Consider the following 230,686-nt stretch of genomic DNA (forward strand, 5'->3'; position numbering starts at 1 on the left):
CATGTCGTCATCGACCACCAGAATCTTATAGTTCTCTTGCATTGTTATTACTCCCAAAGGTTCGCAACAATTGTAAGTGTGTATTCTTAAGAAAGCTCACCTGAGTAACCAGCAAATTCTGGTATGAATTCCAGGCTAAATTGTTACAAAGCATATTAAACAGCAGCTTAAGTATACAATGTTTCTCGTAATACATTATTTATTCTGTTGATATGCTCACGTAATACCAATTGTGCGCATCATCACAGAATCAAGGTAAAACAATAAGATGAAAACGCCCCTGATAACCCGTGAAGGGTATGAAAAACTCAAACAAGAGCTGAATTACCTCTGGCGTGAAGAGCGCCCGGAAGTCACCAAGAAAGTAACCTGGGCCGCCAGTCTGGGTGACCGCAGCGAAAACGCTGACTACCAGTATAATAAAAAGCGCCTGCGCGAGATCGACAGACGCGTCCGTTATTTGACCAAGTGCATGGAGAATCTAAAAATTGTTGATTACTCCCCGCAGCAGGAAGGCAAAGTGTTCTTTGGCGCATGGGTCGAAATAGAAAATGATGATGGCGACATCCGCAAATTTCGCATTGTCGGCTACGATGAAATCTTTGGCCGTAAGGATTACATCTCTATCGACTCACCGATGGCGCGCGCTCTTCTCAAAAAAGAGGTCGGCGATCTCGCGGTAGTGAACACCCCTGGTGGCGAAGCGAGCTGGTACGTGAACGAGATTAAGTACGTTAAATAAGACGGAACAATCCGAAGCCCCTGCTGATGGCTGGCATTTTTGCCAGTCAATCCGTATAACTATCCCCTGATTTTTTATCCTAAAGACGAAGCTATCCATGATGAATGATTCTTTCTGCCGCATTATCGCAGGTGAAATTCAGGCTCGTGCTGAACAGGTAGAAGCTGCCGTTCGCCTGCTTGATGAAGGGAACACCGTGCCGTTTATCGCACGTTATCGTAAGGAAATCACCGGCGGTCTGGATGACACGCAGCTGCGTAATCTGGAGACCCGTCTGGGATATCTGCGGGAACTGGAAGACCGCCGTCAGGCGATCCTCAAATCTATCGGCGAGCAAGGCAAACTGACCGACGATCTGGCGAAAGCGATCAACGGCACGTTAAGTAAGACCGAACTCGAAGACCTCTACCTGCCGTACAAACCTAAACGCCGCACCCGTGGGCAAATCGCCATTGAAGCGGGTCTTGAGCCGCTGGCCGACCTGCTGTGGAACGATCCCTCTCACGACCCAGAAACCGAAGCAGCCAAATACCTCAATGCCGAAAACGGTGTGGCGGATACCAAAGCGGCTCTCGACGGCGCGCGCTACATTCTGATGGAGCGTTTTGCCGAAGACGCCGCGCTGCTGGCAAAAGTACGTGATTACCTGTGGAAGAACGCCCATCTGGTTTCCATCGTAGTGAGCGGGAAAGAAGAGGACGGCGCCAAATTCCGCGACTACTTCGATCACCACGAACCTATTTCCACCGTTCCTTCTCACCGAGCCCTGGCGATGTTCCGCGGGCGTAACGAAGGCGTGCTGCAGCTTTCTCTGAATGCTGACCCGCAGTTCGATGAGCCGCCAAAAGAGAGCCACGGCGAGCAGATTATCCGCGATCATCTGGGTCTGCGCCTGAACAACGCGCCGGCGGACAGCTGGCGTAAAGGCGTTGTCAGCTGGACATGGCGCATCAAAGTGCTGATGCACCTCGAAACCGAACTGATGGGTACCGTGCGCGAACGTGCGGAAGATGAGGCCATTAACGTCTTTGCCCGCAACCTGCACGACCTGCTGATGGCCGCTCCGGCCGGGTTGCGTGCCACTATGGGTCTCGATCCGGGTCTGCGTACCGGCGTGAAGGTCGCGGTTGTTGACGGGACCGGCAAGCTGGTGGCGACCGACACCATTTATCCGCATACCGGACAGGCAGCCAAAGCCGCCGTTGCGGTGGCCGCGCTGTGCGAAAAATACAACGTTGAGCTGGTGGCGATTGGCAACGGTACCGCATCGCGTGAGACCGAACGCTTCTTCCTCGACGTGCAGAAACAGTTCCCGAAAGTGACCGCGCAAAAAGTGATCGTCAGCGAAGCAGGGGCCTCGGTGTACTCTGCTTCTGAACTGGCGGCGCTGGAGTTCCCGGATCTCGACGTGTCCCTGCGCGGTGCGGTGTCTATTGCCCGCCGTCTGCAGGATCCGCTGGCCGAGCTGGTGAAAATCGACCCGAAATCGATCGGTGTCGGCCAGTACCAGCACGACGTTAGCCAGACTCAGCTTGCCCGTAAACTGGATGCGGTGGTCGAGGACTGTGTAAACGCCGTCGGCGTTGATCTGAATACCGCCTCCGTTCCGCTGCTGACTCGCGTGGCTGGTTTAACCCGCATGATGGCGCAGAACATTGTCGCCTGGCGCGATGAGAACGGTCAGTTCCAGAACCGTCAGCAACTGTTAAAAGTCAGCCGTCTGGGACCCAAAGCCTTTGAGCAGTGTGCGGGATTCCTGCGCATTAACCACGGCGATAACCCGCTGGATGCCTCAACCGTTCACCCGGAAGCCTATCCGATAGTGGAACGTATTCTGGCCGCCACCGAGCAGTCGCTGCGCGACCTGATGGGCAACAGCACCGAATTGCGCAACCTGAAAGCGGCCGACTTTACCGACGAGCGCTTCGGGGTGCCGACCGTCACCGACATCATTAAAGAGCTGGAAAAACCGGGCCGTGACCCGCGTCCTGAGTTCAAAACTGCACAGTTTACTGACGGCGTAGAAACCATGAACGATCTGCTGCCAGGCATGATTCTGGAAGGCGCAGTCACCAACGTCACCAACTTTGGCGCATTTGTCGATATCGGCGTTCATCAGGACGGTCTGGTGCATATCTCCTCGTTATCGAACAAATTCGTTGAAGACCCGCACACCGTGGTGAAAGCCGGCGACATTGTGAAGGTGAAAGTGCTGGAGGTTGATCTACCGCGTAAGCGTATCGCCCTGACCATGCGTCTGGACGAACAGCCGGGTGAAACCAATGCCCGTCGCGGCGGCGGCAACAACGAGCGCACGCAGGGGAATCGACCGGCCCCGAAAGCCGCGAAGCCACGTGGTCGTGAGACGCAGTCAGCCGGTAACAGTGCGATGATGGATGCATTAGCGGCAGCAATGGGTAAAAAACGCTAGTGTAGATCGTGTGCCGGATGGAGGTGTAAACACCTTGTCCGGCATATTTACTCTATTTACCGCTTTCCATCACCATATATTTATCACTTTATTAACAGCTGACACCTTAATTAAACATTAAGAAAATCCAATAATTTCTCCCTCGAATCATTCGTGTCAGACCGGAATAAATATTGAGCCATATCAAAATTGACTCAAATTATTCTTCAATCCAACATCCCGTCACATTTATTCTATTGATGATAGAAACCATTCTCATTATCATTGTTTTGTTGATTATTTACTCTTTCCTTCGTTGGCTAATCATCTGGTCTCATGCCGCCTTTCGCCCCATGAGGTAATCATCCAGTTAGCGAGATATAAGTAGGTCCCTATGCAATTCACTCCAGACACTGCGTGGAAAATTACCGGTTTTTCTCGTGATATCAGTCCGGCGTACCGGCAGAAGTTGTTGTCGCTTGGCATGCTGCCAGGCTCATCGTTCAATGTGGTTCGCGTCGCCCCGTTAGGCGATCCTATCCATATTGAAACACGCCGAGTCAGCCTGGTGTTGCGGAAAAAAGATCTGGCGTTATTAGAAGTGGAAGCGGTTTCCTGTTAATACAGTGAGTCTATAAAAATGAAAAAACTAACCATTGGTTTAATTGGTAATCCTAATTCCGGCAAGACAACCTTATTCAATCAGCTTACCGGCGCACGCCAGCGCGTGGGGAACTGGGCTGGCGTTACCGTTGAGCGCAAAGAAGGTCATTTCTCGACAACTGACCATCAGGTTACGCTGGTGGATTTACCCGGCACCTATTCCCTGACGACCATCTCATCGCAGACCTCTCTCGATGAGCAAATTGCCTGTCACTATATTCTAAGCGGCGACGCTGACCTGCTGATCAACGTGGTCGATGCCTCCAACCTAGAGCGCAACCTCTACCTGACGCTGCAACTGCTTGAGCTGGGCATCCCCTGCATCGTCGCGCTGAACATGCTGGATATTGCTGAGAAGCAGCAGGTCCGTATTGAGATCGATGCCCTTTCCGCCCGCCTGGGCTGCCCGGTAGTACCGCTGGTTTCTACCCGTGGCCGCGGGATTGAAGCCCTGAAGCTGGCTATCGATCGCTACAAAGATAACGACACCGTCGAACTGGTGCATTATGCCCAACCTCTGCTGCGTGAAGCCGACACTCTGGCAGACGCGATGGCCAAAGAGATGCCGCTGCAACAGCGTCGCTGGCTCGGCCTGCAGATGCTGGAAGGCGATATCTATAGCCGCGCCTATGCGGGTGATGCGGCGCAAAATCTGGATGCCGCGCTGACTCGCCTGAGTGAAACAATGGACGATCCGGCGCTGCATATTGCTGATGCACGTTACCAGTGCATTGCCGCCATCTGCGATACCGTCAGCAACACCCTGACCGCAGAGCCAAGCCGCTTCACCACCGCGGTCGATAAGGTCGTACTTAACCGCTTCCTCGGCCTGCCAGTATTTCTGTTCGTGATGTACCTGATGTTCCTGCTCGCCATTAACATCGGTGGCGCGCTGCAGCCGCTGTTTGACGTCGGTTCCGTGGCACTCTTTATCCATGGTATTCAGTGGATTGGCTACACCCTGCATTTCCCGGACTGGTTAACCATCTTCCTAGCGCAGGGTCTTGGCGGCGGGATTAACACCGTGCTACCGCTGGTGCCGCAAATCGGCATGATGTACCTGTTCCTCTCGTTCCTCGAAGACTCCGGCTATATGGCGCGTGCTGCGTTTGTGATGGATCGTTTGATGCAGGCTCTGGGATTACCGGGTAAATCGTTTGTCCCGCTAATTGTCGGCTTCGGCTGTAACGTCCCTTCCGTGATGGGCGCACGCACGCTGGATGCACCGCGTGAACGTCTGATGACCATCATGATGGCGCCGTTTATGTCCTGCGGTGCGCGTCTGGCGATTTTCGCCGTGTTTGCTGCGGCGTTCTTTGGCCAGAACGGCGCACTGGCCGTCTTCTCACTGTACGTACTGGGTATCGTCATGGCGGTACTGACCGGCCTGATGCTCAAGCACACCATCATGCGTGGCGAAGCCACCCCGTTCGTGATGGAGCTGCCGGTTTACCATGTACCGCACGTTAAAAGCCTGGTCATTCAGACCTGGCAGCGCCTGAAAGGCTTTGTCCTGCGCGCCGGTAAAGTCATCATCATCGTCAGTATTTTCCTCAGCGCGTTTAACAGCTTCTCCCTGAGCGGAAAAATCGTCGATAACATCAACGACTCGGCGCTGGCGTCCGTCAGTCGCGTTATCACCCCTATCTTCAAACCGATTGGCGTACACGAAGATAACTGGCAAGCCACCGTGGGTCTGTTCACCGGGGCCATGGCAAAAGAAGTGGTTGTCGGTACGCTGAATACGCTCTATACCGCTGAAAATATTCAGGAAGAAGAGTTCAACCCGGCCGAGTTCAACCTCGGTGACGAGTTGGCAGGTGCGCTGGGTGAAACCTGGCAAAGCCTGAAAGACACCTTCAGCCTGAGCGTGCTGGCTAACCCTATCGAAGCCAGCAAAGGCGACGGTGAGATGGCAACCGGCGCAATGGGCGTGATGGGTGCGAAGTTCGGCAGCGCCGCCGCCGCGTACAGTTACCTGATTTTCGTGTTGCTGTATGTCCCGTGCATTTCGGTAATGGGCGCTATTGCTCGTGAATCCAGCCGTGGCTGGATGGGCTTCTCCATTCTGTGGGGACTGAACATCGCCTACTCTCTGTCGACGCTGTTTTACCAGACGGTCAGCTACAAAGAGCATCCGACCTACAGTCTGGTGTGCATTTTAACCGTCATTCTGTTTAACATCGTGCTGCTGGGAATGCTGCGCCGCGCACGCAGTCGGGTAGATATCGAACTGCTGGCGACCAATAAGACGCCAGGTTCCTGCTGTGCCAGCACCACCGGCGATTGCCACTAGGCGGTGAATGATGGCATCGCTTATTCAGGTACGTGATTTACTGGCTCTGCGGGGGCGTATGGAGGCAACACAAATCAGCCATACGCTGCACACCCCGCAGCCGATGATTGACGCCATGCTGAATCAGTTAGAACAGATGGGTAAAGCAGTACGTATTCAGGAAGATGCCGACGGGTGTCTTTCTGGAAGCTGCAAGAGTTGCCCTGAAGGGAAAGCCTGTCTGCGCGAGTGGTGGGCATTGCGCTAATCAGATGCTCTTTGCCGGATAAGGCCTTTATGCCACTATCCGGCATTTTGCGTACCCGGTTCCGCAAAAAAACCATTGTTTCAGCAAACTAGATTTATCTTCCTGCCCTCTGCGCATTGTTAAAAATTCACGGATGCGTCCTGTCGCACTGACAAGTAGAGTCTCGTCATCTTGTTCTTCAGGTGACGGACCGCCATGAATACTGACGCTACAGCTACACCGCATGACGCGATTTTCAAAACTTTTTTGAGCCACCCGGCTACTGCACAAGATTTTCTACAACTCCATCTGCCAGACGCTTTACGTGCTATTTGCGACCTGGAAACACTGAAACTGGAATCGGGCAGCTTTGTTGAAGACGATTTGCGCGCCTATTATTCCGATGTGCTGTGGTCGCTAAAAACGTCCGAAGGTGATGGCTATATCTACACCATCATTGAACATCAGAGTACCGCTGATGCCCATATGGCGTTTCGTCTTATACGTTACGCCATTGCAGTAATGCAGCGACATCTGGATGCGGGACACAAAAGACTTCCGCTGGTGATACCCTTGCTTTTTTACCACGGTACAACCAGCCCCTATCCCTACTCACTGTGTTGGCTGGACGAGTTTGACGACCCGAAGGCAGCCAGACAACTTTATGCCACGGCGTTTCCACTGGTAGATATCACGGTAATACCGGATGACGAGATCATGCAGCATCGCCGCATGGCATTGCTGGAACTAATCCAAAAACACATCCGTAAACGCGATTTAATGGGATTAGTAGAGAAGCTGGTCATACTGCTTGTTAAAGGGCACGCTAATGACAACCAGTTGAAAGCGCTGTTTAATTACCTTATGCAGGCAGGTGACTCGACGCATTTTAATGAGTTTATTCAACACGTCGCCGAACGTTTACCCCAACAAAAGGAAAGGCTGATGACAATCGCCGAAAGATTACGTCAGGAAGGTCACAGGAGTGGGTTACAAGAAGGGTTACAAACTGGGCTACAAACGGGCTTGCAACAAGGTAAGCGAGAGGAATCATTGCGCATTGCGACAACCATGCTGGCAGATGGTATCGATCAACTGACAATCCTCAGGATTACCGGCCTGGCAGTTGAAGACCTGGTGGCGAAAGATCATTAATCGCCTGGCCCGGCTAGCGTCGCGTAACCGGGCAAATCAACAGCACTAGATCTGCTGCTTCAACGCCACCAGCGCGGCACAGAACTCAGCAGGATGCGAAATAAACGGCGCATGTGCCGCTTTGGCAAATATCAACGACTCACTCTGCGGCCACAGTGCATCCAGCATCGGCACGACTTTACGCGGCACCAGCCCATCGAGATAGCCGTACAAACGCAGGAACGGCATGTCCAGGGCGCAGAGCGGCTCACGCAGGTCGACCGTTTTCAGGATCTCCAGCCCACCATTCAGCACCGCCACATCCGGCATCGGTAACGCCAGCACCGTTTTCTTCAGCGCCCGCGCATCCTGACGCGCCGTTTCCGTCCCCATCGTTTGCAGTGCCAGGAAACGTTCCACCGTGCGCTGGAAGTCTTCGCTAAGCTGCTGCTGGAAGCCCGCCAGAACTTCAGGCTTAATGCCGGGCCACTCATCGCGTGCGCTGAAACATGGCGAAGAGGCGACGGTAACCAGCGCCTGAACGCGCTCAGGATGGGTCAACGCCACCTGACTTGCCACCAATCCACCCAGACTCCAGCCCAGCCAGATGGCTTTCTCCGGAGCCTGTTGCAAAACGCACTCCGCCATTTCTTCCAGCGGCATCGCACCAAAACCCTGACTGCGCCCAAATCCCGGTAAATCAACCAGGTGCAGCGTAAAATGCGAGCTTAATTCCTCACTTATGCAATGCCAGACTTCCGCATTCAGTCCCCATCCGTGCAGCAGCACAAGATGGCAATTTCCCGAACCCCGGGTCTGCCACCAGATGTCATTCATCAGTTACTGTTCTCTTTTGACCAACAAGGATGAACCTATGCTAACAGTACCAGGATTGTGCTGGCTATGCCGAATGCCGTTAATGCTCGGGCACTGGGGAATGTGTTCCGTTTGCACGCGTGCGACGTGTCAACATGTCTGCCTGTGCCCACAGTGCGGGCTGCCCGCCGCCCACCCCGATATTCCCTGCGGACGCTGCCTGCAAAAGCCGCCGCCGTGGCAGCGACTGATCGCGGTCAGTGACTACGTGCCGCCGCTGAGCGGGCTTATCCACCAGCTGAAGTTTTCCCGGCGTAGTGACATCGCCCCCGCACTGTCGCGCTTGATGTTGCTGGAGGTATTGCAGGCTCGCCGTACCCGTGGACTTCCTTTGCCGAACAGGCTCATCAGCGTTCCACTCTGGCAACGCCGCCATTGGCGCAGGGGATTTAATCAAAGTGACTTACTGTGTCGCTCACTGGCACGCTGGCTGGGCTGCGACTGGGACGGTCAGGCCATCACACGAACTCGCCCCACCGCCACACAGCACCATCTCAGCGCCCGATTACGCAAACGCAACCTGAAAAATGCGTTTCGCCTTGAATTGCCGGTGCAGGGACTCCATATGGTTGTTGTGGATGATGTCGTCACTACCGGAAGTACCGTCGCGGAGATCGCGCAGCTGCTTTTACGCAACGGCGCGGCGACTGTCCAGGTATGGTGCCTGTGTCGAACCTTGTAGAGCCTCGATGATGGGCGTATTATAACCAAGTAAAATAGTCAACTATTAGGCCATTACTATGATCCATATTTCCGATGCTGCACAAGCGCACTTTGCCAAACTGTTGGCAAATCAGGAAGAAGGGACACAAATTCGCGTATTTGTGATTAATCCCGGCACGCCTAACGCTGAATGCGGCGTTTCTTATTGCCCGCCGGACGCCGTGGAAGCAACCGACACCGCCATTAAATTTGACCTGCTGACCGCTTACGTTGATGAACTGAGCGCACCGTACCTGGAAGAGGCAGAAATTGATTTTGTTACCGACCAGTTAGGCTCCCAGCTGACCCTGAAAGCACCTAATGCGAAAATGCGTAAAGTGTCTGATGACGCACCGCTGATGGAACGCGTGGAGTACATGCTGCAGTCGCAGATTAACCCACAGCTGGCTGGTCATGGTGGCCGTGTCTCCTTGATGGAAATCACCGACGAAGGCTACGCAATTCTGCAATTCGGTGGCGGCTGTAACGGCTGTTCAATGGTCGATGTCACGCTGAAAGAAGGCATCGAGAAGCAGCTGCTGGCTGAATTCCCGGAGCTGAAAGGCGTTCGCGATTTGACCGAACACCAGCGCGGCGAGCACTCTTACTACTAGCTCCCGAACCTGTAGAATATCCGTAGGCCCGATAAGACGCATCAGCATCGTCATCGGGCATTGATGCCGGATGGCAGCGTAAACGCGTTATCCGGCCTACACCCCTGCATTTCTCCGCATATGTCCTGCAACAATCCCCCTATAATTTGACCTGCCTCTCATAATTTAAATTTTGCCTGCCCAGGTGATTTTCAATCACCATATGTTACCCGTATCATTATCGCACGCACCTGGAACACTCATAACAGCCAGCTAAACTACGTAGTTTTGAAGGCAATCAGCATTGGTGCCGTAATAACTCTGTTCCCGGTCGGGACAAGCAGAATTTGTCATCTAAACACTGACGTTACCCATAACAAAGTAAAGGCCAGGTAAATCATGCCATTAGTCATCGTTGCTATCGGTGTAATCTTGTTACTCCTCCTGATGATCCGTTTCAAAATGAACGGCTTCATCGCTCTCGTCCTGGTGGCGCTTGCTGTCGGATTGATGCAAGGGATGCCACTGGATAAAGTCATCGGTTCAATTAAAGCCGGCGTCGGCGGAACCCTTGGTAGCCTCGCCCTGATTATGGGTTTTGGCGCCATGTTGGGCAAAATGCTGGCAGACTGCGGCGGTGCGCAGCGTATTGCCACCACGCTAATTGCTAAATTCGGCAAAAAGCACATCCAGTGGGCCGTGGTATTAACCGGCTTCACCGTGGGCTTTGCGCTGTTCTACGAAGTGGGCTTCGTGCTGATGCTGCCGCTGGTATTCACCATCGCAGCCGCCGCAAACATCCCGCTGCTGTATGTCGGTGTGCCAATGGCCGCTGCGCTGTCTGTGACCCACGGCTTCTTACCGCCGCACCCGGGCCCGACCGCAATTGCCACCATTTTCCACGCCGATATGGGTAAAACCCTGCTGTTTGGTACGATTCTGGCGATCCCGACCGTTATTTTGGCCGGTCCGGTGTACGCGCGCTTCCTGAAAGGCATCGATAAGCCAATCCCGGAAGGTCTGTACAGCGCAAAAACCTTCACTGAAGAAGAAATGCCAGGCTTTGGCGTCAGCGTCTGGACCTCTCTGGTTCCGGTCGTGCTGATGGCGATGCGTGCTATCGCGGAGATGATCCTGCCGAAAGGCCATGCCTTCCTGCCGGTTGCAGAGTTCCTCGGTGACCCGGTTATGGCAACGCTGATTGCCGTTCTGATTGCGATGTTCACCTTTGGTCTGAACCGTGGACGTTCGATGGATCAGATTAACGACACGCTGGTGTCCTCCATCAAGATCATCGCAATGATGCTGTTGATTATCGGTGGTGGCGGTGCGTTCAAACAGGTACTGGTGGATAGTGGCGTCGACAAATACATTGCCTCTATGATGCATGAAACCAACGTTTCTCCGCTGCTGATGGCATGGTCAATCGCCGCCGTACTGCGTATCGCGCTGGGTTCTGCTACCGTGGCAGCCATCACCGCCGGTGGGATTGTGGCACCGCTGATTGCAACGACTGGCGTGAGCCCTGAGCTGATGGTTATTGCAGTCGGCTCCGGTTCCGTCATCTTCTCCCACGTGAACGATCCGGGCTTCTGGCTGTTCAAGGAATACTTCAACCTGACTATCGGCGAGACCATCAAGTCATGGTCAATGCTGGAAACCATTATTTCGGTATGCGGTCTGGTAGGGTGTCTGCTGCTGGGAATGGTCGTCTGATAAAACTGTGCCGGGTGGCGCTTCGCTTACCCGGCCTACAGCCCTCATCGTAGGCCGGATAAGACGCATTCTGCGTCGCCATCCGGCAAAATAATACTACTTCTTCTTCGCGGCGGCCTTGCGCCGTTTGTCCAAATCCTTAATCAGCTTGTTCACCCCACCATCGGCAAACATCGCCTCAAGCGTCGTCGTCAGCTTACGCCGCCAGTTTTTGTACTGGTCGCTGGTCCCCGGAATATTGACCGGCTCCGCCATATCCAGCCAGTCCTCCGGCTGCAGGCCCAGTAGGGCGCTGTTGCTGTCGGCGATATAGCGCTGCATACCCCGGTTGAGGATCGGCGTCATCGACATCAGCGACGCCTTGTGCCCGGCACGTTTTGGCAAGCAACCGTATTTGTGCAGCGCATCCAACAGGCCCTGCTTCGCCAGTTCCCGGTCCTGATACAACCCGCGCAGCACGACCTCGTCCGGGTACAGACCCAGCGCTTTACCCAGCGTCAGGTCACCGCTGTCCCAATAGCCTTTAAGCGTAGGAAGGTCATGCGTCGCCGCGACTGCCATTGATTGTTCCGGGTATGCCTGCGGCGCGCGGAAGTTCTTCTCATGGTCATTCTCAAAATAGAGCACTTTGTAGGAATACACGCCGCTGTCACGCAGCTTGCTGACAATTTCTACCGGTACAGTACCCAGGTCTTCACCAATCACCATACAGTGATGACGTTGACTTTCCAGCGCCAGAATAGAAAGCAGGTCGTCGACCGGATAATGCACGTAGGCGCCGTGATCGGCGGTTTCGCCGTAGGGGATCCACCACAAACGCAGCATCGACATTACATGGTCAATACGCAGCGCCCCGCAGTTCTGCATATTGGCACGCAGCAGCTCGATAAACGGCTCGTAGGCGCGCGCGGTGATGATATGCGGATCCATCGGCGGCAGCCCCCAGTTCTGACCGAGCGGGCCAAGGATATCCGGCGGCGCGCCAACGGAGGCTTTCAGGCAGTACAGCTCGCGGTCACACCAGGTTTCCGCCCCGCCTTCTGCCACGCCGACCGCCAGGTCGCGGTACAGCCCGACAGGCATTGCAAAGCCCTGGCTGGTTTCCCAGCAGGCGGCAAACTGGGTATACGCCAGCCACTGCAACCAGAGATAGAAATCCACCTCATCGCGGTGCTCTGCGCAGAACTGTTTCACCGCCGGTGAGTCCACCGTCCGGAAGTCTTCCGGCCACGCAGGCCAACCCCAGCGCGATTCATCTTCTTTCACCTGATACGCATGCAGCGCGTCAAACGCCGCCTGCCAGTACAGGCTGTCTCCTTCCTGAGCCACAAAATGACGAAATGCCGCCATCTGCTCATCATCACGCACAGAGAATCCTTTCCACGCCAGACGTAGCGCGGTCATCTTCAGCGTGGTCACGGTAGTGTAATCCACCCACTCGGCATCGCGGGCGTGTTTCAGGGCTTGCTGCGTGGCAGGCTTCTGCCACCAGGCCTGCGCCGCTTTGCTCAGACGGAAGTCCTCTACCGCATTCACGTCAATGTAGATCACATTCAACCAGCGGCGCGAAGACGGGCTGTACGGGCTGGCGCTCTCCGGGTTCGCCGGATACAGCGCGTGGATCGGGTTGAGGCCGATAAACGCCCCTCCGCGTTTAGCCACTTCCGGCAGCATCGCCTTCAGATCGCCAAAATCACCAATCCCCCAATTGTTCTCTGAACGCAGGGTATAAAGCTGGACGCAGGCACCCCACAGCTTTTGCCCGGCCAGCAGCGCCTGCGGCTCATAGCAACGTTTTGGCGCGACGATGATGCGGCAATGGCTGCGCGCTTCGTCCTGAGTCAGGGTGAGCGTGTGATACCCCTCCGGCAACTTCGCCGGAAGGTGAAAAGATTTACCGCCAGTGACATGCCCTTTGTGCTGCACACCGTCTTCGGTGGTCAGCAGCCAGCTAAATTCACCACTCCCTTCAACCGCCAGCGGCATTTTTTTGCCGACGGAATACACCATCACGTTTGGCACCGGAGTCACCGCCACTTTCGTGGCGGCGGTAGTACGATGCATGGCGTCAAGCAAACGCCGTTTGGTATCGGCGCCAATAGACTGCGGTTTACCGTGGGCATTAATGTAATTGGGGCTGATCCCCGCCGCCAGCGCGGCATTATCCAGACGTTTGCCTTCCATCGCGGTTCCTTATTAGCGTTTTGCCTGCCAGATACGAGCCTGATAATCGCGGATGGAGCGATCCGAGCTGAACATGCCACAGCGTGCGGTATTCAGGATCGCTGCCCGGGTCCAGGCCTCCTGGTCGCGGTACAACACGTCAACCTGCTTCTGTGCCTCAACGTAGGCGGCGAAGTCGGCCATCACCAGATACGGGTCACCGCCTTGCTTGCCAATACTGTGCAACATCTGATCAAAGGCGTGTTTATCACCGTTGCTGTATTTGCCGCTTTCCAGCTCTTTCAGTACCGCATCCAGCACTTTGTCTTTCTTGCGCCATTTCACCGGGTCATAGCCTTTCGCCTTCAGCGCCTTCACCTCTTCCACGGTGTGGCCAAAGATAAAGATGTTTTCATCACCCACTTTCTCGGCGATTTCGACGTTAGCCCCGTCCAGCGTGCCCACCGTTAACGCTCCGTTCAGCGCCAGCTTCATGTTGCCGGTACCAGACGCTTCTTTGCCCGCCGTCGAGATCTGCTCAGAGATATCCGCCGCCGGGATCAGCATTTCCGCCGCTGAGACACAGTAATCCGGCAGGAATACCACCTTCAACTTGTCGCCGACGTGCGGATCGTTATTAATGGTTTCCGCCACTTTGTTGATAGCAAAGATGATGTTCTTCGCCAGGTAGTAACCCGGTGCCGCTTTCGCGCCAAACAGGAATACGCGCGGGACGCGATCTGCCTGCGGGTTCTCACGAATTTCTTTGTACAACGCCAGAATATGCAGCAGATTCAGGTGCTGGCGTTTGTACTCATGCAGACGTTTGATCTGAATATCAAAGATGGCGTCGGTGGTTATCTCAATACCGGTACGCGCTTTAATAAACGCCACCAGGCGCTGTTTGTTCGCCAGCTTGATGTCGCGATACTGCTGACGGAACTTAGCGTCGTCGGCGTATTTTTCCAGATTGATCAACTGGTCAAGATCGTTGGCCCACTCTTTCTTCAGCGATTTATCCAACAACGCAGCAAGCGCCGGGTTGCACTGTTTGATCCAGCGACGCGGCGTAATACCGTTAGTCACGTTATGGAATTTGTTCGGCCACAGCTGGTGATATTCCGGGAACAAGTCTTTCACGACCAGATCAGAGTGCAGCGCCGCTACGCCGTTAACAGCAAAGCCGCTAACCACGCACAGATTCGCCATGCGTACCTGCTTGTTGTGCACGACTGCCAGCTTCGCCCAAACCGCATCGTCGCCAGGCCAGGTTTTATCCACCAACGTCTTAAAGCGGTCGTTAATCTCTTTGATGATTTGCATATGGCGCGGCAGCAGCGCTTTTATCAGTTTCTCATCCCAGCACTCCAGCGCTTCCGGCATCAGCGTATGGTTGGTATACGCGAACGTTTTGCTGGTAATCGCCCACGCGTCGTCCCAGCTCATCTGATGCTCGTCAATCAGCACGCGCAGCAGCTCAGGAATAGCGATGGTCGGGTGGGTGTCGTTCAGCTGAATGACTTCGAAATCAGCCAGTTGATGCAGCTTACGCCCTGCCAGGTGATGGCGGCGCAGAATATCGGCTACCGAACAAGCGCACTGGAAGTACTGCTGCATCAGGCGCAGCTTCTTGCCCGCCGTGTGGTTATCGTTCGGGTACAGCACTTTAGTCAGTTTTTCAGCGTCGATACCTTGCTGCTCTGCACGCAGGAAATCGCCGTCGTTGAATTTGGTCAGGTTAAACGGATGCGCGTGGCTGGCCTGCCACAGACGCAGCGGTTGTGCCACGCCGTTACGATAACCGAGCACCGGCAGATCCCAGGCCTGACCGGTGATGATAAACCCAGGCGTCCAGTGACCTTCTTTGCTGACTTTGCCGCCAATACCGACCTGCACATCCAGCGCCTCGTTATGACGGAACCACGGGTAGCTTCCGCGATGCCAGTCATCCGGCGCTTCCATCTGTTGGCCATCGGCAAACGACTGACGGAACAGACCATACTGGTAATTCAGGCCATAGCCCGTCGCCGACTGGCCGACCGTCGCCATCGAATCAAGGAAGCAGGCCGCCAGGCGTCCCAGGCCCCCGTTACCTAACGCCGGATCGATCTCTTCTTCCAGCAGGTCGGTCAGATTGATGTCGTGCGCTTTCAATTCATCGCTCACACCCTGATACCAACCCAGGTTGAGCAGGTTGTTACCCGTCAGACGGCCAATCAAAAATTCCATCGAAATGTAGTTAACATGGCGCTGGTTTTTAGCGGGTTTCACCGCAGGCTGGGCGCTGAGTAATTCAGCTAACGCCCCACTCACGGCCTGCCACCACTGGCGCGACGTCATGTCGTGGGCCGACAGTAAACCAAAGCGCTGCCACTGACGCGTCAGGGCAGCCTGAAATTGATCTTTATTGAAGGTAGGCTGTGACATAGAGGTTCCAGATCCTTTAGGTAATAAAACAACGTTATCGCTAGTTTGCCAGGCTCGTTGTTGACATTCCTCATCCTGGCACGGATTAGGCAGGGAGGAGGAGCGGGGATGAGCATAAAAATGTGATCGCGGCCACTTAAAGGAGGGGGTATTGCCCGTAAATTCGAGCATTCCCTGCAATTTCCTACAGGCTACGTACTAATAACAAGGGATTAATCGACAATATCAAATAAGGGGATGACGATGAGAAAAAATGTGTAAACAGGGGAAATAGTTTCTAACCTGAAATACTTATACCGGATAAGTTAACTCTCATGAAAATTTTAAGTCGGCCACAAAATTCGGCGAATTTCATCTATCACCTGAGTAACCATATAAAAATGAAGGTAATTTTTGGCGTAGTTAAAATAACAACGGATCCAGTCGCCACGCCTGTTGCGAGTCTTTAAAGCAATTATTGCAATAGATGTATAAATTTGTGACATAGTGCAAAATCAGACACACAAAAATCCCACTTAGCTTGCATAAAATACCAATCTGGCCGACCTTATAACCATTAATTACGAAGCGCAAAAAAAATCATTTTCCCCATTTTCACACAGTGAAGTGACAAACTTATGTTGATTCCGTCCAAATTAAGTCGTCCGGTTCGTCTCGACCATACGGTGGTTCGCGAGCGCCTGTTGGCTAAACTTTCCGGCGCGAACAATTTCAGGCTCGCCCTGGTAACAAGTCCTGCTGGTTATGGAAAAACGACGCTGGTTTCACAGTGGGCGGCGGGGAAAAATGAACTGGGCTGGTTCTCACTGGATGAGGGTGATAACCAGCAGGAACGCTTTGCCAGCTATTTGATTGCCGCTATCCAACAGGCGACCGGTGGACACTGCGCTACCAGTGAAGCCATGGTACAAAAACGCCAGTACGCCAGCCTGACCTCACTGTTTGCTCAGCTCTTCATTGAACTGGCGGAATGGCATCGTCCGCTGTACCTGGTGGTGGATGATTACCATCTGATTTCCAATCCGGCCATCCACGAAGCCATGCGTTTTTTCCTGCGCCATCAGCCTGAGAATCTCACGCTGGTGGTGCTGTCACGTAACTTACCGCAGCTGGGTATTGCCAACCTGCGGGTGCGCGATCAGTTACTGGAAATTGGCAGCCAACAGCTGGCCTTCAACCATCAGGAAGCGAAACAATTTTTCGACCGACGTTTATCCTCCCCTATCGAAGCGGCTGAAAGCAGCCGCATGTGCGATGACGTCGCGGGATGGGCCACCGCATTACAGCTGATTGCCCTTTCCGCACGGCAGAACAATCATTCTGCGCACCAGTCGGCACGACGCCTGGCCGGGATCAACGCCAGCCATTTATCGGATTATCTGGTCGATGAGGTGCTGGACAGTGTGGATCTCAGCACCCGCCATTTCCTGTTGAAAAGCGCCATCCTGCGCTCCATGAACGATGCGCTGATTGTGCGGGTGACCGGAGAAGAAAACGGCCAAATGCGGCTGGAAGAGATTGAGCGTCAGGGTTTATTCCTGCAGCGGATGGACGACATCGGCGAATGGTTTAGCTATCACCCGCTGTTTGGCAACTTCTTACGCCAGCGCTGTCAGTGGGAACTGGCAGCCGAACTTCCCGAGATCCATCGCGCCGCTGCAGAAAGCTGGATGGCGCAAGGTTTCCCCAGCGAAGCTATTCACCATGCGCTGGCGGCAGGTGACGCCCATATGCTGCGCGATATCCTGCTCAATCATGCGTGGGGGCTGTTTAACCACAGCGAGCTGGCGCTGCTGGAAGAGTCATTAAAAGCGCTGCCGTGGGAAAGCCTGCTGGAAAATCCACGTCTGGTGCTGCTACAGGCCTGGCTGATGCAGAGCCAGCACCGCTACAGTGAAGTGAACACCCTGCTGGCGCGCGCTGAGCAGGAAATGAAAGGTGACATGGAGCCAACGCTGCATGCCGAATTTAATGCGCTGCGTGCTCAGGTAGCCATTAACGACGGGAATCCTGACGAAGCCGAGCGTCTGGCAAAGCTGGCGCTGGATGAGTTACCGATAGCCTGGTTCTACAGCCGTATCGTCGCCACCTCGGTGCATGGCGAAGTCCTGCACTGTAAGGGCGACCTGACACGCTCGCTGTCGTTAATGCAGCAAACAGAGCAAATGGCACGTCATCATGACGTCTGGCATTACGCGCTGTGGAGTCTGATCCAACAAAGCGAAATTTTATTCGCCCAGGGCTTTTTGCAGGCCGCCTGGGAAACCCAGGAAAAAGCCTTCCAGCTGGTGAAAGAGCAACATCTGGAACAGCTGCCTATGCATGAATTCCTGGTACGCATCCGCGCGCAGCTCCTGTGGGCCTGGGCGCGGCTGGACGAATCCGAAGCCTCTGCCCGCAGCGGCATTGAACTGCTTTCCACCTTTCAGCCGCAGCAGCAGCTACAGTGTCTGGCACTGCTGGTACAGTGTTCGCTGGCGCGAGGCGATCTGGACAATGCCCGCAGCTTGCTCAACCGTCTGGAAAACCTGCTGGGCAACGGACATTATCACCGCGACTGGATCTCCAATGCCGATAAGGTCCGCGTGATTTACTGGCAAATGGTCGGTGACAAAAATTCGGCCGCCAACTGGCTGCGTCATACGCCGAAACCGGAGTTTGCCAACAACCACTTCCTGCAAAGTCAGTGGCGTAACATTGCCCGCGCGCAGATCCTGCTCGGTGAATTTGAACCGGCAGAAATTGTGCTGGAAGAACTCAATGAAAATGCGCGCAACCTGCGCCTGATGAGCGATCTCAACCGCAACCTGTTGTTGCTGAATCAGCTGTACTGGCAGGCTGGACGCAAAAATGATGCACAGCGGGTGTTACTTGATGCACTGCAGCTGGCGAATCGTACCGGGTTTATCAGCCATTTTGTGATTGAAGGCGAAGCGATGGCGCAGCAGTTACGCCAGCTAATCCAGCTTAATACGCTGCCGGAGCTCGATCAGCACCGTGCCCAGCGTATTTTGCGCGAAATTAACCAGCACCATCGCCATAAATTCGCCCACTTCGATGAAGGGTTCGTTGAGCGTCTGCTTACTCACCCGGAAGTGCCGGAGCTTATCCGCACCAGCCCGCTGACCCAGCGCGAATGGCAGGTGTTAGGACTGATTTATTCCGGCTACAGCAACGAGCAAATCGCCGGTGAGCTGGCCGTTGCCGCGACGACCATCAAAACGCACATCCGCAATTTGTACCAAAAACTCGGCGTGGCTCACCGCCAAGACGCGGTACAGCATGCGCAAAAACTGTTGAAGATGATGGGGTACGGGGTGTAATTAGCCCGGAGGCGCTAACGCTTACCGGGCCTGTTGCTGGCTTAGCACAGCTCCAGCTGAATATGATGGTCGGCGATAACCTGCATCACACCAGCAGGCGGCAGAGTGTCGGTATACACGGCGTCCACCATGCTGATGCTGCCCATATTCACCATTGCATTACGACCAAACTTCGAATGATCCACCACCAGCATCACATGCCGTGAATTCTCAATAATGGCGCGTTTGGTACGAACTTCGTGGTAATCAAATTCCAGCAATGAACCATCGCTGTCGATACCGCTGATCCCCAAAATACCGAAATCCAGACGAAACTGTGAAATAAAGTCGAGGGTGGCTTCGCCCATAATGCCGCCATCCCGGCTACGCAGTTCGCCCCCGGCCAAAATAATGCGGAAGTCTTCTTTCACCATCAGCGTATTGGCCACATTGAGGTTATTGGTCACAATACGCAAGTTGCTATGGTTCAGCAGCGCGTGAGCGACCGCTTCTGGCGTGGTACCGATGTCAATAAACAGCGTCGAGCCGTTCGGGATCTGCGTGGCGACTTTACGGGCAATGCGCTCTTTTTCCGCCGTCTGCGTGGCCTTACGATCGTGCCAGGGGGTATTCACCGAGCTGGATGGCAACGCCGCGCCGCCGTGGTGGCGCAAAATCATGTTCTGATCGGCCAGGTCGTTAAGGTCCCGGCGAATCGTTTGTGGGCTGACGGAGAAATGCTCCACCAACTCCTCAGTGCTGACGTATCCCTGTTTTTTTACCAGTTCAATGATCGCGTCATGTCGTTGTGTTTGTTTCATTATTGTTCCCTGGAATTTTGCCGGATGGCGCTAACGCTTATCCGGCCTACAGTTTGCTATCACAACACTCTCATTCAAGTTCGTTTTCGCACATTGAGCGTGTCTGCCAATGCCATAGCCAGACCAACGGCCAGGCCAGCCATATGTGCGCCGTTCGCCATCGACATGCCAAACAGATCGAACCAACCGGCAACAATCCAAATCAAGGCGAAGAGAATCAAACCACGCTGCAGGAAAATACCGCTTTGCGGATCTCGTTCGCCGCGTAGCCACACATAGCCCATCAACGCATACACCACGCCAGACAACCCACCAAACCAAGGGCCGCTAAATTTCTGCTGCACATAGCCGCTCAGCAGAGCGCTGATGACGGTAATAACGATCAGTTTTCCGCTGCCCAACCGCTTTTCTACTGCCCCGCCGAGATACCACCACCACAGCAGGTTGAAGAGGATGTGCATCAGCGAGAAGTGCATAAAAGCGTGGGTGAAATAACGCCAGAATTCAAATTTCAGCGAGGGATCGAACGGCCACGCTAACCACAGCATCACCGTTTGATCGCCCACCACATTCATGGCGATAAACACCAGCACACACGCGGCCATCACCACCCAGGTTACCGGGCCGGCACGTTCGCGCAGCGCGGCAAGAAACGGAAAACGTTGATAGTGCAGGCCACTGTCGGTATGGCCGGACTGCCAGCTGGCCGCCAGGTAACGCGGGTCGCCTGGGTTTTCCAGAAAACGCGCCAGCTCAGCGCGCACGCGTTCGGCCTGGGATTCATCCGCCAGCCAGACATCTGTTTGACTATGTTGTTGAATCGTCAGGATAACGCCCTGTGTCGCCATATAATCAACAAAGGCCTGCGCCACGCGGGGGTTAGCAAAAGAGGTAATCATCAACATGTTGCTGTCGCTTATTCCACACAAAAGAGGACAGTATATATACCCTTCTTACTTCGAGCTGCATCTTTGTTGGCTTTCCTCGCTCACTCCGGTCACGTACTGTTTGTACGCTCCCGGAGATTCGCTGCGTCGCCGTCGCGATGCAACTCGAATTAATTTGGGTATAGTCTTACGAACCGTATGTCACTTCCGCCGGAAAATGTCGATGCCAGGCATCGAATCCACCGTCGACGCTGTACACCGCATCATAGCCCTGCTGGAGCAGGTACTGCGCCGCCCCTTTACTGCTGTTGCCGTGGTAACACATCACCAGCACGACGGTATCGAAATCATGGTCACGCATAAAGGAACCCAGCGTGTCGTTAGTCAGGTGAAACGCCTGCGGCGCATGGCCCATGGCATAGCTTTGCGGATCGCGGATATCCACCAGCACCGCCGTTCCGTGCAGTAGCTTCTGATGGGCTTCTTCGACATTAATACATTCAAACTGATCCATGATGTTCTCTTATTATTTCTGTGCAGGTAACCAATATTACCTGGCAGTGTACGTCGCCTGCACAGGTAAACGCCATAATGTTATATGTATCACTGTAAATTGTTTATCCGATGTTACCAATGGCGCGATTCTTTGCTATTATGCTCGATAACGAACATTAATGAGCTATAACGAAAGTGCGAGAGGCCAGCATGGAAACCAAAGATCTGATTGTGATAGGTGGAGGCATCAACGGTGCCGGTATCGCGGCAGATGCCGCTGGACGCGGTTTATCCGTGCTGATGCTGGAAGCGCAGGATTTAGCCTGTGCAACCTCCTCCGCCAGCTCCAAACTCATCCACGGTGGCCTGCGCTACCTGGAACACTACGAATTTCGTCTGGTCAGCGAAGCGCTGGCTGAACGTGAAGTCCTGTTGAAGATGGCACCGCATATCGCCTTCCCGATGCGTTTTCGTCTGCCCCATCGCCCGCACCTGCGTCCGGCCTGGATGATCCGTATTGGCCTGTTTATGTACGATCATCTGGGCAAACGCACCAGTTTACCGAGTTCCACTGGTTTGCGTTTTGGCGCGGATTCCGTAATGAAACCCGAGATTGTGCGCGGTTTCGAATATTCTGACTGTTGGGTAGACGATGCGCGACTGGTTTTGGCAAATGCCCAAATGGTTGTGCGTAAAGGCGGGGAAGTGTTAACCCGTACTCGCGCCACCTCCGCTCGTCGCGAAAACGGTCTGTGGATTGTCGAAGCAGAAGATATCGATACCGGCAAGAAACACACCTGGCAGGCACGCGGCCTGGTTAACGCCACCGGCCCGTGGGTGAAAGAGTTCTTCGACGACGGTATGCACCTGCCTTCACCTTACGGTATCCGCCTGATTAAAGGCAGCCACATTGTGGTGCCGCGCGTACACACCCAGAAACAGGCTTACATCCTGCAAAACGAAGATAAACGTATTGTGTTTGTCATTCCGTGGATGGATGAGTTCTCAATTATCGGCACCACCGACGTCGAATACAAAGGCGATCCTAAAGCAGTGAAAATTGACGACAGCGAAATCAATTATCTGCTGCAGGTCTACAACGCACACTTTAAGAAACAGCTGGGCCGCGAGGATATCGTCTGGACCTACTCGGGCGTACGCCCGCTGTGCGATGACGAGTCCGACTCGCCGCAGGCTATTACCCGCGATTATACGCTGGATATCCACGACGAAAACGGCAAAGCGCCGCTGCTGTCAGTCTTCGGCGGCAAGTTAACCACCTACCGTAAGCTGGCCGAGCACGCGATGGAAAAACTGTCGTCGTACTATCAGGGCATCGGTCCGGCATGGACCAAAGAGTGCATCCTGCCTGGCGGTGACATCGGCGGCGATCGCGAAGATTACGCGGCAAAACTGCGCCGTCGCTATCCGTTCCTGACCGAATCACTGGCGCGCCACTATTCGCGCACCTACGGCAGCAACACCGAGTGGATCATCGGCGAAGCGACCTCGCTTGCTGAGTTAGGCGAAGACTTCGGGCACGAGTTCTATGAGGCAGAGCTGAAGTATCTGGTCGATCACGAATGGGTACGCCGCGCCGACGATGCGCTGTGGCGCCGCACGAAAGAAGGCATGTGGCTGAACGCCGAGCAGCAGGCACGCATGACCCAGTGGCTGGCAGAGTATGTTGAGAAGCACCAGCTATCGCTGGCGTCCTGATAAAAATGCCGGATGGCGGCTGACGCCTTATCCGGCCTACAAGAGTGCATTAACGTAGGCCGGGCAAGCGAAGCGCCCCCGGCAACGAGCGCCCTGTAGGCCCGGTAAGCGTCAGCGCCGCCGGGCATTTTGCCGGATGGCGGCTAACGCCTTATCCGGCCTACAGGTAGCCCTATCTCTTGTTACAACCGTACTGAATCAATATGCCAGATGTTCTCGGCGTACTCTTTGATGGTTCTGTCCGATGAGAAGTAGCCCATGTTAGCAATGTTAATCATTGCCCTGGTGGTCCACTGCTCTGGCTCGCGGTACAGTTCATCAACCTTGTCCTGGCAATCGACATAGCTACGATAATCCGCCAGCACCTGATAGTGGTCACCGAAGTTGATCAGTGAATCCACGAGGTCGCGATAGCGCCCCGGCTCCTCAGGACTGAAGACCCCGCTGCCGATTTGCGTCAGCACCTGATGTAACTCCTCATCTTTCTCGTAATACTCGCGCGGCTTGTAGCCTTTGCTACGCAAGGCCTCCACCTCTTCCGCGGTATTACCAAAGATAAAGATATTCTCCGCACCCACATGCTCGAGCATCTCGACGTTGGCCCCATCCAGCGTACCGATGGTCAACGCACCGTTCAGCGCAAATTTCATATTACTGGTGCCGGAGGCTTCGGTCCCGGCCAGCGAAATCTGCTCAGACAGGTCGGCGGCAGGAATGATCACCTGCGCCAGGCTGACGCTGTAGTTCGGGATGAACACCACCTTCAGCTTGTCGCCAATCTGCGGATCGTTGTTGATCACTTTTGCCACATCGTTGATCAGATGGATGATGTGCTTCGCCATGTAATAGGCCGACGCAGCCTTACCGGCAAAGATATTCACGCGCGGCACCCACTCGGCGTCAGGATCGGCCTTGATGCGGTTGTAGCGGGTGATCACATGCAGCACGTTCATCAGCTGACGCTTGTACTCGTGAATACGTTTGATCTGCACATCAAACAACGATTTCGGGTTCACCACTACGTTCAGTTGCTGAGCGATAAGCGTCGCCAGACGCTTTTTATTCTCCAGCTTCGCACGGCGTATCGCCTGGTTCACCAGCGGGTAATCACAATGCTGTTCCAGCTCGCTAAGTTGGCTGAGATCGGTTCGCCAGGTACGGCCAATGTTCTCATCCAGTACCTCAGAAAGCGGCGGGTTGGCCAGCGCCAGCCAGCGGCGCGGCGTCACGCCGTTGGTGACGTTGCAAAAACGCGTCGGGAAGATTTTCGCAAAATCAGCAAACAGCGACTGCACCATCAGGTTGGAGTGCAGCTCAGACACGCCGTTTACTTTATGGCTGACCACCACCGCCAGCCACGCCATACGCACGCGGCGGCCGTTGGACTCATCAATGATCGAGGTACGTCCCAGCAGGCCGGTATCGTTCGGATACTGCTCCTGCAACGTCTTCAGGAAGTAGTCGTTAATCTCAAAGATGATTTGCAGATGGCGCGGCAGGATCTTGCCCAGCATATCCACCGGCCAGGTTTCCAGTGCTTCGCTCATCAGCGTGTGGTTGGTGTACGAGAACACCTGGCAGCAGACCTCAAACGCATCGTCCCAGCTAAACTTGTGCTCATCAATCAGCAGGCGCATCAGCTCAGGGATCGACAACACCGGGTGGGTATCGTTGAGGTGAATGGCGATTTTATCCGCCAGGTTGTCGTAGGTTTTGTGCAGCTGATAATGGCGGCTCAAAATATCCTGGATCGTCGAGGAGACCAGGAAGTACTCCTGGCGCAGACGCAGCTCGCGCCCGGAATAGGTGGAGTCATCCGGATACAGTACGCGGGAGACGTTCTCAGAGTGGTTTTTATCTTCCACCGCCGCAAAGTAGTCGCCCTGGTTAAATTTACCGAGGTTGATTGCGCTACTGGCCTGAGCGTTCCACAGGCGCAGCGTATTGGTCGCGTCAGTGTCGTAACCCGGGATAATCTGGTCGTATGCCACCGCGAGGATCTCTTCGGTCTCGACCCAGCGCATCTTCTTGCCTTCCATCTGAACACGGCCACCAAAGCGCACTTTGTAGCGCGTATTGTGGCGCTTGAACTCCCACGGGTTACCGTATTCCAGCCAGTAGTCCGGTGACTCCTTCTGTCGGCCATCCACAATATTCTGCTTGAACATGCCGTAGTCATAGCGAATACCGTAACCACGTCCCGGCAGGCCTAACGTCGCCAGCGAGTCGAGGAAGCAGGCTGCCAGACGCCCGAGGCCGCCGTTACCGAGGCCGGGGTCATTTTCTTCGTCGATCAGATCTTCGAGATCCAACCCCATGCCTTCCAGCGCATTTTTGACATCGTCATAAATTCCCAACGATAACAGTGCATTGGAAAGCGTGCGGCCAATCAGAAACTCCATAGACAGGTAATAGACCTGGCGAGTTTCCTGTGACAATTGCGCACGATTAGAACGCAGCCAGCGCTCCACGAGGCGATCGCGCACCGCGAACAATGTGGCGTTCAGCCACTCATGTTTGTTGGCAATGACCGGGTCTTTGCCAATCGTGAACATCAGCTTGTAGGCGATAGAATGCTTAAGAGCCTCTACGCTGAGTGTGGGCGATGCATAACTAAATGGAGCATTCATATAGGTGATTCCTGGATATCTATTTCAAGCGATAGTAAAGCTCACGGTAGGACTTCGCCGCGACTTGCCAGCTAAAATCCATGGCCATTGCCTGACGTTGCACAAACCGCCAGAGCGAAGGGCGCGACCACAACACGAAAGCACGCCGGATTGCCCGCAGCAGCGACCAGGCATTACTATCTTCAAATACAAACCCACTGGCGATACCGTCCGCCAGGTTTTCCAGCGAACTGTCGGACACCGTATCAGCCAGCCCACCGGTACGCCGCACCAGCGGTAGCGTACCGTACTTCAGTCCATACAATTGTGTTAAGCCACACGGCTCAAAGCGACTGGGCACCAGAATAACGTCGGCCCCGCCCATAATGCGGTGCGAGAAGGCCTCATGATAGCCAATCTGTACACCCACCTGGCCCGGATGCTCTGCCGCTGCCGCAAGGAAACCTTCCTGCAACACCGGATCGCCCGCACCAAGCAACGCTAGCTGTCCGCCCTGCTCCAGTAAACCGGGTAGCGCTTCCAGCACCAGATCCAGCCCTTTCTGACTGGTCAGGCGGCTCACCACTGCAAAAAGCGGCGCTTTGTCGTTAACCTTAAGCCCCATCGCAATCTGTAGCTGACGCTTGTTCTCGGCTTTGTCTTCCAGCGAGTCACGCGTGTAGCGCGATGCCAGCAGCAGGTCCGTTTCCGGACTCCAGATGTTTTCATCAACGCCGTTCAGCACGCCGGAAAGACGTCCCTCACGATGACGCTGCTGCAACAATCCCTCCATTCCATAGGCAAATTGCGCCTCGGTGATTTCCCGCGCGTAGGTCGGGCTAACCGCCGTAATATGGTCGGCGTAGTACAACCCCGCCTTCAGGAAAGAAATCTGCCCGTTGAACTCCAGTCCATGCACATTAAAGAATGACCATGGCAATTGGATGTCATCCATATGCTTTGCATAAAACATGCCTTGATAGGCCAGGTTGTGCACGGTGAACACCGATTTCGCCGGGTGGCCGCGTGCCGCCAGATACGCCGGGGCCAGACCTGCATGCCAGTCGTGCGCGTGCACCACATCCGGGCGCCAGAATGGATCAAGCCCACAGGCCATTTCGCATCCCACCCAGCCGAGCAGCGCAAAGCGCAGGACGTTATCAGAGTAGGCAAACAGGTTGGTATCGTGATACGGGCTGCCGGGACGGTCGTAGAGGTGCGGCGCGTCAATCAGGTAAATACCGACGCCGTTGTAATGGCCGAACAGCAGCGTGATACGTCCGGCAAAGGTATCGCGCCGCGTCACGACCTGCGCATCAGGAATGCCGCGACGGATATCCGGAAACGCCGGGAGCACAACGCGGGCATCCACGCCATCGGCAATTTGCGCGGCCGGCAACGCGCCAAGAACATCTGCCAGTCCCCCGGTTTTTAACAGGGGGAACATCTCTGAACATACGTGTAAAACCTGCATTATCGCTCCTGTTTGATCTGCAGTTTGCGCAGCATTTCACGCGTGACCAGCACAATACCTTCCTCTGAACGGTAGAAACGACGCGCATCTTCTTCTGCGTTTTCACCAATCACCATGCCTTCAGGAATGACGCAGGCGCGATCGATGATGCAGCGGCGTAAGCGGCACGAACGCCCGACCCACACCTCAGGTAACAACACTGCCGAATCAATGTTACAGAAAGAATTCACCCGCACCCGCGGGAACAGAACGGACTGCACCACCACCGAACCGGAAATAATACAGCCGCCAGAGACCAGCGAGTTCAGCGTCATACCGTGGCTACCGGAGCGGTCCTGCACAAACTTCGCCGGCGGCAGTGATTCCATATGGGTGCGAATCGGCCAGTCCTGATCGTACATATCCAGTTCCGGAGTGACCGACGCCAGATCGAGGTTAGCCTTCCAGTAGGCTTCCAGCGTCCCTACGTCGCGCCAGTACGGCTCGGATTCCGGATCTGACTGTACGCAAGATTTAGGGAATGGATGTGCATACGCCATGCCAGCTGCGGTAATTTTCGGGATGATATCTTTGCCAAAGTCGTGGCTGGAGTTCTCATCGAGATCATCTTCTTCAAGTAATTCATACAGATAATCGGCGTTGAAAACATAGATCCCCATACTGGCAAGGGATCGGGTCGGATCGTTTGGCATAGCCGGTGGATTCGCCGGTTTTTCCACGAATTCGATGATTTTGTCGCTGTCGTCGACGTCCATGACGCCAAAGGCGCTGGCTTCCTCAATCGGCACCGGCATACAGGCCACGGTGCAGCGTGCGCCTTTTTCGACGTGGTCGATCAGCATGCGCGAATAGTCCTGCTTGTAGATGTGATCGCCCGCGAGGATCACCACATATTCCGCTTTATAGCGTCGAATGATGTCCAGGTTTTGAGTGACCGCATCCGCCGTGCCGCGATACCAGTTTTCACCCTGCATTCTCTGCTGGGCGGGCAGCAGGTCGACAAACTCGTTCATCTCTTCACTGAAGAACGACCAGCCGCGCTGAATATGCTGCACCAGCGTGTGGGACTGGTACTGGGTGATCACGCCAATACGGCGGATCCCGGAGTTAATGCAGTTGGATAAAGCAAAATCGATAATGCGGAACTTACCGCCAAAATGCACGGCAGGCTTAGCACGTTTGTTGGTTAAATCTTTCAGGCGGGTACCACGACCACCGGCCAGGATTAGGGCAACAGATTTTAATGGCAGCTGGCGCGCCAACATTACACGATCGTTCTTCTCTAAACTCACCATGACTAACTCCTTTTTTATCATCTTTGGAACACACACAGTCCGTGCGCAGGTCCCTGCCAGACAGCCGTAATAACCGGATTATCCTCTCCGGCAAATGGAGGAACGGCATGCCATTCCCCTTCAGGTAAAACGATATCTGTCACCTCAAGCGTGGCGTTTATCACGATCAGAAAACGGTCTGAGAGCAGGATCTGCATCTGCCTCGGGCCGTTTTGCCACTCATCCGCACTTAAGGGTTGTGCGTATCGGTTCAGCCAACGCACATTGCCGTCGCCCTCTTCCCACCAGCGATCGTCTGTTAAGGCAGGGATCTGCTGGCGAAGATGAATCAACGCGGCGGTGAATGTGGTTAGCCCGCTGTTTGCCTGCCGCCAGTCCAGCCAGGTTAAGGCGTTATCCTGGCAGTAAGCGTTATTGTTACCGTGCTGGCTATGACCATGTTCATCTCCCGCCAGCAACATCGGCGTTCCCTGAGAGAGCAGCAGCGTCGTCAACAGGGCATGCATGCTGTCGCGTCGCCGTTCAATCAGGTCCAGCGTACCGCCTAATCCTTCTTTACCATGATTGTCGCTGTAGTTATTGCTAGTGCCGTCGCGATTTTCCTCACCATTCGCTTCATTGTGCTTATTTGTGAAGCACACACAGTCACGCAGCGTAAAACCATCGTGCGCCGTCACCAGATTGACCGATGCGCTGGGTTTGCGACCAGGGTGTTTAAACATGTCGCTGGAAGCCGCAAAACGTCCGGCAAACTCCCCAAGGGGCAGATTACGCTGGAGCCAGAAGCGTCGACTTGCATCGCGGAAATGGTCATTCCACTCAGCAAACGGCGGGGGAAAATTCCCAACCTGATACCCGCCTTCACCGATATCCCATGGCTCCGCAATCAGCTTAACGCCTGAAAGCAGCGGGCAGTTTTGGATGGCGGTAAACAGCGGCGCATCCTGACGAAACGCAGGCGTACGCCCCATGACGGATGCTAAATCAAAACGAAAACCGTCCACATGGCAGGTTTCCACCCAATAGCGCAGGCATTCACACGCATACTCCACCACGCCGGGATGGCTCAGGTTGAGGGTGTTCCCACAGCCGGTCCAGTTGTAGTAATCACCATCGTCCCTGATCCAATAATAGCTACGGTTATCAATTCCGCGCAGGGAGAAGACTGGCCCTTCAAGATCCAGCTCAGCGCTGTGGTTCAAAACGATATCGAGAATGACCTCAATCCCCGCTTTGTGTAGCGCTTTGACGGCATCGCGAAACTCATCCAGCGCGCGCTCAGGTGAGCAGGCATAGGCCGGATGCAGTGCAAACATGGCTACCGGGTTGTAGCCCCAGTAGTTCGACAGCCCCAGCCGCTGCAGTCGCGGCTCGCTGGCGAAATGCGCCACCGGAAGCAGTTCCAGCGCAGTAATGCCGAGACGCTTGAAATAGTCGATCATCACCGGATGACCGAGCGCTTTGTAAGTGCCGCGAATCTGTTGCGGAATGTCCGGGTGCAGATACGTCAGCCCTTTAACATGCGCTTCGTAGATAACGGTATTGCCCCACGGCGTGCGCGGCGGGGCATCGTCTTCCCAGTCATAATGGTCTGACACCACCACGCTTTTCAGGGCAATCGCCGCGTTATCGTGATGATCCGGTTCGTTCATTCCACCGTGCAGCAGCGGGTTATCTTTTAACTCGCCATCGACCCGGCGCGCGCAGGGGTCAATCAGCAGTTTCGCCGGGTTAAAACGGTGTCCCTGCTGCGGCTGCCACGGACCATGTACGCGGTAACCGTAGCGCAAACCGGGCCGGGCATCGGCCAGATAGCCGTGCCAGACATCACCGCTACGCCCCGGCAAATCATAGCGATGCTCACAGCCTTGCTCATCGAATATGCACAGTTCGACGCGCTCGGCGTGCGCCGAAAAAAGGGTGAAATTAACGCCATAGCCGTCATACGTTGCACCATGGGGGGTGGCATTGCCGGTTGCCAGTTGTGTCATCACCCCTCCCGCATCAGCCAAATCGTGGCCAGCGGCGGCAACGTCAGGCTCAGTGAATGCTGGCGACCGTGGCTGGCGATTTCATCGCTGTGTACCGCGCCGCCGTTGCCGGTATTGCTACCGTGGTAATGCATCGAGTCTGTGTTGAGGATTTCTCGCCATTTGCCCGGTTGATTGATGCCAAATCGGTAGCCGTGGCGAGGTACCGGCGTAAAGTTGCTGGCAACGATAATTTCATTACCGGCTTTATCACGACGAACAAAAATCAGCACCGACCGTTCGTTGTCATCGACTACCAGCCATTCAAAACCATAGCCGTCAAAGTCGAGTTCATGCAGCGCTTTGTGATGACGATAAGTGTGGTTCAGGTCGCGCACCAGACGCTGTACGCCGTGATGCCAGTTATCCCCCCCCTCCAGCAGATGCCAGTCGAGGCTGGCGTCGTGGTTCCATTCACGGCCCTGGGCAAACTCATTACCCATAAACAGCAGCTTCTTACCCGGGAAGGCCCACATCCAGCCATAGTAGGCGCGCAGGTTGGCAAACTTCTGCCACGCATCGCCCGGCATGCGGTCGAGGATCGATTTCTTACCGTGCACCACTTCATCGTGTGACAGCGGCAGCACAAAGTTCTCGGTGTAGTTGTACAGCATGCCGAAGGTCAGCTTATCGTGATGGTGCTGGCGATAAACCGGGTCCAGCTTCATGTAGTCCAGCGTGTCGTGCATCCAGCCGAGGTTCCACTTGAACCAGAAACCTAAGCCGCCCATGTCCTGCGGTCTTGATACACCGGCAAAATCGGTCGACTCTTCCGCCATACTCACCGCGCCCGGTACCTGTTCGCCAAGAATACGGTTGGTATTACGCAAAAATTCGATGGCTTCGAGGTTCTCACGCCCGCCGAATTCGTTCGGGATCCACTCGCCGTCTTTGCGGCTGTAATCGCGGTAAATCATCGACGCCACGGCATCCACGCGCAGCGCGTCAATGCCAAAGCGTTCAATCCAGTACAGGGCGTTACCCACCAGATAATTACTGACTTCACGGCGACCGTAGTTGTAGATCAGCGTGTTCCAGTCCTGGTGGTAGCCTTCGCGCGGGTCGCTGTGCTCATACAAGCTGGTACCGTCAAACTGCGCCAGACCGAAGTCATCCGACGGGAAGTGACCGGGTACCCAGTCGAGGATCACGTTCAGCCCCGCCTGATGCGCAGCATTCACAAAATAGCGGAAGTCATCGCGCGTGCCGAAGCGTCGGGTCGGTGCATACATGCCGGTCGGCTGATAGCCCCAACTGCCGTCAAACGGGTGCTCGCTAATCGGCAACAGCTCAATATGGGTAAAGCCCATCCACTTCACATAGGGGATCAGTTGATCCGCCAGTTCGCGATAGCTCAGCCAGAAGTTGTTGTCCGTATGGCGACGCCACGAGCCCAGATGCACTTCGTAGATAGAGATCGGCGCATCAAACTGGTTGGCTTTTTTGCGTTCCTCCGTTTGCACCACTTTTTCGGGCAAACCGCAGATCACCGACGCCGTTTCCGGGCGCATTTGCGCTTCAAAGGCATACGGGTCGGCTTTGACACGCAAATGACCGTTGGCATCGATCATCTCGTATTTGTACAGCTGCCCCTGCTGTGCACCGGGGATAAACAACTCCCAGATACCGCTCTCTTTGCGCAGGCGCATCGGGTGACGACGGCCGTCCCAATAGTTGAACTGTCCCACTACCGAAACGCGACGTGCGTTCGGTGCCCAGACGGAAAAACGCGTGCCGGTCACGCCGTCCATGGTATCCGCATGTGCGCCCAGCGTTTCGTACGGGCGCAGATGCGTCCCTTCGGACAACAGCCAGGCGTCCATATCCTGAATAAGCGGGCCAAAACGGTATGGGTCATCGATCAGATTCTGCTGTCCATGCCAGACAACAGCCAGCTGATAGCGAAAGAAATTTTTACGGCGGGGAATTACAGCACAGAAAAAACCGCGAGGGTCGAGGCAGTCCAGTTTGCCGACTTTACGTCCGGTTTTTGGTTCGATCACCCACACTTCGGTGGCGTCAGGTAATAGAGCACGGACTTCAAGTCCGGCGTCAGTTTGGTGCATACCGAGTACGGAAAAAGGATCCGCAAAATGGCCTGCAATTAGCGCATTAATCACGTCTCTATCGATACGAACGGACATGGTTGTCATCCTGTTTTATGGTGTCACCCCTTCCAACTGATTTTCGACATCAGGTAGTGACACTTTTTTTGACCTGAACGACGCAGCACAATTGTGCATCCTCTCTGCGTCGTCCCACCTTCAGGCAACAACTTAATACCTCCGGTATTAAGTCACTCTTAAAGAATAGCCAATGCTTTATCTTACTCCCGGTAAAAAATGAAACATCTGCGCTTACTCCTGTATTACGCAAAAAAAAGGGCGACTCAGCACCCAATGTTTAAACACGGTCTGTGTCTGCCGGATGGCGATACGCTTATCCGGCAGTCCCGCATTACGCCAGCTGACGTAGCATCCGGCGCAATGGCTCCGCAGCCCCCCAGAGCAGCTGGTCGCCCACGGTAAAGGCTGACAGGAACTCCGGTCCCATATTCAGCTTACGCAGACGACCGACTGGCGTGGTCAACGTACCGGTAACGGCCGCTGGGGTTAACTCACGCATGGTGATATCCCGATCGTTTGGCACCACTTTCGCCCACGGATTGTGCGCGGCCAGCAGTTCTTCCACGGTCGGAATCGACACATCTTTTTTCAGTTTAATCGTGAACGCCTGGCTGTGGCAGCGCAGTGCGCCGACGCGCACGCACAGACCATCCACCGGGATCACGGAAGACGTGTTAAGAATTTTGTTGGTTTCCGCCTGCCCTTTCCACTCTTCGCGGCTCTGGCCGTTATCGAGCTGTTTGTCGATCCACGGTATCAGGCTCCCGGCCAGCGGGACGCCAAAGTTATCAACCGGCAGGTCACCGCTACGGGACAGGGTTGTCACTTTACGTTCGATATCGAGGATAGCAGAAGAAGGGGTCGCCAGTTCATCGGCCACATGGCTATACAGATGGCCCATCTGCGACAGCAGTTCACGCATATGACGCGCACCGCCGCCGGAAGCCGCCTGGTAGGTCGCCACGGATACCCAGTCCACCAGATCGTTAGCGAACAGGCCGCCGAGTGACATCAACATCAGGCTAACGGTGCAGTTACCGCCGACAAAGGTCTTGATGCCTTTGTTCAGGCCATCGGTGATCACATCCTGGTTAACCGGATCGAGAATAATGATGGCATCGTCTTTCATGCGCAGTGAAGAGGCCGCGTCAATCCAGTAACCCTGCCAACCGCTTTCACGAAGCTTTGGATAGATTTCGTTGGTATAATCGCCGCCCTGACAGGTCACAATAATGTCGAGCGCCTTCAGCGCATCGAGATCAAATGCATCCTGAAGCATGCCGGTGGAGGTCGCACCAAACGTCGGTGCCGCCTGCCCAAGCTGGGAAGTAGAAAAGAAAACAGGGCGAATGGCGTCGAAGTCGCGTTCTTCTACCATGCGTTGCATGAGTACAGAGCCGACCATACCGCGCCAGCCGATAAAACCAACATTTTTCATAGCGTTTTTTTCCTGCAGAGATGTGTGCTGTGTATGTACGCCATTATCCTGTGACGTATCCTTCACCATACAAAAAGCAGCCAAAGTCGCAAGTGAAATTAATCAATGATAGCGAAGCCATCAGTAATGCGACTTATCCCGCTGCGCTCGCAAGCAGAAAGTCCGCGGTAATTATCAGGGAATTTGAGTTATGAATGAAATCATTTCAGCGGCAGTTTTATTGATCCTGATTATGGATCCGCTCGGAAATCTGCCCATTTTCATGTCCGTATTGAAACATACCGAACCGAAACGCCGTCGCGCAATTATGATTCGCGAGCTGTTTATTGCGCTGTTGGTGATGTTCATTTTCCTGTTTGCGGGCGAGAAAATTCTGGCATTTCTCAACCTGCGCGCGGAAACCGTCTCCATCTCCGGGGGCATCATTTTGTTCCTGATCGCCATCAAGATGATTTTCCCCAGCACGACCGGCAACAGCACCGGACTGCCGGCGGGTGAAGAGCCGTTTATCGTGCCGCTGGCCATTCCGCTGGTAGCCGGTCCGACAATCCTGGCATCATTAATGCTGTTATCGCATCAGTATCCGAATCAGATGGGACATCTGGTGATTGCGCTGTTGATCGCCTGGGGCGGTACGTTTGTGATTTTATTGCAGTCGTCGCTGTTCCTGCGCCTGCTGGGTGAGAAAGGGGTTAACGCGCTGGAGCGCCTGATGGGGCTGATTCTGGTGATGATGGCAACCCAGATGTTCCTCGATGGCGTACGGATGTGGATGAAGGGGTGACGCACTCATATTACGCCGGGTGGCGGCTTCGCCTGACCCGGCCTACGATGTGGGTGTGTGCTCGTTTGTAGGCCCGGTAAGCGCAAGTGCCACCGGGCAACCGTTTTGAAGCTGGAGAGCATGGCATTTCAGAGAACGATTCCGTTCACGTTATGTTCATTACTTCTCTGAGATCTCGTCACCGGTGAACGTGTTAAGGGGGCTACGCAGCCCCCTTAACAATCCCGGCTCCCGGCAGGAAAATTGCCACTTCGTGGTTCCCTCCACTTATTCCTCTAGGCTACCGGGCCGGGCGCGAGGCAGCGTCCATGCAAAACGCGCCCTGAACCCGCATCCCTGCGGGTTCTCCCGGCCTTACGGAAACGCGTCGGCAATTTTCAGCCGGACCAGCCCACACCTGACCACCTGAGCTTTTACTTGAATACCTCTGAACAGCAAAACGGATATAGCTGAAAGCCAGAGCGCTGAAGCGACACCTTGGTCCGGCTGAAAATCGATGAGGTGTTGACGGCTGACCGGGTCTGCCCGCAGGGATGCGGGCAGAGGGGACGGCCTGCCTCGCGTTATTGCAACCAACCTTAACGGAACCTGTACCGCATCACCTGCAAGCCAGCCTGACGGTGGAAACATTCCCCACCCGTTCTCCGCTCTTTGAGCCTGAACCCGACCAGATGGGGCGCTACTGTCAGTTATTAACGCACCTGCTGATGAGTAAAACGCTGTCTGACGAGATGGAACGCGTGGCGGGTGACTTACTGCAGGATCTGGTGGAATATTTCGCCGATACGCTAAAAGCGCCGCGCTGGCTGAAAACAGAAGAAGGGTTGGTCGTGCTATAAAAAAGCCGGGTAGCGCTTACCCGGTCTACGGTGTGGAAATGTGCTCGTTTGTAGGCCCGGTAAGCGCAAGCGCCACCGGGCAATGCCCTCAGCTCAATAGCTGGAAAGCAATCATACCGACAATTGCACCGACCGTGCCGAGGATGGTTTCCATCATCGTCCAGGTCTTCAGCGTTTGCGCTTCTGTCGCGCCGGTGAACTTACCGAACAGCCAGAAACCGGCGTCATTAACGTGGCTGACCACAATAGAGCCGCCCGCGATACAGATAGACAGGGCAGCCATCTGTGCGCCAGAGAAATTCAGCTGTTCAATCACCGGCATCACCAGACCGACCGCCGTTAAGCAGGCCACGGTTGCAGAACCCTGAATGATACGCACCGCCGCTGCCAGCACGAAGCAGGTGATGGCAATCGGCAGGCCCATGCCGGTTAATGCTTCACCCAGTGCCGGACCGACGCCGGAATCCACCAGCACCTGCTTGAATACGCCGCCTGCACCGATCACCAGCAGAATAATCCCCGCCGGTTGCAGCGCATGACCGCAGATCTCCATCACTTTGTCTTTTGGCATCCCCTGGCGAATGGCCAGGCCGTAAATCGCCACCAGGCACGCCACCAGAATCGCGGTGAACGGGTGGCCGATAAACTCGAACCATTCGTAGGTTGAAGAACCGACCGGCACAAAGCGTGCGGCGATGGTTTTCAGACCCACCAGTACCAGCGGCAGCAGGATCAGCGACAAGCTGAAGCCGAAGGATGGCATTTTCCCCTCGCCCAGATGCGGCTCGGTAATGTCTTCCGGCACGTGTAGCTCAACGTAACGGCTGATAAAGTTGCCCCACAGCGGCCCGGCGATAATCATGCCCGGGATCGCCGCACACAGGCCAATCAGGATCATCCAGCCAAAGTCGGCGTGCATCTGAGAAGCCAGCAGCATCGGCGCGGGCCCCGGCAGCAGAAACGCCGCCGCTGCCGCCACGCCCGCAAACAGCGGAATGACCAGCTTAACCAGGTTGGTACCGGTGTGGCGCGCCATCGAGAACGCCACGCTTATCAGCAGCACAATCGCCACTTCAAAGAACAACGGTAATGCGCAAATCAGACCGGCCAGGCCAATCGCATAGTGTGCGCGGCTGTGACCAAAGGATTTCAGCATTTTGACGGCAATCTGATCGACTGCGCCTGTTTCATGCAAAATCTTACCGAACATGGCACCGAGAGCGACCACAATCGCCAGGAAGCCCAGCGTGCCCCCCATCCCTTTTTCCATGGTGGCCGCGATTTTATCGAGCGGCATACCGGAAAAGAGACCTGCACCAATAGACACCACCATCAAAGCAACGAAGGCGTGCATACGCGCCTTCATCACTAAAAACAGCAGTAATAAAACGGACCCTACTGCTGTTAAAACAAGCGTTAATGTAGTCACTACTTACTGCCTTGGTTTATAACCTCAATGGTGCTCGCTACCACACCGTCCAGTGGTTGATCGATATCGACCACCAGTACATCGCTTTCGTCCGCACCCGGCTCTTCCAGCGCGTCAAACTGGGTAACCAGCATCTGCGTTTTGAAGAAGTGACCTTTGCGCGCTTTCAGGCGGCTTTCAATCACGTCGAAATCGCCCTTCAGGTAGATGAAAGAGAGGTTCGGATTGCCGTCGCGCAGTTGATCGCGATAGACTTTTTTCAGCGCAGAACACACGATCAGCGAGACCTTGTTGGTACGCTGCATCGCAAAGGCGGCGTCATTGAGCGCCTGTAACCACGGCTTACGGTCGTCGTCGTTCAACGGCTCACCGGCTGCCATTTTCGTAATGTTGCTGCGCGGATGGAGAAAATCGCCATCAAGAAACGCGGCCTGCAGTTGATGCGCCACTTCGCTGGCGACAGCAGATTTACCGCTGCCCGATACGCCCATCAGAACGTAAACGTGGTGATCATGATTAGTCGTGCTCAAAGCGTTGCCCCCACTGGTACAAGAATCAGGAATTGTTACGGGTAACTGTTATCGGTAACATTGTCCAGCCGGACAAATGGAGAAGCAATATCCATTCGTGCTCGAAGTGTATAAGTGTGAGCTACGTCAAACTTGTCGGCTTAAATAGATCCGCCCGGTGACAAGGTGAAACCTAAATCTAACATTTTAGGTGTGACTGCTTCACCACGGATGCGCGCCAGCAGACGCTCAGCGCCAATGCTGCCCATCCGTTCACGCGGCGTGAGCACGCTCGCCAGACGCGGTTCCATCACCTGCCCGATGTCATGACCGTGGAAACCAGCAATCGCCATATCATCCGGAATTTTTAGCCCTAAGCGCTGGCATTCAAATGCCGCCCCGACCGCCAGGTCATCGTTGGTACAGAACACACCGTCTAGCTGCGGGTATTCACGCCGCGCCTGACGGATTAGCTCAATACCGGACGAGTAAGAAGAAGACTGCTCCACCATCACGCTATACGGCACCAGGCCAGCGTCGCGCATGGCCTGCTCGTAACCCTTCTGTTTGATGATAGTACGTTCATCAAGGCGCGCACCCAGATAGGCAATATGGCGATGCCCTCGCGCGATAATGGCGGCGGTCATCTGACGGGCGGCTTCGAAGTTGTCAAAACCGACGGCGATATCCAGACACGGAGACTGGCTGTCCATCAGTTCAACCACCGGGATCCCCGCCACTTCGATCATTTTCAACGTACGCGGGGTGTGGCTGCGTTCGGTAAGGATCAGGCCATCGATATTCCACGACAGCATCGATTCCAGGCGTTCCTGCTCCATCTCGGGCTTATAGCCGTAGTGCGCCAGCATGGTCTGATAACCGTGGCGGTCAGTCACGGCCTCAATGCCGCGTAGCACTTCAGCAAAAACCTGGTTAGTAAGAGACGGTAACAGCACGCCGATAGCGCGGCTGGTGGCGTTAGAAAGGATATCAGGAGCGCGATTGGGAATATAACCCAGATCATCAAGTGCAGCGGCAATTTTGCCCCGCAGCGCCACGGAGACCTGCTCCGGGTTGCGCAAAAAGCGACTGACCGTCATTTTGGTCACGCCCACGCGGTCGGCTACATCCTGAAGTACGGGTCTTTTCTTTTTCATCGTCCTGAAGCGTTAAAAAGGGATAGATTCCCCGAGTTTACCACGGACGTGCGTGAACCTTCGCAGAGAAAAAAAGGAGTTTTTTATTGTGAGAAATACACAAAATCATTCGAGTTGCATCAAGGCGGCGACGCAGTAAATCCCCGGGAGCGTACATTTAGTACGCGACCGGGGTGAGCGAGGAAAGCCAACACAGATGCAGTTTGAAGGATGCCGTGTATTTTTATACAGGCGGCAAGTCAAACAGTAATACTTCGCTGTCGCTGTCGGCATGAATCGAAATGGCCTGTTCATCCCAGATTGCCAGACCATCACTGGTGGACGCTTTGGTTCCGTTGATGGTGACATTGCCTTTCACGACCTGGATCCACACGCGGCGTTCCGCGGCTATCTGATGTACCGATTGCTCATCTTTGAGCAGCGCCCAGCGATACAGCTCCATATCCTGGTAAACCTTCAGCGAACCGTCACGCGCATCCGGCGACAGCACCAGCTGTTTGCCCTGCGCGGCGTCAAAACGGCGCTGCTCGTAGCGTGGCGTAATGCCGTTTTCCTGCGGGATGATCCAAATCTGATACAGGTGCAGCTTCTCGGTGTCGCTTGGGTTGTACTCCGAGTGACGGATCCCCGTCCCGGCGCTCATAATCTGGAATTCACCTGCAGGTACCTGCTCTTTATTACCCATGCTGTCCTGATGCTCCACCGCACCTTCCAGTACGTAGGTCAGGATTTCCATGTCTTTATGGGGATGCGTACCAAAGCCCTGGCCTGCGTCGATCACGTCATCGTTAATCACGCGCAGTGCCGAGAACCCCATAAAATTCGGGTCATAGTAGTTGGCAAACGAGAAGGTATGCCAAGAATCGAGCCAGCCATGATTTGCATGACCACGGTCGTTTGCTTTGCGTAAGAAGATCATTGTGTTCACCCCCACATGTTTTCGATGGAGTCAGTGTGGACTCAATCACTCAGGGATCATAGAGGGTGAAAATTGACGCCTCTGTTCAAAAAAAATGAACAAGCCCAGAGGCGTCACTTAGCGCTATTTGGCGAGGGTTATCGTGGCAGGCATTGCCTGTTCAAAGGCGCGCTCAAGGATCTCGAGGTTAGTAAGAACGTCAGATTCCTTGACGTAATTAGGCGTACCGGTAGTCAGCGACTGATACAGCGCATCATAGACGCGGCCATAGTCGCCCACTTCCGGTTTCATCTCTTCTTTCACCGTGATGCCATCATCGTTGACATATTCCAGCACACCCACTGAATCATCGGCGGCAAAACCGGGTTCCCCCGGCATAATATTGACCTTCAGGCTGGTCTCCTGCTGGTCGATACCGTACTTCACAAACGAGCCTTTAGTGCCGTGAACGATAAACTTCGGATAGTCGATTTTCACCAGGTGGCTGGTTTTGACGATAGCCTTCAGGTCACCGTAGAACAGCTGCGCTTCAAAGGTATCATCAGGATTCGCTTTGTTACGCAGGCTACGGATGTCATAGGCCACGTGATCGGGGCGACCAAACAGCGAGATAATTTGGTCCATGGTGTGTACGCCCAGCCCATAGAATGCGCCGTCCTGCGGCAAACCCGGCTGGGTTTCCACCACCGGGCGGTAGTAGTCAAAATGGCTCTCCACTTCAACAATCTCGCCCAACTTGCCGCTCTCAATCGCCTTTTTGGCGGTGAGGAAGCAGGAATCAAAGCGACGATTCTGGTACGGCGTAACGATAAGCCCCTTGCTTTGCGCCAGTTCGAACAGCGCTTTTGCCTCTGCCAGCGTTGGTGTGAACGGTTTCTCCACCAGCACGTTTTTACCCGCTTCCAGCGCACGCTTTGCGTATTCAAAGTGACTGTCTGCATGTGTGCAGACGATCACCAGCTTCACCTGCGGATCGTTTAATACCTCGTCGAGGTCGCTGGTAAAGTGGATGTGTGAATATTGCGGTGCCTGCTCTTCCGGCTTGGCGTGACGACGGAAGATATGCGCGACATGCCAGGTATCTTTACGATTCAGAACGTAAGGGAGATGGTAACGGGTGGTGCTTTTGCCAAATCCAATAAATGCGCAGTGTAAGGTCATGAAACGATCCTTTTGAAGGTGATTACCTACACCATAGCGCAAAGCGGCTGGAGACTGAATGTTGGATTCTTTGCCGGATGGCGGCGGTGCCTTATCCGGCCTACAAAACCCGGATCTCTGCCGTAGGCCGGATAAGCGCAAGCGCCATCCGGCATCATCCCGGGGACAAAATGACAAGTAAGCCAGACTGAAACAAAACCCCAAAAAAAAAGCCAGCAAAAGCTGGCTAAAGTAATACTGGAAGCAATGTGAGCAATGTCGTGCTTTCAGGTTCTCCGTAGGGGTTCCCCTGAACGCAGAGCAATAATAATCATTCTCATTCGCACTTGTCTACTTCTTTTTGCAAAAAAATGCAGTTGACGGAATTTTCTTTCTCAGCGAGTGTAAATACACAATTACCCCTGCAGGAGATAAGGAATGAGTGAGATAGTGATACGCCACGCTGAAAAGAAAGATTATGACGCCATACGTCAAATCCATGCCCAGCCGGAGGTGTACCACAATACGCTACAGGTTCCTCATCCTTCCATGGATATGTGGCAAGAACGGCTCGCCGAGCAAGCCGGGGTTAAACAGTTGGTTGCCTGTATTGATGATATCGTTGTGGGTCATCTTTCTATTGCCGTCGCCCAGCGCCCGCGCCGCAGTCATGTTGCCGATTTTGGTATCTGCGTAGATGCCCGCTGGCAAAACCGCGGTGTTGCCAGCGCGCTCATCCGTACCATGATCGACATGTGCGACAACTGGCTGCGCGTTGACCGTATAGAGCTGACGGTATTTGTTGATAATGCGCCTGCTGTCGCAGTCTACAAGAAGTATGGTTTTGAAATCGAAGGCACCGGTAAGCAATACGGTCTGCGCAACGGTGAGTACGTTGATGCGTACTTTATGGCGCGCGTGAAGTAATGGTTGGGCGAGTCATCTCGCCCTTTTTATTGAAAGGACGCAAGAGTGAAAAAGTATCTTCCCCTGGTTTTGCTGGCAACCATCCTCCCCGCTTATGCCACCACCGTACAAAATCTCGATGCCGTACCCAGTGCCATTCAACATCCGGAAGGTAAGCAGATTTTCGCCGAGCAAATGATGGGGGCAACGCCCGCCAAAGGGTTTGGTGAACTGCCGCAAGGGTTAGAGGTGGCGCAATGGATTAGCTGGGTTGCGCCGAATGAAGACCCCAAAAACCTGATTATGACCGGTGCCAAAGCCTGGGGCAAAAACGGGAAATACATTGGCGTCGCCTGTTTTGCCGATAATCAGGCAGAGGCAGAACAAACCAGGAAACGCGCAGATAACGGCTGTCCGGAAAATTACAGCACCAGCCGCGTCAATAAATTATATCTCGGCGTTTTTTCCTGGCAGAATCAACAGTTGCAGCCGATCGCACGTTCAGAAAAACCGCTGGACCAGCTCTCAACGTGGAATAAAAACGCCGAAGCGCAGAGTGATGATGAGTCCGTCAAACCGCTGGCTTATTACACCAAACTGGATCTGGCCCCTTATCGGATCGCACCCGATACCCTGGCATTCGGGGTACGCGGCGGGTACTCAAATGCGTATTCCGGCGGCGGTGCATTTTATGAAGTGCTGGAGCTCTACGCGATTAAAGACAACAAGATAATCAACGTGTTTTCCAACCTTGTTTACCAATATCAGGATATCGCCGGGGACTGGAATCAGGACGGAACGCGACAGCACGACATCAGCGAAAGTAAGTACATCCTGAAAATACGCACGGCAAAGACCGCCGGTTTTTATGACGTAGAGCGTGTTAACCTTGAGGATAAAAGCAGTCGCATATATCGCTGGTCTGAATCACAGCAACAGTACGTTCCCTAGCTGACAGATAAGGCCTACAGCGTATAGCACGATGTAGGCCATTCACCTTAGTACCCCGCCGTTAAATCATCCACGGAGCGTGGGTCAGATGCGCCATACAGTGCGCCATCCGGCCCGACCATAATGCTCTGGGTGCTGCCCATCGCCTCTTTGAGCGCGACTTTTTGCCCTTTCTGTTCTAACAGTTTGATGGTGTCCGGGCTGAAGCCTTTCTCGATGCGCAGCTCATCCGGCAACCACTGATGATGGAAACGCGGTGCATTGGTGGCTTCGGCGACGTTCATTCCAAAATCAATGCTGTTGACCACCATTTGCAGCACAGTAGTGATAATACGACTGCCGCCAGGGCTGCCGGTAACCAGCCAGGTTTTGCCGTCTTTCACTACGATGGTCGGCGACATGGACGACAGCGGGCGCTTATTCGGCCCGACCGCGTTGGCATCACCCCCCACCAGCCCGTAAACGTTCGGGACACCCGGTTTGGCAGAGAAGTCATCCATTTCGTTATTGAGCAGAATACCGGTGTTACCCGCCACAATACCGGTGCCGAAGGTGGTGTTCAGGGTATAGGTCACCGCCACGGCGTTGCCGTCTTTATCCACCACCGAGAAGTGGGTGGTTTGGTTACTTTCGTACGGGGCAAGCTTGCCCGGTTTGATCTGACTGGAGGGTTTGGCTTTATTGATATCGATCTGCTCGGCAAGCGATTTGGCATACGCTTTGTTGGTCAGCGCCTGCCACGGTACCTTCACAAAATCCGGATCGCCAAGGTATTCAGAGCGGTCGGCGTAAGCATACTTCTCCGCCTCCGCCATCACCTGCATGGCATCGGCGCTGCCAAATCCGTATTTCTTCATATCGAAGTTTTCGAGAATATTAAGGATCTGCACAATATGAATACCGCCAGAGGACGGGGGCGGCATCGAGAAGACCTGGTATCCGCGATAGTCGCCACTAATCGGTTTACGCTCCACGGCTTTATAAGCGGCTAAATCGTCTTTGCTCATCAGCCCGCCGTTCTTCTTCATCTCCTCGGCTATCTGATCGGCAATCGCCCCTTTATAAAACGCATCCGGGCCATTCTCGGCAATCATCTCGAGGCTTTTCGCCAGGTTTTTCTGTACCAGCTTGTCGCCCTTTTTCAGCGGTTCGCCGTCTTTCCAGAAAATAGCTTTGCTGTTCTCGTGGTTGGGGATCACTTCGCTGCCGTAGGTTTTGAGATCGTCAGCCAGCGCATCGTTTACCACAAACCCCTCTGCCGCCAGCTTCATCGCCGGGCGTACCACTTTGTTGAGCGGCATCGTGCCGTATTTCTCCAGCGCCAGCGAGAATCCGGCCACGGTCCCCGGCGTGCCGGAAGCCAGATGCGAGGTTAGCGATTTTTTACTGTCCGGATTGCCCTGATCGTCGAGGAACATATCACGCGTGGCGTTAGCCGGCGCCATTTCACGGAAATCGATAGCGGTCGTATTTCCGTCTTTGGTGCGCAGCAGCATAAATCCACCGCCGCCCAGGTTCCCCGCCTGGGGATGCGTCACCGCCAGTGCATACCCCACGGCCACGGCGGCATCTACCGCGTTCCCCCCCTGCTTTAAGATATCTACCCCAACCTGCGTGGCCATCGCATCCACGGAGGCAACCATCCCCTGCTGCGCGCGCACGGGATGGAACACATCTTCTTCCACGCCATATGATACTGGCGGCGCGGCCGGTGCGGCAGCCGCGCTGAAACAGCTTCCTGAGAGCAGAGCAGCAATGGCTACCCGGCGTATAAACGTCGGTTTTATCATCGTTATTCTCCAGATGTACGGGGGTCTGCCCCCACTAAGCCTGGTGCATAACTCTGAAATAACCATCGTAACGACGAGAAAGGAGTAAACTAAAGAGATCCCCGAGAGGAGAAAAGCGATGAAACGACTCTTGATTTTAGCCATGCTATTGCCGTTTGCAGGCTTTGCACAGCCCATCAACACCATGAACAACCCGAATCAACCGGGTTATCAGATCCCGAGTCAGCAGCGGATGCAGACACAAATGCAATCACAGCAAATTCAGCAGAAAGGGATGCTGAACCAACAGTTGCAGACGCAGACGCGCATGCAACAGCAGCATATGGAAAATCAGATCAACACCAACTCCCAGCGCGTGCGCCAGTCTCAGCCGGGGGAGTTGAATACCAGCCAACAGCAAATGCTACCCAACAACAACGGTGGGATGCTAAACACCAACCGCAATCCGGACAGCACGCTGAATAAACAGCAGCAAATGCTGTCGGAGAAAAAGAACGGCGACATGCTTAAGCCCTCCAGCACGCCGCAGCCTAACGTGCCGTTAAAAACGATTGGGCCTTAATAGGGCTGAAAATCCGGCCCAATGACATCAATGGCATCGGTACAGATGCAATCCACCCCCCAGCGCAATAGCTCTGCCGCGCGCTGGGGCCGATTGACGGTGTACACCAGAATGCGTAACCCGGCATCGCGAAGCGCATCCACACGCGCTTCATCCAGCAGCTTATGGTTGAGATGAATGGATACGCAGCCCAGTCGCGACGTGAGTTCGCGCCAGTCGTCACGCCATTCATCAAGCAGCAGCCCGCGCGGCAGTTCTGGTGCGGCCTGCTGTGCAGCTTCAAGAGCCTCAATGTCAAAGGATGACAGCAGCGGCGGCGTCATGTCAGCCCAGAGTTCACGCGCTGCCAGCGCAACGGCTCTGCCGGTGAGTGCCTCGCTACCCGTAGTGGGTTTAATCTCAATATTGGCCATCATGCGATGCTGACGGCAGCGGTCCGCCACCTGAGAAAGCAACGGCAACGGCTCGCCTTTGAACTCGCCGCTAAACCAGCCCCCGGCATCAACGCGCAGCAGATCCTGCCAGTTCAGCTCCCCTGCGACGCCCCAGCCGTTGCTGGTGCGTTCAAGGTTGTCGTCGTGCAGTAAGAAGATCTCGCCATCTTTTGACAATTTCGCGTCAAATTCGATCATGGTATGCCCGAATCGCGCCCCCACATCGATTGCCGCCAGGGTGTTTTCCGGGGCCAGTTTACCGCCACCACGATGGGCGACAATATGGGGATAAGGCCAGTTACTCATACTCGTTGTCCTGTTTCGCCATCAAAGAGATGCATATGGTTTTCGGGCAGATGCAGCCACAGCGTGCTGCCTGCCGTCGGGCGATGCTGATGCGCCAGCCGCACCACCAGTTTCTGCTCGCCCCAGCGTCCGTGGGCCAGGTTATCCGCGCCCAGCATTTCCAGAGTGTCCAGCACCTGCGGCACGCCGCCTTCGGCCTGCGAGCTTAGCGCAATATGCTCCGGGCGGATACCCAACGTCATGTTACGCCCAATATGGCGCGAATAATCCTTGCCGAGGGGCAACATCATGCCGCTATCCAGCTCAAAATGATGGCCCGTGGCGCTGATACGCCCGTCCAGAAGGTTCATGGCCGGGCTGCCGATAAAGCTCGCCACAAAGCGGCTGGCCGGTTTTTCGTACACCTCAACCGGCGTACCGATTTGTTCGGCGACGCCTTTGTTCATCACCAGTACCCGCTGGGCAAGGGTCATAGCTTCGACCTGATCGTGGGTTACGTAAAGTGAGGTGGTTTTCAGTCGCCGGTGCAGATGTTGTAACTCCAGACGCATCTGCACGCGCAGCTTGGCATCAAGGTTGGAAAGCGGCTCATCAAACAGAAATACTGCCGGTTCGCGCACAATCGCCCGTCCCATCGCCACACGCTGACGCTGGCCACCGGAAAGCTCGCGTGGGCGACGTTTGAGCAGTTCGCTCAGCTCAAGGATACGCGCGGCATCGTTCACACGCTCGGCAATGTGCGCTTTGCTCATGCCGCGAATTTTCAGCCCCCAGGCCATATTTTCTTCCACACTCATATGCGGGTAGAGCGCGTAATTCTGGAACACCATCGCAATACCGCGATCTTTCGGCTCCATCTCGGTGACGCGCTTATTTTCAATCCAGATATCGCCGCTGCTCACCCGCTCCAGTCCGGCGACCATCCGCAGCAGCGTAGACTTACCGCAGCCGGACGGCCCGACCATTACGATAAACTCTCCGTCCGCAACGTCCAGCGTCAGCGGTTTAATCACCTGGGTTTTACCGTCCCAGCTTTTGGTTACTGCCTGTAGTTTTAAACCAGCCATTTTATTTCTCACTATCGACCAGGCCACGCACAAACGCGCGCTGCATGGCTAACACGATGATTACCGGAGGGATAAGCGTTAGCAGCATAGCTGCCATCACGTGGTTCCACTGCGTCGTACCTTCACCGGTGGCGATCATGCCTTTGATACCCGCCACCGCCGTGCCCAGGTTCACGTCGGTAATAATCAACAACGGCCACAGATACTGGTTCCAGCCGTAAATAAAGGTGATGACGAACAGCGCCGCCAGATTGGTTTTTGACAACGGCAGCACGATGTCGCGGAAAAAACGCATCGGTGATGCGCCGTCAATACGCGCCGCTTCCACCAGTTCATCTGGCAGGGTCATAAAGAACTGGCGGAACAGGAATGTCGCGGTGGCGGATGCCATCAGCGGCAGCGTCAGACCTGCGTAGCTGTCGAGCATTTTCAGGTTGGCGATCACCTCTACCGTCGGGAAAATTCGCACCTCCACCGGCAGCATCAACGTAATAAAAATCATCCAGAAGAACAGGTTACGCAGCGGAAAGCGAAACCAGACGATGGCGAATGCGGAGAGCATCGACACCGTGATTTTCCCCAGCGTAATGCTGAACGCCATGATGAAACTGTTGAGCATCATCAACCAGAATGGTGCGCTGTTCACGCCCACCCCGTTGACCCAGATGGTGTGCATGTTATCCAGCAGATGGGTTCCGGGAACCAGCGTCATCGGCGTGTCATATACCGCTTGGTTGTCCAGCGTCGCCGCCACAAACGCAACGTACAGCGGGAACAGGATCACCATGATCCCCAGAATCAGCAGGGTATGGCTGAATATTGTCAGCCAGCGACGGTTCTCAATCATTGGTAACGCACCTTACTTTCCACATAGCGGAACTGCACCACGGTCAAAATAATAACGAGGAACATCAGCACCACCGATTGTGCAGCGGAAGACGCCAGATCCAGCCCGACAAATCCTTCACGGTAGATCTTATAAATCAGCGTGGTCGTCGCCTGCACCGGTCCGCCCGCCGTGGCGGCATCAATTACCGGGAAGGTGTCAAAGAAGGCGTACACCAGATTCACCACCAGCAGGAAAAAACTCACCGGGGCAATCAGCGGCAGCGCCAGCTTGAAGAAACGACGGATGGGACCCGCACCGTCAATCGCGGCGGCTTCTATCAGCGAGCGAGGAATAGACTGTAATGCGGCAAAGAAGAACAGGAAGTTGTAACTAATTTGCTTCCAGACCGAGGCAAACACCACGAGGAACATGGCCTGACCGCTGTTTTGCGCATGATTCCAGTCATAGCCAAACTCACCGAGAAAATGCGTAATCAGCCCGCGCCCTGGATTAAACAGAAAGATCCACAGCACCGCAGCGACGGCAGGGGCCACCGCATAAGGCAGCAGCATCAGCGTCTGGTAGAAACGGCTGCCGCGCACCACGTAATTCACCAGCGCGGCAAAAAACAGCGACACCAACAGACCGCTTACCGTGACTAACGTACTGAACTTGATGGTGGTCCAGAACGAATCAAGGTAGTACGGGTCATGAAACAGCGCGACAAAATTATCCAGCCCCACGAACTGGCTGGAAAAACCAAATGGATCGACGCTTTGTAGCGAATACCACAGCGCTTCACCCGCAGGCCAGATAAAGAAAATAAGGGTGATAGCCAGCTGCGGGGCCACCAATAAATAGGGTAGCCAGCGCGAGCGAAACACCGGTCGGGATGAGGACATGACAGTTCTTTTCCTGGAAGGTGCCGGATAGCGCTCCGCTTATCCGGCCTACGCGCATTTGTAGGCCAGATAAGGCGAAGCCGTCACCCGGCATTTCACATTACGATTTAGTCGACTGCTCGAAGCGACGCAGTAACTGGTTGCCGCGCTCAACGGCGGTATCCAACGCTTGCTGTGGGGTTTTCTTCCCGGTCCAGACGCTTTCCAGTTCCTCATCCACGATGGTGCGGATCTGCGGCATATTGCCCAAGCGCAGTCCTTTGGTGAACGGCAACGGTGGCTTGTTCAGCATCTGACGCGTGGCGGTATCCGCCCCCGGGTTCTTGTCATAGAAACCCTGTTCGCGGGTCAGATCGTAGGCGGCGGTGGTGATCGGCAGATAGCCCGTTTTCTGGTGCCATTCAGCCGCAATTTCAGGCTTCGCCAGGAAGTTAAGGAACTGCGCCACGCCAGCGTAGGTTTCTTTGTCTTTACCCTGCATCACCCACAGGCTCGCACCGCCGATAATCGCGTTCTGCGGGGCACCCTTCACGTCGGCATCGTACGGCATCATACCGACGCCATAGTTGAATTTCGCATAGTGACGGATGTCGGCCAGAGAGCCGGAAGAAGCAGTGGTAATCGCACAGTCACCGCTGTAAAACTTCTCGGTGGATTCATCTTTGCGCCCGAAGTAGCTAAAATCACCCTTCTTGTTTAGCTCTTGCAGCAGTGCAATATGTTTCACCTGCTCCGGCTTATTAAACTCCAGCACCGCATCGGTACCGTCAAAACCATTGTTTTTAGTGGCGACCGGCAAACCGTTCCAGGCACTAAAGTTTTCAATCTGGATCCATCCCTGCCAACCGCTGGCATAGCCGCACTTCATGCCGGCGGCCTTCAGCTTCGCGGTGTACTCCGCCAGGTCCTGCCAGGTTTTTGGCGGCTGTTCAGGGTCTAAACCGGCTTTTTTGAAGGCATCTTTGTTGTAGTACAGCACCGGGGTGGAGCTGTTAAACGGCTGGGAGAGCAAATGTCCGGTTTTAGAGTCGGTGTAATAACCGGAAACCGTCGGCACAAACTGAGACTCATCAAAGTTAATTCCGGCCTCTTTGAACACTTCATAGACCGGCTTAATTGCCTTTGAGGCCATCATGGTTGCCGTCCCGACTTCGTAAACCTGCAGCAGAGCAGGCGCGTTACCGGTACGGAATGCGGCGATCCCCGCGCTCAGGCTCTGCTCATAGTTGCCTTTGTACTGCGGAACGATTTTGTAGTCGGGATTGGATTCATTAAAACGTTGCGCCAGTGAATCAACTTCTTTACCCAGTTCGCCTTCCATTGAATGCCAGAACGGGATAGTGGTGACGGCCAGTGCCTGACCTGCAAATGCCAGGCTGATTGCCAGTCCTAAAGCTGTATGTCGTAACGATTTCATCGGTTATCTCTCTTGTTGTGCCGGATGCGCGATATCACGCGTTTTATGCTCGCGGGGGTAACATGACATGCTCGAATGACAGAAAAATAACTTTTTTATTACAAAAAAAAGATAGTAAGGCGACAGAGAGATGGCAAGGCAGTGAAGGTTATGAGAAGGGAAAATGGGAGCTGAGACACGGATGGAGGCGTTACGCTTCCCTGGGAAATGGCCCAAGTTTCTACAACGCCGGAAGGTGAGTACGGGCTGGACGTTACTGTAGCAGACGATGTGCAATCTGTTCTAACGAGAGTCGTCCCGCTGCGGCTTCAACCGTCATGGCAACAAAATCGGGGTTTGCAGACAGCGCGATCCCATTACGCTTTAAAAACAGCAAAGTAATAAACAACGCGGTCCGTTTGTTACCATCATTAAAAATGTGCCCGCGAGAAATGGTCAGCAAATGCATGGCTGCCGGCAACCACACATCGGTCACACCTTCATATTCAATTTGATTTAATACCCGGTACATCAGCGCTTCCGTACGACCGGGATCAGGCATGCCTGTAACACCAGGCGTCACGCGGAGCAGCCTGTCGTGAAACTGAATTATCTCTTCCGCTGAGATATTTTGTAGTGTCATTTATCCGCCAGCTCCCTGATTTCATTACCATGAATCATCATAATGTCAGCAAATTCATCATCCAGCCTGGCGGCCTGATAACGTTCAAACTCTTCTGCACTAATGATGACCGCAGGTTTATGACCGCGTCGCGTAATGGTGACGGGGACTCCGGTAACCGCACTATCCAGCACTTCAGCCAGATTCTGTCTCGCTTCACTATAGTTAACTGTACGCATGGAAACCTCCTGAACTGTACAGATTAATTGCACAACTAATATGTACAAAAAAGGAGCCATTTCGGCTCCTTTTCTCAGTAGAGAGTATTACCCGCCCAGATAGGCGCTGCGCACCGCTTCGTTGGCCAGCAGCGCATCGCCGGTGTCCTCCAGAACCACATGACCGTTTTCCAGCACGTAGCCGCGATCGGCGAGCTTCAGCGCCTGATTGGCGTTCTGCTCGACGAGGAAGATGGTCATCCCCTGCTCACGCAGCTGTTCGATGGTGTTAAAGATCTGCTGGATGATAATCGGCGCCAGCCCCAGAGATGGTTCATCAAGCAGCAGCAGACGTGGCTGGCTCATCAGCGCGCGGCCAATCGCCAGCATCTGCTGTTCACCGCCGGACATGGTGCCCGCCCGCTGAATACGACGCTCATGCAGGCGTGGGAACAGGTCATACACCCACTTGATACGTTCCTGAAACTGGTTGCGTTCAACAAAGAAGCCACCCATTGCCAGGTTCTCTTCCACCGTCATGCGCGAAAACACGCGACGCCCTTCCGGGACAATCGCCACCGCTTCACGCATGATTTTCGCCGTCTGCCAGTCAGTTATGTCTTTACCATCAAAAACAATGCGCCCGCTGGTCGCACGCGGATCGCCACACAACGTACCGAGCAGCGTGGTTTTCCCCGCGCCGTTGGCACCGATTAGCGTCACGATCTCACCCTGATTGATATACAGGCTGACGTCGTGCAGCGCCTGGATCTTGCCGTAGTGGGCGTTCACCTTGTCAAACGTTAACATCGCTTTTTCCATCTTTTGGCTCGCCCCCATTATGCTTCACCTAAATAGGCGCGGATCACGTCCGGGTTATTTCGAATCTGTTCCGGCGTCCCGTTTGCCAGCGGTGTGCCCTGGTTCACCACATAGATACGGTCTGAAATTCCCATCACCAGCTTCATGTCGTGTTCGATCAACAGGATCGACGTGTTGTGATGATTACGCAGCTCAGCAATCAGCTCATCCAGCTCCTTGGTCTCTTTCGGGTTGAGGCCCGCTGCAGGTTCGTCGAGCATCAGGATTTCCGGCTGGGTCACCATGCAACGAGCAATCTCCAGACGACGCTGGTCGCCATAGGCCAGGTTACTGGCCTGACGGTTGGCATGCTCCAGCAGACCGATACGCTCAAGCCAGGTGGCCGCACGGTCCAGTGCTTCGCTCTGGGCGCGACGGAAAGACGGGGTTTTCAACAGTCCGGAGAAGACGCCGGTCTTCAGCTGTTGGTGTTGCGCCACCAGCAGGTTTTCAATCACCGTCATCTCGCGGAACAGACGCACATGCTGGAAGGTGCGCACCACGCCCATGCGGGCGATTTGCTGGCCCGGCAACCCTTCCAGATGCTGATCACGCAGCTTGATCGTGCCACCCGTCGGCTTATAAAAACCGGTCAGACAGTTGAAGACTGTGGTTTTACCTGCACCGTTTGGCCCGATTAACGAGACAATTTCCTGCGGCCTCAGTTCCAGTTCAACATTGTTGACCGCCAGCAGACCGCCGAAGCGCATCATCAGGCCGTTCACGGATAATAATGGCTGACTCATGCCTGCTCTCCTTCTTTCGCTTGCCCGTTTTTCAGCTTCAACTGTGGACGGGTCATCGGCAGAAGCCCCTGCGGGCGCCAGATCATCATCAGTACCATCAAACCACCGAGCATCAACATGCTGTATTCATTGAAATCACGCATCAGTTCGCGTGACACCACCAGCAGAATGGCCGCGAGGATCACCGCAAACTGCGACCCCATACCGCCGAGGACCACAATCGCCAGTACGAAGGCCGATTCGGCAAAGGTGAAAGATTCCGGACTGACGAAGCCCTGACGCGCGGCGAACAGCGTTCCGGCAAAGCCGGCAAATGCGGCGCTGATGGTAAAAGCGGTCAGCTTGATGCGCGTTGGGTTCAGACCCAGCGAGCGGCAGGCGATTTCATCTTCACGCAACGCTTCCCACGCACGGCCCAGCGGCATACGCAGCAGGCGGTTAATGACGAACAATGAGAAGACCACCAGCAGCAGCGCCACCAGATACAGGAAAATCACGCGGTCAGACGGGTCATACTTCACGCCGAAGAAGTTGCTGAAGGTATCCCAGCCGCCTTCGCGAGCGCTACGACTGAACTCGAGACCGAAGAAGGTCGGTTTCGGGATCTGACTGATGCCATTAGGGCCGCCGGTCACTTCGGTATTGTTGAGCAGCAGAATACGGACGATCTCACCAAAACCTAAGGTCACAATCGCCAGATAGTCACCGCGCAGACGCAGCACCGGGAAACCGAGCAGGAAACCCGCGGCGGCAGAGACCAGCCCTGCCAGCGGCAGGCAGGTCCAGAAACCGAGACCGTAATAGTGATTCAGCAGCGCAAAGGTGTACGCGCCGATGGCATAAAAGCCCCCATAACCCAGCACCAGCAGACCAGAAAGCCCCACCACGACGTTTAAGCCCAGACCGAGGATGATATAGATCATCGTCAGGGTGGCGATATCGACCGTGCCGCGTGAGACCATAAACGGCCACGCTACGGCAATCACCAGCAGCGCCACCAGGAACAGTTTTTGTTTGACGGTGGAGCCGTCAATCGCCGGCAGAATAAACTTCGGGCCGGAAACTCGCTTCATGCTGTGCTGGAAAGCCGGGCGCAGCAGCTGGAACAGAAAAACGACTCCGGTGCCGATAAACACCCACTGCCAGCGAATATCACTGGCGACATCAACCACCAGCTTGGTGCCATCCAGCTCTAACTGAACGCCCATAAAGACGCCCGCGAGGATGAAAAACATGGCGGCAGAGAGCAGCGCCATCGCAACGTGCATTGGTTTCATACTTTCTCTACCTCCGGGCGACCCAGAATACCGGTCGGCATCACCAGCAGCACGATAATCAGCAGTGCGAACGACACCACGTCTTTGTATTCCGTACTCAGATACGCAGAGGAAAGCGCTTCCGCTACACCCAGAATCAGACCGCCAATCATCGCCCCAGGAATGCTGCCGATGCCACCCAGTACGGCGGCGGTAAAGGCTTTCATCCCGGCCATAAAGCCGATGTACGGGTTGATAACGCCGTAGAATTGTCCGAGCAGCACGCCCGCCACTGCCGCCATCGCCGCACCGATCACAAAAGTCAGCGCAATCACGCGGTCGGTGTTAATACCGAGCAGGCTGGCCATTTTCAGATCTTCTGCACAGGCACGGCAGGCACGGCCCATACGCGAGTAGCGGATGAAAATCGTCAGCGCCAGCATGGCTACAAAGGTCACAACCCAGATAACTGCCTGCATGGTCGTAATGGAGGCAGAGAAGTTTTCGCTACTGCCAATGGTCCACTGGCCGTTAAACAGGCTGGGCAGCGCCACGTCGCGCGAGCCTTCGGTCAGGCTGACGTAGTTTTGCAGGAAGATGGACATCCCGATGGCGGAAATCAGCGCAATCAGGCGCTTGGAGCTGCGCACGGGCCGGTATGCCACGCGTTCAATACTCCAGCCGTAGGCGCTGGCAATCACAATCGCGCCGACGAATCCGGCCGCTACCAGCAGCCAGCTGGTATCAATACCCATCATCATTAGCGCAGCGATGATCATAAAGGAGACATAGCTGCCGATCATATACACCTCGCCGTGGGCGAAGTTGATCATGCCGATAATGCCGTACACCATCGTGTAACCGATAGCGATCAGCGCGTAGGTGCTTCCCAGCGTGACGCCGTTAAACATCTGCTGTAAGAAATAGAGGAACTGCTCGGACATATGCAAACCTTTTCATACCCGCCCGGCATCACGGGCGGTGGGATAATTATTTGGCTACCGAGGACGACCCGTCGGCGTGCCACTGGAAGACACCAAACTCAAATCCCTTTAGATCGCCTTTTTCATCCCAATTCAGCGGCCCAATCACGGTATCAGCCCCGTGTGCTTTTAAATCTTTCACCAGATCCAGCGGTTCTTTGCTGCCGCTGCGATCCAAAGCGGTTGCCAGCGACTGCACAGCGGCGTAGGTGATCCACACATATGGTCCGGTCGGATCTTTCTTGTCCGCTTTGAGCGCATCGACGATAGCCTTATTCGCCGGATCCTGGTCATAGCGTTTTGGCATGGTCACCAGCATGCCTTCGCCTGCCTCGCCCGCGATGTTGGACAGTGACGCATTACCCACGCCTTCTGGTCCCATAAACTGCGTTTTCAGGCCCACAGAGCGCGCCTGACGCAGCATTTGTCCCATTTCCGGGTAGTAGCCACCGTAATAAACGAAGTCGATGTTTTCTTTCTTCAGACGGGCAATCAGCGCAGAAAAATCTTTTTCTCCGGCAGTGATCCCATCAAAGAAGACGATATTGGCTTTGCCCGCTTTCAGGCTGTCTTGTACCGAGCGCGCCAGTCCTTCACCGTACTGCTGCTTATCATGGAGGATGGCAATACGCTGAGGCTTAACCGTCTCAAGAATATATTTCGCCGCGGTGGGTCCCTGAGAGGAGTCCAGGCCGGCCGTACGCATGATGTGCGCATAGCCGCGCTGCGTCAGCTCCGGGTTGGTGGCACCCGGGGAAATCATCAGGATACCTTCGTCTTCGTAGATGTCGGATGCAGGTTGAGTCGACGATGAGCACAGGTGACCAATCACATACTGAATGCCGTCGTTAACGATTTTGTTCGCCACGGCCACCGCCTGTTTTGGATCGCAGGCGTCGTCATATTCCACGCCCACCAGCTTGTCGCCTTTGATGCCACCTTTGGCATTGATATCTTTAATTGCCTGACGCGCACCATTAAATTCCATATCGCCCCACTGCGCGACCGGACCTGACATTGCCCCGACCACAGCGACTTTAATATCTTCTGCCATAACCGTGTGCGAGATGGCCAGTGCTACTACCCCTGCGATGATTGTCTTCGCATTCCTTTTCATTCCTGAATCCCCATTCGTGATGTTGTGTATTTATTTTGTATTTATATGGTTAAAAAGCAGACTGTGCTTTTTTTGAACTGTACTATTTTTACCAGTCTGATTAATGGTTTAGCACAGTTTTTTAAGCAAATTATCGCTAAAATCTCTATTTTTCAGTCGATTAAGAAAAGATAATATTCTGCTTTTCACTATAGATAAACAAAAAAAAGCACGTTTGTCAGCATAAAATAATGGCACAAAGAGCGGAATAAAATGCTGCATCCCAGGGTAATATCCTGCCTGTTTTTCAATGCCTAATGTTTCAAACTGTAATTATCGTTGTTATAAAATTAATCACCTGGTTATTCACATAAAAAAGAGAAAGCGTCCGGGGGAATTATTTCGGTACACTGATTTCATCTTTTGTGATTTGGACACGCTGTCAATGAAGCTGACCATCATTCGTTTAGAAAACTTTAGTGCTCAGGACAACATTGATCTGGGCAAAATCTGGCCGGAATATTCCGCCTCATCTCTACGCGTCGATGACGCTCACCGGATCTATGCCGCGCGGTTTAATGAGCGCCTGTTAGGCGCAGTACGCGTCACCCTGAGCGGTACGCAAGGCGCGCTGGATTCCTTACGCATACGCGAAATCACCCGCCGTCGCGGCGTCGGGCAGTATTTGATCGAAGAAGTGATCCGCGAAAACCCTGACGTGAGTTCATGGTGGATGGCAGATGTAGGCGTGGAAGACCGCGGCGTGATGGCCGCATTTATGCAGGCATTGGGGTTTAGCGCACAGGCGGATGGCTGGGAGAAGCGGTAATAAAAAAGCCGGATGGCGCTGACGCTTATCCGGCCTACGAAGTGCTCGCTGTAGGCCCGGTAAGCAAAGCGCTACCGGGCAGTTACTCACTTAGCGTCTGTAGCCGTACCGTTAGCATGCCAATCAAACACGCCGAACTCGAAGCCTTTCAGGTCACCCTTCGCATCCCATGACAGCGGCCCCATCACGGTTTCAACAGAGTTTGCTTTCAGGTATTTAGCAATTTCAGCCGGATCGTCGGAATGGTTCAGACCAGCCTGCAATGATTGCAGCGCAGCGTAGGTGGTCCACACAAACGCGCCGCTTGGATCCTGTTTCTTGGCCTTGATGGCATCCACGATCGGTTTGTTCGCCGGAACCTGATCATAGTTCTTCGGCTTGGTCACCAGTAAGCCTTCCGCAGATTCACCGGCGATGTTAGACAGCGACACGTTCGCCACCCCTTCTGGTCCCATAAACTGGGTTTTCAGGCCAGCGGCACGCGCCTGACGCAGGATCTGCCCCATTTCCGGGTGGTAGCCACCGTAGTAAACAAAGTCGATGTTATCTTTCTTCAGACGCGCCACCAGGGTGGAGAAGTCTTTCTCACCGGCGGTGATACCGTCAAAGAACACCACATCAGCATTCGCTTTCTTCAGGTTGTCTTGCACAGAGCGCGCCAAACCTTCACCGTACTGCTGCTTGTCGTGAACGATGGCAATGCGTTTCGGCTTCACTTTTTCAACAATATATTTCGCGGCAGTTGGCCCCTGATCTGAGTCCAGGCCAGTGGTACGCATCACCAGGTTATAGCCACGCGCGGTCAGTTCCGGCGCGGTTGCCGCCGGGGTGATCATCAGAATGCCTTCATCTTCATAGATATCTGACGCGGGCTGAGTAGAAGACGAGCACAGGTGACCGATAACGTATTTAATCCCGTCGTTAACCACTTTGTTGGCAACCGCTACCGCCTGTTTCGGGTCACAGGCATCGTCGTATTTCACCACGACCAGCTTGTCACCCTTCACGCCGCCTTTGGCGTTAATGTCTGCAATCGCCTGTTCTGCACCGGTAAACTCCTGGTCGCCATACTGCGCCACCGGACCCGACATCGCGCCGACGACGGCAACTTTAATATCCTTAGCAAAGGCCATATTGCTCAAAGACAGGGCGATACATCCTGCCAATAACGCTTTACCCTTCATATTCATCCTGACAATCCCCATTATTGTGGTTATTACGTGTGTTGTGATGTTGTTGTTCAGCACTTTATTTCGATTATTGGATAGCTACCCGTGCTTTAGCAGCATACTCTGCTAAAACATACCCGATTTTTATTATTTTGGAATAGCTAATTTTACATCCAGATAACAGATTCGTGTCGGTGGGAGGGGAGGAAAGGCCCGCTTGCCCGATAAGCGAAGCGCCATCAGGCAAACGTGTTGCCGGATGGCAGCGTAAACGCCTTATCCGGCCTACAAAAAAAAAAACCCCCGAATTCACATTCGAGGGTTCATTGGCAATTCGCGAAAATTACGCTTCGATTGCCGCGCGGAGTTTTTTCATGGCGTTCTTTTCAAGCTGACGCACACGTTCAGCGGAAACACCGTAGCGATCGGCCAGCTCCTGCAACGTCGACTTGTTGTCTTCGTCGAGCCAACGAGCACGGATGATGTCCTGGCTACGTTCGTCCAGACCTTCCATCGCGTAAGTCAATTTGTTCGCCGCCTGCTCTTCCCAGTTATCGTCTTCAATGCCGTCAGCAAAGTTAGACGATTTGTCCTGCAGATAAAGCACCGGAGCCATCGGCTGGCTGTCGGACTCGTCGTCCGAAGACATGTCAAACGTCATGTCCTGCGCCGCCATACGGGATTCCATTTCGCGGACGTCTTTGCTGGAAACCCCCAGCTCGCGAGCGACCATTTCAACTTCATCCTGGTTAAACCAGCCCAGACGCTGCTTGGTTTTACGCAGATTAAAGAACAGCTTACGCTGTGCTTTGGTGGTCGCGACTTTAACGATACGCCAGTTACGCAGAACGTATTCGTGGATCTCTGCTTTGATCCAGTGCACGGCGAAAGACACCAGGCGCACACCCACTTCCGGGTTGAAACGGCGCACGGCTTTCATCAGGCCGATATTACCTTCCTGAATCAGATCCGCCTGCGGCAGGCCATAGCCCGCATAGTTACGAGCAACATGAACAACAAAGCGCAGGTGAGACAGGATCAGCGTTTTAGCTGCTTCCAGATCGCCCTGGTAATGCAGCTTTTCAGCCAGTGCCCGCTCCTCGTCAGCCGACAACATCGGCCACGCGTTTGCAGCCCGGATGTAAGATTCCAGGTTACCAACAGGGGCTAAAGCTAAATTTTGCATTTCTTTGGTCATTCAAATCCTCTCAATCTATATCATCTGGCGCGTTGAAAAATCGACAGCAACAACCATGCCAGAGCTTATGAGCAACGAGAATATCATTCAATCTTTTATCAGACAGTGATTTTATCCACAAGTTCCATGTCGTACTGTGTATACATTACGCACAAAATGTGACATCACAATGACTATGTCGGGAAGAGACAACAGGGACTCTTTCCCTGCAGAGCGAACTTCTCAGTGCAGGGAAAGATTATACCAGAGATTTTTTAATCAGGGGTAAAGTGGCGTAAATGTTGGACCGTGGCAAGCCAGGCTGCCACCCAGCCAATCATTGAGCACACCAGCAGCAGCAGCAGGCACTCGTCGAATGATAAGCCGTTGATATCAAACTTAGTTCCAAAAACCTGCGCCACTTCAGTGACCGCTGAAGACAGACGCATCACCAAAATTTCTGACAAAATCAGTGAAAGAAAAGCGCCCGAAAAGCCAAGCAGTGCTCCGCCGTAGAGGAACGGTCGCAGGATAAACCCATCCGTTGCGCCAATCAGTTTCTGTACGTTGATGGTATCGCGACGGGCAAAAATGCTCAGTCGTACGCTGTTGCCGATAACCAGGAACACCGCGGCCACCATCAGCACGCCAATCATTGCCGATACGCGCCCCACCAGACTCGTCAACGCCGCCAGCCGCGCAAACCAGCTGTCATCCATGCGCACTTCATCAATACCATTGATTTGTGCCACCCGGTCACGCAGCGTGTTCAGCGACTCTGTACCCTGGAAATCCAGTTTTGGGATAACCACCGCCACGGCTGGCAGCGGGTTCTCTTCCAGCATATCCAGCGCACCGCCAAAACCAGACCAGTTACGGAATTCACCCAGCGCATCGTCGCGGGAAAGATAATTCACTTTCTCGACGCCCTGCTCGGCCTGCAATTGGCCAACCACCCGCGCCGCCGCGTCATCATCCAGCGTTTTCTGCAAATACACGGTGATCTGCGGGGACGGATAATACTGGCTTGCCGCCTGGTTTACGTTCTTATAGACCATGTAACACACGCTCGGCAGCGTCAGGGAGATGGCGATCACCATCACCGTCAGGAACGTCGCCAGCGGCTTGCTTTTCAGGTCCTGTAACGCGCCCTGGAACGCGTAGCGCACCTGCTCGTTAAAGACATTGGTTTTACGTGAGTTCGGCTTGGGTGAGGATTTTGCCCGCTTCGGCGCGTTGCGTCCCCCGTCACCTGGCGCTCCGCCCGATTTACGAAAACGGTCCAGTCGCCCACCAAACTGTTTGATTTGATTGATAGCGTCACGTCTATTCATGCGCCAGGCCTCCATGCAGGTGTCCGTCGCTCAGGACCATCTGGCGATAGGAACGACGGGAGATCAGCCCAATGTCGTGCGTCGCCATTAATACCGTAACCCCGACGCGGTTGAACTCTTCGAACAGGCGTAAGATCCCCTCTGACAACGCGTCATCGAGGTTCCCGGTCGGTTCATCCGCCAGCAGTACCGCAGGCTTATTCACCACCGCACGGGCAATCCCCACGCGCTGTTGTTCACCGCCGGAGAGTTGAATCGGGAAGTTCTTCGCTTTGTCCAGCAGCCCGACCTTGTCCAGTGCCGCTGACACGCGGCGACGAATATCGTCCCCGCTGGCACCCGCGATAATCAGCGGAATCGCCACGTTGTCAAAAACGGTCCTGTCCATCAGCAGATGGTGATCCTGAAAAATCATGCCGATCTGGCGACGCAGAAACGGCACTTCACGGTTTTTCAACCGGCTGATGTCATGCCCGCTGAAGGAAATTTTTCCGGCACTGGGCCGTTCAATCCCACAGATCAGCTTCAGCAGGGTACTTTTCCCCGCACCGGAGTGGCCGGTCAGAAACGCCATCTCGCCAGGCTGCATATGGAATGTGACTCCCTGCAGCGCTTGTCTCCCACCGAGATAGGCCTTGCTGACATGTTCAAAGCGAATCATTGTTAATCCTCTCGGGCAAAAAGTGCCTCTATAAAATCGCCCGCTTTAAACGGACGTAAATCCTCGATACGTTCGCCCACACCGATATAGCGGATAGGGATGCCAAACTGGTCGGCAACCGAGAAAATTACCCCACCTTTCGCCGTACCGTCCAGCTTGGTCAGGGTAATACCGGTCAAACCCACCGCTTCATGGAACAGTTTGGCCTGGCTTATGGCATTCTGCCCGGTACTGGCGTCAAGGGTCAGCATAATTTCATGCGGCGCATCTTCGTCGAGCTTTTTCATCACGCGAACGATTTTTTTCAATTCTTCCATCAGGTGCGATTTATTCTGCAAGCGACCTGCGGTATCGGCAATTAACACGTCAACGTTACGCGCCTTCGCCGCCTGGATGGCATCAAAGATAACGGACGCGGAATCCGCGCCGGTATGCTGTGCAATCACCGGAATATTGTTACGCTGGCCCCAGACCTGCAGCTGCTCGACCGCCGCCGCACGGAAAGTGTCTCCCGCTGCCAGCATCACCGATTTGCCCTGCTGCTCGAACTGACGCGCCAGCTTGCCGATGGTGGTGGTTTTACCCACGCCGTTCACGCCAACCATTAAGATAACAAACGGCGTTTTACCATCCACATTCAGCGGTTCGTCAACCTTCGCCAGAATCTCGCCCATTTCATCTTTCAGCAGACCGTACAGCGCTTCTGCATCTTTGAGCTGCTTACGGCTGGCCCCTTCCGTCAGGTTGGCGATGATCTTCCGGGTGGTTTCTACCCCCACATCAGCGATCAACAACTGCTCTTCCAGCTCTTCAAACAGATCATCGTCGATCTTTTTACCACGGAACAGACTGATAAATCCGGAACCGAGGTTTTCTTTGGTTTTTAGCAGGCTGCGTTTCAGACGCGCAAAGAAGCCTTCTTTCGTCGGTTTCTCCTGCTCCTGTACCGCCCCTTCTTCTGCAGACTCTTCTACAGCAGGTTCTTCTACAGGCACAACCATGACGGCTTCTTCTGCCGCTTCAGCAGCCAGCGCCTGTGCTTCCAGTTCTTCGTCGGTCAGTTGCGGTTCGTTTTCCGCTTCTTCTTCAACCGCTTCAACGATTTCAACGGTTTCCGCTTCGGCCTGCCATTCTTCTGGCAAAATTTCTTCGGCTTTCACCTCTTCCGGCAGCGGTAATTCTTCGTGTTCGATAACCGCCGTTGGCGCAGGAGCTTCAACAACTGGTTCAACCTCCGGCTGCAGTTGCTCAACCACAGGTTCTGCCTCAGGCTGCAGTTTTTCAATTTCAGCAACCTGTTCAGTGACTTCCACGACTTCGGCCGCAAAGGCCTCCGTTTCGGCTTCGCTATGGGTTTCCTGCGCGCGCGGCTGTTCTTCAACAACGGCAGATTCTTCTACAACCTGTTGTTGTTCTTCGTTTTTTAATTCTGTCTCGTTTTCCGGTGCCTGCTCTTTTTGACCAAAGCCCAGCCAGGAAAAAAAGCCACGTTTTTTCTCTTTCGCCATTTGCGACTACACTCCCCGCTGTTGCTTCATGGCACAGCGTCAACGCTATGTACATAGCAGCTAAAAAAATGATGAAATAGTCTATCACTTATACCCAATGAATTTCGAGTTACGTCAAGGCGGCAAGCGCACGAATCCCGATGAGCTTACTTTAGTAAGTGATTCGGGTGAGTAAGTGCAGCCAACGAAGAGGTCACTTGAAAGGCGACGGGTTAACTTAACTCACATCACCGCCTGGAATGACATGCTATAGGCGGATTGAGCAATAATAGAAATGAAAAAACCGAATCACTCAGGCAGCGGCCAGATCCGCATTATTGGCGGGCAATGGCGCGGCCGTAAACTCCCGGTTCCGGACAGCCCGGGTCTGCGACCTACTACTGACCGTGTCCGCGAAACGTTGTTTAACTGGCTGGCACCAATGATGGTCGATGCCCAGTGTCTGGACTGCTTTGCTGGCAGCGGTGCGCTGGGGCTGGAAGCCCTCTCCCGTTATGCCGCAGGCGCAACGCTTCTGGAAATGGATCGGGCGGTGTCTCAGCAGCTACAAAAAAATCTCGTCACGCTGAAGGCCAATCACGCCCGCGTCGTTAATACCAATACGCTGGCGTTTCTGGCGCAGGCGGGATCGCCGCATAATGTAGTGTTTGTTGATCCACCGTTTCGTAAAGGGTTACTGGAAGAAACATTAACGCTTCTGGAAACGAATGGCTGGCTGGCAAACGAGGCGTATATTTACGTTGAGAGCGAAGTCGAAAACGGCCTGCCGCCGGTTCCGGTCAACTGGTCGTTGTATCGTGAAAAAGTCGCCGGCCAGGTTGCCTATCGCCTGTATCAACGTGAAGCACGAGGAGAACACCATGCTGATTAACCTGGGACGCCTGCTGATGCTGGGCGTCTGGGCATTCTTGCTGCTCAACCTTTTTCAGCCCTTCCCTCGCCCGCTCAATATCTTCGTTAACGTGGCGCTGGTGTTTATGGTGCTGATGCACGGCATGCAGCTGGCGCTGCTAAAAAGCACCCTGCCGAAAGACGGCCCGCAGATGACCACCGGCGAGAAAGTGCGTATTTTCCTGTTCGGCGTGTTTGAGTTGCTGGTCTGGCAGAAGAAGATTAAAGATCAGTTGAAGAAGTAGCCGTGATCTTTTCGCCCGGCGGCGCGTTGCGAGTCGGGCCCACAGACTTGTAGGCCGGATAAGGCATCAGCCGCCATCCGGCAGTCGTTGGGTAAAATCAACAAAGCGCGACCCTTTGTAACTCAGCGTGCCTTTATCGCCGACCGTTAACGCATGATACTGCTGTGCATCCAGGCGAAACGTCTGCTCCATTCCCCCGCTAAGTGGCTTAAAGCTCGCTTCATAACGCATGCTGGTACCCGCTGGAGTCACTTCCTGCTGGCGCGAACGTCGGTCATTCAGCGGTTTTTCCCGCTTATTGCTCACCACAACCTGCTTTTGCACCAGCGGCGCGGCATCATTATCCGCTTTTTCCCGGCGCTGTTGGACAAAGCGAAACGACGCGGCGACAACGATTAATACAATGATAACAATGAAAAAAAGTGGTGGCTTACTCATTTTATTAACCCATCAGAAAATGCGGAAATAAGCATACCCTGCCTGTTATGGTGTTGTCATCTGGCGGTATCGACCTCTACACTGGACAGAAGAGCCGTAAGCACCCCGCTTACGAAAAAATAACGAATTCAAGGAACTAAGATGCTTTGGTCGTTTATCGCTGTTTGTCTTTCCGCATGGCTGTTCGTGGATGCGTCCTATCGTGGTCCCACCTGGCAACGCTGGGTCTTTAAACCCCTGACATTATTGCTGCTGTTGCTGCTGGCCTGGCAGGCGCCAATGTTTAATGCCATCAGCTATCTGGTGCTGGCCGGCCTGTTGGCCTCGCTGCTCGGCGATGCGCTGACGCTGTTGCCACGTCAACGCCTGCTGTACGCCGTGGGGGCGTTTTTCCTGTCGCATTTGCTCTATACCATCTATTTCGCCAGCCAAATGACGATGTCATTCTTCTGGCCTCTGCCGCTGGTGCTGCTGGTGTTGGGTGCCCTGCTGATCGCCGTGATCTGGACGCGGCTGGAAGAACTGCGCGTCGCCATCTGCACCTTTATCGGCATCACTCTGATGATGGTCTGGATGGCTGGCGAGCTGTGGTTCTTCCGCCCAACCGCCCCGGCGCTATCGGCATTTATGGGTGCCTCATTGCTGTTCATCGGCAATATTGTCTGGCTGGGTAGTCATTATCGCCGCCGCTTCCGCGCCGATAACGCCATTGCCGCCGCCTGCTACTTCGCCGGACATTTCCTGATTGTACGTTCACTGTACCTTTAAAAACGCTTGACTCTGGAGTCGACTCCAGAGTGTATCCTCCGGTTAATACGAAATGATTATCAACCGGAGGATGCCATGTCGACGCCCGATACCAATGGCAAAAAGGCCCCACAATTTTCTTCATTCAAGCTCGCGCCTGCACCGCAGAAGGTTGATGACTGCTGCAGTGAAGGCCGTTGCTCGACAGCCGCACCCTCACCCACACCCGTATCCAATACGGTGGACGGCACGCGCTATACCTGGAAAGTCTCAGGCATGGATTGCGCCGCCTGCGCGCGTAAAGTTGAAAATGCGGTCCGCCAGGTCAGCGGCGTCAACCAGGTTCAGGTGCTGTTCGCTACCGAAAAACTGGTGGTCGATGCCGGGGCCGATATTCGCCAGAACATAGAAAACGCGGTGCAAAAAGCGGGCTATACCCTGCGCGATGAGCAAGCACCGGAAGCCGCACCCGAGTCGCGGTTTAAAGAAAATCTGCCGCTGATCACCCTCATCGTCATGATGGCGATTAGCTGGGGGCTGGAGCAGTTCAATCATCCCTTTGGTCAGATGGCGTTTATCGCCACGACGCTGGTCGGGCTGTATCCCATTGCCCGTCAGGCGCTGCGCCTGATGAAAACCGGCAGCTACTTTGCCATTGAAACGTTAATGAGCGTCGCCGCCATTGGTGCGCTGTTTATTGGTGCCACGGCGGAAGCCGCGATGGTACTGCTGCTGTTTTTAATTGGCGAACGCCTGGAAGGATGGGCTGCCAGCCGCGCCCGCAAAGGGGTCAGCGCGCTGATGGCGCTAAAACCCGAAACCGCAGTCCGACTGCGCAATGGCGAGCGCGAAGAGGTGGCCATTAACAGCCTCCAGCCCGGCGACGTGATTGAAGTGGCTGCAGGTGGGCGCTTACCCGCCGACGGCAAACTGGTCTCCGGCTTTGCCAGCTTTGATGAAAGCGCCCTGACCGGCGAATCTATTCCTGTCGAACGCGCCACGGGCGATAAAGTCCCGGCGGGCGCCACCAGCGTTGACCGCCTTGTCACGCTGGAAGTCCTGTCTGAACCGGGCGCCAGCGCCATTGACCGCATCCTGAAGCTGATAGAAGAAGCCGAAGAGCGTCGGGCCCCGATTGAGCGGTTTATTGATCGCTTCAGCCGCATTTACACTCCGGCCATCATGGCGATCGCCCTGCTGGTCACTCTTGTTCCCCCACTGCTGTTTGCCGCTTCCTGGCAGGAGTGGATTTATAAAGGGCTGACGCTGCTGTTGATTGGCTGCCCGTGTGCGCTGGTGATTTCAACGCCTGCCGCAATCACCTCCGGGCTGGCGGCCGCCGCACGTCGTGGGGCGCTGATTAAAGGCGGAGCCGCGCTGGAGCAATTAGGCAGAGTCACTCATGTGGCATTCGATAAAACCGGTACCCTGACCGTGGGTAAACCGCGGGTGACGGCGATTCATCCGGCGAGCGGCATCAGCGAGTCCGAACTGCTGGCGCTGGCGGCAGCGGTTGAGCAAGGTGCCACGCACCCGCTGGCTCAGGCGATTGTCCGTGAAGCGCAGACCCGCGAATTGACCATCCCGGCAGCACAAGCGCAGCGGGCGCTGGTGGGTTCTGGTATTGAAGCGCAGGTCAACGGTGAGCGGATACTGATTTGTGCCGCGGGCAAACAGCCAGCCGAAGCCTTTGCCGGACAGATTAGTGAACTGGAAAGCGCCGGGCAAACGGTGGTACTGGTGCTGCGCAACGATGCGGTGCTCGGCGTGCTGGCCTTACAGGATACACTGCGTGACGACGCCCTGACCGCCATCAACGAGCTTCATCAGTTGGGCGTAAAAGGCGTGATCCTGACCGGGGATAACCCACGTGCGGCGGCAGCAATTGCCGGTGAGTTGGGGCTGGAATTCAAAGCAGGCCTGCTACCGGAGGATAAAGTTCGGGTAGTGACCAGCCTGAACCAGCAGTCCCCGCTAGCGATGGTTGGGGACGGGATTAACGACGCGCCGGCAATGAAAGCAGCCACCATCGGCATTGCGATGGGAAGCGGCACCGACGTCGCGCTGGAAACGGCGGATGCCGCCCTGACCCATAACCGCCTGCGCGGCCTGGTGCAAATGATCCAGCTGGCGCGCGCCACTCACGCCAATATTCGCCAGAACATTGCCATTGCGCTGGGTCTGAAGGGAATTTTCCTGATAACCACACTGCTGGGGATAACCGGATTGTGGCTGGCGGTGCTGGCAGATACAGGGGCAACGGTGCTGGTGACCGCCAACGCGCTGCGGCTGTTACGAAAAGGGTAGTGTGTTTGTGCCGGATGCGGCGTTGCCTTATCCGGCCTACAGGTTACTCAGTCTTTGTAGGCTGGATAAGCGTTAGCGCCATCCGGCATGACAAGCTTACTGGCCTTTGCGCACTAAATAGCGGTACGGCAGAGAGTCGGTCTCTTTGGCCACCAGCTCATGTTCCATAAACGTACAAAAGCCTGGAATGTCGCGGGTTGTCGCCGGATCGTCCGCGACAATCAGCAGCGTTTCACCGGCCTGCATGCCGCGCACAGTTTTACGCACCATCATCACTGGTTCCGGGCAGCGCAGCCCTTGGGCATCAAGGGTATGGTCGGGAGAGGTAAACAAATCGCTCATCGTTGTCTCGTTCAATAAAAAACGGCGTTATTTTACGCTCTGTTGGTCAGTAAGCCAATCAGGTTAACGATTGCGTGAAAAACAACCATTGCAAAGCCCTGTTAAAGCAGTATCATGCGACCGTTTTATTGGGTTCCCTCACCCCAATTCTTGACTAAAAAGGTACAATATGACTCCGTTTACACAAACTCAGCGCGTAAAAGCGTTGTTCTGGCTATCGCTATTCCATCTGCTGGTGATCACATCCAGCAACTATCTGGTACAACTGCCGATCACCATCTTCGGTTTCCATACCACATGGGGCGCCTTTAGCTTTCCGTTTATTTTCCTCGCCACCGACCTGACCGTTCGCATTTTTGGCGCACCGCTGGCGCGACGCATCATTTTTGCGGTCATGATCCCCGCGCTGTTGATTTCATACGTGGTTTCCGCGCTGTTTTATATGGGGTCCTGGCAAGGATTTGACGCGCTGCTGCACTTTAATCTGTTTGTCGCCCGTATCGCCGCCGCCAGCTTTATGGCCTACGCACTGGGTCAAATTCTGGATGTGCACGTCTTTAACCGCCTGCGTCAAAACCGCCGCTGGTGGCTCGCACCTACCGCCTCCACGCTGTTTGGCAACATCAGCGATACGCTGGCCTTCTTCTTTATCGCCTTCTGGCGCAGCCCGGATGCCTTTATGGCCGAGCACTGGATGGAAATCGCGCTGGTCGATTACTGTTTCAAGGTGCTGATCAGTATTATTTTCTTCCTGCCGATGTACGGTGTATTGCTGAATATGTTACTGAAAAGGCTGGCAGATAAATCCGAAATCGCGGCATTACAGACGAGTTAAAGGTTCATTTTCCGAGTTGTGATAAGATGGACGAATGAGCCGTTATGGCCGTTTATCGAAAGGAAGAAGTCAATGCGCAATCTGGTTAAATATGTCGGTATTGGCCTGCTGGTTATGGGGCTTGCGGCCTGTGATAATAGCGATACCAAAGCGCCAGCCGAGGGTGCTGCCGCACAAAGTAACGCCGCCGGACAACCGGTCAGCCTGCTGGACGGCAAGCTCAGTTTTTCCCTGCCAGCAGATATGACCGATCAGAGCGGCAAGCTGGGTACTCAGGCCAACAATATGCACGTGTATTCTGACGCAACCGGCCAGAAAGCAGTGATTGTGATTGTCGGTGATGACACCAGTGAAGGCCTGACCGTGCTGGCCAAACGCCTGGAAGATCAGCAGCGTAGCCGTGACCCGCAGCTGCAGGTCGTCACCAACAAGTCGATTGAGCTGAAGGGCCATACCCTGCAGCAGTTAGACAGCATCATCTCCGCCAAAGGCCAGACCGCTTACTCTTCTGTGGTGCTGGGCAAAGTGGACAACCAGTTGCTGACCCTGCAGATCACGCTGCCTGCTGACGATCAGCAGAAAGCACAGACCACCGCTGAAAACATCATTAACACGCTGGTTATCCAGTAACGGTTAAGACGATGACACGGCCTCCGCAGAGTCCTCCGGGGGCCGTTTTTTTAACCGCCAGGTCAGCAATAACGCCACCGCCACCAGCCCGGCTGCCGCCAGATAAATAACCGGCACGCCCGCCCACGTCATCACCAGCCCCGCCAGCGGCCCGGTTATCCCCAGCGAGAGATCCATAAATACCGTGTAGGTCGCCAGCGCAGCGCCCTGATTCTGCTGCGGCACCGCTTTTACCGCCACCACGCCCAGCGCCGGGAACACCAGCGAGAACCCCGCACCTGCCAACAGAACGCCTACTTTCGCCATCCACGGCAGATCCGCCATCCCTACCAGCAGCAGCCCAACTATTTCCACGCTAAAACAGATCATCGCCACATTTAACCCGCCTAAGCGGTTAATGCCGTTTGGGAATAACAGGCGGGTCCCGACAAACGTACAGCTAAACAGCGTCAACGCGAATGCCGCGCCGTCCCAGCCTTTGGCGTCATAAAACAGCGTGATAAAGGTGGCGATCACCCCAAAACCAGCGGAAGCCAACGCCAGCGCCATACCGTACAACCAGACGCGCCCGAGCACCGCGCGAAACGGCATCGGCTTGCCCTTGCTGGCCTTCACCGCCGGACGTGGCAGCGCCAACAGTATTGCTAACAGAGCCACCGCCATGATGGTCAGCGCCAGTCCCTGCAAACCACCCCAGGCGTAACACAGCACGCCCAGCGGCGCGCCTATCGCCATCGCTCCGTAGGTGACGATACCGTTCCATGAAATCACCCGCCCAATGTGTATTGAGCCCACCACACCCACGCCCCACAGCGTTGAACCGGTACCGGCAAAACTTTGCCCAATCCCCAGAATCACGCGCCCGAGGCACAGCAACAGTAAGCTCACCATCGGCCAGCCGCTGGTTGTTCCCGCCAGCAAATAGCCCAGGCCACTTAAAAAACAGCCGCACAGCCCGAACACGACAATCTTTTTCGGCCCCAGCAGATCGGCGTATCGCCCCGCATGCGGGCGGCTCAACAAGGTGGCGAAATATTGCAGGCTGATCACAAGCCCAGCCCAGAAGGCGCTAAACCCCATAACATCATGAACATAGCCGGGTAGCACCGCGAGCGGCAAGCCAATAGTCAGGTAGCTGGCGAAGTTAAACATCACCACCGAGACAATGCGCAGATTAAGACGAAATCCGTTAAGCGCCGGTTCAGCGACGGGTTCGGGCATGAAGGGTCACCACATTTTTACAACAGTGTTTCATTTCTACCATGTTGCCGGGCAGAAATCAGCAGACAGTTTAGGAATATAGGTCGTAAGCCAGCCGCTACACTTAGAGCAAAACGTAAAAAGGAAGAACACATGACAAGCGCTCAGCCTGATAAAACAGGTTTGCATATTTTGCTCAAACTGGCCGCCCTGGTGGTGATCCTCGCAGGTATTCATGCGGCTGCCGACATTATTGTGCAGCTGCTGCTGGCCCTCTTTTTTGCCATTGTACTCAACCCGCTGGTGACCTGGTTTATTCGCCGGGGGCTGCGTCGCCCGATTGCCATTACGCTGGTGGTGGTAGTGATGCTGTTCGTGCTCACCGCGCTGGTCGGCGTTCTCGCATCTTCAATCACGGAATTCATGGACATGCTGCCAAAGTACAACAAAGAGCTGACGCGCAAGGTCCTCTATGTGCAGGAGATGGTGCCTTTTCTTAATCTGCACATGTCACCAGAACGTCTACTGCAACGTATTGATTCCGACAAGCTAATGACCTTCACGACCACGCTGATGACCGGGCTTTCAGGCGCAATGGCCAGCGTCTTCCTGCTGGTAATGACGGTGGTGTTTATGCTGTTTGAGGTGCGCCATGTTCCTTACAAGCTGCGCTTTGCGCTGAATAATCCGCAGATCCATATTGCGGGTCTGCACCGTGCATTGAAGGGCGTTTCTCACTATCTGGCGCTAAAAACATTGCTCAGCTTATGGACAGGGGCTATCGTCTGGCTGGGATTGGCGCTGATGGGGATTCAGTTTGCGCTGATGTGGGGCGTGCTGGCATTCCTGCTTAACTATGTACCCAATATTGGCTCGGTGATTTCCGCCGTCCCTCCCATGCTGCAGGCGCTGCTGTTCAACGGGATTTACGAATGCGTGCTGGTCGGTGCCCTGTTTCTGGTCGTGCATATGGTGATTGGCAATATCCTCGAGCCGCGTATGATGGGCCATCGTTTAGGCCTGTCGACGCTTGTTGTCTTCCTGTCCTTACTGGTATGGGGATGGCTGCTCGGCCCGGTCGGCATGTTACTTTCCGTGCCGCTTACCAGCGTGTGTAAAATCTGGATGGAAACTACCAGGGGTGGCAGCAAGCTGGCAATTTTGCTTGGCCCCGGTAGACCGAAAAGTCGATTACCGGGATAAACTACCAGACAAGGTAGTTTATCTATTAAGAATAAGATGGTAATAACGCAGATATTACCATCTTAACTTAAATAAAAAACCAATATACAAAGTAAAACCATAATAACTAAAATAAAAAATCTTCCAAAAACACATCTTCGGCACTAACCCCTATATTTAAAAACCATTTAAATTGATGCGTTTAGCTTGATAACGTATACTTCGCGCCAATCATGTTGCTGCAAAATTTTCTACTGAAGAAAATCATAAAATATTAAGACATCATGCCGCCAGCACCGGGTTATCTGTCATGTGGAATACAACTCTAATTTAGCTTAAATAAAGATACAGATGATGAAAGGCGAAAATAATTTCATCACTTATTATTTCAATCGTATAAAAATACCGTGATAGGGAGTTTTAATGAAACAGTATATTAAGTGGTTTGCCGCTATTGCGGTTGTCGGCGCGCTGGCAGGCTGCGCGCGTACTGCGCCGATCGATCAAGTTCACTCAAGCGTTAGCGCGGGGCACACTCAGGACCAGGTTAAAAATGCCATTCTGAAAGCCGGCATTCAACGCCAGTGGATCATGACGGAAGTTAACCCTGGGGTGATCAAAGCTCGTCAACAGACACGCGATCACGTGGCCGAAGTCCGTATCACCTACACCGCGACCAGCTACGACATCAAATATGACAGCAGTCTTAACCTGCAGGCTTCAGGCGGAAAAATTCATAAAAACTATAACCGTTGGGTGCGCAATCTGGACAAAGACATTCAGGTCAACCTGGCAGCCGGTGCCAATCTGTAATTATGCCTAAAGTCGGGCCGATAAGGCCCGATAACCTCACTATCTGCCACTCAACAGGTTGTTCCCACATGTACGAACAGGACTCGCTCAGCGCACTGGATGCTATTACTGAAGCACAACGTATCGCATTTGCCCCTATGCTTTTTCAAACCGCGTTGTGCCTGCGAAATGCGGGAGTACTGACCTGGCTGGATAAGCAAGGTAAACGCGGCGCTACGCTCGACGAAATTACCGAAAACAGCACCATTAACGAATATGCCGCCAGCATATTACTGGATATGGGATTAAGTGGGCGCATTATTACCCACAAAGAGGGATATTATTACCTCGCCAAAATCGGTCATTTTCTTTTACATGACACGATGACCAGAGTGAACATGGATTTCACTCAGGATGTTTGCTATCAGGGCCTGTTCTATCTGGAAAATGCGCTGAAAGAAGGTAAACCCGCCGGATTAAAAATATTTGGCGACTGGCCAACCATTTATCCCGCCCTGTCGCAATTACCGCTGGCGGCGCGTGAAAGTTGGTTTGCTTTTGATCATTACTATTCAGATGGGGCATTTGACGCGGCATTACCGTATGTATTCGCCAATGCCCCTGCAACCCTGTACGATGTCGGCGGAAATACCGGAAAATGGGCATTACGTTGTTGTCAGCATGATGACAATATCGCCGTCACGTTATTAGATTTACCACAACAAATTGCGCTGGCCCGTGAAAATATCGAAAATGCAGGATTATCTCATCGCATAAAGTTCCATGCTGTGGATATGCTTAGTGACTCGCCTTTACCCACAGAGGCTGATATCTGGTGGATGAGTCAATTCCTGGACTGTTTTTCCCCGGAGCAAATTATCGCCATGCTGAGCAAGATTGCCGGCGTAATGAAACCCGGAGCCAAACTCTGCATTATGGAACTGTTCTGGGATGCGCAGAAATTTGAAGCGGCCTCATTTAGCCTGAATGCGTCTTCGCTTTATTTTACCTGTATGGCGAACGGCAACAGTCGTTTCTACAGCGTAGAGAAGTTTTATCACTATCTGAACCAGGCAGGTTTTCAGGTAGATGAACGCCACGATAACCTGGGCATTGGGCATACTTTACTGATATGCCAGAAGAAAAAATAACAAACAACTGGAATAACCGATTTATCGCGGACGCGCGTTGATGAAATTTGCATTAAACATTACCGACTGGCAGGCAAAAGCCCCAGGATTAAGCGAAGCGGCACAGTGGCGTGAATGGTCACGGCTTTCGCACACCATCGATCCAGCCGCGCCACAGGGAAAACTCAGTGAATTACCGATGATGACCGCCCGCCGCCTCAGTTCGGGTAGCAAGCTGGCCGTCGAGTGCGGGCTGGCAATGCTCCGTCGTCATGCGATCGATGCCGTCCTCTATACCAGTCGTCACGGTGAACTGGAACGTAACTACCGCATCCTGCACGCATTGGCGACAGAGCAGCCGATCTCTCCGACCGATTTCGCCCTGTCCGTGCATAACTCCGCCGTCGGTAACCTGACCATCGCCGCGAAAAAACCGATCGTCTCCTCCTCGCTCTCAGCAGGCAAAGACACGTTCCAGCAAGGGTTATGCGAAGTGATGGGCCTGCTACAGGCCGGATATCAGCGGGTGTTAATGGTCGATTTCGATGGTTTCCTGCCTGAGTTTTATCACCCGCAGCTGCCTGCTGACATGCCGACCTGGCCATTTGCCGTCGCGTTGGTTATTGAACCAGGTAGTCAGTGGCGGTGTGAAACCCGCCCATACCGCGACCACGGCGAGTCCACGTTGCCGCAAAGCCTGCTGTTTTTACAACATTATCTGCGAGATACCCCGGCGTTTACGCTGACGGGTGAACGCGTACAGTGGCAATGGAGTCAGGGGTGAGCGCGGTGTTCCAGACCCTTAACCGGGCATGGCGACTGGTGATGACCGGTTTATGCTTCGCCCTGTTTGGCATCGGCGGACTGCTTCTTTCCACTATCTGGTTTAACGTATTGTTAATCACAGTATGGAATAATTCCAGACGTCGGCGCATTGCCAGACGCAGCATAGCCGCCAGTTTTCGTCTCTTTTTAACGGTGACGAAGGGGCTTGGCGTGCTGGATTACCACATTGAAGGGCGTGACGTTTTACTCAAGGAACGAGGATGTCTGGTCGTCGCCAACCATCCGACGCTCATCGACTATGTGCTACTGGCTTCGGTCATGGCAGAAACAGACTGTCTGGTGAAAAGCGCGCTCCTGAAGAATCCGTTCCTCGGCGGCGTAGTCCGGGCGGCGGATTATCTGATTAACAGCCAGGCGGATGCACTGTTGCCCGCCTGCCAGCAGCGGCTGGAACAAGGCAACACAATATTGATTTTCCCCGAGGGGACACGCACGCGTCCCGGTGAGGAAATGACGCTCCAGCGTGGTGCGGCAAATATCGCCGTGCGCTGCCACAGCGACTTACGCATAGTCACGATTAGCTGCAGCGAGCAAATGCTTGATAAGCAAAGCAAATGGTATGACATTCCACCGGCTAAACCCGTGTTTACCATTTCCGTCCGCGCACGGGTAAAAATCGACCAATTTTACGATGCAAATTCACAAGAACCGGCGCTGGCCGCAAGGCAGTTGAACCGGCATCTTTTGCTTCAATTACAACCAGGTACGTTACCTCTTTCAGGAATTAATGATGCAAGCGCTTTATCTTGAAATCAAAAATCTCATTATAACGACATTGAATCTCGACGAACTTACTGCTGACGATATTGAAACCGACGCAGCACTGTTTGGCGATGGCTTAGGGCTGGACTCCATCGACGCCCTGGAGTTAGGTCTGGCGGTGAAAAATGAGTATGGCGTGGTTCTCTCGGCTGAGAGCGAAGAGATGCGCCAGCACTTCTTCTCCGTCGCCACGCTGGCATCTTTCATTCACGCGCAACGTGCCTGAGGAAAGTCCGTTATGACTGAACAAAAAGCCATTTACGAAGAAGTCTCCGCGCTGCTGGTTAAGCTGTTTGAAGTCGACCCACAGGACATTAAGCCCGAGGCGCGCCTGTACGACGATCTGGAACTGGACAGCATTGACGCTGTTGACATGATCGTGCATCTGCAAAAGAAAACCGGCAAGAAAATCAAGCCGGAGGAATTTAAAGCGGTGCGGACTGTGCAGGATGTCGTCGATGCGGTAGAACGCCTGCTCAAAGAAGCATAACGCATCGTGTCGGGCGCGCGTTCGCTGCCAGTCGTACAACTGCTGACAGGCTTACTGCTGTTGGCCTGGCCATTTTTAATCTGGTTTGGCCTGGCACATAACGGCCTGCACTGGCTGCTACCGCTGATGGCATTACTGCTGTTTGTACGCTTTCGCCAGACCCGGCGACAGGCGGGACCGTTGCGTGTCGTGACGCAGGTAGTGGCGGTAGCGGGCATCACGCTTTGCGTTGCCAGCTATCTGCTCAAAACGCACCAGTTACTGCTGTTTTATCCGGTGGTGGTCAACGGGGTCATGCTGGCAGTTTTTGGTGGCTCACTCTGGTCTGCCATGCCGGTTGTCGAACGCCTGGCACGGCTGCGCGACCCCAATCTACCCGCAGCAGGCGTGCGCTACACGCGCCGTGTTACGCAAATCTGGTGTGCCTTTTTCATCCTTAATGGCAGCATTGCGCTCGGTACCGCGCTGTATGGCGACATGTCCCTGTGGACGGTGTGGAACGGCATGCTCTCCTACCTGCTGATGGGAACGCTGATGGCAGGAGAGTGGCTGGTGCGCCGCCAGGTGATAAAACGAGATAACCCATGAAGCAGCCCCTTCCACTCTCTGAGTGGCTCAGCGCTCCACGTCCATCCGACGTACCCGTTGCGTGGTTAGAAGACGCGACCTGGACACTCGGCCATCTACGCCACGATGTTGCCCTGTTGATAACGTACCTGCAGCAGCAGGAGGGTGAACGCTGGGCACTGTGCTTTGAGGACAGCTATCTGTTTATCGTGGCACTGCTGGCAACGCTCCATGCTGGCAAAACGCCGGTGATCCCGGGCCATTGTCGCGTTTCATTATTGAACGAGCAGCATGCGCTGTTTGACGGCGTATTGAGCGATAAACCGCTGAACTGGCAGGGTCCGCTACAGGTTGTCCAGTCTGCCATGACGGCCGCCACAGACGACGTGACGTTCCCCCCCATCCGCAGCGACGCCTTTGTGGAACTCTTCACCTCCGGCTCTACCGGCCAGCCGAAGCGGGTCGTTAAACCGATCGGGCGTCTCGATAACGAAGCGGCGTTGCTCGCCGCGCGCTTTGCCGACCGTTTAACAGGTTGTCGGGTGGTGGCATCAGTGTTGCCACAGCATCTGTACGGCCTGACATTTCGTATCTTCCTGCCGATGTCTCTGGGCCTGCCGCTACACGCGGCAATGCTCTGGTACGCCGAACAACTGGCGGCGTTGGGCCATGAGCATCAGTATGTGTTTATCAGCAGCCCGGCGTTTCTGAAACGCCTCGACCACCAGCTTGCCGCACCACCGGTGCGGATGGTTCTGTCAGCGGGCGGTATGCTGCCCTGGCAGGACGTCACGCAGACTGCAGACTGGCTAAACGTCTGGCCTGATGAGATCTACGGCAGTACTGAAACCGGCATCCTCGCCTGGCGTTATCGCCAGCAGGATGATGTGGCATGGCAGCCCTTCCCCGACGTCATATTCCAGTCAGAAAATGACGCGTTTCGCGTATTTTCCCCGCTGATTGCTGCTGATGATGGCCTGTTGCTTGACGATATTCTGCATTTTGCAGAAAACGGTCAGTTCCGCCTGATGGGACGGCGGGGCCGGGTGGTCAAAATTGAAGAGAAGCGTATTTCGCTAAGCGAAGTAGAGCGCCGTCTGCTGGCACTGGACGGCATCTGCGACGTTGCAGCTATGCCTGTCTCACGCGGCGGACGCCAGGGCGTTGGCGTCCTGCTGGTTCTGGATAATGAAACGCGTCAACGCTGGTATCAGCGTGGAGGGAAACCACAAGAGCTGAGCTGGCGGCGCGCGCTGCGCCCATGGCTGGAGCCGGTTGCTGTTCCCCGCTACTGGCGGGTGATTGACGAAATCCCGGTGAACAGTATGAACAAGCGTGTCTATGCGCAATTACAGGAGTTATTCCATGAAACCCCATGAAATTGAGCGCCATCAGGCACAACCTCAGCAGGTGGAGATTATTTTGCATCTCGACCCTTCTCTATTCTGGTTCTGCGGACATTTTACCGTGCAGCCACTGCTGCCCGGCGTGGCACAGATCGACTGGGTGATGCATTACGCCACCACGCTGCTCGCCCCCGGCTGGCGCTTTCACAGCATTCAGAACGTGAAATTTCAGGCCCCGCTGCTGCCGGAAAACACCGTCACGCTAGCCCTGAACTGGCAAGAAGAGCGCCAGATACTGACCTTCAGCTACCAGCGCCACGACGGCGAAGCGCGCCATACCTCCAGCAGCGGGAAGATCCGGTTATGCCGTTAACGTTTTCTCCCTGCGTGCTGATCCCCTGCTACAACCATGGCGCAATGATGGCCAGCGTGCTGGCACGTTTGCAGCCATTTGGCCTGCCCTGCATTGTGGTGGATGACGGCAGCGACACCACCACGCGGGATGAACTGGCTCGCCTGGCGGTAGCTCATCCCCAACTGACCTTAATTCGTCTGCCTGAAAACGCAGGCAAAGGCGCGGCGGTGCTTAGCGGTATGCAGGCAGCGGCAGCGGCCGGGTTCAGCCACGCGGTGCAGGTAGACGCCGACGGGCAGCATGCCATTGAAGATATCCCGAAGCTGCTTGCACTGGCGGAGCTTCACCCGACATCCCTCATCTCCGGCCAACCCATTTACGATGACTCAATTCCCCGCTCGCGCCTGTACGGACGCTGGGTCACTCACATCTGGGTGTGGATTGAAACGCTCTCGCTCCAGCTCAAAGACAGCATGTGCGGCTTTCGGGTTTACCCGCTTGCGCCGACGCTGTACCTGGCGCAGCGCGTGACCCTCGGCCAGCGAATGGACTTTGATACCGAAGTGATGGTGCGCCTCTACTGGCAGGGCAACACCAGCTATTTTGTCCCTACCCGCGTCACCTATCCGCTGGACGGGCTATCGCATTTCGATGCCCTGAAAGACAACCTGCGCATTTCACGGATGCACACACGCCTGTTTTTTGGCATGTTGCCGCGCATCCCGTCGCTGCTTTTTCGCCGCGCATCGCCACACTGGGCACGCCAGCAGGAAGTGAAGGGTTTATGGGGGATGCGTCTGATGCTACTTGTGTGGCGGTTACTCGGGCGCAAAGCATTCTCCCTGCTGCTCTACCCAGTGGTTGGCGTTTACTGGCTCACGGCCTCCACCGCCCGCCAGGCCTCGCAACGCTGGATTAGCCGCGTGCGCGAACAGCTAACCGCACGCCAGATGCCGCTGCCGCCATCACTCACCAGCTATCAGCACTTCCTGCGTTTTGGCGATGCAATGCTGGATAAAATTGCCAGCTGGCGCGGCGAGCTGCGATTAGGCCGCGATGTGGTCTTTGCCCCAGGCGCAGAAGAGACGCTCAACGTCGATTCACCGCGCGGCAAGCTGCTGCTGGCCTCGCATCTCGGCGATGTCGAAGCCTGTCGCGCGCTGGCCCAGCTGCAGGGCAGCAAAACCATCAATGCGCTGGTGTTCAGCGACAACGCCCAGCGCTTTAAACAGGTCATGCAGGAAATGGTCCCGCAGGCCGGGCTGAATCTGCTGCCGGTAACCGACATCGGTCCGGATACTGCCATCCTGCTTAAAGAGAAGCTGGATCGCGGCGAGTGGATCGCCATCGTCGGCGATCGCATTGCCGTTAATCCACAACGCGGCGGCGAATGGCGCGTCTGCTGGAGCTCGTTTATGGGGCAACCCGCCCCCTTCCCACAAGGGCCGTTTATTCTCGCCTCGGTTTTGCGCTGCCCGGTGGTTCTGATTTTTGCCCTGCGCCAGCAGGGCAAACTGCGTATTCACTGCGAACCGTTCGCCGATCCGTTGCTGTTGCCGCGCGCCGACCGGCAAAACGCGTTACAGCAAGCCATCGATCGCTACGCCGAACGTCTGGAGCACTACGCGCTACAGTCGCCGCTCGACTGGTTTAACTTTTTCGATTTCTGGCAGCTGCCGGATACCAAAGACAAGGAGTAAGGGTGCTTAACGATCCCCGCTTTACGGCTGAAGTCGAGCTGACCATTCCGTTCCACGACGTCGATATGATGGGCGTGGCGTGGCACGGCAACTATTTCCGCTATTTCGAAATTGCCCGCGAGGCGCTGCTTAACCAGTTCGATTATGGCTATCGGCAAATGAAAGAATCGGGCTATCTGTGGCCGGTGGTCGATACCCGCGTCAAGTACCGCAACCCTCTGACCTTTGAGCAGCGCATTCGCGTGCGTGCGCGTATTGAGGAGTTCGAAAACCGCCTGCGCATCGGCTACGAAATTTTCGATGCCGAAACCGGCAAACGCGCGACTACCGGCTATACCATCCAGGTGGCGGTAGAAGAGAACAGCCGCGAACTGTGCTTCGTCAGCCCGGCTATCCTGTTCGAACGTATGGGGGTCACGCCATGAGATTTTTACCGCTGCTGGCGCTGCTTATCAGCCCTTTCGTCAGCGCCCTGACGCTCGACTCCCTACAACAGCGCTTTACCGAACAGCCGGTGGTCCGCGCTCACTTCGATCAAACCCGCACCATTAAGGATCTGCCGCAGCCGCTACGATCGCAGGGTAACATGTTGATCGCACGTGACCAGGGATTGCTGTGGGACCAAACGTCCCCGTTCCCGATGCAGCTGCTGCTCGATGACAAACGGATGGTACAGGTGATCAACGGCCAGCCGCCGCAAACCCTCACCGCCGAGAACAACCCGCAGATGTTCCAGTTCAACCATCTGCTGCGCGCGCTGTTCCAGGCGGATCGTAACGTGCTGGAACAGAACTTCCGCGTGGCGTTTACCGACAAGGGTGAAGGCCGCTGGACGCTGCGCCTGACGCCGATCACCACGCCGTTGGATAAGATTTTCGCGACCATTGATTTAGCCGGAAAAACTTATCTGGAGAGCATTCAACTGAACGATAAGCAGGGCGATCGCACCGACATCACGCTTTCCCAACACCAACTGACGCCCGCACAGCTGACTGATGATGAACGCCAACGCTTTGCCGCCCAGTAAACGTCCCGCGCTGCTGTGGGGAATCGCCTGCCTGATCTTGTTGGGCGTGTTGCTGAGCCTGCTGCCACAGGCGCGGCTCAACAGCAGCGTGCTGGCAATGCTGCCCAAGCAGACGCTGGGGGCGATCCCGCCGAGCCTGAACGACGGCTTTATGCAGCGCCTTGACCGGCAACTGGTCTGGCTGGTAAGCCCCGGGAAAAAAGCCGACCCGGCTGTTGCCCGCAGTTGGCTGTCGCTATTACAAAAATCGCAGGCGCTGGCTGAGGTCAAAGGCCCGATGGACGCCAACAGCCAGCAGGCCTGGGGCGCCTTCTTCTGGCAGCACCGCAACGGTCTGATCGATAGCGACACCCGCGCCCGCCTGCAAAACGGCGGCGAAGCGCAGGCGCAGTGGATACTTTCCCAGCTCTACTCTGCTTTTTCCGGTGTCAGCGGCAAAGAGCTGCAAAACGACCCGCTGATGCTGATGCGCGGCTCGCAGTTGGCAATGGCCAAAAACGGCCAGCGCCTGCGGCTGATGGACGGCTGGCTGGTGGCCCAGGATGAACAGGGCAACTACTGGTACCTGCTGCATGGCGAGCTGGCCGGTTCGTCGTTTGATATGCAGCAGACGCACCAGCTGGTCACCACGCTGAATACGCTGGAAGGTGAACTCAAGGCGCAATATCCGCAGGCGCAGCTGTTGTCTCGCGGGACCATGTTCTACAGCGATTACGCCAGCCAGCAGGCAAAGCGGGATGTTTCGACCCTCGGTGTCGCCACCCTGCTTGGGGTGATTTTGCTGATTGTGGCGGTGTTCCGTTCCCTGCGCCCGCTGCTGCTGTGTCTGATTTCGATTGGTATTGGCGCGCTGGCGGGCACCGTCGTCACGCTGCTGATTTTTGGCGAACTGCACCTGATGACGCTGGTGATGAGCATGAGCATCATCGGGATCTCCGCCGACTACACGCTCTACTATCTGACCGAGCGGATGGTGCACGGCGCAGAAACCTCACCGTGGCAAAGCCTCAGCAAAGTGCGCAATGCCCTGCTGCTGGCGCTGCTTACCACCGTGGCGGCGTATCTGATTATGATGCTCGCGCCCTTCCCCGGCATTCGTCAGATGGCGGTATTCGCGGCGGTGGGCCTGAGCGCTTCCTGCCTGACGGTGATTTTCTGGCACCCGTGGCTGTGCCGTGGCCTGCCGGTACGCCCGGTTCCGGCGATGGTACTGATGCTACGCTGGCTTGCCGCATGGCGACGCAATAAAAAGCTTTCCGTCGGCTTGCCGGTGGCGCTGGCCCTGTTCTCGCTGGCGGGTCTTGCCACACTGCGCGTTGATGATGACATCTCCCAGCTCCAGGCGCTGCCGCAGCAGATTCTTGCCCAGGAAAAAGCGATTACCGCGCTGACCGGTCAGAACGTCGATCAGAAGTGGTTTGTGGTGTACGGCAAGTCTGCACAGCAAACGCTGGAGCGGCTGGAACTGTTTACCCCCGCGCTGGAGCAGGCGAAAAAAGAGGGATGGCTTGGCGGCTATCGCACTATTGCGCTGAATTCACTCACCCGACAGCAGCAGGATTTAACCTTGCTGAAAGATGCCGCGCCTGCGGTGGCTAAAGCGTTACAAAACGCTGGAATGACGACGGTAAATGCCGAACTTAACGCTATGCCGGTAACGGTTGATGCCTGGCTTGCCAGCCCGGCCAGCGAAGGCTGGCGGCTGCTGTGGATAACGCTGGCCGATGGCGAAAGCGGCGTGCTGGTACCGGTTGAAGGGGTGAAAAACAGCGCTGCATTAAACACCCTCAGTACCCAATACACCGGCGTCGCATGGGTGGATCGGAAAAGCAGCTTTGACGAACTGTTCGCGCTGTATCGCCATATTCTGACCGGCCTGCTATTGGTTGCGCTGGCAGTGATTGGCTGCGGCGCAGTGGTGCGGCTTGGCTGGCGCAAAGGGCTGACAAGCCTCGTTCCTTCAGTGTTATCGCTGGGCTGTGGTCTGGCGGTGCTTTCGCTAAGCGGCCATGCGGTCAATCTGTTCTCGCTGCTGGCGCTGGTGCTGGTACTCGGCATCGGCATTAACTACACGCTGTTTTTCAGCAATCCGCGCGGCACACCGTTAACCTCATTTTTAGCGATTACGCTGGCGATGCTAACCACCCTGCTAACGCTGGGGATGCTGGTCTTTAGCGCCACCCAAGCTATCAGCAGCTTTGGTATTGTGCTGGTGAGCGGCATTTTCACCGCCTTCCTGCTGTCACCGCTGGCGATGCCAGTGAAAAAGAGAAAAAAAGACGATGAGTAAACTGATATTTCGTTGGTTGAGTGGGCTTTTGCCGGATGGCGGCGTTGCCTTATCCGGCCTACGTCAGCACATCAATTGTAGGCCGGATAAGCGCAGCGCCATCCGGCGGGGCCTGCTCGTCGCCACGCTGCTGCTGGCCGGTTGCAGCCACTCGCAGCCCGAACAAAATGGTCGTCCACAGGCGTGGCTGGAGCCGGGCGCACGCGTCACGTTGCCTGCGCCGGGGATCTCTCCGACGGTCAATTCACAACAATTGCTCACCGGCAGTTTTAACGGCAAAACCCAGTCACTGCTGGTGATGCTTAATGCCGATGATAAAAAACTCACCCTGGCAGGACTCTCTTCAGTCGGTATCCGCCTGTTCCTCGTCACTTACGATGAAAAAGGGCTGCATGCCGAACAGTCGATCGTCGTGCCGCAGTTGCCGCCAGCCAGCCAGGTGCTGGCCGACGTCATGCTCAGCCACTGGCCGATTAGCGCCTGGCAGCCACAGCTGCCGAAGGGCTGGACGCTCACCGATATCGGCGACAAGCGCGAGCTGCGCAACGCCCGCGGCAAGCTGGTCACCGACATCACCTACCTGAACCGCAAAGGCAAGCGCGAGCCAATTAGCATCGAACAGCACGTGTTTAAATACCACATCACCATTCAATATCTGGGTGACTGAGATGATCTACATTTCTGCGGTTAGCATGATTAACGCGCTGGGCAACAACCTCGACGAGATTGCCGCCAACCTGACGCGCGGCGTGGCCCCCGGTATGCGCCCGCGCACCGGCTGGCTTCAGGGCCATACGCATGCGGTGTTAGCCGGCGTTGACGGTGAACTGCCGACGATCCCCGATGAATTTAGCGCTCACCGCTCGCGCAATAATCAGCTGCTGCTGGCGGCACTGGCGCAAATCCAGCCGCAGGTAGATGACGCCATTGCGCAGTTTGGTCGCGACCGCGTTGCCGTGGTGCTCGGCACCAGCACCTCCGGGCTGGACGAAGGCGACGTGCATGTTGATCTCACGCTCAACGGCAAAGCGAGCAGCGCCTGGCAGTACCCGCAGCAGGAGCTGGGCGACCCGTCGCGCTTTCTCAGCCACTGGCTGGCATTGGACGGCCCGGCATTTACGCTGTCAACCGCCTGCTCATCCAGCGCCCGCGCGATCATGAGCGGACGCCGCCTGATTGAATCCGGGCTGGCGGACGTGGCGATTGTCGGCGGGGCGGACACGCTCAGCCGGATGCCCATCAACGGCTTCCACAGCCTGGAATCACTCTCACCAACGTTATGCCAGCCGTTCGGCCGTGACCGCTGCGGCATTACCATCGGCGAAGGCGCAGCGCTGATGCTGCTGACCCGCGAACCGCAGCCGATTGCGCTACTGGGCGTTGGCGAATCCAGCGACGCGTACCATATTTCAGCCCCACATCCGCAGGGCGAAGGGGCGATCCGCGCCATTACACAGGCGCTGAGCGACGCGGGGATGACGCCAGAGCAGGTGGGCTACATCAATCTGCACGGCACCGCCACGCCGCTGAACGACAAAATTGAGGCTAACGTAGTGAACACACTATTTGGCGAAAGCGTCCCGTGCAGTTCGACTAAACATCTGACCGGACACACGCTGGGTGCTGCGGGGATCACCGAAGCTGCCATCAGTATGCTGATTTTGCAGCGCGACCTGGCGCTGCCGCCGCAGGATTTCAGCCAGTCACCGCGCGATGAAACGCTGCCTGCCTGCGGGATCATCGAACAGCCACAGCCGCTGGCGCAGCCAGTTATCCTGTCAAACTCCTTTGCCTTTGGCGGCAATAACGCCAGTATCCTGCTAGGGAGAATGTCATGAGCCGCTATTTTGCACCCGGCGACTATCTGCCGCACGACGCGCCGATGCTACTGCTTGAAGAAGTGGTCAGCGTGACAGACGACTCCGCGACCTGCCGCGTCACGGTATCGCCCGACGGCGTACTGGCTCCGTTTCTCGATGGCGAGGGCAATCTACCCGGTTGGTTCGCCCTTGAACTAATGGCGCAAACCGTTGGCATCTGGTCCGGCTGGCACCGTCATCAGGCGGGTCAGGCCAGTATCTCGCTGGGCATGGTGCTCGGGGCACGTGAATTAGTCTGTGCGGCGGGAATATTGCCCGGCGGCCTGACGCTGGATATTAGCGTCACGCTACTGATGCAAGATGCACGTTTTGGCAGCTTTGAATGCGCCATTCAGGCCGGTGAAGAGATGCTGGCAAGCGGTCGCGTCAACACCTTCCAGCCGACAGCGGAAGAACTTAACACCCTATTTCAACAAGGAGCGTCCGCATGAGTCGTTCAGTTTTGGTTACCGGCGCCAGCAAGGGCATTGGTCGCGCCATCGCCCGCCAGCTGGCGGCGGACGGCTTTGTGATCGGCGTTCACTATCATCGCGATGCACAAGGTGCCCAGGAGACGTTGGATGCAATCCTCGCTGCTGGCGGCACGGGGCGTCTGCTGGCCTTTGACGTCGCCAACCGCGAGCAGTGCCGTGAAGTACTGGAGCAAGATAATGACGCGCACGGTGCCTGGTACGGCATTGTCAGCAATGCCGGTATTACCCGCGATGCGGCTTTCCCGGCGCTCAGCGATAACGACTGGGATGCGGTGATCCATACTAACCTCGACAGCTTCTATAACGTCATCCAGCCGTGCATGATGCCGATGATTAGCGCTCGCCAGGGTGGACGCATCATCACTCTGTCTTCGGTCTCCGGGGTGATGGGCAATCGCGGCCAGGTCAACTACAGCGCCGCCAAGGCGGGGATTATTGGTGCGACAAAAGCGCTGGCGATTGAGCTGGCGAAACGCAAAATCACCGTCAACTGTATCGCGCCGGGGCTGATTGATACCGGGATGATCGAAATGGAAGAGGCCGCGCTGAAAGAAGCCATGTCGATGATCCCGATGAAACGGATGGGCCAGGCAGATGAAGTGGCTGGGCTTGCCAGCTATTTAATGTCGGATATCGCGGGTTACGTCACCCGTCAGGTGATTTCTATCAATGGAGGGATGTTATGACACGTCGCGTCGTGATTACAGGCATGGGCGGCGTCACCGCCTTTGGGGAAAACTGGCAGGATGTCTCCGCCAGGCTACTGGCGTATGAAAACGCGGTGCGCAAAATGCCGGAGTGGCAGGTTTATGACGGGCTGCATACGCTGCTTGGCGCGCCTGTCGACGACTTTACCCTGCCGGAACACTACACCCGCAAGCGTATTCGCGCCATGGGTCGCGTGTCGCTAATGTCCACCCGCGCAACAGAACTGGCGCTGGAGCAGGCCGGGCTGATTGGCGATGCGGTATTGACCAACGGCGAAACCGGGATCGCGTACGGCTCGTCAACCGGCAGCACCGGTCCGGTGAGCGAATTCGCCACCATGCTGACCGAGAAGCACACCAACAATATTACCGGCACCACCTACGTGCAGATGATGCCGCACACTACCGCCGTCAACACCGGGCTGTTTTTCGGTTTACGTGGACGCGTAATCCCCACCTCCAGCGCCTGCACCTCCGGCAGCCAGGCGATTGGCTACGCATGGGAAGCCATTCGTCACGGCTACCAAACGGTGATGGTCGCCGGCGGCGCGGAAGAGTTGTGTCCGTCGGAAGCGGCGGTGTTTGATACCCTGTTCGCCACCAGCCAGCGCAACGATGAACCAAAAACCACGCCCTCGCCGTTCGATGAACATCGCGACGGGTTGGTAATTGGCGAAGGCGCAGGCACGTTGATTCTGGAAGAGCTTGAGCACGCCAAAGCGCGCGGCGCGACAATTTACGGTGAGATTGTCGGTTTTGCTACCAACTGCGATGCGGCGCATATCACCCAGCCGCAGCGCGAGACGATGCAGATTTGCATGGAGCAGTCGCTGAAAATGGCGGGCTTACGCGCGCGGGATATCGGTTATATTTCAGCCCACGGCACGGCGACCGATCGAGGTGATATTGCAGAAAGTCAGGCAACCGCCGCCATTTACGGTGATAATGTGCCGCTGTCCTCGCTTAAAAGTTATTTTGGCCATACCCTTGGCGCCTGTGGCGCGCTGGAAGCCTGGATGAGTTTGCAAATGATGCGCGAAGGCTGGTTTGCGCCTACGCTAAATTTAAGCCAGCCTGATGCCAACTGTGGCGCGCTGGATTACATTATGGGTGAAGCCCGCAAGATTGATTGTGAGTTCCTGCAGAGCAATAACTTTGCGTTTGGCGGCATAAATACTTCTATTATCATCAAACGTTGGCCCTGATATGTACCGGATCGTTGTTGGGAAAGTTTCTGTTTTAAGCGCTGGCGCCCTGCCTCGCGCGTTGTATGAACAGGCGCCGCAAGGTGCGCGCCGCACGCGCTGGCTGGCTGGCCGCGTGCTGCTTTCCCATGCCTTGTCGCCACTGCCTGACATTGTCTATGGTGAGCAGGGAAAACCGGCATTCTCAGGCGACACGCCGCTGTGGTTTAATCTCAGCCACAGCGGGGATGACATCGCCCTGCTGCTCAGTGATGAAGGGGAAGTCGGCTGCGATATTGAAGTCGTGCGCCCCCGTGATAACTGGCGGACGCTGGCAAATACAGTATTCAGCCTTGGGGAACATGCCGAAGTCGAAGCTGAACGCCCGGACCACCAGCTGGCGGCGTTCTGGCGCATCTGGACGCGCAAAGAGGCCATCGTTAAGCAACGTGGCGGCAGCGCCTGGCAAATTGTCAGCGTCGACAGCACCACCCTGACGTCCTCACTCTCTGTCAGTCAGTGCCAGCTCGATACCCTGAGCCTGGCCGTGTGTACGCCAACGCCGTTTACATTGACTGCCGATACCGTGCAGAGACTGGATACCTTAGCGTAAATTTTCCGGGAAGTTATCCGGCAATTCGCTGGCGGCACAGGCAATAACGCTGTCATTATTCGCCCCGCAGTCACGCACGAAGGTAATGGTCGCGAACTCATCAATCACCTCGGTTGGATACGCCGGGCCCGCATCACGATACGACATCATCAGCGGAATATGGTCATTCTGGAAGCAGACCGTTTTCTCCGGATTGTTGATCACCCAGCGTGGAAAGAAGATGGTGCCGTGGAAAAGTTTGTCACCCAGATTTACGATCAAGCTGACGTCGGTTCCGGTCGGTTCGGTCCATGAAATTTTATAAACGCTCTCCCCAACTCGCACAATGTACGCCCGCTGATCTTTCACCCAACGGTTAGCCACAATACCGCTGTGAATACGGTAATCCAGCGTGGTGTCATTTTTCACGTAGATCTCGTAATTCCAGCCATTATCGTAGGTATAGACCAGATGTTTGCCGACAAACCCGCTCAAATCATGTTTATCAAAAGCGCTCATATGCGTTCTCCTCTCAGTTGATGGGGCGATCTTAACGCTTCAAAAATTGGATGAATAACGCTATGTTTACATCATATTCATTCAATTTTTAGATGAGTTATGCATAAGACAACCCTGGAGCAGTGGGCCCTGCTGGAAAAAGTGGTGGAGCTGGGTAGCTTTACTAAAGCAGCGGAAGAGACCAACCGTAGTCAGTCTTCGGTGAGCTACAATCTTGCACTGTTACAGGAGCGGCTCGGCGTGACGCTACTGACGCCGGAAGGCCGCAGAGCGGTATTAACTCCGGCAGGCGAGGTACTGCTCAATCAGGTCAAACCGCTATTGAAGGCTTTTTCATGGGTGGAAACCCGGGCGGCGACTTTACGCAATGGCACGCGAACACGACTGGATTTGATGGTAGATAGCATCTTCCCACGCAAACGCCTGTTCGCGATCCTCAAGCAGTTCCAGCAGGCGTGGCCGCAGACGCAGGTGCGTCTGACTGAAGTGCTGGAGAATGCTGACGATCGGCTGGCGGCACATGCCGATGCGGACGTGATGGTTCTGACCCGGCGTCAGGATGTCACCGGACGCGGTGAATGGTTGATGAATATTGATTTCGTGGCCGTTGCCCACCGCGATCACCCGCTCTGCACGCAGGATACACCGCTGGATGAAGACGCTTTACGCGCCTGGCCGCTGATACGTATTGCCGATCGCGACAACCCACAGCAAGCGGTTCGCGATGCCTGGACCTTCTCTACCATTGATGCCGCTATTGATGCGGTACTGTATCAGGTCGGTTACGGCTGGTTGCCCGAGGAGCGCATTCAAGCGCAGCTTGATCAGGGGCTATTACGTCCGCTGCCGTTAAGTCACGGCGCTCGCCGTGCCACACCGCTGCATCTGATCGTCAAAGAGACGCTCGCGCCGCTGGATGAGCAGGTAAGCACCCTGCTGCGTTTATTGCGAGCGCATTAACCTTTTCCCCAGATGCCGCACGTGTGTTACAAAATACGCTATTTCCGCATGCCCTGTACGCCACATAAAAGGTTAACTTTAGATGCAACGAGTCACCATTACTCTCGATGACGATTTACTGGAAACGCTGGACAGCCTGAGCCAGCGCCGGGGTTATAACAACCGTTCCGAAGCCATCCGCGACATTTTGCGCGGCGCGCTATCCCAAGAAAGCACGCAAGAACACGGCACTCAGGGCTTCGCGGTACTCTCGTATGTGTATGAACATGAGAAGCGTGACTTAGCCAGCCGTATTGTCTCGACCCAGCATCACCACCACGATTTGTCGGTCGCCACGCTGCACGTCCACATCAACCATGACGACTGCCTGGAAATCGCCGTGCTAAAAGGGGACATGGGTGACGTTCAGCATTTTGCCGATGACGTTATCTCCCAACGTGGCGTGCGCCACGGCCATTTGCAGTGCCTGCCGAAAGAAGAGTGACGTCTGTTACGTTGCCGGCTACGAAGAACGCGCTGTCGATTACCAGCAGCGTCAGCGACAGACCGGGAACAACCAGCGTTGTCGCGACGTCATCGGCCAAAACAATGTCCGGCAATCCGCTCGCCGGACTAGCTTCAGACGTGTGCTCCATTTAAAACGCTTGTTGGTATAGCCGTAATGCATCGTTTTCCGTAAGCGGAACGGGATTGTTATCCAGAAGGCGAGTCTGCTGCATGGCATCCTGAGCTAATATTGCCAGCTTTTCAGTAGGTATATCGACATCGCGCAACCTGTTCGGTGCGCCAGTTTCAGCAATAATGCATACCATCGCGGCAATAAATGCCCCGGCATCTTTCTCCACGTCCCCTGACACCTCTGCACCAATAACCGCAGCTAGCTCAGCATAGCGTGGCGCAGCCGCTGGTGCATTAAACTGCAGTACCGGAACCAACATCAGCGCATTCGACAAGCCATGCGGGATATGGTGTCGGGCGCCTAAGGGGTAAGCCAACGCATGCACTGCCGCCACCGGAGAGTTGGCAAAAGCCTGACCTGCCAACATCGCCCCCAGCAGAATATTTTCCCTCGCTTCACGGTTGCATCCATCACGGCAGGCAGTCACCAGATGACGGCTGATTAACCGTAACGCTTCGCGGGCCAGCGCATCAGAGATAGGATTCTTCCTATGCTTTCCGGTGTAGGCTTCAATAGCATGCACCATCGCATCTATTCCGGCAGCTGCGGTGTGCAACGACGGTAACCCTAATGTCAGTTGCGCATCCAGTAACACCAAATCACCATACAGTTGCGGGGCGACGATACCCATTTTGCTGTCGTCATTGGTCGTTAAAATCGAGATATTGGTAACTTCAGACCCCGTTCCTGCCGTGGTAGGAATGTTAACTAGCGGTAGACGCTGCCCGGTGATCTTGCCAATACCATAAAGCTCCTGCAGGTCTTGTTCCGCGTTGACGAGCACAGCGACTAGCTTCGCGACATCCAGCGAGGAGCCGCCGCCTAAGCCAATGACTAACTCACAATGACCATCGCGTGCGACCTGTAAGGCCTCCCGGACAAGACGCTCATGTGGATCTGGCTGGACCCGATCATAGACCGTTACCTGAAACCCTGCGTCATGTAAGCTACGCAGTGTCGGTAGCAGTATCTCAGCCTTTATCAGTCCTGGATCGGTCACAACTAAGACCCGACACGCGTTAAATCGCTGCTGAATAATCTCTCCAATACGCGCCGCACCCGCCCACTCAACGATAATTTCCGGCACGGTCGAAAACGTAAAATCCTTCATGACAGTGTTCATTGATGTTTTCCTGGCAGTAAAAATGGCCGACCTTTAACTACACGGTGCGTCGGCATTAATGTGAAAGCTTTTCACCTCTTTACGCTCAAGTAACGGGCTGATAATCCCCACCCCTATTCGTTGAAAATGCTCCGTTTGTCGATGAAGTTCGAGGCCCTCAGGGCAACGATAAGTTTCAACAATGACAAAGCGATCGTCGTCTTCCGGAGAGCGGAAATACTCATACGCTATATTTTCAGGCTCCAGACGCGAGGCCTCCGCAAGCTGTCTGAGTGCGTCGTTAACCTTGTCTCCCCTTCCCTGACGAGAAAAATAATGTGCAATCACAAAAAGTTGTGTGTTCTCCATAGTATGGCTCCCAGTGTTCTAACGGTGAAGATCGACATCCCATAATGCGCTGTCGCTGCTCGACACGGCTATGGCACCGTGTCGCAGCGCCGTTTGTGCGTGTTCCTCGTTACAGACAAATCCTGACGCCACTATCGGCGGTAACACATTTCGGTCAGCCTGTGAGAGTAGCGGCAGCATCTGCGCGGGCATCAGTTGCACGTAATCGGGTTCGCTTTGCTCCACGGCTTTCAGGCTACGTAACCAGGTGGAGCGATCGGTGACAAAAATTTTCTGCATCGTCACCAGTCCACACTTTTTCGCGCGTTGCACGGTTTGTAAACGCGTCGAGAGCAGTCCCATTGCTCCCGTTTCGGCCACATAATCAATGCCGCCCTTATCCTGGGATAGCCCATTACAGCTGTCGATATTCACAATGACGTACTTCCCCGCCTTCGACAGGAGTTCGATCACCGGATGAAGCTTAATCAAGTCAATATTGGCAATAATGCAGACTTCCGCCTTGCTGGACAGAGCGGTTTTCAACTGTTCAATACCGTAAATCGCCATGATGACGGGCTGGCGTGCCAGGAGCACGCCAAGATTTTTGATCATTGTTGACCTGCCTGATATGAAGGAAGATCGGCGCTTAACCCCAGTTTGCCTGGGTTAAGGATATTCTGCGGATCCAGCGCGTGCTTGATATCCGCCAGTACCGACAGCGATTCGCCTAAAGAAGCCTGCATATAGGGCGAACGAAGGAGGCCGACACCATGATGGTGGCTCAGAGAAGTATTGTGTTTAATCAACACAGCATTCGCCGCGTCCCAGGCCGCACGATACCAGGCCGCTCGTTGATCAATCGCCACATCGCCACGCAGCGAGAAATAAAGGCATGCGCCGTCGATGTAGGCGTGGGACTGATGCGCAGAACCAGCCAGCGTTCCCGGCACATCGTTAATCGCAGTCACCACATCATCATATACCGCGCTGAGATCGCGCCAGCGTCCTATCATTTCAAGCGTATCCGCCACCAGGCCGGGGCTTTTTTTAAAGCCTTCTGCACTCTTGCCCGTCAGATAGCGGGTGTCCAGCCAGCGTTCAAAAATTGCCTCGCCGTCGAGTTGTTGTCCGCTGCGTTGGCACACACGTTCGCTGATAGCCAGCACCGCATCGACAATCTCAGGCTCCCCCTCATCCGCAATCAACAGGACATTGGTATCTGGTAAACCAAACTGCACGCCGCTTTCCAGGTTATCGTACAGGCGCAACGCTGCGGGGTTCGCGCCATGCTGTAAAATTTCACGGCATACCTCCAGCCCACTGGCGAAGCTGGAGAATCCCCAGGCGATAGCACGCCCATAGTCAGGTAAACGATGCAGTTTCAGACGCACACGGACAATCACCCCCAATGTGCCTTCTGAGCCGATAAACATCTGCTGTAAGTCTGGCCCCGTTGCGCTACGCGCATAGCCACCTACGGTGATTAAGCGGCCATCGGCAAGCACGACATCCATTCCAAAAACCATATCTTCAATTTTTCCGTAGCGGGTCGACAACTGCCCGGCACCACGACAGGCCACCCAACCGCCGACGGTACTGATGCCAAAAGATGACGGCCAGTGTCCCATGGTCATGCCGTACTCTTTTTGGATGGTTTGTTCAAAAATGTCGCCGAACATACCGGCTTCAACTTCTACAATCTGACTTTGTGGGTCGAAGTCGATGAGTTTATTAAGATTACAAACATCCAGCACAATGCCTCCACGCAACGGTAACGCAGCCCCGGTGACATTGCTGCGCCCAGCTGAGACAGTTACCGGAATGGCCAATTTATTCGCCAGACGCATCACATCCTGAATTTGTTCCACCGTGGAAACACGCACAATCACCCCTTTTGATGTAGCAGGGGTACCCTGGGTTTCCGCAATCATAGATCCAGCCCACCAGTCGCGGGTCCAGGTAATCACTTCTGATTCCGACGTCAGTACCTCATCGGCAATAACCCGCAGTCGGTCAAATGTCGCTTCATTCAATTCTACGGGATCAATCTGCATCCCTTTTGCACCACCACTACACTTAACATCCGTTGCCCACGTGGGGCGCGTATGTGCACCTACGGTATAATTGCCACGGTTGTAACCACGTTTAATCGCGTCTTTACTGATCATTCGGCTGTCCCCATCAATGTTGATTTTTCATGTTTAATTGCCGCCTGATAGCTGGCTATCTGCCGGGCCACCTGTTCAGGCTGGAGCTTGAGTTCTTGTTGCAGAATATTCCCCACGCGTTCCGCAGCATTCGCTGACGCATCGCGTGCCATCAGGCGGGCACGAATTCGGCGCGATAACACATCATCAATGGTGCTAGCGAGTTCATGGCGAACGGCGTACACCACCTCGGCTTCGGTGTAGGGAAGCCCTTCCACAATGGGCTTCGCCAGTAAGGGATTGGACTGGATAAGGTCACTGACAAAATGCGCTTCAGTGCCGTAGCGCTCCCCCAGGTGCGCAGACAAACCGCCCGATGCCAGAATGGCTTGCGGGTCATAGCCCGCCGCCCCCAGCAACCAGGCCGTTTTGGTTGAGCAGGCCCTTTTACGACCGAGTATTTTGCTGGCGGCATCGATGGTCTCCTCCGCCATATGGCGTGACGTCGTCAGTTTGCCGCCGACAATCGTAATCAGGCCATCCGGCGCAATCGTGATTTCATGATTGCGCTTCATCTCAACGGTCTTGCCTCCCGCCGTACCCACAAGGGGACGGCAGCCAGCGATACTGCCCACCACATCTTCCGGGCGGAGATCGGTCTTCAACGCCGAGTTCGCGCCTTCCAGCAGAAAGTCCAGTTCAGCGCGATTACAGTGAACATCATTCAGATCACCCTGATAATCTTCATCCGTGGTGCCAAGATAGGAAACGTTACCCCAACGGGTGATCGTCGCACGGCGACTGCGTCCGGCGACCGGGATAGTCACCGTGCAATCGTTGCGGATCTTCATCCATGGAATAGCAACATGTACCCCTTTGGCGGGACGGATATTCAGCGGCGATGCGTCGCCTTTTTTCAGCCCATTCCAGTCACGCAGCCAGACGCCCGTCGCCATGATGACCACCCGCGCGTTAACCTGAATTTCTCGGCCATCGGCATAGACGATGGCCCCGTTCACTTTGCCGTGCTGATTGCGCGTGGTTTCGATGACCTCCGCATGGTTGGTCACCACCGCACCGTGAAACGCTGCCGTACGCACCAATGCCAACGTGAGTCGGGCATCGTCAACACGGGCGTCGAAATACATAAAGCCACCGGATAGCTGATCTTCTTTGAGCGTCGGACAATGCGACAACACTTCCGCAGGGGTCAATTTTTGGTGAAGAATACCTTCCCGCCATCCCCCCGCGAGGTCGTAGGTCCAGAGCAGGCTTTCAAATGCCGCGGACATCCGCTTGTCGAAAACCCCATTTTTGTCGAGCACTGGGAATAAAAATGGGAGCCGTTGCACCAGATGACGGGCATTTCTCCGCATGCGCTGGCGTTCGAGCAAAGAGTGACGCACCAGTCCCAGATTTCCTTGTTCGATATAGCGCAGACCGCCGTGTACCATTTTCGATGACTTTGATGAGGTGCCTGAGGCAAAGTCACTTTTCTCAATCAGCGCCACCCGGTAGCCACGCAGGCTGGCATCCAACGCCGCATAGGCTCCGGTTACGCCACCACCGACAATCAGCATGTCGTAGGTGTCGCTTTCCAGTCGATCCAGTTGTTCAGCACGCTGGAGACGTAATGGCTCTGCACCATACATCTCACTGCAGGTTTTGTTGGGCTTTCGCGAAGGGAAAAACTTCATGAGTAAGTGTGCTCCTGATTAGCTGAGGTGAGGCTGTCGGCGGCTTCCATTTCGAGTGCAATACGCATCGCCCAGCGGTTAATTTTTTGTTCGCGAAGGTCATGACTGATTTTCGGCTCAAACAACCGCGCGGTTTTTAGCATGGCGCAGGCATCCGACAGCGAGTCCCACAGCAGCCCATTGGCACCGGCCAAAAACGCAACGCCACGTAAGCTGGCCCGCGCCGTTTCGGCCATTCGCCGCACGGGAATACCGCTTAGATCGGCCTGGATTTGCAATAACGTATCGCTATTTGATAACCCTCCCCCGACCACTAACTCTTTCGCCGATATCCCCGTTGCAGCTTCATTCGCACGAATACAGGCTGCTACTGAATGCGCAATGCCCTCCAGAATGGCGTAGGCCACCTGCGAGCGCGTGGTCGAGATTGAAATACCGTTAAGAGAGGCACGTGCGTGGGGCTGAAGATGTGGGACACGTAACCCGGTCAATGCAGGGATAAAACTTACACCACCAGAATCGGTTACCTGTGAGGCCAGCTCGCTGATTTGCTCGGGTGAATCAAACCAGTGAAGTTTCTCGCATACCCAATTCAATGCCGAACCGGTTGTGGGTACAAACGTTTCAACGGAAAAATGTGAAAGCCCTTTTTGACGGCGCGCCGTCATAGTGAGCGTACTTTCGCAGCTCTTATTCAACGGGGGAACCGTCGGTCCCATGATCAAATCCACAAAACTGCCGGTACCATGCAAACAAAATGCCTGCCCGGGTTCTGTGCAGCCAAGACCAATCGCCCCGGCAAACTGATCCCCTGCGCAGGCAAGGATTGGAACGTTAATCCCAAGTATTTTTTTGCTCGTTGAACCAAAATCATCTGCATCATCGTGCAATTTTGGCAGCAACGACTTAGGGAAATTCAGGGCCTGCAGCCATTGCAAATGATACTGATGCTCGTTGAGACAATACGCGCCTGCTGAGGTGGCATTAGTGGGAGTGGTGATACATTTTTTTTGTTCCGCCAGATGCCAAAGCAGCCAGCTATCAACAGTACCAAAGACCAACGTTCCGGCTTGATGCGCCTTCGCCACCGCAGGCGTATTGGCAAGATGATGTGAGGCCCAAAGATAAGGAGAGCGTATTCCAACCGGTCGCCCAATCAGCGGCAGCAGTTTTGCATCCCACTCAGGGGCTAGCTGGGCCAGTTCATCCGTGAAACGCGCATCCTGCCAGACCATCGCAGGAGTTAATGCTTTGCCCGTTTGCGCATCCCATAAAACGGCCGTTGAACGTTGGGTGGCAATCGCTAGCGCGACAATGCGCATATTGTTACGTTGTGCCTGTTCAATTGTTTTACGGCAAACCGTAATGGTCGCTTGCAAGATCTCATCAGCATCTTGTTCAACCACACCATGGCGTAGGCTACTGACCTGAAGCGGTTGGTACTCAAGACAGTGAACCTGGCTATTTTGCGCAACGACCGCCGCACGTGTACCGGATGTACCTTCATCAATGGCCAGAATGACATCTTTGTATTCGATCATTTCGTACCCCTATTTGATTCCGGTGCCATTGCTTCTGGATAGGATGTTTGAGGTGATTCAAACTGCGGCGCACCAGGTTCGTTATCCGGCTGAATGGAGGTACGCGTGGGATCCCACTGAATCACAAAACAGACGATACTTGCGAACAGTGGGACGGCAGACATGATCAGAAAGGTCGTTTGCAGGCCGTACAAATCACGAAAGACCGGGAAAATAAACAGCCCAAGCGCCGCGCCTATTGCACCCAGCGCACCTACCACGCCGTTTGCCCCAGCCCGCAACTCACTACGAAAAGAGAGTGAAGAAAGGCTTTTTCCATTTGCGCCGGGCCCACCAGAGTGGCAAAGGATAAACAACGCAGGCACCAGCAAAGAGGCCCATAGAGGCATACGGTCACTGAACAGCCCTAACGTCAGTAGTACAAGAAAGGCAACGGCAAAACCGATCGCCGACGAACGGCGTAACCCCAGGCGACGACCGATAGCGGGCGATAAAAAGCCGCCAACGATGCCAAAAACGTTAAAAAATAGTGAGCATAATGTTGCGTATACAAAATTTTTGCCAAACATCGCGGCACTAATAACCGGTAAATACCAGCCAACACCAAAATATTGTATTGACTGGCAAATTTGGACGGTAGAAGCCAGAATAGTACGTGGTAAATAGACGCCACGAAATATTAACAGCACATTTTTCGCACCCTTTTCAGCCTGACCAATTACGGGTTTCAGTTCTGCTTTTGGTGCTAACGCGAAATTGTCACCGTATACTTTATTCATTGCTATAACAGCTTCAGAGAGTCGGGACTTTCTCGCTAACCATACGGGACTTTCGACTAGATAACGGAACTGGAAAAACAACACAATTAATCCACATAATGCTGTCACGGCAATAGAATAACGCCAGATAGCATCACCGACTCCCCAGGAATAAAACATAAGTGCCAGTGCAAGATTTAAACAAACTGCGACATACCAGACCCCTTGCCAGGTATTTAAGCGGCTTTTGAGCTTCGCTGGCGTAAACTCCGCCAGCATAGCCATGGCCACAGCAAAATCCATACCGTACGAGACGCCAACAAAAAAGCGGCCCACGATTATCATGCTGAAACTGGGGGATGACATCACCAACAGAGCGCCAATCACCGCCATTATTTTGGCAATAATCAGCGGTGGCACACGACCCCAGCGATCGGCAATCCAGCCGCCAATGGGATTAAACAGGATGGCAACCCATGATGAAAATGAGGTAAGCAATGCAACTTCAGTCGCACTGAGATTTAAATTGCGAGTCATTGGATTTAATCCAGCACTCAGTGCTGAATTTGAGAAAGCATCAAGAAAAAGACCACCTAATGCCAACCACCAAATAATACCAGCTCGGCCACTTATCTTTTCTTGGGCATCAATGCAGTGAATAACATCATCAACACCGCGAATTTTTATCGAATTTGAGAATGAGCATGCGGACATGGCTTTCCCCTTCATTATATTAGGAAGAAGGCCGCCATTAGCTAACAAAACGCAATAAGAGACCATCTTAATTTCACAGATAGTCTCTTATCTAAAATCTGTATTTTTCCACTTTAGAAGGTAACCAAAAATGTGTCAAAGTGACTTTTCAGGCTGATTTCGATTTTGTGACATGTAGCGCAATTGTTAACAATTCATTGCAAGATAAACCGTCATGAGCCATTTTGCCGTTTCCAGCAGAAGGGAGCATCGCTGTGGCTGTACGTAGCCGCTGCGCTGCTGGCTGATTTGCGCTGGACGTACGCCGAACTCCCATTGCAATATCTGCCCCAAATAGGGGTTGAATACGCAGTCCATTTTTAGCATAAATTTCACAGCCAACAATAAAAACATTAAAATTCATCTAGATAGAGCCACCCACATTTAATCTTGATTATTTAAAATGCTAATTTTTCGTTATGTCGATCACATTCGCATCAAAAGAATGGTGATCTTAAAATAAGTTTTAAATATTGTGGTCAGGCCGCTAGACCACAATAAGAGGATATATGATGAAAAGAAAAACAATGGGATGGCTTATCGTTTTTCTTCTTTTTATAGTTTACATGCTTAACTATATGGATCGTTCAGCATTGTCGATCACCGCCCCACTCATCGAAAAGGAATTAGGGTTTAATGCTGCCGAGATGGGTATGATATTCAGTGCATTCTTTGTGGGTTATGCACTATTTAACTTTATCGGTGGCTGGGCCAGTGACCGGTTTGGTCCCAAGACCGTATTTTTGGTCGCCGCACTACTTTGGTCCATATTTTGTGGGATGACCAGCCTTGTCACCGGATTATGGTCAATGCTTGCCGTACGCGTCTTATTCGGCATGGCTGAAGGGCCGGTCAGTTCTGCGGGTAATAAAATTATCAACAACTGGATTTCGCGTAAAGAATCGGCGACTGCAATTGGTATTTTCAGCGCAGGTTCGCCGTTAGGTGGCGCAATTTCCGGTCCGGTGGTTGGCCTGTTGGCTCTTTCATTAGGCTGGCGTCCGGCATTCGGGATTATCTTCCTGTTTGGTTTAGTCTGGGTATTACTCTGGTACTTCATTGCCAGTGATAAACCCTCAAAAAGTAAACATCTTGCCCCGGAAGAACGTGTCGATTTTGAAAACCATGACGACATCCTCTTAGTGGGCGATGGTAAAGCAACGCCTTCTCTTGGCTACTACATGAAGCAGCCGATGGTGTGGGCAACGACGCTGGCGTTCTTCAGCTATAACTACATACTCTTTTTCTTCCTGACCTGGTTCCCAAGCTATTTAAACCACTCTCTACACCTTGATATTAAAGAAATTAGTATTGCAACCGTGATCCCTTGGGTGATTGGTGCCATCGGTATGGTTTTGGGCGGCGTATGCTCTGACTTTATCTATCGCGTCACGGGTAATGCCCTGCTTTCTCGTCGCCTTATTCTCGGCGTGTGCCTGGCTGGAGCGGCAATCTGTGTGGCGGTTTCCGGTACGGTTACCACCATCGGCAGTGCCGTCGGATTGATGTCAGTCTCGTTATTCCTGCTGTATTTAACCGGGCCAATTTATTGGGCAGTTATTCAGGACGTCGTGCACAAAGATAAAGTCGGTAGCGTCGGCGGGGCCATGCATGGACTGGCAAACATCTCCGGAATTATTGGCCCATTGGTTACCGGATTCATTGTTCAGTTCAGCGGTAAATATGATTACGCATTCTATCTGGCTGGTGCTATTGCCATTGTTTCCAGCTGTCTGGTATTCGTATTTGTCAAAAACAAAGGATTAAAAACAAATGAAAGTAAAAGCTATCTGCATCAATAAACCTGGTGAAATTGAAACCCGTTGGGTGGATTATCCTGAAAAGAAAAATAATGAAGTGCTGATTAAAGTCGATGCTGCTGGAATATGTGGTTCCGACATTGGTGCATTCCGTGGAACAAATCCATTGGTTACGTATCCACGTATTATTGGGCACGAAGTCACTGGTATTGTTATTCAGCAAGGCAATGGTATGCCAGCCAATATTAAAGAAGGTGACCGCGTTATTGTTGACCCCTATATTTATTGTGGTCACTGTTACCCCTGTTCGGTAGGCAGAACAAACTGCTGCGAAAATCTAAACGTGATTGGCGTACATATTGATGGCGCAATGCAGGAGGTGGTTGCTCACCCCGCACATTTGATTCACAAAATTCCTGATAACGTCGCCTCAGAGATGGCACCGTTGGCAGAACCACTGACTATCGCACTGCATGCCTTGCATCGGGCAAAACTCACGGCCGGGGAGCATATCGCCATTATTGGCGCAGGTGCGATAGGTCTGATGGCGGCACTGAGCGCATTGCGCTACGGTGCGATGCCTATTCTGATCGATATCGTGGACGAACGACTCGAGTACGCAAAATCGCTGGGCGTACCTTACGTCATCAATCCGTCGAGTACCCCGGTTGTTGAAGCGATAAAAGATATTACGCAGGGGACGATGGCGCAGGTTGTGGTCGAAGCATCTGGTGCCAACAGCGCAATTCGCGAAACGCTGGATCTTGCTTCGTTTGCGGGTCGTATTGCTTTTACCGGTTGGCCGAAACAGGAAACATCGTTACCCACTAACCTGATCACCTTTAAAGAGTTGGATCTGCGCGGATCGCGTACCAGTGCAGGCGAATTCGAAGAGGCGTTACAGATGCTGGCCACCCTGAACATTAATCCTGCGGATGTCGTCAGCAAGGTGGTGAATATTGATGACGTACCTGCCGCCGTGAAGGAGCTCGATCAATACCCGGAACGCTATCTAAAGATCAATGCGACCTTTCATTAATTTTTCCAGGAGATACAGCGATGGAACAAACCTGGCGTTGGTATGGCCCGAACGACCCCGTGTCGTTGGCCGATGTTCGTCAAGCCGGAGCAACCGGAGTCGTCACTGCGCTGCACCATATTCCAAACGGTGAAGTCTGGCCCGTAGAAGAGATTCTCAAACGCAAAGAGATCGTGGAGAAAGCAGGGCTGGTCTGGTCGGTCGTGGAAAGCGTGCCGATCCATGAAGACATCAAGACCCACACGGGCCAGTACTATCTGTGGATCAAGAATTACCAGCAGACGCTGCGCAATCTCGCCCAGTGTGGCATCTTTACCGTGTGCTACAACTTCATGCCGGTTCTGGACTGGACCCGTACCGACCTGGAATATCAGTTACCCGATGGCTCAAAAGCCCTGCGTTTTGACCAGATTGAGTTTGCTGCCTTTGAGTTACACATTCTCAAACGTCCAGGCGCTGAAGCGGATTACACTACTGAAGAGGTCGCTCAGGCGAAGGAACGTTTCACCACCATGAGCGAAGAGGATAAAGCTCGACTGACGCGAAATATCATTGCCGGTCTGCCAGGTGCCGAGGAGGGGTATACGCTGGACCAATTCCGTCGCCACCTTGCCACCTATAAAGATATCGACAAAGCGGCCCTGCGGGAAAATTTCGCCGTGTTTCTGAAAGCCATTATCCCGGTAGCGGAAGAGGTGGGTGTACGTATGGCGGTTCATCCGGACGATCCACCGCGCCCGATTCTTGGCCTGCCGCGTATTGTCTCCACTGTAGAAGATATGCAGTGGATGGTGGATACCGTAAACAGTATGGCCAATGGTTTTACAATGTGCACAGGGTCTTACGGCGTACGCGCAGACAACGATCTGGTTGATATGATCGCCCAGTTCGGCCCACGGATATACTTTACGCACCTACGTTCGACACAGCGCGAAGAGAATCCCAAAACCTTCCATGAGGCTGCGCATCTTTCCGGTGATGTCGATATGTACAGCGTGGTGAAAGCGATAGTCGAAGAAGAACAGCGACGTAAAGCTGAAGGCAACGCCTCGCCTATTCCCATGCGGCCAGACCATGGCCATCAGATGCTTGATGACCTGAAAAAGAAAACCAACCCAGGGTATTCCGCTATTGGTCGCCTTAAAGGCCTGGCTGAAGTCCGCGGCGTTGAGCTGGCTATCCAGCGCACCTTCTTCAGTCAGTAGCCTCATTGCCGCATGGTGTTCCCGCCATGCGGTTTCTCACATTCAGTCAGGCCCTCTCTTTATCAACGACAATCATCAATGACAGGAGTTTGTCATGGACACGCATCTCACCACCGCCCAGATTTCCACCCCACGCCCACGCTGGGATCGTTCACGCCTCGTGTCCCGCATCGTGCATCTTGGTTGCGGAGCCTTTCACCGCGCCCATCAGGCGCTCTATACACATCATTTGCTGGAAAGCAGTGACAGCGACTGGGGTATCTGTGAGGTCAACCTGATGCCCGGAAACGATGCCACACTGATCCACAACCTGAAGGCACAAGATCTGTTGTACACCGTTGCCGAGCGCGGAGCGCAAGGCACCGAACTTAAAATCATTGGCTCGATGAATGAAGCGCTGCATCCTGAATTTGACGGTTGTCATGCCATTATCCACGCTATGGCACGTCCAGAAACGGCCATCGTTTCGCTGACCATTACTGAAAAAGGCTATTGCACAGATGCCGCCAGCGGCGAGCTGGATCTGAACCACCCGTTTATCCAGCACGACATTGTTCACCCGCATTCACCCAAATCAGCAATAGGTTATATCGTCGAAGCCCTCGCACTACGCCGCCAACAGGGATTGAAGGCTTTTACCGTGCTGTCCTGCGACAACGTGCGAGAAAATGGCCACGTCGCAAAAACCGCTGTCCTGCGGCTGGCAAACGCACGCGATCCGCAGTTGGCCGAATGGATAACCGCGCATGCGACGTTTCCGTGCACAATGGTGGATCGCATTGTTCCGGCGGTAACGGAAGAGACGTTAGCGCAAATCTCCGACCAGTTAGGCGTTTACGATCCCTGTGCCATTGCCTGCGAGCCGTTCCGCCAGTGGGTCATTGAAGACAACTTTGTCAATGGACGCCCGGACTGGGATCGCGTAGGTGCACAATTTGTGGCTGATGTGGTGCCTTTTGAAATGATGAAGTTGCGCATGCTCAACGGCAGTCACTCTTTCCTGGCGTACCTTGGCTATCTGGGCGGTTATGAAACGATTGCCGATACGATGACCAATCCGGCGTACCGCAACGCTGCACTGGCACTAATGCTCAATGAACAGGCGCCGACGCTGTCGATGCCCGAAGGTACAGACCTGGCGGGTTATGCTGAATTATTGATCGCGCGGTTTACTAATCCGTCGCTGAAGCACCGGACCTGGCAAATTGCGATGGACGGCAGCCAGAAATTACCGCAGCGCTTGTTGGACCCCATTCGGCAGCATCTGGCGCAAGGGAATGATTATCGCCACCTGGCACTGGGCGTTGCGGGCTGGATGCGCTACGTCAGCGGCGTGGATGAGAAAGGCAATCATATTGAGGTTATCGATCCACTGGCGGCGCAGTATCAAGCTATTTATCAACATTATCCATCCATTGAAGAACGTGTTCAGGCGCTGCTGGCAATCGACACCATCTTTGGGCGGGACCTTTGCGATAATGCTGACTTTATCGAACGCGTTACCGCTGCCAGTCAGCAATTGCACAAAATGGGGGCTCGTGCAGCGGTAGCCAGCCTGCATCAATAAACCGTGGCGATCAAAGACCCACTATCTGTCTGACATACGCCAAATGTTCCAGCGATCTCTGATAAGCTCCGTCAGCGTCAGCCTGGCGGATGGCATCCACAATCGCTTTATGCTGTGTATTCATGCTGGTCAATACATCCCGATTGCCGGAACGTTTATCCAGTCCGGCATACGGGATGTTAACGCGCTGTTCCCACAACATCCGCGACATATCGAGCAGTACGCGGTTCTGGCTAGCTTCTGATACAGTCAAATGGAACTGCTTATCGAGGGAATAAAAGCCATGAACATTATTTTCGCTAATGGCTTGTTCCATGCTGAGATACAGCGCGTCAAGCTGGCTAATGAGTTCATCTTTTCCGGCTTCTGCCGCAAGGCGCGCGCAGTGACTGTCCACCAGCTCACGAGAGTAGAGTATTTCTTCAATGGTATAATCGCTGGCGGAATGCTTTTTATCGGCAACAATAACGCCATTGCCGGACTGGATGGTGATCCATCCTGAAATCTCCAGCACAATCAGCGCTTCTCTAAGCGATGCGCGGCTTACACCCAGTTGCTTCGCCAGCTCACGTTCGGGCGGCAAGAAACTTCCCGGAGGAAAGATGTTATCGTTGATAAGCTTAATGATGAGATTGGCTATCTTTTGATAGAGCCGCTCCTGTTTCACCTCAGGAATAACCATGAGCCTCCCGTTCCCTTATCTGTGCAATTTTTAACTGATCCATCATATCATTCCTGGAGTTAAGAAACGCACGCCAGAGTCCGTTCGTTGTATCACATATCACTATGATATTTTTCTTATTGTGTACAGGCTGGCTGTTTCAATCCCCGGACACTAAATCCTGCGCACACGCCCAGGCGCTCGACCATGCCCACTGGAAGTTATAACCACCCAGCCAGCCGGTGACGTCCATCACTTCGCCAATGAAATAAAGGCCCGGTACTTTGCGGGCTTCCATGGTCCGTGAAGACAATTCGTTGGTGTCTACTCCGCCCAGCGTCACCTCTGCCGTACGATAACCTTCCGTGCCGTTTGGCTGCACGCGCCATTCGGTCAGCGTTTCCACCAGCGTTTGCTGATCGCGTACGTTAAGTTGCTTCAACGTCACGTCAGGGATTTGCCCCAACTGTTGCAAACACTCCACCAGTCGCTTCGGTAATTGCATCGCCAGCGTGTTCTTCAGACTCTGATTGGGGTGCGCGCTGCGCTGTTCATCGAGGAAGTTTTCGAGATCCACATCTGGCAACAAATTAATGCTGACAAACTCGCCCGGCTGCCAAAAACTGGAAATTTGTAAAACGGCCGGGCCTGACAGCCCACGGTGCGTAAAGAGCAGGTTTTCACGAAATACGGTGCCGTCTTCGGCGGTAATGACAGAGGGAACAGACACGCCGGAGAGCACCTGAAGCTGGTCAAGCAGCGGCTTATGCAGCGTAAAAGGCACCAGACCCGCACGCGTTGGCAGCACATTCAGGCCAAACTGTTCGGCAATTTTATAACCAAATGGCGTCGCACCCAGACCCGGCATAGAAAGCCCGCCGCTGGCAATCACCAGTTTCGTCGCACCAACGGTTGCGCCGTTGAGCTCCAGCGTAAAGCCCTCATCATCCCGTGCGACGCTCAGAACTTCGCTACGTAAGCGCATCGTAACGTTACCTTTTTCGCATTCCGCGACCAGCATATCGACTATTTGCTGCGCGGAGTCGTCACAAAAAAGCTGGCCGAGCGTTTTTTCATGCCAGGCAATACCGTGTTTGCCGACCAGTTCGATAAAGTCCCATTGGGTATAGCGTGCCAGTGCTGACTTACAGAAATGAGGGTTTTGACTCAAATAGGCCGCAGGTTCGACATAAAGATTGGTAAAGTTACAGCGCCCTCCGCCGGACATGAGGATCTTGCGACCGGGCTTTTTACCATTATCAATGAGCAGTACGCGACTCCCAGCTTGTCCTGCCTGCGCGGCACAGAACATACCCGCTGCGCCAGCGCCTATAATAACGGTATCAAACCTTTCCACGTTGCGATCCTCTCTAAAAAGCGGGCGTGAATTGTAAAGATTCCTCAGTGGCCGCACCAGCACCAAACCATCAAAAATAGGTATTTATCTGAATTCTATAAGATAATTCTTTAGTGGTGTCATACAAAGCAGGAGACAAATCAAAAAAACTCTATATTTCACTTTGCCCGCGCCGCCAAAGTCACTGATAATGCGCCGCGTTCATGTCCTCAAAATGGCGTAACGTCCTATGCTACATTTGTTTGCTGGCCTGGATTTACATACCGGGCTTTTACTCTTGCTTGCTTTGGCTTTTGTTCTGTTCTACGAAGCAATTAACGGCTTCCATGATACAGCCAATGCCGTCGCTACCGTGATCTACACCCGTGCCATGCGTTCGCAATTGGCGGTGATCATGGCTGCGGTGTTTAACTTCTTTGGTGTTTTGCTGGGCGGTCTCAGCGTAGCGTATGCCATCGTGCATATGTTGCCAACGGATCTGCTGCTCAACATGGGTTCATCACATGGCCTTGCCATGGTGTTCTCTATGCTGTTGGCGGCAATTATCTGGAACCTGGGTACCTGGTACTTTGGTTTGCCTGCATCCAGCTCCCACACGCTGATTGGCGCGATTATCGGTATTGGTTTAACCAATGCATTGATGAACGGCACATCGGTCGTGGATGCACTTAACATCCCGAAAGTGATGGGTATTTTTGCCTCTCTTATCATCTCGCCGATTGTCGGTCTGGTGGTTGCAGGCGGCCTGATCTTTTTGCTGCGTCGCTACTGGAGCGGTACTAAAAAACGTGCCCGTATTCACCTGACGCCAGCAGAGCGTGAAAAGAAAGACGGCAAGAAAAAGCCGCCATTCTGGACGCGTATCGCACTGATCCTCTCCGCAATCGGCGTAGCGTTCTCTCATGGCGCAAACGACGGGCAGAAAGGCATTGGTCTGGTCATGCTGGTACTGATTGGCGTAGCACCTGCCGGTTTCGTGGTCAATATGAACGCTTCCGGTTACGAAATTACGCGTACCCGCGATGCCATCAACAATGTCGAAACCTTCTTCCAGCAACGCCCTGATCTGCTCAAGCAGGCGACCGGCGTAGACCAACTGATTCCGTCACCGGAAGCCAGTGCTGCAACGCCGACAGAGTTCCATTGTCACCCGGCTAACACCATTAACGCACTGGAACGTGCGAAAGGTATGCTGGCGAATCTGGAAACCTACGACAAGTTAAGCGTCGATCAGCGCGGTCAGCTGCGCCGTATTATGCTGTGCATTTCCGATACCACCGATAAGGTCGTGAAACTGCCTGGCGTAAGTAACGACGATCAGCGTCTGTTGAAGAAACTGAAAACCGACATGCTGAGCACCATTGAGTACGCTCCGGTGTGGATCATCATGGCCGTTGCGCTGGCTCTGGGCTGCGGTACGATGATTGGCTGGCGTCGCGTGGCAACCACTATCGGTGAGAAAATCGGTAAGAAAGGCATGACCTATGCTCAGGGTATGTCGGCGCAGATGACGGCCGCCGTCTCTATCGGTCTTGCAAGTTATACCGGTATGCCGGTTTCCACCACCCACGTACTCTCCTCTTCCGTTGCGGGGACGATGGTTGTTGACGGTGGCGGCTTGCAGCGTAAAACAGTGACCAGCATTCTGATGGCCTGGGTCTTCACCCTGCCTGCGGCGATTATTCTTTCCGGGGGGCTGTACTGGCTCTCCCTGAAGCTAATCTAAGCGAATAGGCAATAAAAAAGCGGACCTGCAAACAGGTCCGCTTTTTTTTACACTGTCATCAGGTTCAGTGCCAGATAATCAGCGCAACCATACTGATTAATACCAGTCCACATAACGAACTGGTGAGAATGAACTGACCGCGCACGCGCTCACAGCGGCGAATAAACTCATCATCATGATGATCGCGATAGCGCTGGGCGTAGATATACCACACCAGCCGCATCTGCTTGTTGGGTTGCCCATGCGAGGTAAAAAAGCCTCCGCCATCAACATACTGGTAAAGCAATGGATCGCAACCACGAAGTACCACTAACAGTGCGCGTAACGACGAGAAATAGCGCGCCATATTAACAATGCAAACGACACACAAAGCCCAGAATAACGCAATGGTGCTTATCATACCCCCTCCCCGGCGACCCGCCCACGGAGCTCCTCTCCGGGACTACCGCTCCCCGATACCCTACCAAACTATGCAGTGAAGAGTGCTACCGAAACCGCTCGTGTTAGTGTCACGCATCCGAGCGCCTCTCTAGATAGTGTAGGAGATTAGTTAATTTTTTTGCCAGAAGGTTAATCACTATCAATACAATTAACTGAAAAATTTGTTTAACTACTTGGCAAGCAAGGCGGATTGACGGATTATCCCGGTCGCTATAATGTAAGGATAGTCCCTATAGGGTACGTCTTTACGACTGGGCTAGCCCCGCGCGTAAGGTCCGCAGGATGCGGATGACGCGGCGGCAAACGATCGCCAGAAGGCTAGTCATCGACAACTTATGGAAGGAGTAACACTATGGCTTATAAACACATTCTCATCGCGGTTGATCTTTCTCCGGAAAGCAAAGTTCTGGTTGAAAAAGCGGTCTCTATGGCGCGGCCTTACAATGCAAAAGTTTCCCTTATCCACGTTGACGTAAACTATTCCGACCTGTACACCGGGTTAATCGACGTAAATCTGGGCGACATGCAGAAACGTATTTCTGAAGAAACTCACCACGCGTTAACCGAGCTGTCCACCAACGCAGGCTACCCCATCACCGAAACCCTGAGCGGTAGCGGCGATCTGGGCCAGGTTCTGGTTGATGCCATCAAAAAATACGACATGGATCTTGTCGTGTGCGGCCATCACCAGGATTTCTGGAGCAAGCTGATGTCCTCTGCGCGCCAGCTGATCAACACCGTTCACGTCGACATGTTGATTGTTCCGCTGCGAGATGACGAAGAAGCATAAAATGCTAGCCGTCGGGGTGTAACCCGCCCCGCTGCAAACATTTAAGCCTGTAAGCGCCCGCCTGTGCGGGCGTTTTTGTTTTTGTGCCTTTCATACAAATCATTACACCTCAGTACATCAATCCAACAAATAAATCATAATTAGTGTGATCAACTAATTGGATCGAAAACTATCTCTATAATACTCTACCCGCGCGGCTAATTTCCGCAGTCTATAACAAAATAAGACTTTTTCGGCGCGTTTTAGATTACGCGTTCATACTTTTCGGGATGGCTTTGAAAGGCGAAGGAATATGAATACACGAGCACCTACGGGCTTGCTGCAGCAACCTCGTCCGTTCTTCATGATCTTTTTTGTAGAATTATGGGAACGATTTGGCTATTACGGCGTTCAGGGCATCCTGGCGGTATTTTTTGTCAAACAACTCGGCTTCTCTCAGGAACAGGCGTTTATCACCTTCGGTGCGTTCGCTGCGCTGGTGTACGGCCTGATCTCCATTGGCGGCTACGTTGGCGACCACCTGTTGGGCACCAAGCGCACGCTGGTTCTCGGCGCTATCGTGTTAGCCATTGGCTATTTCATGACCGGAATGTCGCTGCTGAAACCCGACCTGATTTTTATCGCGCTGGGTACCATCGCCGTGGGTAACGGGCTGTTTAAAGCTAACCCGGCAAGCTTGCTGTCAAAATGCTATCCGCCAAAAGACGCCCGACTGGACGGCGCCTTCACCCTGTTTTATATGTCGATTAACATCGGTTCCCTGCTATCACTGTCGCTGGCGCCGGTGATTGCCGATAAGTTTGGCTATGCGGTGACTTACAACCTGTGTGGCGCGGGACTTATCGTTGCACTGCTGGTCTATTTTGCCTGCCGTGGGATGGTGAAGGACATCGGTTCTGAGCCGGACCATAAACCGCTGGTATTCCGCAATCTGCTGTGTGTACTGGCCGGTACCGTGGTGATGATATTCGTGTGTGCCTGGTTGATGCACAACGTGAAAGTTGCCAACCTGGTGCTGATCGTCCTGTCGATTATCGTCACCATCATCTTCTTCCGTCAGGCATTCAAACTGGATAAAACCGGGCGCAATAAGATGTTTGTGGCCTTTATCCTGATGCTGGAAGCAGTGGTGTTCTACGTGCTGTACGCGCAGATGCCGACATCACTGAACTTCTTTGCCATCAATAACGTGCACCATGAAATTCTCGGTTTCGCCATCAACCCGGTGAGCTTCCAGGCATTGAACCCGTTCTGGGTGGTGCTTGCCAGCCCGGTACTGGCAGTGATTTATACCCGTCTGGGCAACAAAGGCAAAGACCTGACCATGCCGATGAAGTTCACGCTCGGTATGTTCCTGTGCTCGCTGGGTTTCCTGACCGCTGCCGCCGCCGGTATGTGGTTTGCCGATGCGCAGGGGCTGACCTCGCCGTGGTTCATTGTGCTGGTATATCTGTTCCAGAGTCTGGGTGAGTTGCTGATTAGCGCCCTGGGGCTGGCCATGGTCGCCGCGCTGGTGCCGCAGCATCTGATGGGCTTTATTCTGGGGATGTGGTTCCTGACCCAGGCTGCAGCGTTTCTGATGGGTGGCTACGTGGCAACCTTCACCGCCGTACCGGAAAACATCACCGACCCGCTACAGACGCTGCCTATCTATACCAACGTCTTTAGTAAAATCGGTCTGGTCACGCTGGCCGTCACGGTAGTGATGACGATTATGGTGCCCTGGCTGAACCGGATGATTAATACGCCAAATACCGAGCAATAATCTTCAGTGCCGGATGGTGGCTAACGCCTTATCCGGCCTACATTCATAATGCCCGATACGCCTTGCGCTATCGGGCATTTTCACGCGCTATCCTTTACGGGCATCGATCCAGTCCTGCACTTCAACGACAAACGTATCCGGTGCTTTGCGGTACATCTTACGCGCCAAATCCAGGATTGTGTGCTGACCGAGCGCCTCTTCCATACGCTGCTGCGCCATGTCCATCACTGAGCGCACGCCGCAAATTCCTTCGCAGGCCCACTCCGGCGGATGTTCCTCAAAAACCGCTAAGCGCTGGCGGATTTCACGGCATTCGAAGATGCGCTTGTCACCGTCAATGGCGTTGACCACGTCCAGCACCGTGATGTGCTCGGCGGGTCTCGCGAGCTGAAAACCACCGCCCTTTCCTTCACTGCTACGCACCAGTCCGGCCTTCGACAGACGGGTGAATATTTTCGCCAGATAGTCATACGGCACGCTTTGCAGCTCAGCAATTTCCCGTACGCTCATATCCCGCGCGTCACCCTTACTATCAACCATACACATCAGGCTATGGATGCCGTACTCAACCCCGGAACTGTAGAATGCCATGCTCTTATCTCAGCCAAAATTAATCTGAGTTATTGTAGCTTTTTCGGCTTATATATTCCAGAAGTGAAAAATATGCCTTCGTTAATTAAAATAATAATTAATTATATATCATATAGATATCCACAAAATGACGCATAAGCAAGCATGGTTATATGAAATTACATTGCAATCTTTAACTACGACAAATAAAATCCGAGTAAATAATTCATCGTCACCAGTGAGAAACGCCAATGCGTAAAAAAATTCTGATCGTCGGCGCCGGATTTGCCGGTATGTGGGCAGCATTAAGCGCCGCACGACTGGCGGATAAAAACCAGCAGCCCATTGATATTACCGTTATTGCGCCACAGCCAGAGCTGCGCGTGCGCCCGCGTTTTTATGAGAATGATGTCCAGACGCTGGTTGCGCCGCTGCAGCCACTGTTTGATGTCACCGGCGTGAACTTCCTGCGCGGCACGGTAACGCAGCTGCTTCCACAGTCCAAAGAAGTGAGCTGGACGGACGCGACGGGCCAGAAACACCTCCACAGCTACGACCGGCTGATTCTGGCCAGCGGCAGTGAAGTTAATCGCAATAGGGTTGCCGGCGCTGCGCAGCACGCCTTCGACCTCGATCAGCTGGAAAGCGCAACCGTACTGGAGCAGCATCTGAAAGATCTCGCGCACAGACCAGAAAGCGAGGCGCGCAATACCGTGGTGGTCTGCGGCGGCGGCTTTACCGGGATCGAAATGGCGCTGGAATTACCGGGTCGCCTGCGCGACATTCTCGGTGCTGATGCTAAGACCAGAGTAGTCGTAGTTGAACGCGGCCCGCAACCGGGTGCACGCTGGAGCCAGGAGCTGCGCGATGTGATCGCCGAAGCCTCCGCTGAACTGGGTGTGGAATGGCGGGTCAATGCAGAAGTCGAAAGCGTGGATGCGTCCGGCGTGACGCTGAAAGACGGGCAGACGATTGCATCACAAACCGTTATCTGGACGGTCGGCGTGCAGGCAAACGGCTTAACAGCACAGATCGACGCCCCGCGCGATCGTCAGGGCCGCCTGCATGTGAATCCCCATCTGCAGGTTGTAGGGCATGAGGATATCTACGCAACGGGTGATGTGGCCTACGCCGCCACCGATGACAAAGGCAATCACGCCTTAATGACCTGCCAGCACGCCATTCTGTTGGGCAAATTTGCCGGGAACAACGCTGCCGCCAGCCTGCTGGATGTGGCGCCACTGCCGTACCGCCAGGAAAACTACGTCACCTGTCTGGATCTGGGGGCATGGGGTGCAGTGTATAGCGAAGGCTGGGATCAGCAGGTGAAACTGACGCGCGCAGAGGCGAAGAAACTGAAGCGGTCAATCGTCAGCGAGTTGATTTATCCGCCGAAAGCCGACCGTGCGGTCGCCTTTGAGATTGCCGATCCGCTGGCACCGTTTGTGTAATTGATATTGCCGGATGCGGCTAGCGCCTTATCCGGCCTACAAACAATCCACCATCGGGCATTTATCGACGGCGCTGCCGGATGGCGACGCGACGCGTCTTATCCGGCCTACGGTGTTCCGGCGTAGATATCAAACCGATGTCCTTTGGTCACCACCGCGTTCGGTGTGGCGACATCCGCCAGCGGCGGCGCGTAGTCCGGCCGCTTCACCACCACACGTTTGGTGGCTAACTGGCGCGCAGGCTCCAGCAGGCCATCAGCGTCCAGATCCGGCCCTACCAGCGACTGAAACACGCGCATCTCCTTCTTCACCAGCGCGCTTTTCTGCTTATGCGGGAACATCGGGTCGAGGTACACCACCTGCGGGCGCGGGGTGATATCGGTGAGCGCCGTCAGGCTGGATGCATGAATTAACTGCAAACGCGCCTGCAACCACGTGCCAATTTCCGCATCGGCATAGCCGCGCGCCAGGCCATCGTCGAGCAACGCCGCCACTACCGGGTTACGTTCCAGCATCCGTACGCGACAGCCCACGGAGGCCAGCACGAACGCATCGCGTCCCAACCCGGCCGTCGCGTCCACCACGTCCGGCAGATAATCGCCTTTCACGCCAACGGCTTTCGCCACCGCTTCACCGCGACCGCCGCCAAATTTACGCCGATGGGCCATCGCCCCGCCAACAAAATCAACGAAGATGCCGCCAAGCTTCGGCTCATCGCGCTTGCGCAGTTCCAGATGCGCCGGTGTCATCACCAGCGCCATCAGATTGTCTTCATCGTGTTCCAGTCCCCAGCGGGCAGCCAGAACAGATAAGGCGCCGTCTCCGGCGCCCGTTTCATCCAGTAAACAAATTTTCACGCCAGTTTTCAGCCCTTGATGCCGTAATGGTCCAGCATCGCATCCAGCTGCGGTTCACGGCCACGGAAGCGTTTGAACAGCTCCATAGGCTCTTCGGAACCCCCGCGGGTCAGGATGTTATCGAGGAACGACTGGCCAGTTTCACGGTTGAAAATCCCTTCATCTTCAAAGCGGGAGAAGGCGTCCGCCGCCAGCACATCAGCCCACAGGTAGCTGTAATATCCCGCCGCATAACCGCCGGCAAAAATATGGCTGAAAGCGTGCGGGAAGCGACCCCATGTTGGGCCCGGCACCACGGCAACCTGCTTTTTAATCTCCGCCAGGGTGTCGAGAATTTTCGCCCCTTGCTGCGGGTTAAACTCAGTGTGCAGACGGAAGTCGAACAGACCGAACTCCAGCTGACGCAGGATGAACAGCGCCGCCTGGTAGTTTTTCGCCGCCAGCATTTTATCCAGCAGTTCTTTAGGCAGCGGCTCACCGGTTTCATAGTGACCGGAGATAAACGCCAGCGCTTCCGGCTCCCAGCACCAGTTTTCCATAAACTGGCTTGGCAGTTCGACAGCATCCCACGGCACACCGTTGATACCGGAAACACCGGCCGTTTCGATGCGGGTCAGCATATGATGCAGGCCGTGACCGAACTCGTGGAACAGGGTAATCACTTCATCGTGGGTAAACAGCGCCGGCTTGCCGCTGACCGGACGGTTAAAGTTGCAGGTCAGGTACGCGACCGGTTTTTGCAGCGTGCCGTCGGTTTTACGCATCTGCCCGACGCAGTCGTCCATCCATGCGCCACCGCGTTTGTTTTCACGCGCATAAAGATCCAGATAGAAGCTGCCGCGCAGTTCGTTGTGTTCGTCATACAGCTCAAAGAAACGCGCTTCCGGGTGCCAGACGTCAACATCGGTACGCTCTTTGGCAGTGATGCCATAAATACGCTTAACCACTTCGAACAGACCGTTTACGGCTTTGTTTTCCGGGAAGTACGGGCGCAACTGCTCGTCGCTGATACTGTACAGGTGCTGTTTCTGTTTCTCGCTGTAGTAGGCGATATCCCACGGCTGCAGCTCATCAACGCCAAACTCTGCTTTGGCGAAGGCGCGCAGCTGGGCCAGCTCTTTTTCACCCTGCGGACGGGCACGTTTTGCCAGATCGGTCAGGAAGTCGAGCACCTGCTGCGGATTCTCGGCCATTTTAGTGGCGAGAGATTTAAAGGCATAGCTTTCAAAGCCCAGCAATTGAGCCAGCTCGTGGCGCAGCGCGAGGATCTCTTCCATCACCGGGCTGTTGTCCCATTTGCCCGCATTGGGCCCCTGATCGGACGCACGGGTGGAGTAGGCGCGGTACATTTCTTCACGCAATGCCTGGTTGTCGCAGTAGGTCATCACCGGCAGATAGCTCGGGATATCCAGCGTCAGCAGATAACCTTCCTGCTCTTTGGCTTCGGCCTGGGCTTTTGCTGCCGCCAGCGCACTTTCCGGCATGCCAGCCAGCTCAGATTCGTCGGTGATCAGTTTGGTCCAGCCCATGGTGGCGTCGAGCACGTTGTTGCTGTACAGGTTGCCAAGTTCAGACAGGCGGGTCGCGATTTCACCGTAGCGCTGCTGTTTTTCTTTCGGCAGGCCGATACCAGAAAGCTCAAAGTCACGCAGGGCGTTATCGACGGCTTTTTTCTGCGCGGTATTCAGAGTGGCGTAATGGTCACCTTCACGCAGATCGCGGTACGCCTGGTACAGGCCTTCATGTTGCCCAACCCAGGTGCTGTACTCAGACAGCAGCGGCAGCGTTTGTTCGTAGGCTTCGCGCAGTTCCGGGCTGTTTTTCACCGAGTTCAGATGGCTGACCGGAGAGAAGATACGCCCCAGGACATCGTCCACTTCCGCCAGCCGCTGGCAAAGATTTTCCCAGGTATATGGCGCCCCCTGCGCAACCACGCGCTCGACGTTTTCGCGGCAGTCGTTCAGCGCCTTAGTGACGGCGGGTACAACATGCTCCGGCTGAATTTTGGAAAACGGCGGCAGTTCGAAGGGAGTCAGCAATGGATTGGTCATTAGCGCAGTCCTGTAGAAAAGAGTGAATGAAGCGCGCATCCGGCGCTGTGCATATTATTTGTAGAATGGGGTTAAGTGTAGAGGATTTCAATGCCAGGCGTTGCGCTTTCGCGGCAGTGACGACTTTTCTGTATACTGTGGCGATACGCTCTATTTTCGCCCGATGGTACGCAGCTTATCGGGCCTACGTTTACAACCTGGAACACGTTTACCCATGCTCAGTTATCGCCACAGCTTTCACGCTGGCAACCACGCCGACGTCCTTAAACACACGGTTCAGAGCCTGATCATCGAGTCGCTCAAAGAGAAAGATAAACCGTTTCTCTATCTGGACACCCACGCCGGTGCGGGCCGTTATCAGCTGAGCAGTGAACGTGCTGAACGTACCGGTGAGTATCTGGAAGGCATCGCCCGCATCTGGCAGCAGGACGACCTGCCGGCAGAACTCGAGCCGTACATCAGCGTGGTGAACCATTTCAACCGTAGCGGTCAACTGCGCTACTACCCAGGCTCTCCGCTGATTGCCCGCCAGCTGCTGCGCGCGCAGGACAGTCTGCAGCTAACCGAACTGCACCCGAGCGATTTTCCGCTGCTGCGCTCCGAATTCCAGAAAGATGAGCGCGCGCGCGTGGCAAAAGCCGACGGCTATCAGCAGTTGAAATCGAAATTACCACCCGTCTCCCGTCGCGGGCTGATCCTCATCGATCCGCCGTACGAAATTAAAACCGACTACCAGGCGGTAGTGGCCGGTATCCACGAAGGCTATAAGCGTTTCGCAACCGGCACCTATGCCCTGTGGTATCCGGTAGTCCTGCGCCAACAAATCAAACGCATGACCAAAGAGCTGGAAGCGACCGGCATTCGCCGCATCCTGCAAATTGAGCTGGCGGTTCGTCCGGACAGCGATCAACGCGGCATGACGGCGTCCGGCATGATTGTGGTTAACCCACCGTGGAAGCTGGAACAGCAAATGAACAACGTGCTGCCGTGGCTGCACCGCAAACTGGTTCCGGCGGGAACCGGGCATACCTCGGTAAGCTGGATCGTACCGGAGTAATCGCAGCCATCGGTGGAACCTTTTGATTTCAGGTATACAATCGCGAATATTTTGGCGGAAGGCATAACGCTTCTCCGCCCTACAATGAACATGAAGGAGCGGTCATGACCAAACACTATGATTACATCGCTATCGGCGGCGGCAGCGGCGGTATCGCCTCCATTAACCGCGCGGCCATGTACGGTCAGAAATGCGCGTTGATTGAGGCCAAAGAACTGGGCGGTACCTGCGTCAACGTTGGCTGTGTACCGAAGAAAGTGATGTGGCATGCCGCACAGGTTCGTGAAGCGATCCATATGTACGGCCCGGACTACGGCTTCGATACCACCATCAATAAATTCGACTGGGACAAGCTGATTGCCACCCGTACCGCCTATATCGACCGCATTCACACCTCGTACGACAACGTACTGGGTAAAAATAATGTCGATGTGATCAAAGGTTTTGCCCGCTTCGTTGATGCCAAGACCATTGAAGTAAACGGTGAAACCATCACCGCCGATCATATTTTGATTGCTACCGGCGGCCGCCCGAGCCACCCGAACATTCCAGGCGTGGAATACGGTATTGATTCCGACGGTTTCTTTGAACTGCCAGCCCTGCCGAAGCGCGTTGCGGTAGTTGGTGCAGGCTACATCGCCGTTGAACTGGCTGGCGTGATTAACGGCCTGGGCGCAGAAACACATCTGTTCGTGCGTAAACACGCGCCGCTGCGCAGCTTTGACCCGATGATCGTCGACACGCTGGTTGAGGTGATGAATGCCGAAGGCCCGACCCTGCATACACACGCGATTCCAAAAGCGGTGGTTAAAAATGCAGATGGCAGCCTGACCCTGGAGCTGGAAGACGGTCGCAGCCAGACCGTGGATTGCCTGATCTGGGCGATTGGCCGTGAACCGGCAACCGATAACTTTAACCTGGCGGTTACTGGCGTGAAAACCAACGAAAAAGGCTACATCATCGTTGATAAATTCCAGAACACTAACGTTGCAGGGATTTATGCCGTGGGCGATAACACCGGTGCCGTTGAATTAACGCCGGTTGCCGTTGCCGCGGGTCGTCGCCTGTCCGAACGTCTGTTTAACAACAAGCCGGACGAACATCTGGACTACAGCAACATCCCGACCGTGGTCTTCAGCCATCCGCCAATTGGCACCGTCGGCTTAACCGAGCAACAGGCGCGCGAGCAGCACGGCGATGACCAGGTGAAAGTGTATAAATCGTCGTTTACCGCGATGTATACCGCTGTCACCACACACCGTCAGCCGTGCCGTATGAAGCTGGTGTGCGTCGGTCCGGAAGAGAAGATTGTCGGTATTCACGGCATCGGCTTTGGCATGGACGAAATGCTGCAGGGCTTTGCCGTGGCACTGAAAATGGGCGCGACCAAGAAAGACTTCGACAACACTGTCGCTATTCACCCGACCGCGTCGGAAGAATTTGTCACTATGCGTTAATACTATAAATGCCGGATGGCGGCTGATGCCTTATCCGGCCTACAAACACCGTAATATGTAGGCCAGATAAAGCATCAGTCACCCTTCGGCATTGTATTAATCACTTATCCTGCATATACGGCGTATAGATCCCGTTGAGGCTTTCAAGGAACGCCACGATATCATCGATATCTTTTTGCGGCAGTTCTTTGCCTACCTGATAACGCAGCATCAGTTTTACCGCGCCGTCGAGGGTTGGCACATCTCCCCGGTGGAAATAAGGTGCAGTCAGTGCAACGTTGCGTAATCCAGGGACTTTCTGGCGCAGCTTATCTCGTAATTCATTAGTGACGTTCATTCGACCAATATCTACGGCAGTGACCTCACCAAAATTAAAGTCCTTTTTCAAGCCTAAGGGTTCAAATGAACGCCCGCCTAAAATAATACCGCCATGGCAGGTGGCACATTTATTTTCCTTAAATAATTGATAGCCATGTTTTTGCTGAGCCGTTAACGCGCTTTCATCACCCCGCAGCCATTTATCAAACGGTGCATTTGGCGTAATTAGCGTTTTCTCAAACTCAGCAATCGCATCGGTAATATTGTCCCCGCTGAATCCCTGAGGATAAACGGTGATAAATTCTTGCTTCAGCACCGGGTCTTTATCTAACTTCTGGATAATTTCATCCCAGGATTTCGACGCCATTTCAATCGGGTTTAACGGTGGACCACCCGCCTGCGCCTGCAATGTTGGTGCACGACCATCCCAGAATTGTTCCACGTTAAAGACCGAGTTAAACACCGTCGGTGCATTAATTGGTCCAACGGCGCCACCGACACCGATTGACGTTTTCCTGCCATCCACACCGCCTGCGTTTAAGGCGTGGCAGTGCGCACAGGAGATCGTGCTGTCGCCAGAAATGCGCGGGTCATGATACAGCGTAAAGCCCAGCGCCACTTTGCGGGCATCAGTCGGAATACTTTCCGGTATTGGCTGTACAGGCTCATTGCGATGCTGCGTGGCGGTATCACGGCTGGCGTAGTACTGCTCACGTTGTTTGGCTACCCAGCCAAGAATGTCTTCTCGCTCAGCATCGCTGACCTTACCGGCCCAGTGCAGCGCGGTATAACGCGTTGGTGGCATGGTGTCATACTGCATCACCCATTCAATTTTATTCAAATCACTTTGCGAAACGGGTTTATCCGCAACCAGCGCGGCACGAACAGCTTCAAGATTGAATGATTTGTATCCTAATTGAATATCATAATTCATCAATTGTTTAGCGACGGGAAAGGAAGAATAGAAAGGCAATTCAGCTGAAGGCGTATGACAATAATCACATCCCTTTTCGCGTAAAAATCCTAATACCTTATTATTGGCTTCCAGCGTAGAGGCCTGAACATCAGGCTGTTTGCTACGTTGATTATCGTGATACCACACATAACCGGATAATCCAAAATAACAAATTACGATGCCTGTTATGGCAATCGCGGTAAGACGGGTAATGATTTTCATTATTTTACCCTCAGCGTTGTGAGTTATTGTGACCCAGAAAATTGAAATAATTAATGCGCAGTCTTTGTCAGACTTGACCATCATAGAAAATAAGGGGAGTATTATTTTGATAAGTATCAATCAATTACATGGGCCAGAACTATCATTAGAATAGCCTGCACCTATTACAGGGATCGGACGTTAGCGGGTTCTGTTCACACCTCGTTGCAATCGAATGTTCTGAAAATGGAAAATATACAGATCGCACAAGACCAGTAATTCTTCATTATTATCATTAAGATAGTTTTATTTTTTAAATATTAAAAAACATAAGAACGTGATCAACCGCACGCTTTACTCACCCGACACCGAAGCGAATGTCTACGCTTAACAGACAGCCGGGCAATAGCCGTTCCTTTCAACATCTCTTTACCGGAGGTCTTTCTCATTATGCTCAACCAGAAACTACCCCACGCCCCTTCAGAAGAACTGACGATCGACCTCGATCTGCTTTATGAAATGGATCCGTGCGAGTTAAAGCTGGATGAAATGATTGAGGCAGAGCCTGAGCCGGAGATGATTGAAGGGCTACCTGCCTCCGATGCGTTAACGCCCGCCGATCGTTACCTCGAACTGTTCGAACACGTTCAGTCGTCAAAGCTGTTTGCCGACAGCAAAACCTTCCCCGACTGCGCGCCCAAAATGGACCCGCTGGATATTCTAATCCGCTATCGCAAGGTTAAGCGGCACCGGGACTTTGACCTGCAACGCTTTGTTGAGAACCATTTCTGGCTTCCCGAGACCCCGTCGAGTGAGTACGTTTCCAACCCGCAGGACTCGCTGAAAGAGCATATTGACCAGCTGTGGCCAGTGCTGACACGCGAACCGCAGGATCACATTCCCTGGTCCTCGCTGCTGGCACTGCCGCAGTCATATATTGTGCCAGGCGGACGTTTTAGCGAAACCTACTACTGGGATTCCTACTTCACCATGCTGGGTCTGGCGGAGAGCGGACGGGGGGACCTGCTGAAATGTATGGCGGATAACTTTGCCTGGATGATTGAAAACTATGGCCATATCCCGAACGGTAATCGGACCTACTACCTGAGTCGCTCTCAGCCGCCGGTGTTTGCACTGATGGTGGAACTGTTTGAAGAAGATGGTGTGCGCGGCGCGCGGCGTTATCTGGATCATCTCAAAATGGAATACGCGTTCTGGATGGATGGCGCAGATTCCCTGGCGTTAAACCAGGCGTACCGTCATGTCATCAGAATGCCAGATGGTTCTCTGCTCAACCGTTATTGGGACGATCGTGATACCCCGCGCGATGAATCGTGGATCGAAGACGTCGAAACGGCCAAGCATTCTGGCCGGCCGCCTAATGAGGTATACCGGGATTTGCGTGCCGGTGCGGCTTCCGGCTGGGATTACTCCTCACGCTGGCTACGCGATGCGGGCCGCCTTGCCAGCATCCGCACCACCCAGTTCATCCCCATTGATCTCAACGCCTTCCTGTACAAACTGGAAAGCACCATTGCAAACATTTCGGCCCTGAAAGGCGATCGCGAAACCGAGGCTCTGTTTCGCCAGAAAGCCACCAACCGCCGCGCCGCCGTGGACCACTATCTGTGGGATGATGAAAACGGCTGTTATCGGGATTATGACTGGCGACGCGAAGAGATGGCCCTCTTCTCCGCCGCCAGTATCGTGCCGCTGTATGTCGGTATGGCGACCCATGCACAAGCCGACCGCCTCGCTAATGCCGTACGCAGCCGCCTGTTAACCCCCGGGGGTATTATGGCGACGGAATACGAAACCGGTGAACAGTGGGATAAACCCAACGGCTGGGCACCGCTGCAGTGGATGGCGATTCAGGGCTTCAAGCTGTACGGTGACGACCACCTGGGCGATGAGATTGCCCGCAACTGGTTGAAAACGGTTAACCTTTTTTATCAGGAGCACCATAAGCTTATCGAGAAGTACCATATCGCCGACGGCACGCCCCGTGAAGGCGGCGGCGGCGAGTACCCGTTGCAGGATGGCTTTGGCTGGACCAACGGCGTCGTGCGCCGATTAATCGGTCTCTACGGCGAGCCGTAACGGTCTGACAAGACGTAGCTCATCAGGCTGTCAGTTAATGGCGTCATACAGCGCGGTATGAATTTTCTGCCATTTCTTGTTTTCGGCGTTTGGCTCCGCGCGAGCACGTCGTTCGGCTTGCTCGGCGTCATACCGCTGGCGCGTGACAACGTCCGGTTTAGCACAAAAACTTTGCAGATAGCTTTTATGCAGCGACGTCAGCGATGCGCCGTTCGACATCGCATGACTTAGCGTACTCATAAACTGCTGACAGGGCTGGGTTTCATCCATCTGCGAGGGATAGCGCAACAACAGCTTCAGCACAGCAGTATTGCCCGCAGAGAACGCCTGCTCCGTCCACGCCAGCTTCCAGTCCATCCCGCCTTGTAAAAACAATGACGTAATACGGGTATCATTGCGATCGATAGCCGCCCGCATGGTAAACGCATCCCACGAAATGCCCATGCGGGTCACGGCTTCCCGTGCGGAAGGTGCATCACGTCGCGGTTCCTCTTGTATGATTTCAACCGATTGACCGGCGGTCACCAGCGGCGCAGGCGAGCTAAATAACCAGAATGCGCCCAGCGATATTGCCAGCACCATCGCGCCAACGGCGACCCACAGCATGTTGGAAATCAGCTGCTCACGCTCTTCAGCCGTACGCTGCGTTCGCTTTTCCGGTGGGTCAATGCTGTCAGCAATTTCTTGTTTATCATCCCCGGTCTGTTCAGCCTTTTGCTTTGCCGTTTCCCAGAACTGGCGAACGAGACCTTCATCGGATTCCAGATACGATGCGGGATTAATGCGGACACGACGTTCTTCAAACGCCCGCTGCACGGGGTGGGTAATTTGTCGGTACTGATACTTTAACAACATCAGCTGTACCGAGGTCAGCGGCTGCGAAGCAATGATGCTATTACGTGCTATCCGGCAATCATCAAGGAACATGCGCAGCGTTAAGCGCGGTTCGACAAACAGCGTGAGTACCGAAGTGTCATTAAAAATCTGGGTAAAGTGGCGCACGAACAGTTTCTTATCGACCACCATTAGCGCCAGCTCGCTAAACAACATGCCGTCCAACGCATCACGCCCCTCACCCAGCTTAAGCCAGCGGCGCAGCCGGTCGGCACCGAAGTGCTGTTTCAGGAAGCTGTTGAGCGGATGCTGGTCCGGCCATACCCGTGCGACAAGGGCTTTGAGGGTTAACTCTATCGCACGAAGCTGGCTCTGCGCCTGCATCTGCGCCTCGGGACTCCCGGCTTCAATATCGGTTTGATAGTGCAGGATCGGCTGAAGCTGGCGCAACTGCTCCAGGGCGGCAACAAAGCGCAGCGCAGAAATGAGCTGGTTTTCACTGACATCCTGACCACTTTCATACTGGGGAACGTTTTGCTGAAGATGGCGTAACCGCAGGGTGAACTGGCTTAATTGCGCATCGTTCATCTGCAATCGTCTGGCTACCACTCCCCAGCCACCCAGATTCAGGCGAGCCTGGTCGAGCTGTTCCAGAAACCAGCGCGGGTCTTTTCCCTCTGCAACATGCACACCTAACAACAACAGGATTTCCACCGATGCCTGACGGATGATCCCCAAACAGTGTTCAAATGGCGTACATGTCGCCGGTAATGCGCTATTGGTCATCATCGTCCCTAAAAGTGCCGCAACGGTACGGCCTCACCATGGTCTTTATTGCTCTTTTTATAAACGCGACGCCGTGTAACAACGTGCCGGTGTAAACTGAAATACATTCATATAACAAATAAATATGTTTTACAGTGATGACCTCGTAATCATTGAAAATTATCCAGGAGATAAGCCTGTGCCCGTATTAAAAACACCACGGCTGACCTGCCGCCCGCTGACGGCGTCTGATTGGGATTTTTTCTTAGCATTACAGCAGGATTCTGGCGTAATGCACTATGTCTCCGATGCGCGCTCTGAACAAGACGTACGGGCAATATTCGACTCGCGCTTAGCCGAATGGTCTCCCGGAAGCCCACACTGGCTATGCCTGGTCATGTGCGATAACGACTCGGGATCGCCGCTCGGCGTCACTGGATATGTTCACGAAAATAATGAGTGTGCCGAAGTGGGGTTTCTGCTCGCACCCGAAGCGCAAGGTAAAGGCTATGGCGCTGAGTCTTTGCATGCCGTGTGTGATTTCGCGTTTACAACCGGCGGGCTACACCGTATGACGGCCTGCGTCACCGCCGGCAATTATGCGTCTCGACGTCTGCTGGAAAAGACGGGATTTATTCTCGAAGGTACACTGCGCGAAAGCTATTGGCTGCATCAAACCTGGCACGATGACTGGATTTTCGGCCTGTTAAAGCACGAATATCCGCTCCGAGCGTCATAAGGCGTCTTACTGAAAAAACGGGCTGTATGGCAGGTACCGTAACGGAAGGTTTTCTCTAGAATGGCTCTCTTTGCAGAGAAATCAGTATGTACCGCCATTCATCACATTTTACGCCCGCCTGTATCGCCTTTATTAAACAAGGACAGGGATTGTCGCTGGAAAAATATCAGGATGAACGCGGGGTCTGGGTCATTGGCTACGGGCATGAAATCACCGTAGGTGAAACCTTCACGAGCCAAATTTCAGTAGCACAGGCAGAAACGCTGCTGCTCATGGATCTCTACGCCTGCGAGGAATTAATCCAGGCGAAACTGCCGCAACTGAACGATATGTTTCAGCTGGAAGCATTAATTGCGTGGATGTTTAGCGTGGGGATAACCCGGTTTTGCGCATCAGAAATGTGGCCCGCTCATATTTCACAGCCAGAGACAATCTGACTGTGAAATAAGCGTTGATTAATGTACTTCGTTTAACATCATCGCCGCCTGGGTACGGTTTTTTACCTCCAGACGCTGATAAAGCGACTCCAGATGCGCTTTTACCGTCCCGGTGCTGATATTTAACAGGCGACCAATTTGTTTATTGGACTCCCCTGCAGCCAGCATGGTCAAGATCTCGCGCTGACGCGAACTTAGTGCTTTTATATTTTGGCTACCGCACGCAGTTGGCATTAAGCAATCTCTGGGATAAAACATCATGCCCATTGCCACGCTATTGAGCGCCAGCGCGAATGTTTCTGCGTCAGCGTCGCGCGGCACAATGGCCAGCACGTTTAACTGTGTCACCTCCTGCAGCCAATTTTTACGGCAATCTGTGGCGGTGATCAGTACTTTTACCGTCGCATAGCGTTGAGCGAGTTGTTGGAGCAGTTCACGGCAAAACTCACTGCCAAGATCGCCATCAAGCATAACCAACGCATTGGGATTATCTTCCAGCTTTTGCCAAAGGTCATCTGCCTGACTGACACCCTGAACATCCACTCCTGGAAGATTTTCTTGTAAACTGACATTCATTCCATGAATAAATATTGACTGCCTGTCAAACATTATTACCTGCATTATTTCTCTCCGTCTGAATAAGATACTGGCCTTAACACGCGGAAGGGTATTACCCATGGGGTAAAATAAGAACTCACCATTTGGCAGGGGCCATTCTACCGATGAAAGAAGAAGAGAGAAGCAGAAGTTATGAATAGTTACAGCTCAAACAAAAGGATTACATAAAGAGGTCATAAAAAGACTCTTAATTAAGGAATTCCTTATTATTAGCGCACACCTCTCGCCAAGTAATATTAATTAATCAGAGTCTATGTTTTTCACCAAAAATAAGGAACATGGCATATCAGGGAAATATGTTACAAAAAATAATGTAGCATGAAGTGCTTATTTAATCAGAGTCAGTGACCGAATAAGCACGTGACGGGGTTACAGGAACATCCCGCCAGAGACCTCAATGCGCTGCGCGGTCATCCACGCCAGGTCATCACTAAGCAACGCAGCGATGGCATCACCAATATCATCCGGCAGCCCGACACGCCCCAATGCGGTTTGCGAGGCAATATACGCATTCAGCTGCGCATTGTCCCGCACGTTCCCGCCGCCAAAATCGGTTTCAATTGCCCCAGGCGCAATAATGTTCGCCGTAATACCGCGCTCCCCCAACTCTTTTGCCTGGTAGCGGGTCAGCACTTCCATCGCGCCTTTCATGGCGGCATAGGCGCTGTAGCCTGGCAGGGCAAAACGCGACAGCCCGGTCGACACATTGAGGATCCTGCCCCCTTGGTTTATCAGCGGCAACAGGCTCTGTGTCAGGAAAAAAGGCCCTTTAAACTGGATGTTCAAAAGCTGGTCAAACTGCGCTTCGGTGAAGGCAGAATACGGCGCAGTTATGCCGATCCCGGCGTTGTTCAATAAATAATCAAATCTCGTACATTGCCACTGAGTTTGCAGCGTCTCCTGCATCTGCTCAATAAACAGCGGGAATGTTGAAATATCACCGACATTCAATGGCAATGTGGCAGCTTTCCCGCCAGATTGCCGAATTTCATCCACAACCTGCTGAGCTTCTTTTTCGTTGCTGTTCCACGTCAGGATAATACCAATTCCTCTGTTCGCCAGCTTCAGCGCCGCGTTTTTCCCCAATCCACGACCGCCGCCGGTCACCAATGCGATACGTTGCGTCATAAGAAACCCCATTTTTGCTGTAGTGAATATTGAGATTGAGCTTATTAGGTGTTAGAAAAACAATAAATATCGCCAGTTGCGCATTACTGTTTCATTCAGAACAACAATAGGGCATGGGAATGGATAAAATTCACGCAATGCAGTTGTTCCTCCGCGTCGCGGAACTGGAGAGCTTTTCGCGCGCAGCTGACACCCTCGGGCTTCCTAAAGGTAGCGTATCGCGCCAGATCCAGGCGCTGGAAAATCATCTGGGGACGCAACTGCTGCATCGCACCACCCGCCGCGTTCAACTGACCCAGGACGGGATGATCTATTACGAACGTGCGAAAGATCTGTTGAGCAATCTGGATGAGCTGGACGGACTTTTTCATCACGACCCCACCAGCATCAGCGGTAAACTACGGGTCGATATGCCGGTTGGCGTGGCCAGAAATCTGGTGATGCCCCGCCTGCCAGCCTTTTTGCATCAGTATCCGGGACTTGAGCTAGAACTCAGCAGCAGCGACCGTCTGGTGGATTTAATCCGTGAGGGTTTCGACTGCGTGGTGCGCGTGGGTGCGCTGAAAGATTCAGGGCTGATTGCCCGCCCGCTGGGGAAATTGACGCAGATTAACTGCGCCAGCCCACAGTATCTGGCCCGTTTTGGTTATCCCGAAAGTCTGGACGATTTGGCCTCGCATGCGGTGGTGCATTACGCGGTAAATCTGGGTACCCGTTCTCAGGGCTTTGAAATAGCGACCGACAACGGGCCCCGCTGGATAAAAACCGGCGGCATGCTGACGGTGAACAGTACCGAAACCTATCATGCGGCCTGTCTTGCCGGGTTGGGCATCATTCAGGTCCCACGCGTGGGTGTACGTGAGGCATTGCGCGCCGGTACGCTGGTTGAAGTCTTACCGCAGTATCGCGCCGAACCGATGCCGGTTTCTCTGCTGTATCCACATCGCCGTAATCTCTCCCGCCGGGTCCACCTGTTTATGGAATGGCTGACCGGCGTAATGAAAGACTATGTGGACTGACGCGCTATACTGTCCTGTGAATGCACAGAATAAGGACTACCGCCCTGATGACGCAGGAAAAAGATGTAAAACGCCCCATTCAGGAACTTGAGCACGCGCCGATCGCCAACATTGACACACCAGAGCGTGACCAGACAGAAACCAACAATAAGACCCATCAGGCGCTGAAAACAGCCCTGACTCTGGCGGAACGCGTTCAACGCCAGCCCATGATCGCCCACCTTATCCGCGCCGCAGAACGTTTTAATGACCGAATGGGAAACCAGTTTGGCGCGGCAATCACCTATTTCTCGTTCCTGTCGATGATCCCTATCCTGATGGTATCGTTCGCTGCCGCCGGTTTTATTCTCGCGTCGCATCCCACGTTATTGCAGGATATCTTCAGTAAAATCCTGGCCAACGTCAGCGATCCGACGCTGGCATCCACGCTGAAAAACACCATCAATACCGCCGTTCAGCAACGTACCACCGTCGGGCTGGTCGGGCTGGGCATCGCCCTTTACTCCGGGGTTAACTGGATGGGAAACCTGCGCGAGGCCATTCGCGCCCAGTCGCGTGATGTCTGGGAACGCACGCCGCAGGATCAGGAGAAAATCTGGGTCAAATATCTACGCGATTTTGTCTCGCTGATTGGATTACTGATTGCGCTGATTGTCACCCTGTCAATTACCTCCATCGCCGGTTCCGCCCAGCAGATGATAATCTCGGCCCTGTACCTCGATGGTATTGACTGGCTGAAACCCGCCTGGCGACTGATTGGCCTGGCGATATCTATTTTCGCCAACTATCTATTGTTCTTCTGGATTTTCTGGCGACTCCCGCGTCATCGCCCACGTAAGAAGGCGCTCATTCGCGGTACCTTTATTGCGGCCTTTGGCTTTGAAGCAATCAAAATTATTATGACTTACACGCTGCCGTCGCTGGTGCAATCCCCATCAGGCGCGGCGTTTGGCTCGGTATTAGGTCTAATGGCTTTCTTCTACTTCTTCGCCCGTTTGACCCTGTTCTGCGCCGCCTGGATAGCCACCGCGGAATACAAAGACGACCCGCGGATGCCGGGGAAAACACACCGCTAATCTTCGTTAACTGCCGGATGGCGCTACGCTTATCTGCCCTACTGGTGAGTTTTGTAGGCCGGATAAGCGTAGCGCCATCCGGCAATTATAATGCCGCCCGCTCTCACTGATTCAGTGAATAAATCCAACCCGTAACTTTTATTTAACCAAAAACTAGTTTTATCATCCAAGTTTTAAATTATGTGAAGCATTTCATAGAAGCGAAATCTTAGGCCTAAACATTATCCCCTTTTTGCCCAATTTTTGACCAAGCGCAACGTTTGTTACAGATTGAAATGTCTCTTTTGCTGTGCGTAATATGACCGTTCGTTCGACAAAAAATAAGAAAATATTATGCAAGCAACCGCCACAACGCTCGACAACGAACAGGAACACACCCCGGTCAATTCGCGCAATAAAGTCGTCGTCGCCTCACTCATCGGCACTGCCATTGAGTTCTTCGACTTCTATATTTACGCGACCGCTGCGGTGATCGTTTTCCCCCATATCTTCTTCCCGCAGGGCGACCCGGCGGCGGCTACGCTGCAGTCTCTCGCCACCTTTGCTATCGCCTTTGTGGCGCGGCCGATCGGCTCGGCGGTGTTCGGACATTTCGGCGACCGCGTCGGGCGTAAGGTCACGCTGGTTGCTTCGCTGCTGACCATGGGGATCTCGACGGTGATTATCGGCTTGTTGCCGGGTTATGCGTCGATTGGGATTTTCGCCCCGATTCTGCTGGCACTGGCGCGTTTTGGTCAGGGATTGGGTCTTGGCGGTGAATGGGGCGGTGCTGCATTGCTGGCCACAGAAAATGCCCCACCGCGCAAGCGGGCGCTCTATGGGTCCTTCCCGCAGTTGGGCGCACCGATCGGCTTCTTCTTTGCCAACGGCACGTTTCTACTGCTCTCCTGGCTGCTGACCGATGAGCAGTTTATGAGCTGGGGCTGGCGTGTACCGTTTATAGCCTCTGCGGTACTGGTGATTATCGGTCTGTACGTTCGCGTCTCACTGCATGAATCCCCGGTGTTCGCCAAAGTCGCGGCAGCGAAAAAGCAGGTCAAGATCCCGCTGGGAACCCTGCTGACAAAACATGTTCGCGTCACGATCCTTGGCACGTTTATCATGCTGGCGACCTATACGCTGTTCTATATCATGACCGTTTACTCAATGACCTTCAGTACCGCCGCCGCCCCTGTGGGCCTTGGTTTACCGCGCAATGAAGTCCTGTGGATGCTGATGATGGCGGTGATTGGCTTTGGCGTGATGGTCCCGGTTGCCGGACTGCTGGCCGACGCGTTTGGTCGTCGCAAGAGCATGCTCATCATCACCACGCTTATCATTCTGTTCGCCCTGTTCGCCTTTAAACCGCTACTGGGGTCTGGCAATCCGGCGCTGGTCTTTGTCTTCCTGCTGCTGGGGCTGAGCCTGATGGGGCTGACATTCGGCCCGATGGGCGCGCTACTGCCGGAGCTGTTCCCGACCGAGGTGCGCTACACGGGTGCGTCGTTCTCGTATAACGTTTCATCGATTCTCGGCGCGTCCGTGGCCCCCTACATCGCGGCATGGTTGCAAGGTAACTATGGTTTGCCGGCCGTCGGGATTTATCTGGCCTCGATGGCAGCATTAACGCTGATCGCGCTGCTGTTAACCCACGAGACGCGTCATCAGTCACTGTGATTCTTTTGCCGGATGGCAGTGTAACCACCTTATCCGGCCTACGTTGAGTATGAAATCCAGGCCGGGTAAACATCCGGCCAGACATCACTTCTTCATTTGCGACAAAATCGTCCGGCACTGATTAGCCTCACCTTCTGACGGTGAGATCAGTGCCAGCAGGGCGGCAGCCGGTGTGACGAGCGTTGCCAGTGCCGCGGCGACGGCCCCACGCGCAATCAACGGCCCTGCTTTCACTCCGGCCTGCGGATTTTTGAATGTTCCGCGCACATACAACGGTGAACGCAGCGTAATAATACGAATGCCTTTACTCTCCGGATCGACGGTTAAATCCAGCTGTTCAGAGGCAAAACTCGCTGTTCCGGTAACATTGATGACCGCATTTTCGGTATCAAAAGCAAAAATTTGCGGGCGCGCAACGCCATTGACGATATCCAGATTCGCCGCCGCACAGTTCACTCGCACTTCGTCATCACCAAATATCTGTCCGACGATATAGTTGCCCAGATTCAGCCCCACTATTTCCATCAGGTTTCGACTGATCAACCCGTCGTTCATCAACAACTTCAGGTTACCATTACTGTTTCCGAGCAGCGCAGCCACCGAATTCCCGCTCCCGCGAAATTCGGCGTCACCGTTCATTTCACCGAGCGTTTTCTGCATCAGTTCTACATCCGGCATCAGCTCTTTCAGCTTCAGACTACGCGCCTGAATAGTCGCCCGGCCCTGCATCGGCTTTTTATCCCCTTCCAGATGAATGCGAGAGACGATGCTGCCTCCCGCCAGACCAAATTTCAGCGGCTGCAGTTGCAGGTCGGCATTGTTCAGGATGATATGGGCGGAGAGATCGCTTACCGGCAGGCTGCTGCCATGCTCAATACGCCGTCCCTTGAAGCGCACATCAGCATCCATCACGTTCCATTTATCGGTTTCGAAACGGTCGTACGGCAAGACTTTATCCGCGGGCTGAACGCTCTTTTCGCCTTTACGCTGTTCAGATTGTTTGGCGCGTTGTGCACCTTTTCCGGAATCCACGCCAATCAGCGGCCCTAAATCCGCCAGCCGCAGCTGGCGCGACTCAACGTCGCCTTCCAGTTTCGGGCGTGGCTGGCCGGTGGTGTAAGCAAGCGTGCCGTGAATATCGCTGTCGCCGATGCGGCCATTAAAGTCGCGATAACTAAATACGGCCGATTTCTCGCTGCCTATCTTGGCCACCAGCCGCCCGTCAGTTTCAAAGGGAGGAGTATCCGGCAGCAGAATGCCGGTCAAATCGTACAAATCCCCAAGCGAATCACCGGAGAATTTCAACTGAAGATCGACACCGCCCATATTCATCGGGTCACTTACCGCACCGACAAAGGCCACCCGCGTATTAGCTGAACGGAAATCAGCCTGCACCGGGAACGGTGTTCCTTCGCCGCGTAACGCCAGCATCCCACCGATTTTTCCACTGCCGGTTAGCGGTTCACCGCGATACCGCCCTTGTGCCTTCAGGCCGAAAACGTAATCGCCAACGTTGGCACGCTTTTCTGAGCTTTTCGCTCCCGTCACTTCGCTAAAGGGCAACGGCTTGCCCAGCGGATCAACGACGATCTCAATCTCCGATTGGGTGATCTTATCGTTGATGGCGATACGTCCTTGATCGAACAAAATATTATCGAGTCGAAATGACCAGGCTGAAGGCGGGGTGTTGGGATCGGGGTTTTCACTCCCCGCGAGGGTAAAGGTCCAGTTGTTGTTTTTCTCCGACAGGCGAATAAGCCGCGCATCCGGCTGCTCCAGCTTAATCCACGGTAGCCAGACCGTTTTGGTCAGCAACGCCAGCGGCGCGAGTGTGGCTTCAACGCGCGGGAGATGCACCATGGTGATGTCAGGGATATCCGGCGGGTTGCCGAGGATAATATCCTCCGCATGAATGTGCGGCCACGGAACCCAGCTTCGCCAGCCGGTTTCCTGCTTCTGGCGTTCCCAGACCACGCCCAAATCACCGCGTATCGCGAACGGTCGGTTGAGCTCAGTAGAGACTTTCTGGTTGATGGTCGGTTTGAGCCGGTTCCAGTCAAATGTCGCAATCACGATGATGAGTACGACGATCAACAACAAGAAAACCCCAGTTACTGCTGTGGTTATTTTGCCTGCTTTCGTCATCTTTTACCTCCTCACTTTCTTCCTTGCCTGTTCTAAAGATAGTCCAGCAGGGTTAAAAGGAGGCCGATGACGCCAGCATCACAGAGACAATATCACCTCTTCAAGGGTATTCAGGGGAACCGGACGCGAGAGAAAATAGCCCTGCGCAGCGAACGCCGGTGAGTTTTGCACGTCGCGCCACTCTTCCAGTGTTTCCACACCTTCAACAATCACGCCGCGGCAATAACGGTTCATCAACTGCAGCAGCAGGGTGAACAAGTTGCGGCCTTCCGGCGTCTGGCGCAGCATAATAAACAGATCCCGCGCCACCTTAATGTAGTCATAGCTGACTTCGCTTAGAGCGGAGAAATTCGCCATCCCGGTGCCAAAGTCATCCAGCCAAAGTGGACCAAACTCGCACATTGAGGCAAATGACGCCCCCTTCGGTAAGCGAATATGCTCCACCAGCTCAAAGCGCAGCCACGGCAGGCATTCAATGATTTTCAGTATGTCGGGATCCTGGCGCATCGCCAGCAGCGTCGGGCCATCGACGTTCACCGACGCCAGCAGGTCGTGGGCTCTGAAAAAGTCGCTTTTCAGTTGGAGTTGCAGAAGCTGCTCTTTCACCACGTCAATACGATGACGTACGGCTATTTCGGCAAAATAGCGGTCCGGCGCAAGGCGCTGGGCAGGATTGTCAGGATGGCTCACCACTGTCAGCAGTTCAACGGCCATCAGCCGCCCATTGGTCTGGTAAATCGGCTGGTAGGTGTAAGCACGCTCGCACTGCAGCCAATAGCGTCTCTCCAGCAAGCTTTCGATACTCGCATCAGGCGTAATGAGCGGCTGGGTAACCTGCTTTATCATCTGAGGTGTCCTGTAAATAAGAGTGTGACTGACCGGACTCGTCAAAGGTTATCGGCGCTCGGGCGCAGAACTTTACGTTCAGCACATCGCAAAATAAAAACCAGGCAGCAAAAAATTGCGCAGAATACGCGTTGGCTCAAAAAATTAATGGAACGATGTTTTAATATAGTTGACCACTTAACACCCACAGCGCACACTACCGTTAATTTTTTTCAGAGCAGGTTACGACTATGTCCAGCAAGATTGCCGTGATTGGCGAATGCATGATTGAACTGTCACAGAAAGGCGCAGACGTTCAGCGCGGTTTCGGTGGCGACACGTTGAATACATCCGTTTATATCGCCCGTCAGGTCGATTCTGCGGCCCTTTCTGTACACTATGTCACGGCGCTGGGCACGGACAGTTTCAGCCAACAGATGCTGGAATCCTGGCATGGCGAAAACGTCGATACCTCATTAACGCAGCGCATGGACAATCGTCTTCCGGGTCTCTATTACATTGAGACTGACAGCACTGGCGAACGTACCTTCTATTACTGGCGTAATGAAGCCGCTGCAAAATTCTGGCTGGAGAGTGAGCAATCCGCCGCCATTTGCGAAGAGCTGGCGACGTTCGACTACCTGTACCTGAGCGGTATAAGCCTGGCGATCTTAAGCCCGACCAGCCGCGAGAAACTGCTGTCACTGCTGCGCGAATGCCGCGCCAACGGCGGAAAAGTCATTTTTGACAACAACTACCGCCCGCGCCTGTGGAGCAGTAAAGAAGAGACGCAGCAGGTGTATCAGCAGATGCTGGAGTGCACCAATATCGCGTTCCTGACGCTGGATGATGAAGACGCGCTGTGGGGTGAAAAACCCGTTGCGGAGGTCATTGCTCGCACTCACGCGGCCGGTGTGCAAGAAGTAGTGGTGAAACGCGGCGCAGACTCGTGCCTGGTGTCTATCAATGGCGAAGAGCTCATTGATGTACCGGCGGTAAAACTGCCGAAAGAGAAAGTGATTGATACCACTGCCGCGGGCGACTCGTTCAGCGCCGGGTATCTGGCCGTACGCTTAACCGGTGGTGATGCCGCAGAAGCCGCTAAACGCGGCCACCTGACAGCAAGCACAGTTATTCAGCATCGCGGTGCGATTATTCCGCGCGATGCCATGCCACAATAACGGGTTGTTCTTGTAGGCCGGATAAGGCGTTAACGCCTCATCCGGCATTGGGTACGCCGGGGGCGCTTCGCTTGCCCGGCCTACAGGTTACGATACCCTCTACTGTACTGGCGGAATATCCGTCACTTCAGGATGCGACTCATCGGTTTCAACCGACGCTGCCGCAGCGGCCACCGGCGCCATGATGGCATCCCACGTCGCCTGCAGATCCTTCATATTGAATTCCGGCTCACCCTTCGGCTGCAGCAGAATGAGTGCCATTTCTTGCGACAGTTGCTGGCGCAGGTCCTGATTCAACATTTCTACGGTCAGGCCATTGAGGAAGTTCTGGCGTAAACGCTGGTACTGTTCCGGCGCAATATCCACCACCTGATTTTGCAGCGAGCGCAGGCGCTGGCTGATTAAGATATCGGTATCGGTTCGGCCATAGGTGGCAAACAGCTTCTGCAGTTCCAGATTTTTTTGTGCCACCAGCGCGTTAAATTCATCTTCTGGCAGCCCCTTATCACGCACTTTCGCCAACTCACGCGCCACCGTACCCAGATTCGCATTCAGCTTATCATTCGGCGACTCAACGTTAATGGCACACTGCGCACGCAGGAACAGCACCCGGCAGTCAAAGCCGAGGCCGATATCTTTCGCATTGTTCCTGGTAAGCGTCTGCTGAATATGCCAGAACAGCGCTTCACGAGCTAAATCAGCACGCCAGTAGCGTAACAGCGCGGCGGATTCACGGATCGGTTGCCACGGCGTATCCCACATGATGGAAAGGCGATCCTGGCGTACCGCATCGGTCATAATGCTCACCGCTTCAGCGCGTAGTGGAGAGAGCGTCGGTACCGGGGCCGGTGTCTCACGCTTACCTTTTAATTCGCCAAAGGTTTTGTTGATTTGCTCAGCCACGCTGCGCGCATCAACGTTGCCGACGACAATCAGCGTCATGGCGTCCGGGGTATACCATTTCTGGTAAAACGACTGAATTTTCTCAGCATCGACCGGGGTTTTCAGCGGATCGGCAGGATCGTGTCCCAGCAGCGTTGATCCTTTCAGTCGGTAGCGCCACCAGCCTTCTTTAGTGTCCACCGGCCAGGTTGTCACCATATCTTCGCTGCTCAGCGCATGGTTGATGGTTTCTGGCGTGATGGTCAGCTTGCCGGAGATAGTCGCCAGATAAGAGAGCGACTCTTTCAGCAGGTCGTTACGGTTGTTGGGCAAGCTGAGGTTATACAGCGTGGAATCATAGGAAACGATAACGGGCGGCATGGGACGCTTGGGATCGAACCCCTGCTGCCACAATGAACGGGCTTGCGTGGCATCAAGGCCACCGCTTTGCGTCAGCGCGATACGCGGGATCGCATGGCTGAAACCACTCTGTTGTGTATTTTCGGTGAGTGAACCGGTATTAACCAGCAGGCGAACCTCGATACGGTCGCTGGGGCGCTGGGGGGTGGCCAACACTTGCCACTGTAAACCGTTTGCCAGCGTACCCTGTTGCCATGCCGGGTCAGGCTGGAGCGCATCTGCCTGCACATAGCCGGCAGAGGCCATCATCAGCAAGCTGCCTGCTAAAAGTCGAATTTTTGTGCCCTGCATGTGAACCCCTGATCAACAATCCTGGTAATAAAAAGACAGCCCTGAACAGGACTCTCTGAATATGACGTTAAAACACTTCGTGTTAGACCGCGAGAACATGAAAATGTCACGGAAGAAGTGAAAAAATCCCGAAACCATCGGATCGACAGCTTCAGGTACAGGGGGTAATTATGCGCAGGAGCCCGTAGCCCTACAAGGGACTACGGGCATAAGTGACGAGATTAAGAGGATAAATCGTGCGTTTTGCCATCCTGCGCACGGTTATTCAGCGTGTCATCCAGCTTTTTGGTATCCAGTTCTTTCACCCACTTAGCCACAACGACCGTTGCCACGCCGTTACCAATCAGGTTGGTCAGCGCACGGGCTTCAGACATAAAGCGGTCAATACCGAGAATTAATGCCAGACCGGTAATCGGCAAATGACCCACGGCGGAGATCGTCGCCGCCAGCACAATGAAGCCACTTCCGGTGACACCCGCAGCCCCTTTCGAGGAGAGCAGCAGCACCACCAACAAGGTTATCTGATGGAAGATATCCATATGACTGTTCGTGGCCTGAGCGATAAACACCGCCGCCATCGTCAGATAGATCGAGGTCCCATCAAGGTTAAACGAGTAACCGGTAGGGATAACCAGCCCGACCACCGACTTCCGACAGCCCAGTTTTTCCATCTTATCAAGCATACGCGGCAGCGCGGACTCGGAAGATGATGTCCCCAGAACGATCAGCAATTCTTCACGGATATAGCGGATGAACTTGAAGATGCTAAAGCCGGTTGCACGAGCAATAGACCCCAGCACCACCACCACAAACAGAATACAAGTGATGTAGAAGCAGATAATCAACTGCCCCAGCTGTACCAGCGTACCGACGCCATATTTACCGATGGTAAAGGCCATGGCCCCGAAAGCACCGATTGGCGCCAGGCGCATGATCATATTGATGATGCCGAAAATGACCTGCGAGAAGCTTTCAATCACGTTGAAAATCATTTGGCCTTTGCTGCCCAGACGGTGCAGCGCGAAACCAAACATCACCGCGAACAGCAATACCTGCAGGATGTTGCCGCTGGCGAACGCGCCAATGACGCTACCTGGGATAATATCCATCAGGAAGCCCACAATCCCCTGGTCTTTTGCCTGCTCAGCGTAAATCGCGACGGCTTTGGCATCCAGCGTGGCCGGATCGACGTTCATCCCGGCACCGGGTTGCACCACGTTGACGATGATAAGACCGATGATCAGCGCAATCGTACTGACTACTTCAAAATAAAGCAGTGCAACCGCACCCGTGCGGCCTACTGCTTTCATACTTTCCATGCCTGCAATGCCGGTAACGACAGTACAGAAGATGACGGGAGCGATGACCATCTTAATGAGCTTAACGAACGCGTCGCCAAGCGGTTTCATTTGGGCGCCTAATTCAGGGTAGTAATGGCCAAGGAGAATACCGATGGCAATCGCTGTCAGGACCTGAAAGTAAAGGCTTTTGAATATTGAGGTTTTCATAGGGTGTCCTTAAAGTAAAAACCACAGGTCTTGTAAGGTTTTATTTAACCTGCGGCCCTAAAGTAACACCCACACAACATGACAGAAATGTACAAAGATCATAATTGATACAAAAATGTTAAAAATTTTGAGCTGGCTCGCACAAGCGCACCCTTTTTTAAGTTTTGTAATCAGCCCATTACTGCGTTAAATAACGTTCTTCGAAGATATCTGCCGGAACTGGACGGGCAAATAAGAATCCCTGCGCCACTTCCACACCCGCCTGCTCTAACCACGCGCGTTGGGCTTCGGTTTCGACACCTTCGGCAATCATCTGTAAATCGAGGCTGTGCGCCAGCTGAATAATCGCCGTGATCATGCTGCAATCCTCAGGCACGCCGTCGACAAACATCTTATCGATTTTGAGCACATCCACCGGCAGCGACTTCATGTGCTGCAACTGGCGTAAGCCAGCGTATCCCATACCAAAGTCATCCAACGCGATACGCACTCCCGCATTACGCAGCGGGCGCAAAATGGCAACGGCCGCGTTGGGATCATCAATATGCCGGCTTTCGGTCACTTCGAGAATCAGCGTGCCGGGCTTCACACGATATCGGTTTAGTAGTTCCAGCAGATCTGACACCATATTCGGGTGCATTAACTGCAGTGCAGAAAGATTGACCGATAGTGGAAGCATCAGACCGCGCTCCTGCCAGGCTGCAAGCTGGCGGCAGGACTCTTCCAGCACCCAGTACCCGACAGTTACCATCAGACCACAGGATTCAATCCTGTCGATTAACCCTTCCGGCAGTTCCCAGCTTCCATCCGGCTGCTGCATCCGTAACAGCGCTTCCGCACTCAGTATTTTGCCGCTGGCAATGTCTACCTGCGGCTGCATCCACAGCGCAAAGTGCTGGTTGTCCAGCGCGGTAAGAATGTCGTTCTCTTCCGTCAAACGCTGCTGAGCTTCTTCCATTTGCTGCGGGTCAAAGAACTGAATCTGGTTTTTACCCTTCCGGCGTGAGGTGAGTGCGGCAGAGAGCGCGCGGCTGTAAAGTTGTTCTGCGGTTAAGTCGCCATAAAACATCGCCACCCCAATATTGCAGTTGGGGCGCAGTTGGATGCCGTGAATAGGTAACCGCTCATTAATGATAGTGAGTACTTGCTGACCTAATGTAATGGCATGCCAGGGCTCCTTCACGCCATGCGCAATAATAGCAAAGTCGTAGCCGCTCACCTGGGTAAGCACCATTCTGGGCGCCAGCACCGACTTGAGTTTTTCAACCACTGTCAGCAACAGGATTTCCCGCTGGGTTTCGCTCAGTACGCCCGCGGTATCCCGCAGCGTTTCGCAGGTGACAATCATCAATGCCGTCGTTTGCTTACGGGATACAACCTGTTCCAACAACCCCATTAAAAACGTCTTATTGGGCAGATCGGAGACCGGATAACGCATTGAGTAGTCGCTTTGTTCTTCACTGTGGCGCTGCACCAGTTGCTGATTCAGGTTGTAACTGCGCACCAGCATACCAATCTCATCATCCTGATGCAGGCGCGGCAGCGTTAGTTGGTAACCCATTAACGCCTGCTGAGGGATCTCATTCAGCTCTCGTGCAATTTTACGTAATGGGTGAATAATCAATCGGTTAATGCACCAGGAAATCGCCACCGTCAGGATCAGGGATAAAAGTAAGTAAATGGTCACTAACGTTGAGAGTGTACTCATCACGAATTTGTACATACGATACGAATCCGCCTGCAGCACCAGATAGGCCAGCGGCTGCGGGTTGGCAGAACGCTCCAGAGAATAGACCGGCAGCGAGATCTGCACCGGCAGTTCGAACAGACGCGTCACCGTTACCGGGACCGAACGTTCGGGAATAAAGCTCATCCGCAAAGCCTGAAACTGATTCGGCAGTACCACATCGGCGCGGCTGACCACGCCCGCGGGCTGAATTCGCCGTAAAATCGTCTCCGCTTCGGGGATATCCCCTTTCAGAATGGTGGCCGACAGGGGCTCACGTACAGAGCGGGCGATACTTTCCAGTTGCGTAGCCGTGTTATAGCGGTTCTGCTGTACCAAATGAAACAGCAAAACGGTGCAAAAAATAAAAACAAACACCATGACTACGGCCGCGACCATTGCCATCTGCTTAATTGTTAACGAGCGACTGACACGCAAACTGACTCTCCACGGATAGACGAAACTGCCGTCAGAGTATACCCGATCGTAGCGGTATTAAGAGAGACGGTATCTGAAAACTTCCCAACGTGCATTATCGCGACAGGATAGGCACCTGACGACGAGATTTATCTGCATTTAAGTCGAAAAAGGCCGCAAGGTCGCCCCCTGCGGCCTGGTTCGGGCGCATGTTGCCATCACGGCAGGCAGACGCCCACTAAGAGCATTACTTCCTGTTACGCAACCAGCTCAGAATCAAACTGGCAATAATACCAGCGATGATCGGAGCCGCTAAATCGTGCCAGAAGGCCACGCCTAACTGTGCGAGCGTCATATAGCCGCCTGTGTTGCAATGGCAACTGTTCACGGCTATCCTTGAGTTGTTCAGGTTCAAGTCAGCCCCCGTTTTGTTGCCAGGTTTATACCGAACAACGTGCGGGGGTTTTCTCTTTCCAGCAACCGATGCCGCCGGGGATCAAGCCCCCGCAACATTGCGCCTCACCGGGAATTCCCGGCTTGTTTTTGATTCTACGGCAACACGTCCCCCCCATCACCCCAGCGTAATCCAGTCTGCGTAAAGCCTCGCAATTAAGGCTTAATAAACCCGCTAACCGCTGGAAAGTTATTTGCCAACTGGCAACTTTCCTGACGGCATCTCAAATGATTAAATTACTAACACATTGATATCTATACACTCATGTTCTGGCACAGCGATTGCTATTTGACTGTGAGCTGTTCTGTTCCGAATCAAAGGAGATATCATGTCTGACTGTCGTGCTTACGGATTTAATACCCAGATCGTTCACGCGGGGCAACAACCCGACCCTTCCACTGGCGCGCTCAGTACGCCTATTTTCCAGACGTCAACCTTCGTTTTTGACAGTGCCGAACAGGGCGCCGCCCGCTTTGCGCTTGAAGAACCCGGCTACATCTATACGCGTCTGGGAAACCCCACCACCGACGCGCTGGAGAAAAAGCTGGCGGTACTGGAAAGAGGCGACGCCGCGCTGGCCACTGCGTCCGGTATTTCAGCCATCACCACCTCGTTGTTGACCCTGTGCCAGCAGGGCGACCATATCGTTTCCGCCAGTGCTATTTACGGCTGTACTCACGCTTTTCTGTCACACAGCCTGCCGAAGTTCGGCATTAACGTCAGCTTCGTCGACGCCGCCAAGCCGGAAGAAATCCGCGCGGCCATGCGCCCGGAAACCAAAGTGGTGTATATCGAAACACCAGCAAACCCAACGCTCTCGCTGGTTGATATTGAAACGGTCGCCGGTATCGCCCATCAGCAAGGCGCATTGCTGGTCGTGGATAACACCTTTATGTCGCCCTACTGCCAGCAACCTCTGCTGTTAGGTGCCGACATCGTGGTGCACAGCGTGACCAAGTACATCAACGGCCACGGGGACGTGATTGGCGGTGTGATTGTTGGCAAGCAGGAATTTATCGACCAGGCACGATTCGTCGGGCTGAAAGATATCACCGGCGGCTGCATGAGTCCGTTCAACGCCTGGCTGACGCTGCGCGGCGTGAAAACGCTGGGCATCCGAATGGAGCGCCATTGTGAAAACGCGTTAAAAATTGCCCGCTTCCTGGAAGGGCATCCAGCCATTACCCGCGTGTATTACCCTGGCTTGCCTTCACATCCGCAGTATGAGCTGGGTAAACGTCAGATGAGCCTGCCGGGAGGAATTATCAGCTTCGAAATCGCCGGCGGCCTCGAGGCTGGCAGACGGATGATCAATTCTGTAGAATTGTGCCTCCTCGCGGTCAGTCTCGGTGACACCGAAACCCTCATTCAGCACCCAGCGTCTATGACACATTCGCCCGTTGCGCCAGAGGAACGGCTTAAAGCAGGTATTACCGACGGACTTATCCGTCTTTCTGTTGGTCTTGAAGATCCAGAAGATATTATTAACGACCTTGAACACGCCATCAGAAAGGCAACATTCTGACTATTACGGCCTGAACCGATGCAGATCGGTTCAGGCCGTTGAGAATCAAGGCACAACAGCCTGGCTATACACGTAATTCCTTTTCGGGGGAGAGCGTGTATTTTCGGCAGGGGGTTCTATGCAGGACAACACATTACAATTAAGCAACACTACAGCAACCGCCGCATCCTTCTCAACAAAGCTACCTTTTACAAAATACGATTTTGGTTGGGTATTACTCTGCATCGGCATGGCAATTGGCGCCGGAACGGTGCTGATGCCGGTACAAATTGGTTTAACCGGTATTTGGGTATTTATTGTCGCTTTTATTATTGCTTATCCCGCCACCTATATTGTACAGGATATTTATTTAAAAACGCTCTCTGAAAGTGAAACCTGCAATGACTACACCGATATTATTAGTCATTATCTAGGTAAGAACTGGGGCGTATTTCTTGGTGTCATCTATTTTCTGATGATTATCCACGGCATCTTTATTTATTCATTATCGGTTGTTTTTGACAGTGCGTCCTATATCAAAACCTTCGGACTCACCGATGCCGATCTTTCGCAGTCAATTATCTACAAAGTCGCGATTTTTGCGGTGCTGGTTGCCATTGCTTCCGGCGGAGAAAAGCTGCTGTTCAAAATCTCCGGCCCGATGGTGGTGGTAAAAGTTGGCATCATCATTGTGTTTGGCTTTGCGATGGTTCCCCACTGGAACTTCAGCAATATCAGTGCATTCCCTGAGGCGGGCGTCTTCTTCCGCGATGTTCTGCTGACCATCCCATTCTGTTTCTTCTCGGCGGTGTTTATTCAGGTGCTGAACCCCATGAATATCGCCTACCGCAAACGGGTGTCAGACCGGGTGTTGGCTACGCGCATGGTCATTCGTACCCACCGCATCAGTTATATTACGTTGATTGCAGTCATTTTGTTCTTCTCATTTTCCTTTACCTTCTCTATTAGCCATGAAGAAGCGGTCTCAGCCTTCGAACAAAATATTTCCGCACTGGCGCTGGCGGCTCAGGTTATCCCAGGACAAATTATTCACATCACCTCCACGGTGTTGAATATTTTTGCCGTACTGACAGCATTCTTCGGTATTTATCTGGGATTCCACGAGGCCATGAAGGGTATTATTCTGAACGTACTAGGTCGTGTTATCGACGTTGAGAAAATTAATCCATTGGTTCTGACGCTGGGGATTTGCGCCTTTATCGTCACCACGCTGGTGATTTGGGTGTCGTTCCGCGTATCGGTACTGGTGTTCTTCCAGTTGGGTAGCCCGCTTTACGGTATCGTCTCGTGCATTATTCCGTTCTTCCTGATTTATAAAGTCACACAGCTGGAAAAACTGCGCGGGGTAAAAACCTGGCTTATCCTGCTGTACGGAATGTTGCTGTGCCTGTCACCGCTGTTGAAGCTGATTGAATAACAAATTAAATAACCCGATGACAGCGCCGTCAGCCCTGACGGCGCTTACTCCACGCTCTCCAGCTGATAGCTGCGGATTTTATTCAGCACCGTGGTATGCGATACGCCCAGCGCTTTGGCAATATGCCGCGATGAAACATTCTCTTCTACCATCTGCTCAATCAGCTGACGCTCAGCGCATTGAACCTGCTGTTTAAAAGGCTGTCCGCCGCGGGCCTGATTAACTGAGGTTATATTCGCGATACCCAAATCCTCTCGGGTAATCACATCAGATTCGGCCATCAACATCAGACGAATAATGGTGTTTTCCAGTTCGCGCACGTTTCCCGGCCAACCATGATGATGCATAGCATCAAAGCAGCCTTTATCCAGAATTAACCGACGCTGAAATTCTTTCGCATATTTCTGCACAAAGTGGCGGATCAGCAGGCTGAGATCCTGCGGGCGTTCCCGCAACGGAGGAATAGTCAGAGAGAGGATGTTAATTCGATAATAGAGGTCGGCGCGCAGCAGGCGTTGTTCGACCATCTCTTCCAGATTGGCGTTGGTTGCCACAATAATACGCACGTTAACCGGAATAATCTGCGCCCCGCCCACGCGGCGGATCCCGCCATCTTGCAGTACACGCAGTAATTTGGCCTGTAAATTCAGTGGCATCTCACCAAATTCATCCAGAAAAAGGGTGCCTTTATCGGCCATTTCAAACAGCCCTTTTTTGCCTTTAGCGTCCGCACCGCTGAAAGCACCTTTTTCGTAGCCGAAGAATTCACTCTCCATCAGCGACTCGGGTAATGCGGAACAGTTAACCGGAATAAACGGATAAAAACTGCGCTGACCCGAATTATGAATCGCCCGGGCCAGCAGCTCTTTACCGGTGCCGGTTTCACCGCGGATCAGGACGGTATATTTGCTGTCCGCAATTCTGATCGCTTTTTCGATCAGTGCCTGCATGCTCTGGCTGCTGCAAATAATATCTGAAAAATAGCGCGGGCGTTCCACTTCGGGCATCGACAGTTCGCTTATCTCTTCGCAAAGGTAAGCAACGTTAATAATATCGGCACGCTGACTTAAGCTGGATTGCACGCAAGAAATATCCTGCAACTGACGGCACCAGGATTTAATCAGGATCCGGCCTGCCGTCACTTTCATTGAGATGATATTGATATCACAGCAGGAAAACTCCTTCAGGACATCCTCAACCATAGACAGGCGATCAATTGTTTTAATATCCCAGCGTATCGTGACCACATTTGCTCCAGGTAGTTAGCAACTGAGAAGTAGATATTTCGGTGACGCTCAAGAATCTGACTACATTCTAGACGCTGTGGAATAATGTTCTGCCAATGGACTCACATTGTGGAAGTAAAAACGAAATATAAAAAAACCGGAGCACAAGGCTCCGGTTATTGGGTCATAACCCACGCTTATTGCTGCGGATTCTCATCCTGGTCTACGGCAAAGCACGCCACCAGCTGACCGCCGTAATCTTTAAGCTGCGGCTGTAGCTGGGTACAAGGACCAAAACGACGGCGGCAGCGGGCGTTGAACGCGCAGCCCGGCGGTGGATTCAGCGGGCTTGGCAGCTCGCCGGTCAGCTTGATGCGCTCACGACGGTCGTCCGGGTTCAGACGCGGCGTCGCAGAGAGCAGCGCCTGGGTGTACGGATGGCGCGGATTGTTGAAGATCTGATCTTTGGTCCCTTTCTCCACGCAGCGACCTAAATACATCACCATCACTTCATCGGCAATATGTTCCACTACCGACAGGTCGTGGGAGATAAAGACATAGGACAGCCCCAGATCCTGCTGCAGATCCATCATCAGGTTCAGCACCTGTGCACGCACGGAAACGTCCAGGGCGGAGACCGGTTCGTCGGCAATCACCACGTCCGGGTCGAGCATCAGACCGCGGGCGATGGCAATACGCTGACGCTGACCACCGGAGAACATGTGCGGATAGCGGTCGTAGTGCTCAGTTTTCAGGCCCACTTTCGCCATCATCGCCAGCGCTTTTTCACGACGCTGCTCTTTGCTGAGCGAGGAATTGATCTGCAGCGGCTCCTCCAGAATCTGTCCCACTTTCTTACGCGGGTTCAGCGAGCCGTAAGGGTTCTGGAACACAATCTGGATTTTCTGCCGACGCAGCCTCTGTGCCTGCGGGTCATGCTTGAGCAGATCCTGCCCCTGGTAATACAGCTCACCGCCGGTCGGAACTTCAATCATCGTCAGCAGGCGACCCAGCGTTGATTTTCCGCAGCCCGACTCGCCAACCACCGCCAGCGTTTTGCCACGCTCTAAGGTAAATGACACGCCGTCCAGCGCTTTAACCAGGCGCTCCGGGGCGAACATCCCCTTCTTCACCGGATAGTGTTTTTTCAGGTCAATTGCCTGCAACAATGGCTGTTGCGAGGTGGCCTCGTGCGTACTCATAGTGTGGGCCTCCCGGCATCATCGAGTGGGTAGTGGCATTTCGACTGGCGACCTTCGCCCAGTATGTTCAGCTCCGGCTCTACGCTACGGCATTTGTCCGTGGCATACGGACAGCGCGGGTTCAACAGACAACCGTTCGGGCGGTCGTATTTACCCGGCACCACGCCCGGCAACGAGGCCAGACGCGCTTTATCCTGCGCAAACTCCGGCAACGCACGCAGCAATGCCTGGGTATACGGATGGCGGGGCGCGCGGAAAATATCGTGTGCAGCCCCGGTTTCCACCACCTGACCGGCATACATAACGATGATTTTGTGTGCCGCTTCTGCCACCAGCGCCAGGTCATGAGTAATCAATACCAGCGCCATATTTTCTTTCTGCTGAAGCTCCAGCAGCAGTTCGATGATCTGCGCCTGAATAGTCACGTCCAGCGCGGTTGTCGGTTCATCGGCAATCAGCAGTTTCGGACGACAGGCAATCGCCATGGCGATCATCACGCGCTGACTCATGCCTCCAGACAACTGGTGCGGATACACATCAAGACGTGAAGCCGGGTCAGGAATGCCCACCAGCGTCAGCAGGTCAATCGCCCGCTGAATACGGGTTTTCTTGTTGCCACCCTGATGCACCTTAATGGCTTCCATAATCTGGTAGCCGACGGTGTAGCACGGGTTGAGGCTGGTCATTGGGTCCTGGAAAATCATCGCCACTTCAGCACCCACCAGCTGGCGACGCTCTTTTTCAGAGATGCGTTTCAGGTCGCGGCCGTTAAACTCAAGGCTTTCCGCCATCACGCGGCCGGGGTAGTCAATCAGCCCCATAATCGCCAGTGAACTGACGGACTTACCGGAGCCGGATTCCCCGACAATCCCCACCACTTCGCCCTGGTTCACACTGTAGCTGATGCGGTCTACGGCACGGAATTCGGCGCCAACGTCGCCGAAATGTACAGATAATTTGTCTACATTTAATAACGCCATCTCGAACCTCTTACTGCTTCAGTTTGGGATCGAGCGCGTCACGCAGACCGTCACCCATCAGGTTAAATGCCAGCACCGTCAGCAGGATCGCCAGACCCGGGAAGGTCACGACCCACCAGGCACTTTGCGCGAACTGCAACACGTCGGAGAGCATAGTGCCCCATTCCGGTGTTGGCGGCTGCGCGCCCATGCCCAGGAAGCCAAGCGCGGCCATATCGAGAATGGCGTTAGAGAAGCCGAGCGACGCCTGAACAATCAGCGGCGCAAGACAGTTAGGAAGAATATTGACGAACATCTGGCGCATCGCACCGGCACCCGCCACGCGAGAGGCGGTGACGTAGTCGCGGTTCACTTCCACCAGCACGGCGGCACGTGTCAGACGCACATAGTGCGGCAGCGCCACGAACGTCAGTGCCAGCGCCGCATTACCTATCGATGGGCCAAATACCGCCACCAGCACCAAGGCCAGCAGCAGGCTCGGCAGTGCCAGCATGATATCGACCACGCGCATGATGACGTTATCAACGATGCCGCCGAAATAACCGGCCACCAGCCCGAGAATCACGCCCATCAGCAGCGAGAGCACCACCACCAGACAGCCGACCAGCAGCGACAGGCGTGCACCGTACATCAAGCGCGACAGCACATCGCGCCCGACGTCGTCAGTACCAAACAGATGCGCCCACGAGCCGCCTTCCTGCCACGCAGGAGGTGCCAGCAGCGTATCGCGAAACTGTTCCGCCGGGTTATAGGGCGCAATCCAGTTGGCGAAAATGGCAATAAACAGCACGATGACCACATAAACGAGGCCAACGACCGCACCTTTGTTGCGTTTAAAATAGTGCCAGAACTCCTGCAACGGGGTCATCGGCACCGGTGCAGCAATAACTTTATTTTCAGTAACCTGTGACATGATGGCCCCTTACTTCTTATGCCGAATACGCGGGTTCACCACGCCGTACAGCAGGTCTACCAGCAGGTTGACGAGAATAATCATCGTCGCTACCAGTAATACACCGCCCTGCACTACCGGATAATCACGGCGTTGCAGCGCATCAATCAGCCAGCGCCCCAGACCCGGCCACGAGAAAATGGTTTCGGTCAGAATAGCCCCTGCCAGCAGCGTACCGACCTGCAGACCGATAACTGTCACCACGGGCAGCATGGCGTTGCGCAGAGCATGAATGACGATCACGCGCATCCGCGTCAGCCCCTTGGCGCGCGCGGTACGAATGTAATCTTCGCCCAGCACTTCCAGCATTGACGAACGGGTCATACGCACGATAACGGCCAGAGGAATGGTGCCCAGCACCATCGCGGGCAGGATCATATGCGCCACGGCATCAATGAAGTTACCCTCTTCACCCCAGATGGCGGTGTCGATCAGCATAAACCCGGTCAGCGGATTGGAGTCATCAAGGAACACCATGTCGCTCACCCGCCCGGAAACCGGCGTCAGGTTCCACTGTACTGAAACCAGCATGATCAGCATCATGCCCCACCAAAAGATAGGCATGGAGTAACCGGTCAGCGCCAGACCCACAGCGGTGTGATCGAAAATGGAACCACGCTTAACCGCGGCGAGTACACCAACGGGAATGCCTACCGCGGTGGCAAACATCATGGCGCAGACGCCAAGTTCCAGCGTCGCTTTAAAGCGCGGCACGAACTCTTCCCACACCGGCAAGCGGCTTTTTAACGAAATGCCTAAGTCACCATGCATAACCCCCCAAATGTAATGGAGGTACTGCTGCCACATCGGTTTATCCAGACCGAGTTCAGCCAGCAGTTGAGCATGACGCTCAGGGGAGATCCCACGTTCACCCGCCATGATCATTACCGGATCGCCGGGGATCATATGGACGAAAGCAAAGGTGAGAAGAGTGATACCGATAAACGTAGGGATGACGAGTCCCAAACGTCGGAGAATGAACTGCAACATAACCCGGATTCTCTCTAATGACGCACGGCCTGGAACCGTGAATCTGTATTGCTCACAAATCTTATCCCACGCAAACTGCATCGTGGGTAAAGCATTACGCCGGATGGCGCTGCGCTTATCCGGCCTACACAATACCGGGGCGCAGCGCTTCCTTAATTGCTTTTAATTATTCGACAGAGACGTTTTCGAAGTGGTGTTTGCCTAATGGATCAACCACATAGCCTTTGACTTCTTTACGCACTGGCTCATACACGGTGGAGTGAGCAATGATCAGCGCAGGCGCCTGGTCATGCATCACTACCTGAGCTTGTTTGTAGAGTTCAATACGCTTGTTGTGGTCGTCGGTCGCGCGGGCCGGTTGAATCAGGTCTTCAAACGGTTTGTAGCACCAGCGGGAGTAGTTGGAGCCATCTTTCGCCGCCGCACAGCTGAACAGAGTGGCGAAGAAGTTATCCGGATCCCCATTGTCTCCGGTCCAGCCCATCATAACGGCCTGGTGCTCGCCTGCTTTAGCACGCTTGAGGTACTCGCCCCACTCGTAGGTGACGATTTTGGCCTGGACGCCAATCTTCGCCCAGTCTGCCTGAATCATCTCAGCCATACGGCGTGCGTTCGGGTTGTACGGACGCTGTACCGGCATCGCCCACAGTTCAACGGTGAAGCCTTTGTCCTGGCCCGCTTCCTTCAGCAGCGCTTTGGCTTTTTCCGGATCGTAGCTGTAGTCTTTAACGTCGTCGTTATAGCCCCACATGGTTGGCGGGATCAGGTTCTTGGCTGCAACGCCTGCGCCCTGATATACCGCTTTGATGATCGCTTCTTTGTTCACCGCGTAGGTCAGCGCCTGACGCACTTTCACGTCATCAAACGGTTTCTTCTCGGTGTTGAAAGAGAGGTAACCGACGTTCAGGCCCGCCTGCTCCAGCAGGTTGAGGTTTTTATCCTGCTTCATACGTGCGATGTCAGCCGGGTTCGGGTACGGCATCACCTGGCACTCGTTCTTCTGCAGCTTGGCATAACGCACGGACGCGTCAGGGGTGATGGAGAAGACCAGACGGTCGATCTGCGGCTTGGTGCCCCAGTAACCTTCGAACGCTTTATACAAAATGCGCGAGTCTTTCTGGTACTGCTGCAGCTGGAACGGACCGGTACCGATTGGGTTCAGATCCACTTTCTCCGGCGTACCGGCTTTCAGCATATTGTCGGCATATTCTTTGGAAAGAATAGACGCGAAGTCCATCGCCAGATCCGCAAGGAACGGTGCTTCCGGGCGGGTCAGTACGAACTGAACGGTATTATCGTCGACTTTCTTCACTTCACTGATCAGGTCTTGCAGGCCCATGCCTTCAAAGTATTCATAGCTACCGCCAGAAACTTTATGATACGGGTTCTGAGCATTTTTCTGACGATCGAAGGAGAAGACGATATCGTCGGCGTTCATGTCACGCGTTGGTTTAAAGTCTTTATTATCCTGCCACTTCACGCCCTGGCGCAGATGGAAGGTATAGGTTTTACCGTCTTCGCTGATTTCCCACTTCTCAGCCAGACCCGGGATCACTTCAGTCGTACCGGTTTTGAACTCAACCAGGCGGTTATAGATCGGTACTGAGCTGGCATCATAGGTTGTGCCAGAAGTGAAAAGCTGTGGGTTAAAGCCTTCAGGAGATCCTTCTGAACAATAAACCAGAGTTTTAGCCTGTACGCTTGCTGCGACGGTCATAGCCACCAGGCTCAGACCAAGCTTCAGCATCCCTGACTTCTTCAAGGAAATACTCATTCTTCTGCTCCAAATGTGATGTTTGTTGTTTTACCCTTTGCAGTGGGTTTGCACCGCCTGGCCTTTTTTGTTTTTTACCCGGCCGGATCGGCGTTAAGAGGATGGGGATTCCGTTCACATAAGCGACTGAGTTGCAGTGCGGATTCTCCATGAAATGCCCCTCATGCCCTACAATCTGTCAACAGAATGTGAAAACGTCAATACAGGTAACCGTGATTTACGCCAACGGTGAGAATTCGCAAACAAAGATTAAAAAAAGTGCAGAGGGGCATTTTCAGCAGGGAAATTTGTGCTACGCGGTCTACCCCAGAATAAATATCTTCATATTTAGCAACATTTAGTGATTAACATTTATGCAAAATGTGAAAAATTTCTTAAGCAATGCTGCATATCTGAGCGATTAATACCATGAACGTTAAAGCGCACAGCGGAAAATGCTAGGTTCAGCCATAAGTAACGCAAAAAAAGATTCAAGCAAATATAAAAAAAGACAATGGAATATGTCACAGAATCGTTAACAGACAGTGGGAAGTGGTACACAAATTTTGCAGGTGAAATGAAGGTCAAAATGGGGACGGGAAAACGCAAAATACATCCTGTCAGCTCCTCGTCTGTAGGCCGGATAAGGCGTCTGCGCCGTCATCCAGCGATGCCGACTCCCGCGCACTTTAATTGCCTGATGGCGCTGCGCTTATCAGGCCTACAAATCCTCTCGGCTTCAAATTTAAAACCCTGCTCGTTGAGCAGGGTTTTAAATTTGGTCGGTGATAGAGGATGACTCGCCACTGCGTGGCTCGCCCTGCGGGCCGTTGCTGACGCAACGTTCTCTCGCTACCGCTCGAGTCGAACCTCTTGCCCCCGGAGGTTCTCATCCTCTCGACTTCAAATGCAAAAAACCCTGCTCGTAGAGCAGGGTTTTGAATTTGGTCGGTGATAGAGGATTCGAACCTCCGACCCCTTCGTCCCGAACGAAGTGCGCTACCAGGCTGCGCCAATCACCGAATGCGGGGCGCATCTTACTGCTCAGGTGCGCGCCCGTCAATCCCTTCGTATCAAAATGCCATTCGATCGGCGAGAAAGTCAGCAGGCCGGTTACTGCGCCGCGACTTTCTGCCCGCCCGAAACGTTGCACCAGTTATTGTTCTCATTTATACCGCCGTTCGGCGAGGTATAACCGAGGCAACCCAAAATGGTGTCATACAGTTCCACATGGCGGCGCGGGACCTTCATATCCGCCTCTTGCTTCAGGTGAGCAAACGCCTTCGCATGATCGGGGTCTTCCAGATACTTATCCGACATCCACACCATCATCGGCACGCGGAACTGCTCTGGCGGCGCCATTTTACGCGGCGTACCGTGCAGGTGCTCACGTTCGTTAATAGACTCACCGTGATCGGCGGCATAGAACACTATCGCTTTCTTATCGCGCAGTTGATCAAACACTTTGGTAATAAAGTGATCGACATAGGTCACCGAGTTGTCGAAAGAGTTAATCATCTGTTCTTTCGAACAGCCGCTATCGACATCCACACACTCAGGCTTCCACTGTGCATACTCGCGGGTGTAGCGCTGCGTGTAGTTAAAGTGTGAACCTTTGGTATGCAGAATAATCAGGCGCTTACCGCTGTCATTCTGTTTTAAGGATTGCTGCATTTCAGTAATCAGCAGCATATCGTCAACCGTTTTGCCACGGTTACGCGGCTCTGCGCCAATTTGTTCACGATAGGCGATGTTTTCCGCCATGGTATTACTGTAGAACCACATCTCGCTTTGCATCGCGTAAAGGTCTGTTTTAAACCCTAACTGACCGAGCACGGAAAAGACGTTTTGTTCTTTCAGCGTCCGCTGTGGGTTTTCTTCCGCACCACCTTGACGTACAAACATGCAGCGCAGCGACAGCTTGGTCGCGGTATCACATGAATACCCACGGAATGCCGCCAGGTTTTTCTCCTGAGCCAGTCTTGGTGTGGTATTTCGCTCGTAGCCAAAAATCCCCATATGATCCCAGCGAGTGGTTTCACCAATAATAAACACCACGTAGGTGTCATCGAGATTCTTGGGGGCAACATAGGTGAATGTTTTCGCCGGGTTCATCAGCGATTGGTTGTCTGAGGACTCATCAACCTGCGCCCAGGCATACAGCCCTAACGCGGAGAGCCAGTTTGACGGCAGATAGGAGTTTGCCACGACACCGCCGTAGCTGGGTAAATCGATGCCGGTTTCACGCTCGACGGATCTCTGCTGCATGCTGAGCAGACGAATCGGCACCCATACCATGATCCCCGCCAGCAAAACGACCGCCACATTGCGAAATCTCATACCTGGCGTGCGCAGCTGTTTTATCAGGGTGTAGCGACAGCGGTTATTCCAGATTAAGAGCAACGGCAAAATACTGACCGAAACCAGCCACGCAATAAAATGCCAGCCCACAACTTCCTTCGATAAATCAATATCGGTGGTCATAACCGAGGCAATAATACCGTAACCGATCACCACGTTCAGGAAGGTCATATAATAGCTGGCACCTGCAGAGCACAGCACCACAAAGGTCGCCAGTACACGCCAGGCGCGTCGGCCAAATAAAGAGAGAAGACGAAGTAAAAAGAAGGTTGCCAGCACCGCGCCAGCTAATTCAACAACCGCAGAGATTCCTTTCCAGACGGTGAACTCGTACGCATATCCGCTAAAACGACGGTAAAATACAGCGGAGTTCATAAACAGACCGATATAGATTGCCAGCAAGAGACAGAGCTTCTGCTGCGTCATCGACTTAATATATCTCATCAATAAAACCTGGAAAACGGGATAAAAAGCCCTGCTTACAGTCGGTTAGACTGCGCAGATGAAAGATGCGACAACGACAGAGTTTGAAATGTCTACGGGCGCGAGTAAGTAGACCACAGGTAAACGCAAAAGTGCTTATAGAGAATGAAAATGGCGCATATATTTTTGTAAATATATGCGCCAGGTATTAATGACACCGCTAATAGAATCAGGCGTGCGCCTCGGTAAATACGCTACGCTGAGGCTGACGAATGGTGGTAGACAGCGCCAGCGAGATGATGAGCAGCGCAAAGATGACACAGAAGGTCACATAAAATCCGCCAAACAGGGAAGCAATAATGGACCCACAGATGCTGCCAATCCCGAAGCCAAGATAGATAACCCCATAATTTTTAGCCAGATTATTCAGGCCGAAGAACTCACTGACCAGGGACGGAAACACGGTAATCGTGCCACCAAAGTTAAAAGCAACACAGGCAATCGCCGCGAAGAAGGTCGCTTCGTTCAGCGGTGCGAATAACAGCGCCGCCATACCGACCAGCGAAACAACCTGACCAATGGTGATAACGCGAATACGGGAAATCTTGTCGGACAGGATGCCCAGCACCAGACGGCCTGACAGGTTAGCGATGGAAATCACCGTCACCGCATTGGCCGCTGTCGCCACATCCATATGCGCCAGAGTTTGTGCAATATCTTTTGCCACACCAATGACATACAGCCCACTCATACACGCGGTCAGGAACATCACTGCCAGCATCCAGTACTGTGGTTTGCGCATCGATTGCGCCAGAGTGTAGTCGTTCTCGACCACGCCGTTCACCGTTTTAACTTCCTGATTTGGCGCATCTTTCATCAGCGTAGAGCCAAAGACAATCATCACCAACACAATCGCGCCCCAGATAACAAAGGTTTTCTCCAGCCCGACGGTTTCCAGCAGATGAGTGTCGATAAATTTGAAGCCAAGGCTGCCGAGACCATAGGAGCCGATAGCAAAGGCAGAAATCAGCCCTTTACGCTCAGGGAACCATTTCACGCAGTTAGAAAGCGTTAACAGGTAGCCCGCGCCATCCGCCAGGCCCACCAGCACGCCCGCACTCAGCCACAGCATAATCAGGCTGTCTGAGTGTGCAGTTAAGAAGAAGCCCACGCCCAACAGGATACCGGATGCCATGGTGACGCGTTTCACGCCAAAGCGTTCCTGAAGTTTCCCGGCGACAGAAGAAGAAATCGCCAGACCCAGGCTTAACAGGCCAAAGGAGAAAGCCACCTGGCTGACCGGCGCATCCAGCTTTGAAGAAAGCGCACCATTGAACAGGCTCCAGGTGTAAACCGAACCTAAGGCAAATTGGGTAATGATGGTGCCGATCAGAGTCAGCCACCGGGTACGCTGATAATCAGAAGTTTTCATGGCAGTATTCCTGCATAAGCAAAATGGGAAATTCTCTGCCAACAACCATACCGAAGTGCATTTATGACGAGGGGAAAACGGCATGAAGTGCCATCAGAACGGAATGAAATGCCTGGATTGCGGAATGAATGACGAGACAATTATTCAGCTAACCGATTTTTTCACACAAGTGAGTGTCCGCTATCACTGAGACGCGTGTAATTATTGATTCTAATATGTAACAGAGTTGTTTTATTTACGCATGTTCGCGTTAAAATTTTGCGCTTACTCCCATGGTGTACATATAGTCACTGTTATTGGTGCTATTTTCCGCCTGAGAGAGCGCAGCATAGGCCGCCATATGAGGATTGAGCAGCATATCGGCACCCACGGTAACATCCAGCCAGTTGCCGTCCTGACTCGCCGCAGACATCCGGCTGAGGCCCGATTGCGCCTTCCAGATATTCTCGCCAAACTGCTGGTTATAGCTGATTTGCGCCCACGGACGCACATCGCCAAACTGCGAATTAACCCGCCAGCCTAAGGTGCTGACGCTGGCATGCCATAACGGATCGGTCTGCGTGACGGACGTCGCACTGTCGCCAAACTCGTTATAGGTGGACGTTGCCGAACCGTCATAATGCAGGGCTGCGATCGGGCCGGTCGTCACTTGCCTGGACACGGGGAAATTCCAGCCCATACTCATACCGCTGGTCGTATCCAGCGTCGTTTGGTCCGCCAGGTTCACCACCGGACCCGCCACGCTCTTCGTGGAACGAATGCGTTCTTCAAGTATGTCGTTATAGCGTGGTTGGTGATCGCTGTCCCATGTATAACGTTCAGCCGTATGACCTGACATAGCATCAACGATATATTCTTGTTGCCAGCCATAGGCCGTATGGGTAGACAGCGCACAGACCACGACGCTCATCAGAAGGCTGAACCTCTGGCGACCACTACTGTTTCTTATAATCATCAACGCGACTCCAGAAAAGAGCCGAATTCGGCGATATTATTGTCATTGTGTGAAGGATATCGGGCACATCAGGCCCTGTATTAAATATTGTCTTTTTAGCGGGCGCGTCAAGGCGAGCCGAATGAAATTTTTACGCCAGTAAAAACAGCGAGGAAGAATATGCAGCGTTGCGGCTGGGTCAGTCAGGATCCACTATACATTGCCTATCACGACAAGGAGTGGGGTGTCCCCGAAACCGACGGTCAAAAGCTGTTCGAGATGATCTGTCTGGAGGGGCAGCAGGCGGGGTTATCGTGGATAACCGTCCTGAAGAAACGGGAAAACTATCGTCATGCTTTCCACCATTTCGATCCCGTCGCCGTTGCCGCGATGACCGAAGATGATGTCGAAAGGCTGGTGCTGGATGCCGGCATTATTCGTCATCGAGGGAAAATTCAGGCCATTATCGGCAACGCACGCGCCTACCTGGCGATGGCGCAAAACGGCGAACCGTTTAGCGAGTTTGTCTGGTCGTTCGTTGATCATCAACCGCAGCTGACGCGCGCCGCCAGCCTGAGCGACATCCCCACCTCAACCCCTGCGTCTGACGCGCTCTCAAAAGCGTTAAAAAAGCGCGGCTTTAAGTTTGTCGGCACCACCATCTGTTACTCCTTTATGCAGGCATGCGGGCTGGTCAACGACCATGTCACCGGCTGTATTTGCTACCCGGAGGGTCAACATGATTCGCCAATCAACGCCTGACGATCTGGCGCCAATTCTGGCGCTATGGATGGAAAGCACAATCTATGCTCATCCATTTATTGAAGAACGCTACTGGCGCGAGAGTGAGCCCATTGTCCGCGACGTCTACCTGCCCGCCGCACAAACCTGGGTGTGGGAAGAAAGCGGCGTGCTCAAAGGTTTTGCCAGCGTGATGGAAGCGCGCTTTTTGGGCGCACTGTTTGTTGAACCTACCGCCATCAGAAGCGGGATCGGCAAAGCGCTGGTGCAGCATGTCCAGCAGCGCTTTTCGTTACTCAGCCTTGAGGTTTATCAGAAGAACCAGTCGGCGGTGAATTTCTACCATGCGCTGGGTTTTCGTATTGAAGACAGCGCATGGCAGGAAGAGACGCATCACCCCACGTGGATTATGAACTGGCAGGCGGATCAAACGCCGTAAGCGCCAGTGCGGGCCCGGTGTACTTTTCCAGCCACGCCAGCGCGGTGTTGCCCGCGCAGCCATTCCCCAGCTTCGAGCTGGGGAGATCGCAGGTCAGCACATTCACCGCGCCATTCTTACAAATACCCCCTGCGGACAGGTCCAAATCTGGCCAGGCGCCCTCGTGGATACAAATCACGCCCGCTTTGATGCCTGTCGTCACCACCGCCCCGGCCAGAATTTGCCCGCGATGATTCCACACCCTGACCGTGTCGCCATCGGCAATCCCCCGCGCCCTCGCATCCTGCGGGTGAATGGTCACCGGTTCACGATCCGCCACCGCGTACTGCTCGCGTAACGTGCTGTAATTCAACTGGCTGTGCAAACGGTGCGCCGGATGGGCCGACAGCACCTGTAATTGCTCGGGCTCAGCATTACCGAACCATTCATCCGGCGCCAGCCACATCGGGTGCCCTGCACAATCCGCGTAGCCGTAACTTGCAATCTTCTGCGAGTAGATTTCGATTTTGCCGCTGTCGGTTTTCAGCGGATGCGCCTGCGGGTCACGGCGAAAATCAGCAAAGCGAATAAACTGCGCGTTGGCGGCACTTTCAGACATTTCGATAAGCCTGTTGGCCTGCCAGAACTCGGCAAAGGGCGGCAACGTCACCTGCTGGCTGGCCCCGCGCTGCCCGGCAATCTTGTAAAAGGTCTCCAGCCATTCCAGCTCATTTTTGCCTTCCGTAAACCGTTCATACCCGCCCAGCTCCCAGCGCTCGCTGAGTTCAGCAAAGACATCAAAATCATTGCGCGCCTCATCGCGTGCCGGCACAACCTGCTTCATCGGCACCAGATGCTGATTACTGTAATCACCGGTCATGGTGAGGTCGTTGCGCTCAAAAGAGGTGGTGGCGGGCAAAATGATATCGGCATGCTTCGCCGCCGCAGTCCAGAAACACTCGGAGATCACCACCAGCTCTGGCTTTTGCCAGGCGCGAATCAGACGATTGGTATCCTGATGATGGGTGAAGTTTGCCCCACCCGCCCACCAGAGAAAGCGGATGTCCGGGAAATGGCGGTCCATACCGTTGTGTTGGTAGAACCCTCCGGGGTTTTCCAGAGCCTCAACGATGCGCGCAACCGGGATTTTATCCACCGCATCGGTGCCACCTTTTACGCTCCCCTGCATGGAGGCGAGCACCGCCGCGCGACGCGTCGGATTGCCGCCGTTAGCAAAATGATAAGAGAGACCAAAACCACCGCCAGGCGTGCCAATTTGCCCAAGCATGGCGGCCAACGTGACGATCATCCAGTGCTTTTGTTCACCATACTGCTGACGTTGCATACCCCACCCGGCCATCAGCATGGTGGTATTTTGGTGAAATATTTCTGCCAGTTCACGTATTTTCGCCGCAGGTACACCACAAATCTCCGCAGCCCACTCTGCCGTTTTGGCGACATCATCGGATTTCCCCACAAGATAGTCGGCAAATCGTTCATAACCGGTGGTACAGCGGGCAAGAAACGCCTCGTCCTGCCAGCCGTTTTCCACCAGCGTATGGGCAATGCCGAGCATCAGGGCGACATCGGTACCCATATGCGGGGCGACCCACTCCATTTTGTCACCAAAGAAATCCACGCTCTCCGATCGCATCGGATCAATGCAGATCAGGCGTTTACCGCTGTTGCGTAACGCCTCAAAGTACGCGAGCCCCTGCTCATCAGAGGCGTTCCAGGCAATCTTCAGGGAGTTGAGCGGATTCGCGCTCCAAAGCACCACCACGTCGCTGTGCTCCAGTACGACGGGCCAACTGGTCTGCTGCTGATAGACTTCGTTCCCGCCCACGACGTACGGCATGATGGCCTGCGCCGCCCCCGTTGAGTAATCCCCCAAATGGCCGGTATAACCACCCGCCAGCGCCATATACCGCTGCAGCAGGGTCGCGGCCTTGTGTAACACTCCGTTCGAACGCCAACCGTACGAACCGGCAAAAATGGAGGACGGACCGTAACTGTCGCGAATGCGCTTATGCTGGGTATGGATCAGATTCAGCGCCTCATCCCAACTGACACGGACAAACTCATCCTGCCCGCGCACACCCTGTGGGGCCTCCGGCGAGGCCAGAAAGCCTTTACGCACCATCGGAAAACGCACCCGCGTTTTGCTGTGTACCTGATCGCGCACCACGGTCTGCAACGAATTGGGCTGTGAAGTGGGCAATGCGCCACGCGAGGAGAAAACCGTGTCGCCATCGGTTTCAACAAGAATGGGTCCCCAGTGGGCGGCGGTTAATACCGAGTAATGTGCGGGTGAATTAGCCAAGATGGCGCTCCTGAATGCGATGTGACGGCTTATTTATTATGCCGTTCAATGTTACTTACAAATTTCAGAGTCTTCCCTGGAATTTTCTTCATGTTCACACGTCATAATCAACCGCCACAGTCGCTGTGGTAAAGAATAAAAAAGTCATTAAGGAATTAAGATGAAGAAACGTGTATTTGTGATTGCTGCCATCGTGAGCGGCGCCCTGGCGGTTTCTGGCTGCACAACAAACCCTTACACCGGTGAACGCGAAGCGGGTAAATCCGGCATGGGGGCGGGCATTGGTTCGCTGGTGGGTGCGGGCATTGGCGCGCTCTCCTCGTCGAAGAAAGATCGCGGCAAAGGCGCGTTGATTGGCGCAGCCGCAGGGGCCGCCGTGGGTGGTGGTATCGGTTACTACATGGACGTGCAGGAAGCAAAACTGCGCGAAAAAATGCAGGGAACCGGCGTGAGCGTGACGCGCAGTGGCGATAACATCATTCTGAATATGCCCAACAACGTCACCTTCGACAGCAGCAGCGCCAACCTGAAACCTGCCGGGGCCAACACCCTGACCGGCGTGGCTATGGTACTGAAAGAGTACAATAAAACCGCGGTCAACGTATTGGGCTTCACCGACAGCACCGGCAGCCAGGATCTGAACATGCGTCTGTCACAGCAGCGTGCGGACTCCGTTGCCAGCGCCCTGATCACTCAGGGTGTGGAAGCTAACCGTATCCGCACCCGTGGAATGGGCCCGGCGAATCCAATAGCCAGCAACAGCACCGCGGAAGGTAAAGCACAAAACCGCCGCGTAGAGATCACGTTGAGTCCAATTCAGTAACGTTTTGTGCCGGAGACAGGCTGCGCCTTATCCGGCATGAAGCACTTGCCATCGTTGATTTTCACGATAAGGTGTTCACACTAAATTCAGGGAAATCAGCGATGAGTAAATCAACACGAGCCACCATCAGCGACGTAGCGAAAGCCGCAAAAACGGGTAAGACCAGCATTTCACGCTACCTCAACGGTGAGAAGCATCTGCTTTCCGACGCGCTGTTGGCCCGCATTGAACACGCCATTGCCGAACTCGACTATCGCCCCAGCCTGATGGCACGAGGCCTGAAGCATGGCCGTACCCGTCTGATAGGCCTGATTATCGCCGACATTACCAACCCCTACTCCGTTAACGTGTTAAGCGGTATCGAAGCTGCCTGTCGCGAAAAAGGCTTTACCCCGCTGGTCTGTAATACCAATAACGAAGTGGACCAGGAGCTGCATTATCTCGATCTGCTGCGCAGCTATCAGGTTGAGGGGATTGTGGTGAATGCCGTCGGCATGCGCGAAGAAGGGCTGAACCGCCTGCAACAGTCTGCACTACCGATGGTGTTGATTGACCGTAAAATTCCGGATTTCGCCTGTGATATGGTCGGTCTGGATAACACCCAGGCGGCGACAGTTGCCACTGAGCACCTGATTGAACAAGGCTTCGAAGCTATTCTGTTCCTCAGCGAGCCGTTGGGGATGGTTAACACCCGACGCGAACGTCTGAGCGCATTTCGCGCCACTCTGGCGCGATATCCCGGCATTATCGCCGAAAATGCCGAGGTTTCGCTGGCGGAAAATACGCAACTGGATGACACACTGCGTCAGTTTCATCAGCAGCATCGCGGAATGCGTAAGGCCGTTATCTCTGCCAACGGCGCGCTCACGCTGCAGGTGGCCCGCTCGCTGAAGCGTATTGGCCTCAACTGGGGCAGCGACATCGGCCTGCTCGGTTTTGACGAACTGGAATGGGCCGAACTGGCTGGCGTCGGCATCACCACCCTGAAACAGCCTACCTGGCAGATTGGCTATACCGCCGTTGAGCAGGTTGTACGCCGGATCGATGGTAAATCGGATGCTGTTCAGGAACAGGTTTTCTCCGGTGAGCTGATCGTTCGCGGGTCTACCGCCCGTTAAATTCCCTTCGTGATGGTGATCATAAATTCAGCATCATAGTCTTTTCTTTGGAACCGGTTCCATCTAGCGTTATAGCAAGAATGCGAAAGTTGGAGTTTCCATGAAAAGAAAAATTATGGTGGTCACCGCCGCTTACGGCTACGACCAGGTGCATGCAGTTGGCGGGCAAACTGCCATGCTGCCTATTATTGCTGAAGCTGGCGCTGACGGCGTTGAAATCCGCCGCGAAATGCTGAGCGATGCCGAGCTTAAAACGCTGCCAACCCTGGCATCCGCGATTGAAATCTTCGGCCTGCTGGCCTGCTACTCCGCGCCAGAACCGCTATTTCTACAAGATGGTCATCTCAATCCCCACCTGCCGGCACTCCTTCAGGAAGCCCAAACGTTGCAGGCGTTATGGTTAAAAGTCTCTCTGGGTCATTTTTCCCATACTCAGCAATTCGACACACTGCGTGAGTGGCTCAACGACAGCGGTATGGAACTGGTGGTCGAGAACGATCAAACGTCCTGCGGACGACTGCAGCCTATGCTGCACTTCAGGGATGCCTGCCAGAAGCAGGATCTGCCGGTATCCCTGACCTTTGATATGGGCAACTGGCTGTGGGTCGGCGACTCCCCCGAAGACGCCGCGCAGGCGCTCGCCTCAACCGTGGGGTATATCCATGTGAAGGCTGCCACTCCGCATCTCGACAGCTTCCGTGCCGTTGCGCCCGATCGGGCAGACCCGCGCTGGCTGGCACTGTTAAACACGCTGCCCACGGACGTCCCGCGCGGCATTGAATTCCCCCTGGAAGGGCACGACTTAGCGGCGGTGACCCGTCACTACGTCGAACTGCTACGCGAGGAGTAACACATGAAAAATTCACTGGATGTCGTCACCATTGGCGAAGCAATGACGATGTTTGTCGCCACGCAAACCGGCGAACTGGCGGATGTAGAGACATTTATCAAACGGGTCGCGGGCGCAGAGCTTAACGTGGCAACCGGCCTTGCCCGTCTGGGCCTGAAGGTCGGCTGGGTGAGTCGCGTAGGTCACGACAGTTTTGGCCGTTTTATTATTAAGTCGCTGGAAAAAGAAGGGATTGATGCGCAGGGAGTCACCCAGGATGGACGCTACGCAACCGGCTTTCAGCTGAAATCTAAAGTCGAAAATGGAACCGATCCCATCGTGGAATATTTTCGCAAAGGCTCAGCCGCCAGCCATCTTGGCATGGAGGATTATCACGAAGCGTACTTCTCCAGCGCACGCCACCTGCACCTGAGTGGCGTGGCGGCAGCGCTGTCCGCCAGTTCTTACGAACTGCTGGCCCATACCGCCCGCACCATGAAAGCCCAGGGTAAGACTATCTCGTTCGATCCCAATTTACGCCCGGTGCTGTGGAACAGCGAAGCGGAGATGGTGGAGAAACTCAACCGACTCGCATTCCAGGCCGACTGGGTTCTGCCGGGGTTAAAAGAGGGCATGATTTTGACGGGACAACAGACGCCTGAAGGCATCGCTGACTTTTATCTGCGCCATGGCGTGAAGGCAGTGATTGTTAAAACAGGTGCCGATGGCGCCTGGTATAAGGCAGACAACGGCGAGCAGGGCTGCGTCGCACCGGTGAAGGTCGACAACGTGGTCGATACCGTCGGCGCGGGCGATGGCTTTGCGGTCGGCGTCATCAGCGCACTGCTGGAAGGGCACTTACTGCATCAGGCGGTGACCCGAGGCAATAAAATTGGCGCCCTGGCCATACAGGTTCAGGGCGACAGCGAAGGATTACCCACACGTGAACAATTAGCGGAATAAACCCCCGGCCCACTCTGTACCCTACATACAGAGGCGGCGTAACAGCATAACCAGAGGGCAGTCTATGAATAGCTCAACCAATGCAGCAAAACGCTGGTGGTACATCATGCCAATCGTGTTTATCACGTACAGCCTGGCGTATCTCGACCGCGCGAACTTCAGCTTCGCCTCCGCCGCAGGCATTAACGAGGATCTTGGCATTACCAAAGGGATCTCTTCCCTGCTGGGTGCCCTGTTTTTCCTCGGCTATTTCTTTTTCCAGATCCCAGGCGCAATTTACGCCGAGCGCCGCAGCGTACGAAAACTCATTTTTATCTGCCTGATCCTGTGGGGGGGGTGCGCCTCGCTGACCGGAATGGTCAGTAACATCCCCATGCTTGCCGCCATCCGTTTTATTCTTGGCGTCGTAGAAGCCGCCGTCATGCCCGCGATGCTGATTTATATCAGCAACTGGTTTACCAAATCCGAGCGTTCACGCGCCAACACCTTCCTGATCCTCGGTAACCCGGTCACCGTGCTGTGGATGTCCGTCGTTTCGGGTTATTTGATTCAGGCGCTCGGCTGGCGTGAAATGTTCATCATCGAAGGCTTTCCGGCCGTCATCTGGGCGTTCTGCTGGTGGGTGCTGGTCAAAGACAAACCTTCCCAGGTGGGCTGGCTGACGGAGTCCGAAAAAAGCGCGCTGCAGGCACAGCTGGAACAAGAGCAGCAGGGAATTAAAGCCGTGCGTAACTATGGTGAGGCCTTCCGCTCACGCAATGTGATCCTGCTGTGTATGCAGTATTTTACCTGGAGTATCGGCGTTTACGGTTTTGTGTTGTGGCTGCCGTCAATTATCCGCAGCGGCGGCGCGAATCTCGGCATGGTAGAAGTGGGCTGGCTTTCATCGGTCCCGTATCTGGCCGCCACCATCGCGATGATTTTGGCCTCATGGGCTTCCGACAAACTGCAAAATCGTAAGCTGTTTGTCTGGCCGCTGTTACTGATCGCCGCGTGTGCCTTTATTGGCTCCTGGGCCGTTGGCGCTGACCACTTCTGGATGTCTTACACCCTGCTGGTGATAGCCGGTGCGGCGATGTACGCCCCGTATGGTCCCTTCTTCGCCATCATTCCTGAAATGCTGCCGCGTAACGTCGCCGGGGGCGCCATGGCGCTGATTAACAGTATGGGCGCGCTGGGCTCATTCTTTGGTTCCTGGTTTGTTGGCTACCTCAATGGCACCACCGGCAGCCCATCCGCCTCGTACATTTTTATGGGGGTGGCGCTTTTTGTCTCAGTGTGGCTAACTTTAATTGTTAAGCCTGCTAATAATCAGCAACTACCCATTGGCGCACGCCACGCTTAAATTTTAACTTACGGAGATTCGCATGAAGCCGTCCATTATTCTCTACAAAGCGTTACCTGACGATTTACTGCAGCGCCTGGAAGCACATTTTTCGGTGACTCAAGTGCTTAACCTGCGCCCGGAAACGGTCGCACAGCACGCGCAGGCCTTCGCCAGTGCGGAAGGTCTGCTGGGCTCCAGCGAAACCGTCAATAGCGCCCTGCTGGAGAACATGCCCAGACTGCGCGCAACCTCAACGATCTCCGTAGGTTATGACAATTTCGACGTCGAGGCGCTTAACGCCCGTAATGTCTTACTGATGCACACCCCAACCGTACTGACCGAAACCGTGGCGGATACGATAATGGCACTGGTGTTAAGCACGGCTCGCCGCGTAGTCGAGGTGGCTGAACGCGTGAAAGTAGGTGAATGGACCAAGAGCATCGGGCCGGATTGGTTCGGCACCGATGTACATCACAAAACGTTAGGGATTGTCGGTATGGGCCGCATCGGCCTCGCACTGGCACAACGCGCCCATTTCGGCTTTGGCATGCCCATTCTCTACAATGCACGCCGCCAGCATAAGGAAGCGGAAGAGCGCTTCAACGCGCGCTACTGCAATCTGGATACGCTGTTACAGGAATCGGATTTTGTCTGTCTGATCCTGCCGCTAACGGATGAGACTCACCATCTGTTTGGCGCCGCGCAGTTCGCCAAAATGAAGTCCTCCGCCATTTTCATCAACGCTGGACGTGGCCCAGTCGTGGACGAAACCGCACTGATTGCCGCCCTGCAAAGCGGGGAAATTCATGCCGCCGGCCTGGATGTGTTTGAACAAGAACCGCTGCCGGTAGACTCTCCGCTGCTGTCGTTACCAAACGTGGTGGCGCTACCGCATATTGGTTCGGCAACCCATGAAACCCGCTACAACATGGCAGCCTGTGCGGTAGATAACTTAATTGATGCGCTGCAAGGGAACGTCGAGAAAAACTGTGTGAATCCACAGGTGGCAGGATAAAAAAATGCCGGGTGGCGCTACTGCGTACCCGGCATTCTGTATACCATTATTCCCTGAATTACTGGGCTGCGTTCACCGCAGCAGTCCAGGCTTGATTAAATGCCTGATGCTGGGCTGCCAGCGGGCCAATCAGCGTGTTGTACTGACTTGCCTGTTGTGAGGTCGGGAACTGGATACCGTTCGCCACAAAGCTCACCTGCGTATCCTGCTGCGCGATAAAATCACCCACCTGTACCAGTTGCTGCGTAAAGATCTGCGCGGCAGGAATCAGCGGCTGTAGTGCCTCTGACGGAGCCGTCACGACTTTGCTGTAGACCTGATCAAAGACAGGTTTCAGGTCGTCGCTTTGCTTCAGTGCACCGCGCGCAGCATCAGCCTGCAGCTTCGCATTCTGCAGCTGTTGCCCTAACACGCCCAGCGCACCATTTGCCTGACGCAGCGGTTCACGCTGAGTCACGTAATCCTGAGGAACACGGATGGCATTTACGCTATCCACAACCGGGCGCAGACCGGAGTCCATCGCCTGATTCACCTGCTGTGAATAACCATAAAGAATCGCGTAATCGGAGACAAACGGGCCAAACTGTTTTTTCTGATCGGCGGTCAGCGTCGGTAAACGCTCTCCGCTACGCATTGCAGTATTCTGCAGGAAATCGACAAACGCTTTGCGTTGATCGCCTTCTTTATCAAAACACCCACTCAGGCCAACTACCATTAAGAGCGCCAAAACAGGCGCAAACCAGCGAGAGCAGGACTTACCTGTCGCCATTTTAATACTCCTTCACCCAAAAATGCGCACAACGACACCCGCGTGCCTGACGATGACAAGGATAGTCCAGGTCAGCCCCGCAAGATACCTTTTCCGCGTAATCTTGTCGGGGAAAATACCCGTTTCGGTGGCCCTGCGTTTTGCTGAACAATGCGCCATCAGCCGAATGGTGTAAAAATTTTGTCATCTTTACAAATGAGTTTGGCCGAGAGGAGATCCCGACCGTTATCAGATCGTTAGCAAACTACAGGTCGGCCACCGCGATCCGCTGAAACGCGCCCACCGCGCGCCCCCCACGCCCGGCGTCTTTTTTTGCGACTATTCTTAATGAGCTTCGATGAAATTCACGATCCCGCTGTGTGATTTTAGGAGTCCTCAATGGAATATAAAGATCCTATGCTTGAACTGCTTAGCAGTCTGGAACAGATTGTTTTTAAAGATGTATCGCAGACCGTCACCTTGACGCAAAAAGCCAACCCGTTTACCGAATTTGAACAGCTACGACGAGGGACGGGTTTAAAAACAGATGATTTTGCCCGAGTAATGGGCGTAACGGTGGCGATGGTTCATGAGTGGGAGTCTAAACGCATAAAGCCTTCCAGTACCGAATTGAAATTGATGCGCCTGATTCAGGCCGACCCGAGATTAAGTAAGCAGTTGATGGATTGATGTTTTTTCTTGTTTTTCTTCAGGACGGTCCTGTAAATGGACCGTCCTACCACCGGCTCCAGCAACAAAAAAGAAAATAGTAGTTGCATCCTCCGGCGTAAAATGAGTTAATGCACTCAACGGTTTGACGTACAGACCATTACAGCAGTTTAGTAAGGCAAGTCCCTTCAAGAGTTATCATTGATACCCTTCGTAGTGAGCATTTTCCTTTACTGTTAAAAAATCTGTAAAGCACGCCATATCGCCGAAAGGCACACTTATTTTTTAAAAGGTAATACACTATGTCCGGTAAAATGACTGGTATCGTAAAATGGTTCAACGCTGATAAAGGCTTCGGTTTCATCACTCCTGACGATGGCTCAAAAGACGTGTTCGTACACTTCTCTGCTATCCAGAACGAAGGCTACAAATCTCTGGACGAAGGTCAGAAAGTTTCCTTCACCATCGAAAGCGGCGCTAAAGGCCCGGCAGCTGGCAACGTAACCAGCCTGTAAGCTTAAAAAGCTCAAAATTCTGGATCCCTGCCAAACGGCGGGGATTTTTTTTATCTGTTTTTTGCAATAAATTTCCCCAGCGTTCTTCTTTGCATTACTTTACCCACCGCACCTTTGACCTTTCCCTAAGGGTAAGCTTTATAGTACGTCGGCATGTATTCCACAATTTTCACAAGGAATTGAAGCTATGTCGAAATCCTCATTGCTGCTGTTACTCGGTTTACTCACGACCAGCTCCGTATTCGCGGCGACCCCGGAATCAACCTTTCTGGCGCAACATGGGCTAAGCGGGAAATCCGTCGAGCAAATTGTCGATGCCATTGACCAGTCGCCTCAGAGTCGACCACTGCCCTATTCTGCCTCCATCACCAGCACCGAACTAAAGCTCTCCTCCGGTGAGCAGGTTTATACGCTGCCGCTCGGTGACAAGTTCTATCTCTCCTTTGCCCCGTACGAATGGCAAACGCACCCCTGCTTTAACCACAGCCTTTCTGGCTGCAAGGGAGAAATGCCTGAGAAGACCTTTGATGTCAAAGTGACGGATAGTAAGGGTGACGTCGTGGTGCAGAAAGCAATGACCAGCTACCGCAATGGTTTTATCGGCGTATGGCTGCCGCGCAATATGGAAGGCACGATTGAAGTGAGCTACAACGGCAAAAAAGCGTCTCACGCCATCAAGACGATGAATGACAGCCAGACCTGTCTGACGGAATTGCAGCTGCGCTAGCGACATAAAAAAATGCCGGATGGCGCAATGCTTATCCGGCCTACTGGTGTTTATCTTGTAGGCCGGATAAGGCGGAGCCGCCATCCGGCATTTTCTAAGTCAGCTCAGGACCGTTACTGCAGCAGCGAAATATCCGCCACGCGCAGGAACAGCTCACGCAGTTTTTCGAGCATGGTGAGACGGTTGATACGTAAATCCTTATCTTCCACCATAACCATTACTTTCTCGAAGAACGCATCAACCGGTTCGCGCAGTTCGGCCAGTTCAACCAGCGCTTCCTGATAGCGACCCTCAGCAAACGCAGGCTCCAGCTTGTCACGCAGTACTACAACCTTCATCGCCAGCGTAATTTCTTCCGGCTCTTTCAGCGTTGCTGCATTCACACGGTCGTTCAGCGGCTCTGTCGTTTTCGCGAGGATGTTAGAAACACGTTTGTTGGCTGCAGCCAGCGCAGACGCGGCTTCCAGCGTACGGAAGTGCGAAACCGCCTTCATACGTGCGTCGAAATCAGCCGGACGCGTCGGACGACGCGCCAGCACCGCCTGAATGGTATCAACGGTGTAGCCTTCGTCCTGATACCAGGCACGGAAGCGGCCCAGCATAAAGTCGATGACATCATCCACTACGTTCGCGTTGGACAGCTTGTCACCGTACAGACGTACCGCTTCTTCGGTCAGCGTTTGTAGATCGAGGTTCAGGTTCTTCTCAACGATGATACGCAGCACGCCCAGCGCAGCACGACGCAGTGCAAACGGGTCTTTGTCACCTTTTGGATGCTGACCAATACCGAAGATACCCGCCAGGGTGTCCATTTTATCGGCAATGGCTACCGCACAGGCCACCGGGTTAGACGGCAGGTCATCACCGGCAAAGCGTGGCTGATATTGCTCGTTCAGCGCTACCGCTACATCTTCCGCTTCACCATCATGACGTGCGTAGTGCATGCCCATCACGCCCTGGGTGTCGGTGAACTCGAAGACCATGTTGGTCATCAGGTCACACTTGGACAGCAGGCCCGCGCGGGTGGCATGGTTGACGTCAGCGCCAATCTGTTCGGCAATCCAGCCCGCCAGCGCCTGAATACGATCCGTCTTGTCGCGCAGAGTACCCAGTTGCTGTTGGAACAGCACGGTTTGCAGACGTGGCAGATGATCTTCCAGACGTTTTTTGCGGTCAGTATTGAAGAAGAATTCGGCATCCGCCAGACGCGGACGAACCACTTTTTCGTTACCGGAAATAATCTGCATCGGATCTTTCGATTCGATGTTAGCGACGAAGATAAAGTTCGGCAGCAGTTTGCCGTCGTTCGCGTACACCGGGAAGTACTTCTGGTCACCTTTCATGGTGTGAACCAGCGCTTCAGACGGTACCGCGAGGAATTTTTCTTCGAACTTCGCCGTCAGCACCACCGGCCATTCAACCAGAGACGCGACTTCTTCCAGCAGGCTTTCGCTCAGGTCAGCGTTACCGCCAATCTTACGCGCCGCCTCTTCGGCATCGGCCTTGATTTTTGCCTTACGCTCGGCGTAATCGGCAATGACTTTGCCGCGCTGGCGCAGGATTTCAGGATACTGGTCGGCATTGTCGATGGTGAATTCAGGCTCGCCCATAAAGCGGTGGCCGCGGATCACGCGATCGGACTGAATACCCAGAATCGTTGCCGGGATGACTTTGTCGCCCAGCAGCAGCGTGACGGTATGAACCGGGCGCACGAAATGGACGTCAGACGCGCCCCAGCGCATCAGTTTCGGGATCGGCAGCTTAGCCAGTGACGTGGCAATCATGTTTGGCAGCAGCGTTTCTGCGCTTTCGCCTTTCACATGCGCACGGTACAGCAGCCATTCACCTTTGTCGGTGGTCAGTCGTTCAGCCTGATCAACGGTGATACCGCAACCGCGCGCCCAACCTTCTGCCGCTTTGCTCGGTTTACCTTCCGCGTCAAACGCCTGGGCAATCGCCGGGCCGCGCTTTTCTACTTCACGGTCAGGTTGCGATTCAGCAAGGGCAGCCACTTTCAGCGCCAGACGACGCGGCGCAGCAAACCACTCTACGTTGCCGTGTGCGAGGCCAGCATTGTCCAGCTCCGCAGTGAAGTTCGCAGCGAAGGACTCAGCCAGGCTGCGCAATGCTTTTGGTGGCAGCTCTTCAGTGCCGATTTCCACCAGAAAAGTTTTCTCAGACATGGCCGCCTCTTATTTGTCTTTGTTGCACATCGGGAAGCCAAGGGCTTCACGGGAAGCATAGTAAGCTTCTGCCACTGCTTTGGTCAGGGTGCGAATGCGCAGAATATAACGCTGACGCTCGGTGACGGAGATGGCTTTACGCGCATCCAGCAGGTTGAAGCTATGGGCGGCTTTCAGAATACGTTCGTAAGCAGGCAGCGGCAGTGGGTTTTCCAGCGCCAGCAGCTGCTGGGCTTCTTTCTCATACTGCTCGAAGCAGGTGAACAGGAAGTCCACGTCAGCGTATTCAAAGTTGTAAGTCGACTGCTCGACTTCGTTCTGATGGAACACATCGCCGTAAGTGGTTTTACCCAGCGGGCCGTCGCTCCAGACCAGGTCGTAAACGCTGTCTACGCCCTGAATGTACATCGCCAGACGTTCCAGACCGTAAGTGATTTCTCCGGTCACAGGCTTACATTCCAGACCACCAACCTGCTGGAAGTAGGTGAACTGCGTCACTTCCATGCCGTTCAGCCACACTTCCCAACCCAGACCCCAGGCACCCAGCGTTGGGTTTTCCCAGTTATCTTCCACGAAACGGATGTCGTGAATGGTTGGATCCATACCCAGCTCTTTCAGCGAACCAAGGTACAGCTCCTGAATGTTGTCCGGGGACGGCTTAATGACGACCTGGAACTGATAGTAATGCTGTAAGCGGTTCGGGTTTTCGCCATAGCGACCGTCGGTCGGACGACGAGAAGGCTGCACATAAGCAGTCGCCATCGGCTCCGGCCCCAGCGCGCGCAGGCAGGTCATTGGGTGAGAAGTCCCCGCGCCGACTTCCATGTCCAATGGTTGAACAATGGTGCAGCCCTGGCGAGCCCAGTAATCCTGTAAGGTCAGGATCAAGCCCTGGAAGGTCCTGGTATCAAACTTTTGCATATTATTTCGTGCTGGATACGTGTGGATTTAAAGGAAGCGATCAGTATACCCGCTGGCTGCAAGATATACAGTACGAAACGGGAAAAAGGAGGAACTTAGCGCATGGAAAGGTGCAAAAACTGCCCGTCTGCGTCAAATGAGCAGACAAAACTCTCTTTACGGAAGGTAGAACCACGCATCTCATAGCTGCCCTGGAACTGTTCGAAGCCGGTTACGTCTATTTTCTGCGTCCCGGTGTTATAACGTTCAGCCGCTTCATTTTTGCATAATGCTTCCATATCCAGCGAACGTGAAGAGCTCACTTTGGCCTTTTGCGCTTTCTGAGTCGGTGCCGGCGGCTGTGGGTCCGCGCATCCTGCCAGCAGGAGGGCAGCCATCGCGGGAAAGAAATACTTCATCATCATTTTATTACCCTCTGATTTGCGGGTCAGTCTTATTATTATTACTGTCTGGAAACGGATCCTATTTTGAGAATCTCATCGGACCATCACAAGCTTTAGCGTAAAAACTCAGATTATTCCAGTGAGATACATCCGCGAAATGCCAGTCAGACTTTTTTTAATGGAAACAGAGGAACTGATGCAGCCCAAAATTTTCTGGATTGATAACCTGCGCGGGATTGCCTGTTTAATGGTGGTTATGATCCATACCACCACCTGGTACATCACCAATGCGCACAGCGTCAGCCCGTTAACCTGGGATCTTGCCAATGTGCTCAATTCAGCTTCACGCGTCAGCGTACCGCTGTTTTTCATGATTTCAGGCTTTCTTTTCTTTGGCGAGCGCAGCGCCCAGCCGCGACATTTTCTCCGTATTGCGCTCTGCGTTCTGTTTTATAGCGCCGTCGCACTGGCCTACATCTCACTGTTCACCTCAATTAACGCCGAGCTGTCTTTGAAAAATCTGCTGCAAAAACCGGTGTTCTATCACCTGTGGTTTTTCTTCGCCATCGCCGTCATCTACCTGGTCTCACCGCTGATTCAGGTGAAAAATATTAGCGGAAAAATGCTGCTGGCGCTGATGGTGGTGCTTGGCATCCTTGCTAATCCCAACACCGTCTCGCTAAAAATGGGGGGCGTTGAGTGGCTGCCCATCAACCTGTACATCAGCGGCGACACGGTCTATTACATCCTGTACGGCTTGCTGGGCAGGGCGATTGGCATGATAAATACGCAAAAACGGGCGCTCACCTGGGTCTGTGCGGCACTGTGTATCACCGCCGTCTTTGTTATCTCTCGCGGAACCTTATACGAGCTCCGCTGGCGAGGGAATTTCGCCGACACCTGGTATCTCTACTGCGGCCCAGCCGTATTTATTTGCGCAGTCTCGCTGCTGACGCTGGTCAAAAACACCCTCAGCGCACGCACTATCCCCTTACTGGGCCTGATTTCCCGCCACTCACTGGGTATCTATGGTTTCCACGCGTTGATCATTCATGCGCTGCGCACTAACGGTATCGAGCTTAAGAACTGGCCGCCGCTGGATATGCTGTGGATTTTCAGCGCCACGCTGGCGGGTAGCCTGCTACTTTCGATTCTGCTGCAACGCATCGATATTCGCAGACTGGTGAGTTAACATTCCCCCGTCGTTACTCTTTTAGCGGGCGCATCAGCATAATTTGCCCCGCTAAACACACGAAGAATGCTGCCGGGTATAGCCCTATTTCGAGAAGCGTTAACGGGGCATTCAACACCCCCACCAGCAGTAATCCTACCGTTATCAATGCCACCATCTGACATGTGCGGGCAAAGCGCTCATCATTCTGATTACGGTTTTCAGCACGCTGATAAGCGTACGTCACGAACATCCCCGTCATCAGGACACCCAGAAAGTATCCTTTCCCGTTCAACAAAGGACATGCGCGCCATAAACCAATAACGTAAATGAGTGCACCCGAAAGGAATAATAGCCATGCCATGAACCTTGTAGTCTTCATTGGGATCTCCTTATCCATTACGGATACAATATGAATAACCCACCAAAGACAACACAGAAAAATAACACTAAGTTATATTTTCAGAATAGATTCATACATGCAAATTATTAATTTCAAAAATACATAGACTGTAGATATCCCCTCCGTTTAGCAGAGGGGGAAATACGATCATGACATCAGCGGCAGCAATTGCTGATAGAGACGACGGAAGGTTTCGCGACGCTGCAAATAAAGCGCATGGCGATCTGCGTCAGGATAATGCGCCTGTTCCAGCGCCAGTTGAGGCAGCAGGTCAGATAATGGCTTATCAGTATTCATGGCAATTTGTGCCAAACGTGCCGCACCCAAAGCAGGACCAACATCACCGCCGGTACGGTAATCCAACTGCAGCCCACTGATATCAGACAGCATCTGGCGCCAATATTCGCTGCGAGCGCCGCCGCCAATGAGCGTAATGCTGGCCGGTTTAACGCCACAGACATGCACCACATCCATACCATCTGCCAGCGCGAACCCCACACCTTCCAGCACTGCTTTCGCCAGTTCTTTCGACCCATGCTGATGTGTCAGACCAAAAAAGACGCCTTTCGCCTGCGGATTATTATGCGGCGTACGTTCACCCGACAGGTACGGCAAAAACCAGACGGGTTCAGCCTGCTCATCCGCCTGTTGTGCCGCAGCTATCAGCTCAGGAACGCTGTTCAGCCCGGTTAATTTTGCCGCCCAGTCCAGGCAGGACGCCGCACTGAGCATAACGGACATCAGATGCCATCTTTCAGGTAAGGCATGACAAAAACTGTGTACTGCGCTTTCTGGTTTACTGAGGAATCCGTCGCTTACCGCAAAGTAAACACCGGACGTGCCCAGCGAGAGCATCGCCTGACCGGCATTCATCATACCGACGCCAACAGCACCAGCCGCATTATCGCCGCCGCCCGCTACCACTGGGATCTCGGACATACCCCAGGCTTGCGCGACCGCAGGCAACAGCGTACCGGTAATCTCGCTGCCTTCAAACAGCGCAGGCATATGCGCACGGGTCAGGTGACAAGCTGCCAGCATGACGTCGCTCCAGTCGCGCTTCGCGACGTCCAGCCACATCGTACCGGCGGCATCAGACATATCGCTGGCGAATTCCCCGGTCATACGCAAACGCAGGTAATCTTTCGGCAGCAGGACTTTATCAACCTGGCGGAAAATCTCCGGTTCATGGCGCTGAACCCACAGCAATTTGGGTGCCGTAAAACCCGGCATCATCAGATTACCGGTGATGCCGCGAGACTCTGGAACCTGGTTTTCCAGTATCTCGCACTCTTGTGCGCAGCGTCCGTCATTCCACAGGATCGCCGGGCGCAATACCTTCTGCTGATTATCAAGTAGCGTCGCACCGTGCATTTGACCGGCAATCCCCAGCGCCTTCACCTCACTGAGTGAATGTTGCTGAGCCAGTGCTTTGACGGCGCGATCCGTTGCCAGCCACCACTGTTCAGGATCCTGCTCCGACCATAGCGGATGAGGACGCGAAACCGTGAGCTTCTCCGTCTGCGAGGCCACAACATCACCCTGCTCATCCAGCAGTATGGCCTTTACGCCTGATGTGCCCAGATCTATCCCGATATACATAGGCTATCGTTCCTTAAAGAAATGCCCGGAAGCGCAAAGCTATCCGGGCTGACAAACGTTCTTAACGATCCGTTATTTGTCGAACAAATAATGGTTTACCAGATTTTCCAGCTGTTCCTGATGACCGCTCTGATGCACCGGCGCCAGATTATGTTGTTCAGCGTACTGCGCAATTTCGGTCAGCGTCATCTGGCCCTTCAGAATTTGCTGGCCCAGCTCACCATTCCAACCGGCATAACGTTTGGCAACGCGCTGATCCAGGCCGCCATCTTCAATCATGCGAGCTGCGATTTTCAGCGACAGCGCCATGGTGTCCATCGCCCCAATATGACCATAGAACAGATCGTATTTATCGGTGCTCTGGCGACGTACTTTGGCATCAAAGTTCAGGCCACCGGTGGTGAAGCCGCCCGCTTTCAGGATTTCGTACATCACCAGCGCGTTTTCTTCCACGCTGTTCGGGAACTGATCGGTGTCCCAGCCCAGCTGCGCATCGCCACGGTTGGCATCGACAGAACCAAAAAGACCCAGCGCGATCGCGGTGGCGATCTCGTGATGGAATGAGTGACCGGCCAGCGTGGCGTGGTTGGCTTCGATATTCAGTTTGATCTCTTTTTCCAGGCCGAACTGTTTCAGGAAGCCGTAAACAGTCGCTGCATCGTAGTCGTACTGATGTTTGGTCGGCTCCTGCGGCTTCGGTTCGATAAGCAAGGTACCCTGAAAACCGGTTTTGTGTTTGTGCTCAACCACCAGTTGCATGAAACGGCCAATCTGCTCGCGTTCCTGACGCAGATCGGTATTAAGCAGGGTTTCATAGCCTTCACGACCGCCCCACAGAACATAGTTCTCGCCGCCTAATTTATGCGTGGCATCCATGGCAGTCACCACCTGAGTGGCCGCCCAGCTGAACACTTCCGGGTCAGGGTTGGTGGCCGCACCGGCGCCGTAACGCGGGTTAGTAAAGCAGTTTGCCGTGCCCCACAGCAGCTTCACGCCGCTTTGTTCCTGCTTGGCACCCAGCACATCAACCATCTGCGCGAAGTTGTTTTTGTACTCTTTAAGCGAAGCACCTTCCGGTGAGACATCCACATCATGGAAGCAGTAGTAAGGCACGTTCAGCTTGTGGAAAAACTCAAACGCGACATCCGCTTTGCGTTTAGCCAGCGCCAGCGCTTCACCAGGCTGCTGCCATGGGCGGTCAAAGGCCCCCATACCGAACATATCTGCACCATTCCAGCAGAAAGTGTGCCAGTAGCAGGCGGCAAAACGCAGGTGATCTTCCATACGCTTACCTAACACTTTCTCATCAGGATTGTAATGGCGAAATGCGAGCGGGTTAGTGGATTTTGTCCCTTCAAAACGAACACGATCGAGTTGGTCAAAATAAGCCTGCATAATAAGCTCCATAATCAGGTAATACGGCAAGTAAACTGCGATGCAGCCATACTGGAATTTCCTGATTTTTTGCTCAATTACGTTATTTCACACCGCTATTAAGAGAATACCCAAATGTGCGCTGGCTCCCAAAAAAACGCGCAAAATATAGAAATAAAAAGACGATCGGGATCGAGTCCTGATGAATAAACAAAAAACCGTAATCCGCGGATAAGATATGACAATTGCCTTCCCGCTTAGGGTGTGTGAGTTTTGCGTAGCGCTACGCAAATCAAAAATTTGTCACACATGATCAGGCAGCATTATCCACGGTTTTGGTAGTATCGACAGGCCCATATTCCCTCTTTCCAGGACAGGCTCTTATGTTTGATAAACGTCACCGTATCACTCTTTTATTTAATGCCAATAAAGCCTACGACCGCCAGGTGGTTGAGGGCGTGGGTGAATATTTGCAAGCGTCGCAATCTGAATGGGATATATTCATCGAGGAAGATTTTCGCGCGCGTATTGATAATATTAAAGACTGGTTAGGCGACGGTGTTATTGCCGATTATGACGACGATGACATTGCGCAATTACTTGCCGATGTCGATGTCCCCATCGTTGGCGTCGGGGGTTCGTACCATCTTGCTGAACATTATCCACCGGTCCACTACATTGCCACCGATAACCACGCGTTGGTAGAAAGCGCCTTTCTGCATTTGAAAGAAAAGGGGGTGAACCGCTTTGCTTTTTACGGTCTACCACCTTCCAGCGGCAAACGTTGGGCCGAGGAACGTGAATATGCCTTTTGCCAACTGGTCGCGAAAGAAAAATACCGTGGCGTGGTCTATCAGGGCCTGGAAACTGCGCCAGAAAACTGGCAACACGCGCAGAATAGGTTAGCCGACTGGTTGCAAACTCTGCCGCCGCAAACCGGGATTATCGCCGTCACCGACGCACGTGCGCGGCACGTTTTGCAGGCCTGTGAACACCTGCATATTCCGGTACCGGAGAAGCTGTGCGTCATTGGCATTGATAACGAAGAGCTGACCCGCTACCTGTCGCGCGTAGCGCTATCCTCCGTTGCTCAGGGTGCTCGCCAGATGGGCTATCAGGCCGCAAAACTCCTGCACCGCGTGCTGGCGAACGAAGAGCCGACGCTGCAACGTATTCTGGTGCCCCCGGTACGCGTCGTGGAACGTCGTTCAACCGATTACCGTTCACTCAGCGATCCGGCCGTTATTCAGGCGATGCACTTCATCCGCAACCACGCCTGTAAGGGCATAAAGGTCGAACAGGTACTGGACTCAGTAGGGATTTCGAGGTCGAATCTGGAGAAGCGTTTTAAAGAGGAGGTCGGGGAGACCATCCATGCGGTGATCCATGCCGAAAAGCTGGAGAAAGCGCGTAGCCTGTTGATTTCCACCACACTTTCCATAAACGAAATTTCGCAGATGTGCGGTTACCCGTCTCTGCAGTATTTCTATTCTGTGTTCAAAAAAGAGTATGACACGACGCCAAAAGAGTATCGCGATGTGAACAGTGAAGTGTTGTTGTGATGGGATGTGTTGCCGGGTAGCGGCTGCGCCTTACCCAGCCTACGAGTCATCTTGTAGGCTGGGTAAGCGTAGCGCCATCCGGCGCAGGTAACTACATATGCGCGGCGATTAAGCGCTGGTTATCCTGGTACATCGCGAACAGATAGTTGTTGTAGCTCTTCCCTTGGGTGGAATACCCCTTCAGCTTATGAATCATCGCCGTGGCGGTGACTTCCTGATCGGTTTTACGCAGCTGAGCGCGTGACTTACGGAAAGAAGAGTATGCCGGATGCGTATTCAGATTAATGACGTAAGCCGTCACTGACTCTTTCACCGAGTCAAACTGAGAGTAGCCTTTCACCTTACCCGGTGCATTGGTGCAACGACCTTTGACACATTTCATGCCAAACAGATTATTGTTGCTACGCGCCAGCTTCGACGTACCCCAGCCGCTTTCTGCCGCAGCCATGGTTGCCACCATACTGGTAGGGATAATATCCACGCGCTCAAGCAGCGTGTTCCACGGAATTTTACGCGTGTTGCCAGACCAGCTCACCTTGTAGCGTTTGGCGATATCTTTCATGCGCGCACGCTCGCTCGGCGACCAGCGATTCTGGTACTGCTTTGAAATCAGCCAGTTACGTTCAGCAGTAATGGCCGCATTTTGACTAGTAATGTAAGGCATAACCGTCCGGAGAAACGCTTTTTTCCTTGGTGTTCCGGAAGGGTATTTTCGCAAATCAGGAAGTGAACTACTCTTTGCACTATTGCGAGAATACTCTTGTTTACTGCTTACCTGTGTATTACTTGTCTTGGTTGCCTGGGGCTTCTGACTCGTTGTTGCCGTGTGTGTCTTTGCCAGCACCTCACCGGAAAATGCAATGGTGAGTAACATTAGAATCATGGCCCCATATCGTCGAATGGGAGTCAATATCATTAGGTCTCCTGGTCGGATTTATACATTCCAACACCTTATATTTTTCATAAAAATGAGAGATGAATCTCAAATCATAGCAAAAATAGCCGTCAAGAGCACCCAAAGGAATAGTCCAATTCCGAAACTATGTCACGCGCTAACGGTTAAGATTGGTATTAATTCGAAGAAAATGCGGGTGTTATCGCAAAATAATGCCGTTTTTTGCGCACGATCGCTCACCCTCACGTCTCATCCTGGCGGAATCCACCCAAAGGATGAGTCTCCGACCGTAATTCGCTGGCAAACTGGCTAAAATCGCAGCATTCAGGACAGCGTTATGAAACTTGCCGCCTTTGCGCTGGCGCTTATGCCAGGCATCACCATCGCCTCGTCATGGACTTCTCAAGGGTTCCCCACCTTCGAAGTGGAGGGTACGGGTAAGTTTGTCAGCCATGCAACGTTGACGAAGGGTACCCGTCCTTTAATACTAAATTTTGACCAACAGTGCTGGCAGCCTGCCGAAACCATTAAACTCAACCAGATGCTGTCGCTAAAACCTTGCACAGGCGAGCCACCACAGTGGCGTTTATTCAAAGACGGTAGTTACACGCTGGAAGTGGATACCCGCTCCGGCACACCAACGCTGATGCTCTCAGTAGCAAGTGCCGTTGAACCAGTGACCAGCCAGATTCGCCAGTGTCCGAAATGGGATGGCTCACCGCTGACGCTGGATGTGAGTCAGACTTTCCCTGAAGGTGCCGTGGTGCGTGATTACTACAGCCAGCAGACGGCAATGGTTAAGCACGGTCAAATCACCCTCCAACCCGCAGCCAGTAGCAACGGGTTATTACTGCTTGAACGCGCAGAAACAGACGCCCCTGCCCCCTTCGACTGGCATAACGCCACGGTGTATTTCGTACTGACGGATCGCTTTCAAAACGGCGATCCGACCAATGACCACAGCTACGGTCGCCACAACGACGGCATGCAGGAGATTGGGACGTTTCACGGTGGCGATTTACGTGGCCTCACCAGCAAACTCGACTATGTGCAACAGTTAGGCGTTAACGCCCTGTGGATCAGCGCTCCGTTTGAGCAGATTCACGGCTGGGTAGGCGGTGGCACCAAAGGGGATTTCCCCCACTACGCCTATCACGGTTATTACACGCAAGACTGGACCACGCTTGATGCCAATATGGGCAACGAGGCCGATCTGCGTGCGCTGGTCGATGGCGCTCACCAGCGCGGTATCCGCATTCTGTTCGATGTGGTGATGAACCATGCCGGTTACGCGACGCTGGCCGATATGCAGGCTTATCAGTTTGGCGCGTTATATTTATCGGGCGATGAATTGAAACATACGCTCGGTGAACACTGGACGGACTGGAAGCCCGCCGCCGGACAGAGCTGGCACAGCTTTAATGATTACATCAATTTCAGTGATAAAGCCGCCTGGGAAAAATGGTGGGGGAAAAATTGGATCCGTACCGACATCGGCGACTACGACAGCCCCGGTTTTGACGACCTGACGATGTCGCTGGCCTTCCTGCCCGATCTGAAAACCGAGTCCAACACGCCTTCCGGGTTACCGGTGTTTTACAATAACAAACCGGATACCCACGCCAAAGCCATTGCGGGCTACACGCCACGAGATTATCTGACCCACTGGCTCAGCCAGTGGGTGCGCGACTACGGGATTGACGGGTTTCGGGTCGATACCGCCAAGCACGTCGAACTTCCCGCCTGGCAGCAGTTGAAAACCCAGGCCAGCGCAGCGCTGGCCGAATGGAAGAAAGCTAACCCGGACAAAGCGCTGGATGATAAACCCTTCTGGATGACCGGCGAAGCCTGGGGTCACGGCGTTATGCGCAGTGAGTATTACCGCCACGGCTTTGATGCGATGATCAATTTTGATTATCAGGAACAGGCGGCCAGCGCCGTCGACTGCCTGGCCAATATGGATCTCACCTGGCAGCAGATGGCGGATAAATTGCAGGATTTTAACGTCCTGAGCTATCTCTCATCGCACGACACGCGCCTGTTCCGCGAAGGTGGAGATAAAGCCGCCGAGCTGTTGCTACTGGCACCGGGCGCGGTGCAGCTGTTTTACGGTGACGAATCCGCGCGTCCTTTCGGCCCGACCGGCTCAGACCCTTTACAAGGCACGCGATCCGATATGAACTGGCAGGATGTCAGCGGTAAATCGGCCGCCAGCGTCGCACACTGGCAGAAAATCAGCCAGTTCAGGGCCAGACATGCCGCCATCGGCGCTGGTAAACAAACTACGCTGACGTTGAAACAAGGATACGGATTTTCCCGCGAGCACGGTGACGACAAAGTGATGGTCATTTGGGCAGGTCAGCGCTAATCTCACCAGGCTTCTCGTACCCGGTGGGGCGGGAAGCCTGATGCAAAACAAAAAACCAGCCTGTCACAAATCCACAGCACAAAGCGTCAATTTAGCCTTACCAGCCTGATTTGCACCCCGCCATAGGTAGCGCTATGGTTAGCCACTTTATTACTCAGCTCGACAGACCACCTGCTATGACATTCTCACTTTTTGGCGACAAATTTACCCGCCATTCAGGCATCACCCGCCTGATGGAGGACCTCAACGACGGTTTACGTACGCCCGGCGCGATCATGCTTGGCGGCGGTAACCCGGCGCAAATCCCACAGATGCAGGAGTACTTCCAGTCTCTGCTGACCGAGATGCTGGAAAACGGCAAAGTCACTGATGCGCTTTGTAATTATGACGGTCCACAGGGGAAAACCGAGCTACTGGCCGAACTGGCCACGCTGCTGCGCGAGAGGCTGGGCTGGGATATCGAACCACAAAATATTGCACTGACAAATGGCAGTCAGAGCGCGTTTTTCTACTTGTTCAATCTTTTCGCCGGACGTCGCGCCGACGGTACCACCCGTAAAGTCCTGTTCCCACTGGCGCCGGAATACATTGGCTATGCCGATTCCGGGCTGGAAGAGGAGCTCTTCGTCTCTGCGCGCCCGAATATCGAGCTGCTGCCGGAAGGCCAGTTTAAGTATCACGTTGACTTTGAACACCTGCACATTGGCGAAGAGACCGGCATGATTTGCGTGTCACGCCCCACCAACCCGACAGGCAATGTGATCACAGACGAAGAGTTATTGAAGCTGGACCGCCTGGCCAATCAGCACGGTATTCCGCTGGTTATTGATAATGCCTACGGCGTCCCGTTCCCCGGCATTATCTTTAGCGAAGCCCGTCCGCTGTGGAACCCCAACATTGTACTGTGCATGAGTCTTTCCAAGCTCGGGCTGCCGGGCTCGCGCTGCGGTATTATTATCGCCAATGAAAAAATCATCACGGCTATCACCAACATGAACGGCATTATCAGCCTTGCCCCCGGCGGCATGGGACCGGCAATCATGTGCGAGATGATTAAGCGCAACGATCTGCTGCGTCTGTCAGAGACCGTGATCAAACCGTTTTATTATCAGCGCGTTCAGGAGACCGTGGCGATCATTCGCCGTTACTTATCCGAAGAGCGCTGCCTGATCCACAAACCGGAGGGGGCGATTTTCCTGTGGCTGTGGTTCAAGGACTTGCCTGTCACCACCGAGCTGCTGTATCAGCGCCTGAAAGCACGCGGCGTGTTGATGGTTCCCGGTGATTACTTCTTCCCGGGGCTGGATAAGCCGTGGCCGCACACTCACCAGTGCATGCGGATGAACTACGTTCCGGAGCCGGAGAAAATCGAGGCTGGCGTGAAGATTCTGGCTGAAGAGATAGAACGCGCCTGGCGTGAAGGTTGACATAAATCCCGACCCCCATGTGGGTCGGGACTCACTTAATCGCGAACGGTAAAGCCTAGTTCATTCGAAATTGCCTGTGCGGTTTCCCGCAGTGGTTTGAGTAGATTCTTCTCCCCGACCTGCTTCAGACGCGAGGTGGAGAGTGAAATCGAGACCGAATACGGCACGCGGCCATGAATATCAAACACTGGCACCGCAATGCAGGACACGCCCAACTCATTCTCTTCCCGGTCCATCGCCATACTGCTTTCACGGATTTGCGCCAGCTCATCGTACATCGCCGGTAAACCGGTGATGGTATTGCGAGTCAGCGGCTGAATCAGATCCTGGTGGCTCTCCCAATAAGAAGCCACATAGTCCGGATGACCAAACGCCATATAAATTTTGCCCATCGCCGAGCAATACAGCGGCATATGCTGGCCGATATAGGCACGGGTACGCAGCATACCGGTAGTGGGTTCCAGCTTATAAATCAGAATCGCGTGGTCATCTTCACGGCTGGAAAAATTTATCGTTTCACCCGTGGCGATGTTCAGCGCTTCAAGGTGCGGCGCGGCAACATGGATGATATTCAGCGATGAAAGCGCCTTCTGCCCAACGGCGATAAATTTGGTGGTCAGGCGATAGCTGCCCGCCGCAGGAGCTGGCGTCACGTATCCGCATGATTGCAGCCCTTGCAGCAGTCGGTGCACGGTACTTTTGTTCAGTCCCGCCAGTTCAGACAGGTGTGCCAACGGGCAACCGTTCGGATAGTTGCTCAGGATCTCAATCAACATCAAACCACGAAACAGGCTCTGACTTCCGGCTGGCCTCTCTTTTTCTTGCGTCATCTCATTTTCTTTTGTGCCCATCGCTTCCGCTCCCCTTTTTGTCGCGCTCTGATGGTAGCGCAAAGTGTGTTTCAGTTCACGATCTGAACCGAAAAAACATAACTATTTGATTTTGATAATTTTAAAAAACAGGTCACCCCGTTGATCTGTCAAAATTTGATCGCTATATTTGAAATCAGATTTCGCATAGTGAAATTTAGAGATAAAAAAGCGATCAAATTTAATTAAGGAAACAGGAATGAAAGTCACTTTTGAGCAGTTGAAAGAAGCGTTCAATCGGGTACTGCTGGCGCGGGGTATTACCGTTGAAACCGCGGATGCCTGTGCTGAAATGTTCGCACGTACCACCGAATCCGGCGTCTATTCGCACGGCGTGAACCGTTTCCCTCGCTTCATTCAGCAACTGGATAACGGCGACATCATTCCTGAGGCCAAACCACAGCGCATTACCAGCCTGGGCGCGATTGAACAGTGGGATGCTCAACGCTCAATTGGCAACCTGACCGCGAAAAAGATGATGGACAGGGCCATCGAACTGGCCTCCGATCACGGCATTGGCCTGGTGGCGCTGCGTAATGCAAATCACTGGATGCGTGGCGGCAGCTATGGCTGGCAGGCGGCAGAGAAAGGTTACATCGGTATCTGCTGGACCAACTCCATCGCCGTGATGCCTGCGTGGGGCTCTAAAGAGTGCTGTATCGGCACCAACCCGCTGATTGTCGCCATCCCATCAACGCCGATCACTATGGTGGATATGTCGATGTCGATGTTCTCCTACGGCATGCTGGAAGTTAACCGTCTGGCCGGTCGTGAACTCCCGGTGGATGGCGGGTTTGACGATGAGGGTAATCTCACCAGAGAACCTGCCGTTATCGAGAAAAATCGCCGCATTTTGCCGATGGGTTACTGGAAAGGTTCTGGTCTGTCGATCGTGCTGGACATGATTGCCACCCTGCTTTCAGACGGTGCTTCCGTTGCCGAAGTCACCGAAGACAACAGCGATGAGTACGGAATTTCACAGATTTTTATCGCCATCGAAGTCGACAAGTTGATCGACGGCGCATCCCGCGACGCCAAACTGCAGCGCATTATGGACTTCATCACCACCGCTGAACGCGCCGATGAGGACACGCCAATTCGTCTGCCCGGCCACGAGTTCACCCGCTTACTGGAAGAAAACCGCCGCAACGGGATCACCGTTGATGACAGCGTGTGGGCCAAAATCCAGGCGTTATAAGGAGATAAACCATGATCTTTGGTCATATCGCTCAGCCGAACCCGTGTCGTCTGCCGGCCACCATTGAGAGGGCACTCGACTTTCTGCGCAGCACGGACTTCAGCAAACTGGAACCCGGCGTGGTGGAGATCGACGGTAAAAGCATCTTCGCGCAGGTTATCGATTTAACCACCCGCGACGTTGCCGAAAATCGCCCTGAAGTCCATCGCCGCTATCTGGATATTCAGTTTCTGGCCTCGGGTGAAGAAAAAATCGGTATTGCCATTGATACCGGGAATAACCAAATCAGCGAATCGTTATTAGCACAGCGCGATATTATTTTTTATCACGACAGTGAAAATGAATCTTTCTTTGAAATGGTTCCGGGAAGCTACGCCATATTTTTCCCGCAGGATGTTCATCGTCCCGGATGCCATAAAACGGTAGCAACACCGATCCGCAAAATAGTGGTTAAAGTGGCAATAGATACTTTATAGAAAATTATTTTCAGGAGCACAAAATGAACGTAAAGCATGCCGGTTATATTATCGGTGCGTACCCCTGTGCACCCTCATTTCACCAACAGAGTGAAGAGGACGAGACGGAATTCTGGCGACAACTCTCCGATACCCCCGATATCCGCGGCCTGGAGCAGCCTTGTCTTGAACATCTTCACCCGTTAGGTGATGAATGGTTATTACGCCATACGCCGGGTAGCTGGCAGATCGTAGTGACGGCGATTATGGAGACTATGCGCCGTCGCGGTACTAACGGCGGCTTTGGGCTGGCATCGAGCAACGAAAAGCAGCGTAAAGCCTGCGTGGAGTACTATCGCCATCTTCACCAGAAAATCACTAACATCAATGCCGCCAACGCCGGGAAAGTCATCGCGCTGGAGCTACATGCCGCCCCGCTGGCGGGGAATCCGAACGTCGCTCAGGCCACCGAGGCGTTTGCTCGTTCACTTAAAGAGATTGCCAACTGGGACTGGTCCTGTGCGCTGGTTCTGGAACACTGCGACGCCATGACCGGCCCCGCACCACGTAAAGGTTTCCTGCCGTTAGAAAACGTGCTGGAAGTCATTACCGACTACGACATCAGCGTGTGTGTTAACTGGGCGCGTTCCGCCATTGAAGGGCAGAACACGACCCTGCCACTGGCCCACACCCGACAGGCCAAACAGGCTGGTAAGCTGGGGGCTCTGATGTTCTCCGGCACCACGTTGACGGGAGAATATGGCGAATGGCAGGACTTACACGCCCCGTTTGCCCCTTTCTGCCCACAAAGCCTGATGACCACCGATCATGCCCGCGAACTATTCACCTGCGCAGGTACCGATCCATTGCAATTTGCCGGTATTAAATTGCTGGAAATAAATGCCAATGCAGATGTGAACCGCCGCGTAGCGATATTACGCGACGGCATTGCTGCATTAAACAAAGCAAAACTATAAAAATACGACCCTACGAGAATATTAATATGAACATGACCTCTCGCCCTACACTCAATGATATACCCCGCCAGCGCTGGTTGAGAATTATTCCGCCAATTCTGATCGCCTGTATTATTTCGTATATGGACCGCGTCAACATCGCTTTTGCGATGCCCGGAGGAATGGATGCTGAGTTAGGTATTTCCGCCACCATGGCAGGACTGGCTGGCGGCATTTTCTTTATCGGCTATCTGTTTTTACAGGTTCCCGGTGGAAAAATTGCGGTTCACGGCAGCGGTAAGAAATTTATCGGCTGGTCGCTGGTTGCATGGGCAGTGATCTCCGTTCTGACGGGATTGATCACCAATCAGTATCAACTGCTGGTTCTGCGCTTCTTACTCGGCGTGGCGGAAGGCGGTATGTTGCCCGTGGTGCTGACGATGATCAGTAACTGGTTCCCCGATGCCGAACGTGGTCGTGCTAATGCGATTGTAATTATGTTTGTACCGATTGCCGGGATCATTACCGCCCCGCTCTCCGGCTGGATCATTACGGTTCTGGACTGGCGCTGGCTGTTCATTATTGAAGGTCTACTCTCTGTGGCTGTGCTGGCACTGTGGGCCTATACCGTCTATGACCGTCCACAGGAAGCCCGCTGGATTTCAGCCGCCGAGAAGAACTATCTGGTCGAGACCCTGGCTGCAGAGCAAAGGGCGATTGCCGGAACCGAGGTGAAAAACGCCTCTCTGAGCGCGGTGCTTTCTGACAAAACCATGTGGCAACTTATCGCACTGAATTTTTTCTATCAGACCGGGATTTACGGTTACACCCTGTGGCTGCCTACCATCCTCAAAGAGTTGACCCACAGCAGCATGGGACAGGTTGGCATGCTCGCCATTCTGCCTTACGTCGGCGCCATTGCCGGGATGTTCCTGTTCTCCACCCTCTCTGATCGTACTGGCAAACGTAAAGTGTTTGTTTGCCTGCCACTGGTTGGCTTTGCCCTGTGCATGTTCCTCTCAGTAGTGCTGAAAAATAACGTCTGGCTGGCCTACTCCGCGCTGGTTGGCTGCGGGTTCTTCCTGCAATCGGCGGCGGGCGTGTTCTGGACCATTCCGGCGCGTCTGTTTAGCGCGGAAATGGCAGGCGGTGCGCGTGGCGTCATCAACGCGCTGGGCAACCTCGGCGGTTTCTGCGGTCCTTACGCGGTCGGCGTGCTCATCACTCTCTATAGCAAAGATGCGGGTGTTTACTGCCTGGCTATCTCACTGGCGCTGGCCGCACTGATGGCATTACTGCTGCCGGCAAAATGTGATGCAGGTGCAGCCCCGCTAAAAGCACTGAATCCACATAAACACACTGCGTAAAACCCCGCCCGGCGGCGCTACGCTTACCGGCTCTGTAAACACCCGTAGGCCGGATAAGCACAGCGCCATCCGGCAAAAATGAGATACAAAAGATGAGTAAGAAAGAGACCTTCTGGCTGGGTATCGATTGTGGCGGTACGTATCTGAAAGCCGGTTTATACGACGCTAAAGGTCATGAACACGGAATTCACCGGCAATCGTTGCAGACGGTGTCGCCCTTGCCGGGTTACGCCGAACGTGACATGCACCAACTCTGGCAGCACTGCGCAGCCACCATTGCCGGACTCTTACACCGCACCGGCGTATCGAGCGAACAAATTCAGGGTGTCGGTATTTCTGCTCAGGGTAAAGGGCTCTTTCTTCTCGACAAGCAGGATAAGCCGCTGGGCAATGCCATCCTCTCTTCTGACCGCCGGGCGATAGACATCGTCCAGCGCTGGCAACAGGACGGGATCCCCGAACAACTCTACCCGATCACTCGTCAGACATTGTGGACCGGGCATCCCGCGTCTCTACTGCGCTGGGTAAAAGAGCACGAACCCCAGCGCTACGCGCAAATTGGCTGCGTGATGATGGGACATGACTACCTGCGCTGGTGCTTAACCGGCGAAAAGAGCGGCGAAGAGAGCAACATCTCCGAATCCAACCTCTACAACATGGCGACAGGCCAGTACGACCCGCGCCTGACCGAGTGGCTGGGCATTAGCGAAATAAATAATGCGCTGCCGCCCATCGTCGGCTCAGCAGAAATATGCGGGGAAATCACCGCTCAGGCAGCCGCCATCACCGGTCTGGCGGCGGGTACGCCCGTCGTCGGCGGTCTGTTTGATGTGGTTTCCACCGCACTCTGCGCCGGTATTGAAGATGAATACACCCTCAACGCGGTAATGGGTACCTGGGCGGTCACCAGCGGGATTGCTCACGGCCTGCGCGAGCATGAGGCCCATCCTTATGTCTATGGCCGCTACGTCAATGACGGGCAGTACATCGTTCACGAAGCCAGCCCGACCTCTTCCGGCAATCTGGAGTGGTTCACCGCCCAGTGGGGGGAGATCTCTTTCGATGAAATTAATCAGGCCGTTGCCAGCCTGTCAAAAGCGAGCAGTGAGCTCTTTTTTCTGCCGTTTTTGTACGGCAGCAACGCCGGGCTGGAGATGACCTGCGGTTTTTACGGCATGCAGGCGCTGCACACCCGCGCGCATCTATTGCAGGCGGTTTATGAAGGCGTGGTGTTCAGCCACATGACCCATCTCAACCGCATGCGTGAACGCTTTACCGAGGTTCACACCCTGCGCGTGACCGGCGGTCCGGCGCACTCCGACGTCTGGATGCAGATGCTGGCGGACGTCAGCGGCCTGCGCATTGAACTGCCGCAGGTGGAGGAGACTGGCTGCTTTGGCGCCGCGCTCGCCGCCCGCGTCGGCACCGGCGTATATCGCGATTTCAGCGATGCCCAACGCGACCTGCAGCACCCGGTGCGCACGCTGCTGCCGGACATGACCGCGCACGCCCTCTATCAGCGCAAATACCGCCAATACCAGGATTTGATTACCGCACTACAGGGCTATCACGCCCGTATTAAGGAGCACGCATTATGAGCCGACCATTACTGCAACTGGCGCTCGACCACACCAGCCTGGAAGCAGCCCAGCGCGATGTTGCCCTGCTACAGGACCATGTCGATATCGTTGAAGCCGGGACCATTCTCTGTTTAACCGAAGGCCTTGGCGCGGTGAAAGCCCTGCGCGCGCAGTGCCCGGAAAAAATCATCGTCGCCGACTGGAAAGTAGCCGATGCCGGTGAAACCCTGGCGCAGCAGGCTTTTGGCGCTGGCGCCAACTGGATGACCATTATCTGCGCCGCACCGCTCGCCACAGTCGAAAAAGGCCACGTCGTTGCCCAGGCCTGCGGCGGTGAAATTCAGATGGAGCTGTTCGGCAACTGGACGCTGGACGACGCCCGTGACTGGTATCGCGTCGGCGTTCGCCAGGCGATTTACCACCGCGGACGCGACGCGCAGGCCAGCGGGCAGCAGTGGGGCGACGCGGATCTGGCGCGCATGAAGGCGCTGTCCGACATCGGCCTTGAGCTGTCGATTACTGGCGGCATTACCCCTGCCGACCTGCCGCTATTCCGCGACATTAACGTCAAAGCATTTATCGCCGGACGCGCGCTGGCAGGCGCCGCCCATCCGGCGCAGGTCGCTGGCGAATTCCACGCCCAAATCGACGCCATCTGGGGAACACAGCATGCGTAATCATCCCTTAGGTATTTACGAGAAAGCACTGGCAAAAGACCTCAGTTGGCCGGAACGGCTGGTGCTGGCGAAAAGCTGCGGCTTTGATTTCGTCGAAATGTCAGTGGATGAGACCGATGAACGCCTGTCGCGCCTGGAGTGGACGCCAGCCCAGCGCGCATCGCTGGTCAGCGCCATGCTGGAAACCGGCGTTGCCATCCCCTCCATGTGCCTGTCAGCCCATCGTCGTTTCCCTTTCGGCAGCCGCGATGAAGCCGTTCGCGAACGGGCGCGCGAAATCATGACCAAAGCCATTCGCCTGGCGCGCGATCTCGGTATCCGCACCATCCAGCTGGCAGGTTACGACGTCTATTACGAAGAGCACGACGACGGCACCCAGCAACGCTTTGCCGAAGGGCTGGCGTGGGCGGTGGAACAGGCTGCCGCCGCGCAGGTAATGCTGGCGGTGGAGATCATGGATACCGCCTTCATGAACTCGATCAGCAAGTGGAAAAAGTGGGATGAGATGCTGTCGTCGCCGTGGTTCACCGTCTACCCGGATGTCGGCAACCTCAGCGCCTGGGGGAACGACGTCACCGCCGAACTGCAGCTGGGTATTGACCGTATCGCCGCCATCCACCTGAAAGACACGCTGCCAGTGACCGCAACGCATCCGGGTCAGTTTCGCGATGTGCCGTTTGGTGAAGGCTGTGTGGATTTTGTTGGCATCTTTAAAACGTTGCATGAGCTGAACTATCGCGGCGCATTTCTGATTGAAATGTGGACCGAAAAAGCCAGCGAGCCGGTGCTGGAGATTATCCAGGCGCGACGCTGGATAGAAGCGCGGATGCAGGAAGGAGGATTCACATGTTAGAGCAACTAAAAGCCGAGGTATTAGCGGCAAACCTGGCGCTCCCGGCGCATGGTTTAGTCACCTTTACCTGGGGCAACGTCAGCGCGGTGGACGAAACGCGCACGCTGATGGTGATCAAGCCTTCCGGCGTCGAGTATGAGGTCATGACCGCCGCCGATATGGTGGTGGTGGAGATCGCCAGCGGTAAAGTCGTCGAAGGCAGCAAGAAACCGTCTTCTGATACGCCAACCCATCTGGCGCTGTATCGCCGCTATCCGCAGATCGGCGGGATCGTGCATACCCATTCCCGCCATGCGACGATCTGGTCGCAGGCCGGTCTCGATCTCCCCGCCTGGGGCACCACCCACGCCGACTACTTCTATGGCGCGATCCCCTGCACCCGGCTGATGACTGTCGAAGAAATTAACGGCGAGTATGAGTATCAGACCGGCGAGGTGATTATTAAAACCTTTGAAGAGCGCGGTCTCGATCCGGCGCAAATCCCGGCGGTGTTAGTTCATTCACACGGTCCGTTTGCCTGGGGTAAAGATGCCGCTGATGCCGTGCACAACGCCGTGGTGCTTGAGGAGTGCGCCTATATGGGGTTGTTCTCGCGTCAGCTGGCCCCGCAGCTGCCGGATATGCAGTCTGAACTGCTCGATAAACACTATCTGCGTAAACACGGCGCGAATGCCTATTACGGGCAAAACTGATGCTGAATTAAGCCTCTTCTGAACAGAGGAGGCTTAACCTACGCCGAATTAATATGCTCTTTGCAGTAGCGACGCTTCCACGCCGCCGGGGTCAGGCTGGTGTGCGTGCGGAAAATTTTGCGAAAATAACCCACATCGTTAAATCCACATTTAAACGCCACCTCGGTCAGCGACAGCGAATCACTGATCAACAACTTTTCTGCCGCCCTCACCCGTTGGCGATGCAACGCTTCGGTTAACGTCAGCCGAAAAACACCCCGGAATACACGTCCCAGATAATCTGCGTTGCAATGCAGCTCTTTCGCCAGTGTCGAAGCGGAAATCGGCAGGTGAAATTGAGTATGAATCATTTGCTGCGCTTTCCACGCCAGCGCATTACCGGGCGTATCGGCAGGTTGTTCGCTGGCGGCGGCGGATATTTGCTGCAAAATCAGCAACAGGATCAGCTCCAGCGCAACGCTGCGGTGGATATTCTCCTGCTCACGTAAAAACTGGCGAAACAACGAAATAATATAGTGTGGCTCGCTGACCCGAGTCTGTTGCGGGATAGAAAGCAGCGCTTCAGGCGGCGAAACACGCTCGCCGGATGTCACCTCAAAATGCAGCCAATAAAATTTTAAATCGGGCGGAAATTGTCCCACGCCGACATGTAAACGCTGCGGCCACAGCAGCAAACTCTCTCCGGCCTGCACGCTAAAAATAGCGTTCCCTTCACGAATCGTTAATGTCCCTTTTTCGACAAAGATAATTTCCCAGGAATGAAGTTGCCGCGCCGGATGACTTCCCACGCCACGAGAAATAAACAGCCCGCCATTTTGTACCTTAATCGGAAGTGACATGGATAATTCAAGCATAACTATTCAATTTCCCGCTTTTAACACCCTAAAAACCTGCCTTCACCTTTGATTATTCACGATAAAATAGTATCTCGCCGGATCGAAATCACACTTTTTCAATAAAGTCGGAATTGTCATCTTTTTATACTTTTCCCTTCCCTTGTTGGTCTGTGTATTTGGTGCAGAATAAATAACGTACTTTGCAAATGACACAATAAAAGCCCGCAGTTAGCGGGATATTTCTCCGAACATCCTCTCCGGGAGTTATTTATGACTTCGGCTCCGATTACGACCAACGATTTGGCACAACGTACACAAGACGACAAATTATCTCTGCGTGAAAAAATAGGTTACGGGTTAGGCGATGCAGGCGGGACGGTTATTACCTGTCTGATCATGAACTTCCTGACCTTTTTCTATACCGATATATTTGGCTTAACCCCTGCGCTGGTCGGTACATTGTTTATCGCCCTGCGCGTGTTTGATGCGATTTCCGACCCCATCATGGGCGTTCTCGCTGACCGCACGCAAAGCCGTTGGGGGCGCTTTCGCCCCTGGCAGCTGTGGGTCGCGATTCCCATCGGCATTATTGGCGTGCTGACCTTTACCGTGCCGGACGCCAGCATGGGGGTAAAAATCGCTTGGGCATTTGGCACCTATCTGCTGCTTTCCGTCGGCTATACCGCGATCAATGTGCCGTATTGTGCGCTGATCAACACCATGACGACGCGTCACAATGAGGTGATCGCCTGCCAGTCCTGGCGCTTTGTGCTGTGCGGCGTCGCCGGGTTTTTAGTTTCCGTCGGCCTGCCGTGGATGGTGGAGATACTCGGGCAGGGCAACGCCGCGCAGGGGTATCAGTTTGGTGTGGGCATCCTGTGCGCCATCGCAGTCGTCATGTTTCTGTGCTGTTTCTTCTGGGTGCGCGAGCGGGTACCGCTGGCGATGATGGGGAAATTTACGCTGCGCGAACACATCGGCGGGCTGCGTAAAAATGACCAACTGCTGCTGATGCTGGTGATGTCCTTCCTGCTGATCAATGTCTTTAATATTCGCGGCGGCGGGTACATGTATTTCATTACCTACGTGCTGGAAGGCAGTACCGCTTACACCTCACTGTTTTTCACCATGGTCACCTTCGCCTCGATCATCGGTTCAGTGGTGGTTAGCCCACTGACGCGACGCATCGACACCGTCAAACTCTATTACTACACCAACCTGATCCTGGCGGCGCTGGCTGCGCTGATGTGGTTTCTGCCCACCGGTCCGGCGCACCAGACGCTATGGCTGGCGGTGATTCTCAGCAACGGCATTATTCTCGGCTTCACGCTGCCGCTGCACTTCTCGCTGATGGCCTTTGCTGACGATTACGGCGAATGGAAAACCGGCGTGCGTTCCTCCGGCATGAATTTCGCCTTCAACCTGTTTTTCATCAAGCTGGCCTGGGCCTCCAGTGCCGGGATCATCAGCGTGTTGTTTATTTTTGTCGCCTATCAACCTGGCGCTGGCAACCAAACCGCCAGTTCGCTGCAAGGTATTACCGCCATGGAGACGCTGCTGCCCGCCCTGTTCCACCTGTTGCTGGCGCTGTCTATCCGCCTTTGCAAACTCAATAACCCGATGATGTCGCGCATTGCTACCGATCTGCGTCAGCGTCATGTACAGCCTTAAGGAGCACGAAATGAACGCACAGGAAGTCGACCTGCATAAGCTCACGGTCAGCGATCCGTTCCTCGGACAATACCAGCAACTGGTGCGCGACGTGGTGATCCCCTATCAGTGGGATGCGCTCAATGACCGCATTGCAGAAGCCGATCCCAGCCACGCCATCGAGAATTTCCGCATCGCGGCAGGTCAGCAATCCGGTGAGTTTTACGGCATGGTATTTCAGGATAGCGACGTGGCCAAATGGCTGGAGGCCGTGGCCTGGTCGCTGTGTCAGAAACCGGATACCGAGCTGGAAAAAACCGCCGATGAGGTGATTGAACTGGTCGCCGCCGCCCAGTGCGAAGATGGCTATCTCAACACCTATTTTACGGTGAAGGCCCCTGAAGAACGCTGGACGAATCTGGCCGAATGTCATGAACTGTACTGCGCGGGTCACATGATAGAAGCGGGTGTGGCCTTCTTTCAGGCGACGGGAAAACGCCGCCTGCTGGAGGTGGTATGCCGTCTGGCAGACCATATCGACAGCGTTTTTGGACCCGGTGAAAACCAGCTGCACGGCTATCCCGGACACCCGGAAATCGAGCTGGCGTTAATGCGATTGTATGAAGTCACCCAGCAACCGCGCTATATGACGCTGGTGAATTATTTTGTTGAGCAGCGTGGCACACAGCCGCATTTCTACGATGAAGAGTACGAAAAACGCGGGCGCACTTCCTACTGGCACACATACGGCCCGGCGTGGATGGTGAAAGACAAGCCTTACAGCCAGGCGCACCAGCCAATATCTGAACAGCAAACCGCCGTCGGTCACGCCGTGCGCTTTGTCTACCTGATGACCGGTGTGGCCCACCTGGCCCGCTTAAGCCAGGACGAAGGCAAGCGCCAGGACTGCCTGTGGCTGTGGAACAACATGGCCCAGCGTCAGCTGTATATTACCGGCGGGATCGGCTCGCAAAGCAGCGGCGAGGCGTTTAGCAGCGATTACGATTTGCCCAACGACTCTGTGTATGCGGAAAGCTGCGCCTCGATTGGCCTGATGATGTTCGCCCGCCGGATGCTGGAAATGGAGGCCGACAGCCAGTACGCCGACGTGATGGAACGCGCGTTGTATAACACCGTGCTTGGCGGTATGGCGCTTGACGGTAAACACTTCTTCTACGTTAACCCGCTGGAAGTCCATCCTAAATCCTTAAAATTCAACCATATCTACGACCACGTGAAGCCCGTGCGCCAGCGCTGGTTCGGCTGCGCCTGCTGCCCACCGAACATCGCCCGCGTATTAACCTCGATTGGCCATTACCTCTACACACCGCGCCAGGACGCGCTGTATATCAATATGTATGTGGGCAACAGTATGGAAATCCCCGTTGAAGACGGGATGCTGAAACTCCGCATTAGCGGAAATTATCCGTGGCATGAGCAGGTCCGCATTGCCATTGATTCGGCCCAACCGGTACATCACACCCTGGCACTACGCCTGCCGGACTGGTGCACCGCGCCGCTGGTCACGCTGAACGGTTTGCCTGTAGAACAGGATGTTCGCAAAGGCTATTTGCACATAACCCGCACCTGGCAGGAAGGGGATACGCTAAGCCTGACGCTCCCAATGCCGGTGCGTCGGGTATACGGTAACCCTCTGGTTCGCCATGTTGCCGGTAAGGTCGCCGTTCAGCGCGGGCCATTAGTCTATTGTCTGGAGCAGGCGGATAACGGCGAAGAATTGCATAACCTGTGGCTGCCAAAAGAGAGTGAATTCAGGGTCTTTGAGGGGAAAGGGTTATTCAGCCATAAAATGCTGATTCAAACTGAAGGGATGAAACAAAGCGCTGATGATGCCGCGCAGCAATCGTTGTGGCACTACGATCTCTCCCCCGCTTCCCGGCAAACGCATACGCTGACGTTTATTCCGTGGTTTAGCTGGGCCAACCGTGGTGAAGGTGAAATGCGAATCTGGGTCAACGAGCAGTAATTAAACCGTGCCGGATGGCGACGCTTCACGTCTTATCCGGCCTACAACACCCATCCGCGTAGGCCTGATAAGCGAAGCGCCATCAGGCACGTATTTAAATCAGAAACGCCAGCTCACCCCTGACAGGAAAGTGAAGCTGTCATCGCGATCAACCATTGGGCTATCCTTAATATCATCCGGCAGCACGCTATAGTTGGCGCTGGCCAGCAATGTCAGGTTAGCGGTTAACGCATATTTTGCGGACAGACCGGCATACGGTGTCCAGCTATCGCCTGGGGAATAGCTGGATAACCCACTGCGGCGAGACTCATTGCCTGAGATGCCATAGTAATATTCGTTGAATTTTTCGTCGTAGTAGAGCACACCAATGGATGGCGTCAGCGTCAGTTTGCCCATCGGCATTGGACGGAACAGAGAAACTTCGCCAGCCCAACCGCTGCTGTTGTCCATTACATCCGCTGCGGCAGAGACTTTCACGCTGCCCCACTTCTCATGGTGATACCATGCGGCCCCCGCCATTGCGGTTGCGTCACGCTTGTCGAGCTGCTTCATCGCATGATCGTCGTTATCGCCTGGGTCAAACTCAAGCGGCATCCACGAAGCAGTAATGCTAAATTCATTACTTTCACTCTTCGACAGAATATAACCGAGCGTTGTTTGCCTAAAATAAAATGATTCGCCTTCATAACTGATCAGCGGTACTGCATGGACATTGTCATTGTATCCACGATAAGGAGATTCGTTATATACAGCCCCACCGCCAAGAGAAAATTCTGCGGCTGATGCACTTGCCATAAAAGACAAAGCAATTAGCGCCACAATATTGCGTTTAATTAACATGCCAACTTTCCATTTTAAAATAAGCTACAAAGCAGGCGCATAATAATGCTTACAATTTCATCAGTGCAAGGCGCATATTTATATAGTAATATATAAAATCATATATATATTGGATTCAGCGATGAACAAATTACAACTCAAACACCGGGAACTGAAAATTATTTCGGTCATTGCTGCCAGTGAAAACATCAGCCATGCCGCTACCGTACTCGGCATTGCGCAGGCCAACGTCAGCAAATATCTTGCTGATTTTGAATCAAAAGTTGGATTAAAGGTGTTTGACAGAACTACCCGACAGCTGACCCTGACGCCTTTTGGCACCGCGTTGCTGCCCTACATTAATGACATGTTAGACAGAAACGAGCAGCTGAACAATTTCATTGCCGATTATAAGCACGAGAAACGCGGTCGGGTCACGGTATATGCGCCGACGGGAATTATTGCTTACTTATCGCAACATGTTATTGCAAAAATTCAGAATATTGGTGGAATTAGCCTCTCATTAAAAACCTATAACCTGGAACGGAAAGCATTTTATGAAGGGGTCGAATTCCCTGATGATTGTGATGTTTTAATTTCCTACGCACATCCCAAAGATGAAACACTGGTTGCCAGTTTCATTACTAAATATGCGGTTACGGCTTTTGCCAGCCAGGGATATCTCGATAAACACCCCATCAGTAGCCCTGAAGAACTGGAGCAACATTCCTGTATTTTGATTGATTCAATGATGATTGATGACGCCAATATTTGGCGATTCAATTCAGCCGGTGGCAAGGAGATGCATGACTATCGGGTGACGGGGAATTACGTCTGCGACAATACGCAGTCCGCGCTGGCGCTGGCGCGTAATCATCTGGGTATTGTTTTTGCGCCCAATGAAAGCGTTCTGCGCGATGTTGAAGCAGGGACGCTGGTTCCCTGTTTCTCTGAACAGCATGAGTGGTGGCTGGATCTGGTGGCGATTTTCCGCAAGCGCGAATACCAGCCCTGGCGCGTGCAGTTTATCCTGGATGAGATGCTGGCAGAGATCCGCCAGCAACTTACTCAGGCGCTACAGCAGCCACCTGAGTAAGTAAAATAGCCTGCACTTAGTGGTCGAGATACAGGTAGTGCACCCAACTGGTCATCCGCAACAGGACTTTACGCATCACTGACACATGTTCGAAGTGGTCAGAGTAAACAGCGACCTGGGCGTATATACCATCAGGCAGCGCGTTCACATCCGCATTTTCATTGAGATCAATCGTGGCGATCACCCCTTCCGAACCGGGCGTACTGTTTAACGATTGCAGCGCGCCGTTCGACTGATACGTACCGCCCGGAACCGCCGGGCTAATCGCTGCCAGTTTGCCGCTAAACACTTTCCCGGGCAGCGCGTTAAAGACCACTTCAGCTTCGTCACCTGGCTCCAGTCGCAGAAGTGAGTTTTGGCGGAACTGGGCAATAATCTGTCGTTTTTGCGCCGGAATAAAGACCATCACCGGGCGCATAGGCAGCGCGGCAGCATAGGTTCCCGGACGCATCAGCACCTGGGTGACGTAACCGTCGCTCGGCGCACGTACCACGGTTTGGTCGAGGTTAAATTCAGCCTCAGCCAACTGCGCTTTCAGGCTGGCAATTTGTGAATTCTCACCCATCACCAGGCTGTCTAACTGGCTCTGAATTTGCTGCTGCTCGGCAAGGGAAGATTTCACCGACGCTTCCTGCGCCAGATAGTTTTGCCGCGCCGCATCAATATCGCGTTCAGAAAAAGGATTGACCTTCGCCTGGCTTCCCTGCGCATAGCGCTGGTAATCTTTCGCCAGCTTGTCACGCGTGGCTTTTGCCCGCTGCGTATTCGCTGTCATTTCATCTAACTGTGCGACCAATGCCTGCTCTTTATGCTGCGCCGTGACAATATCGGCCTTCAGACGGTCAACCCGCGCCTGATAACGCCCAGGATTAAGCTTAAACAGCACCTCGCCTTTTTTAATTAGCGTGTTCTTCTTATCCGTGACTTCCGTTACCACCCCGGTCACCTGTGGCACGACGGGAATAGAAATAACCGCTTTTTGTGCCTTAAAGGTATACGGATGGTTATAGTTCATCAGTAATATAAGCCCGCAAACAATAAAAATACCACCCAATGCTGCAGTAGGTACTGTCCATTTATTTACAGGAATTTTAAAAATTTTAAATATCGACCATGCACACGCCACATAGGTCAAAACAATCAGTAAATCCATCGATATTACTCCGCCGGGGAGGTCTTAACCTCGGCCAGTTTCTTTTCCAGATCCGCTACCCGCTCCTGAAGTTGAATCAGGGAAGAATCAGCGCTCTGCATGCCCCAACCGCGCTCCGGGCGGTAAAGCGTTGCCCAAATCCATAAAAAGGGCCAAATAACATGCAGCGTAAACAGGCTTACCCATCCCGCAACATGTATGGCATCGGCATGAGGATGGTTACGTTTTTTTGCAATAAGATAGGGAATATCATGCAGAATAATAACCCCATAAAAAATGACCAGGAATACAAAAATAAGCACTCCTAATGCAAAATAATCAAGAAACATATTTGCCTCAGGGATTAAAAATAAAGAATTTGTCTGCTATTAGTTTTAAACAATAGATTTGAGCATAATAGTGGAATGACCAGGTGAGGTGCAATTATGTTATTTATATAACGATATATGGGTTTATATATACCCGTCGTCTTTCGAGCGGCAGGACATAACTTGATGCCCGGCTCGCTATGCGATACCGGGCAATAAGTGATGGGAGATTAAAACAGTCCCAGCGGTTTATCAGAATAGCTCACCAGCAGGCACTTGGTCTGCTGGTAGTGATCCAGCATCATCTTGTGCGTCTCGCGCCCGATGCCCGACTGCTTGTAGCCGCCAAACGCCGCATGTGCCGGGTAGGCATGATAACAGTTGGTCCAGACACGTCCGGCCTGAATACCGCGCCCCATCTTGTAGGCCAGATTACCGTTACGGCTCCAGACGCCAGCACCCAGTCCATATTGGGTGTCGTTGGCGAGCTCCAGCGCCTCTTCCATGGTCTTAAAGGTCGTGACCGCCAGCACCGGGCCGAAGATCTCTTCCTGGAAGACGCGCATATTGTTCTTGCCGTACAGGATGGTTGGCTCGAGGTAGTAGCCCTCTTTTAACTCCCCATCCAGCTGCTTACGCCGCCCGCCGGTCAGAACATCCGCCCCTTCTTTCTTGCCAATATCAATGTAGTTCAGAATGGTTTCCAGCTGGCCATGCGAGACCTGCGCGCCCATCTGCGTGACGCTATCAAGCGGGTTACCGCTGCGGATACTCTCCACGCGGCGAATGGCTCGCTCCATAAAACGTTCGTAAATAGATTCCTGCACCAGTGCACGACTCGGACAAGTACACACCTCGCCCTGGTTGAAGGCAAATAGCGCAAAGCCTTCCAGCGCCTTATCAAAGAACGCATCTTCTTCATCCATAACGTCGGCAAAGAAGATATTCGGCGACTTGCCACCCAGTTCCAGCGTGACAGGGATAATATTCTGTGTGGCGTACTGCATGATCTGCTGGCCGACTTCCGTCGAACCGGTAAACGCCACTTTCGCAATGCGTTTTGATGTCGCCAGATATTCGCCGATTTCTCCGCCCGCACCGTTAACCACGTTCACCACGCCCGGTGGCAGCAAATCACCGATAACTTCCATCAGCAGCAGCACCGACAGCGGCGTCAGACGAGCTGGCTTCAACACCACGCAGTTACCCGCTGCCAGGGCCGGCGCCATCTTCCAGCTCGCCATCAGCAACGGGAAGTTCCACGGGATAATTTGCCCGACTACGCCGAGCGGTTCATGGAAATGATACGCCACCGTATCGCTGTCGACTTCACTGATCCCCCCTTCCTGGGCTCGAATACAGGAGGCGAAATAGCGGAAATGGTCAATGGCCAGCGGCACATCTGCCGCGCTGGTTTCGCGGATTGGCTTACCGTTATCCCAGGTTTCTGCCGTCGCCAGCAGCTCCAGGTTTTGCTCCATGCGATCGGCAATCTTGAACAGGAGCGCGGCACGATCCTGGACGGACGTATGCGCCCATTTATCTTTGACTTTGTGCGCGGCATCCAATGCCAGGTCGATGTCTTTTTTGCCGGAAGAGGCCACTTCGCACAGTAACTGCCCGGTGACCGGCGTCAGGTTCTGGTAATACTCACCGTCCACCGGTGCCACCCAATCGCCGCCGATAAAGTTATCGTATCGGGCTTTTAACTTCAGGGGATAACCATACTCGCCGGGATGAATACGCGTTGAAGGGGGGTTATTGGTCATGACCGTCTCCTTGCTGTAGGGGTACTACAAAGGTAGACGGGACTGGCGAATTATTCGCCAGCCATTTACTGCTTTACGACAGATGTCACGGTTTACATTGCCGCGCGATAGATCGCCATGATTTCCTCATGCGTCGCCTGAATCGGGTTGGTAAAACCACAGGCATCCTTCAGGGCGTTGGTCGCCAGAATAGCAAAATCTTCTTCCTTCACGTTCAGGTCGCGCAGGCCTGCCGGAATTGCCACTTTCTGCGCCAGCTCACGGATCGCCGCGATGCAGGCCTCAGCGCCTTGCGCTTCGCTCATATCCGCCACATTCACACCCATTGCAGCCGCGCAGTCACGCAGGCGAGCCGCAGCAACCTTGCTGTTGAACACCTGAACATGCGGCAGCAGGACGGCGTTGCACACCCCGTGCGGCAGGTTATAGAAACCGCCCAGTTGGTGCGCCATTGCGTGAACGTAACCCAGAGATGCATTGTTAAAGGCCATACCGGCGAGGAACTGCGCGTAGGCCATGGCTTCGCGCGCCTGCGCGTTACTGCCCTCTTCCACGGCAACCGTCAGATTTTCAGCAATCATCGTTACCGCTTTGAGTGCACAAGCATCGGTAATCGGCGTGGCAGCAGTGGAAACATAGGCTTCAATGGCGTGGGTCAGCGCATCCATACCGGTGGCCGCCGTCAGAGACTTCGGCATACCGACCATCAGCGAGGAATCATTTACCGACAGCAGCGGGGTTACGTGCTTATCAACAATCGCCATTTTAATGTGGCGTTCTTCATCAGTGATGATGCAGAAACGGGTCATTTCAGATGCCGTACCCGCCGTGGTGTTGATGGCAATCATCGGCAGCTGTGGTTTTGCAGAACGGTCAACGCCTTCGTAGTCACGAATGTCGCCGCCGTTAGCCGCCACCAGCGCAATGCCTTTCGCACAGTCGTGTGGTGAGCCGCCGCCCAGGGAAATAACGCTATCACACTGGTGTTCTTGCAGAAGTTTCAGACCCGCCGCAACGTTGCTGGTAGTTGGGTTAGGATGTGTACCATCAAAAATAACACTGAAAATATCACGTTCCTGTAAGGCCTTTTGAATATCGCCCGCCATCCCTAATTGGGTCAGCATGGCATCCGTCACGATTAACGTACGACGGAATCCATATTCCGCCATTGTATTCATGGCATCCTTCAATGCACCAGTACCGATTACGTTCACAGATGGGATAAAAAATGTTGAAGCAGCCATTGTACAATCCTTAATTACTCTAAAGAGGTAGGCAGCATACGTGTGAAAATCCCATCAAAATATGATCGTGGTTGTTATTTTAATAACACCAGAAATTAAAAAAGCACATTAGGTTTAAAATCTAATGTGCTTATATAAATCAACCGCTATTTTGTATTAATTCATGTTTTCTATGAATTAATTGTGTCATTACTTTTCGGGAAACAGTAATGCATCGCGTAATAAATGATCATTTCCCCGGCGACGGGTAAACCCAATACGGTCAAAATATTCCAGAATTTGGATAGCCAATTTACGTCCCACATTCAGCCTGTCGCGGAAATCAGCGGCACAGGTTGATCCTCTTTCCAGATCCAGTTCGCGGATCATATTGGCAAAAGCCACGATGCGATCGTTACGATAATAGCGATCTTTGACGATCGCGGTAATGATGCCCTGCTGCGCTGCCTGCCGTAACGCCAGACGCATGGCCTGCTCATCAGTGCCCGTTTCTTTCGCCAGGTCCCGCACCCACCACGGCTCATCGCCGAAGAGAGGCTCAACTTTTTGCCAGATGGCCTGCTGCTCATCGCTAAAGCCGGCCTTATGGTCCGGTAAATGCAGCCAGCCATGGTGGCTATGGATAACGCCGCTATCGCGCATTTTTTCGATCAGCAGCAGGACCAGCGCTTCGTCTTCCATCGGCAGCGCCATGCGCCGCAGACGCTCACGCCCCGGTCCCGGCTCATCGCGATGCTGCTCGTGGTACGTCGCCAGCGTATCCAAAATTTTACGCTGCCAACGGGCGGCAACAGAGGCATTCAACAGGCTATATCCAGCCTGAATAAAACCATGTTGCTCAATCAACGGGCGCATACCGTCGCCGTTAAGCTGGCGCGCCCATGCGAAATCGGGGATGTTCACCGCGCCACGCGTCAGATGCACTGCCAGCGCGTCGCCGTCATTCTGTGCGTTTTCCAGCGCCGATAGCCACTGCAGATACTCCGGTTTACGCTTGCCACGACGCGGCGGGTTGAGCGTCACCACGCGTGCACCCGCAAGCGTCGTGCGGGCAGAAATATCGCGCAGCACCAGTCTGTCGTTATCGGCCAGCCACAGCGGCGTATCAAACACCAGCTCCGCCAGCGTCCCTTCGAGCAGGGAAATACGCCCGGTCACGTGGCTGGCCGCGTGGTGAATATGCAGCGGTTGCCACTGTGTCAGCGGGGCGGCGTGCTCTAAAGAGACAATGACGCGGGTCAAGGCATCCGGCGGTGCATCGGACAACAGCCAGTCACCGCGGGTGAGCTGTTCTTTCTCCGCATCGCCGGCAATATTCAGGGCAATACGCTGCCCGGCATGAGCGTACTCAGTGGCCTGGTTTTGCGCATGCAGACTACGCACGCGCATCGGTTTGTTGACCCCAGTCAGCCACAGCGTGTCGCCAACGTTCACTTCACCACTGAGCGCCGTGCCGGTAACCACCAGGCCCGCCCCCTTCACCGTAAAGGCGCGGTCAATTGCCAGCCGGAAGGTGTGATTGCGGGCCAGCTCTCGCGCAGGCAGCTGCAGCAGATGCTCACGTAATGCATCAATACCCAGCCCTTCACTGGCAGCGGTCACGAAAAGTGTCGCCCCGGCAAAACCAAAGTTCGCCAGCGTTGACTGCACTTCTGCACGCACGTCGTCAATACGCGCGTCATCCACGCGATCGGCTTTGGTCAGCGCCACGGTGAGCTGCGGATTGCCCGTCAGTTGCAGGATCTGCAAATGCTCCCGCGTTTGCGCCATCACGCCATCATCGCAGGCCACCACTAACAGCGCGTGATCGATGCCGCCAACGCCCGCCAGCATGTTGGACAGAAACTTTTCGTGTCCGGGAACGTCGATAAACCCCAGCACGCGGCCATCCGGCTGCGGCCAGTAGGCATAGCCCAAATCGATGGTCATGCCACGTTTTTTTTCTTCCGGCAGACGATCGGCATTCACACCGGTAATCGCCTGTAATAACGTGGTTTTTCCGTGGTCAACGTGTCCGGCTGTTGCAATAATCATTTCAGCATCATCTCCATAAACCGGGGCTCGTCTTCAAGACAGCGCAGATCCAGCCATAAGCGGCCATCATAAATTCGCCCAATGACCGGCACCGGTAGCGCGCGCCAGCGGGCAGCCAGGGCCTCAAGGCGGCTACCGCGCCCGTCATGCGGGGTAAAGGTTAATGCCGTGCTGGGCAGTCTATCAACCGGTAGCGAACCACTGCCAATCTGCGACAGACAAGGCATCACGTTCAGTGCAAACTCGCCGCCATAATGTTGTTCGAGCTGTGCCTGTAAGCGCTGGGCCTGTTCGCGGATCGCCTCTTCCTTACGAGTGAGCAGGCGCAGCGTGGGTAATTTTTCCGCCAGTGCTTCCGGATGCAAATAAAGCCGCAGCGTGGCTTCCAGTGCCGCCAGGGTCATTTTATCGGCCCGCAGCGCACGTTTCAGCGGATGACGCTGCAGCCGGGCAATCATCTCTTTCTTACCGACGATAATCCCGGCCTGCGGCCCTCCCAGCAGCTTGTCACCTGAGAAGCTGACCAGACTCACGCCTGCGGCAATCAGTTGCTGCGGCATCGGCTCCTTGGGTAACCCGTACAGGCTGAGATCCACCAGCGAGCCGCTGCCCAGATCCGTCACCACCGGAATATCCAGCTCATGGCCGATTGCCGCCAGCTCGGCTTCATCCACCGTTTTGGTAAAGCCTTCAATGCTGTAATTGCTGGTATGCACTTTCATCAACAGACCGGTATTTTCATTCACTGCCTGACGGTAATCGCTGGCGTGCGTCCGGTTAGTGGTACCGACCTCATGCAGAACGCACCCGGCCTGACGCATCACGTCCGGAATACGAAACGCGCCGCCAATTTCTACCAGCTCACCGCGTGAAACCACTACCTCTTTGCCATTGGCGGTTGCCGCCAACATCAGCAGCACCGCCGCCGCATTGTTATTGACGATGCAGGCATCTTCGGCTCCCGTAATGCGACATAACAGGTCCGCCAGCGCACGATCGCGATGCCCGCGGCCTGCACCGTCAAGATCGTATTCCAGCGTCACCGGCGCGTGCATTACCTGCATCACCGCCTCAATCGCTTCCTGCGCCTGCAACGCGCGACCAAGGTTGGTATGCAGCACCGTACCCGTCAGGTTGATGACCGGGCGCAACGCGCTGTGCGACTCGCGTTCCAGCCGGGCGCTGGCTTCTTGCGCCCAGTCGTCACTCCACGCCGGAAGCGCCTGCGCGTCGCGAATCGTTTCCCTGGCTTCGTCGAGCATATGGCGAAGCAGCTCCACCACCCGGGTATGGCCGTGAGACTCACGTAAGGCAAGAAAGGCGCTGTCGCGCAATAAACGATCGATCGCAGGAAGCTGGCTGTAGAGTGAACGCATGTCGGTTGTCATGAAAGGGCCTGGCTGTTGGTGGCCCTCTCCGCCGGGGAGAGGGATAGCAATATGGGGGGATTGTACCGTGACTTTGCTCAGGCGGACATAATACGCATCAAGCCTTTGGCGGTTCTGTGCGGGCAAAACTTTCACGCTGAAAGAGCGTTTCCACCAGTTTGACCAGTCGCGGTCGGTCAACACACCAGCCGGGTGCGACGCGGCGGAAATTGAGATAACCCACGGCGCAGGCGATGGCGACGGTGGCCAGATTCACCGTGTCCGTTTTCAGTGTACCGTCTGCCAGATAGCCTTCCAGCACATCCAGGCTGCGGGTAATTTTCTCACGCTGGCGCAGCAGTTCGATTTCTGATTGCTGTGCGGCTGGCCGGGCCTGTTCACGTACGGAGACAAGTCCAGCATCCATAATACCGTCCGCCAGCGCTTCAATCTGACGCACCTTCAGCGCCGCCAGCGGATCGCGCGGTAACATGGCTGGCGCAATATCCAGCAGCTCAATGTATTCGGCGATGATTGGCGAATCGAACCAGTACTCGCCCTCATCGGTGACCAGCGCGGGCACTTTTCCTAACGGGTTGTAGCGCGCCACGCCGTTTTCGGCGTTGTAGGGGAGTTCATTAACGAATTCGAAGGTGATGCCCTTTTCCAGCAACAGAATAGAGATTTTCCGCACAAAAGGGCTGGTGTAGCTGCCGATGAGTTTCATGCCGTGTCCTTTTTGCCAACAAAAATATCAGTATGGCTCAGGCCACGGCAAATGGCAGGTGACGACGGTCTCAATGATCCAAATAAAGGTAATGCATCCAGCTGGTCATACGCAGCAGCACCTTACGCATCACCGACACGTGGGCGAAATGGTCGGAGTAAACCGCCACCTGGGCATAAATGCCGTCCGGTAAAGCATCTACATCAGCATTCGGATCCAGCTCAATCGTTGCCAGTACGCCATCGGTACCCGGCACCACGGTGAGGGACTGCAATGCCCCCTGGGCCTGATAAGAACCTCCCGGCACAACCGGCAGAATGCTGGTTAACTTACCGGCGAATACCTGACCCGGCAGCGCATTAAACACCACTTCGGCTTCATCGCCCGGTTCAAGACGCAGCAGCGAATTCTGGCGGAACTGGGCCACAATCTGGCGTTTCTGTTCTGGAATAAAGACCATCACCGGTCGCAGCGGTAGTGCGGCGGCATAGGTCCCCGGACGGATTAAAATCTGTGTGGCGTAACCGTTACTCGGTGCGCGGACGATAGTCTGCTCGAGATTGTATTTGGCTTCGGCAAGTTGGGCACGCAGAGAAGCGACCTGCGACTGTTCGCCATTGACCATACTGTCTAACTGACTCTGGATCTGGGTTTGTTCGGCAACGGAACCTTTCACCAGCGCATCCTGTGCCAGATAGTTCTGGCGGGCGTTGTCGATATCGCTTTCAGAGAACGGGTTTACCCGCGCCTGGCTGCCTTTCAGATAACGTTGATAATCTTTATACAGGCGATCGCGTTCAGCGGACACACGGGTGGTATTGGCGACCGCTTCCGACAATTGCGCTTTCAAATTGTCGATATTATGCGTCGCCGTCACCAGGTCGGCCTGCAATCTGTCAACCCGCGCCTGATAACGCACCGGATCGAGTTTGAACAACACCTCGCCTTTTTTAATCAGCTGATTATTTTTATCGGTAACCTCACTCACAATCCCCGTAACCTGCGGCGTAATTGGAATGGAGATCACCGCTTTTTGCGCGGTGTAGGTATACGGGTGGTTATAGTTCATTAATAAAATGAGGCCCGCAACAATAAACACGCCACCTAAAGCTGCGGTAGCAAGCGTCCATTGGTTTACCGGGATACGGAATATCTTAAAGATGGCCCAAGCAAATGCCACGTAGGTCAAAACAATCAACAGATCCATGATCAGCGCTCCTGCGTGTTCTTATCAGCGGCGGGTTGCACCGCAGCCAGTTTTTGTTCCAGATCGGCTACGCGCTTCGCAAGAGCGTCAATATCAGGGTTGCCCGTCGTTGGTTGAATGTGGTTTTGCATCCCCCAGCCGCGTTCGGGTTGGTAGAGCGTGGCCCAAATCCACAGGAACGGCCAAATGGCATGGAGCGTAAACAAGCTAATCCAGCCCGCCGTATGAATCGCATCGGCATGGGGATGGTTACGCTTTTTAGCCATGTTGTAGGGAATATCATGGATGGCGATGATTCCGTAGAACAGAACCAGGAAGACGAAAATGAGCACGCCCAACGCGAAATAATTTAGAAACATACCTGCCTCGAATTCACACTAATTAGAGTTTTTTTGTGCTGGCAGCCGTATGTACCCTGGCTGATGTCTTGAACATAACTGGAGTTGGCAATTTTTGCCATACCACAAAAAAAATATATTTTCTGAGTAAAAGTTGCTTTATTTTCCGCAAAAAATGGGCGGGGGAGAATCTGCTTCAGATCACACTGGGAAAAAAACAGATGAAAATTTCTTGTGATTCAGATCACAAAGACTCAACAAACACGCCAACATAAAACGTGAACCAATTCACATTTTTCTGCCTTTTTGGGTGAATTCTAACCGTGAGGTGTTTTTTTGTACTGGCATTTTGTGATGAATATCACATTAACTACCGCCATACACCCTATATTTACGTGACGAATATCACATAAAAAGGCGTCGACTGGACAGTTGAACGATTCAGTGCCAGATTTCGCAGTATCTACAGGGTCCGGCTACCTCCTGCCGCTACATTAACAAACCTCGGGCTTTCAGCCTGCGCGATAGCAAACATAAGAAGGGGTGTTTTTATGTCATCCGATATTAAGATCAAAGTGCAAAGCTTTGGTCGATTCCTCAGCAACATGGTGATGCCAAATATCGGCGCGTTTATCGCGTGGGGTATTATCACCGCATTATTCATTCCGACAGGGTGGTTGCCGAACGAAACGCTGGCGAAGCTTGTTGGCCCTATGATCACCTATCTTCTGCCGCTGCTGATTGGTTACACCGGCGGTAAATTGGTGGGTGGCGATCGCGGCGGCGTAGTCGGGGCTATCACCACAATGGGTGTGATCGTCGGTGCAGATATGCCGATGTTCCTCGGCGCGATGATTGCCGGTCCGTTGGGCGGCTGGGCGATTAAACACTTCGATAACTGGGTTGACGGTAAGATTAAATCCGGCTTTGAGATGCTGGTGAACAACTTCTCCGCCGGCATCATCGGGATGATCCTCGCTATCCTGGCGTTCCTCGGCATTGGCCCACTGGTTGAAGCCCTGTCCAAAATTCTGGCAGCAGGCGTTAACTTCATGGTTGTCCATGACATGCTGCCGCTGGCGTCTATCTTTGTTGAACCGGCGAAAATCCTGTTCCTCAACAACGCCATCAACCACGGTATTTTCTCACCGCTGGGCATTCAGCAGTCCCATGAGATGGGCAAATCCATCTTCTTCCTGATTGAAGCAAACCCGGGTCCGGGTATGGGCGTCCTGCTGGCGTACATGTTCTTCGGTCGCGGTAGCGCTAAACAGTCTGCGGGCGGTGCGGCTATCATCCACTTCCTGGGCGGTATCCACGAAATCTACTTCCCGTACGTGCTGATGAACCCACGTCTGATCCTGGCCGTTATCCTCGGCGGTATGACCGGCGTATTTACGCTGACTATCCTCGGCGGCGGTCTGGTTTCTCCGGCCTCTCCGGGCTCTATCCTGGCCGTACTGGCCATGACGCCAAAAGGTGCGTACTTCGCTAACATCGCGGCAATCTGTGCGGCCATGGCGGTCTCCTTTGTGGTCTCAGCCATTCTGCTGAAAACCAGCAAAGTGAAAGAAGAAGATGACATTGATGCAGCGACCCGTCGCATGCACGACATGAAAGCAGAATCCAAAGGTTCATCTCCGCTGTCTGCGGGCGATGTCACCAACGACCTGAGCCATGTGCGTAAAATCATCGTTGCCTGTGATGCCGGTATGGGCTCCAGCGCAATGGGTGCAGGCGTACTGCGCAAGAAAGTGCAGGATGCCGGTCTGTCTCAGATCTCCGTCACCAACAGCGCGATTAACAATCTGCCGCCGGATGTGGATCTGGTCATTACACACCGTGACCTGACCGAACGCGCTATGCGCCAGGTTCCGCAGGCGCAGCACATTTCGCTGACCAACTTCCTCGACAGCGGTCTGTACACCAGCCTGACCGAGCGTCTGGTTGCCGCACAGCGCCACAACGTTAACGAAGAGAAGGTACGTGACCACCTGAAAGACAGTTTTGATGAAGGTGATAATAACCTGTTCAAACTGGGTGCGGAGAATATCTTCCTTGGCCGTAAAGCCACCAACAAAGAAGAAGCCATTCTGTTTGCCGGTGAGCAACTGGTGAAAGGCGGCTATGTTGAGCCGGAATACGTCCAGGCAATGCTGGATCGCGAAAAACTGACCTCTACCTACCTGGGTGAGTCCATTGCGGTACCGCACGGCACCATCGAAGCTAAAGATCGCGTGCTGAAAACCGGCATCGTGTTCTGTCAGTACCCGGAAGGTGTGCGCTTCGGTGAAGAAGAAGACGACATTGCCCGCCTGGTGATTGGTATCGCCGCGCGTAACAATGAGCACATCCAGGTGATTACCAGCCTGACCAACGCGCTGGATGATGAATCCGTGATCGAACGTCTGGCGCAGACCACCAGCGTGGATGAAGTGCTGGAACTGCTGGCAGGTCGTAAGTAAGCGTTATTGCCCGGTAAGACTCATGCTTACCGGGCCTACAAAATCCTCTCCCTTGTGGAGAGGGTTAGGTTGAGGGAAAAGCCTCACCCCAGCCCTCTTGGGTAAAAACATTAATGAAGGTTAATACTATGAAAGCATTACATTTTGGCGCAGGTAATATCGGTCGTGGCTTTATCGGCAAACTGCTGGCAGACGCGGGGATACAACTGACGTTTGCGGATGTAAATCAGGTGGTTCTCGACGCCCTGAATGCCCGTCATAGCTATCAGGTTCATGTTGTCGGTGAAAATGAGCAGGTTGATACCGTTTCCGGCGTTAACGCCGTCAGCAGCATCGGCGACGATGTCGTTGAACTGATTGCCCAGGTTGATCTCGTGACCACCGCGGTTGGTCCGGTCGTGCTGGAGCGCATTGCGCCTGCCATCGCCAAAGGGCTGGTCAAGCGTAAAGCGCAGGGTATTAGCACCCCTCTGAATATTATTGCCTGTGAAAACATGGTGCGCGGCACCACCCAGCTGAAAGGCCACGTGCTGAACGCGCTGGACGATGCGGATAAAGCCTGGGTTGAAGAACACGTTGGTTTTGTCGATTCTGCCGTAGACCGTATTGTTCCGCCTTCCGCCTCTGCCGCCAATGACCCGCTGGAAGTGACCGTAGAAACCTTCAGCGAGTGGATTGTCGACAAAACCCAGTTTAAAGGCGAGCTGCCAAACGTCCCGGGAATGGAATTAACTGATAACCTGATGGCATTTGTCGAACGTAAGCTCTTCACGCTGAACACGGGGCATGCTATAACCGCGTACCTCGGAAAATTGACCGGTCATCAGACCATCCGTGACGCGATTCTCGACGAGAAAATCCGCGCAGTGGTAAAAGGTGCGATGGAAGAGAGCGGCGCGGTACTGATCAAACGCTATGGCTTTGATGCGGCAAAACATGCAGCATACATTCAGAAAATCCTCAGTCGTTTTGAAAACCCGTACCTGAAAGATGACGTTGAGCGCGTAGGCCGTCAGCCGCTGCGTAAACTGAGCGCGGGCGACCGTTTAATCAAGCCGCTGCTCGGCACGCTGGAGTACGGGCTGCCGCACGTTAATCTGGTGCAGGGTATTGCTGCAGCGATGCATTACCGCAGTGCAGAAGACCCGCAGGCGCAGGAACTGGCGGCGCTGATTGACGAAAAAGGCCCACAGGCCGCGCTGGCACAGGTTTCCGGACTGGATGCCAACAGCGACGTGGTGGCGGAGGCGGTTAACGCATATAACGCAACCAAATGATCCACAGTGCGGCGCAGGTCAGCCTGCGCCCGAATATCAGATTGTCAGATATGCAGGCAATAATGGAACAAACGCAGGCCTTTGAAAATCGTGTGCTTGAGCGTCTGAATGCTGGCAAAACCGTACGCAGCTTCCTCATCACCGCCGTAGATTTACTCACCGAGGCGGTGAATATCCTGGTGCTTCAGGTATTTCGCAAAGACGACTACGCGGTGAAATATGCAGTGGAACCGTTGCTCGACGGCGATGGACCGCTGGGCGATCTGTCGGTCCGTCTGAAGCTGATCTACGGCCTGGGCGTGCTCAGCCGCCCTGAGTATGAAGATGCGGAGCTGCTGATGGCGCTGCGTGAGGAATTGAATCACGACGGTAATGAATATGCGTTCACCGACGACGAAATTCTCGGACCGTTTGGTGAACTGCACTGCGTGACGGCGCTCCCGCCCCCGCCCCAGTTTGATACCTCAGACTCGGGTTTATACGCCATGCAAATCCAGCGCTACCAGCAAATGGTACGCTCAACCATGGTGCTCTCTCTGACCGAGCTGATTTCTAAAATCAGCTTAAAGAAAGCCTTTCAGAAATAACGCCATACCGATTTACTTCTCATCCTGCTGCGGTCGATACAGCTGGCGATAGTATTCCAGGCGCTGCAGATACAGCGGCACATTCTCCTGCGGGACCTCAGAAGGCACCGTGTTACGCGGCGGCGTTTTATTCAGGTACTCACGAAAAGCCTGGCTTGACGCCATAAAATCGATGGTTTTATCAATAAGAATCGAAACGTTCTCGCCTATTTTCGCCATGATGATTCATCCTCCATGTATTATCCGCGACCCGCCTGCGCGGTCGATGGTTTAAGTTTAGGATCGGATGGTTAATTATATTGAGGAAAACGTGCTTCACTATGCCGCCACCGACAAAAAGCACCATCAACGATCTTATTTCTTAAAATCCCTTTTTAATCAAACAGCTAACATTTTCATTAGCGAAATAATACTTGCAGCATTTGATTATTTATCTTCGATTAGTTGAGAATAATCCCCCTCTGCGCGCATACTATAGGATATTCATCCTATTTTTAGCAGAAGCTATCCTATGAAAGAAGTCGAAAAAAACGAAATTAAACGTCTGAGCGATCGCCTGGACGCCATCCGCCACCAGCAGGCAGACCTGTCACTGGTTGAAGCCGCCGACAAATATGCCGAGCTGGAAAAAGAAAAAGAAACGCTGGAAGCCGAGATCGTGCGCCTGCGTGAAGTTCACGGTCAGAAGTTGAGCAAAGAAGCACAAAAGCTCAGCAAGCTCCCGTTCCGTCGCGCCATCACCAAAAAAGAGCAGGCCGACATGGGCAAGCTGAAGAAAAGCGTGCGCGGCCTGGTGATCGTACACCCGATGACCGAACTGGGTCGCGAAATGGGCCTGAAAGAGATGACTGGCTTTTCAAAGACTGAGTTTTGATCACCCTCCGGGCAACGTCCGTTTGCCCGGTCTCCTATTTCTCCGCCAATTGGCCCTACCAATTTTAGCCAGATCCGAATACCCCCTCACATTTCGTTAAAAATAGCTTACAATGCCGTTGCCAATAAATAACATTTGATTAACCATTCGTTGTCATTACCCCTACACAACAATATTGGCAGGGCCACTTTTACACATAGTGTGACGACGAGATGAGCACAGACTCATTGCATTATGTCGGCGGCCCCCAGGAGACCTGCAATGAATCTCTGGCAACAAAACTACGACCCGGCCGGTAACATCTGGCTTTCAAGCCTGATTGCCTCACTCCCTATTCTGTTCTTTTTCTTCGCGCTGATTAAGCTCAAGCTGAAAGGTTATGTCGCTGCGACGTGGACGGTAGGGATTGCCCTGTTGGTCGCCTTGCTGTTCTACAAAATGCCGGTCGATCACGCGCTGGCATCCGTGGTGTACGGCTTCTTCTATGGTCTGTGGCCGATTGCCTGGATAATCATCGCCGCCGTATTCGTCTATAAGATTTCGGTCAAGACCGGGCAGTTCGACATTATCCGTTCCTCAATTCTGTCGATTACCCCGGACCAGCGTCTGCAGATGCTGATTGTCGGCTTCTGCTTTGGCGCATTCCTCGAGGGGGCTGCAGGATTTGGCGCCCCGGTGGCGATTACCGCCGCACTGCTGGTTGGCCTGGGCTTCAACCCGCTGTACGCCGCAGGTCTGTGCCTGATTGTAAACACCGCACCGGTGGCGTTTGGCGCAATGGGTATTCCGATCCTGGTTGCTGGTCAGGTTACCGGGCTGGACAGTTTTGAAATCGGCCAGATGGTAGGCCGCCAGCTGCCGTTCCTGACGATTATCGTGCTGTTCTGGATCATGGCGATTATGGACGGCTGGCGCGGCGTGAAAGAGACCTGGCCGGCGGTAATGGTCGCAGGCGGCTCCTTTGCCATCGCGCAGTACCTCAGCTCTAACTTTATCGGGCCAGAACTGCCGGACATCATCTCTTCTCTGGTGTCACTGGTGTGTCTGACGCTGTTCCTGAAACGCTGGCAGCCGGTACGCATCTTCCGCTTTGGTGACATGGGTGCTTCACAGGTCGATCAAACTCTGGCCCGCACTCACTACACCGCCGGCCAGGTGGTTCGCGCCTGGTCACCGTTCCTGTTTCTGACAGCAACGGTCACGCTGTGGAGCATCCCACCGTTTAAAGCGCTGTTTGCTCCTGGCGGCGCGATGTATCACTGGGTGGTGAATGTTCCGGTACCGTTCCTCGACAAACTGGTGGCCCGCATGCCGCCGGTGGTACACGAAGCCACGGCCTACGCGGCGGTATACAAGTTTGACTGGTTCTCAGCGACCGGCACCGCCATTCTGTTTGCCGCCCTGCTGTCTATCGTCTGGCTGAAAATGAAGCCCTCTGCCGCCCTGCACACCTTCGGCAGCACGCTAAAAGAGCTGGCGTTGCCCATCTATTCCATCGGGATGGTACTGGCGTTCGCGTTTATCTCTAACTACTCGGGGCTGTCTTCGACGCTGGCCTTAGCGCTGGCGCACACCGGCAGCGCCTTTACCTTCTTCTCGCCGTTCCTCGGCTGGCTGGGCGTGTTCCTGACCGGGTCAGATACCTCTTCTAACGCACTGTTCGCGGCCCTACAGGCAACGGCAGCGCAGCAAATCGGTGTCTCCGATGTACTGCTGGTGGCGGCAAATACCACCGGTGGCGTAACCGGCAAAATGATCTCCCCGCAATCTATCGCCATCGCCTGTGCGGCCGTGGGACTGGTGGGTAAAGAGTCTGACCTGTTCCGCTTTACCGTGAAACACAGCCTGATATTCACCTGTATGGTGGGTGTGATTACCACGCTTCAGGCCTATGTCTTAACCTGGATGATCCCATGATTGTGATGCCCAGACGCCTGTCCGACGAGGTCGCTACTCGCGTACGGGCGCTGATTGAAGAACAACAGCTGGAGGCGGGCATGAAGTTGCCCGCCGAGCGCCAGCTGGCCGTACAGCTCGGCGTGTCGCGTAATTCACTGCGCGAGGCGCTGGCAAAGCTGGTCAGTGAAGGCGTGCTGCTCAGCCGTCGCGGCGGCGGGACGTTTGTCCGCTGGCAGCATGAAGCCTGGTCCGAACAAAACATCGTTCAGCCGCTGAAAAGCCTGATGGCGGATGACCCGGATTACAGCTTCGATATTCTCGAAGCCCGCCACGCCATTGAGGCCAGCACCGCGTGGCATGCCGCGATGCGCGCTACAACTGCCGACAAAGAGAAAATCAGGCTATGTTTTGAGGCCACGCAGAGTGAGGACCCGGATCTCGCCTCACAAGCAGACGTTCGCTTTCACCTCGCCATTGCGGAAGCGTCGCACAACGTGGTGCTGCTCCAGACCATGCGCGGTTTCTTCGACGTATTGCAGTCCTCGGTAAAACAGAGCCGCCAGCGTATGTACCTGGTGCCACCTGTGTTTTCACAGCTCACAGCACAGCACCTTGCCGTGCTGGACGCGATTGTCGCCGGGGACGCTGATGGCGCGCGTAAGGCGATGATGGCGCACCTCAGCTTTGTCCACACCACCATTAAACGCTTTGATGAAGACCAGGCCCGCCAGGCGCGTATTACCCGTCTGCCCGGTGACCATAATGAAATTAGCAGGGAGAACAACTCATGATTATTTCAGCAGCCAGCGATTATCGCGCCGCAGCCCAGCGCATTCTGCCCCCCTTCCTGTTCCACTACATCGACGGTGGTGCCTATGCAGAGCATACCCTGCGCCGTAACGTCGAAGATTTATCGGAGGTGGCGCTACGCCAGCGCGTGCTGAAGAACATGGCCGACCTGAGTCTGGAAACCACCCTGTTCAACGAAAAACTGTCGATGCCGGTGGCATTAGCGCCGGTTGGCTTGTGCGGCATGTATGCCCGCCGGGGCGAAGTTCAGGCCGCCGCTGCCGCTGACGCCAAAGGTATTCCGTTTACGCTTTCGACGGTTTCCGTCTGCCCGATTGAAGAAGTTGCCCCGACGATCAAGCGTCCGATGTGGTTCCAGCTGTACGTCCTGCGCGATCGCGGTTTTATGCGTAACGCGCTGGAGCGCGCTAAAGCGGCGGGCTGCTCCACGCTGGTCTTTACCGTCGATATGCCCACGCCCGGCGCGCGCTACCGTGACGCCCATTCCGGAATGAGCGGTCCGAATGCCGCGCTGCGCCGTTACTGGCAGGCGGTAACCCATCCGCAGTGGGCGTGGGACGTTGGCCTGAATGGTCGACCGCATGATTTAGGCAATATCTCGACCTACCTGGGGAAACCCACCGGTCTTGAGGATTACATCGGCTGGCTGGCAAACAACTTCGATCCGTCCATCTCCTGGAAAGACCTTGAGTGGATCCGTGAATTCTGGGACGGTCCGATGGTGATCAAGGGGATCCTCGATCCGGAAGATGCCCGCGACGCCGTGCGCTTTGGCGCCGACGGCATCGTGGTCTCGAACCACGGCGGCCGCCAGCTGGACGGCGTGCTGTCGTCTGCGCGTGCGCTGCCCGCCATTGCCGATGCCGTAAAAGGCGATATCGCGATTCTGGCAGACAGCGGCATCCGTAACGGCCTGGACGTGGTGCGCATGATTGCACTGGGTGCAGATACCGTACTGCTGGGCCGTGCTTACCTGTATGCACTGGCGACCCACGGTCAGGCAGGTGTCGCTAACCTGTTGAACCTTATTGAGAAAGAAATGAAAGTGGCGATGACGCTGACCGGTGCAAAATCCATTCGTGAAATCAGCCGTGACTCACTGGTACAAGAGCTGGGAAAGCAACTGCCCGCCGCACTGGCACCTCTCGTCCAGGGTAGCGCCGCGTAACCGTACCCCCGTAAAACCCTACACTCTGAATGGTCGGCCTGTTCTCAGCCCGGCCATTTTTTATGCAAAAATAACGACCAGTTAACATTTACACTCAATATATTTGACAACTTTTTATTCACCTGCCAAATGTATATACAAGCTAATACAACAACAACCCACACAATAATAATCCACACGACAACAACCATCATAACGGGCGAGGGTGACATGGTTTATTCCGGTAAAGTGAATATCCAGCAGGCGATAGATGACAGTCCTTTTTCACGCTTTCATTGGGTCATCATCGTCCTTGGCTTTCTGGTGCTGGCCATTGATGGCTTCGACACGGCGGCGATGGGCTATATTGCTCCCACCCTTTCAGCCGACTGGGGGATCAAGAAACAAGATCTCGGACCGGTATTAAGCGCCGCGCTGCTGGGGCTATCATTCGGCGCACTGCTGGCCGGGCCGATTTCCGATCGCATGGGACGTAAGCGCGTACTGGTCTTCTCCTGCCTCTTTTTTGGTCTCGCCAGTCTGGGCACCGCCTATGCCCAGACGCTGAATATGTTAACGTTTTGGCGGTTTCTCACCGGACTCGGGCTGGGTGCAGCAATGCCGAACGCCATCACGTTGGTGTCAGAATTTGCGCCAAAACGCTGCCGCTCGATGGCGATTAACACCATGTACTGCGGTTTCCCGCTCGGTGCAGCAGGTGGCGGGGTTATCTCCTCCTGGCTGATTCCTAACTACGGCTGGCACAGCGTCCTGCTCGCCGGGGCAATTGCCCCGCTGGCGCTGACCATCCTCCTGGTGTTATTTCTGCCGGAGTCGGTCAAGTATCTGGTCCATCGCGGGAAAGAGATCGCGCAGGTCAAACGAATTGCCCGTCGCTTTATGCCAGGTGATATAGACCAGGTCACCCATTTTTATCTGGATGAAGAACGGACTGACGTCAAAAAAGGCAGCGTGGCGCAGTTGTTCAGCATGCCGTGGCTGCCGGGCACGTTGATGCTGTGGATGACCTACTTTATGGGGCTGGTTATCTATTATGTGCTGCTGAGCTGGATGCCGACGCTGATGCTGGGAATGGGTTACCCGCTGGCAGAATCTGCCTGGCTGACATCACTGTTCACCTTCGGCGGTACCGCGGGGATCCTGCTGGCCGGCTGGCTGATGGATCGCTGGGAAGCGCACAAAGTCGTCTCCATCGGTTTTATCCTGACAATGCTGTTTGCACTGGCGCTCGGGTTTGAACATAACCACATCATTCTGTTTGGCGCCCTGATCTTCCTGATGGGGATCACCATGAACGGTGCACAGTCCGGACTACAGACGCTGGCGGCAACGTTTTACCCGACCCACTGTCGCGCAACAGGTATTGCCTGGATGCAGGGCGTGGGCCGCTTTGGTGGCGTCGCCGGGACCATGACCAGCGCCCAATTACTTTCTCTGCAATGGCAGGCTGACAGCATATTGATGTTCCTCAGCGTTCCCGCGCTGCTGGCTGCTGCCGCAACGCTTTATAAGCTGCAACGCTATAAACCGCAGCCTCTGACCGTCGCATAGTACCCGTCCTTTCTGCTATCCTGCCCCCCGTTATTAAGGGGGCAGTATGCTTAACATCGTTTTATTCGAACCAGAAATCCCGCCAAATACCGGCAATATCATCCGCCTTTGCGCCAATACCGGCTTTCGTCTGCATATTATTGAGCCCATGGGCTTTACCTGGGACGACAAGCGCCTGCGTCGCGCGGGGCTGGATTATCACGAATTTACCGCCGTACTGCGCCACCCTGATTACGCCGCCTTTGTGGCTGCAGAAAATCCGCAACGTCTTTTTGCGCTGACCACCAAAGGGACGCCGGCCCATAGCGCGGTAAGCTATCAGGATGGTGATTATCTGATGTTTGGCCCGGAAACGCGCGGCCTGCCCGCCAGTATTCTCGACGCGCTGCCCGCCGAACAAAAAATTCGCATTCCGATGATGCCGGACAGCCGCAGCATGAACCTGTCTAACGCGGTGTCGGTGGTGGTGTATGAAGCCTGGCGCCAGTTGGGATATCCGGGCGCGGTATTACGCAGTTGATTTTGTCGGATGCGGCTAGCGCCTTATCCGACCTACATTAATTTGATGTTATTCGTTTCGAGCGTTATCGGCGCAGACAGATTGAACACGGACTGCGCACAGTCACCGGAGCGTACACGCAGTACGTGAGGATGACGAGCACAGCCCAGGTTCAATATGGCAAGTAAGATAGCTCGAAATCAGATGCCATCGCCGCATTCGAACGTATGATGTATCCCGTTGAAATGCTGATCCATATCCATGGACGGCTTATCGCTGTCAGGTTTACCGACAATCCGCGCCGGAACGCCTGCGGCGGTGGTATGTGGCGGTACGGGCTGTAAGACGACAGAACCCGCGCCAATCTTCGCCCCGCGTCCAACCTCGATGTTGCCGAGAATTTTGGCCCCCGCGCCAATCATCACGCCTTCACGGATTTTTGGGTGACGATCGCCGCCCGCTTTGCCGGTCCCGCCTAAGGTGACGGATTGCAGGATCGAGACATCGTTTTCGATCACTGCGGTTTCACCCACCACAATTCCGGTGGCGTGATCGAGCATGATCCCACGACCAATTTTTGCCGCCGGATGAATGTCGACCTGGAAAGTCACGGACACCTGATTTTGCAAGAAGATCGCCAGTGCCTGACGCCCCTGATGCCACAGCCAGTGGCCGATGCGGTAAGCCTGCAGCGCATGGAAGCCCTTCAGGTACAAAAGCGGGGTGGAATATTTGTCGACAGCCGGGTCACGCGTGCGCACTGCCTGGATATCGCAGGCCGCCGAGGCAATCATTTCCGGATCGGCGGCGTAGGCTTCTTCCACCACTTCACGAATAGCAATCGCCGGCATGATTGGCGACGCAAGCTTATTCGCCAGCATATAGCTTAGCGCGCTGCCGAGATTCTCATGCTTGAGCAGCGTTGCGTGGTAAAAACTGGCCAGCATTGGCTCACAATCAGCCAGTGCCCGGGCTTCTGCTTTAATATTTTTCCAGACGATATCCAGTTCTTCACACGGCATTGCGTACTCCACAGAAGGTAGCAAAACGACCAACCCGTTCTACGCGGGTCGGGTCGTTATAGTAAAACGGTTCCTTACGGCTAGTGGCTGCTCCGCTCGTCCTTGCGTGCACGACCTAATAACGTCAATGCTGCCTCGCGCGCATTTTTTCCGCAATACAATACTTGATAAATTTCCTCGGTTATTGGCATTTCGACACCAAAACGGTGCGCCAATTCACGAACTTCTTTCGTATTGCGATAGCCTTCAACCACTTGGCCAATCTTGTCCTGCGCGCCCTGAACATCCATGCCCTGACCGAGCATCATGCCAAAACGGCGGTTACGCGACTGGTTGTCGGTACACGTCAGCACCAGATCGCCCAGACCCGCCATGCCCATGAAGGTCGCCGGATCGGCACCCAGCGCCGCGCCAAGGCGTGACATTTCGGTCAACCCGCGGGTGATCAATGCCGTACGCGCATTAGCACCGAAACCGATGCCGTCAGACATCCCTGCGCCAATGGCAATCACGTTTTTCACCGCGCCGCCAAGCTGTACACCAATGAAGTCCGGGTTACTGTAAACGCGGAAACTTTTGCCGCAGTGCAGCAGTTGCTGGAGATCGTCAGCAAACGTCTCATCCGTTGACGCCAGCGAAATCGCCGTAGGCATGCCTGCAGCCAGTTCTTTGGCAAACGTAGGACCGGAAATCACCGCCAGCGGAATGGCATCCCCCAACGCTTCACGCGCGACATCCTGTAACAGGCGTCCCGTTTCCGCTTCCAGGCCTTTTGTCGCCCAAACCAGGCGCGCATCAGAGCGCATCAACGGTTTGATCTGACGCAGCACTTCGCCAAAGACGTGGCTCGGCACCACCACCAGAATATTACGGCTGGCGGCCAGCGCAGTGGCTAAATCACTTTCCAGGCGCAGCGTATCGGGAAAAGGCACATCAGGAAGGAACGCAACGTTGCAGCGATCGTGCTCGAGCGTTGCGATATGTTTGGGATCGTGGCCCCACAGGATAACCGGGTGGCCGTTTCTTGCCAGGGTAATGGCAAGAGCGGTGCCGTACGAGCCGGCACCAATCACAGTCATTGAAGCATTACTTTGATTCATCAGGCATCCTGATGTTCTTCAGTACCTTCGCCAGTCTGCTGCTGTAAATAGTTCATGAACAGCGCATCAAAGTTGACCGGTGCAAGGTTCAGCTGCGGGAACGTACCGCGTGATACCAGGCTGGTGATGCATTCACGGGCATACGGGAACAGGATGTTCGGGCAGTATGCACCCAGGCAATGCGCCATCTGAGTCCCTTCAATTCCGCTGATGGAGAAAATCCCGCCCTGCTGAACTTCGCACAGGAACGCCGTTTCTTCACCCAGAGAAGCCGTTACGGTGACACGCAGCACAACTTCATACACGTCATCTGCCAGTTGGGTAGATGCAGTATCAAGATCAAGTTTAACCTCTGGCTGCCAATCTTTCTGGAAAACATGCGGTGCATTTGGCGCTTCGAAAGACACATCCTTGGTATAAATACGTTGGATCTGGAAAGCCATTTCAGTGTTATTTTGTTCTGACATGTTTAGAAAACCCTTTAGTGTTGTCCTTTAAATACTATCCGTACGCCTTAACGCAGCAGGGGATCCAGTCCACCACGCGCATCCAACGCATACAAGTCGTCACAACCACCAATGTGCTGTGCATCAATAAAAATCTGCGGAACCGTCGTACGACCACTGCGTTTGATCATCTCTTCGCGCTTCACGGCGTCGCCGTCAATCGGAAGTTCCTGGAAACTCACGCCCTTGCTGTTCAATAGCGCTTTTGCGCGATGGCAAAATGGGCAGGTTGCTTTGGTGTAGATCTCGATGTTGGCCATGACTTATCTCCGATATTAACTTACGGTGTTACTTGCCACGTACCAGCGGGAGGTTTTCACCACTCCAGCCTGCTACGCCGTCTTTCAGCACGGACACCTGCTCAAAACCCGCTTTAATCAGCGCAGTTGCAGATTCCTGGCACTGCATGCCAGAACCGTCAACCACAATAACCGGTTTGGCTTTGTGTTTTTCAAGCTCGCCGAAGTTGTTGGCTTTAATTTCGCTCGGCAGCAGGTTAGTTGAACCGGCGATATGGCCTTTGCGGAAGTCATCACGCTGACGTAAATCCACAATAACCGCATCTTCTTTATTGAGAAGACGAGTGGCTTCGCCGCGGGTAATCACCTTCACTTTCGAGGTCAGGCTTTTGATGGTCGTAAATAATACAGCCGCCAGTAACGCAATCCAGGCGATACTCAAGACAGGGTGGCGACTAACAAATTGCATAATTTCTTGCATGGGGGGTAACAACTCCCGACTCAGTGATTAAAAAAACCAGGGAAAGAGTATACCTGCGCGTTGGCGCAAATACAGCCAGAGCGTGCATTGGATTGCATTTTTGCGGGGCGCTACGGAAAAAAAAACGTAAATCCGAGTCCTCCCTGACGTGCTATACCCCATTATTTGATCTTCGGGGGCTACTTTATCGATTCAGCTGTAGTAAAATTACGCAATTATTTTTATCTATTAAGTGTGAGGTTGTCGCAATGTCGGTTTCTAAAAAACCTATGGTACTGGTGATTCTGGATGGCTGCGGCTATCGCGAAGACAGCCAGGATAACGCCATTTTTAATGCTAAAACCCCGGTTATGGATGCTCTGTGGGCCAAACGTCCACATACCCTGATTGACGCATCTGGTCTGGAAGTCGGCCTGCCTGACCGCCAGATGGGTAACTCCGAAGTGGGTCACGTCAACCTGGGCGCGGGCCGTATCGTGTATCAGGACCTGACCCGTCTGGATGTTGAAATTAAAGAACGGACTTTCTTCACTAACCCGGTACTGACCGATGCGGTCGACCAGGCGAAAAATAGCGGCAAAGCAGTACACATCATGGGTCTGCTGTCTGCGGGCGGCGTACACAGCCACGAAGATCACATCCTGGCGATGGTTGAGCTGGCGGCAGAACGCGGCGCAGAAAAAATCTATCTGCACGCCTTCCTCGATGGCCGTGACACCCCACCGCGCAGCGCTGAAAAGTCGCTGCAAAAATTCGAAGAAAAATTTGCCGCGCTGGGCAAAGGTCGCGTTGCGTCCATCATTGGTCGTTACTACGCAATGGACCGCGACAACCGTTGGGATCGCGTTGAAAAAGCGTATGACCTGATGACGCTGGCCCAGGGTGAATTCCAGGCTGATACCGCAGCAGCAGGTCTGCAGGCCGCTTATGCTCGCGATGAAAACGACGAATTCGTAAAAGCGACCGTGATCCGCGCAGCAGGCCAGGCCGATGCCGCAATGGAAGACGGCGATACGCTGATTTTCATGAACTTCCGTGCTGACCGTGCGCGTGAAATCACCCGCGCGTTTGTGAACGCTGACTTCGATGGCTTCGCGCGTAAGAAAGTGGTTAACCTCAACTTTGTGCAGTTGACCGAATACGCGGCCGACATCAAAACAGCGGTAGCTTACCCACCAACGTCTCTGGCGAATACCCTCGGCGAGTGGATGGCGAAGCACGACAAAACCCAGCTGCGTATTTCCGAAACTGAAAAATATGCACACGTGACCTTCTTCTTCAACGGTGGCGTAGAAGAGCCGTTCAAAGGCGAAGACCGTATCCTGATCAACTCGCCGAAAGTAGCCACCTACGATCTGCAGCCAGAAATGAGCTCCGCAGAGCTGACCGAGAAGCTGGTTGCCGCGATTGAGAGCGGGAAATACGACACCATCATCTGTAACTACCCGAACGGCGACATGGTCGGTCATACCGGGGTAATGGATGCTGCGGTTAAAGCGGTTGAAGCGCTGGATCACTGCGTTGAGCAAGTGGCCAAAGCGGTTGAGTCCGTTGGCGGCCAATTGCTGATCACCGCAGACCACGGTAACGCGGAGCAAATGCGCGATCCGTCTACCGGTCAGGCACATACTGCACATACCAACCTGCCGGTTCCGCTGATTTATGTCGGTGGTAAAAACGTCAAAGCTGTCGATGGCGGTAAACTTTCCGATATCGCCCCGACCATGCTGACGCTGATGGGCATGGAAATCCCGCAAGAGATGACTGGTAAGCCGCTGTTCATCGTGGAATAATCCCTCCCCATGAGGGGAAAGGCGATTAATACCATCACATGGGCCACAAAACCGCGCAGGTTTTCAGTCAGGCCCTTGTTATACGCCAGCGTGATTAGCGCTGGCGTATTGTTGTGCGCCTTTTCCGCCCACGCGGACGAACGCGATCAGCTCAAATCTATTCAGGCCGATATCGCGGCAAAAGAACGCGCGGTACGCCAGCAACAACAGCAACGCTCCACCCTCCTCGCCCAGCTTAAAGCCCAGGAACAGGCCATCGCCGTTGCGGCACGACAGCTGCGCGAAACGCAAAATTCACTGGCGCAACTGAATGCGCAAATTGCCGAAATGAACGCCGCCCTCGCGAAGCTGGAAAAGCAGCGAGCAGCGCAGGAACGCAGCCTGGCCGCCCAACTGGACGCCGCGTTTCGTCAGGGTGAGCACACCGGCATTCAGTTAATCCTCAGCGGCGAAGAGAGTCAGCGCGGGCAGCGCCTGCAGGCCTATTTTGGCTATCTGAACCAGGCGCGGCAGGAAACCATCGCCCAGTTGAAGCAAACCCGCGAAGAGGTCGATTCGCAGAAAGCCGAGCTGGAAGATAAGCAGAGTGAGCAGCAAACGCTGCTGTACGAGCAGCGAGCTCAACAGGCCAAGCTGGAACAAGCGCGTAACGAGCGCCAAAAAACGCTCGCAGGGCTGGAGTCCTCCATTCAACAGGGTCAGCAACAGCTCAGCGAACTGCGCGCCAACGAATCCCGCCTGCGCAGCAGCCTTGCACGGGCCGAGGCCGCCGCCAGAGCGCGCGCTGAACGTGAAGCCCGCGAAGCACAGGCGGTGCGCGATAAGCAAAAGGATGCCTCGCGCAAAGGGTCGACCTACAAGCCGACCGAAAACGAAAAATCCTTGATGTCCCGTACCGGGGGGTTAGGTTCGCCGCGCGGTCAGGCATTCTGGCCCGTCCGTGGCCCAACGCTGCATCGTTATGGCGAACAGCTGCAAGGTGAGCTACGTTGGAAAGGGATGGTCATTGGCGCATCTGAAGGCACCGAAGTGAAAGCCATTGCCGACGGCCGCGTTATTCTGGCCGACTGGCTTCAGGGTTATGGCCTGGTGGTCGTGGTTGAGCACGGTAAAGGCGATATGAGCCTGTACGGCTATAACCAAAGCGCGCTGGTCAGCGTAGGTACGCAGGTGCGTGCCGGACAGCCGATTGCCCTGGTGGGTAGCAGCGGCGGTCAGGGCAGACCCGCACTCTATTTCGAAATTCGTCGCCAGGGTCAGGCGGTCAATCCACAGCCGTGGTTGGGAAGATAAGTTTTGCCTCAGTTTCGCCGCATAATATTCTCACTCGCCAGCCTGCTGGCATTCGCTCCCTCTGTTTTTGCCGGTAAGCTTGCCATCGTGATCGACGATTTCGGTTATCGTCCGCACAACGAGAATCAGGTGCTAGCGATGCCCTCTGCGATCTCCGTTGCCGTTCTGCCCAATGCACCACATGCACGGGAGATGGCGACCAAAGCGCATAACAGCGGGCATGAAGTCTTAATCCATCTGCCGATGGCGCCTCTCAGCAAACAGCCGCTTGAGAAAGATACCCTGCGCCCGGAGATGAGCAGCGACGAGATTGAGCGGATTATTCGCGATGCGGTAAGCAAAGTGCCGTATGCCGTCGGGCTTAACAACCATATGGGCAGCGCGATGACCTCCAGCCTGTTTGGCATGCAGAAAGTGATGCAGGCACTGGAACGGTACGATCTTTATTTCCTGGACAGTATGACCATCGGTAACAGCCAGTCCATGCGTGCGGCAGGAGGAACAAGCGTAAAAGTCATCAAACGCAAAGTCTTCCTCGACGACACGCAAAACGAAGCGGACATTCGCCGCCAGTTTAACCGCGCGGTCGAACTGGCGCGCCGCAACGGTTCCGCTATCGCGATTGGACATCCTCATCCTTCGACGGTACGCGTATTGCAGCAAATGGTTTATAACCTGCCCGCCGACATTACGCTGGTTCGCCCAAGCAGCCTGCTCAATGAACCACAGGTAGATACCTCTACGCCAAATCTGACGCCACCGAAAAACGGCACGCCTGATGCGCCGCGTAATCCTTTCCGCGGAGTGAAACTGTGCAAACCGAAGCAACCGTTAGAACCCGTTTACGCCAGCCGATTCTTTAGCGTGCTCGGTGAGAGCATCGCCCAAAGCACGCTGGTACAGTATATGCGCCTGCAGTGGCAGGGCTGGGCTGGGCTGGGCTGGGCTGGGGAGAAACATCCTCACCCAAGACAATGAATGCTAGCGTAGATTAAGTGCTTTACGGGCAATTCGATGAGGCGACGATGTTTTGTCACGCCATTGCCAGAGACGGGATGACCATAGTAGCACCTGATATAACACTTTGGCACTGCGTACGTTAGTTATCATGCGCTTATACATACCCGAGACAAAAATCTCTGCAATCATACGCTGACGGATATGAACATCTTGTTCTTTACGGACCGCATGGCATACGCGTAATGCTTCATAGGTAATTTGCTGATGAAACTCCGGATAAATCGTAATCCGATCGGCATATTTACGATTCAACCTATCCAATAATCGCGTAATTTTAATATAGTGTCGCTGGTAGTTGAGATTTTTTAAACCTTGTCGTTTAAGACGGCTGATTGATTGATCATGTAAGAAGTATTTATATAAAGATTGTTCGGTATATCGCACGCGTACAGCGTTAAACATAAACTCCGTCGTCCAGACAATATCCTGGTGATGTAACCCCGGAATAAATGTTATTTTATTTCTCTCAATAACATCGCGGCGATAAATTCCCATCCACACCACATGTGTCCAGCGGCGTGAAGCCAACGCCATACGTAACCAGTCAGGGCCGGTCAACACCCCCGTAGACCGAAGACGATCCGTCGGTATTGATTGCCAGGTGTGTCCCGTTTCGAGAATGCACCAGTCGGAATTACACTGGGCTAAATCCAGGTCATCCTGAATTGCCATGGTCATCAGGGTTTCGTACATATTGGGATAAACCAGGTCATCGGCATCGACAAATGCAACATAATCCCCTTTGGCCGCTTCCAGGCCACGGTTACGCGCTACAGATGCCCCTACATTAGCCTGATGCAACAACCGCACGTGGGAATAGTTATCCGCATAATGTTGTGCAATATCAACAGAGTTATCCGTTGAACCATCATTCACAATGATGATCTCTAGCGCAGTCCATGTCTGTGCGAGCAAAGATTCCATGCAATCCCGAAAACTATCACCCACGTTATACAACGGAATAATAACACTCAACATACTTGTGCGGTTTTTCATTGGCTAACCCAGGTTTCGCAAAACATCCGCTATTTTTACTACAGTTTCATTAAGGAATTATTAAGGTTGAAACGAATTTATGCCAACGTTCTAAGCTTCAATCGTGGTGGAAAGCGGAAGATGTCACGTTATTCCTGCTCTCAGCAGGCGAAGATGGGCCAGATCGGCCTACATCTTGGGGGGCGCAACCTGTATACTATATCCCTATGAATTAATGCACTATGCACACTGATATTGAGGAAGGCGATGACCATCAGTAAGACACAAGAGAAAGGTTATACGGTCTATTACAAGGCGGCTAGCAAAGACCTTAAGTCTCTGATGGATTTATATATTAATAAAAAAATCAGTGGTAAACCGCTTAGCAGCGGCAATGTCTTACGTAGTGTGGAATTGGTTGAATACAACTCACAAAAATTCATCATCAAAAACGACCGTGAAATTGATCCACGATTTGAAAAAAAATTGCAAAATTTTATCTCCGGGCCCTTCTATTCCTGGCTCATCAGAATACTGGATGAACTTACACCGGAAGATCGTACCTGTACAGCAGACCTCTATTATGTCGCTGAGAAAACACGTTTTCGTCAGTGCTATGATGTTTATACCATTCATGAATACATTGAAGGCATTCCCTTAACGGAAATTAACCCGAAGAATGCCGATGAAGTAAAGCAATGCGTACTTCGCCTTCACAAGGCCGGGTTAGCGTCCAATGATATTCATCCGGGGAATTTTATTCGCACACCAAATGGCGAATTAAGAATCATTGACCTGTCTTGCAAAGGCAATATGAAAGTTTGCCAGGCCAATGACATTCTAGCATTACAACGAAAGTATAATATTCATATTAAGGGCAGAGGGTTGATTTATAACCTTATACTGCTTAAAGAAAAAATAAGGTCTTTATCCAGAAAGATTCGCGGGAAATAATCCGTACTGTTTATACGGCCAGACTATAAGCATCTGGCCGATATTAATACTAAAAATGCATTCAATCCCAGCTCAGGATCACTTTCCCTGACTGACCTGAACGCATCGCGTCAAAGCCCTGCTGGAATTCATCGATGGAGAACCGATGGGTGATGATTGGCGACAAATCCAGACCAGACTGGATCAGTGCAGCCATTTTGTACCAGGTTTCAAACATTTCGCGACCGTAGATACCTTTAATAAACAGCCCTTTAAAGATAACCTTCGTCCAGTCGACGGACATATCTGACGGCGGAATACCCAGCATGGCAATGCGACCGCCGTGGTTCATGGTGTCCAGCATGGCACGGAACGCTGGCGGTGCACCGGACATCTCCAGACCCACATCAAACCCTTCGGTCATACCCAGCTCGGCCATGACGTCAGTCAGGTTCTCTTTCGCTACGTTTACCGCGCGAGTAATACCCATTTTACGTGCCAGCTCAAGGCGATACTCATTCACATCCGTAATGACAACGTGGCGTGCACCAACGTGCCTGGCGACGGCTGCCGCCATAATCCCGATAGGGCCCGCACCGGAAACCAGCACATCTTCTCCGACCAGATCGAACGACAGTGCCGTGTGTACCGCATTACCGAACGGATCGAAGATTGAGGCTAAATCATCGGAGATGTTATCCGGGATCTTGAACGCGTTAAACGCCGGGATCACCAGATACTCAGCAAAACAACCCGGACGGTTTACACCGACACCGGTCGTATTGCGGCACAGATGAGTACGCCCACCGCGGCAGTTACGACAATGTCCGCAAGTAATGTGGCCTTCACCCGACACGCGATCGCCGATTTTAAAACCTTTCACTTCCTGGCCGATGCCAACCACTTCGCCGACATACTCATGCCCAACAACCATTGGAACAGGGATGGTTTTTTGCGACCATTCATCCCAGTTATAAATGTGAACGTCAGTCCCGCAGATGGCTGTTTTACGGATTTTAATCAGCAAATCGTTATGACCGACTTCCGGTTCAGGAACGTCGGTCATCCAAATGCCTTCTTCCGCTTTCAGTTTGGATAACGCTTTCATTTCACATCCTCAGGCAATAACGCCCAGTTGTTTACCAATGCGTGTGAACGCGTCAACAGCACGCGTAATCTGCTCAGGGGTATGCGCCGCAGACATCTGGGTACGGATACGCGCCTGGCCTTTCGGAACCACCGGATAGAAGAAGCCGGTAACGTAAATGCCTTCTTTTTGCAGTTCACGGGAGAACTGCTGTGCAACGACTGCATCACCCAACATCACCGGAATAATCGCGTGATCGGCACCGGCTAACGTAAAGCCAGCGGCGGACATTTGCTCACGGAACTGACGGGCGTTTGCCCACAGGCGATCGCGCAGGTCATGGCCGGACTCAACCATTTCCAGCACCTTAATGGACGCCGCCACAATCGCCGGAGCCAGTGAGTTAGAGAACAGGTACGGACGGGAACGCTGACGTAGCCACTCAACGACTTCTTTACGCGCGGCGGTATAACCACCGGACGCGCCGCCCAGTGCTTTACCCAGCGTACCGGTAATGATGTCGACACGCCCCATCACTTCGCAGTATTCATGGGAACCGCGGCCGTTTTCGCCGACAAAACCCACCGCGTGGGAATCATCAACCATCACCAGTGCATCGTACTTATCCGCCAGGTCGCAGACGCCTTTCAGGTTGGCAATCACGCCGTCCATCGAGAACACGCCGTCGGTAGCTATCAGCACGTGACGTGCCCCAGCTTCACGCGCTTCTTTCAGGCGCGCTTCCAGTTCCTGCATATCGTTATTGGCGTAACGGAAACGCTTCGCTTTACACAGACGAACGCCGTCGATGATAGAGGCGTGGTTCAAGGCATCGGAGATAATCGCATCTTCTGCGCCCAGCAGCGTTTCGAACAGGCCGCCGTTGGCATCAAAGCAGGAAGAATAAAGAATGGCATCTTCCATACCGAGGAACGCCGCCAGTTTTTGCTCCAGCTGCTTGTGGCTGTCCTGGGTGCCGCAGATAAAGCGCACCGAAGCCATGCCAAACCCGTGAGAATCCATACCCGCTTTTGCCGCTGCAATCAGTTCCGGGTGGTTAGCCAGTCCCAGATAGTTGTTCGCACAAAAGTTAATCACGTGGCTTCCATCAGCCACCGTGATATCCGCCTGCTGCGCAGACGTAATAATGCGTTCTTCTTTAAACAGCCCTTCCGCACGTGCGGTTTCCAGGTCGTTCGTTAACTGCTTGTAAAAATTCCCACGCATTGCAATTCTCCAGACTGGGCAAATTTCAGCACATATTACCCAAAGCTATACATTGATACGAGATGACGCATCATTACTTGTTTAAAATGCAGCATAAATCACGCGTACCCACATAACCCTTCAGGAAAGGTAAAGTCTATACGCCGCAGCACGTTGGTACCCAACTTATGCCCCAGTGTCATCATTTCTCTGAGAAAACGATGATGCCGTTATGGTCAATCCCGCCAATGCAAAAGCCTCATTAACTTTAAGGATATAATTGTCTTCGTAAAAATCCTCAATGGCATGCTGAATCTGCGTCCCTGCGGGCAACACCTTCCCATCGACGATTTCCTGCAGTAGCGACACAAACTGCTCAGGATTATCCGGCGAGTATAAATTACCATTTATCCCTTCCTTGATAATATCTGCAGGACCTGTCTCACAATTAGAACTAATGGCATAGACACCGTGGGCGCTGGCTTCGGCCAAAACCATGCCAAAACCTTCAAAATGAGAAGTTAGCAGCAGACACGTAATATTTTTTAGCGTATTCTGAATATATTCCCAGGGTGATTTCTGCCAACCATGCCAGTGGATATTTTTACTAATACCAAGCGTTTCCGCTAATGCCGTCAAGGTATCAACATCCGGCCCGGTGCCAATAATATCTAATGACCACTCGCCCTTTAATTTAGCCAATCCATTGAAAATCCCACGGATATTTTTTTGCCCATCAGCGACAACCCTACCCAAATAGACAAATCGGGTATTTCCCTTGGGCGTTGGGATACATACCGGGCATCGCGCAACAGGATTGAAAATCGTTGCAATAGAGTTTCTATCTATTCCCATATCAATGAGTTGCTGAGTTATCCCTGAGCTAATTGAAAGATAAAAGTCTGCTTTATTAATGTACTTAATTTTCTTTTTATAATTTTTTTTATAAAAATCAAATATAGAAAAATGAAACCACGAAAATATCTCAACCCGTTTCCCTGTGTATTTTCTGGCAATATTACTGATATAACATGAAAGCGTATCCAGTGAGATAATCACATCGGGTTCTTCCCGAATAATAATTTTCCGTAAGGCATAGGCAAAACATAGACGCCTTAACTTGGTTATTTTTACGTTAGAAGAAAGACGACAATAGCGCTGCCCCGTTAGCCAGTCATCATTAACCTGACTGTTATTATTTTTCTTAAAGAAAACAAAAGAGACATCAATATCAGGATTTTGCATACGTAACAACTTCACCAGGTTAAGGCAAACTGTCTCTGTACCACCAAGCCCACTGATTTCATAACCGGTAATGATTATCTTTTTAAGCTGCATATGTAATTTTCATTCCAACGACTATCGCCAGTCCAAACACCGCGTTCTGTCTTACCCACTGTTCTTTGATGATTCCAAAAAAGGAAGTACTGCACACCAGAACACCCATTTTCTGGCGAGAATCATACACCACGTTACACATGCCCGCCCTCTTAACCCTCTTCATCGTAATTGAAAGCAATTCAAAAATAGTTTTTGCGTATGACTAACCACCGCATAAAGCGACGTACTGCTGAAGCCAGG

At 53.9% G+C, this 230,686-nt stretch carries 208 protein-coding genes, 1 tRNA gene, 1 other RNA gene and 1 pseudogene (1 of these 211 cut by a window edge); 104 read left to right on the top strand and 107 right to left on the bottom strand.

The annotated features are described in order from the left end of the window. Window positions 1–42, bottom strand: partial view of a two-component system response regulator OmpR gene (ompR, locus tag QNN86_RS09310; RefSeq protein WP_001157751.1) — the 5' end (the start) only. The gene continues 678 nt to the left of window position 1, outside the view; 42 of the gene's 720 nt are visible here — the first part of the coding sequence; the start codon lies at window positions 40–42; its stop codon lies off the left edge, out of view. A 226-nt stretch (window positions 43–268) separates the two neighbouring features. Here ompR and greB point away from each other — a divergent pair, with 226 nt between their 5' ends. The 6 genes from greB (at window position 269) to QNN86_RS09340 (ending at window position 7,492) form a co-directional block, all read left to right on the top strand. Further along, on the top strand, window positions 269–742 hold the full coding sequence (greB, locus tag QNN86_RS09315; protein ID WP_181618416.1) for a transcription elongation factor GreB: 474 nt from the start codon (window positions 269–271) through the stop codon (window positions 740–742). A 97-nt stretch (window positions 743–839) separates the two neighbouring features. Continuing rightward, on the top strand, window positions 840–3,173 hold the full coding sequence (locus tag QNN86_RS09320) for a Tex family protein (protein WP_414210991.1): 2,334 nt from the start codon (window positions 840–842) through the stop codon (window positions 3,171–3,173). A gap of 373 nt (window positions 3,174–3,546) precedes the next feature. Then, window positions 3,547–3,774, top strand: a complete 228-nt coding sequence (gene feoA / locus QNN86_RS09325; RefSeq protein WP_115257296.1) for a ferrous iron transporter A — start codon at window positions 3,547–3,549, stop codon at window positions 3,772–3,774. Between the two features lie 18 nt (window positions 3,775–3,792). Further along, entirely contained in the window at window positions 3,793–6,111 is a 2,319-nt protein-coding gene (feoB, locus tag QNN86_RS09330) for a Fe(2+) transporter permease subunit FeoB (RefSeq protein WP_414210992.1), read from the top strand. A 10-nt stretch (window positions 6,112–6,121) separates the two neighbouring features. Beyond that, window positions 6,122–6,358: a [Fe-S]-dependent transcriptional repressor FeoC gene (gene feoC / locus QNN86_RS09335; protein ID WP_096759504.1), complete on the top strand. Its 237-nt coding sequence runs from the start codon at window positions 6,122–6,124 to the stop codon at window positions 6,356–6,358. Window positions 6,359–6,553: 195 nt separating this feature from the next. Then, window positions 6,554–7,492 (top strand): Rpn family recombination-promoting nuclease/putative transposase, encoded by a 939-nt coding sequence (locus QNN86_RS09340; RefSeq protein ID WP_414210993.1) that lies wholly within the window; start codon window positions 6,554–6,556, stop codon window positions 7,490–7,492. Between the two features lie 45 nt (window positions 7,493–7,537). Here the strand turns inward: QNN86_RS09340 and bioH are convergent, their stop codons facing one another. Continuing rightward, window positions 7,538–8,308 (bottom strand): pimeloyl-ACP methyl ester esterase BioH, encoded by a 771-nt coding sequence (bioH, locus tag QNN86_RS09345; RefSeq protein ID WP_181618412.1) that lies wholly within the window; start codon window positions 8,306–8,308, stop codon window positions 7,538–7,540. A 37-nt stretch (window positions 8,309–8,345) separates the two neighbouring features. Between bioH and gntX the strand changes: the two genes are divergently transcribed. The 3 genes from gntX (at window position 8,346) to gntT (ending at window position 11,358) form a co-directional block, all read left to right on the top strand. Beyond that, window positions 8,346–9,029 carry a DNA utilization protein GntX gene (gene gntX, locus QNN86_RS09350; protein WP_414210994.1) on the top strand — a complete coding sequence of 228 codons (684 nt, stop codon included), beginning with the start codon at window positions 8,346–8,348 and terminating at the stop codon, window positions 9,027–9,029. 58 nt (window positions 9,030–9,087) lie between these two features. After that, on the top strand, window positions 9,088–9,663 hold the full coding sequence (gene nfuA / locus QNN86_RS09355; protein ID WP_096759262.1) for a Fe-S biogenesis protein NfuA: 576 nt from the start codon (window positions 9,088–9,090) through the stop codon (window positions 9,661–9,663). A gap of 378 nt (window positions 9,664–10,041) precedes the next feature. Next, window positions 10,042–11,358, top strand: coding sequence for a gluconate transporter (gene gntT / locus QNN86_RS09360; RefSeq protein WP_096759261.1), 1,317 nt, complete (start codon window positions 10,042–10,044; stop codon window positions 11,356–11,358). A gap of 96 nt (window positions 11,359–11,454) precedes the next feature. On the opposite strand, the gene malQ is transcribed toward gntT, so the two are convergent. Further along, window positions 11,455–13,542, bottom strand: a complete 2,088-nt coding sequence (gene malQ / locus QNN86_RS09365) for a 4-alpha-glucanotransferase (protein ID WP_414210995.1) — start codon at window positions 13,540–13,542, stop codon at window positions 11,455–11,457. A gap of 12 nt (window positions 13,543–13,554) precedes the next feature. Further along, the gene (malP, locus tag QNN86_RS09370) at window positions 13,555–15,948 is read right to left on the bottom strand and encodes a maltodextrin phosphorylase (protein WP_414210996.1); all 2,394 of its coding nucleotides are present in this window, start codon (window positions 15,946–15,948) and stop codon (window positions 13,555–13,557) included. Between the two features lie 617 nt (window positions 15,949–16,565). On the opposite strand from malP, the gene malT reads away from it, so the two are divergent. Further along, window positions 16,566–19,271: an HTH-type transcriptional regulator MalT gene (gene malT, locus QNN86_RS09375; protein ID WP_279277567.1), complete on the top strand. Its 2,706-nt coding sequence runs from the start codon at window positions 16,566–16,568 to the stop codon at window positions 19,269–19,271. Window positions 19,272–19,312: 41 nt separating this feature from the next. Here the strand turns inward: malT and QNN86_RS09380 are convergent, their stop codons facing one another. The 3 genes from QNN86_RS09380 to glpE form a co-directional block, all read right to left on the bottom strand. After that, window positions 19,313–20,071: a DeoR/GlpR family transcriptional regulator gene (locus tag QNN86_RS09380; RefSeq protein ID WP_096759257.1), complete on the bottom strand. Its 759-nt coding sequence runs from the start codon at window positions 20,069–20,071 to the stop codon at window positions 19,313–19,315. Between the two features lie 74 nt (window positions 20,072–20,145). Continuing rightward, a complete protein-coding gene (gene glpG, locus QNN86_RS09385; protein WP_181618406.1) occupies window positions 20,146–20,976 on the bottom strand; it encodes a rhomboid family intramembrane serine protease GlpG in 831 nt (276 codons plus the stop codon). Between the two features lie 169 nt (window positions 20,977–21,145). Beyond that, window positions 21,146–21,472: a thiosulfate sulfurtransferase GlpE gene (glpE, locus tag QNN86_RS09390; protein WP_181618405.1), complete on the bottom strand. Its 327-nt coding sequence runs from the start codon at window positions 21,470–21,472 to the stop codon at window positions 21,146–21,148. A 191-nt stretch (window positions 21,473–21,663) separates the two neighbouring features. On the opposite strand from glpE, the gene glpD reads away from it, so the two are divergent. Beyond that, entirely contained in the window at window positions 21,664–23,172 is a 1,509-nt protein-coding gene (glpD, locus tag QNN86_RS09395; RefSeq protein WP_096759254.1) for a glycerol-3-phosphate dehydrogenase, read from the top strand. Window positions 23,173–23,354: 182 nt separating this feature from the next. Here glpD and glgP read toward each other — a convergent pair whose 3' ends face one another. The 6 genes from glgP to asd form a co-directional block, all read right to left on the bottom strand. Continuing rightward, entirely contained in the window at window positions 23,355–25,802 is a 2,448-nt protein-coding gene (gene glgP, locus QNN86_RS09400) for a glycogen phosphorylase (protein ID WP_181618403.1), read from the bottom strand. A gap of 19 nt (window positions 25,803–25,821) precedes the next feature. Then, window positions 25,822–27,255 carry a glycogen synthase GlgA gene (gene glgA, locus QNN86_RS09405; protein WP_182270794.1) on the bottom strand — a complete coding sequence of 478 codons (1,434 nt, stop codon included), beginning with the start codon at window positions 27,253–27,255 and terminating at the stop codon, window positions 25,822–25,824. Continuing rightward, window positions 27,255–28,550: a glucose-1-phosphate adenylyltransferase gene (gene glgC, locus QNN86_RS09410; RefSeq protein ID WP_181618402.1), complete on the bottom strand. Its 1,296-nt coding sequence runs from the start codon at window positions 28,548–28,550 to the stop codon at window positions 27,255–27,257. The genes glgA and glgC overlap by 1 nt, the downstream gene beginning before the upstream one ends. Before the next feature lie 17 nt (window positions 28,551–28,567). Then, on the bottom strand, window positions 28,568–30,541 hold the full coding sequence (gene glgX, locus QNN86_RS09415; protein WP_414210998.1) for a glycogen debranching protein GlgX: 1,974 nt from the start codon (window positions 30,539–30,541) through the stop codon (window positions 28,568–28,570). After that, complete coding sequence (gene glgB, locus QNN86_RS09420) at window positions 30,541–32,724, bottom strand: 1,4-alpha-glucan branching enzyme (protein ID WP_279277565.1); 2,184 nt, start codon at window positions 32,722–32,724, stop codon at window positions 30,541–30,543. The genes glgX and glgB overlap by 1 nt, the downstream gene beginning before the upstream one ends. Window positions 32,725–33,037: 313 nt before the next feature. After that, window positions 33,038–34,144 (bottom strand): aspartate-semialdehyde dehydrogenase, encoded by a 1,107-nt coding sequence (asd, locus tag QNN86_RS09425; protein ID WP_181618399.1) that lies wholly within the window; start codon window positions 34,142–34,144, stop codon window positions 33,038–33,040. A gap of 190 nt (window positions 34,145–34,334) precedes the next feature. Between asd and yhgN the strand changes: the two genes are divergently transcribed. Both yhgN and QNN86_RS09435 read left to right on the top strand, forming a co-directional pair. Next, window positions 34,335–34,928 carry an NAAT family transporter YhgN gene (gene yhgN / locus QNN86_RS09430; RefSeq protein WP_181618398.1) on the top strand — a complete coding sequence of 198 codons (594 nt, stop codon included), beginning with the start codon at window positions 34,335–34,337 and terminating at the stop codon, window positions 34,926–34,928. 548 nt (window positions 34,929–35,476) lie between these two features. Further along, window positions 35,477–35,767 (top strand): annotated as a pseudogene (locus QNN86_RS09435) (hypothetical protein); the annotation flags it as partial. A gap of 88 nt (window positions 35,768–35,855) precedes the next feature. Here the strand turns inward: QNN86_RS09435 and gntU are convergent. The 5 genes from gntU to QNN86_RS09460 form a co-directional block, all read right to left on the bottom strand. Beyond that, on the bottom strand, window positions 35,856–37,196 hold the full coding sequence (gntU, locus tag QNN86_RS09440; RefSeq protein WP_115257284.1) for a gluconate transporter: 1,341 nt from the start codon (window positions 37,194–37,196) through the stop codon (window positions 35,856–35,858). After that, window positions 37,196–37,726 (bottom strand): gluconokinase, encoded by a 531-nt coding sequence (gene gntK / locus QNN86_RS09445; protein WP_181618397.1) that lies wholly within the window; start codon window positions 37,724–37,726, stop codon window positions 37,196–37,198. Before gntK ends, gntU begins: the two co-directional genes overlap by 1 nt. Window positions 37,727–37,866: 140 nt before the next feature. Further along, window positions 37,867–38,862 carry a gluconate operon transcriptional repressor GntR gene (gntR, locus tag QNN86_RS09450; protein WP_181618396.1) on the bottom strand — a complete coding sequence of 332 codons (996 nt, stop codon included), beginning with the start codon at window positions 38,860–38,862 and terminating at the stop codon, window positions 37,867–37,869. Between the two features lie 223 nt (window positions 38,863–39,085). Continuing rightward, complete coding sequence (gene yhhW / locus QNN86_RS09455) at window positions 39,086–39,781, bottom strand: quercetin 2,3-dioxygenase (RefSeq protein ID WP_115257283.1); 696 nt, start codon at window positions 39,779–39,781, stop codon at window positions 39,086–39,088. Window positions 39,782–39,904: 123 nt separating this feature from the next. Beyond that, window positions 39,905–40,942 (bottom strand): oxidoreductase, encoded by a 1,038-nt coding sequence (locus QNN86_RS09460; protein WP_414210999.1) that lies wholly within the window; start codon window positions 40,940–40,942, stop codon window positions 39,905–39,907. A 58-nt stretch (window positions 40,943–41,000) separates the two neighbouring features. Between QNN86_RS09460 and QNN86_RS09465 the strand changes: the two genes are divergently transcribed. The 3 genes from QNN86_RS09465 to QNN86_RS09475 all read left to right on the top strand — a co-directional run bounded on the left by QNN86_RS09465 (window position 41,001) and on the right by QNN86_RS09475 (window position 42,778). After that, the gene (locus tag QNN86_RS09465) at window positions 41,001–41,123 is read left to right on the top strand and encodes a hypothetical protein (protein WP_276568866.1); all 123 of its coding nucleotides are present in this window, start codon (window positions 41,001–41,003) and stop codon (window positions 41,121–41,123) included. Between the two features lie 236 nt (window positions 41,124–41,359). Continuing rightward, window positions 41,360–41,848: an N-acetyltransferase gene (yhhY, locus tag QNN86_RS09470; RefSeq protein WP_181618394.1), complete on the top strand. Its 489-nt coding sequence runs from the start codon at window positions 41,360–41,362 to the stop codon at window positions 41,846–41,848. A gap of 45 nt (window positions 41,849–41,893) precedes the next feature. Continuing rightward, window positions 41,894–42,778, top strand: a complete 885-nt coding sequence (locus tag QNN86_RS09475; protein WP_279277562.1) for a hypothetical protein — start codon at window positions 41,894–41,896, stop codon at window positions 42,776–42,778. A gap of 47 nt (window positions 42,779–42,825) precedes the next feature. Here the strand turns inward: QNN86_RS09475 and ggt are convergent, their stop codons facing one another. After that, window positions 42,826–44,568, bottom strand: a complete 1,743-nt coding sequence (ggt, locus tag QNN86_RS09480; RefSeq protein WP_181517771.1) for a gamma-glutamyltransferase — start codon at window positions 44,566–44,568, stop codon at window positions 42,826–42,828. 118 nt (window positions 44,569–44,686) lie between these two features. Between ggt and QNN86_RS09485 the strand changes: the two genes are divergently transcribed. Beyond that, entirely contained in the window at window positions 44,687–45,130 is a 444-nt protein-coding gene (locus QNN86_RS09485; protein ID WP_096759238.1) for a DUF2756 family protein, read from the top strand. Here the strand turns inward: QNN86_RS09485 and ugpQ are convergent. The 12 genes from ugpQ to livK all read right to left on the bottom strand — a co-directional run bounded on the left by ugpQ (window position 45,127) and on the right by livK (window position 55,867). Next, on the bottom strand, window positions 45,127–45,870 hold the full coding sequence (gene ugpQ, locus QNN86_RS09490; protein WP_181618391.1) for a glycerophosphodiester phosphodiesterase: 744 nt from the start codon (window positions 45,868–45,870) through the stop codon (window positions 45,127–45,129). The two genes, QNN86_RS09485 and ugpQ, sit on opposite strands and share 4 nt — an antisense overlap. Beyond that, window positions 45,867–46,937, bottom strand: coding sequence for a sn-glycerol-3-phosphate import ATP-binding protein UgpC (locus tag QNN86_RS09495; protein WP_174361254.1), 1,071 nt, complete (start codon window positions 46,935–46,937; stop codon window positions 45,867–45,869). Before QNN86_RS09495 ends, ugpQ begins: the two co-directional genes overlap by 4 nt. Window position 46,938: 1 nt before the next feature. Next, window positions 46,939–47,784 carry a sn-glycerol-3-phosphate ABC transporter permease UgpE gene (gene ugpE / locus QNN86_RS09500; RefSeq protein ID WP_115257274.1) on the bottom strand — a complete coding sequence of 282 codons (846 nt, stop codon included), beginning with the start codon at window positions 47,782–47,784 and terminating at the stop codon, window positions 46,939–46,941. Then, entirely contained in the window at window positions 47,781–48,668 is an 888-nt protein-coding gene (gene ugpA, locus QNN86_RS09505; protein WP_096759234.1) for a sn-glycerol-3-phosphate ABC transporter permease UgpA, read from the bottom strand. The genes ugpE and ugpA overlap by 4 nt, the downstream gene beginning before the upstream one ends. Window positions 48,669–48,768: 100 nt before the next feature. Next, on the bottom strand, window positions 48,769–50,085 hold the full coding sequence (ugpB, locus tag QNN86_RS09510) for a sn-glycerol-3-phosphate ABC transporter substrate-binding protein UgpB (RefSeq protein WP_096759233.1): 1,317 nt from the start codon (window positions 50,083–50,085) through the stop codon (window positions 48,769–48,771). A 253-nt stretch (window positions 50,086–50,338) separates the two neighbouring features. Then, entirely contained in the window at window positions 50,339–50,707 is a 369-nt protein-coding gene (locus QNN86_RS09515) for a type II toxin-antitoxin system death-on-curing family toxin (protein WP_414211000.1), read from the bottom strand. Then, complete coding sequence (locus tag QNN86_RS09520) at window positions 50,704–50,925, bottom strand: type II toxin-antitoxin system Phd/YefM family antitoxin (RefSeq protein WP_096759232.1); 222 nt, start codon at window positions 50,923–50,925, stop codon at window positions 50,704–50,706. The genes QNN86_RS09515 and QNN86_RS09520 overlap by 4 nt, the downstream gene beginning before the upstream one ends. A gap of 87 nt (window positions 50,926–51,012) precedes the next feature. Continuing rightward, a complete protein-coding gene (gene livF, locus QNN86_RS09525; RefSeq protein WP_096759502.1) occupies window positions 51,013–51,726 on the bottom strand; it encodes a high-affinity branched-chain amino acid ABC transporter ATP-binding protein LivF in 714 nt (237 codons plus the stop codon). A gap of 17 nt (window positions 51,727–51,743) precedes the next feature. Further along, complete coding sequence (gene livG, locus QNN86_RS09530; protein WP_096759231.1) at window positions 51,744–52,511, bottom strand: high-affinity branched-chain amino acid ABC transporter ATP-binding protein LivG; 768 nt, start codon at window positions 52,509–52,511, stop codon at window positions 51,744–51,746. Further along, window positions 52,508–53,788, bottom strand: coding sequence for a branched chain amino acid ABC transporter permease LivM (livM, locus tag QNN86_RS09535; RefSeq protein WP_181618385.1), 1,281 nt, complete (start codon window positions 53,786–53,788; stop codon window positions 52,508–52,510). The genes livG and livM overlap by 4 nt, the downstream gene beginning before the upstream one ends. Then, complete coding sequence (gene livH, locus QNN86_RS09540) at window positions 53,785–54,711, bottom strand: high-affinity branched-chain amino acid ABC transporter permease LivH (protein ID WP_096759229.1); 927 nt, start codon at window positions 54,709–54,711, stop codon at window positions 53,785–53,787. Before livH ends, livM begins: the two co-directional genes overlap by 4 nt. 46 nt (window positions 54,712–54,757) lie before the next feature. Beyond that, window positions 54,758–55,867 carry a high-affinity branched-chain amino acid ABC transporter substrate-binding protein LivK gene (gene livK, locus QNN86_RS09545; RefSeq protein WP_279277560.1) on the bottom strand — a complete coding sequence of 370 codons (1,110 nt, stop codon included), beginning with the start codon at window positions 55,865–55,867 and terminating at the stop codon, window positions 54,758–54,760. A 424-nt stretch (window positions 55,868–56,291) separates the two neighbouring features. Here livK and panM point away from each other — a divergent pair, with 424 nt between their 5' ends. Further along, window positions 56,292–56,675, top strand: coding sequence for an aspartate 1-decarboxylase autocleavage activator PanM (panM, locus tag QNN86_RS09550; RefSeq protein ID WP_174361258.1), 384 nt, complete (start codon window positions 56,292–56,294; stop codon window positions 56,673–56,675). Between the two features lie 86 nt (window positions 56,676–56,761). On the opposite strand, the gene QNN86_RS09555 is transcribed toward panM, so the two are convergent. From QNN86_RS09555 to ftsY, 5 genes are all read right to left on the bottom strand, one after another. Further along, entirely contained in the window at window positions 56,762–57,865 is a 1,104-nt protein-coding gene (locus QNN86_RS09555) for a branched-chain amino acid ABC transporter substrate-binding protein (RefSeq protein WP_138140553.1), read from the bottom strand. A gap of 322 nt (window positions 57,866–58,187) precedes the next feature. Next, window positions 58,188–59,042: an RNA polymerase sigma factor RpoH gene (rpoH, locus tag QNN86_RS09560; protein ID WP_096759226.1), complete on the bottom strand. Its 855-nt coding sequence runs from the start codon at window positions 59,040–59,042 to the stop codon at window positions 58,188–58,190. 254 nt (window positions 59,043–59,296) lie between these two features. Further along, window positions 59,297–60,355: a permease-like cell division protein FtsX gene (gene ftsX / locus QNN86_RS09565; RefSeq protein WP_096759225.1), complete on the bottom strand. Its 1,059-nt coding sequence runs from the start codon at window positions 60,353–60,355 to the stop codon at window positions 59,297–59,299. Further along, entirely contained in the window at window positions 60,348–61,016 is a 669-nt protein-coding gene (gene ftsE / locus QNN86_RS09570; RefSeq protein ID WP_096759224.1) for a cell division ATP-binding protein FtsE, read from the bottom strand. The genes ftsX and ftsE overlap by 8 nt, the downstream gene beginning before the upstream one ends. Window positions 61,017–61,018: 2 nt before the next feature. Further along, entirely contained in the window at window positions 61,019–62,524 is a 1,506-nt protein-coding gene (ftsY, locus tag QNN86_RS09575; protein WP_182270788.1) for a signal recognition particle-docking protein FtsY, read from the bottom strand. 274 nt (window positions 62,525–62,798) lie between these two features. Here ftsY and rsmD point away from each other — a divergent pair, with 274 nt between their 5' ends. Both rsmD and QNN86_RS09585 read left to right on the top strand, forming a co-directional pair. Further along, the gene (gene rsmD, locus QNN86_RS09580) at window positions 62,799–63,395 is read left to right on the top strand and encodes a 16S rRNA (guanine(966)-N(2))-methyltransferase (RefSeq protein WP_096759222.1); all 597 of its coding nucleotides are present in this window, start codon (window positions 62,799–62,801) and stop codon (window positions 63,393–63,395) included. After that, on the top strand, window positions 63,385–63,660 hold the full coding sequence (locus tag QNN86_RS09585) for a DUF1145 family protein (RefSeq protein WP_096759221.1): 276 nt from the start codon (window positions 63,385–63,387) through the stop codon (window positions 63,658–63,660). Before rsmD ends, QNN86_RS09585 begins: the two co-directional genes overlap by 11 nt. Window positions 63,661–63,726: 66 nt before the next feature. Here QNN86_RS09585 and QNN86_RS09590 read toward each other — a convergent pair whose 3' ends face one another. After that, complete coding sequence (locus QNN86_RS09590) at window positions 63,727–64,098, bottom strand: DUF2500 domain-containing protein (protein ID WP_137362568.1); 372 nt, start codon at window positions 64,096–64,098, stop codon at window positions 63,727–63,729. Window positions 64,099–64,239: 141 nt separating this feature from the next. On the opposite strand from QNN86_RS09590, the gene QNN86_RS09595 reads away from it, so the two are divergent. Then, window positions 64,240–64,866 carry a lysoplasmalogenase gene (locus QNN86_RS09595; RefSeq protein WP_096759219.1) on the top strand — a complete coding sequence of 209 codons (627 nt, stop codon included), beginning with the start codon at window positions 64,240–64,242 and terminating at the stop codon, window positions 64,864–64,866. Window positions 64,867–64,941: 75 nt separating this feature from the next. Beyond that, window positions 64,942–67,152, top strand: a complete 2,211-nt coding sequence (gene zntA / locus QNN86_RS09600; protein ID WP_117342483.1) for a Zn(II)/Cd(II)/Pb(II) translocating P-type ATPase ZntA — start codon at window positions 64,942–64,944, stop codon at window positions 67,150–67,152. Between the two features lie 96 nt (window positions 67,153–67,248). Here the strand turns inward: zntA and tusA are convergent, their stop codons facing one another. Continuing rightward, a complete protein-coding gene (gene tusA, locus QNN86_RS09605) occupies window positions 67,249–67,494 on the bottom strand; it encodes a sulfurtransferase TusA (protein ID WP_003827551.1) in 246 nt (81 codons plus the stop codon). A 169-nt stretch (window positions 67,495–67,663) separates the two neighbouring features. On the opposite strand from tusA, the gene QNN86_RS09610 reads away from it, so the two are divergent. Together QNN86_RS09610 and QNN86_RS09615 are read left to right on the top strand one after the other, a co-directional pair. After that, entirely contained in the window at window positions 67,664–68,329 is a 666-nt protein-coding gene (locus tag QNN86_RS09610) for a 7-cyano-7-deazaguanine/7-aminomethyl-7-deazaguanine transporter (protein ID WP_135323993.1), read from the top strand. 72 nt (window positions 68,330–68,401) lie between these two features. Beyond that, window positions 68,402–68,959 (top strand): DcrB family lipoprotein, encoded by a 558-nt coding sequence (locus tag QNN86_RS09615; RefSeq protein ID WP_414211001.1) that lies wholly within the window; start codon window positions 68,402–68,404, stop codon window positions 68,957–68,959. Between the two features lie 3 nt (window positions 68,960–68,962). Here QNN86_RS09615 and QNN86_RS09620 read toward each other — a convergent pair whose 3' ends face one another. Beyond that, window positions 68,963–70,180 carry an MFS transporter gene (locus tag QNN86_RS09620; RefSeq protein ID WP_096759215.1) on the bottom strand — a complete coding sequence of 406 codons (1,218 nt, stop codon included), beginning with the start codon at window positions 70,178–70,180 and terminating at the stop codon, window positions 68,963–68,965. 132 nt (window positions 70,181–70,312) lie between these two features. Here QNN86_RS09620 and QNN86_RS09625 point away from each other — a divergent pair, with 132 nt between their 5' ends. The 20 genes from QNN86_RS09625 to acpT all read left to right on the top strand — a co-directional run bounded on the left by QNN86_RS09625 (window position 70,313) and on the right by acpT (window position 87,503). Further along, a complete protein-coding gene (locus QNN86_RS09625; RefSeq protein WP_115257262.1) occupies window positions 70,313–71,362 on the top strand; it encodes an AI-2E family transporter in 1,050 nt (349 codons plus the stop codon). A gap of 414 nt (window positions 71,363–71,776) precedes the next feature. Then, window positions 71,777–72,154, top strand: coding sequence for a hypothetical protein (locus tag QNN86_RS09630; RefSeq protein WP_137398837.1), 378 nt, complete (start codon window positions 71,777–71,779; stop codon window positions 72,152–72,154). Between the two features lie 68 nt (window positions 72,155–72,222). Next, complete coding sequence (locus tag QNN86_RS09635) at window positions 72,223–73,284, top strand: class I SAM-dependent methyltransferase (RefSeq protein WP_181618378.1); 1,062 nt, start codon at window positions 72,223–72,225, stop codon at window positions 73,282–73,284. Window positions 73,285–73,324: 40 nt separating this feature from the next. Beyond that, window positions 73,325–74,047, top strand: a complete 723-nt coding sequence (locus QNN86_RS09640; RefSeq protein WP_414211002.1) for a beta-ketoacyl synthase chain length factor — start codon at window positions 73,325–73,327, stop codon at window positions 74,045–74,047. A gap of 41 nt (window positions 74,048–74,088) precedes the next feature. After that, entirely contained in the window at window positions 74,089–74,859 is a 771-nt protein-coding gene (locus QNN86_RS09645) for a lysophospholipid acyltransferase family protein (RefSeq protein ID WP_414211089.1), read from the top strand. Further along, on the top strand, window positions 74,840–75,097 hold the full coding sequence (locus tag QNN86_RS09650; RefSeq protein ID WP_096759209.1) for a phosphopantetheine-binding protein: 258 nt from the start codon (window positions 74,840–74,842) through the stop codon (window positions 75,095–75,097). Before QNN86_RS09645 ends, QNN86_RS09650 begins: the two co-directional genes overlap by 20 nt. Window positions 75,098–75,109: 12 nt before the next feature. Continuing rightward, complete coding sequence (locus tag QNN86_RS09655) at window positions 75,110–75,361, top strand: acyl carrier protein (RefSeq protein ID WP_096759208.1); 252 nt, start codon at window positions 75,110–75,112, stop codon at window positions 75,359–75,361. A gap of 6 nt (window positions 75,362–75,367) precedes the next feature. Next, the gene (locus QNN86_RS09660) at window positions 75,368–75,949 is read left to right on the top strand and encodes a hypothetical protein (protein ID WP_181618376.1); all 582 of its coding nucleotides are present in this window, start codon (window positions 75,368–75,370) and stop codon (window positions 75,947–75,949) included. Continuing rightward, window positions 75,946–77,307 carry an AMP-binding protein gene (locus tag QNN86_RS09665; RefSeq protein ID WP_414211003.1) on the top strand — a complete coding sequence of 454 codons (1,362 nt, stop codon included), beginning with the start codon at window positions 75,946–75,948 and terminating at the stop codon, window positions 77,305–77,307. Before QNN86_RS09660 ends, QNN86_RS09665 begins: the two co-directional genes overlap by 4 nt. After that, entirely contained in the window at window positions 77,294–77,647 is a 354-nt protein-coding gene (locus tag QNN86_RS09670) for a hydroxymyristoyl-ACP dehydratase (protein ID WP_181618374.1), read from the top strand. Before QNN86_RS09665 ends, QNN86_RS09670 begins: the two co-directional genes overlap by 14 nt. Further along, window positions 77,638–79,329: a glycosyltransferase family 2 protein gene (locus QNN86_RS09675; protein ID WP_414211004.1), complete on the top strand. Its 1,692-nt coding sequence runs from the start codon at window positions 77,638–77,640 to the stop codon at window positions 79,327–79,329. The genes QNN86_RS09670 and QNN86_RS09675 overlap by 10 nt, the downstream gene beginning before the upstream one ends. A gap of 2 nt (window positions 79,330–79,331) precedes the next feature. Beyond that, complete coding sequence (locus QNN86_RS09680; protein WP_414211005.1) at window positions 79,332–79,754, top strand: acyl-CoA thioesterase; 423 nt, start codon at window positions 79,332–79,334, stop codon at window positions 79,752–79,754. Further along, window positions 79,751–80,356, top strand: a complete 606-nt coding sequence (locus QNN86_RS09685; protein ID WP_182270782.1) for a LolA-related protein — start codon at window positions 79,751–79,753, stop codon at window positions 80,354–80,356. The genes QNN86_RS09680 and QNN86_RS09685 overlap by 4 nt, the downstream gene beginning before the upstream one ends. Then, window positions 80,325–82,646, top strand: coding sequence for an MMPL family transporter (locus QNN86_RS09690; protein ID WP_414211006.1), 2,322 nt, complete (start codon window positions 80,325–80,327; stop codon window positions 82,644–82,646). Before QNN86_RS09685 ends, QNN86_RS09690 begins: the two co-directional genes overlap by 32 nt. Beyond that, window positions 82,639–83,313, top strand: coding sequence for a DUF3261 domain-containing protein (locus QNN86_RS09695; RefSeq protein ID WP_414211007.1), 675 nt, complete (start codon window positions 82,639–82,641; stop codon window positions 83,311–83,313). Before QNN86_RS09690 ends, QNN86_RS09695 begins: the two co-directional genes overlap by 8 nt. A gap of 1 nt (window position 83,314) precedes the next feature. After that, window positions 83,315–84,484, top strand: coding sequence for a beta-ketoacyl-[acyl-carrier-protein] synthase family protein (locus QNN86_RS09700; protein WP_414211008.1), 1,170 nt, complete (start codon window positions 83,315–83,317; stop codon window positions 84,482–84,484). Next, window positions 84,481–84,957, top strand: a complete 477-nt coding sequence (locus QNN86_RS09705) for a 3-hydroxy-fatty acyl-ACP dehydratase (RefSeq protein WP_414211009.1) — start codon at window positions 84,481–84,483, stop codon at window positions 84,955–84,957. The genes QNN86_RS09700 and QNN86_RS09705 overlap by 4 nt, the downstream gene beginning before the upstream one ends. Further along, window positions 84,954–85,685 (top strand): 3-ketoacyl-ACP reductase FabG2, encoded by a 732-nt coding sequence (locus QNN86_RS09710; RefSeq protein ID WP_181618367.1) that lies wholly within the window; start codon window positions 84,954–84,956, stop codon window positions 85,683–85,685. Before QNN86_RS09705 ends, QNN86_RS09710 begins: the two co-directional genes overlap by 4 nt. Next, the gene (locus QNN86_RS09715; RefSeq protein WP_414211011.1) at window positions 85,682–86,911 is read left to right on the top strand and encodes a beta-ketoacyl-ACP synthase; all 1,230 of its coding nucleotides are present in this window, start codon (window positions 85,682–85,684) and stop codon (window positions 86,909–86,911) included. Before QNN86_RS09710 ends, QNN86_RS09715 begins: the two co-directional genes overlap by 4 nt. A 1-nt stretch (window position 86,912) precedes the next feature. Beyond that, on the top strand, window positions 86,913–87,503 hold the full coding sequence (gene acpT / locus QNN86_RS09720) for a 4'-phosphopantetheinyl transferase AcpT (RefSeq protein WP_096759196.1): 591 nt from the start codon (window positions 86,913–86,915) through the stop codon (window positions 87,501–87,503). On the opposite strand, the gene QNN86_RS09725 is transcribed toward acpT, so the two are convergent. Beyond that, entirely contained in the window at window positions 87,495–88,001 is a 507-nt protein-coding gene (locus QNN86_RS09725) for a phenolic acid decarboxylase (protein ID WP_135911256.1), read from the bottom strand. The two genes, acpT and QNN86_RS09725, sit on opposite strands and share 9 nt — an antisense overlap. 99 nt (window positions 88,002–88,100) lie before the next feature. Between QNN86_RS09725 and QNN86_RS09730 the strand changes: the two genes are divergently transcribed. Both QNN86_RS09730 and nikR read left to right on the top strand, forming a co-directional pair. After that, window positions 88,101–88,961: a LysR family transcriptional regulator gene (locus tag QNN86_RS09730; protein WP_117342497.1), complete on the top strand. Its 861-nt coding sequence runs from the start codon at window positions 88,101–88,103 to the stop codon at window positions 88,959–88,961. An 82-nt stretch (window positions 88,962–89,043) separates the two neighbouring features. After that, window positions 89,044–89,445, top strand: a complete 402-nt coding sequence (gene nikR / locus QNN86_RS09735; protein WP_096759193.1) for a nickel-responsive transcriptional regulator NikR — start codon at window positions 89,044–89,046, stop codon at window positions 89,443–89,445. 151 nt (window positions 89,446–89,596) lie between these two features. Here nikR and QNN86_RS09740 read toward each other — a convergent pair whose 3' ends face one another. The 8 genes from QNN86_RS09740 to QNN86_RS09775 form a co-directional block, all read right to left on the bottom strand. After that, window positions 89,597–90,763, bottom strand: a complete 1,167-nt coding sequence (locus QNN86_RS09740) for an iron-containing alcohol dehydrogenase (protein WP_181618362.1) — start codon at window positions 90,761–90,763, stop codon at window positions 89,597–89,599. A gap of 33 nt (window positions 90,764–90,796) precedes the next feature. Then, on the bottom strand, window positions 90,797–91,111 hold the full coding sequence (locus tag QNN86_RS09745) for a putative quinol monooxygenase (RefSeq protein ID WP_181618361.1): 315 nt from the start codon (window positions 91,109–91,111) through the stop codon (window positions 90,797–90,799). Window positions 91,112–91,129: 18 nt separating this feature from the next. Then, entirely contained in the window at window positions 91,130–91,705 is a 576-nt protein-coding gene (locus tag QNN86_RS09750) for a glycerol-3-phosphate responsive antiterminator (protein WP_181618360.1), read from the bottom strand. Then, window positions 91,702–93,261 (bottom strand): FAD-binding oxidoreductase, encoded by a 1,560-nt coding sequence (locus tag QNN86_RS09755; RefSeq protein WP_414211012.1) that lies wholly within the window; start codon window positions 93,259–93,261, stop codon window positions 91,702–91,704. The genes QNN86_RS09750 and QNN86_RS09755 overlap by 4 nt, the downstream gene beginning before the upstream one ends. Continuing rightward, entirely contained in the window at window positions 93,258–94,937 is a 1,680-nt protein-coding gene (locus tag QNN86_RS09760) for an FAD-dependent oxidoreductase (RefSeq protein ID WP_414211013.1), read from the bottom strand. Before QNN86_RS09760 ends, QNN86_RS09755 begins: the two co-directional genes overlap by 4 nt. Further along, window positions 94,934–96,478 (bottom strand): FGGY family carbohydrate kinase, encoded by a 1,545-nt coding sequence (locus tag QNN86_RS09765; RefSeq protein WP_182270776.1) that lies wholly within the window; start codon window positions 96,476–96,478, stop codon window positions 94,934–94,936. Before QNN86_RS09765 ends, QNN86_RS09760 begins: the two co-directional genes overlap by 4 nt. Further along, window positions 96,475–97,950, bottom strand: a complete 1,476-nt coding sequence (locus tag QNN86_RS09770) for an MFS transporter (RefSeq protein ID WP_181618356.1) — start codon at window positions 97,948–97,950, stop codon at window positions 96,475–96,477. The genes QNN86_RS09765 and QNN86_RS09770 overlap by 4 nt, the downstream gene beginning before the upstream one ends. 148 nt (window positions 97,951–98,098) lie before the next feature. Beyond that, the gene (locus tag QNN86_RS09775) at window positions 98,099–98,353 is read right to left on the bottom strand and encodes a hypothetical protein (RefSeq protein WP_181618355.1); all 255 of its coding nucleotides are present in this window, start codon (window positions 98,351–98,353) and stop codon (window positions 98,099–98,101) included. A 148-nt stretch (window positions 98,354–98,501) separates the two neighbouring features. Between QNN86_RS09775 and QNN86_RS09780 the strand changes: the two genes are divergently transcribed. The 4 genes from QNN86_RS09780 to QNN86_RS09795 all read left to right on the top strand — a co-directional run bounded on the left by QNN86_RS09780 (window position 98,502) and on the right by QNN86_RS09795 (window position 103,560). Further along, window positions 98,502–99,791: an MFS transporter gene (locus QNN86_RS09780; RefSeq protein WP_182270887.1), complete on the top strand. Its 1,290-nt coding sequence runs from the start codon at window positions 98,502–98,504 to the stop codon at window positions 99,789–99,791. After that, window positions 99,763–100,788, top strand: coding sequence for a zinc-binding dehydrogenase (locus QNN86_RS09785; protein ID WP_182270775.1), 1,026 nt, complete (start codon window positions 99,763–99,765; stop codon window positions 100,786–100,788). Before QNN86_RS09780 ends, QNN86_RS09785 begins: the two co-directional genes overlap by 29 nt. A gap of 20 nt (window positions 100,789–100,808) precedes the next feature. Beyond that, the gene (uxuA, locus tag QNN86_RS09790) at window positions 100,809–101,993 is read left to right on the top strand and encodes a mannonate dehydratase (protein WP_181618352.1); all 1,185 of its coding nucleotides are present in this window, start codon (window positions 100,809–100,811) and stop codon (window positions 101,991–101,993) included. A 94-nt stretch (window positions 101,994–102,087) separates the two neighbouring features. Next, window positions 102,088–103,560 (top strand): fructuronate reductase, encoded by a 1,473-nt coding sequence (locus QNN86_RS09795; RefSeq protein ID WP_181618351.1) that lies wholly within the window; start codon window positions 102,088–102,090, stop codon window positions 103,558–103,560. A gap of 10 nt (window positions 103,561–103,570) precedes the next feature. On the opposite strand, the gene QNN86_RS09800 is transcribed toward QNN86_RS09795, so the two are convergent. Both QNN86_RS09800 and QNN86_RS09805 read right to left on the bottom strand, forming a co-directional pair. Beyond that, on the bottom strand, window positions 103,571–104,242 hold the full coding sequence (locus tag QNN86_RS09800; RefSeq protein WP_181618350.1) for a FadR/GntR family transcriptional regulator: 672 nt from the start codon (window positions 104,240–104,242) through the stop codon (window positions 103,571–103,573). Window positions 104,243–104,381: 139 nt separating this feature from the next. Next, window positions 104,382–105,578 (bottom strand): NAD(P)/FAD-dependent oxidoreductase, encoded by a 1,197-nt coding sequence (locus QNN86_RS09805; protein ID WP_279277549.1) that lies wholly within the window; start codon window positions 105,576–105,578, stop codon window positions 104,382–104,384. Window positions 105,579–105,807: 229 nt separating this feature from the next. On the opposite strand from QNN86_RS09805, the gene pitA reads away from it, so the two are divergent. After that, window positions 105,808–107,304, top strand: coding sequence for an inorganic phosphate transporter PitA (gene pitA / locus QNN86_RS09810; protein ID WP_135323972.1), 1,497 nt, complete (start codon window positions 105,808–105,810; stop codon window positions 107,302–107,304). A gap of 64 nt (window positions 107,305–107,368) precedes the next feature. On the opposite strand, the gene uspB is transcribed toward pitA, so the two are convergent. Then, entirely contained in the window at window positions 107,369–107,704 is a 336-nt protein-coding gene (gene uspB, locus QNN86_RS09815; protein WP_096759190.1) for a universal stress protein UspB, read from the bottom strand. Window positions 107,705–108,097: 393 nt separating this feature from the next. Between uspB and uspA the strand changes: the two genes are divergently transcribed. Both uspA and dtpB read left to right on the top strand, forming a co-directional pair. After that, on the top strand, window positions 108,098–108,535 hold the full coding sequence (gene uspA / locus QNN86_RS09820; protein ID WP_003023368.1) for a universal stress protein UspA: 438 nt from the start codon (window positions 108,098–108,100) through the stop codon (window positions 108,533–108,535). Between the two features lie 292 nt (window positions 108,536–108,827). Next, window positions 108,828–110,300 carry a dipeptide/tripeptide permease DtpB gene (gene dtpB, locus QNN86_RS09825; protein ID WP_414211015.1) on the top strand — a complete coding sequence of 491 codons (1,473 nt, stop codon included), beginning with the start codon at window positions 108,828–108,830 and terminating at the stop codon, window positions 110,298–110,300. An 87-nt stretch (window positions 110,301–110,387) separates the two neighbouring features. On the opposite strand, the gene QNN86_RS09830 is transcribed toward dtpB, so the two are convergent. Continuing rightward, entirely contained in the window at window positions 110,388–110,891 is a 504-nt protein-coding gene (locus QNN86_RS09830; RefSeq protein WP_115257233.1) for an RrF2 family transcriptional regulator, read from the bottom strand. Window positions 110,892–111,121: 230 nt separating this feature from the next. Between QNN86_RS09830 and QNN86_RS09835 the strand changes: the two genes are divergently transcribed. Further along, window positions 111,122–112,321 (top strand): FAD-dependent oxidoreductase, encoded by a 1,200-nt coding sequence (locus QNN86_RS09835; protein WP_182270772.1) that lies wholly within the window; start codon window positions 111,122–111,124, stop codon window positions 112,319–112,321. Between the two features lie 107 nt (window positions 112,322–112,428). Here the strand turns inward: QNN86_RS09835 and rsmJ are convergent, their stop codons facing one another. After that, a complete protein-coding gene (gene rsmJ / locus QNN86_RS09840) occupies window positions 112,429–113,178 on the bottom strand; it encodes a 16S rRNA (guanine(1516)-N(2))-methyltransferase RsmJ (protein ID WP_181618345.1) in 750 nt (249 codons plus the stop codon). An 8-nt stretch (window positions 113,179–113,186) separates the two neighbouring features. Next, complete coding sequence (gene prlC / locus QNN86_RS09845) at window positions 113,187–115,229, bottom strand: oligopeptidase A (protein WP_414211017.1); 2,043 nt, start codon at window positions 115,227–115,229, stop codon at window positions 113,187–113,189. Between the two features lie 214 nt (window positions 115,230–115,443). Between prlC and QNN86_RS09850 the strand changes: the two genes are divergently transcribed. Together QNN86_RS09850 and gorA are read left to right on the top strand one after the other, a co-directional pair. Then, window positions 115,444–116,286, top strand: coding sequence for a 23S rRNA (adenine(2030)-N(6))-methyltransferase RlmJ (locus QNN86_RS09850; protein ID WP_096759184.1), 843 nt, complete (start codon window positions 115,444–115,446; stop codon window positions 116,284–116,286). A gap of 104 nt (window positions 116,287–116,390) precedes the next feature. Continuing rightward, window positions 116,391–117,743 carry a glutathione-disulfide reductase gene (gorA, locus tag QNN86_RS09855; protein ID WP_181618343.1) on the top strand — a complete coding sequence of 451 codons (1,353 nt, stop codon included), beginning with the start codon at window positions 116,391–116,393 and terminating at the stop codon, window positions 117,741–117,743. Between the two features lie 100 nt (window positions 117,744–117,843). Here the strand turns inward: gorA and QNN86_RS09860 are convergent, their stop codons facing one another. Further along, window positions 117,844–119,238: a cytochrome-c peroxidase gene (locus QNN86_RS09860; RefSeq protein WP_181618342.1), complete on the bottom strand. Its 1,395-nt coding sequence runs from the start codon at window positions 119,236–119,238 to the stop codon at window positions 117,844–117,846. Window positions 119,239–119,667: 429 nt separating this feature from the next. On the opposite strand from QNN86_RS09860, the gene QNN86_RS09865 reads away from it, so the two are divergent. Beyond that, the gene (locus tag QNN86_RS09865; protein ID WP_181218563.1) at window positions 119,668–121,317 is read left to right on the top strand and encodes an alpha,alpha-trehalase; all 1,650 of its coding nucleotides are present in this window, start codon (window positions 119,668–119,670) and stop codon (window positions 121,315–121,317) included. Window positions 121,318–121,347: 30 nt separating this feature from the next. Here QNN86_RS09865 and QNN86_RS09870 read toward each other — a convergent pair whose 3' ends face one another. Continuing rightward, complete coding sequence (locus tag QNN86_RS09870) at window positions 121,348–122,937, bottom strand: STY4199 family HEPN domain-containing protein (RefSeq protein WP_414211018.1); 1,590 nt, start codon at window positions 122,935–122,937, stop codon at window positions 121,348–121,350. A 178-nt stretch (window positions 122,938–123,115) separates the two neighbouring features. Here QNN86_RS09870 and QNN86_RS09875 point away from each other — a divergent pair, with 178 nt between their 5' ends. Then, window positions 123,116–123,655, top strand: a complete 540-nt coding sequence (locus QNN86_RS09875) for a GNAT family N-acetyltransferase (protein ID WP_096759499.1) — start codon at window positions 123,116–123,118, stop codon at window positions 123,653–123,655. 86 nt (window positions 123,656–123,741) lie between these two features. Then, window positions 123,742–124,092: a glycoside hydrolase family protein gene (locus QNN86_RS09880; protein WP_096759180.1), complete on the top strand. Its 351-nt coding sequence runs from the start codon at window positions 123,742–123,744 to the stop codon at window positions 124,090–124,092. A gap of 18 nt (window positions 124,093–124,110) precedes the next feature. Here QNN86_RS09880 and QNN86_RS09885 read toward each other — a convergent pair whose 3' ends face one another. Together QNN86_RS09885 and QNN86_RS09890 are read right to left on the bottom strand one after the other, a co-directional pair. Continuing rightward, window positions 124,111–124,713: a helix-turn-helix transcriptional regulator gene (locus QNN86_RS09885; RefSeq protein ID WP_181618340.1), complete on the bottom strand. Its 603-nt coding sequence runs from the start codon at window positions 124,711–124,713 to the stop codon at window positions 124,111–124,113. Window positions 124,714–125,079: 366 nt separating this feature from the next. After that, complete coding sequence (locus QNN86_RS09890; RefSeq protein WP_414211019.1) at window positions 125,080–125,838, bottom strand: SDR family NAD(P)-dependent oxidoreductase; 759 nt, start codon at window positions 125,836–125,838, stop codon at window positions 125,080–125,082. A gap of 119 nt (window positions 125,839–125,957) precedes the next feature. Between QNN86_RS09890 and QNN86_RS09895 the strand changes: the two genes are divergently transcribed. The 3 genes from QNN86_RS09895 (at window position 125,958) to QNN86_RS09905 (ending at window position 129,589) form a co-directional block, all read left to right on the top strand. After that, complete coding sequence (locus QNN86_RS09895; RefSeq protein WP_096759177.1) at window positions 125,958–126,857, top strand: LysR family transcriptional regulator; 900 nt, start codon at window positions 125,958–125,960, stop codon at window positions 126,855–126,857. Between the two features lie 47 nt (window positions 126,858–126,904). Beyond that, window positions 126,905–127,933 (top strand): inner membrane protein YhjD, encoded by a 1,029-nt coding sequence (yhjD, locus tag QNN86_RS09900; protein WP_182270766.1) that lies wholly within the window; start codon window positions 126,905–126,907, stop codon window positions 127,931–127,933. 333 nt (window positions 127,934–128,266) lie between these two features. Continuing rightward, complete coding sequence (locus QNN86_RS09905; protein WP_181618338.1) at window positions 128,267–129,589, top strand: MFS transporter; 1,323 nt, start codon at window positions 128,267–128,269, stop codon at window positions 129,587–129,589. An 84-nt stretch (window positions 129,590–129,673) separates the two neighbouring features. Here the strand turns inward: QNN86_RS09905 and QNN86_RS09910 are convergent, their stop codons facing one another. Together QNN86_RS09910 and pdeH are read right to left on the bottom strand one after the other, a co-directional pair. Continuing rightward, window positions 129,674–131,734 (bottom strand): AsmA family protein, encoded by a 2,061-nt coding sequence (locus QNN86_RS09910; RefSeq protein ID WP_414211020.1) that lies wholly within the window; start codon window positions 131,732–131,734, stop codon window positions 129,674–129,676. Between the two features lie 78 nt (window positions 131,735–131,812). Continuing rightward, window positions 131,813–132,580 (bottom strand): cyclic-guanylate-specific phosphodiesterase, encoded by a 768-nt coding sequence (pdeH, locus tag QNN86_RS09915; RefSeq protein ID WP_182270764.1) that lies wholly within the window; start codon window positions 132,578–132,580, stop codon window positions 131,813–131,815. 230 nt (window positions 132,581–132,810) lie between these two features. On the opposite strand from pdeH, the gene QNN86_RS09920 reads away from it, so the two are divergent. Further along, entirely contained in the window at window positions 132,811–133,740 is a 930-nt protein-coding gene (locus tag QNN86_RS09920) for a sugar kinase (protein WP_096759172.1), read from the top strand. A 99-nt stretch (window positions 133,741–133,839) separates the two neighbouring features. Here the strand turns inward: QNN86_RS09920 and QNN86_RS09925 are convergent, their stop codons facing one another. From QNN86_RS09925 to QNN86_RS09940, 4 genes are all read right to left on the bottom strand, one after another. Then, window positions 133,840–135,333, bottom strand: coding sequence for a M16 family metallopeptidase (locus QNN86_RS09925; protein WP_414211022.1), 1,494 nt, complete (start codon window positions 135,331–135,333; stop codon window positions 133,840–133,842). A 221-nt stretch (window positions 135,334–135,554) separates the two neighbouring features. Beyond that, window positions 135,555–136,841, bottom strand: coding sequence for a dicarboxylate/amino acid:cation symporter (locus QNN86_RS09930; RefSeq protein WP_414211023.1), 1,287 nt, complete (start codon window positions 136,839–136,841; stop codon window positions 135,555–135,557). A 178-nt stretch (window positions 136,842–137,019) separates the two neighbouring features. Continuing rightward, entirely contained in the window at window positions 137,020–139,005 is a 1,986-nt protein-coding gene (gene hmsP, locus QNN86_RS09935) for a biofilm formation regulator HmsP (RefSeq protein ID WP_414211024.1), read from the bottom strand. A 226-nt stretch (window positions 139,006–139,231) separates the two neighbouring features. Then, window positions 139,232–139,339, bottom strand: coding sequence for a type I toxin-antitoxin system toxin Ldr family protein (locus QNN86_RS09940; RefSeq protein WP_042311730.1), 108 nt, complete (start codon window positions 139,337–139,339; stop codon window positions 139,232–139,234). A 427-nt stretch (window positions 139,340–139,766) separates the two neighbouring features. Between QNN86_RS09940 and megL the strand changes: the two genes are divergently transcribed. Both megL and QNN86_RS09950 read left to right on the top strand, forming a co-directional pair. Further along, window positions 139,767–140,963: a methionine gamma-lyase gene (gene megL / locus QNN86_RS09945; protein ID WP_096759168.1), complete on the top strand. Its 1,197-nt coding sequence runs from the start codon at window positions 139,767–139,769 to the stop codon at window positions 140,961–140,963. A 118-nt stretch (window positions 140,964–141,081) separates the two neighbouring features. Continuing rightward, complete coding sequence (locus QNN86_RS09950) at window positions 141,082–142,380, top strand: amino acid permease (RefSeq protein WP_181618335.1); 1,299 nt, start codon at window positions 141,082–141,084, stop codon at window positions 142,378–142,380. A 44-nt stretch (window positions 142,381–142,424) separates the two neighbouring features. Here QNN86_RS09950 and QNN86_RS09955 read toward each other — a convergent pair whose 3' ends face one another. From QNN86_RS09955 to QNN86_RS10010, 12 genes are all read right to left on the bottom strand, one after another. After that, complete coding sequence (locus tag QNN86_RS09955) at window positions 142,425–143,627, bottom strand: sigma 54-interacting transcriptional regulator (RefSeq protein WP_182270761.1); 1,203 nt, start codon at window positions 143,625–143,627, stop codon at window positions 142,425–142,427. 176 nt (window positions 143,628–143,803) lie between these two features. Next, a complete protein-coding gene (gene dppF / locus QNN86_RS09960; RefSeq protein ID WP_279277539.1) occupies window positions 143,804–144,808 on the bottom strand; it encodes a dipeptide ABC transporter ATP-binding subunit DppF in 1,005 nt (334 codons plus the stop codon). Further along, a complete protein-coding gene (gene dppD / locus QNN86_RS09965) occupies window positions 144,805–145,788 on the bottom strand; it encodes a dipeptide ABC transporter ATP-binding protein (RefSeq protein ID WP_096759164.1) in 984 nt (327 codons plus the stop codon). Before dppD ends, dppF begins: the two co-directional genes overlap by 4 nt. A gap of 10 nt (window positions 145,789–145,798) precedes the next feature. Beyond that, window positions 145,799–146,701 carry a dipeptide ABC transporter permease DppC gene (dppC, locus tag QNN86_RS09970; RefSeq protein WP_115257214.1) on the bottom strand — a complete coding sequence of 301 codons (903 nt, stop codon included), beginning with the start codon at window positions 146,699–146,701 and terminating at the stop codon, window positions 145,799–145,801. 9 nt (window positions 146,702–146,710) lie between these two features. Continuing rightward, a complete protein-coding gene (gene dppB / locus QNN86_RS09975; protein ID WP_096759162.1) occupies window positions 146,711–147,730 on the bottom strand; it encodes a dipeptide ABC transporter permease DppB in 1,020 nt (339 codons plus the stop codon). Between the two features lie 166 nt (window positions 147,731–147,896). Beyond that, on the bottom strand, window positions 147,897–149,504 hold the full coding sequence (gene dppA / locus QNN86_RS09980; protein WP_182270760.1) for a dipeptide ABC transporter periplasmic-binding protein DppA: 1,608 nt from the start codon (window positions 149,502–149,504) through the stop codon (window positions 147,897–147,899). Next, window positions 149,419–149,655 (bottom strand): hypothetical protein, encoded by a 237-nt coding sequence (locus QNN86_RS09985; RefSeq protein WP_414211095.1) that lies wholly within the window; start codon window positions 149,653–149,655, stop codon window positions 149,419–149,421. The genes dppA and QNN86_RS09985 overlap by 86 nt, the downstream gene beginning before the upstream one ends. A gap of 607 nt (window positions 149,656–150,262) precedes the next feature. Next, window positions 150,263–150,397: non-coding RNA, RtT sRNA (locus tag QNN86_RS09990), on the bottom strand. A 31-nt stretch (window positions 150,398–150,428) separates the two neighbouring features. After that, window positions 150,429–150,505, bottom strand: a tRNA-Pro gene (locus tag QNN86_RS09995). Window positions 150,506–150,596: 91 nt separating this feature from the next. After that, on the bottom strand, window positions 150,597–152,288 hold the full coding sequence (gene eptB, locus QNN86_RS10000; RefSeq protein WP_182270759.1) for a kdo(2)-lipid A phosphoethanolamine 7''-transferase: 1,692 nt from the start codon (window positions 152,286–152,288) through the stop codon (window positions 150,597–150,599). 208 nt (window positions 152,289–152,496) lie between these two features. Next, complete coding sequence (locus QNN86_RS10005) at window positions 152,497–153,699, bottom strand: MFS transporter (RefSeq protein WP_096759157.1); 1,203 nt, start codon at window positions 153,697–153,699, stop codon at window positions 152,497–152,499. 250 nt (window positions 153,700–153,949) lie between these two features. After that, window positions 153,950–154,654, bottom strand: a complete 705-nt coding sequence (locus tag QNN86_RS10010; protein WP_182270758.1) for an autotransporter domain-containing protein — start codon at window positions 154,652–154,654, stop codon at window positions 153,950–153,952. Between the two features lie 159 nt (window positions 154,655–154,813). On the opposite strand from QNN86_RS10010, the gene tag reads away from it, so the two are divergent. Both tag and QNN86_RS10020 read left to right on the top strand, forming a co-directional pair. After that, window positions 154,814–155,395, top strand: a complete 582-nt coding sequence (tag, locus tag QNN86_RS10015) for a DNA-3-methyladenine glycosylase I (protein WP_096759155.1) — start codon at window positions 154,814–154,816, stop codon at window positions 155,393–155,395. Beyond that, complete coding sequence (locus QNN86_RS10020) at window positions 155,373–155,813, top strand: N-acetyltransferase (protein WP_181618330.1); 441 nt, start codon at window positions 155,373–155,375, stop codon at window positions 155,811–155,813. Before tag ends, QNN86_RS10020 begins: the two co-directional genes overlap by 23 nt. Here QNN86_RS10020 and QNN86_RS10025 read toward each other — a convergent pair. Beyond that, window positions 155,782–158,115: a molybdopterin guanine dinucleotide-containing S/N-oxide reductase gene (locus QNN86_RS10025; RefSeq protein ID WP_414211026.1), complete on the bottom strand. Its 2,334-nt coding sequence runs from the start codon at window positions 158,113–158,115 to the stop codon at window positions 155,782–155,784. The two genes, QNN86_RS10020 and QNN86_RS10025, sit on opposite strands and share 32 nt — an antisense overlap. A 160-nt stretch (window positions 158,116–158,275) precedes the next feature. Between QNN86_RS10025 and QNN86_RS10030 the strand changes: the two genes are divergently transcribed. The 6 genes from QNN86_RS10030 (at window position 158,276) to ghrB (ending at window position 164,190) form a co-directional block, all read left to right on the top strand. Beyond that, on the top strand, window positions 158,276–158,938 hold the full coding sequence (locus QNN86_RS10030; protein WP_045448680.1) for an OmpA family lipoprotein: 663 nt from the start codon (window positions 158,276–158,278) through the stop codon (window positions 158,936–158,938). Between the two features lie 101 nt (window positions 158,939–159,039). Next, window positions 159,040–160,056 carry a substrate-binding domain-containing protein gene (locus tag QNN86_RS10035; protein WP_182270756.1) on the top strand — a complete coding sequence of 339 codons (1,017 nt, stop codon included), beginning with the start codon at window positions 159,040–159,042 and terminating at the stop codon, window positions 160,054–160,056. A 100-nt stretch (window positions 160,057–160,156) separates the two neighbouring features. Beyond that, a complete protein-coding gene (locus QNN86_RS10040; RefSeq protein ID WP_414211027.1) occupies window positions 160,157–160,906 on the top strand; it encodes a sugar phosphate isomerase/epimerase family protein in 750 nt (249 codons plus the stop codon). Between the two features lie 3 nt (window positions 160,907–160,909). After that, a complete protein-coding gene (locus tag QNN86_RS10045) occupies window positions 160,910–161,848 on the top strand; it encodes a sugar kinase (protein WP_414211028.1) in 939 nt (312 codons plus the stop codon). A 64-nt stretch (window positions 161,849–161,912) separates the two neighbouring features. Further along, complete coding sequence (locus tag QNN86_RS10050; RefSeq protein WP_181618326.1) at window positions 161,913–163,193, top strand: MFS transporter; 1,281 nt, start codon at window positions 161,913–161,915, stop codon at window positions 163,191–163,193. A gap of 22 nt (window positions 163,194–163,215) precedes the next feature. After that, window positions 163,216–164,190, top strand: coding sequence for a glyoxylate/hydroxypyruvate reductase GhrB (ghrB, locus tag QNN86_RS10055; protein WP_414211029.1), 975 nt, complete (start codon window positions 163,216–163,218; stop codon window positions 164,188–164,190). 58 nt (window positions 164,191–164,248) lie between these two features. On the opposite strand, the gene QNN86_RS10060 is transcribed toward ghrB, so the two are convergent. Continuing rightward, entirely contained in the window at window positions 164,249–164,959 is a 711-nt protein-coding gene (locus QNN86_RS10060) for a DUF3053 domain-containing protein (RefSeq protein ID WP_181618324.1), read from the bottom strand. Window positions 164,960–165,337: 378 nt separating this feature from the next. Between QNN86_RS10060 and QNN86_RS10065 the strand changes: the two genes are divergently transcribed. The 3 genes from QNN86_RS10065 to cueP all read left to right on the top strand — a co-directional run bounded on the left by QNN86_RS10065 (window position 165,338) and on the right by cueP (window position 166,849). Beyond that, window positions 165,338–165,628 carry an HTH-type transcriptional regulator gene (locus QNN86_RS10065; RefSeq protein ID WP_182270754.1) on the top strand — a complete coding sequence of 97 codons (291 nt, stop codon included), beginning with the start codon at window positions 165,338–165,340 and terminating at the stop codon, window positions 165,626–165,628. Between the two features lie 281 nt (window positions 165,629–165,909). Next, complete coding sequence (cspA, locus tag QNN86_RS10070; protein ID WP_004126446.1) at window positions 165,910–166,122, top strand: RNA chaperone/antiterminator CspA; 213 nt, start codon at window positions 165,910–165,912, stop codon at window positions 166,120–166,122. 187 nt (window positions 166,123–166,309) lie between these two features. Further along, window positions 166,310–166,849 carry a copper-binding periplasmic metallochaperone CueP gene (gene cueP, locus QNN86_RS10075; RefSeq protein ID WP_182270753.1) on the top strand — a complete coding sequence of 180 codons (540 nt, stop codon included), beginning with the start codon at window positions 166,310–166,312 and terminating at the stop codon, window positions 166,847–166,849. A gap of 113 nt (window positions 166,850–166,962) precedes the next feature. Here the strand turns inward: cueP and glyS are convergent, their stop codons facing one another. From glyS to QNN86_RS10090, 3 genes are all read right to left on the bottom strand, one after another. Further along, window positions 166,963–169,032, bottom strand: a complete 2,070-nt coding sequence (gene glyS / locus QNN86_RS10080; protein ID WP_115257201.1) for a glycine--tRNA ligase subunit beta — start codon at window positions 169,030–169,032, stop codon at window positions 166,963–166,965. A gap of 9 nt (window positions 169,033–169,041) precedes the next feature. After that, a complete protein-coding gene (gene glyQ, locus QNN86_RS10085; RefSeq protein WP_001168551.1) occupies window positions 169,042–169,953 on the bottom strand; it encodes a glycine--tRNA ligase subunit alpha in 912 nt (303 codons plus the stop codon). A gap of 95 nt (window positions 169,954–170,048) precedes the next feature. After that, complete coding sequence (locus QNN86_RS10090) at window positions 170,049–170,357, bottom strand: YsaB family lipoprotein (protein WP_115257200.1); 309 nt, start codon at window positions 170,355–170,357, stop codon at window positions 170,049–170,051. A 175-nt stretch (window positions 170,358–170,532) separates the two neighbouring features. Here QNN86_RS10090 and QNN86_RS10095 point away from each other — a divergent pair, with 175 nt between their 5' ends. Further along, entirely contained in the window at window positions 170,533–171,528 is a 996-nt protein-coding gene (locus QNN86_RS10095; RefSeq protein WP_182270751.1) for an acyltransferase, read from the top strand. A 13-nt stretch (window positions 171,529–171,541) separates the two neighbouring features. Here QNN86_RS10095 and yiaB read toward each other — a convergent pair whose 3' ends face one another. The 3 genes from yiaB to xylA all read right to left on the bottom strand — a co-directional run bounded on the left by yiaB (window position 171,542) and on the right by xylA (window position 174,907). Beyond that, window positions 171,542–171,889, bottom strand: a complete 348-nt coding sequence (yiaB, locus tag QNN86_RS10100) for an inner membrane protein YiaB (protein WP_182270750.1) — start codon at window positions 171,887–171,889, stop codon at window positions 171,542–171,544. 168 nt (window positions 171,890–172,057) lie between these two features. Continuing rightward, window positions 172,058–173,512 (bottom strand): xylulokinase, encoded by a 1,455-nt coding sequence (gene xylB, locus QNN86_RS10105; RefSeq protein WP_414211030.1) that lies wholly within the window; start codon window positions 173,510–173,512, stop codon window positions 172,058–172,060. A 72-nt stretch (window positions 173,513–173,584) separates the two neighbouring features. Then, window positions 173,585–174,907 (bottom strand): xylose isomerase, encoded by a 1,323-nt coding sequence (xylA, locus tag QNN86_RS10110; RefSeq protein ID WP_096759139.1) that lies wholly within the window; start codon window positions 174,905–174,907, stop codon window positions 173,585–173,587. A gap of 362 nt (window positions 174,908–175,269) precedes the next feature. On the opposite strand from xylA, the gene xylR reads away from it, so the two are divergent. Continuing rightward, entirely contained in the window at window positions 175,270–176,448 is a 1,179-nt protein-coding gene (xylR, locus tag QNN86_RS10115) for a D-xylose utilization transcriptional activator XylR (RefSeq protein ID WP_181618321.1), read from the top strand. 91 nt (window positions 176,449–176,539) lie between these two features. On the opposite strand, the gene QNN86_RS10120 is transcribed toward xylR, so the two are convergent. Further along, window positions 176,540–177,364, bottom strand: coding sequence for a protein bax (locus QNN86_RS10120; RefSeq protein WP_096759137.1), 825 nt, complete (start codon window positions 177,362–177,364; stop codon window positions 176,540–176,542). Between the two features lie 316 nt (window positions 177,365–177,680). Here QNN86_RS10120 and malS point away from each other — a divergent pair, with 316 nt between their 5' ends. Together malS and avtA are read left to right on the top strand one after the other, a co-directional pair. Beyond that, complete coding sequence (malS, locus tag QNN86_RS10125; protein WP_414211031.1) at window positions 177,681–179,711, top strand: alpha-amylase; 2,031 nt, start codon at window positions 177,681–177,683, stop codon at window positions 179,709–179,711. A 176-nt stretch (window positions 179,712–179,887) separates the two neighbouring features. Then, the gene (avtA, locus tag QNN86_RS10130; protein WP_414211032.1) at window positions 179,888–181,138 is read left to right on the top strand and encodes a valine--pyruvate transaminase; all 1,251 of its coding nucleotides are present in this window, start codon (window positions 179,888–179,890) and stop codon (window positions 181,136–181,138) included. Window positions 181,139–181,173: 35 nt separating this feature from the next. Here avtA and yiaJ read toward each other — a convergent pair whose 3' ends face one another. Beyond that, window positions 181,174–181,989: an IclR family transcriptional regulator YiaJ gene (gene yiaJ / locus QNN86_RS10135; RefSeq protein ID WP_096759133.1), complete on the bottom strand. Its 816-nt coding sequence runs from the start codon at window positions 181,987–181,989 to the stop codon at window positions 181,174–181,176. Between the two features lie 217 nt (window positions 181,990–182,206). Between yiaJ and yiaK the strand changes: the two genes are divergently transcribed. From yiaK to araD, 8 genes are all read left to right on the top strand, one after another. Beyond that, window positions 182,207–183,205 carry a 3-dehydro-L-gulonate 2-dehydrogenase gene (gene yiaK, locus QNN86_RS10140; RefSeq protein WP_181618317.1) on the top strand — a complete coding sequence of 333 codons (999 nt, stop codon included), beginning with the start codon at window positions 182,207–182,209 and terminating at the stop codon, window positions 183,203–183,205. A gap of 11 nt (window positions 183,206–183,216) precedes the next feature. Continuing rightward, window positions 183,217–183,681, top strand: a complete 465-nt coding sequence (locus tag QNN86_RS10145; protein ID WP_414211033.1) for a YhcH/YjgK/YiaL family protein — start codon at window positions 183,217–183,219, stop codon at window positions 183,679–183,681. A 23-nt stretch (window positions 183,682–183,704) separates the two neighbouring features. Beyond that, window positions 183,705–184,637, top strand: coding sequence for a DUF4862 family protein (locus QNN86_RS10150; protein WP_414211034.1), 933 nt, complete (start codon window positions 183,705–183,707; stop codon window positions 184,635–184,637). Window positions 184,638–184,663: 26 nt separating this feature from the next. Next, on the top strand, window positions 184,664–185,983 hold the full coding sequence (locus tag QNN86_RS10155) for an MFS transporter (RefSeq protein ID WP_181618314.1): 1,320 nt from the start codon (window positions 184,664–184,666) through the stop codon (window positions 185,981–185,983). Window positions 185,984–186,075: 92 nt separating this feature from the next. Further along, window positions 186,076–187,581: an FGGY-family carbohydrate kinase gene (locus QNN86_RS10160; RefSeq protein ID WP_414211035.1), complete on the top strand. Its 1,506-nt coding sequence runs from the start codon at window positions 186,076–186,078 to the stop codon at window positions 187,579–187,581. Next, window positions 187,578–188,240: a 3-keto-L-gulonate-6-phosphate decarboxylase UlaD gene (gene ulaD / locus QNN86_RS10165; protein WP_181618312.1), complete on the top strand. Its 663-nt coding sequence runs from the start codon at window positions 187,578–187,580 to the stop codon at window positions 188,238–188,240. Before QNN86_RS10160 ends, ulaD begins: the two co-directional genes overlap by 4 nt. After that, a complete protein-coding gene (locus QNN86_RS10170; protein ID WP_137362494.1) occupies window positions 188,233–189,093 on the top strand; it encodes an L-ribulose-5-phosphate 3-epimerase in 861 nt (286 codons plus the stop codon). The genes ulaD and QNN86_RS10170 overlap by 8 nt, the downstream gene beginning before the upstream one ends. After that, entirely contained in the window at window positions 189,087–189,785 is a 699-nt protein-coding gene (araD, locus tag QNN86_RS10175; RefSeq protein WP_181618311.1) for an L-ribulose-5-phosphate 4-epimerase, read from the top strand. Before QNN86_RS10170 ends, araD begins: the two co-directional genes overlap by 7 nt. Before the next feature lie 38 nt (window positions 189,786–189,823). Here the strand turns inward: araD and QNN86_RS10180 are convergent, their stop codons facing one another. Then, on the bottom strand, window positions 189,824–190,639 hold the full coding sequence (locus QNN86_RS10180) for an AraC family transcriptional regulator (protein ID WP_181618310.1): 816 nt from the start codon (window positions 190,637–190,639) through the stop codon (window positions 189,824–189,826). A gap of 252 nt (window positions 190,640–190,891) precedes the next feature. On the opposite strand from QNN86_RS10180, the gene QNN86_RS10185 reads away from it, so the two are divergent. After that, window positions 190,892–192,292 carry an MFS transporter gene (locus QNN86_RS10185; RefSeq protein ID WP_181618309.1) on the top strand — a complete coding sequence of 467 codons (1,401 nt, stop codon included), beginning with the start codon at window positions 190,892–190,894 and terminating at the stop codon, window positions 192,290–192,292. Between the two features lie 10 nt (window positions 192,293–192,302). After that, on the top strand, window positions 192,303–194,258 hold the full coding sequence (locus tag QNN86_RS10190; protein WP_414211036.1) for a glycoside hydrolase family 127 protein: 1,956 nt from the start codon (window positions 192,303–192,305) through the stop codon (window positions 194,256–194,258). Window positions 194,259–194,357: 99 nt separating this feature from the next. Here the strand turns inward: QNN86_RS10190 and QNN86_RS10195 are convergent, their stop codons facing one another. After that, window positions 194,358–195,098 carry a MipA/OmpV family protein gene (locus QNN86_RS10195; RefSeq protein WP_181618307.1) on the bottom strand — a complete coding sequence of 247 codons (741 nt, stop codon included), beginning with the start codon at window positions 195,096–195,098 and terminating at the stop codon, window positions 194,358–194,360. 121 nt (window positions 195,099–195,219) lie between these two features. On the opposite strand from QNN86_RS10195, the gene QNN86_RS10200 reads away from it, so the two are divergent. Beyond that, entirely contained in the window at window positions 195,220–196,173 is a 954-nt protein-coding gene (locus tag QNN86_RS10200; protein ID WP_181618306.1) for a LysR family transcriptional regulator, read from the top strand. A gap of 16 nt (window positions 196,174–196,189) precedes the next feature. On the opposite strand, the gene QNN86_RS10205 is transcribed toward QNN86_RS10200, so the two are convergent. The 9 genes from QNN86_RS10205 to QNN86_RS10245 all read right to left on the bottom strand — a co-directional run bounded on the left by QNN86_RS10205 (window position 196,190) and on the right by QNN86_RS10245 (window position 206,341). Further along, on the bottom strand, window positions 196,190–197,326 hold the full coding sequence (locus QNN86_RS10205) for an HlyD family secretion protein (RefSeq protein WP_181618305.1): 1,137 nt from the start codon (window positions 197,324–197,326) through the stop codon (window positions 196,190–196,192). Between the two features lie 5 nt (window positions 197,327–197,331). Continuing rightward, window positions 197,332–197,655: a DUF3302 domain-containing protein gene (locus QNN86_RS10210; protein WP_117342532.1), complete on the bottom strand. Its 324-nt coding sequence runs from the start codon at window positions 197,653–197,655 to the stop codon at window positions 197,332–197,334. Window positions 197,656–197,864: 209 nt separating this feature from the next. Next, complete coding sequence (gene aldB / locus QNN86_RS10215; protein WP_414211037.1) at window positions 197,865–199,403, bottom strand: aldehyde dehydrogenase AldB; 1,539 nt, start codon at window positions 199,401–199,403, stop codon at window positions 197,865–197,867. A 92-nt stretch (window positions 199,404–199,495) separates the two neighbouring features. Next, window positions 199,496–200,647: an L-threonine dehydrogenase gene (gene yiaY / locus QNN86_RS10220; protein ID WP_135911233.1), complete on the bottom strand. Its 1,152-nt coding sequence runs from the start codon at window positions 200,645–200,647 to the stop codon at window positions 199,496–199,498. A gap of 189 nt (window positions 200,648–200,836) precedes the next feature. After that, the gene (selB, locus tag QNN86_RS10225; protein ID WP_117342535.1) at window positions 200,837–202,681 is read right to left on the bottom strand and encodes a selenocysteine-specific translation elongation factor; all 1,845 of its coding nucleotides are present in this window, start codon (window positions 202,679–202,681) and stop codon (window positions 200,837–200,839) included. Further along, a complete protein-coding gene (gene selA / locus QNN86_RS10230) occupies window positions 202,678–204,069 on the bottom strand; it encodes an L-seryl-tRNA(Sec) selenium transferase (protein ID WP_414211038.1) in 1,392 nt (463 codons plus the stop codon). The genes selB and selA overlap by 4 nt, the downstream gene beginning before the upstream one ends. A 97-nt stretch (window positions 204,070–204,166) precedes the next feature. Continuing rightward, window positions 204,167–204,775, bottom strand: coding sequence for a glutathione S-transferase (locus QNN86_RS10235; RefSeq protein ID WP_135911231.1), 609 nt, complete (start codon window positions 204,773–204,775; stop codon window positions 204,167–204,169). Between the two features lie 70 nt (window positions 204,776–204,845). Beyond that, a complete protein-coding gene (locus tag QNN86_RS10240) occupies window positions 204,846–205,982 on the bottom strand; it encodes an HlyD family secretion protein (protein ID WP_414211040.1) in 1,137 nt (378 codons plus the stop codon). Between the two features lie 2 nt (window positions 205,983–205,984). Then, on the bottom strand, window positions 205,985–206,341 hold the full coding sequence (locus QNN86_RS10245; RefSeq protein ID WP_115257185.1) for a DUF3302 domain-containing protein: 357 nt from the start codon (window positions 206,339–206,341) through the stop codon (window positions 205,985–205,987). Between the two features lie 530 nt (window positions 206,342–206,871). Between QNN86_RS10245 and mtlA the strand changes: the two genes are divergently transcribed. The 3 genes from mtlA (at window position 206,872) to mtlR (ending at window position 210,649) form a co-directional block, all read left to right on the top strand. Continuing rightward, entirely contained in the window at window positions 206,872–208,785 is a 1,914-nt protein-coding gene (gene mtlA, locus QNN86_RS10250) for a PTS mannitol transporter subunit IICBA (RefSeq protein ID WP_414211041.1), read from the top strand. Between the two features lie 128 nt (window positions 208,786–208,913). Further along, window positions 208,914–210,062, top strand: coding sequence for a mannitol-1-phosphate 5-dehydrogenase (gene mtlD / locus QNN86_RS10255; protein WP_414211043.1), 1,149 nt, complete (start codon window positions 208,914–208,916; stop codon window positions 210,060–210,062). Next, on the top strand, window positions 210,059–210,649 hold the full coding sequence (gene mtlR / locus QNN86_RS10260; RefSeq protein ID WP_096759107.1) for a mannitol operon repressor MtlR: 591 nt from the start codon (window positions 210,059–210,061) through the stop codon (window positions 210,647–210,649). Before mtlD ends, mtlR begins: the two co-directional genes overlap by 4 nt. Before the next feature lie 12 nt (window positions 210,650–210,661). Here the strand turns inward: mtlR and QNN86_RS10265 are convergent, their stop codons facing one another. After that, entirely contained in the window at window positions 210,662–210,868 is a 207-nt protein-coding gene (locus QNN86_RS10265) for a hypothetical protein (protein WP_096759106.1), read from the bottom strand. 292 nt (window positions 210,869–211,160) lie between these two features. Between QNN86_RS10265 and QNN86_RS10270 the strand changes: the two genes are divergently transcribed. The 6 genes from QNN86_RS10270 to trmL all read left to right on the top strand — a co-directional run bounded on the left by QNN86_RS10270 (window position 211,161) and on the right by trmL (window position 217,471). Continuing rightward, entirely contained in the window at window positions 211,161–211,523 is a 363-nt protein-coding gene (locus QNN86_RS10270) for a YibL family ribosome-associated protein (protein ID WP_096759105.1), read from the top strand. 261 nt (window positions 211,524–211,784) lie between these two features. After that, window positions 211,785–213,440: an L-lactate permease gene (gene lldP / locus QNN86_RS10275; RefSeq protein WP_279277519.1), complete on the top strand. Its 1,656-nt coding sequence runs from the start codon at window positions 211,785–211,787 to the stop codon at window positions 213,438–213,440. Beyond that, on the top strand, window positions 213,437–214,213 hold the full coding sequence (gene lldR, locus QNN86_RS10280) for a transcriptional regulator LldR (RefSeq protein WP_096759103.1): 777 nt from the start codon (window positions 213,437–213,439) through the stop codon (window positions 214,211–214,213). The genes lldP and lldR overlap by 4 nt, the downstream gene beginning before the upstream one ends. Next, a complete protein-coding gene (lldD, locus tag QNN86_RS10285; protein WP_096759102.1) occupies window positions 214,210–215,400 on the top strand; it encodes an FMN-dependent L-lactate dehydrogenase LldD in 1,191 nt (396 codons plus the stop codon). Before lldR ends, lldD begins: the two co-directional genes overlap by 4 nt. 210 nt (window positions 215,401–215,610) lie before the next feature. Next, on the top strand, window positions 215,611–216,951 hold the full coding sequence (locus QNN86_RS10290; protein WP_117342540.1) for an MFS transporter: 1,341 nt from the start codon (window positions 215,611–215,613) through the stop codon (window positions 216,949–216,951). A gap of 46 nt (window positions 216,952–216,997) precedes the next feature. Beyond that, a complete protein-coding gene (gene trmL, locus QNN86_RS10295; RefSeq protein ID WP_003827329.1) occupies window positions 216,998–217,471 on the top strand; it encodes a tRNA (uridine(34)/cytosine(34)/5-carboxymethylaminomethyluridine(34)-2'-O)-methyltransferase TrmL in 474 nt (157 codons plus the stop codon). 179 nt (window positions 217,472–217,650) lie between these two features. Here the strand turns inward: trmL and cysE are convergent, their stop codons facing one another. The 5 genes from cysE to QNN86_RS10320 form a co-directional block, all read right to left on the bottom strand. Next, window positions 217,651–218,472, bottom strand: coding sequence for a serine O-acetyltransferase (gene cysE, locus QNN86_RS10300; RefSeq protein ID WP_096759099.1), 822 nt, complete (start codon window positions 218,470–218,472; stop codon window positions 217,651–217,653). Between the two features lie 80 nt (window positions 218,473–218,552). Further along, on the bottom strand, window positions 218,553–219,572 hold the full coding sequence (gpsA, locus tag QNN86_RS10305) for an NAD(P)H-dependent glycerol-3-phosphate dehydrogenase (RefSeq protein ID WP_117342542.1): 1,020 nt from the start codon (window positions 219,570–219,572) through the stop codon (window positions 218,553–218,555). Further along, window positions 219,572–220,039 carry a protein-export chaperone SecB gene (gene secB, locus QNN86_RS10310; RefSeq protein WP_096759097.1) on the bottom strand — a complete coding sequence of 156 codons (468 nt, stop codon included), beginning with the start codon at window positions 220,037–220,039 and terminating at the stop codon, window positions 219,572–219,574. The genes gpsA and secB overlap by 1 nt, the downstream gene beginning before the upstream one ends. Window positions 220,040–220,086: 47 nt before the next feature. Continuing rightward, window positions 220,087–220,338, bottom strand: coding sequence for a glutaredoxin 3 (gene grxC / locus QNN86_RS10315; RefSeq protein WP_003024152.1), 252 nt, complete (start codon window positions 220,336–220,338; stop codon window positions 220,087–220,089). 28 nt (window positions 220,339–220,366) lie between these two features. Next, window positions 220,367–220,798 (bottom strand): rhodanese-like domain-containing protein, encoded by a 432-nt coding sequence (locus tag QNN86_RS10320; RefSeq protein ID WP_096759096.1) that lies wholly within the window; start codon window positions 220,796–220,798, stop codon window positions 220,367–220,369. 248 nt (window positions 220,799–221,046) lie between these two features. Here QNN86_RS10320 and gpmM point away from each other — a divergent pair, with 248 nt between their 5' ends. The 3 genes from gpmM to QNN86_RS10335 are packed head-to-tail and all read left to right on the top strand — an operon-like array spanning window position 221,047 to window position 224,862. After that, complete coding sequence (gene gpmM, locus QNN86_RS10325) at window positions 221,047–222,591, top strand: 2,3-bisphosphoglycerate-independent phosphoglycerate mutase (protein ID WP_414211044.1); 1,545 nt, start codon at window positions 221,047–221,049, stop codon at window positions 222,589–222,591. Window positions 222,592–222,624: 33 nt separating this feature from the next. After that, window positions 222,625–223,884: a murein hydrolase activator EnvC gene (gene envC, locus QNN86_RS10330; RefSeq protein WP_414211090.1), complete on the top strand. Its 1,260-nt coding sequence runs from the start codon at window positions 222,625–222,627 to the stop codon at window positions 223,882–223,884. 3 nt (window positions 223,885–223,887) lie between these two features. Then, a complete protein-coding gene (locus tag QNN86_RS10335; RefSeq protein WP_414211045.1) occupies window positions 223,888–224,862 on the top strand; it encodes a divergent polysaccharide deacetylase family protein in 975 nt (324 codons plus the stop codon). 3 nt (window positions 224,863–224,865) lie between these two features. On the opposite strand, the gene QNN86_RS10340 is transcribed toward QNN86_RS10335, so the two are convergent. Then, on the bottom strand, window positions 224,866–225,900 hold the full coding sequence (locus QNN86_RS10340) for a glycosyltransferase (RefSeq protein WP_414211046.1): 1,035 nt from the start codon (window positions 225,898–225,900) through the stop codon (window positions 224,866–224,868). Window positions 225,901–226,146: 246 nt separating this feature from the next. On the opposite strand from QNN86_RS10340, the gene rfaY reads away from it, so the two are divergent. Beyond that, the gene (gene rfaY / locus QNN86_RS10345; RefSeq protein WP_181490827.1) at window positions 226,147–226,833 is read left to right on the top strand and encodes a lipopolysaccharide core heptose(II) kinase RfaY; all 687 of its coding nucleotides are present in this window, start codon (window positions 226,147–226,149) and stop codon (window positions 226,831–226,833) included. Between the two features lie 61 nt (window positions 226,834–226,894). On the opposite strand, the gene tdh is transcribed toward rfaY, so the two are convergent. From tdh to QNN86_RS10360, 3 genes are all read right to left on the bottom strand, one after another. Continuing rightward, the gene (tdh, locus tag QNN86_RS10350; RefSeq protein WP_181618289.1) at window positions 226,895–227,920 is read right to left on the bottom strand and encodes an L-threonine 3-dehydrogenase; all 1,026 of its coding nucleotides are present in this window, start codon (window positions 227,918–227,920) and stop codon (window positions 226,895–226,897) included. A gap of 9 nt (window positions 227,921–227,929) precedes the next feature. Beyond that, window positions 227,930–229,126, bottom strand: a complete 1,197-nt coding sequence (gene kbl / locus QNN86_RS10355; protein WP_096759089.1) for a glycine C-acetyltransferase — start codon at window positions 229,124–229,126, stop codon at window positions 227,930–227,932. A 165-nt stretch (window positions 229,127–229,291) separates the two neighbouring features. Further along, a complete protein-coding gene (locus tag QNN86_RS10360; protein ID WP_279277515.1) occupies window positions 229,292–230,443 on the bottom strand; it encodes a glycosyltransferase in 1,152 nt (383 codons plus the stop codon). Window positions 230,444–230,686 lie beyond the last annotated feature (243 nt).

The organism is Citrobacter sp. C348, assembly GCF_047467975.1.
GTDB classification, from domain to species: domain Bacteria; phylum Pseudomonadota; class Gammaproteobacteria; order Enterobacterales; family Enterobacteriaceae; genus Citrobacter; species Citrobacter gillenii.

Coding starts and splice junctions, on each gene's coding strand:
- greB (WP_181618416.1), top strand. CDS start 269: ATGAAAACGCCCCTGATAACCCGTGAAGGGTATGAAAAACTCAAACAA.
- QNN86_RS10180 (WP_181618310.1), bottom strand. CDS start 190,639: ATGCTTGAATTATCCATGTCACTTCCGATTAAGGTACAAAATGGCGGG.
- zntA (WP_117342483.1), top strand. CDS start 64,942: ATGTCGACGCCCGATACCAATGGCAAAAAGGCCCCACAATTTTCTTCA.
- QNN86_RS09465 (WP_276568866.1), top strand. CDS start 41,001: ATGTTGGATTCTTTGCCGGATGGCGGCGGTGCCTTATCCGGCCTACAA.
- acpT (WP_096759196.1), top strand. CDS start 86,913: ATGTACCGGATCGTTGTTGGGAAAGTTTCTGTTTTAAGCGCTGGCGCC.
- yiaJ (WP_096759133.1), bottom strand. CDS start 181,989: ATGGGCACAAAAGAAAATGAGATGACGCAAGAAAAAGAGAGGCCAGCC.
- livG (WP_096759231.1), bottom strand. CDS start 52,511: ATGAGTCAGCCATTATTATCCGTGAACGGCCTGATGATGCGCTTCGGC.
- ugpE (WP_115257274.1), bottom strand. CDS start 47,784: ATGATTGAGAACCGTCGCTGGCTGACAATATTCAGCCATACCCTGCTG.
- QNN86_RS09655 (WP_096759208.1), top strand. CDS start 75,110: ATGACTGAACAAAAAGCCATTTACGAAGAAGTCTCCGCGCTGCTGGTT.
- QNN86_RS09690 (WP_414211006.1), top strand. CDS start 80,325: ATGATGAACGCCAACGCTTTGCCGCCCAGTAAACGTCCCGCGCTGCTG.
- QNN86_RS09925 (WP_414211022.1), bottom strand. CDS start 135,333: ATGCAGGGCACAAAAATTCGACTTTTAGCAGGCAGCTTGCTGATGATG.
- QNN86_RS10195 (WP_181618307.1), bottom strand. CDS start 195,098: ATGTTAATTAAACGCAATATTGTGGCGCTAATTGCTTTGTCTTTTATG.
- QNN86_RS09645 (WP_414211089.1), top strand. CDS start 74,089: ATGACCGGTTTATGCTTCGCCCTGTTTGGCATCGGCGGACTGCTTCTT.
- QNN86_RS09920 (WP_096759172.1), top strand. CDS start 132,811: ATGTCCAGCAAGATTGCCGTGATTGGCGAATGCATGATTGAACTGTCA.
- yhgN (WP_181618398.1), top strand. CDS start 34,335: ATGAATGAAATCATTTCAGCGGCAGTTTTATTGATCCTGATTATGGAT.
- QNN86_RS10160 (WP_414211035.1), top strand. CDS start 186,076: ATGAGTAAGAAAGAGACCTTCTGGCTGGGTATCGATTGTGGCGGTACG.
- selB (WP_117342535.1), bottom strand. CDS start 202,681: ATGATTATTGCAACAGCCGGACACGTTGACCACGGAAAAACCACGTTA.
- malS (WP_414211031.1), top strand. CDS start 177,681: ATGAAACTTGCCGCCTTTGCGCTGGCGCTTATGCCAGGCATCACCATC.
- QNN86_RS09590 (WP_137362568.1), bottom strand. CDS start 64,098: ATGAGTAAGCCACCACTTTTTTTCATTGTTATCATTGTATTAATCGTT.
- QNN86_RS09830 (WP_115257233.1), bottom strand. CDS start 110,891: ATGGCATTCTACAGTTCCGGGGTTGAGTACGGCATCCATAGCCTGATG.
- QNN86_RS10095 (WP_182270751.1), top strand. CDS start 170,533: ATGCAGCCCAAAATTTTCTGGATTGATAACCTGCGCGGGATTGCCTGT.
- QNN86_RS09760 (WP_414211013.1), bottom strand. CDS start 94,937: ATGAAGTTTTTCCCTTCGCGAAAGCCCAACAAAACCTGCAGTGAGATG.
- tdh (WP_181618289.1), bottom strand. CDS start 227,920: ATGAAAGCGTTATCCAAACTGAAAGCGGAAGAAGGCATTTGGATGACC.
- QNN86_RS10200 (WP_181618306.1), top strand. CDS start 195,220: ATGAACAAATTACAACTCAAACACCGGGAACTGAAAATTATTTCGGTC.
- panM (WP_174361258.1), top strand. CDS start 56,292: ATGAAGCTGACCATCATTCGTTTAGAAAACTTTAGTGCTCAGGACAAC.
- uxuA (WP_181618352.1), top strand. CDS start 100,809: ATGGAACAAACCTGGCGTTGGTATGGCCCGAACGACCCCGTGTCGTTG.
- glpG (WP_181618406.1), bottom strand. CDS start 20,976: ATGTTGATGATTACCTCTTTTGCTAACCCCCGCGTGGCGCAGGCCTTT.
- lldD (WP_096759102.1), top strand. CDS start 214,210: ATGATTATTTCAGCAGCCAGCGATTATCGCGCCGCAGCCCAGCGCATT.
- glgB (WP_279277565.1), bottom strand. CDS start 32,724: ATGTCCGTTCGTATCGATAGAGACGTGATTAATGCGCTAATTGCAGGC.
- grxC (WP_003024152.1), bottom strand. CDS start 220,338: ATGGCCAACATCGAGATCTACACCAAAGCAACCTGCCCATTTTGCCAT.
- QNN86_RS09460 (WP_414210999.1), bottom strand. CDS start 40,942: ATGACCTTACACTGCGCATTTATTGGATTTGGCAAAAGCACCACCCGT.
- QNN86_RS10090 (WP_115257200.1), bottom strand. CDS start 170,357: ATGATGATGAAGTATTTCTTTCCCGCGATGGCTGCCCTCCTGCTGGCA.
- QNN86_RS09860 (WP_181618342.1), bottom strand. CDS start 119,238: ATGAAAATCATTACCCGTCTTACCGCGATTGCCATAACAGGCATCGTA.
- QNN86_RS10320 (WP_096759096.1), bottom strand. CDS start 220,798: ATGCAAGAAATTATGCAATTTGTTAGTCGCCACCCTGTCTTGAGTATC.
- ugpA (WP_096759234.1), bottom strand. CDS start 48,668: ATGTCCTCATCCCGACCGGTGTTTCGCTCGCGCTGGCTACCCTATTTA.
- kbl (WP_096759089.1), bottom strand. CDS start 229,126: ATGCGTGGGAATTTTTACAAGCAGTTAACGAACGACCTGGAAACCGCA.
- QNN86_RS09780 (WP_182270887.1), top strand. CDS start 98,502: ATGAAAAGAAAAACAATGGGATGGCTTATCGTTTTTCTTCTTTTTATA.
- yiaY (WP_135911233.1), bottom strand. CDS start 200,647: ATGGCTGCTTCAACATTTTTTATCCCATCTGTGAACGTAATCGGTACT.
- QNN86_RS10145 (WP_414211033.1), top strand. CDS start 183,217: ATGATCTTTGGTCATATCGCTCAGCCGAACCCGTGTCGTCTGCCGGCC.
- feoB (WP_414210992.1), top strand. CDS start 3,793: ATGAAAAAACTAACCATTGGTTTAATTGGTAATCCTAATTCCGGCAAG.
- QNN86_RS09835 (WP_182270772.1), top strand. CDS start 111,122: ATGCGTAAAAAAATTCTGATCGTCGGCGCCGGATTTGCCGGTATGTGG.
- QNN86_RS09950 (WP_181618335.1), top strand. CDS start 141,082: ATGCAGGACAACACATTACAATTAAGCAACACTACAGCAACCGCCGCA.
- QNN86_RS10060 (WP_181618324.1), bottom strand. CDS start 164,959: ATGGCGACAGGTAAGTCCTGCTCTCGCTGGTTTGCGCCTGTTTTGGCG.
- dtpB (WP_414211015.1), top strand. CDS start 108,828: ATGAATACACGAGCACCTACGGGCTTGCTGCAGCAACCTCGTCCGTTC.
- QNN86_RS10245 (WP_115257185.1), bottom strand. CDS start 206,341: ATGTTTCTAAATTATTTCGCGTTGGGCGTGCTCATTTTCGTCTTCCTG.
- QNN86_RS10360 (WP_279277515.1), bottom strand. CDS start 230,443: ATGCAGCTTAAAAAGATAATCATTACCGGTTATGAAATCAGTGGGCTT.
- QNN86_RS10270 (WP_096759105.1), top strand. CDS start 211,161: ATGAAAGAAGTCGAAAAAAACGAAATTAAACGTCTGAGCGATCGCCTG.
- glpE (WP_181618405.1), bottom strand. CDS start 21,472: ATGGATCAGTTTGAATGTATTAATGTCGAAGAAGCCCATCAGAAGCTA.
- QNN86_RS09800 (WP_181618350.1), bottom strand. CDS start 104,242: ATGGTTATTCCTGAGGTGAAACAGGAGCGGCTCTATCAAAAGATAGCC.
- eptB (WP_182270759.1), bottom strand. CDS start 152,288: ATGAGATATATTAAGTCGATGACGCAGCAGAAGCTCTGTCTCTTGCTG.
- yhjD (WP_182270766.1), top strand. CDS start 126,905: ATGACGCAGGAAAAAGATGTAAAACGCCCCATTCAGGAACTTGAGCAC.
- dppA (WP_182270760.1), bottom strand. CDS start 149,504: ATGAGTATTTCCTTGAAGAAGTCAGGGATGCTGAAGCTTGGTCTGAGC.
- araD (WP_181618311.1), top strand. CDS start 189,087: ATGTTAGAGCAACTAAAAGCCGAGGTATTAGCGGCAAACCTGGCGCTC.
- QNN86_RS09865 (WP_181218563.1), top strand. CDS start 119,668: ATGCTCAACCAGAAACTACCCCACGCCCCTTCAGAAGAACTGACGATC.
- cysE (WP_096759099.1), bottom strand. CDS start 218,472: ATGCCGTGTGAAGAACTGGATATCGTCTGGAAAAATATTAAAGCAGAA.
- QNN86_RS09555 (WP_138140553.1), bottom strand. CDS start 57,865: ATGAATATGAAGGGTAAAGCGTTATTGGCAGGATGTATCGCCCTGTCT.
- gpsA (WP_117342542.1), bottom strand. CDS start 219,572: ATGAATCAAAGTAATGCTTCAATGACTGTGATTGGTGCCGGCTCGTAC.
- uspB (WP_096759190.1), bottom strand. CDS start 107,704: ATGATAAGCACCATTGCGTTATTCTGGGCTTTGTGTGTCGTTTGCATT.
- tusA (WP_003827551.1), bottom strand. CDS start 67,494: ATGAGCGATTTGTTTACCTCTCCCGACCATACCCTTGATGCCCAAGGG.
- feoA (WP_115257296.1), top strand. CDS start 3,547: ATGCAATTCACTCCAGACACTGCGTGGAAAATTACCGGTTTTTCTCGT.
- QNN86_RS10005 (WP_096759157.1), bottom strand. CDS start 153,699: ATGAAAACTTCTGATTATCAGCGTACCCGGTGGCTGACTCTGATCGGC.
- nikR (WP_096759193.1), top strand. CDS start 89,044: ATGCAACGAGTCACCATTACTCTCGATGACGATTTACTGGAAACGCTG.
- QNN86_RS09485 (WP_096759238.1), top strand. CDS start 44,687: ATGAAACGACTCTTGATTTTAGCCATGCTATTGCCGTTTGCAGGCTTT.
- QNN86_RS09890 (WP_414211019.1), bottom strand. CDS start 125,838: ATGACGCAACGTATCGCATTGGTGACCGGCGGCGGTCGTGGATTGGGG.
- QNN86_RS09785 (WP_182270775.1), top strand. CDS start 99,763: ATGAAAGTAAAAGCTATCTGCATCAATAAACCTGGTGAAATTGAAACC.
- rfaY (WP_181490827.1), top strand. CDS start 226,147: ATGACCATCAGTAAGACACAAGAGAAAGGTTATACGGTCTATTACAAG.
- QNN86_RS09495 (WP_174361254.1), bottom strand. CDS start 46,937: ATGGCTGGTTTAAAACTACAGGCAGTAACCAAAAGCTGGGACGGTAAA.
- mtlR (WP_096759107.1), top strand. CDS start 210,059: ATGATCCACAGTGCGGCGCAGGTCAGCCTGCGCCCGAATATCAGATTG.
- nfuA (WP_096759262.1), top strand. CDS start 9,088: ATGATCCATATTTCCGATGCTGCACAAGCGCACTTTGCCAAACTGTTG.
- megL (WP_096759168.1), top strand. CDS start 139,767: ATGTCTGACTGTCGTGCTTACGGATTTAATACCCAGATCGTTCACGCG.
- tag (WP_096759155.1), top strand. CDS start 154,814: ATGCAGCGTTGCGGCTGGGTCAGTCAGGATCCACTATACATTGCCTAT.
- QNN86_RS09700 (WP_414211008.1), top strand. CDS start 83,315: ATGATCTACATTTCTGCGGTTAGCATGATTAACGCGCTGGGCAACAAC.
- QNN86_RS10170 (WP_137362494.1), top strand. CDS start 188,233: ATGCGTAATCATCCCTTAGGTATTTACGAGAAAGCACTGGCAAAAGAC.
- QNN86_RS10035 (WP_182270756.1), top strand. CDS start 159,040: ATGAGTAAATCAACACGAGCCACCATCAGCGACGTAGCGAAAGCCGCA.
- QNN86_RS09615 (WP_414211001.1), top strand. CDS start 68,402: ATGCGCAATCTGGTTAAATATGTCGGTATTGGCCTGCTGGTTATGGGG.
- QNN86_RS10040 (WP_414211027.1), top strand. CDS start 160,157: ATGAAAAGAAAAATTATGGTGGTCACCGCCGCTTACGGCTACGACCAG.
- gntX (WP_414210994.1), top strand. CDS start 8,346: ATGCTAACAGTACCAGGATTGTGCTGGCTATGCCGAATGCCGTTAATG.
- feoC (WP_096759504.1), top strand. CDS start 6,122: ATGGCATCGCTTATTCAGGTACGTGATTTACTGGCTCTGCGGGGGCGT.
- QNN86_RS09610 (WP_135323993.1), top strand. CDS start 67,664: ATGACTCCGTTTACACAAACTCAGCGCGTAAAAGCGTTGTTCTGGCTA.
- ghrB (WP_414211029.1), top strand. CDS start 163,216: ATGAAGCCGTCCATTATTCTCTACAAAGCGTTACCTGACGATTTACTG.
- QNN86_RS09625 (WP_115257262.1), top strand. CDS start 70,313: ATGACAAGCGCTCAGCCTGATAAAACAGGTTTGCATATTTTGCTCAAA.
- yhhW (WP_115257283.1), bottom strand. CDS start 39,781: ATGATCTTCTTACGCAAAGCAAACGACCGTGGTCATGCAAATCATGGC.
- rsmD (WP_096759222.1), top strand. CDS start 62,799: ATGAAAAAACCGAATCACTCAGGCAGCGGCCAGATCCGCATTATTGGC.
- glyQ (WP_001168551.1), bottom strand. CDS start 169,953: ATGCAAAAGTTTGATACCAGGACCTTCCAGGGCTTGATCCTGACCTTA.
- mtlA (WP_414211041.1), top strand. CDS start 206,872: ATGTCATCCGATATTAAGATCAAAGTGCAAAGCTTTGGTCGATTCCTC.
- QNN86_RS09380 (WP_096759257.1), bottom strand. CDS start 20,071: ATGAAACAAACACAACGACATGACGCGATCATTGAACTGGTAAAAAAA.
- QNN86_RS10265 (WP_096759106.1), bottom strand. CDS start 210,868: ATGGCGAAAATAGGCGAGAACGTTTCGATTCTTATTGATAAAACCATC.
- QNN86_RS09595 (WP_096759219.1), top strand. CDS start 64,240: ATGCTTTGGTCGTTTATCGCTGTTTGTCTTTCCGCATGGCTGTTCGTG.
- xylA (WP_096759139.1), bottom strand. CDS start 174,907: ATGCAGGCTTATTTTGACCAACTCGATCGTGTTCGTTTTGAAGGGACA.
- ugpB (WP_096759233.1), bottom strand. CDS start 50,085: ATGAAATCGTTACGACATACAGCTTTAGGACTGGCAATCAGCCTGGCA.
- QNN86_RS10190 (WP_414211036.1), top strand. CDS start 192,303: ATGAACGCACAGGAAGTCGACCTGCATAAGCTCACGGTCAGCGATCCG.
- QNN86_RS09940 (WP_042311730.1), bottom strand. CDS start 139,339: ATGACGCTCGCACAGTTAGGCGTGGCCTTCTGGCACGATTTAGCGGCT.
- rpoH (WP_096759226.1), bottom strand. CDS start 59,042: ATGACCAAAGAAATGCAAAATTTAGCTTTAGCCCCTGTTGGTAACCTG.
- QNN86_RS09675 (WP_414211004.1), top strand. CDS start 77,638: ATGCCGTTAACGTTTTCTCCCTGCGTGCTGATCCCCTGCTACAACCAT.
- lldP (WP_279277519.1), top strand. CDS start 211,785: ATGAATCTCTGGCAACAAAACTACGACCCGGCCGGTAACATCTGGCTT.
- glgP (WP_181618403.1), bottom strand. CDS start 25,802: ATGAATGCTCCATTTAGTTATGCATCGCCCACACTCAGCGTAGAGGCT.
- QNN86_RS10290 (WP_117342540.1), top strand. CDS start 215,611: ATGGTTTATTCCGGTAAAGTGAATATCCAGCAGGCGATAGATGACAGT.
- QNN86_RS09710 (WP_181618367.1), top strand. CDS start 84,954: ATGAGTCGTTCAGTTTTGGTTACCGGCGCCAGCAAGGGCATTGGTCGC.
- gpmM (WP_414211044.1), top strand. CDS start 221,047: ATGTCGGTTTCTAAAAAACCTATGGTACTGGTGATTCTGGATGGCTGC.
- malQ (WP_414210995.1), bottom strand. CDS start 13,542: ATGGAAGGCAAACGTCTGGATAATGCCGCGCTGGCGGCGGGGATCAGC.
- glgX (WP_414210998.1), bottom strand. CDS start 30,541: ATGACACAACTGGCAACCGGCAATGCCACCCCCCATGGTGCAACGTAT.
- ggt (WP_181517771.1), bottom strand. CDS start 44,568: ATGATAAAACCGACGTTTATACGCCGGGTAGCCATTGCTGCTCTGCTC.
- trmL (WP_003827329.1), top strand. CDS start 216,998: ATGCTTAACATCGTTTTATTCGAACCAGAAATCCCGCCAAATACCGGC.
- cspA (WP_004126446.1), top strand. CDS start 165,910: ATGTCCGGTAAAATGACTGGTATCGTAAAATGGTTCAACGCTGATAAA.
- livF (WP_096759502.1), bottom strand. CDS start 51,726: ATGGAAAAAGCGATGTTAACGTTTGACAAGGTGAACGCCCACTACGGC.
- selA (WP_414211038.1), bottom strand. CDS start 204,069: ATGACAACCGACATGCGTTCACTCTACAGCCAGCTTCCTGCGATCGAT.
- QNN86_RS10235 (WP_135911231.1), bottom strand. CDS start 204,775: ATGAAACTCATCGGCAGCTACACCAGCCCTTTTGTGCGGAAAATCTCT.
- QNN86_RS09635 (WP_181618378.1), top strand. CDS start 72,223: ATGTACGAACAGGACTCGCTCAGCGCACTGGATGCTATTACTGAAGCA.
- bioH (WP_181618412.1), bottom strand. CDS start 8,308: ATGAATGACATCTGGTGGCAGACCCGGGGTTCGGGAAATTGCCATCTT.
- QNN86_RS09670 (WP_181618374.1), top strand. CDS start 77,294: ATGAAACCCCATGAAATTGAGCGCCATCAGGCACAACCTCAGCAGGTG.
- ftsE (WP_096759224.1), bottom strand. CDS start 61,016: ATGATTCGCTTTGAACATGTCAGCAAGGCCTATCTCGGTGGGAGACAA.
- gntT (WP_096759261.1), top strand. CDS start 10,042: ATGCCATTAGTCATCGTTGCTATCGGTGTAATCTTGTTACTCCTCCTG.
- QNN86_RS09795 (WP_181618351.1), top strand. CDS start 102,088: ATGGACACGCATCTCACCACCGCCCAGATTTCCACCCCACGCCCACGC.
- QNN86_RS10185 (WP_181618309.1), top strand. CDS start 190,892: ATGACTTCGGCTCCGATTACGACCAACGATTTGGCACAACGTACACAA.
- ugpQ (WP_181618391.1), bottom strand. CDS start 45,870: ATGAGTAACTGGCCTTATCCCCATATTGTCGCCCATCGTGGTGGCGGT.
- QNN86_RS09870 (WP_414211018.1), bottom strand. CDS start 122,937: ATGACCAATAGCGCATTACCGGCGACATGTACGCCATTTGAACACTGT.
- glyS (WP_115257201.1), bottom strand. CDS start 169,032: ATGTCTGAGAAAACTTTTCTGGTGGAAATCGGCACTGAAGAGCTGCCA.
- QNN86_RS10045 (WP_414211028.1), top strand. CDS start 160,910: ATGAAAAATTCACTGGATGTCGTCACCATTGGCGAAGCAATGACGATG.
- QNN86_RS09585 (WP_096759221.1), top strand. CDS start 63,385: ATGCTGATTAACCTGGGACGCCTGCTGATGCTGGGCGTCTGGGCATTC.
- asd (WP_181618399.1), bottom strand. CDS start 34,144: ATGAAAAATGTTGGTTTTATCGGCTGGCGCGGTATGGTCGGCTCTGTA.
- ftsY (WP_182270788.1), bottom strand. CDS start 62,524: ATGGCGAAAGAGAAAAAACGTGGCTTTTTTTCCTGGCTGGGCTTTGGT.
- QNN86_RS10020 (WP_181618330.1), top strand. CDS start 155,373: ATGATTCGCCAATCAACGCCTGACGATCTGGCGCCAATTCTGGCGCTA.
- QNN86_RS09755 (WP_414211012.1), bottom strand. CDS start 93,261: ATGATCAGTAAAGACGCGATTAAACGTGGTTACAACCGTGGCAATTAT.
- QNN86_RS09985 (WP_414211095.1), bottom strand. CDS start 149,655: ATGGAGAATCCGCACTGCAACTCAGTCGCTTATGTGAACGGAATCCCC.
- QNN86_RS09850 (WP_096759184.1), top strand. CDS start 115,444: ATGCTCAGTTATCGCCACAGCTTTCACGCTGGCAACCACGCCGACGTC.
- dppC (WP_115257214.1), bottom strand. CDS start 146,701: ATGTCACAGGTTACTGAAAATAAAGTTATTGCTGCACCGGTGCCGATG.
- malP (WP_414210996.1), bottom strand. CDS start 15,948: ATGTCACAGCCTACCTTCAATAAAGATCAATTTCAGGCTGCCCTGACG.
- glpD (WP_096759254.1), top strand. CDS start 21,664: ATGGAAACCAAAGATCTGATTGTGATAGGTGGAGGCATCAACGGTGCC.
- gorA (WP_181618343.1), top strand. CDS start 116,391: ATGACCAAACACTATGATTACATCGCTATCGGCGGCGGCAGCGGCGGT.
- QNN86_RS09930 (WP_414211023.1), bottom strand. CDS start 136,841: ATGAAAACCTCAATATTCAAAAGCCTTTACTTTCAGGTCCTGACAGCG.
- QNN86_RS09775 (WP_181618355.1), bottom strand. CDS start 98,353: ATGAATTTTAATGTTTTTATTGTTGGCTGTGAAATTTATGCTAAAAAT.
- QNN86_RS09895 (WP_096759177.1), top strand. CDS start 125,958: ATGGATAAAATTCACGCAATGCAGTTGTTCCTCCGCGTCGCGGAACTG.
- QNN86_RS09715 (WP_414211011.1), top strand. CDS start 85,682: ATGACACGTCGCGTCGTGATTACAGGCATGGGCGGCGTCACCGCCTTT.
- dppF (WP_279277539.1), bottom strand. CDS start 144,808: ATGAGTACGCACGAGGCCACCTCGCAACAGCCATTGTTGCAGGCAATT.
- QNN86_RS09770 (WP_181618356.1), bottom strand. CDS start 97,950: ATGTCCGCATGCTCATTCTCAAATTCGATAAAAATTCGCGGTGTTGAT.
- QNN86_RS09740 (WP_181618362.1), bottom strand. CDS start 90,763: ATGAACACTGTCATGAAGGATTTTACGTTTTCGACCGTGCCGGAAATT.
- QNN86_RS09765 (WP_182270776.1), bottom strand. CDS start 96,478: ATGATCGAATACAAAGATGTCATTCTGGCCATTGATGAAGGTACATCC.
- QNN86_RS09650 (WP_096759209.1), top strand. CDS start 74,840: ATGCAAGCGCTTTATCTTGAAATCAAAAATCTCATTATAACGACATTG.
- ftsX (WP_096759225.1), bottom strand. CDS start 60,355: ATGAATAGACGTGACGCTATCAATCAAATCAAACAGTTTGGTGGGCGA.
- QNN86_RS10065 (WP_182270754.1), top strand. CDS start 165,338: ATGGAATATAAAGATCCTATGCTTGAACTGCTTAGCAGTCTGGAACAG.
- QNN86_RS10150 (WP_414211034.1), top strand. CDS start 183,705: ATGAACGTAAAGCATGCCGGTTATATTATCGGTGCGTACCCCTGTGCA.
- QNN86_RS09640 (WP_414211002.1), top strand. CDS start 73,325: ATGAAATTTGCATTAAACATTACCGACTGGCAGGCAAAAGCCCCAGGA.
- QNN86_RS09745 (WP_181618361.1), bottom strand. CDS start 91,111: ATGGAGAACACACAACTTTTTGTGATTGCACATTATTTTTCTCGTCAG.
- QNN86_RS10120 (WP_096759137.1), bottom strand. CDS start 177,364: ATGATATTGACTCCCATTCGACGATATGGGGCCATGATTCTAATGTTA.
- QNN86_RS10010 (WP_182270758.1), bottom strand. CDS start 154,654: ATGATTATAAGAAACAGTAGTGGTCGCCAGAGGTTCAGCCTTCTGATG.
- aldB (WP_414211037.1), bottom strand. CDS start 199,403: ATGACCAATAACCCCCCTTCAACGCGTATTCATCCCGGCGAGTATGGT.
- cueP (WP_182270753.1), top strand. CDS start 166,310: ATGTCGAAATCCTCATTGCTGCTGTTACTCGGTTTACTCACGACCAGC.
- QNN86_RS09910 (WP_414211020.1), bottom strand. CDS start 131,734: ATGACGAAAGCAGGCAAAATAACCACAGCAGTAACTGGGGTTTTCTTG.
- livM (WP_181618385.1), bottom strand. CDS start 53,788: ATGAAACCAATGCACGTTGCGATGGCGCTGCTCTCTGCCGCCATGTTT.
- QNN86_RS09665 (WP_414211003.1), top strand. CDS start 75,946: ATGAAGCAGCCCCTTCCACTCTCTGAGTGGCTCAGCGCTCCACGTCCA.
- QNN86_RS09620 (WP_096759215.1), bottom strand. CDS start 70,180: ATGCCCGAACCCGTCGCTGAACCGGCGCTTAACGGATTTCGTCTTAAT.
- prlC (WP_414211017.1), bottom strand. CDS start 115,229: ATGACCAATCCATTGCTGACTCCCTTCGAACTGCCGCCGTTTTCCAAA.
- QNN86_RS09515 (WP_414211000.1), bottom strand. CDS start 50,707: ATGACACTACAAAATATCTCAGCGGAAGAGATAATTCAGTTTCACGAC.
- QNN86_RS09750 (WP_181618360.1), bottom strand. CDS start 91,705: ATGATCAAAAATCTTGGCGTGCTCCTGGCACGCCAGCCCGTCATCATG.
- avtA (WP_414211032.1), top strand. CDS start 179,888: ATGACATTCTCACTTTTTGGCGACAAATTTACCCGCCATTCAGGCATC.
- livK (WP_279277560.1), bottom strand. CDS start 55,867: ATGAAAAGGAATGCGAAGACAATCATCGCAGGGGTAGTAGCACTGGCC.
- QNN86_RS09725 (WP_135911256.1), bottom strand. CDS start 88,001: ATGAGCGCTTTTGATAAACATGATTTGAGCGGGTTTGTCGGCAAACAT.
- ulaD (WP_181618312.1), top strand. CDS start 187,578: ATGAGCCGACCATTACTGCAACTGGCGCTCGACCACACCAGCCTGGAA.
- pdeH (WP_182270764.1), bottom strand. CDS start 132,580: ATGATAAAGCAGGTTACCCAGCCGCTCATTACGCCTGATGCGAGTATC.
- QNN86_RS09885 (WP_181618340.1), bottom strand. CDS start 124,713: ATGCAGGTAATAATGTTTGACAGGCAGTCAATATTTATTCATGGAATG.
- QNN86_RS09320 (WP_414210991.1), top strand. CDS start 840: ATGATGAATGATTCTTTCTGCCGCATTATCGCAGGTGAAATTCAGGCT.
- QNN86_RS09340 (WP_414210993.1), top strand. CDS start 6,554: ATGAATACTGACGCTACAGCTACACCGCATGACGCGATTTTCAAAACT.
- mtlD (WP_414211043.1), top strand. CDS start 208,914: ATGAAAGCATTACATTTTGGCGCAGGTAATATCGGTCGTGGCTTTATC.
- QNN86_RS10210 (WP_117342532.1), bottom strand. CDS start 197,655: ATGTTTCTTGATTATTTTGCATTAGGAGTGCTTATTTTTGTATTCCTG.
- QNN86_RS10050 (WP_181618326.1), top strand. CDS start 161,913: ATGAATAGCTCAACCAATGCAGCAAAACGCTGGTGGTACATCATGCCA.
- QNN86_RS09705 (WP_414211009.1), top strand. CDS start 84,481: ATGAGCCGCTATTTTGCACCCGGCGACTATCTGCCGCACGACGCGCCG.
- yiaK (WP_181618317.1), top strand. CDS start 182,207: ATGAAAGTCACTTTTGAGCAGTTGAAAGAAGCGTTCAATCGGGTACTG.
- QNN86_RS10240 (WP_414211040.1), bottom strand. CDS start 205,982: ATGGATCTGTTGATTGTTTTGACCTACGTGGCATTTGCTTGGGCCATC.
- xylB (WP_414211030.1), bottom strand. CDS start 173,512: ATGTATATCGGGATAGATCTGGGCACATCAGGCGTAAAGGCCATACTG.
- QNN86_RS09905 (WP_181618338.1), top strand. CDS start 128,267: ATGCAAGCAACCGCCACAACGCTCGACAACGAACAGGAACACACCCCG.
- QNN86_RS09685 (WP_182270782.1), top strand. CDS start 79,751: ATGAGATTTTTACCGCTGCTGGCGCTGCTTATCAGCCCTTTCGTCAGC.
- QNN86_RS10030 (WP_045448680.1), top strand. CDS start 158,276: ATGAAGAAACGTGTATTTGTGATTGCTGCCATCGTGAGCGGCGCCCTG.
- QNN86_RS09730 (WP_117342497.1), top strand. CDS start 88,101: ATGCATAAGACAACCCTGGAGCAGTGGGCCCTGCTGGAAAAAGTGGTG.
- yhhY (WP_181618394.1), top strand. CDS start 41,360: ATGAGTGAGATAGTGATACGCCACGCTGAAAAGAAAGATTATGACGCC.
- dppB (WP_096759162.1), bottom strand. CDS start 147,730: ATGTTGCAGTTCATTCTCCGACGTTTGGGACTCGTCATCCCTACGTTT.
- glgC (WP_181618402.1), bottom strand. CDS start 28,550: ATGGTGAGTTTAGAGAAGAACGATCGTGTAATGTTGGCGCGCCAGCTG.
- yiaB (WP_182270750.1), bottom strand. CDS start 171,889: ATGAAGACTACAAGGTTCATGGCATGGCTATTATTCCTTTCGGGTGCA.
- dppD (WP_096759164.1), bottom strand. CDS start 145,788: ATGGCGTTATTAAATGTAGACAAATTATCTGTACATTTCGGCGACGTT.
- pitA (WP_135323972.1), top strand. CDS start 105,808: ATGCTACATTTGTTTGCTGGCCTGGATTTACATACCGGGCTTTTACTC.
- QNN86_RS10205 (WP_181618305.1), bottom strand. CDS start 197,326: ATGGATTTACTGATTGTTTTGACCTATGTGGCGTGTGCATGGTCGATA.
- QNN86_RS10340 (WP_414211046.1), bottom strand. CDS start 225,900: ATGAAAAACCGCACAAGTATGTTGAGTGTTATTATTCCGTTGTATAAC.
- malT (WP_279277567.1), top strand. CDS start 16,566: ATGTTGATTCCGTCCAAATTAAGTCGTCCGGTTCGTCTCGACCATACG.
- QNN86_RS10155 (WP_181618314.1), top strand. CDS start 184,664: ATGAACATGACCTCTCGCCCTACACTCAATGATATACCCCGCCAGCGC.
- xylR (WP_181618321.1), top strand. CDS start 175,270: ATGTTTGATAAACGTCACCGTATCACTCTTTTATTTAATGCCAATAAA.
- uspA (WP_003023368.1), top strand. CDS start 108,098: ATGGCTTATAAACACATTCTCATCGCGGTTGATCTTTCTCCGGAAAGC.
- QNN86_RS09695 (WP_414211007.1), top strand. CDS start 82,639: ATGAGTAAACTGATATTTCGTTGGTTGAGTGGGCTTTTGCCGGATGGC.
- gntR (WP_181618396.1), bottom strand. CDS start 38,862: ATGAAAAAGAAAAGACCCGTACTTCAGGATGTAGCCGACCGCGTGGGC.
- glgA (WP_182270794.1), bottom strand. CDS start 27,255: ATGCAGGTTTTACACGTATGTTCAGAGATGTTCCCCCTGTTAAAAACC.
- QNN86_RS09520 (WP_096759232.1), bottom strand. CDS start 50,925: ATGCGTACAGTTAACTATAGTGAAGCGAGACAGAATCTGGCTGAAGTG.
- lldR (WP_096759103.1), top strand. CDS start 213,437: ATGATTGTGATGCCCAGACGCCTGTCCGACGAGGTCGCTACTCGCGTA.
- livH (WP_096759229.1), bottom strand. CDS start 54,711: ATGTCCGAGCAGTTCCTCTATTTCTTACAGCAGATGTTTAACGGCGTC.
- secB (WP_096759097.1), bottom strand. CDS start 220,039: ATGTCAGAACAAAATAACACTGAAATGGCTTTCCAGATCCAACGTATT.
- QNN86_RS09880 (WP_096759180.1), top strand. CDS start 123,742: ATGTACCGCCATTCATCACATTTTACGCCCGCCTGTATCGCCTTTATT.